Below are 199520 nucleotides of genomic sequence, written 5' to 3' on the forward strand. Positions count from 1 at the left end.
ATGACAACACTAATTTAGTTATTCAGCCTAAGGAAAGGAAGCCTAGGCTTCCTTTCCTTAAACCTTTAGTGTTGCATTTATAACTTGAATCTGGGATTTGCAGAAAATAGAAATTGGAAAAGGGTTTTATGAGAAAAAAGTAAGAGGCTTAGCAGTAGGTGATAAATCTTTTACAAGAGGTCAAACGCCTGATTTAGATAACTTAAAATTAGATGTAAGCAAAAAGAAAATTGTGATTTTCAATTCAAGCCCTGATGAGATATATTCATTAGGGGATGAATGGGGATGGAATTTTGAAGGGTTAACATCACAAGCTGATGTTATTTCTTTTCTATGTTCGGAGTTATTAGGGACAGACAATGAATTTCAAATTATCTTAAGATCTCATCCTAATTTGAAAAATTACAAAGGTAAAGAAAAAGAAATATATAAATCGTTAGAAGCGAAATTTACAAATTTTATTTATATCTCTCCTAATTCCAGTGAAAGTAGTTATGCTTTAATGGAGATTGCTGACTATGTAATTTCTTTTGGTTCTACAATTGGAATTGAATCATCTTTTCATAAGAAGAATTCTATTCTAATTGGAAAATCATTCTACTATAATTTGAATGTTGTAAACACTGTAAACTCTTTATCAGAATTAAAGCATTTTTTGTATTCAAAAGAAGTTAATGATTCACAAGTTAACTACTTGAATATTTTGAAATATGGGTTCTATAATTCTAATAAAATATATAATGTTTTTAATTATTTTAAGATACAGCCTGCTCATATGCAATTAGATGGGTTTAATCATTATGGAATTGTGAGAAATGTATCATCGCTTCTGAAATTAAAATTCATTATTTTAAGTATTTTTTTTAAATTGAGGAATCGTATCAGTTTTTTAGTTTCAAGTAAATATTTTTAAATTTATTTAACCAGTGATATCAAAAAATCAAATTATTTTTGTTTTCACATATTTTGCGGGATTTTTATTTAATTTAATTATTAATAGGTATGTGTTCGGTAACTTTGAAAAAGAAGAGTTTTCAATGTATAGTTATTATTTGAATTTATTAAATTTTTTTATACCTATAATTACCTTTAATTTAAAAGATAGTGTATTGAGATTTCGTTCTCATTATAGTAGCAATTATTGGGTTTCGGTTTTTGTTTTATCTGTGTTTTCAATGTTTATCTATTTTTTTATTTTCATAATCTTTAATCCATGGTTTCTTACATTTTTTTTCTTGGGTATTTATAATTTAATTTCATCTTATTTGAGAGCTTCTGACAAGTATTTAGCTTTTAATCTCCAAAGAGTACTTCCTTTCTTTTTTCTTTTTGTTCTGACTATAGTTTTTTCACCTAAAAATCATGAATTTTTATTATTTCTTACAGGCACTAGTTATTTATTATCTGTAATTTTTTCGATAAAGGGTTTTCTGCCTTTTGCTAAGTTTTTTGATTCAATTAGTTTAAATAGAGTGTATATTTTTTCAAAATCTAATTTAAGTTATTCTTTACCAACTGTATTGAGTGTTTCTGCTTTATGGGGTATAAATTCTATGGATCAAATGTTTCTTAAATATTTTTATGATTTTGAATATTTGAGTAATTATATGGCTTCTTTTAGAATTGTGAATATTTATAAAGTTTTGCTTTCTGTTTTTTTAATTATATATCCTACATTTTATTTTAATAATTTCAAGAATATTGATTTGATTAAAAAGAGAAGGTTTCAAATTTCTTTCATATCTTTTTTAATCTTTCTTTTTTGTGTTATTTTTAGTAAGTTTTGCTTTTACTTGTTTGATGCCTTGAATTATTATGACGAATCTTACTATATATTTATTTTTCTTTTGGGTTCTGAATTTTTTAAGTTTTTAATTTCTTTGCGATTAACTGTATTAAGTCAGTTAAAAAGGACTGATTTAGTTTCGTATTATTATCTTATTTTTCTATTAGGTATATGTTTCTTTCATTTTTTTTTAATACCTATTTATGGTGATTTGGGAGCATCAATTATTTCGTTAGGTGTATCATTTATTTTTTTTATAATATCATGTTTTATTTCCAAGAAGTATGAAGTATAAGTTTATAATTCTGTATATTTTACTCGCTTTGATTTTAACTTCTTTTTTTGATTATAATAATCTAGTTAGATTGTCAGTTTATTTTTTTATTTTTTCTTTTTCTTTTGTTAGATTGTCAAAATTGAATTTTAATTCTCTTTCTAAAATAGAATTGTCTATAGTATTACTGCTTATATTGTCGTTTATTGATTTAGTTGTTCATTTGTCTTTTGGATACCAGTTTTTGTTTTTGTTTACTGGATTATTAATGATATGGAGTTATTTTGTTTTTTGGATTTTGTTTCCTGTTGAGAAGTTTGAATTTAATTTATATTTAAATATTATCAATGTTTTTTATTTATTTGTAGCTATTTTAGGGGTTTTACAATTTTTTCTTTCTAAAGATTTGTTTGGATTTATTGTTTCTGAAGAAATTGATAAAATAAAGGATTTGGATTTTATTCTTTTTAGAGCTACGAGTGTTACTGGTAGTCCTCAAGTATATGGATTATGTCTTGTTGTTATATCAATAATTAACTTTCATGTTTTTTTGAATTTTAGAAAATTTATTCACCTAATATTGTTTCTTATTTTTATTTTATCTGCTGTTTTAAGTTTTAATAAGTCTGTGGGTTTTATTTTTTTGTTTTATCTTCTTTATTTTTTACTATTTCGTAGATTAAGATTTTATTCCTTATTTATTTTTTTTATGATATTTACTTTAATATTTATTTATTTTGATGTTTTTTTAGATTTTTTCTTTAGATTTTCTAGTGTTGATAGGCTTGTTGAATCTGAGTCTGGCGGAAGACTTTTTATATATTCAAGAATTTTAAACGAAGTTAATTTAGTGTTTGGAGAAGGTTGGGGTAAGTTTAATAATTCTGTAAGTTTTATGTTTAATGAAACCTATCTTAATCCCGAAAGTTTTATTTTTCAAATATATGGGGAATCTGGAATTTTTGGTTTAATTCCATTTTGTATTTTAATTTATTTACTGTTTCTGTTAACCAATAAATTTTCAAGACCATTGTTTTTGATCTTTATTGTTCAATTGGTTTTCGTTCATGCTGTTTTAAGTCCTTTTATCTTTCCATTAGTATTCCTTGTGAATCCTAAACTTTATAGTAAATATAATGAAGATTCTTATTAATCTTGCCACTTTAAAGAATGGTGGAGGTCAAAATGTAGGATTGAATTTCGTAAAATGTTTAATAATAGAACATTATGATCTGTCCGAGTTTTTATTTGTTGTTTCTTCCGGCTCTCTCATTGAGGAGGAGTTAAGTAAATGTAGATATATTGATATCATATCTGTTTCTAAAAATCCTTTAAAGCGAATGGCTTTTGAGTTATTTCGAGGAAAGAAAATTATAAAAAAGTATAATATTGATATTATTTATACTTTGTTTGGTCTTGGTTTGTATCCTAAATGTTGTCTTCAAGTCTCTGGGTCGGCAGACTCTAACATATTTTTCCCTGACATTAATTTTTGGGAAGGATACACTGGGTTTTCTAGGATTAAAAAAATTATTGTTGATAAGTATAGGATATATGCCTTGAGAAGAGCGCATTCTATAATTTTTGAAAATGAATTGATACTTGAAAAAGCAATAGAACTTTTTCAACTTGAAAATGTATTTTTTAGTAAACCGTCAATAAATCCAGATTTTCCCTGCGATCCTTTGGAATTTCCTTTTATTAGTTCAGAATTTAAAATTGGCTTATTTTTTTGTAGTTGGCAAAAGAATAAAAATTATATGTTAATTCCAGAAATACTACATGAGTTTAAAAATAGAGGTATTAAATTTCATATTGTAATAACTGCTCCAAAATCAGATCTAAAATCATATAATGAGTTTATACTTAAAATCAATAGTTTTAACGTAAGTGATTTGGTAACTGTATTAGGTCCTGTAAAAAAAACTCAAATTAAGGCTCTCTACGAAAAAGCTGATTATGTTTTTTTATTAAGTAAGTTAGAAAGTTTTAGTAATAATATCATTGAGTCTTGGTTCTTCAAAAAAGTATTAGTTATATCTGATGAAAAATGGGCTAATGCCATTTGTAAAGAGGGAGCCCTTTATGTTGATAGGGACAATCCACTCGATATTGTCGAAAAGATTCAATCTTTAGAAAGATCAAGTAAGCAAAAATCTTCTATTATTGCTAAAGGAAATCAAATCTTGAAGACCTATCCTTCGATTAAGGAGAAAGTAGAATTAGAATTGAAATACATAAGGTCTTTACATGAATTCAATTAAATCTTTTTTTGTAATTTCTTACGAATTGGTTATGAATATGCTTTTTGCATTGCCTAGGTATAGATTTTTTATCTTTTTCAAAAAACTCTTACTTCTTATTATGGGGGCCAAAGTAGGTAAAGGTGTAGTAATCTATCCTGGAGTTTGGATTACTCCTGGACGTAATTTAATTATAGAAGATCATGTAGATTTAGCCAAAGATGTTCTAATTACCACTTCAGGAGGTGTTGAAATTGGAAAGAGAACTTTGATTGGTTATCGAACTCAAATTTTATCTTCAGATCATACAATTCCACCTAGAGGAATGCCATTCCCAATTTCTGGAGATAATCATAAAAAAATCAAAATAGGAAAAGACGTTTGGATAGGTGGTAATTGTCTAATTACAGCTGGAGTGACTATTGGTGATGGAGCTGTTGTGGCTGGAGGCAGTGTTGTGACTAAGGATGTTCCAGAGTATGCAATTGTGGGTGGAGTACCCGCAAAATTAATCAGAATGAGAGAATAAGTAAATATGATCAGAGAATTTATACTATGTACAAATTGTGTCATGGACACAACTGATTCAAATATTGTGTTTGATTCAGCCGGTGTTTGTGATCATTGCAATACTTTCTACACAAAGATTGAACCTTTTTGGCATACCGATGAAAGAGGAAAGGCTAAACTGGAAGAATTGGTAAAAAAGATTAAGGATGAAGGAAAAGGGAAAGACTTTGATTGTTTGATGGGAATGAGTGGCGGGATAGATAGCTCCTATCTTCTTCATGTGATGACAAAAGAGTTTGGACTTAGACCTTTGGTCTTCCATGTAGATGCCGGTTGGAATTCTCAGGTAGCAGTCAATAACATCGAGCGCTTGGTAGATGGCTTAGGGCTTGACCTTTATACTGAAGTCATCAATTGGGAAGAGATGAAGGAACTTCAGCTGGCATTCTTCAAATCAGGCGTTCCACATATCGATGTCCCCCAAGACCATGCTTTTTTTGCTACTATGTACAAATTTGCTTCCAAGCATAAGATTAAATATATCTTGACAGGGGGTAATTATTCCACGGAATGTGTACGTAATCCCTTAGAATGGATGTATTACCAATCGGACTCGATCCAATTGAGAGACATTTTTAAGAAGCATGGAAAAGGAAAGCTTGAAAGTTATCCTGTAACCAATATTCTTTGGCATAAGGTGTATCTCCCATATTTCAAGGAAATAAAACTGTTTAGACCCTTAGATTTTGTCCCTTATCAAAAAGAGCTGGCCATGCAATTTTTGGTTGATACCTATGGCTATCAGAAATACCCTCAAAAACATTTTGAGTCTCGTTTTACCCGATTTTATGAAGGTTTTTGGTTGCCACAGCGTTTTGGATATGACACTCGAAAAGTACAATATTCTAGTTTAATCTTAACTGGTCAAATGACCCGTGAAGAGGCTTTGGAAAAGTTAAAAATCCCAGCCTATACAGATGATCAAGTGAAGGAGGATTTTGAATTTATCTCCAATAAACTGGGGATTACAACCGACGAGCTTTGGTCTTACTTCCATGCTCCCAAGAAAACGTATAAAGACTATAAATCGCAAGAGAGTATTTACAATTTAGGCGCATCTGTGATGAGATTTTTAGGTCTGGAAAAGGGAGGGAAACGATGATAGGAATTGTCAACTATGGTTCGGGTAATATTCAGGCCATTGCCAACATTTACAATCGGCAAAACATTCCTTTTGAAGTAATTGAGAATCCCAATGATCTTAATAAAGCGGATAAATTGATTTTGCCGGGAGTAGGTGCATTTGATGCAACTATGAGTCAATTGGAAACTTCAGGTTTGAAAGCGGCTTTAGATGATGAGGTTTTGGTTAAAAGAAAGCCCGTTATGGGAGTTTGTGTGGGAATGCAAATCCTTGCAGAATCGAGTGAAGAAGGAAACTTGCCAGGATTGGGTTGGATAAAAGGGAAAGTCAAGAAGTTTGATATTTCCAAATTAAATGAGAAACCTTACCTGCCTCATATGGGCTGGAATACAGTTGAGTCAACTGTTGATCACCCGCTTTTTCATCAGTTGGATCATGAATTAGGATTCTATTTTGTTCACTCTTACTATTTCGAACCTTCCCAAGACTCGGATATTTTAGGCACATCACATTACGGGGAAATTTTTGCATCTGCGGTTTTTCATGATCATATTTTCGGGATGCAATTCCACCCTGAAAAAAGCCATTCCAATGGTGTTCAGTTGCTATCCAACTTTGCCAAACTCTAACTAATGCTTCGAGCTAGAATAATCCCCTGCCTTTTAGTGCATAAAAAAGGTTTGGTCAAAACAGTCAATTTTAAAGATCCGAAGTACGTGGGTGATCCCATAAACGCGGTTAAAATCTTTAATGAAAAAGAGGTTGATGAATTGATGGTTTTGGACATCGACGCTACCGTTGAAAACCGAGGACCAAATTTTGAAATGATTAAAAATCTAGCGCAGGAATGCCGGATGCCATTTTGTTATGGAGGTGGTGTGACCACGGTTGAACAGGCAAAAAGAATTATTGAACTCGGAGCGGAAAAGGTTGCACTTAGTTCGTCAGCAATAAAGAATCCTCAGCTCCTCAGAGAAATTGGCAAAGCAGTCGGAATCCAAAGCGTGGTGGTGGTACTGGATGTGAAAAAGAAAGGACTTCTTTCCGGTGGCGGATACGATGTGTATATCAAAAATGGGAAAGAAAAGGCTGGTATCAAGTTGAAAGAATTTATTCAGCAATTGAACGAGATTGGAGTTGGTGAATTGGTAATCAATTCCATAGATAAAGATGGGACAATGAGTGGTTATGACCTTTCATTGATTTCCACTGTCAGAGATCTTACAGATTTCCCAATGACTGTATTGGGAGGGGCTGGAAGCTTAGAAGATGTGAAATCCATCATTTCGAATTATAAAATTATTGGTGTAGCAGCTGGAAGTCTTTTTGTTTTCAAAGGAAAGTACCGCGCTGTGCTGATCAATTATCCCAATAGAGAAGAAAAGTTTAGACTTTTTAAATAACAAACATGAAGCAGATCATTCAAGACCTTAAAAACGGAGATACCATTTTAGAAGAAGTACCAGCACCTTTGGTTAAGCCCGGTCAGGTATTGATTCAAACCACCCGTTCTTTAGTATCTCTGGGTACCGAACGAATGTTGGTGGAATTTGGTAAAGCTAATTTTTTGCAAAAAGCCCGTCAGCAGCCCGATAAGGTCAAAGAAGTCATTAATAAGGTGAAGACGGACGGCCTACAACCGACCATTAATGCTGTTTTCAATAAATTGGGTCAACCACTACCGCTAGGCTATTGCAATGTTGGAAAAGTCATAGCCGTAGGAAAGGGAGTAGAAGACTTTTCAGCAGGTGATCGTGTTGCTTCTAATGGGTATCATGCTGAATACGTTTCTGTCCCCAAAAATCTAGTTGCGAAAATTCCGGATGGCGTTACTGATGAAGAGGCTGCCTTTACGGTTATAGGGGCTATAGGTCTTCAAGGTATACGTTTAGCAAACCCTACCTTTGGTGAGACAGTAGTTGTAGTTGGCTTGGGCTTGATTGGTTTGATTACTGCCCAGTTGCTGAAGGCCAATGGATGTCAGGTGATCGGTTTTGACTATGATTCCGCTAAGGTTGCTTTAGCTTCTTCCTTTGGAATTACTGCGGTGAATCCGGGAGAGGGAATTGATCAAGTGGCTTTTGTGAAAAGTTTTACCCAAGGGGTGGGGGCGGATGCTGTTATTATCACGGCCTCCAATAAGAGCAATGAGATTATTTCCCAATCAGCCAAGATGTCCAGAAAGAAAGGACGGATTATCTTGGTTGGGGTAATAGGATTGGACATTTCCCGTGCAGACTTTTTTGAAAAGGAGTTGACTTTCCAGGTTTCTTGTTCCTACGGTCCTGGTCGCTACGATGAATCTTACGAGCAAAAAGGGCAGGATTATCCGCTACCTTATGTCCGTTGGACAGAAAAACGAAACTTCGAAGCCATTCTTCAAGCGCTTGCTTCCAAATCTATTCAGGTGGAACCATTGATTACCGAACGGGTTCCATTAGATCAATATCAGCAGATCTACGGGGATATGAGCGGAAGCAAGTCTATCGCGAGTATTCTGGTTTATCCAGAGAAATCAGGAGAACCTCAGCGTTCAGTTTCTATAGCTTCCAATGGCTTTCAAGCCGGAAAAGGGACAGTGGGAATCATCGGTGCTGGAAATTTCACTTCGGCCATGATTCTTCCCTGTCTGAAAAAGACTCCTGCCAAACTCAAATTTATCTCAAGTTCTGCTGGTCTATCCGGAACCACCTTGGCCAAGAAATTTGGAGTTGCTCAATCCACCACAGATAACGATCTTATTTTAAAGGATTCGGAAGTGGATCTCGTCATGGTGACGACTCGTCATAATGCACACGCTCGAATGGTGATTGATGCCCTCAAGGCTGGAAAGCATGTGTTTGTAGAGAAGCCTTTGGCATTGAATCAAGAAGAACTCGATGCAGTGGTGGAAGCCTATGTTGAATCTGGAAAAACGGTTTCAGTAGGTTTCAATAGGCGTTTCGCACCTTTGGCCATTCAAATGAAAAAGGCCTTGGGCTCCGGGAATACGCCCATGAATATTATAGCCACCATGAATGCGGGTATGATTCCTGCCAATGTATGGGTGCACGACATGGAAGTAGGAGGGGGCAGGATCATCGGTGAGGCTTGCCACTTTATCGATTTGATCAGCTATTTAGCTGGTTCCAAAGTCAAGTCAGTATGTATGTCTTCGATGGGAATCAATCCTGAGGAAAATACCGACAATGCCACTATCCTTCTGAAATACGAGAATGGAACCAACGGAGTGATCAATTACTTTGCAAACGGATCAAAGGCTTATTCCAAGGAGAGAGTAGAAGTGTATCATCAAGAGCGTACCTTGATCATGGATAACTGGAGAAAATTGAAAGGTTTTGGATTTAAGAATTTTAGTTCAGCTTCTTTTAATCAGGATAAAGGACATCAAAACCAGTTTAATCTATTGATTGATTCCATTCAGAAAGGTGGGAATGCGATTATTCCGATGGATGATTTGGTGAATACGACCAAGGCTAGCTTTGCGGCAATTGAGAGTCTCAAAACCGGTGCTTGGGTGAGTGTAGATTAATTGTTTCACGCAGAGATTGCAGAGAAAAAAGTTTCACGCGGCGAGCGCGGCGATTTGCGCTGCGCCCGCTGCGTGAAAAGTAAAAAGTAGCGCTCGCAGCGATAAAAAAAGAGTTCACGCGGCGCTCCCCGAGATTAACGCTGCGTGCGCTGCGAGAAACACAAAAAAATCACGCCGCGAGCGCTGCGATTTGCGCTGCGACCGCTGCGTGAATTAAAAACTCTCCGCGTTTCCTGCGATTTCCTTTGCGCTCGCCGCGTGAAAAGAAAAACCTTGCGCCGGCTGCGTGAAAAAAAAATCTTTGCGATCGCTGCGTGAAACACATATTTTTATTTTTATGACTGAGAATGAGATCGCTACCATCATTTTAGACAAATCTTTTGAGATTCATCGTACGCTTGGACCTGGACTTTTGGAATCAGTATATGAACAAGCACTCGAATACGAATTACGACAAGCAGGTTTGATGGTGGATGCTCAGCTGCCAGTACCCTTGGTTTACAAAGAAATCAAGTTTGAAGCTGGATTTAGGCTTGATCTCTTAGTGGAAAACAAAGTCATCGTCGAAGTCAAAGCAATCGAAACACTCGCTCCAGTCCACTTTGCCCAGACCCTTACCTACCTGAAGCTCTCCGGCCACAAACTCGGACTGCTCCTAAATTTCAACACCAAATTGCTCAAAGACGGGATTCATCGTCTTGCAAACAATCTTTAACTAGTTCACGCAGGAATAGGGTTCACGCAGAGAACGCGGTGATTAACGCGGTGCTCGCAACGAAAAATAAAATGGTTAACGTTGCGCCCGTTGCGAATTACCGCTGTGCCCGCTGCGAGAAAGAAAAAACATTTTGGTCGTTGTAAGAAATTAGTTCACGCCGAGAACGCGGCGATTAACGCGGAGCTCGCAACGAAAAATTAAAAAGTTTTACGTGGCGCACGCTGCGATTATCGCTGCGACCGCTGCGTGAAAAAAAATCAAACTGAGCCCGCTGCGATAAAACTCTGCGTTAGCTGCGTGAAACCGTTGCGTTCGTTGCGTGAGCTAGTTAAAATACTAACATTTGTCATTGATTTTCCGTCAGATAGTTTCTAGTTTCCATTTTTAAATATCCTTACTTATGCAAGATCCTGACCTAACAAAAGCTCAAAACCAAGCAGCAGCCTTAAACCAGCTCATTAATCTTGCTTTGGAATCTGAATCTATTCCCAAAATTTATTGTAATGGCTTTACCAATGCAGTCGGAAATTCGGATGTGATGCTAGTGCTTCAGCAGAATGGAAAGCCTGCAGGTGTGGTCAATATGTCATTTACGATTGCTAAGACACTAAGCCAATCTCTGAAAGAAATCATCGACTCGATTGAACAAAAATCTAATCAGTCCATTATGACCACTTATGAAGTAGAAAAATTCCTTAAACCATGATCTCAAAAGGAACAGTCTTGTATTCAGGTTACCAAGCGGAAAAGGAAAAGCTAGCTGGAAACCTCATGGATATCCTACAGAAAATCAAGTCCTTTAGCACATTAGGAAAGGGATGGCATTATGGAGAGGGACAGGGGCCAAGTCTTGCAACCCTTGGGTTAGCTGAGAGGATTGCCAAGCGACTTCATCTGGAGCTATTTTGTAAAATAGATGCATTCCCGGGTATCTGGGGAGAAATTCAAGTCACAGCCTATCTTCAAGAGTATTTTATTGAAATTAATATCTTGTCAGATGGCTCCATTGAATTTTTAGTAGAAGATCAAAACCAAAATATAGTTTTAGAATTAGAAGGATTAAATTTTGATGGACTAGTAACTAAAATCAAGTTTTTTAAGGGTCAATATCTATGGAAATCATTCGTGTACTTTCCCCAAACCATTTCGATAAAAACCTATCCAGATTCTCCAGTCTTGCCTTCAGGAATTCTTCTGGTCCAAGAGGAGGAATCTCCGTATTTGACCGAGATTGCGCACAGCGAAACTCAGGCAGCCCATGTAGCCATATTGACTCCCATTACCAAAAGATCAGCTATCAACCCCCGATATTTTGGAAATTCAGTTCAGACCAACTACCAAATCATCCCAAGCTAGAATTGGATGATTCCAATGGGGATCCTTGCCATTATAATATTTTTGATTTGACCGATAAAGAGGCGAAACGATTTTTTCAAGGTGAAGGTAATGGGGAGTATTTCATTTGTAAGGAAACTACGGAAGTAACAGTCAGCAAAGAATCCTTAAAGGAATTAATCTTGAAAGGCTTTTTCGATTAAAGGGTTCACGCAGTGCTCGCAAAGATTTACGCGGCGTTCGCGGCGAGAAATTGGTTCACGCTGCGTTTGCTGCGACTTCCGTTGCGCCCGCTGCGAGAAATCCAAAGCCGTTGCGTCCGCTGCGTGAAATTATAAACCACTGCTCCCGCTGCGTGAAAACTCTGCGCTCGCTGCGAATAACAGCTGCTTCCGTCGCGTGAAAATGGTTAACGAAAAGATCGCTTCAAATAACGCGGCGTCCGCTGCGAGAAATAAAAAGCCACTGCATCCGCTGCGAGAAAACTCTGCGTTCGCCGCGTGAAATAAAAATTACACCTCGTCCGCTGCGTGAAATAAAAAACACTGCGCTCGCTGCGAGAAATCCAATCCATGCTCTCCAAGCTTAATACACTTTTTCACACCCTGATTCACCTCAAGCCCATTCAAGCCGTTTATCAGGTGAAAAACAGGCTAATCAAAGTTAGCCCACTTTCAGCCTTTCAGTTACCAATCCCCCAAACTCAAAAACTTGATTTTTTTAAGGCTCCAGCAATCACCAGGTTTTTAAAGGTAAAACCCGATCAATTCCATTTTGAGTTTTTAAACCTTTCTCAAACCTATTCGAAGTCCTCCATAGACTGGAACGACCAAACTCACGGCAAACTCTGGAATTACAACCTTCAATATCTCGACTTTTTGAAACAGGAAGATGTTCCCATAGAAATCAAAATTGATATTCTAAGAGATATTTATTCTTGGCTTTTGGCTGGGAAACTCCCACTCGAGCCCTATCCAGCCTCCCTTCGAATCATGAATCTGATTCGTTTTTTTTCCACTCATTCCATGGATCAAGCCACAAAAGATGAATTGACCAGATTCCTTTTTGCGGAGGTAAATTACCTATCTAAAAACCTGGAATTTCACTTGCTTGCTAATCACTTGCTCGAAAATGCCTTCGCTTTTTGGATGGGAGCCTTGTTTTTCAATCAGCCGGATTGGACCGCAAAGGCATCCAAGCTTTTAAAATCTCAATTGGAAGAACAGATTTTAGCCGATGGAGCCCATTACGAGCTTACGCCCATGTATCATCAGATTATTCTGTTTAGAGTCATGGAGGCTTACTATCTAACCCCCAATCAATATGTTCTGAAATTTATCTTGAAAGAAAAGGCTGAATTAATGATGGGTTGGCTTAATCTAATGACTTTTCCCAATGGTCAACTTCCACATTTTAACGATACCACAGAAGGGATTGCCTATGGTTCTGCATTTCTCCAAGAAACCGGGAGATCTTTAGATCTTCTTCCAAATTTCAAATCGCTTTCTGAATCCGGATACAGAAAATTGGAATTCGAAGATCTTTGTTTAATCTCAGATGTAGAAGGGATCAAACCCAGTTATCAGCCTGGTCATGCTCATGCAGACACCTTTTCATTTGTCCTTCACAAGGGAGAAGTTCCAGTAATTGTTGATCCGGGAATTTCCACTTATACCATAGGCTCTCGAAGAGCTTGGGAGAGAGGGACCGCATCTCACAATACTATTACGATTGATCAGAAAAACTCTTCACATGTTTGGGCCGGTTTCAGAGTGGCCAAGCGGACAAAAGTTAACCTTAAGTCGGACAATTCTATCCATGTCCTTGCGTCTCAGGATGGCTTTGGGGGCCAACTTCATCAACGCGAATTCAAAGTCCTCGGCCGAGGGCTTGAAATAAAAGATGAAATTTTAAACTACAATAATAATTCCATACTGGAAGCGAGGTTGTTTTTTCATCCAGCTATCACACCCAAATTTATTTCGTCTGCGCGAATTCAACTCTTGGATAGCTTGATTTTGGAATTGTTTGGGGCAGAGCAAATCCAATTGATTCCTTATGAATTTGCTTTGGGCTTCAACAAGCTAAAGTCAGCTCAGTGCCTGCTTATTTCTTTAGAAAGTAATTCACTCACAACCCGGTTTATACCAAGATAATGAGAATTCTTTTTATTACTGATAATTTCCCTCCTGAGATTAATGCACCGGCAAACCGCACTTTTGAACATTGTAAAGAGTGGGTAAAACTGGGTGCTGAAGTGACTGTTATTACCTGTTTTCCCAATTTTCCAAAAGGTGAAATTTTTCCGGGCTACCAAAACAAGTGGCGTAAAGTAGAAGTAATTGATGGGATTCGGGTGATTCGAGTTTGGTCATACATTACCGCAAATGAAGGAACGGTCAAAAGAATATTGGATTACATAAGTTTTGGTGTGACCTCATTTCTAAATGGTCTTTTTGTAAAAACTGATTTGATTATTGGTACATCCCCTCAGTTTTTCAGCGCAATGTCGGCCTGGCAGATTGGTATTTTCCGAAGTAAACCTTGGGTAATGGAAGTGAGAGATCTTTGGCCGGAGTCCATAGTTGCAGTAGGAGCAATGAAGAATAAAAAACTGATTAAATTTTTGGAATGGATAGAAATGATGATGTACCGATCTGCAGATCAAATAATTGTTGTTACGGAAACTTTCTTGAAGAAAATTGAGAATAAAGGAATAAATCCCTATAAAATTTTTGTATTCAAAAACGGTGTTGATCTGACAAAATACTTTCCTGGACCAAAACCTAAATTGATCGAGGAAAAATTAGGTCTTAAAAATAAAATGATTTTTGGGTACATAGGAACCCATGGGATGGCACATGGTTTGGATTTTATTTTGGATCAAGCTCGAAAATTTAATATGACCCATAAGGACATTCATTTTTTGTTTATAGGGGATGGTGCAAAAAAGGATAGCCTTATTGAGCAGGCTAACCGAGATAAACTCAAGAACGTGACCTTTTTGGATTCTGTGGGAAAAGAAGAGGTCTTGGATTATTTGCAATTAATGGACGTAGCCTTGGTCAATCTCATTAAATCTCCGACTTTTTTAGATGTAATTCCATCGAAAATTTTTGAGGCAGCCGCTGTTCAAAAACCAATTTTGCTTGGTTTAGAAGGCGAGACGAAGGAGATCATTGAAAAATATGGCGCCGGACTTTGCTTCGAGCCTGAAAATTCAACAGACTTTATAAGGAAAGTTTTGCAGTTTTATGATTCAAAGAATAATCTGGAAAATTATAAGTTAGGTTGTAAAAAATTAGCCTATGATTTCGAGAGGAAGAGAATTGCAAAAAACATGTTGGAGATTTTGACTGATTTTTGATGAGAGGAATATTTTTATTGGTTTTTGTAGGAATTAATTTGAACCTTTCAGCGCAGGTAATACCGACTGGTTTTCCTATTTGGGAAGAGGTAATTCGCAGAAATCAGATATTAAACGAGGATTCCGCTTCAATTTCCTCCTTTTTACTCAGGCCCGGATTAATAATCACTAAGGATTACGGTTTTGGTCAAGAAATTTCTACGCCTGTGGAATCACTTGAGCTTGGCTTACTTCCCCTAGTGACAACGGCCCGAGTCACTTCCAAGCGTCCGTATGGTTGGGGTGATTATGGGATGATTCCCAATCCCGGACTGCAAACCTATTTTTCAGGAGGAATACAGGCGAAATATAAATTCATCAATTTCACCTTTCGACCCGAATTAGTCATCGCCCAGAATAAAGGGTTTGAAACTGATCTGGAAAACATGCGACTCAATGATATCCGTAGCCGCTTTTTTCTATGGAATTTTGGGGATTTCCCCGAAAGGTATGGTGAGTCTTGGGTTATGTATCCTTGGTGGGGGCAATCCAAACTTACCTTTCAATATGGTTCCTTTGAAATAGGAGGAAGTACTCAAAATATTTGGTGGGGTCCTGGTCAGTGGAATGCGCTTACCTTTTCCAATAATGCCCAAGGATTCCCTCATCTAACCTTGAATACGACCAAGCCAGCCAAAACTTTTTTGGGAAATTTTGAAACCCAATTGATTGTAGGAAGACTTGAAAATTCAGGTGTTCCTCCTTCTCAGGTTTCTGATTTGAATGATCGCTTTTTCAGGCCGTTTACCGGGGATTGGCGATATCTAAATGCCATCACCTTGAGTTGGAATCCCAAATGGATAAAGGGGTTTTATTTTGGCTTTTCCAGAACTTTCCAGCAATATAATACCAATAGGGGTAGGGAGTTTTCAGACTGGTTTCCCATTTTTGATCCCTTTCAGAAAGAGCGGTTCTTTTCAGATGGCAATTCTGTCGAATTTGATGCAAATGGAAGAGATCAAACTGTTACCATTTTTGGAAGATTAGTGTTGCCTCAAACCAAATCCGAAGTTTATTTTGAATATGGCAGGAGAGATCATGCTTTTAACTGGAAGGATTTTGTTTTAAATCCCGAACATGCAAGAGCCTTCCTATTTGGGTACAAACAGCTGTTTGAACTGCCAAATGGGAATCAATTGATCCAAATCAGATCAGAAATCACCCATCAACAAGAATCAGTTAATCGGTATATCCGAAATAACGGTATCGAAGGTGGATTGTCATGGCACACCCACACGAGGGCCCGTGGATTCGTGAATTATGGACAGCCTTTAGGCGTGGGCATAGGCACTGGCTCAAATGTACAAACCGTGGAGGTTTCCTTGGTGGAAGGAGTAAATAAAATGGGACTTCTTTTTGAGCGATTGGCCAATAACCAGGATTTTTACTATAAGGCACTATTTCAGTTTACCGAACGTCGGCCTTGGATTGACTATTCTCTTGGCTTCCTCTACGACAAGCAGTTCAATAACCTGCTCCTTAGCTCCAAGCTTCAGTTGATTCATGCCCGCAATTACCAGTGGCAGCTGCATCCATCGAGCACCCCGGAGTTTCCCAGAGGGCAGAACCTGACCAGTGTGATGGCCCAGGTGAGTGCGATTTACTTTTGGAAGAAGAAGTGACCGTCATTGCGAGGTGACGTCATTGCGAGGGTAGGGTAGTGACAATCGGTTAGGTACTTCTATGGCCTACCCGAAGCAATTTTGACTGATAAAAGCCTAAGATCGCTTCGTCGCAGTTAGCTTCTTTAATAAATTTTAAGCGTCATTTTGCTTCTCGCGATGACGTGATTTCTCCTCGCGACGACGCTTTTCGTCATTGCGAAGGAAGAGCAGATTCAAAATAATTTCTATGAGAAGCCTACCTTCCCGAAGCAATCTCATCCAGTTGCCAGGATCGCTTCGTCGCAGTTAGCTTCTTTAATAAATTTTAAGCGTCATTTTGCTTCTCGCGATGACGTGATTTCTCCTCGCGACGACGCTTTTCGTCATTGCGAGGGAAGAGCAGGATCAAAATAATTTCTAGGAGTGCCTACCTTCCTGAAGCTCGTGCATAGTCATCTTCCCTGAAAATTGATCCTTGCGTTTGGGATTTGATACCTGACTTCCCTTATTTACCTCATACTCCCCACCTCCAAAATTCCCATACGCCCAAGTCGCAGACTTAGAGATTCTCTTCGGAATTTGTAGGCATTACTACTAAAAAAAATCCAGACTTTGGGATTTTTTTCGACGCTTTGGGTAGCGTTTCCCCGGATTCCCACGTTAACTTTGTAGGAATAGAAAAAAAACAAAAAAATCTTCAAATACTCTAAATTGTAATTCGGCAATACAAATTTTAAATTGATGGGGAATTAGGATTATTTTAAAACTTTTCAATTGCCATCCCTTGAAATTAATTTCTTGCTAAAAATTAGGCATAATAATTGTAAAAACTTAAATTCGAAAACCATTCTTATTCTTTGATAACTACCACATTATGAATTTTCTTTTAGCTACGCTTACCTCTTTTTCGGTAGGATTTTTACTGACTCCGATTGTCATTTCTGTGTTGCGGAAGGCCAAAATCGGAGACACGCCCGGAGGGCGAAAAATCCACAAAAAATTTACCCCCTCCATGGGTGGAATTGCATTTATGCTCGCTACCTATGTGGCTTTGGCCATTTGGGGCTGGCAGTATCCCTTACCGGATATCCGATACCTCTTGGGCGCCATTGCTCTGATGTTTTTCGTCGGTTTCCGCGATGATATGGTCGAACTTAATCCCAAACACAAAATCTTAGGCCAATTGATTTCCGTGGTTTTGGTAGTAGTGGTGAGTGATATCAGGATTAAAGAATTTCACGGATTTTTGGGAATTGAAGAACTGCCCTTGGTGGTGAGTTATGTCTTCAGCTCATTTGTACTTTTGGCACTGACCAATGCCTTTAATCTGGTGGATGGTTTGGATGGCTTGGCAGGGACGATCGCCATCATTTCCCTTTCCTTGTTGAGCGCATGGTTTTACGTACAGGGGCTGGAAAGCTATGCCTTGTTGAGTTTTACACTTTTGGGAGGGATATTATCCTTTATGGTATTCAATTGGCATCCTGCCAAAATTTTCATGGGTGATACCGGTTCTTTGGCTTTGGGCTTTTCCATTGGCAGTTTGATCTTGGCCTTTATGGAATACAATTCGGCACTTCCCGCAGGAGCGCTTTTAAAAATTGAACCCTCTTTCACCATGGGTATTGTCTTGCTGATCTATCCTTTATATGATATGGCAAGGGTATTTACCCGCAGGATATCCAAAGGGAAGCACCCGATGAGTGCAGACAAAAGCCATGTGCATCATTTCTTGTTGAGATCCGGATTGAAGCACAATCAAGTCGCTTTGCTTTTAGGGCTGATTCAGGTGGTTCTCATAGGCTTGGTTCTTGGAATGGGAAATTATTCAGACAATATTGTATTGCCGCTATTATCAGCGATCGTCCTCTTGATGGGTTCCCGCTTGGATAAAATCACCGTAAAATCCCTCAAAAAGAGAATACACCGGGAACCAAGAGTGTTGGATTTGAGACCTCTTAAAACAACCCAGCGTGTAAAAATAAAGGTTGAGGATCAGATGGTTAATTCGGCAAAAATGAACCTTAATTAAAACTTTTAGGGGTAAATTCATAAAAACACTTAATGCAGATTCAATAGGCAGCTAAAGATTGAAAGATATTTGGTTGGGTTTTTGTAGAGGATATGCTATGTTTAGCAGATTGATATCACTACAAGCTTAAATGTCTTACCTAGTACCGCTGTCTTTTCCGGTTTTTGAAGGTAATGAAAACCTTTACCTCCAGAAAGTAATGAGTTCCGGGCAACTGGCAACCAGTGGTGAGTTTATAAGAAAATTTGAATCCAAGCTTGCAAAAAAAGTCGTATCCCATCAGGCAGTTGCACTCAATTCCGGAACTTCGGCACTACATCTTGCCCTGGTTTTACTCGGAGTTGGGCAAGGGGATGAAGTGATTTGTCAGTCCTTTACTTTTTGTGCTTCAGCCAATCCAATCGTTTACCTGGGTGCCAAACCTATTTTTGTGGACAGTGAGGAGGAAACCTGGAATATCGACCCGGAATTACTGGAGGACGCGATATTGAGCAGGTTAGCGCTGGGCAGAAAGCCCAAAGCCATCATTTTGGTCCATCTTTTTGGAATGCCTGCTAAAATGAATGAGATTTTGGAGATAGCCAATAAATATGGAATCCCTGTTTTGGAAGATGCGGCTGAGGCGGTAGGAAGTACCTACCAAGGCAGTTATTGTGGTACTTTTGGGACCATCGGTATTTTTTCTTTCAACGGAAACAAAATAGTAACCACGGGAGGTGGAGGTGCTTTGCTCACCAAAGACGCAGGTCTTATTGAGCGTGCTAAATATCTCTCCACGCAGGCCAGAGAAGATTTGCCCTTTTACCAGCATCTGGAAATCGGATATAATTACCGGATGAACAATATGGCAGCAGCCATTGGTTTGGCCCAATTGGAAAAACTGGATACCTGGATTGCAAAAAGAAGATTGATCAATGAGCGGTATAGAATGCTTTTGGCGGATATCCCGGGGCTCAGTTTCCAAACCGACAATGAAGATTCTAAATCCAACTATTGGCTGACCACCATTTTGATAGACGAACAACTGACAGGAGTATCTAATGATCGCCTGAGAGTAGTCTTGTTTAAAAATGGCATAGAAACGCGCTTTTTGTGGAAACCGCTGCATCTGCAGCCGGTATATAAGTTTGCCCCTTTCTATGGCGGAAGTACTTCTGAAAAGTTGTTTTTAAAAGGCCTTTGTTTGCCTAGTTCCGTGAGCCTGACTTTTGAAGATCAAAAATTGATCTGTGGCTTGATCGAGAATGAATTGAGTAAAGTGTCCTGAGGTGAATTATCCGGAAGTTGGGAAGAGGGTCTTGGATCTTTTTTTGGGTAGCCTGATGCTTTTCGTTTTTTCACCGGTTTTCGTCTCACTCTTTTTGATTCTTACTGTTTACTACAAAGGATCTCCTTTTTTTTTCCAATTTAGGCCCGGAAAGGATGGACGTGTTTTTAGAATAATCAAGTTCAAGACCATGTCCGACCAGACGGATGCGAATGGGAATCCACTTCCGGATGAACAGAGGCTAACAGGTTTTGGAAAGTTGATCCGAAATACATCTTTAGACGAACTTCCTCAATTGCTGAATGTCATTAAAGGTGATATGAGTTTGGTGGGGCCGAGACCTTTGTTGGTGGAATACCTATCCCTCTATAATGCAGAGCAGGCCCAAAGACACCAGGTGAAGCCCGGAGTAACCGGATGGGCTCAGATCAATGGACGAAATGCGATTTCCTGGCCTGAAAAATTCAAGTTAGATCTTTGGTACGTCAAACATGTTTCCTTTTTTCTTGATGTGAAAATCCTGTTCCAAACCTTATGGAATGTGCTCAGGGGCAAAGGGATAAGTCAACAAGGACATGTCACCATGGGTAAGTTCAAGGGAAATACTTGACTTATTCCATCTTTTTTTTATCCAATTTTTCCGATTGCATTCTAGTTGATTTTTTTCGGACTCAAGGCAAAATATCTTCTCATCATCCTTGCAAGGCGTAAAAAATGCAGTGTGGATAAACTTTTCTGCACGTCTTGTCCTACAGGTAAAAAATCTTGATTTTTTAAAGGTTTCAGCCACCTTCGAGATTTAAAATAATCCCTATAATTTCTTGGAAAATTGAAGTAAATTAAAATTTCTGCTTACTTTGTGACTAAATTCTGAAAAAATAGTAGCCTCTAGCAATTTTGACTATTTGAAAAAACTTTACCTATGAATTTTTTGTCACGGTTAAAAATTCTGCCACGTTGGATCATAGCGACCCTGGATTCCCTTATTCTTTTTCAATGTGCACTCTTTGGATATTTGGTTCGATTCAATTTCGAGCTTGAACTGATCGAGCAGTATGATGCCTTTGCCGGAAGTTTCACCTTTATGGTGGGTGGGTTGTTGGTGATGCAGAATACCCGAAGTTATGAGGGGATTGTAAGGCATACCGGATTTAGGGACGGATCCAATATTTTCAAGACAGTGATGATCAATTTCATCCTGTTTCTCTTTTTGAATTTCTTCCACGGGAATTTCCTCAATGACCGTTTTCTGCTTCCTACCTCAGTATTGATTATTGCCAGCTTGTCGGCTTTGTTCATGCTTGTCTTTTATCGCTTGTTGGTAAAGGAACTTTTCGTGTACATCAAAAATGGGGTTACGGAAAGAGAAATGAGACATGCGGCCATTTTTGGGGCGGGTGAAGCAGGTATTATAGCGCAGGAGGCGATCAAGAGAGATAGCAAAAGTCTGGTCAATGTCGTGGCCTTTTTGGATGATGATTCCAAGAAGGAAGGGAAAAACATCGACGGAAAGCGCATTTACAAAGGCTTGGAAGATCTTGAAAAACTGGTCAAGCAATTTGCGATTACCGAGCTGATCATCGCAGTAAGAGATCTGTCTGTGCAGCGAAAAAATGAAATCATAGACGAATGTCTGAGATTGAATCTGACGGTATCGATCGTTCCTCCTGTAGATCAGTGGATCAATGGGGGCTTGACTGCCGGTGCAATCCGGGAGATAAAGATCGAGGACTTGCTCAGCCGGGAACCCATCCTTTTGGATAATCCCCAAATTGAGATGGATCTGAAAGGGAAAGTGGTATTAGTGTCAGGGGCAGCAGGATCGATTGGTTCAGAACTTTGCCGGCAAATCAGCCATTACCATCCCAGTCTTTTGGTCATGCTGGATATAGCCGAGTCTCCGCTGTATGATATAGAGCAAGAATTTAAAGAACATTATCCGGGATGCAGGATTAAAATTATTCTGGGCGATGTCCGAAATAAGAAGAAAATGAAAGAAGTCTTCAAAGACTTCAAACCTCAGGTGGTGTTTCACGCCGCAGCCTATAAGCATGTGCCGATGATGGAAAATTATCCCGAGGAGGCGGTACATGCCAATGTGATTGGAACCAAAATATTGGCTGACCTTTCGGTCTTATCCCAAGTCGAAAAATTTGTTTTCGTTTCCACCGATAAGGCGGTCAATCCGACCAATGTCATGGGAGCCAGTAAGCGGGCAGCAGAAATGTACGTTCAGGCACTCAATGAATATCTGGAAACCAATCACAAGAAGTTTCATACTCGATTTATCACAACCCGATTTGGAAATGTTTTAGGCTCAAATGGTTCGGTGATTCCCTTGTTCAAAAAGCAAATCATGCATGGGGGACCGCTTACGGTAACGCACCCGGAGATCACCAGATACTTTATGACCATACCCGAAGCCTGCCAGTTGGTTTTGGAAGCCGGGGTCATGGGCCGAGGTGGAGAGATTTATGTATTTGACATGGGCGAACCGGTCAAGATTCTGGATTTGGCCAAAAAGATGATTCAGCTTTCCGGCAAAAAAGTAGATCAGGATATTAAAATCCAGTTTACAGGCCTTAGAGAGGGTGAAAAACTTTACGAAGAACTTCTGAATGACTTCGAAACGGTAAAAATTACCCATCACCCGAAAATTAAGATTGCCCAAGTGCAGCCATCCTCCTATCACAAGATAGATGGTCAAATCGACCTCTTCCAAGATCTGATCGGGAAAAATAATGAAACCGATTTGGTAAGGCATTTGAAAGCACTTGTTCCTGAGTATATCTCCAATTCTTCTCGTTTTGAAGTGTTGGATCGAATGAATTGAGCAAGTCAAAAGATCAATTGTCCAACACAATAGTCAATGATCAAAGACCAAATTCAGTGATCGATTGGTAATCGACTTTTTTTAAAATAATTATCCAATTCTTTTCCAGTAAGTGAAAGCACTTCGAAAAGCTCAATGATCGAGCTCAGCCACCACGTTTAGGGATGGATGGTTTAAGGGTGGGCAGTCGACAACTGATGGAGTGGACATCGAGCGACAGGGGTTGACCGAATTCAAATCAAGTTTAGGTGGACTTAAAGTAAATTTGGCTTTTGGCAGCATTCCGTATATCCTATTAACTGATGATACGCTATTCTGGCAGTTGACGAATATTCCACGGATTTTGGGCTGGAAGACCGATGACCGAAGATTCCCAAAAATATGGCGTTAACTTGATCTTCTGATCTTTAGAAATGCACGCAGCCAAAGGATTTAAAGGTTTGATGTTGGATTTTGGCAAATTCCCCTAAGGGGGCTAGGGGGATTTAAATCATCGAAATATTTCAAATTGCTTAACACGTGCAGCTTTCCGTGTATCATTTTAACTTTTAACTGAAAAGTCCCCGACCCCAGAATTTCGATGGAGGTTCTAACTCCGAACCCTGAACTTCGAACCCCAATCCACCTCAACGATTAACATTTAACCTTTAACAAATTACTCCAGTTCTCCTGCTCGAATCCCTTCCTGTTTGTACCTTTGTCCTGATTTAAGGATAAATACCTTACCATGAAAAAAAGCTTTACGCTTCAACTTAGCCCGGAAGAGGCTTACGATGAGGCCAATTTCAAACTGGCAGTTCTCAAAAAAGCCGGGCTAAAACCAGATTCTTCCAACACTTTCGCCAGACAAACCCGTCGATCTATTGATGCTCGGGGAAGAAAAGTCCTCGTCAATGTGGAGGCAGAACTTTTTATCAATGAAAGCCCGGGATCGCTCTTGGATCATTTACCGGAGTATCACCAAGTCAATCAATCAGATCCTTTGATTATTGTCGGTGCAGGACCTGCCGGATTGTTCGCTGCACTTCGGGCAATTGAGCTGGGAGTGAAGCCTATAGTCATTGAGCGGGGAAAAGATGTCCGGGCAAGAAGACGAGACCTTGCCGCGATCAACAAGGAAGGTATCGTGAATCCGGACTCCAATTATTGCTTTGGGGAGGGAGGAGCAGGAACCTATTCGGATGGTAAGCTTTATACCCGCTCCAAGAAGCGTGGAGATATTCGACGCATCATGGAAATATTCGTGTATCATGGTGCGACGGAGGAAATTTTGGTCGATGCTCACCCGCATATCGGTACCAACAAACTCCCCGTTTTGGTGGCCAAACTCCGTGAAAGTATTCTTCAGGCGGGAGGGGAGATCCTCTTTGAAACCCGTGTGGAAGACTTTATTCTCGAAGGGAACGAAATCAAAGGGGTAGTCACACAATCCGGTGAAAAGATCAAAGGATTAGGAGTAATCCTGGCTACCGGTCATTCGGCAAGGGATATTTTTCACCTCCTTCAGGATCGGGGAATCCTGATCGAAGCCAAGCCCTTTGCACTGGGGGTGAGGATCGAACATAGCCAAAATCTGATTGACCGCATTCAGTACCACTGTGCAGTGGACAGAGGTCCGTACCTTCCTGCCTCGGCTTATTCTTTGGTCCAGCAGACCGACTATCAGGGCAAACAGCGGGGTGTGTTTAGTTTTTGTATGTGTCCGGGTGGATTTATTGTTCCTGCAGCCACTGCACCGGGAGAGTTGGTGGTCAATGGGATGAGTCCAAGCCGTCGCGACAGTAAATTTGCCAATTCGGGAATGGTGGTTTCCGTGGAGTTGGAAGATTTACCCCAATACAGGAAATACGGTCCCTTGGCAGCCTTGCATTTTCAGGCTGAAGTGGAAAAGAAAGCCTGGGAAATGGGAGGGAAGAGTCAAGTGGCCCCGGCGCAGCGGATGGTGGACTTCGTCAATCGGAAGGTGAGCTCCTCACTTTTGGATACTTCGTATCAACCGGGATTGGAATCAGTGGAGATGCGGGAAGTGCTCCCGGATTTCATTGCTGCCCGTATGGCGATCGCCTTCAAAGGTTTCGGTCAAAAAATGAAAGGCTACTTGACCAATGAGGCACAAATCATCGGAGTAGAAAGTAGAACCTCTTCTCCTGTGCGGATTCCGAGGGATAAAGAATCCTTTGAACATCCACAGATTAAGCGCTTGTTTCCCTGTGCCGAAGGAGCAGGCTATGCCGGTGGGATTGTATCGGCTGCTATGGATGGTGAGCGCTGTGCAGAGAAACTGATTGCGATGTATGTGAAAAAATAGTTTTTGGTTTGGAGTTCAACGCTGAACTCCAAACCAAGAACCATAAAACATTTTTCATCCCTCCGTCAACCTTTGTCACTTTCCATTCACTTATTCCCAAAGCGCTTACCTTTATCGGATGGAATTTGCGATAGTCGATATTGAAACCACAGGAGGAAATCCCTCGGGAGGGGGGATCACGGAAATCGCCGTAGTGGTTCATAATGGACAAGAGATTATTCATGAGTTTCAGACTCTCATTAATCCTCAGGTGCCTGTTCCCGCATTTATTACCGGGTTGACTGGAATTGACAATTCCATGGTCGGAAATGCGCCAACCTTTGAAGAAATCGCCGATGAACTTTGGGATTTGTTGGATGGAAGGGTATTTGTCGCCCATCAGGTCAATTTTGATTTCAGCTTTATCCGCGAGGCCTTTTTGAAGACCGGGAGGGAACTCAAGTCTTCCCGTCTCTGCACCGTTAGGCTTGCCCGTAAAGTATTCCCAGGCTTGGGATCTTACAGTTTGGGTAGAATCTGCGAGCAACAAAAAATTCCTATTCTAGCCCGCCACCGGGCAATGGGAGATGCCAAAGCCACCGCACTGCTTTTCGACCGAATGCTCGTTCTAAATCAGGAGGTTATCTATTCTTCCTTGAAAAAGAACTCAGGAGAAGCCTTTTTACCTCCACATTTCTCTCTTTCCAAGTTCCACCAAATTCCCGAGGCTTGTGGGGTCTATTTCATGCTCAATGACAAGGGCAAGGTGATTTATGTAGGGAAGGCGATAAATATCAAGGAGCGATTTAAGGGACATTTTTCAGGTAAAATCCTTCCCCATCTCAAACAACAGCTTAAGGCAGAAGTGGTCGACTTGCAGTGGCAGCTGACCGGTTCGGAGTTTATGGCATTGCTGATCGAAACGCTTGAAATCAAACGTCTATGGCCCAAGTATAACTCAGCCATGAAAATGCCGAAAACTCTTTGGGGACTTTTTCACTACCAAGACAGTAGCGGGTTTTATAGATTTCAGATTGCTAAGGTGACCAAGAGTCTGAAGCCACTGGAGACTTTTTTCTCCGCTGAGGAAGCCCGTCAATTCTTGATGGAGGCAGTGGAGGGGTATCAATTGTGCCAAAAACTTTGCGGAATCAGAAAGGTCACCTGTAAAGAGGTCCAAGATGTTCATTGCCAAGGTGCCTGCAGGTCAGGAGAGCACCCAGATTCCTATAACTCCCGAGTGGAGGAGTTTATCAAATTGATCAGGGAATCCAAAAAAGAGCTGTTGATCACTTTGCCCGGAAGAAAGGAAGGGGAAGTGGCCGCCTGCCTCTTCGAAGGAGGAATATTGAGTCGATACGGGTTTTTGGAAAGAGAAGCCATCCAACCTTCAGATTTGGAGTCTGTACCTCCTATTCCTGAGACATTTTATTTTTTGCGCCAGTTTATTCATCGAATTCCCGCAGCCCAAATTCAGGTCTTGGAACCCAATCAGGACCCCAATCCCTTCCAGCTCGGCTTCTTTTAATCTCAAATTTCAAATCTGTAAATTTCCATCGCCTCTCCACTCCCCCTCCAAAAAACTATAATAAATCGTATCTCTACGCCTTCCGTGTGTCATGAGCGTGTGGCTTCTTAGGACACCTTCTTCCACGGCACCGATTTTTTGAAGAGCCTTTCTCGCCGGAAGATTCAATACATCTGTTTTGAATTCAACCCGCTTCAGTTTTAAGGTTTGAAAGCAGTAGTCCAGCATCGCTTTTTTCATGGCGGGATTGATGCCTTTTCCCTGAAAATCCTTACCCAGCCAAGTCCAGCCTATCTCCAATCGTTGATCTCGGGGAGAGAAGTTTCCAAAAGCTGTGGATCCGGCTATTTTTCCGGAGGCTTTTTCAATCACGGCAAATTGTAGTCGATCTCCTGAAAAATGACCTGCCGCCCAATTTTCAAAATCTTCTTCCTTGCTCAGGTCATGGGTGAAAAATATCCACATCGAGGGATCAACACTCAATTGCTTTAAAAAAGGAAAATCCTGCCGGGTCAAAGGCCTCAGCAGGACTAATTCGTTTTCCAAAATCAGATTCCGATCTACCATCAGCCCAATACTTCTTTGATCGCTTGGTTGTAAAGCTGAACCTCTTCGATGGTCCCGGTGGAGATCCGGCACCAATCATTCAATGGAGGGAATGGCCTTCCAATGATGAACCCTTTTTGGGCCATGGTTTTCCCCAATTCTGACACATCTTTTCCTGATTGGAAAAACACAAAGTTGGCGTGTGATTCCAGATATGGCAATTTGAGTTCGTCCAAAGTTTTGCACAAGAGGGATTTGGCTTCGGCGTTCTTTTGTAAAGAAAACTTGTAAAATTCTTTGTCCTGAAGTGCAGCTTTTCCGGCTTCAATAGCCATGATATTGGTATTGGCTACCACCCGGTCCTTGAGTTTCGTCGCCAGTTCGGGTTTGGCGATCAGGTAACCCATCCGGATTCCCGCCAATCCATATACTTTGGAGAGGGTGCGGGAGACCACCACGTCATGCCCTTTTTTTACCAACTCGACCATGGAAGGATAATTTGGTTCGGTGATGTAATCATAGTAGGCTTCATCGCTGAAGACTACGGCTCGCTTGCTGACTGTTTCGCAAAAGTCCATCACCTTTTGGGCAGGTAGAAGCTTGCCCGTGGGATTATTGGGATTGCACAGGAAAACCAGTCTTGTCTCGTGAGACACTCTCTTTTCGATTTCTTCCAAATCAAAATCCAGGTCCTTATTCAATGGAACCCAGTTGATTTCAGTACCCCAGAGTTCGGCGTATTCCATCATGGACAAAAAAGTGGGCGAGCAAGAGATGATTTCTCCCCCCTTTCCAAAAGTGATTCCAGCTACTTTGAGCCCCTCGGTCGAACCGGCTACCAGCACGATATAATCCTCCGGGACGCCTTCTTTCTCAGCGATCATTTTGACCAGGGAGGCATTGTAACCCCAAGGGTATCGGCATCCGTTGTCAAAGGCGGCGGTCATGGCCTTTCTCATGGATTCCGAAGGGCCATAGGGATTTTCATTGGAGCCCAATCGGACCGGGCCTGCAAGAGGTCGTGGATTGAATTTTCGAATTTCTTCGGCACTGAGATCGGAAATCAACCCGTTTGCACCCAACAGGGTCAGGCCACTGCTTAAAGAAGCGGTTTTGATCCAATCTCTTCTTGATATTCCCTTCATGTTTTTTCGATTTTGATTGGTAAAATACTAAGCTTTTTCAAAGAATGTTAACAATATTTCATTTTTTAGGCTTCTTTGTTAAATGGAAGTTTTTATGGCGAATAGGGTTAAAAAATTATTTTTATTCTGATTTTTCAAATTATACAAAATAAGTTTTTAAATTATTGGTAGCGCAATTAACCCTAAACCCAATCTTACTATGAAAAAGATTCTAGCTCTGTTGGTTTGTGGGGTGCTTTGGGCAGGAATACTCAAGGCTCAGCAAACTCAGTACATGGTATTCGAGTTCATCAAGGTGGAAAAAGACCAGCTTTTTGATTACATCGAATTTAAAGACTTGATGGAGAAAGTTTACCGTCAGGCCCTGAATGACAAGCTCATCAATGGTTGGGATATCTGGAGATTGCAGAATGGAGCCGACCGTGGGAATTTTCAATACATCATGGTCACTCACTTCAATGATCCGGTGAAAATGATGAATGGATTAGAAGATGAGACCATGATTCAATACACCAAAATTGCCTATCCCCATTTGTCGGATGCGCAGGTAAGGACCTTGTTTCAGCAGGCTCTCTCGGTCAAAGATGCCCCGGTGAGACTATACATGAGGCAATTGGCTGAAACGAATGACAGTTTCCAGTTTAAGCCAGGTGTATTGGCCTCTTTTGATTTGATGAAGGCGGTCGAAGGGAAGTTTAATGATTATGAAAAAGCAGAAATTGAGGTGTTCAAGCCTATCCATCAAAATCGGATCAATCAGGGAATGATGGGGCATTGGAGCTTTCTTCGGGCAGCCTTACCCCAGGGTTCAGAGGCGAATTCTACCCACTTGACGGTCAATTTGTATCGGGATTACATGCAGTTTTTCAATGCTCAGGCCTATGAGGATTTGAATCAAACCGCAGAGCAAAGAGCAGCGGTCAATGCAGGGTTGAATTCAAGAGATCAGAAGTGGATCTATTTGGCCACTTTAGAAAATGTAGTGAGATAATAGTCCGGTTTGACTGTTTCGCTAGGAGGCTCCGAAAGGAGCCTTTTTTTTGCTCCATGACTTAGTGGGAGGTATTAGGATGCTGGATTTTAGATACAAGAGTCAAGATTTTAGACATAGACGAATAAAACGACGGACCCCAAACACTTCTGCTGAGCATTTCAAATGACGAACCCTGAACCTCGAACCCTGAACTTCGAACTTGCTTATCAATTAAACATTTAATCAGTTAATCAAGTAAACATCGATCTTTCAAACTTTCTTTTTTTTAAAATACCTATAGATCAACAGCCCCATAAACGGACCGATCGCCAAAAGACCTAAATAAACCTTAACCTGAAGAAAATCCGACAGAAATCCGGCTGTCTGAATGCTGACAATGGTTAACCCAAAACCCAGGCAATTCACCAAAGTCAAAGCCGTCCCTCGATGCTCAGGTTGGACACTCTGGGCTACCAGGGTCGAAAATTGTGGAGAATCTGCGGTCACCCAAATCCCCCAAACCAGCAAGAAAGGAAAAACCACCGGGGAAGGGATTTCCGGAGCAATCAACAAAATCAAAGCGCAAAAACCGGAGCCCAACAAGCTGACCAAGGCCACTTTTTCACTCCCTTTTTTTACTGAAAAAAGACCTCCCACTGCACAGGAAACCCCTCCTGCGGCAATTATGGAAAATGTCCAAAATGCTTGAGTGGAGCCTTCGATTTTTCCCTGAGTCAAAAACAGAATCAGGACCGGCAAAAAAGCCCAGAAGGTATACAATTCCCACATGTGGCCGAAATACCCTCCGGCGGCACCTTTCAATCGGGGGTTCTTCGCAAAAGAGGGCAGAAGGCCGAAATCAAGCTTAGGATTGATTTTGCGATATGGACCGTTGGGAATGCCAAATCCAACCAATACGCCGCTGCCTATCGCTAAACCTGAGGTAGAAAACAAAAGCACTTTCCAGGAAATAGCTACCTCAAATGCTTTGAGGAAGAATGGAAAGCCGGTACCCAAAACCAGGGCTCCCACCAAAAAACCCAAAGCCGAACCCAATCCCTTTTCAAAATAATCGGATGCGATTTTCATCCCCACCGGATAAATTCCTGCCAAAAAGAACCCGGTCAAAAATCGGCTTCCAATCACCCACGTCAATTGCAAAGGCATGATCAGCAAGACAAGATTGGAAACTGCCGCTAAGATAGCACTGAAGAAAAATACATCTGAGGGAGCAAATCGGTCGGGAATGGAGAAAAAGGCATACAGGAAGGTTCCTGCTACAAATCCCAACTGAACCATGGAAGTAATCAAAGGGACTAGGTCCTTTTGTCCCAAAATGAATTCCAATTCCGGGGCAGCAGCATTGCCGGCAAACCAAAGCGAAGTGCCCAGAAATTGAGCGATCACGATCAATATCAGGGCACTTCGGGAGCTAATCGGGGCCATCAGGCTTTTAGAATCGATTCGATTTCTGCCAGTTCATTTGTGCTGAAGCGGCTGTTTTGTACAGCCGCCACATTATCATCCAATTGCTCCGGCTTGGAGACACCGATCAGAACAGAAGTGATTCTTGGATCTTTGAGTAGCCAGGCGATGGCCATTTGGGCCAAAGTTTGCCCTCTACGCAAGGCGATTTGATTCAAGGCTTGAATTTTGGCAAGTTTTTCGGAAGCGATTTGCTCTGGTTTCAGATATCTTCCGTCTTTGGCAGCTCTGGAGTCAGCAGGGATTCCCTTGAGGTATTTGTCGGTCAATAGACCCTGTTCCAATGGTGAGAATGCGATGCTTCCGATTCCTTTTTCACCCAGGACATTCATGAGGCCGTTTTCTACCCAACGGTCCATCATGCTATACCGAGGTTGATGGATCAGTAGTGGTACGCCCATTTCCCGTAGGAGTTGGTGTGCTATGGCAGTGTCTTCTGCAGAATATTGGGAAATGCCCACATACAGCGCTTTTCCCTGTCGATGAAGTTGGGCCAAGGCTCCCATGGTTTCTTCCAGAGGAGTGTTGGGATCAGGACGGTGATGGTAAAAGATGTCCACGTAGTCCAATCCCATTCTTTTCAGACTTTGGTCACAGCTGGCGATGAGGTATTTTTTAGAACCGAAATTTCCATAAGGACCCGGCCACATATCCCAGCCAGCCTTGGAAGAAATCAATAATTCATCTCTGAAGGGCAGAAAATCCTTTTTCAGGATTCTGCCGAAGTTTTCTTCGGCTGATCCGAAAGGAGGTCCATAGTTGTTGGCGAGATCAAAGTGACAAATTCCCAGATCAAAAGCTCTTCTGAGGATTTTTCTTCCGAGGGTAAAGTCCGCATTGTGACCGAAATTGTGCCAAAGGCCCAGACTGATTTCCGGAAGTTGGATACCGCTCCTTCCGCAAAAACGGTACTTCATCTGATCGTAACGGTCAGCAGCTGGAAAATAGGGTAAAAGGGGATTGTGCTCGTTGATATGCATAGGTAAAACGGGTTGGTGTTTTCGGACTATCCAAACCAAAATATGCCAAGCAGGGTGACAAGCAGGGCAATCATGATCAGGAATAGCCAACTCTTCCAAATGTAGGAAATCCAGTCTTTAAAGCTAATACCGGATGCAGCAATGATTGCCATCATTCCACCATTGGTAGGAGTGACCATGTCCATCAAAGCCGCCGGATATTGATACGCCAGCACGGCTACTTGCCGGGGAATCTGCATCAAGTCCATCAATGGAGCCGTAAGCGGCATAGTCAAAACCGCCTGACCGGAAGTGCTCGGAACAGGAATATGGATCAGGGCTTGAGAAATAAACATACCTGCCACTCCAACAGCCTCAGGCAGGGACTCAAGAGGGGAGAAGAGACCTTGAATGATCGGGTCAATCACCGCCCCTTTTTCCAAAATGAGATAAATACTTCTAGCCAGTCCGACGATGATTCCTGCAAAAATCATTTCCCCAAATCCCTGTACATAGGTGCGTGCCGTGCCATTGACTCCCATACCAGCAATCAATCCGCAAGTGATTCCGATTACAAAAAAAAGGGCAGACATTTCATTGTATCCCCAGTCCAAAGCGGTGATTCCATAGGCCATCAATCCGATTCCTCCGAATGCAATCAGCAGAATTAATCCAAAACGGCCTGAAATCGGTCTCGGCTTAAACTCTTCCTCCGTCTCCTGTATGGATTTTTTGGCCCCAGTCAAGCGGTGATAGGTGATCCACCCGAGCAAAATGATTACCCAAAACACGCCACGAAAAGCGGCCCCGCTAAAGGGCTCGACCTCTGCTACTTTTTGGGCAAGTAATGACACAAAAGGATTGATCGGGGAAAAAGCCGCTCCAATCAATGAACTTCCCAAGGTAAGGGCCAGGATACTTCTGAGGTCGTAGCGGAGCTTGGCTGCCAGGATGATTATCACCGGTACCATCGGGATGATTTCCTCCTGCATGGAAATCGCAGTCCCACCCAAGGCAAAAGCAAATCCCAGGAGATAAAACAGCAATGCTTTAGAATTTCTAAATCTGTAAATCAACGCTTCGATCCCGGCCTGAAGAGCTCCGGTTTTTTCGACTATGAAAAATGCCCCGCCGATAAACAGGATCAGCACCATAATCTCCGCGCCCGCGATCACTCCTTCCGGAATCGCCAATACCAAATCACCAATACCCGGCTTTTCTTGTTCAATAGCTTGAAAACTTCCCGGTACCACCAACTCTCTTCCGGTAAGTTCATCCTGTATCCTTTCAAATTTTCCGGAAGGGATCAGGTAAGCTGCGATTCCGGCCAAGAAAATGAAAATCAATAAAATAATCAGGGGATGGGGGAAGCTGCGATTCATGGATTTGATAGTAAAATTGAAATTACGCCTTCTGCAATTTTGAAGCGATGGTCTTTTACATCCCGGGAGTTGGTCAACAGGAAAATCCCGCGGTCAAGCTCTTTGGAGAAGAAAAATAGCCCATTGTATCCACCTTGTTCGCCGAAGTGCCCCCAAAATGTATAGCCGGAAAGCTGAATTTCCTGGAAACCTGAGGGAACTCCTTGGTTTCCAGAAAGAAATTCCAGTTCCTTGTGAATGAACCCCATATCCCATCGGCTAAAATGGATCATGGCATTTCCCAGGTCAATTCCTGTACTAATCAACCCGGAGGAGGGAGAAGGAAAGCGCTCAAAACGGGTTTTTTTCTCCTCCAATCTTTTCCAGATAAAGGTAGGCTGGTAGGCTTTGAGCGGGGTATGGTCTGAGGGATGGATGGTCCTGTTGAATTCGGTTCCATTCATTCCCGAGGGTTTCAGGATTTTTTCTTTGGCCAACTGATCGAATTCAATACCAGCATGCGATTCGATCACAAAACCCAGCAGATCATAATTGATGTCTGCGTAGTTTTTGGGTTTTTTGTCCAATTCCGGGATCGGAAGATGGTCGGGTAGATTCCGGAGAATTCTGTTCTCGGATTGAATAAATAGTTGTTCAAGCCTTTTGGGATCTTTCAGGCCGGAGGTGTGATTGAGAAGGTCAGCCAGGGTGATCGACTCAAATTCTGCGCTGAGTTTTTTGCCTTCCGGAAGAATGGAGTTGACCGTGGATTCCAAGGGAATTTCCTGAGACCGAAAATAGGAGGAAGCTGTGAGGGCTGTAGCCAACTTGGAAATTGAAGCCAGTGGAAAAGGAGTACTTGTCTTCAGGGAATCCTTCGTTTTGAGGTCCGCAAAGCCCAGGCTTTTCAGAAAAATCAGTTTTTCATTTTCTACAATTCCCAAGACCAATCCGGGCAACCGAAAAGTCTGAAGACTTTGAAGCATTAAAGAATCAATTTTTTCTTCTTTTGTTTGGGGGAAAGTAGCCCCGTTCCACTTCACCAAGGGATAGCTTTTCCACCATTCCCAACCCAAAAAAAGGAGAAACCAGATCACCAGCCCAAGTAGGATATAGTTGATTTTCCGGTTCATCATCTTTTAGGCAGTAGGCTCCGTGACTGAGGCCACCTTGTTTTGGGGTGATTTTGAAATGTGATTTTTGGGCAATTCTTTTTTCAGACTTTTTACAAAAAGATGATAATCCACCGTGATGGTATGTCTCGGGGTATTTACCTGTTTGTAATGCGGATGGGAGACCTCACGCTCGCACAATTCTTCGATGTTTTTGGGACGATTCCAGTTTCCGATGAGTTCTTGAGCCATGAGTTTACTTTGCAATTCGGCTCCGGGCCAGATGCATCCCAGAGGTTGAAACATGCCGATAAAGTACAGATTGGAGATTTTTGGATGAAACATCCTCAGATACAGGGGAACTGGTCCGGAAGAATAGTCAATGAATTCCTTGTCGAAAAAAGGATGGCTCAACCAATATCCGGTACAGGCAATGACGGTGTCATATTCTTCTGCCTTTCCGTCCTCAAAAATGACCTTATTGCCGTCAAAGCGCCGGATATCCAATCTCGGTTTGACTTTTCCATGTCGGATTTTGTGCAGTAGTTCGTCATTGATGGTTGGATGGGTCGCTCCAAAAGGCTCCGTGACTGGCCTCAGCCCATAGGCTTTGTTGTCACCCAGCATTACCTTCAGCAAAAGCTGATTGAAGAATCCCCTGATTTTGATCGGAAGCCATTTGGACTGTTCGGCAACTTTGTCGGAGGGTTTTCCGAAGAAAAATTTAGGAACAATCCTATACCCTCTTCTCCAAGAGATCGCAGTCGTGGCCGATACTCTGCTGGTCTCCACTGCTACATCGCAGGCGGAATTTCCACCTCCAATTACCAACACCCGCTTTCCTGCAAAAGGAGCAGCTTTTTTGAAATGATGAGCATGAATAAACTCACCGGTAAATTCACCCGGATAGTCTGGGTATCGGGGTTTCCAATGGTGTCCATTGGCGACTACCAAGTGGGTGAACGTCTCGGTTTTTTCGATTCCGTCTTTTTCTAAAGTGATTTCCCAAGTGAATTCATTCACCCATTTGCAGTGCTTGACCATCGTTCCAAAACGGATAAAGGGATAAAGGTTGAATTTCCGGGCATAGGCTTGGAAATAATTCCTCAACACTTCGTGAGAAGGATAGTCAGGCGTGTCAGGATCAAACTCGTCAAAAGTAAAATCCTCGTACTGGGAAAGGGTTTTGGAAGAAATAATATGGGTGGTCTCGAAGACACTGGAATGGCTCTCATTTTCGGAATAAATCCAGTTTCCGCCCACCTCTTGGTTTCGGTCAAATGCCACTGCATCCAATCCTTGGTCTAACAGGTTTTTGAGGGCAGTGATTCCGGAAGGCCCTGCGCCAATCACAGCTATTCTATACTTCATGGAGTTACCTGGGTTGTATTACTTGGAAACTACGAAGATTTCTCTTCGACCATTTCCATTCTTAATCTAGAACAATTTTTTTGATTATGGTTCAGCGGCTTTTCGAAAGTCAACTCAAAGTTGACTAAGTATCAGTTCAGTGAATTTTTCCATCCCCACGGTGGCCTTTTCCTGGATTACCATAAGTCTTGAATCCAGTCGGATATCGGGTCTTACTGGGTCAATCAGGTATTTGGGTGTGAGGGACGGGACAAAATCGATCAGGCTCGCTGCTGGATATACCTGCAGAGAAGTTCCCAGCACCAAAAATAAGTCCGCCGTTTTAGTCAGTTCCATTGCAGGCAACATCATGGGGACAGCTTCTCCAAACCAAACAATAAAGGGCCTGAGTTGACTTCCTTTTTCACATTTGTCTCCTTCTTTAATTTCCCAATGATCCATCTCGTAAATCAACTTGGGATCTACCGTGCTTTGGGATTTGTTGAGCTCCCCGTGGAGGTGAAGGACATTGGATGAACCGGCACGCTCGTGCAGGTCATCCACATTTTGAGTGATGATGTGTACCTCCAAATGCTTTTCCAGGGCTGCTAAGGCGAGGTGGGCAGCGTTGGGCTGGCATTCCCGGGCTTGTTTCCTTCGTTGGTTGTAGAATTCCAAAACCAAGGTGCGGTTTTTTCTCCAGCCATCAGGGGAGGCGACTTCCATTACATCATGGTTTTCCCAGAGGCCATTGGAATCACGAAAGGTGCGAATGCCGCTTTCGGCAGAAACTCCTGCGCCGGTAAGGACGACAAGTTTTTTTCTAGACATGGTTGAAATGAATCGGAATTGGAATTTAGAATAAATTGAATGGAACAGATAAATTATTTGGTTAAAACCCAAAGACTTAATTACCTCCATCAGTTTCCCCCAGCTAAAGCTGGAGGCAATTCAAAAATTAGCAAATAAATCTATGAACAGGAATATGGCTTTAGCCCATTCAATTGATGAATAAAAAATCCCTTAGGCTATAGCCCAAAAAAACAAAACCGACCCTTTTCAGGATCGGTTTAGGATTACTTTTTCTTAGCGGGGAATTTCCCTTTTTTCTTCCCGGCCTCTGGCTGGGCTTCAATAATCTCGACTGTTTCCGCATAGGTCAATTCTTCCGCGACTTTTCCTTTCGGAATTTTGAAGTTGTTTTTGCCAAACTTGATGTAGGGTCCCCATCGGCCATTTAGAATCTGGATTTCAGGATTTTCGTCAAAGGCCTTGATGTGTTTATTGGCGTCGGCTTCCCGTTTGGCTTGAATCAATTCGATGGCCTCTGATTCGGTAATTGCAAGAGGGTCTTGCCCTTTCTGGAGGGAGTAAAACGCATTGTCATGGCGGATGTATGGGCCGAATCGACCAATGGCTGCAGTCATTTTTTTGTCCTCGAAAAAGCCGACTTCTCGCGGTAATTTGAACAGCTCCAAGGCATCTTCCATGGTCACATTTTCGATAAACTGACCTTTTTTCAAGCTGGCAAACTGTTTGTCTTCGTCCTCATTTTCACCGATTTGCACCAAAGGCCCAAACCTTCCCAAACGGGCATAGACATTCTTTCCGGAATCCGGATGCTGACCGATCAGCCGACTGGAGTTAACTTCCTGTCTGGATACCTGCTCGGTCTCTTCTACGCTGTGGTGGAACTTACCGTAGAATCCATCGATCATGTCTTGCCAGTCTTGTCCTCCAGCTGCAATTTCATCGAATTCCTTTTCCACTTTCGCAGTAAAATTGAAGTCGATCACGTTTGGAAAATGCTCAACCAGGAAGTCATTGACTACCATGGCGATGTTGGTAGGGAAGAGTTTGTTTTTCTCCGCGCCGGTATTTTCAGTCTTGGCCGATTCTTTGAATTTGCCACCCGAAATAGTCATCTCCACATAATTCCGAGGAGTACCTTCTCGGGATTCCTTGACCACATAATCTCTCTTTTGAATTGTGGAAATGGTAGGTGCGTAGGTGGAAGGGCGCCCAATGCCAAGTTCTTCCAATTTCTTTACCAATGAAGCTTCCGTGTATCTCGGTGCAGGACGGCTGAAGGTTTCTTTGCCCTTCATTTCCCTGAGGGACAGGTTCTGACCGATAGCTAGTGGAGGCAATAGCGATTTGTTGCCTTCTTCGTCGTCTTCCGGTTCTTCATCTGTATCCTCTAGGTATACCTTAAGAAAACCGTCAAACTTGATGATTTCACCGGTAGCTACCAGGTTTTGTGGGGAATTGGAGATATCGATGGTAATGGTAGTTCGCTCGAGTTCGGCATCCGACATCTGGGAGGCAATGGCCCGCTTCCAGATCAGTTCATAAAGGCGCTGCTCGTTTCGGTCTCCACTTACCTGATTTTTGGAAAAATCTGTAGGCCTGATCGCTTCGTGAGCTTCCTGGGCGCTTTCATTTTTGGTGGAATACTGTCGTGATTTGTGGTACTGAGGGCCAAAGGAATCTTCGATGGCATTTTTAGCAGCAGCCAAGGCATCTTGTGATAAGTTGGTGCTGTCGGTACGCATATAGGTGATCTTTCCTGCTTCGTAAAGCTTCTGAGCGACCGACATGGTTTGGGCTACAGAGAAGTAGAGCTTTCTGGAAGCTTCCTGCTGTAAAGTAGAAGTGGTAAAGGGAGCAGCAGGAGACTTTTTCGCAGGTTTCTTTTCGAGATTTCCTACGGAGAAAGTCGCCTCCAGGCAATTTTTCAGGAATTCTTCGGCTTCTGCTTTGGTCTCGAATTTCTTTGGGAGTTCGGCTTGGAAACTTTTTCCCTCAACTTCGAAAATGGCAGTGATGCGAAAAGAGGATTTGGCTTTGTGACCTTCAATTTCCCGCTCGCGCTCCACAATCAGACGGACAGCCACGGATTGTACCCGACCTGCCGAGAGTCCCGTTTTGATTTTTTTCCAAAGGATAGGAGATAGTTCAAAACCCACCAAGCGATCCAAAATCCGTCTTGCTTGCTGTGCATTTACCAAATCGTAGTCAATCCCACGGGGATTTTCGATAGCCTTGGTAATGGCATTTTTGGTGATTTCGCGGAATACAATCCGTTTGGTATGCTGATCATCCAATTTTAGCACTTCTTTCAAATGCCAGGAGATCGCTTCTCCCTCACGGTCATCGTCACTTGCGAGATAGACCGTTTCGGCATCTTTGACTAAAGATTTTAGATTTTTGATCACCTCCCGTTTATCGGGGGTGACTTCATAGGTAGGTTTGAAGCGGTTTTTGATATCTATCGCTTTATCGCCTTTGGGTAAGTCCCGTACGTGACCGTAGCTGGAGACTACTTTGAAATCCTTGCCCAGATAACCTTCGATGGTTTTTGCCTTGGCAGGGGATTCGACGATGACAACATTTTTAGACATAAAAGAGGAAGTTGTAGACCCTGTCGGTCTTTCTTGAAAGGCTAAAAATAGACGGCATTGTTTTCTCCTCCAAATAATATAAAATTACAGGGTGTGCAGTTGGTTTGATTTTTGGGGAAATCGATCAGGTATTTTTAGTAAATCCATGATTCAATGAAACAATTAATTCTTTTAAGGCACGGAGAGGCAGGCTTTTCTGATGGAGTGGACTTCCAAAGGCAGTTGACCTCAAAAGGAAAAGACCAACTTCATAAATTGGGAACAATTCTGAAAGAACGGGAAATGGAAATAGATTTGATGTATTGTTCCTCGGCAACTAGAACCAGGGAGACCGCGGAGATCATCAAATCCTATTTACCGATTCGTGAGGAAGTGTATGAGAAAGAAATCTATGCCGCCAATTTGGAAATCCTCCTCCAAATTTTAGAAAATACTCCTAAAAGTATCCATACCTGCCTTTTAATCGGTCACAATCCGACTATCAGTTTGCTATTGTCTCATCTGACTACAGGCAATTATGTCGGATTGCAGCCCGGAATGATGGCTATACTGGAAATCGAAGTTCAGGAGTGGTACATGGTAGGAATGAATACCGCGCTATTGAGAGAGCTGTTGAAGTGAGTGGTTATCGGATTTCCCGATGAACTTCCTCTTCAGAATATTTTGGGGTTGCCCCCTTTTTGGTTGCAACAAATCCCCCTAGTTTACAGGCAAAATCAAGGATTTCTTCAGGATTTTTTTCTTCCAGATACATTTTGATAAATCCACTCAAAAAAGCATCTCCTGCACCAATCGAATCCTGAAAGGCCACTTTATACCCCGGATGCTCGATAATTTTCCCTTTCTGATAGATCATGGCTCCTTTGGATCCTCGTGTCACACAGATGATTTCCATGGGGAAATGCTGATCTAAGTGAAAACAAAGCCCTTCGATGCTGGGATCAGTGCCAAAGTAGTCAGCAAAAATCTCCAACTCATCCTCATTGATTTTGAGGATATCTGCATACCCGAGAAGTGTCTCGATAACTTCAAAATCATAAAAGGGAGGTCGGAGATTGGCATCAAAAATCCGTAAGGTTGGGTGGTGTAACAGTTTGATGAGGGTTTTCAGACTTTCCGGATTTCGTACTCCCAAGGTTCCAAATACAAAGGCATCCGCATCTTCTACTGCCCGATCCAATTCTTCCGACCATTCGATGAAGTCCCAGGCTACCGGGGAGACAATGGTGTATTTGATGTTTTCGGGATCGGAAGTGTCCACGAGCACCTTAGAGGTTTCATGGTCTGTTTTGGTCTGTATCAGATCAAGAGGAAGATTGAATTCTTGGAGAAATCCGAGAAGTTTTTCCCCTTCTTCATCCGCACCAACTGCAGAAATAAGACGGGAGTTTAATCCCAATTGATGGAGATTCAAGGCCACATTCATGGGGGCACCACCAGCGACAGGGCCGGTAGGCAGACAATCCCAAAGCATTTCCCCGAAGATGACGACGTGATCACGCATGTTTTTTCTGTAAGTCTTGTTGAATTTCTTCCAAAGATCGGCCTTTGGTTTCTGGCATTTTCAGCATCACCCAAAGCAATTGAATCACCATCATCACACAGAAAAAGGTAAAAATATAACCCGGTCCAAAGCTATTGGCAAAGAATGGGAAGACATTGGCGATGACGGCTGCCAAAATCCAATGGGTAAACGAACCCAAGGATTGACCCGAAGCCCTCAGCTCATTGGGAAACATCTCAGAGATAAACACCCAGATCACTGAACCTTGCCCAACTGCATGGGAAGCGATAAATCCGAAGACAAAGATCGGCAGCCAAAAGGCAGGAATCCCGGGGCCAAGGAAATTGTAAGCCATCAGACTGAGTGAAATGATGTAACCAAAGGAACCGATATACATGAGTTTTTTCCGTCCCAATCGGTCAATCAAATAAAGACCGAAAAACGTGGCAAAAAGGTTGACCAAACCGATTCCGATGGTGGAAATCAGGGCGTTTTCTGTGGAGATCCCGGCCATTTCGAAGATTCTTGGAGCAAAATAGATGATCGCATTGATACCAGAGACTTGGTTGAAAAAGGCAATCATCACCGCTAGCATGGTGCTGGAGAAAAACCGTTTGTTGAAAAGCGCTCCAAATCCTGCATTTTGCTTCATGCTTTTTTCTTCCTCAATGGCCAGTCGGATGGCCTCATCTACTCCGTCAGGGTCGGTTCGGGTAAGAATTTCTCTGGCTTTCTTCAGTTCGTTAAACTTAGCGATCAACCAACGCGGACTTTCAGGAATGCTAAAAATCATCACGCTATAGATCAAGGCTGGAATTGCCTCTACGCCCAGCATCCATCGCCAATCTTCGGGAAGTCCGGCTGTGCCGATCAGGTAGTTGGACACATAGGCCATCACGATGCCGAACACGATGTTGAACTGATAAAGGGCCACCAAAAGCCCACGGTTTTTGGCAGGAGCGATTTCGGAAATGTACATCGGTGCCACTACTGAAGAAGCACCAACTCCCAAACCGCCTAAAAACCTAAACAAGGTAAATGAGGTGATATCCCATGCTACAGCAGAGCCTAATGCAGAGACAAAGTAGAATAAACCAATCCAAAGCAAGCTTTTCTTTCTCCCAAACCGATCCGCGGGAATTCCTCCAAAGAGCGCTCCGATCACCGTTCCATAGAGAGCCGATGCAATCGCCAATCCATGAATCCAGTCGCTGAGTTGCCAGATTTCTTGAATATCCCGCTCTGCTCCGGAGATGACAGCGGTGTCGAATCCAAACAAAAAGCCGCCCAATGCGGCTGTGATCGAAACAAAAAAGGCGTAGTTTTTAGAGGACATAGAGGCGATTGAGGGTCTAATGCCTTACTAAACTAAGGAGAAGGTTTAGATTTCAAAACAGGGTGATTCGTTTCAGACCCAACAAAAAGCGAATCAATCGATTTCCAACCCGAAAAAAAATACCGGCCGCCAAATAAAATTCTGTTTTTTCCCATTCGGAAAATCCCGAGCAGGTGAAATTCCTTATATTCGCAGGCACAGAAACATAACCCATTTCTGATCCATTTGTACCCAAAATCGAATACAAACCCAAAGTCATGACTTTACCAACTGAGATTTACAAACCCAAAAACCACATCCGAATCGTGACCGCCGCCTCGCTTTTTGACGGACACGATGCAGCGATCAACATCATGCGCCGGATCATCCAATCCACGGGCTGTGAAGTGATTCACCTTGGTCACAACCGATCCGTGCAGGAAATCGTCGAGTGCGCCATTCAGGAAGATGTACAGGCCATAGCGATTACTTCCTATCAAGGCGGTCATGTGGAGTTTTTCAAGTACATGTATGATCTGCTCAAGGAGAAAGGTGCGGGACATATCAAAATTTTCGGAGGAGGAGGAGGAACCATTCTGCCGGAAGAAATCAAAGAATTGCATGGCTATGGGATCACCCGAATCTATTCTCCTGACGACGGACGAGCCATGGGCTTACAGGGAATGATCAATGACTTGGTTTCTGCCTGTGATTTTCCTGTAGGAGATCAAGTGTCCGCTGATTTTGTTTTGGATAAAAGTGAAAAAGGAAGTGTGGCGCGAGCCATTTCTGCTTTTGAAAACTTCCCAGAGCAATCTGCTACGCTTTTGGAAAAAATCCGAAAAGCCAGCCAAAGCAGCAAAACCCCGGTTTTGGGAATCACGGGAACTGGTGGAGCGGGTAAATCTTCCCTGGTAGATGAATTGGTCAGAAGATTTATCATCGACTTTGAGGATAAAAATCTGGCGATCATCTCCGTAGATCCTTCTAAAAGAAAAACCGGTGGAGCGCTCTTGGGTGACCGAATCCGTATGAATTCCATCAATCATCCCCGTGTATTCATGCGTTCCTTGGCTACTCGTCAGTCTAATTTGGCATTGTCCAAGTACGTTCAGGATGCCGTGGATACAGTAAAGGCGGCTGGATTTGACTTAGTGATTTTGGAGACTTCGGGTATCGGTCAGTCAGACACAGAGATCATCGAGCACTCAGACATTTCGCTTTACGTGATGACTCCCGAGTACGGGGCGGCTTCCCAGTTGGAAAAGATCGATATGCTGGACTTTGCCGATGTGATCGCGCTCAACAAGTTTGACAAGCGTGGAGCACTCGATGCCATCCGCGATGTCAAAAAACAATACAAACGTAATCACAACCTTTGGGACATTGCCGATGAGGATATTCCTGTTTTCGGGACCATCGCTTCCCAGTTCAATGACCCCGGGATGAATCAGCTGTATCGGGCAGTCATTGCCAAGGTCAATGAAAAATTCTCCGGACTGGAAAGTTCCTTCGAACTTACCGCAGGTACTTCGGAGAAAATCTATATCATCCCACCTGCCCGTACCCGCTACCTCAGCGAGATTACCGAGGTCAACCGTCACTATGACAAGTGGGTGGAGGAGCAGAAGGAAATCGCTCAGCAACTCTACTCCATCAAAAAGTCCATGGAAGCGATCCAATCCACCAAAGTGGAGGATAAGGATCGACTGATCAAGGAACTTCAAGAGGTATATGGGCAAGTTGAGCTCAACCTCGATCCGAAAAATAAAAAATGGCTGGAAGAATGGCCGGCTGAGGCCGCTCGCTATTCCGATGATTACTATGTATTCAAAGTCCGTGACAAGGAACTTAAAGTTCAGACCTACAGCACTTCCTTGGCTAATTCCCGAATTCCAAAAGTGGCTTTGCCGAAGTATGAAGCTTGGGGAGAATTGCTGAAATGGGGTTTGAGAGAAAATGTTCCCGGACAGTTTCCCTACACTTCAGGCGTATTTCCATTTAAGCGGGAAGGGGAAGATCCAACCCGAATGTTTGCAGGAGAGGGTGGGCCGGAGCGAACCAACAAACGCTTCCACTACGTGTCCAAAGCAATGCCTGCCAAGCGACTTTCCACGGCTTTTGACTCGGTGACTTTGTATGGAGAAGATCCCGATTACCGTCCGGATATCTATGGCAAAATCGGCAACTCAGGCGTGAACGTCTGCTGCCTGGACGATGCCAAGAAGTTGTATTCCGGCTTCAATCTCGTCGATCCGATGACTTCTGTTTCCATGACCATCAATGGTCCTGCGGCCACCATGACGGCCTTCTTCATGAATGCGGCCATCGATCAGCAGTGTGAGGTGTACATCAAAGCCAATGGATTGGAAGGGGAAGTCGAAGCCAAAATCGAAGCCATTTATAAAGAAAAAGGTCTTCCAAGACCGAGATACAATGCCCCGATTCCGGAAGGTAATGATGGGTTGGGCTTGATGCTTCTCGGGGTGACCGGCGATCAGGTACTTCCAAAAGACGTGTATGAAAAGATCAAAGCCGACACCATTTCCAAAGTAAGGGGAACAGTGCAGGCGGACATCTTGAAAGAAGATCAGGCGCAGAACACCTGTATTTTCTCCACGGAGTTTTCCCTTCGCTTGATGGGGGATGTGCAGCAGTATTTCATCGAAAACAAAGTCAGAAACTTCTACTCCGTTTCCATTTCCGGCTACCATATCGCAGAGGCAGGTGCCAATCCGATCACCCAATTGGCTTTGACGCTTTCCAATGGATTTACTTACGTGGAATACTACGTGTCCCGAGGAATGAACATCAATGACTTTGCGCCAAACCTTTCCTTCTTCTTCTCCAATGGCATCGATCCGGAGTACTCGGTCATCGGTCGGGTGGCAAGGAGAGTTTGGGCTAAGGCGATGAAGCTGAAATATGGTGGAAATGAGCGTTCGCAAATGCTCAAATACCATATTCAAACTTCCGGCCGCTCGCTTCATGCGCAGGAAATCGACTTCAACGATATCCGAACCACGCTTCAGGCCTTGTATGCGATCTACGACAACTGTAACTCGCTACACACCAATGCTTACGATGAAGCAATCACCACGCCTACGGAAGCATCGGTTCGTCGAGCGATGGCCATCCAGTTGATCATCAATAAGGAGTTGGGATTGGCGAAAAATGAGAATCCGCTTCAAGGTTCGTTTATCATAGAGGAGTTGACTGACTTGGTAGAAGAGGCGGTTTATGTCGAGTTTGACCGAATCACCGAAAGAGGGGGCGTGCTGGGCGCAATGGAGACCATGTATCAGCGTGGCAAAATCCAGGAGGAAAGCTTGCACTATGAAATGCTCAAGCACACCGGAGAGTATCCGATTATCGGGGTGAATACTTTCTTATCGAGCGAAGGTTCGCCGACAGTCACTCCGGGTGAAGTCATCCGTGCTACCATTGAGGAAAAAGAAGCGCAAATCATGACATTAAGGAACCTTCATGAAGCTTATGCAGGTTTGGAAAAAGATCAACTGATGTCACTGCAGAAGGCTGCGATTCACAATGAAAATGTCTTTGAAAAGCTGATGGAAGCGGCGAAGTATTGTTCACTGGGTCAGATTACTCATGCCTTGTATGAGGTAGGTGGGCAGTATCGAAGGAATATGTGAGGCAGTTGGAAGAGGGAAGACGGGAGACCGAAGAAGAGCCCTTCGAACCAAGAAGCTAGACTTTAGAGGCAAGACGTTAGACAAAAGAAACTAGGCACTTGGTGCTCGAAATAATAATGAGTCAGGTTTGAGTGCTGCTTCTGGAGAAGCAGCACAACCAAGAGCTTGAAGAAGGGAAACTTAAGGTGTGAGATTTCGGAATTGGGATATTTGATTTCGGATGTATTGAATTTCAAGTCTCACGTAATTTGAAATAGTTTATTCCTAAATAAAAAAAGTAATGTCGGAGTTTAATCTTGGAGTAAAAGTTTCGAGTTTCAAAAAAAATCCGAAATCCGAAATCAAAATTCCGACATCAAAAATGTCGTAAACCGTAATTCAAAAATCGTAAATCCACATGGCAAATAAACGCAACGTCACCGTCCGCATGAAGGCGGATTTGGAATATGAATCCCGCAATCCGCAGGGCAATCTGGTCAATATCGACATGTATGATCCTGAGCATAAGCATGCACAGTCTCCGATGGATTTGCTGCTTTCGGCTTTGGGTGGATGTGCCTCCGTGGACGCTGTGCTCATGATGAAGAAAAAGCGCCGAGAGATCGTGGATTTCTTTGTGGAGGTAGAGGGAATTCGAAACGACGGCGTACCGGCGTTTTACACCGATATCGAGTTGAAATTTGTATTGGTTTCTCCCAATGCGACCGAGGAGGAATTTGCCAAGGTGGTGGCGCTTTCGGTAGAGAAATACTGTTCGGTGGCCTCATCGCTGAAGTCCAACATCACCTTTAAATCTGAAGTCCGCAGACCGGAATGAGGGTAGTCAAGGAACTGGTCCGGGAGGAAATACGGGTGAGTATTTTCTCCTGGAACAATAAATACATCATCAAATACGAGCTCGGGCCCATGGAGCAGACCTTCAAACTGAGCGAGATGGATGTTTTGGAGGAATCAGAGTTGGATGCTTTTTTGGAAGGCAGTTTTTTTGAAGAGATCAAAAATCGTTTTGAAGAAATGGGAAATTCTTTTCGACGACAAGTGGAAAATTTATAATTTCCAGCAATCCTTACTTCCTTATGAAGCTTGTTAAGTTTGTTGCAATTGCGCTTTTTCTGGTTTCCCTTTCGGCTTGTCAACAAGAGGCTGATGAAAATTTGGAACAAAAACTGGCAAGGTTAAAAGGGTTAATTGAAAACCTTGAATCGGAAGGGCAGCAAATGGCGGAGGAATTGGATGGTATTGCTCATTTTTATGAAAAGTTGGTCGATAAGAAAGATTCAATTCTGAAGAATCCCGGCCCGTTCAAATACACCATGAATGAAGCTTTTTCGACAAATTTACCCGGGCAGGATTCGACCTTGAGTTCCATTATTATCCTCAATACCACAAAGGATCGAAAAAAAGCAGAGCAAGAAGTGCTGTTGACCAATTCATTGGATAGCGCTTTTGCAGTATTTTTTAAAAGAAATCCCATGGCCGTACAGATTTACTCCAATTCGGCATTGCAGGTGAGTAGGGTATATCCGGCTTATGACACCAAAAATATCGTCGATCCCGATATTGACGTCACGCAGTTCAATTTTTATTATGAAGCTGATCAAAAAAGAAATCCTTCCCGAGGTCTGGTTTGGATTCCGGATGCCTATGTCGATCCTGCCGGTAAAGGTTGGATATTGTCGCTGATTCATCCGGTGTATGACCGGGATAGTTTGTTTGCTGTTTTGGGGGTGGATTTTACGGTTTTGGATGTGATCAACCAGTACTTGGATGCAGTCAAAGGAAGTTTTCTTTTAGTCAATAGCAAAGGAGATATTGTGGCAGGAAAGGGAGATGCGATAGAGGCCTTAAGTATGCCTCCGCTCAAAAATCACGTCTATCGGGAAACGATTCAGGAAGACAATTTCCGTATTTCTGATTTCAATTTGTTTCACAGCAAAAGTGCAGAAGTGAGAAATATGGCTCAATCCTTTTTGCTGGAGAAAAAAAATCTGTTTGATTTTAAGGATGAGCCTGGTTTAAAGTCTGCCACATGTCTTTCATTTCAGAAAATCGACTGGTATCTTATTGAATTATTTCCAAATTATTGATGATCCGTAAATTTTTCGACAGCTCCAACTTTGGCTTAACCACGATAGTAGGGGCAGTAATGATCATCTTGGTGATTTCGATTGGTGTTAGTTTTTTCAATGCGATATACAATTCCCAGTTAGAGTCCAGAAAGGAGTTTTTGAATAAACAGACGGAATTGGCTTCCCGGGGGATCGAGTTTGAGCTTAACCGGTTTAAAGAAGAATCCAGGACCTTTCTTGCTTACTTAGAAACCGCCGAGCTTGACGAAAAAAAGGTTGAAAATGATTTGACCATCGCCACAAGACGCACATTCACTGCTTTCCCCAGACTTGTAGATTCTCTTTGGGTTGATTTGAAGGACTCTGTTTTGGTTTATACCCTTACCTCAAGAAATGATTTCATCCGAAGGTCGGTAAAGGAGTTTCCTCAGAAAAGCAGTGGAGAACAGCTTTTGGTAGAAGGGAAATCCGGCTATCGGGTGCTGTATTCATTTGATTTTTTGCAGTTTGCCAAAGAGTACTCGGCCAATTTTTACCAAACTCCAGGAGGGAGCAAATACCTTTTTTGGAACTCTACCTTATGGGATATCGGTGCCTCATCCTCAGAAAAAATCAAAACGATTTCAGGTCCTCAGACTGATCCTATTTGGCGAGATATCCAAGTGGGTCTGAAGGGGTTTTATCCTGTTTCTTGGACGGATGATTCCCGTAAGGTGGAGGGAATTTTGGCTCAATATCCATTTACCTATATTGATAATGGGACCTTTGCCTCCTTGGTTTTTACCGCTCCGGTGGAAAGTCTCACCTCAGGGATTTACAGTACCTACTTTTACTTATTCATAGCCATGGTTTTTTTATTGATAGGGACCATCGGCTTTTTTATTATTTCGATCAAAAGCAGCCTCGAGGTTTCCCGAACCAAGGAAGAAAACTTGCGCGAGGTTTCTGAGCTTTTTGATCAACAAAATCTTTTACTCAAGGAACTCAGAGGCTTTGTTTTTTTTCATGATTACCGAGGAATGATCCAGCGGGTCAGCGATGAAGTGGAGGAAGTGTTGGGACATCCAAAAGAAAGTTATTTGGAGGCATTCAAAGAGGGTGGAAAGCATCCTGTAGCCAATGCTGTCAAAGAGGAAATCAAGTTGGCCATTCAGGAAAACCGTGAATTTGTAGACATGGAATATGATGTCATCAAAAGCAATGGGGAAAAAATAAGAGTGAGGATTTTTGAAAAACTCATTTATGATGAATCCGGGAGGTTCAATGGAGGAATGGGGATCTGTACGGATATTTCTGAGCAGTATAAATCCAGAATAGCCATAATTGAAAGTGAAAACAGACTGCGTACACTAATCAATAACCTGCCGGATGTGATTTTCATCTATGATAATGAAGGCAAGGTGTTGGACTTTCAGATCCAGGGAAGAGAAAATCTTCTGGAGCCTGCAAAATTTACCTTAGGTAAGAAACTTGAAGATTTTGTTCCTCATGATCAAGGAACCGAAGTCAAAGCGGCTTTCTTAAGAGCAAGAAATACCGGAAAAATTCAGGCTGTGGATGCTGTTTGGAAGGATGGGCCGGAAGGGTTGCGGCATTATGAAATCCGATTTTTCCCTCTGGATCAGCATCAGATGATATCCATATCAAAGGATATTACCAGTCAGAAAATTTGGGAGAAGGGTCTTGTAGAGGCCATGAATTCTGCAGATCAGGCCAGTCGGGCCAAATCGGAATTTTTGGCAAATATGAGTCATGAAATCCGCACCCCGATGAATGGGTTGTTGGGAATTATTGATTTGCTCGAAAGTACCAACCTCAATAAAATCCAAAAGCAGTATGTAGATATCATCAAAAACTCGGGTAATTCACTTTTATCTATTATCAAGGATATTTTGGATTATTCCAAAATAGAATCAGGAAGGATTGAGATTCAATATGAGGTGTTTAATCCGGTCGAGGAGGTTCGCGATCAAGTCAAAATCCTGTTGGGGATAGCCAAAAAGAAAGGAATCAAGCTCGACTTGAGTTTTGGGATGGAATCCGAAATTCTGGTAGAAGGAGATAAAGGCAAAATCAATCAGGTATTACTCAATTTGATCGGAAATGCGCTGAAATTTACTTCTGAAAAAGGCCGGGTTCATGTCAGCCTCAAAACAGAATCAGTTGATCAAAACCTGTTTTCCCTTCTATATCGAATAGAAGACAACGGAATTGGAATCTCAGAAGAGCATATTAAGCAGTTGTCTGATCCCTTTTTTCAGGTGGAGAGTTCAAGTACCCGATCCTACCAAGGTACAGGTTTGGGGCTCGCTATCGCAAAGAAATTGATCGAATTACTTGGCGGGGAAATGACCGTCCAAAGTCAACCCGGAAAAGGATCTGTATTCAGTTTTTCGGTATTGGTAAAAAAGGCCGATGGAAATTCCCCAAAAAACAAGATACAGGAACTCACCTGGAAGGATATCAAGGAGATGGGGACGGAGTTTCCGTTGAGAATCTTATTGGCGGAGGACAATGAACTTAACCTGCAATTGATGACCCTGATGTTTCAGCAATTGGGATTTGAATTTGAAATTGCACGAAATGGAAAGGAGGCTTATGATAAAGTACAGGCTAAAAAATTTGACGTCGTCCTGATGGATGTGCAGATGCCGATTATGAACGGACTTGAGGCAACCATAGAAATCCGGAAATTGCCTAATCAGGAAGATTTGGTCATAATCGGCCTTTCTGCCAATGTGTTTGAGGAGGATCAAAAGAAAGCATTGGAAATCGGAATGGACGATTACCTGACCAAGCCGATTCGATTGACTGTGTTAGCGGATAAACTTGAATCTTATTTTCGAAAAGTCAGAGGAAAGGAATCGGACTGAGCACAAAAATAAATGTGGCTGCCTTATTTCTCTAAACACTTTCAGTTGCACCGGAATAGTTCGGTCATCCGGTTCCTGATTGCGGAGTAATAAGGCAGCCTCTTTTGAAATTATAGACTGGTAGTAAGGTCAAACGCCTCCAGGTAATCGGCTACTCTTCTGACAAACATTCCTCCCAAGGATCCATCAACCACCCGGTGGTCATAAGAATGGGAAAGGAACATTTTGTGGCGTATCGCGATCACATCTCCTGTGGGAGTCTCCACCACCGCAGGTTTTTTCACTATGGCACCGACTGCCATGATCGCTACCTGAGGCTGAGGAATGATAGGAGTACCCATTACATTTCCGAAAGAACCTACGTTAGACACGGTATAAGTACCTCCAGCCAGGTCATCCGCAGTGAGCTTATTATTTCTCGCCCGGTTGGCCAGATCGTTCACTTTTTTGGAAATGCCCACGAGGTTGAGCTGATCAGCATTTTTGATTATTGGAACAATCAGGTTTCCCGAAGGAAGCGCGACAGCCATGCCTACATTAATGTCTTTTTTCTTGATGATCCGATCTCCGTCCACAGATATATTGATCATCGGAAAATCCCGGATTGCCTTAGCCACAGCATCGATGAAGAATGGCGTATAGGTGATCCCTTCTCCATATTTTGCCTTATAAGCGTCTTTGTTTTTCTCTCTCCAAAGTACAATATTGGTCATGTCCGCCTCTACGAAGGATGTCACATGAGGAGAAATCCGCTTGGAATCGACCATGCGTTGGGCGATCATCTTGCGCATACGATCCATCTCGATGATTTCATCAGTGGCCGAGATGCTGAGGTTTACACGCGGTTCAGCAATAGATGGAGCTGGGGAAACGGAAGTAGCTTTGGCTGGGGCAGGTACGGATTTATTTTTCAAATAATCCATCATGTCCTGCTTGGTCACTCTGCCTTCTTTTCCGGTTCCCGGAATTTTTGAAAGTTCTGTTGCAGAAATCCCTTCCTCTTTAGCAATACTCCTTACCAATGGGGAATAGAATCTCCCGTCTTCTCCCGGCGTTTCATCCAAAGGCTGGGCATCAGCCAAAAGGGTAGAAGTATTAGAGGGTGCTACTGCGATAAGTTCTTCTTTGCCCGGATCTACTTCAGCCTTTGGCTGAGAAGATGTAGGAGAATTTTCGCCTGAAGTTTCGATGATCGCAATAGGAGCACCAACAGCAACGACGTCTCCTTCCTTAGCCAGAATTTTTTTAAGAATTCCTCCATGCGTGGCCGGCACTTCGGTATCCACTTTATCTGTCGCTACCTCCAGGACAGATTCGTCCTGATCGATAGTGTCTCCTTCTTTCTTCAGCCAGGTAAGGATGGTGCCTTCTATGATACTTTCGCCCATTTTGGGCATCAGCATTTCTACACTTGCCATATCGGTTGAGGTAATTTAATTGGGTTTATATTCAACTTTTAAAATTAAATTTTATTGAACAGCTACCCAAACCATCTGGATAAAATTTTATTTGTTATTCTGATTGAAACAAATCCTTAGCAAATTCAAAACAGAAACGCCTGTTAGTTGAATATTCAGCATCCGATCTTGGGTCAATTGTAGTTTTCTGGTCTCCAAAAAACCCTCTCCGGCGCAGGCGATCCATACCGTTCCTACAGGTTTTTCTTCGGATCCTCCATCCGGACCGGCGATTCCGGTACTGGCCAACCCAAAGTCAGAACCAAATATTCTTCTTACACCTTCGGCCATTTCCATTGCGGTCTGCTCGCTCACCGCTCCAAACGATGCCAATGTTTCAGACTTTACTCCGAGGATATTCTCTTTGAATTGATTGTGGTAAGGTACTACCGAGCCCTGGAAATAATCAGAACTTCCGGGCACAGTCGTTACCAAATGTGACACGTAACCTCCCGAGCAACTCTCGGCTAAAGCTAAAGTTTTCCCCGCGTTCTTCAAAAGTTTGCCAATGGCACTTTCCAAAGACTCATCATCATATCCGTATATGTATTTGTCTATCAGTGGTATAACCTTCGATATTTGTGACTCTACTTGTTGGTATAGTTCATTCTTATCTGTGCCAAAAGCCGTTAATCTGAGTTTGACATGCCCTAGAGAGGGTAAGTAAGCCAATCGGATATGATCAGGGAGTGAGTTTTCCCAATCTTTGATGAGGTCTGCAAGCCAGCTTTCTCCGATCCCCACAGTTTTGACCACTTTATGGTAGATCACGGGAAGGTTGAAAATCCCGGAGAGTTTGGGTAATACAAAATCTTTCATCAGTTTTTTCATCTCATGAGGCACACCGGGCATTGACATCCAATAGGTTCCCTCGCGCTCAAACCACATCCCGGGAGCTGTACCGACTTCATTCGGTACATAGGTACAACAGGAAGGGAGGTGACCCTGAAGAATGTTAAGCTGGGTCATTTCCCTTCCCCTTTTTCGGAAAAATTCCGTCACTGCCGCTACAGCTTCCGGGAATTCTATGATTTCACAGCCAAAATATTCTGCCAAGAGTGGTTTGGTTAGGTCGTCTTGAGTGGGTCCAAGGCCACCGGTGATCAAGATCAGATGCGCTCGCTTTTCCGCTGCCTCGAAAGCAGCCAAAATATCGGTTCGATTATCTCCAACTGTTGTCTTCCTGACGACTTTTACTCCCATCAAATCCAATTCTTGACTGATCCAATGGGAGTTGGTATCCATGATTTGGCCATAGAGGAGTTCGTCTCCTATGACGATGATTTCAGCGTTTACTAATTGCATATTCGGGATTATCTGACTTTTGCTTTTCGGAGGATTATGGAGAAAATTCCAGGGAAAAATCGCTTTAGGTAGACGGCTAAGGTTTCCTTTCCTCCGATGTAGACCTCTTCTTTTTGGTATCGAATGGCTTCAAATATTTTTTTGGCGCATTTTTCAGGACTCATTCCCTTGGCTTGTGCTTCGTCCATTTCGCCCAATGGACTTCCATCGGCGGTAAGGGCATTTACCGAAACCTGAGTTTGGATGAAACCTGGACAGATCAGGGTGACAGAAATTCCATCCTGATGGTGTTCTGCCCTCAAGGTTTCGAAAAATCCGTGAAGTGCATGTTTGGAAGCTGCATAGGCAGATCGGAAAGGCGATCCAAACTTACCGACCAAAGAGGTTACCACCGCAAACTGCCCGGCTTTTCGTTGGATAAAATGCGGTAAGAGAGCTTTGGTGAGGGCTACTGTTCCAAAATAATTGACTTCCATGAGCTTTCGGTCAACCTCTAATTTTGTCTCTTGGATCATTGATCGCTGGCTGATTCCTCCATTGTGGAGAAGAATGTCGACCTGTCCAAAAAAGGAAATGGCCTCTTTTGTTTTTTTCTCAAAATCTGAATTGTCTGCAAGGTCCAATGGAAGAATCCGAATTGAGTCGGGGTTTTTGCATTCCTTTTTTACCCGTTCGAGTTCGTTGATTTTTCGTGCGGATAGAATCAGGGAATAGCCTTTTTCAGAAAACCTTTTAGCTGTTGCTTCTCCTATTCCGGAAGAAGCCCCGGTAATCCAAATGACAGGTTGGGTCATGGGTTAGTGTTTTTCGTAAGTCACAAAAGCGTATGGGAATTCGTTTTTTTCATCTGCCGGAAATTCTTCCCGTTCGGTTTCTTTCCATTTATCGGGATCAATTTGGGGGAAAAAGGTGTCTCCGTCCGGTTCTGCCTCGACTTCGGTGATTTCCAGTCGATCGCAGATGGGCATAGCTTCTTGGTAAATCTGTCCACCTCCAATGATGAAAAGTCGATCGACCTCTATTTTGTTGCAAAAAATAATCGCATCCTCAATTGATCTAAAGGAAAAATGGTTCTCGGGAGCTTGGTAATCGGGATCTCTGCTGATAATCAGATGGGTTCGATTGGGCAGTAAGCGACCCAGGGAATCGAATGTTTTACGTCCCATCAACACAAAATGTCCGCTTGTCAGATTTTTGAAGCGTTTGAGATCAGCTGAAAGCTTCCAAATCAGTTGATTGTCTTTGCCGATTACCTTGTTTTTTGCTACAGCCGCTATTAGAATGATTTGCACAGGTCTCTAAAGTTTGCCTTGAATTTACCAGACTTTAGAGACAAAAAGTTAAAAAGGGGACGATTTCGCCCCCTTTTTAATTTTATCTTCCTCCAGCCATAAGATTCGGGTATTCCGACATTTGGATGTTTCGAGGTTGATTAGTTTCAATTTCGATCACGTTCATTGTGGTGACTGTACCATCAGTGGCAGTGAAGATCATTTCCATGAACGTGCCCTTGGGTGCATTTGTAAACATGGTTTGGTACCGTTCCATCGTCTTATTAGACACCATGGGATTGGATTGAGGAGAGAAAAGGGATACGCCTTCGATGGGTTTTTCGGTGATCCAGTACTCTCCTTTTCCATCTTCATTAGTCACGATATATTCTTCACAGGGATACCCCAGAATCGTCTTTTTATTTCCCGTTTTGGTGAGTGTATAATCGTCATGAGTTTGATTTTCGATTTCTTCATCTACCATTCCCTGCATTTTGTCGAAATCCATTTTCATGGCCATACTTGATTTATTGCCTTTGTCTTCCATCAAAATGACCATCGCCTGGTTTTTTGAGTCCATTATTGTGGTTGTGGTGCTTCCTTTTGACTTAGGATCTTCAAAGGTCATTCCCATTAATTGAACATCTTTTGTCAGTAAGTATTTGATCTGTGCAGGATCTTCTGTCTTTCCTTTTTTGTCCGTAGAAGTGACTTCCATAATCAGGTACCCGGTGAAACCATAGGAAGATTCGGTATTGGCAGGCTGCATCATCCCACCCATCATGCCAGACAGAGGATGGTTCCCTCCATTATCCGATTTGGGGGTGGTAGCACTTTGAGCAGCGCTTTGGGCAGCATTCTGGATTTTTTTAAGCAATTGTGCTTGGGCAGGAAAGCTGACCGCGATAGCACCTAGGATGAGATAAGTTAAAAGGATCTTTTTCATAAGTAGAGGGTTAAAAGTCACTTCAATTTGTGAAAATTGAGTTAGATAGTAAACATTCCAAAAGTAAAAAATTTAATTTTTTTGACCGTAAGTGTCTGATTTACTTGATTTTTATTTTTGGTTAACCCGAAAAAAAGGGCTTATAATTTAAGCCCCCGGAGTAATTCGTCGATTTTCATTCGTTTTTTTCCTTCAAGTTGAAGCTCAAGTATTTCCAGGCTTCCTGTTCCGCATTGGAACCTCAAGTAACTTTTCCCATCGCTTTCCCAATCTCCAATCGGCTTTCCATTAAGAGTTGACCCCAGCACTTTGGTTTTGAAGATTTTGCAGGTTTTGTCCTGAAACTCCGTCCAAGCTGCCGGATAGGGAGAAAGTCCACGGACTAAGTTGTGAATGGATTGGGCTGACTGATTCCAGTCTATTTTGCCCGTTTCCTTGAAGATTTTTGGCGCGTGATGGAGGGCTTTGGATTCGTCTTGAGAAAGTGGGTGAACTTCATTTTTGGAAATTGCTTCGACCGTTTTAAGTACAAGTTCAGAACCAATAGCCATCAGTTTTTCATACAAAGAACCCAGATCATCTTGTGGCAAGATTTCCACTTTTTCCTGGAAAATGATGCTGCCGGTATCGATCTCATGTTTGAGAAAAAAGGTAGTCACTCCGGTTTCAGTTTCCCCGTTGATGATCGCCCAATTGATCGGGGCCGCACCACGGTAATTGGGAAGGAGGGAAGCGTGCAGATTAAAAGTACCCAAAGGAGGCATATTCCATACTGATTCGGGAAGCATCCGGAAAGCCACTACGATTTGAAGGTCAGCTTTCAAGTCCCTTAATTCCTGTTGGAATTCCGGGTTTTTGAGATTGGTCGGTTGGAGGATGTGAAGCCCCAGTCGCTCGGCAGCTTCCTTTACCGGAGAACCCACCAATTTTTGTCCTCGGCCTTGAGGTTTGTCGGGGGCAGTGATAACTCCGACTACATTCCAGCCGGCTTCGACCAGTTTTTCCAGGGCAGGCACGGCGAATTCGGGAGTGCCCATGTACACTATTCTTAGGGATCTACCCGCTATTACTTCGTTATTCGACATTCGGTGTTCTTTATTCGATATTTAAAATTTGAGATTTGAATCCACATCTTTCAAATCTAGGATATATAATTAATTGGATATCAAGTGTTTATTAGGTGTATTTTATTCTAATTTTTAATCAATTTCCTCATAATAATAGGAGTAATCAATTCCTTTCATAAACAGCTCTCGGCTGTCAATCTGATCGGTCAGGGCGTTTTCAAGCAGATTTTTTAATGGGCTGGAATCGACAGGACTTAGTACCATGGCGCTTATGTAGTCTGTTTTTCCGATTTTACTCCAGTCTACACATTTTTTCAGACGATTTTTCAAAATCAAATCCAGCCAAATGCGTGCGCTTCTGCCGTTGCCTTCCATGAAAGGATGGGCTACATTCATTTCTACATATTTGTCTGTGATTTCATCAAAGGTACGCTCCGGCATTTCATCTGTTTATAATTTGATTTTTAATGGTCAGATGGAATGCCCAGGATAGTCATTCCACTGTTTGAGAAGCATTTTCTCTTGGGCATTTCATCTATTCGCTTCAAAGTGGCCTCCAGAAACTGCACCAAGGCAAATTGAAATCCGCCTTTGGAGATATTCTTTTGCCTGATTTGTCCTGCAAAATCATATAATCCTCCAAACAGATAGGCATGGATTTGCTGCAGAACCTTCGTAGTACCTACTTCGATGCCATTGATGAATGAACTTCCAAAAAGAGCATAGGCTTTTGTTTTGCTTTTGCCGTCGATGGTCTCCTCGCTGTAGGTGAACCATTCGATAAAACGATTGGCTTTTGTTCCCGGGAAAGTTTTTCCTAAAGCTATAATGCCTTCGTAGTCAAGCATATCGGAAAGTCGCTTTTTTCCATCAGGTGCTAGTACTTTCAACTGGGTAGTATCACTAACCACTTGACTTCCTCCCTTCTTGAGCTTTGCTTTGAGGTATTTCCAGTAGTTACGGGTTTTGCTGTAATCGTCCTGATTGGTCAGTACCGCAATGATATCCAACACTGAAAACCACCATTTGGCATTCGTTTCATCCCAAAGGGCACGCACTTCCCGGTCGTCAAAAAATCGGATGGATATTTTTTGAGGATGTTTCATGGGGAATTTCGGTGGTTCAGAAATTCGGGTTTAAAATCAATTATAAATCAAATATTTATCTCTCCTTTTTTTATACTCCTCATGGCCAGCCTTCCAGCTTTCCCGGATTTCGGCTTCGCTTTTTCCTGCCAGAATCTGCTTTTTCAGTTCATCTGTACCAGCCAGGGTGTTGAAGAAGTTGTTGAAAAACTTCTCCTTCATTCCTGATTTCTGATAGGCATCCAAGATATACTTGAGGGTGAAGTGATGATTCAAGGATTCACCACGAAGGTCCACTCCGTAGCAAAGTTTGTCCTGATGTGGAGGGGTTTTGGACATGCCATCGATACTGACAGGAGTGAAGGTGAAGGTTCCGAATTTGGGATCCGGGTAGCCGTACATTTGAAATGGCTCGTAAGTTCCCCGTCCCAAAGACATCACCGTGCCCTCAAAAAAGCAGGTGCTTGGATAAAGCTTGATGGCCAGGTCGCTCGGCAAATTTGGTGAAGGCTTCACCGGAAGGCTGTAGGCTTGAGTATGGGTCCAATTGGCAACCGGAATCACTTCCAAGTCCATGGTCAATCCACCTTTGAGCCATTTTTCTCCATTGATCATTTGGGCCAATTCTCCCACGGTCAATCCGTGAACGATCGGAATATTGTGCATACCCACGAATGACTCAAAACCTGGCTTCAGCATCGGACCATCGATGTAGTCTCCATTGGGATTGGGTCGGTCAAAGATGATGACCTTTTTGCCTTGCTCGGCACAGGCTTCCATGACATAGTGCATGGTGCTGATGTAGGTGAAAAAGCGGGTTCCTACGTCTTGGAGATCGAAAATCACCACATCCAAGTCTTTAATCTGATCGGCTGAAGGCTTTTTGTTATTTCCGTAAAGGGAAATAATCGGCAGACCTGTTTTTTGATCTACGCTGTTGTCTACTTTTTCCCCGGCATCAGCCGTGCCTCGGAAGCCATGTTCAGGCACAAAAACCTTTTTCACCTGCACTCCACTTTCCAAGAGGAAATCCACCACGTGCTTGTTGTTGGATTGAGGAAGAATGGAGGTTTGATTTCCGACTAACCCCACCTTTTTACCCTCAAGAAGCGGAAGATAAAGTTGGGATTGCTCAGCTCCTACGAGTACTTGCTGGGCAAAGGTAGTTTGGGTAAAAAGGGCTAGAGTAAAAAAGGCCAAAAAACCGATCAGAAGTGAATTTTTCGCTTGCTTCATGCTATTTTGCGGGGAGTTGTGATAAACAAATTTAACCGAGTCCCTTGAACCTTTCCTATTTCATTGCCAAAAGAATCAGTTTTAAGCAAGCCGGAGGTTTTTCGGGTACGATTCATCGGATTGCCGTCGGGAGTCTGGCAGTGGGGCTGGGAGTGGCGATTTTGGCGATTATGGTCTTGGGAGGATTTCAAAAGACCGTTTCAAATCGGGTTTACGGGTTTACAGGACACTTTCAGGTCCAAAAGTTCCAGATGAGCAATGCCTTCGAGGAACTTCCTTTTTCCCTGAATTCTGATTTTTACAAAAACTACTCCAAACTTCCTTTCATCACCAAAGTGCAATCTTTTGCGCACAAGGCGGCCCTACTCAAAGGTGATGAAGAGGTGGAGGGCGTACTGATGAAGGGGATTGGTCAAGATTTTGATTCCCTTGAATTTGCCAAATACTTGGTGGAAGGACGGATGATTCATGTTCCGGATTCAGGAGTCAGCAATGAGGTAATGCTCAGCCGCCTGATTGCCAACAAACTTTTGCTCAATGTGGGGGATAAAGTGACCATGTACTTTGTACAGGAGCCTCCCCGATTTCGAAGAGTGGAAGTGGTCGGGATTTTTGAGACCTATTTGGAGAATTTTGATGAAAAGATTGTAATCGGAGAATTGCAAACGATCCGCAATCTTAACGGCTGGAGCAGAGATCAGATAGGGGGGGTGGAGGTTTTTGTTGATCGACCGGAAAACTCGGACGACTATTTCGATCGAATTGACCAAACGCTTGATTTTGACCTCCGCCTGATTGACAGTCGCGAAAAGTTTCTGGAGATTTTTGACTGGTTAAGGCTTTTGGATACCAATGTAATTGTCTTTATTTCGCTCATTGGTTTTGTGGCTATATTCAATATGGGGGCCATTCTCTTTATCCTGATCATGGAGCGAACCCAAATGATCGGATTGTTGAAAGCCTTAGGGGCAAGGGATTCACAGATCCGGAGAATTTTCTTTTGGAATGGAGTGAAAATTCTTGGAAGGGGGCTACTGATCGGTAATGCCTTTGGACTCGGGATTGGATTTCTTCAGGATCAATTTCGGATCGTTCCGCTTGATCCGATCAGTTATTACATGGCCTATGTGCCGATTGATTGGAACTGGCCGGTTTTTATTCTGCTCAATCTGGGGATTTCCATCTTGACGGCTTTGGTTCTTTGGATTCCCGTATTGGTGATATCCAAAGTCGATCCGATCAAATCGATCCGCTTTGATTGAGTCGATAGGGTGAAAAAACACTTTTTATTTTCATCCATATCACTCCCAAAACAGCCTCTTTGAAGATTTTTGGGCTCATCTTGGATTGACCGCGGGTTCGGTCAGTAAAAATAATCGGCACCTCAATCAGTTTGAATCCCAACTTCCAAGCCGTGAACTTCATCTCAATTTGGAAAGCATAGCCGATAAATTTGATTTCATCCAATCGGATGCCTTCCAATACACTCCGGTGATAGCATTTGAATCCTGCAGTGGCGTCCTTTACAGGCAATCCGGTAATAAATTTCACATAGACACTGGCAAAATAAGACATCAATACTCTTCCGATCGGCCAGTTGACCACATTCACACCGGTGATGTATCGGGATCCAATGGCGAGATCGTAAGTTCTGTCTTTGACCGAATTGTATAGACGGATTAGATCTTTAGGATCATGCGAAAAATCGCAATCCATCTCAAAAATAAAGTCATAGTCCCGGTCCAGAGCCCACTTAAATCCAGCAATATATGCGGTACCAAGGCCCAATTTTCCTTGCCTTTCCAGCAGGTGCAATCGATCAGAAAATTCGGTTTGGAGAGATTTGACTACGGCTGCGGTACCGTCGGGAGACCCGTCATCAATAATTAATAGTTGGAAGTTGCCTTCCAGATTCATCACCATGTGGACCATGTCGCTGATATTTTCCAGCTCATTGTAGGTGGGGATGATGACGAGTTTGCGATGGGTCATAGTGCTTTCAATGTTCAAAAGTAAGATTTCAGAGGGATTTTTGAAGAATGGTGGGAGTGAAAAAAGCTTAAGTCCTAGTTTTGCGCAAAATTTAATACCCATGCCACAGCACATTGCCATAGTCAGTTACTTCTCCACGGGAGCTTATGATACCAATACAATCGATGAGGATAAACTTTTGTCGGAAATCCTGACCGAGTTGGGAATATCCCACGAAATACAGGCTTGGTCAGACCCCCAAGTGGATTGGAGCCAGTTTTCACATCTTCTAGTCAAATCGCCTTGGGATTATTTTGATTACTATGCTGAGTTTTTGATTTGGATAGATAAAATTGAGGCTTTAGGAATTCCGGTATTGAATGATCTAAAAACCATCCGGTGGAACTCCAGTAAGGAATATCTTCTCGAAATAGAGGCCAAAGGATTCCCGACGATTGCCGGAATGATCCTGAAAAAAGGCAACAAACCAAGTTTGGCTGAAATCCAGGAAAAGGTAAAGTCGGATACCCTAGTGATAAAACCATTGGTCAGCGGTGGAGCAAAAAACACCTTGAAAATTCCTGTAAAGGAATGGGCCGATTATGAAGAAAAAGTAGCTCAACTCGTGAAGGAGGAAGATTTTCTCGCCCAGCCCTTCGTTCCCGAAGTCGCTGAAGTTGGGGAGTATTCCCTGATATTCTTCAACCAACAATTTTCACATGCGGTGTTGAAGACTCCTGCAAAATCAGATTTCAGGGTTCAGCATTATTTTGGGGGTACTATCCAAGAAATTCATCCAGAGGCCCACCTGTTGGAATCTTGCCAAAAACTGATCGATGCGTTTGGAAAAGGAACGCTGTACGGAAGGGTAGACGGAGTCCAGATTGACGGGGTATTTCACCTGATGGAGTTAGAATTGATCGAACCGTACTTGTTTTTGGGGCTTTCGGATCAGGCCATTCCTAATTATCGGGAGGCGTTGAAGAGGAGGTTGATGCTCTGATGTTTAGATTTATCCACTGTGAGTGCCCATTCAAGACATGCACTCACAGTTGTTTTTAAGGAATTTCTCAAATCACGAACATACTTCTTCCATCTTATTCTTCGCATAATCGCTTCCCTTTTTGGCAGCTTCCTGAATCAACTGACAGCCTTCCGGATTTCCCATTTTTGCCAGGCAGATGCCCTTTTTACCCAAGGCTTCGTAGTGATCAGGATTGTTTTTCAAGACAAATTCAAAATCCTCCAATGCCCAAGGAAGGTAACCGATTTTCATCATGGCGAAACCACGATTGTAGCGAGCCACCAAATTGTCAGGTTCTTTTTGGAGGTAGATATTAAAGGAAGCAGCTGCACCGTATATGTCTCCAAGGCTTGCTCTAGCCATGCCGGTATAATAATAAGTACCTGCAAAATCGGGATCCATTTTTTGGGCAACTTTTAAAAACTCCTCCGCTCTTTTCCAGTTTTTGATCATCAACTGAGATCTTCCAGCCAAATAGATGATTTCAAAATTCTCCGGATCTAGATTGGCAGCTCTAAGAATAGGAAGTTCTGCTTGTCTGTAGTATTCTTTTTCAAAAAGGATTTTACCTATTCCCGCATGAGCTTGAGCGTAGTTTTCATCTAGGATTAGAATTTTTTCATAGTCCTTGATCGCTGATTCGGTGTCTCCAAGTTCTTCAAAGCACCGTGCCCGGATATGAAGCATTTTGATTTCGCCTATATGAAAAAATTGTCTTCGATTGATGGCTGAGATTGCTTCTTCATACTTTTCTGACTCATATAGCGCCTCAATTTCTGCTGGGTCTGCGGAGCAAGAAAATATCAGAAAAATAGATGAAATAACCGTAAGTGTATGATTGAATCGTTTCATAACGAAATAAACAAAAATAAAATTTGATAAAGAATAGCATTGAAAAATTATTTCAAAAAAAATGCTGCGATCAAGCAGCATTTTTTTTGTTTAAAGAACTCCTTTGGTACTAGGGAGTTGATTGATATTTCGCGGATCCCGCATCACAGCCATCTTGATTGCTCGAGCTAGGCCTTTGAAGGTCGCCTCAATCTTGTGGTGCTCGTTATCTCCTTCTACTTTGATGTTGAGATTGCACTTGGCGGTGTCGGAGAAGGACTTGAAGAAATGGTAAAATAGCTCCGTAGGCATGTCTCCGACTTTTTCACGTATGTATTTAGCATCCCAAACGATCCATGGTCTTCCTCCGAAATCAATCGCCACCTGTGCCAAGGCATCGTCCATGGGTAGCATAAAGCCGTAGCGGTAAATGCCCTTTTTGTCTCCCAAGGCCTTCAAATAAGCTTCGCCTAAAGCCAAAGCGGTATCTTCAATCGTGTGATGCTCATCGATGTGGAGGTCGCCTTTTACCTTGATTTCCAGATCGGTGCTGCCATGCTTGCCCAATTGCTCCAGCATGTGGTCAAAGAAATGCAAGCCAGTGGAAATGTCGCATTTTCCGCTACCGTCCAGATTCAATTTGATGTAAATGTCCGTTTCGGAAGTGGTTCGCTTCACTTCGGCCTGTCGGTGAGGCATTTTGAGGAAATTGTAAATCTCGTCCCAATCTTTGGTAGACAAGGCTGCATCAGGATTGGGGTCTCCGATGAAAATGGCCTTAGATCCCAGATTTTTCGCCAATTGTACGTCGGTAAACCGATCTCCGATCACATAGGAATTGGCCAAATCGTAATCTTCGGAGAAATATTGGGTCAGCAGTCCGGTTCTTGGCTTTCGGGTAGGCGCATTTTCGTGCTCAAATGTCTTGTCCACGTGAATGGCCTTGAAAAAGACATTTTCCTGCTCGAGGGTTTTCAGCATTTTGTATTGTGCCGGCCAAAAGTCCTTCTCAGGAAAGGAATCCGTACCCAAGCCGTCCTGATTGGTGACCATGACCAATTCGTAGTCCGTTTCCTCAGCAATTTTGCGAAGGTTGGAGATGGCTTTGGGAAGAAATTCCAGTTTTTCCAGACTGTCTACCTGAAAGTCTGTCGGCGGTTCTTTGATGATCGTGCCGTCGCGATCTATGAAGAGAACTTTTTTCATTTACGATTTAAGAATTACGATTTACGAGCTGAAGTATAGATTTTGGCCTTTTTTGCTCGATTTATGATTTTCAAAATAGGTAGGATTTCAATTTTCCAATCTTTCAATTTTTCAATCTTCCAATTTACGAACACACCTTCCTCAACGCCTTCAACAGCGCTTCATTTTCCTCCCTCGTTCCCACCGTGATTCTCAGACAATCTGCACAAAGCAGCACCTTTGCGCGGTTTCTGACAATTACCTTTTCCTCAATCAAATCGTCATATACCTGATTGGCATTTGGTATTTGAACCAACAGGAAGTTGGCGTGGGAGGGATGAATCCTTTGGACAAATGGCAATTTTTCCAATTCACCTTTCAGAAATTCCCGTTCAGCTAAAATGTCCTGAATCATCCGGTCCACTTTTGCTTTGTCCTTGATCGCTGCCAAAACGGTTTCCTGAGTCAAGCCGGAAATATTGTAAGGAGGCTTGATCTTGTTCAAGATCCGAATCAGTTCCTCACTGGCAAAAGCCATCCCAAGTCGGAGGGAAGCCAAGCCCCAAGCCTTAGAAAAGGTCTGCATGACCAGCAAGTTGGGAAATCGATCCAGTTCATTGGTAAAGCTTGGTTCGTCGCTGAAATCGATGTAGGCTTCATCTACGACAACCAGCCCTTTGAAATTTTCCAAAAGGAAGAGAATGTCTTCCCGCTTGGCCTTATTGGCCGAAGGGTTATTCGGAGAGCAGATGAAGAGGATTTTGGAGTTGGCGTCTGCAGCAGCGAGGATTTGATCAGGCTGAAGTTGGAAATCCGGAGTCAAAGCGACTTTACGGATTTCGACATCATTGATATTGGCGCTCACTTCATACATCCCGTAGGTGGGAGGGAGAAGTATCACGTTATCCTTTCCCGGATTGCAAAAGGCGCGGTAAAGCAAATCGATGGCTTCGTCCGAACCATTGCCCAAGAAAATCTGACTGGGTCTAACTCCCTTGATCTGGGCAATTTCTTCCTTCAGCGCACTTTGATAAGGGTCAGGATAGCGGTTGAAATCCTGCTCGGTAATCGAACCGAACGGGTTTTCATTGGCATCCAAAAATACCCCTTCCTTACCGGTGTACTCGTCTCTAGCTGAAGTATAAGGTTGAAGTTTTGCGATATGTGGTCGCAAAAGCGAATTTAAGTCAAAGCTCATTTCATCTGTTTATAATTTGATTTTTAACGGTCAGATGGAATGCCCTGGATAATCATTCCCCTGTGTGAGACATTTTCTCATGGGCATTTCATTTTCTCTTTCAGGTAGTTGAGACGAATGGTGACGGCGTTTTTGTGCGCGTCCAGTTGCTCGTTGGCAGCCATGACTTCCACCACTGGCCCAAGGGTTTTGAGTCCTTCGGGAGTGATTTTTTGGTAAGTCATTTTCTTCAAAAAGCTATCCAATGACACGCCACTGTAATTGCGGGCATAGCCGTAAGTCGGCAGGGTGTGGTTAGTTCCTGAAGCATAGTCACCGGCTGATTCAGGAGTGAAGTTTCCGATGAATACCGAACCTGCATTGTAAATCGCTTCCACAGCTTCTTCTTCATTTTCTACTGCAATGATCAAGTGCTCCGGAGCGTAGTCGTTGATGAGTTCCAAAGCGGTTTTTTGATCCTCCATCACCACAGCGGTAGAGTTTTGAAGGGCTTTGAAAGCAATGTCCTTACGGGATAAGTCTTCCAATTGCACGTCGATTTCTTTCAAGACCTTTTTGGCAAACTTGTCCGAAGGAGTCACCAAAACGACCTGAGAATCCACGCCGTGCTCGGCCTGAGAAAGCAAATCTGACGCAACGAATGCCGGAACCGCAGTTTCATCTGCATACACCAAGACCTCTGAAGGACCGGCTGGCATATCGATCGCCACGCCGTATTTGGTGGCAAACTGCTTGGCTGCGGTCACGTATTGGTTTCCCGGGCCGAAAATCTTGTCCACCTGAGGCACACTTTCAGTTCCAAAGGTCAAAGCCGCCACGGCTTGTGCACCTCCAACCTTGACGATTTTGGTGATTCCCACCAAGTCGGCTGTATATAGAATTGCCGGGTGGATTTTTCCTTCCCGATTGGGAGGTGAGCAAAGGACAATTTCAGTGCAACCAGCAATTTTTGCCGGAACTCCGAGCATCAATACGGTGCTGAAAAGTGGCGCGGTACCTCCGGGAATATAAAGCCCAACTCGCTGGATCGGAACGCTTTTTCTTCGGCAAACTACACCGGGCATTACTTCTTCGATCAGTTCAGGCGAAGCTTGTGCCGCATGGAATCGCTCGATATTGGCTTTGGCGGTTTTGATCGCCTCTTTGAGTTCTTTGCTGATTTGGTCTTTGGCAGCTTTGATTTCCTCTGCGGTCGCCAAAAGACTATCCAAGCTTACATGATCGTATTCTTGGGCGAATTTTTTCAGGGCTTTGTCCCCGTTTTTCTCAACCTTTTCGAAGATCGGCTTGACGATTTTATTGATTTCCTTGGTTTTCTGCACCGGGCGAGCCAGTTGCTTTTTCCACTTTTCAGGACTTGGATTGACCAGGAGTTTCATGTTCTTGTATTTTTTTTGGGAGGTACGTTAATCAGGTAGATTGATTTTCTAATCGATTTTTATTGTCCGATGACCGAAGACCGATGACCGAAGAATCCCAATCTTGAGACTTTACTGATCTTCAATCCTGATTATTTTATTCAATAAAAGACCCGGGTTTTCTATTTTTCAGTGGTGTAACTTAACCTTTCACAACACCATTTTTTCGATAGGGACGACTAGGATTCCCTCTGCACCGGCGGCGCGGAGTTCCTCGATGTTTTCCCAGAATTGATCTTCGCTAAGGACGGAGTGAACAGATGACCAGCCTTCCTGTGCCAAAGGAAGAATCGTCGGACTGCGCATTCCGGGAATCAATTCGATGATTCTTGGGATAGATTTGTTGGGCACGTTCATCAGCACGTACTTATTGCTTTTGCCCGTTTGGACGGCATTGATGCGGAAGAGGAGTTTGTCCAAAATGGCTTTTTTCCAGTCGGCCAGGTTCTTGTTTCCGATCAAAACCGCTTCGGATTTGAAGACTTCTTCGACTTCTTTGAGGCCGTTCATCATCAGGGTTGAGCCTGAACTCACGATATCAAAGATGCCTTCAGCCAAACCGATGCTCGGAGCGATTTCGACCGAACCGCTGATTTCATGGATTTCTGCTTGGATTTTTTTTGACTGAAGGAAGTCACCAAGGATTTTAGGGTAGGAGGTGGCGATGCTTTTTCCCTGAAAATACTGTACTCCTGGATATTCTTGGCCTTTTGGAATGGCTAAGGAAAGTCGGCATTTGGAAAAGCCCAGTTTCTTGAGTGTGAGGACCTCTTTGTCTTTTTCGACCAGTTCGTTTTCGCCTACTATTCCCAAATCAGCCACGCCATCGGCTACATAGCCTGGGATATCGTCATCGCGAAGAAAAAGGAATTCAACCGGGAAATTGGTAGAAGTGGACTTGAGTTTGCCCGTTCCGTTGTAAAATTTGATGCCGCACTCTTTAATCAAACTGAGTGAGTCATCGGATAGTCTGCCGCTTTTCTGGACGGCAATGCGGATAATCTGTTCCATGGGGACAAGTTACGCTAGGAAAGTTTTGGATTGGATTAAATTTTGGTGAATGGCCGAATCCCTGTCATCAGCATCACCGGGTGGGTGTGTAAAAGTCTTCCTCTCAAGAGGAATGATGGAAATGATGCAACATGTGCGCATGCTGTGCAGTTGCTAAAAATTCAATATTTCTATTGGTGTTTTCCATTTTCGTTGGCAAAGATAGACTTGGAATAGAAACATCCAAATGGAGAGAGTGTTTTTTGTTTGAAGAAAAAGGCGGATGTGACTTTAATATTTGGGCGGGCACTCATATCGCCAACAATGGGAATTGTTTTTTTTGACTACTCCCAATAATGGATTACAAATCAGAGTTTTAATCCTGATATAGGCTGACTTTCGTTAAATCCCCCTACCCCCCTTAGCAAGGGGGAATTTGTTCAGTTTGCAAATCAAGTTTACTATTTAAAAGAGGTTTTATTCTTTAAATCAGGCCGACTCCCCCTTCTTAAGGGGGCAGGGGGATTTCAAATTAATTCAACCTTCCTTCTTAAAATCCATACTCACCGAATTGATGCAATAGCGTATGCCTCCCTGATCTTTTGGACCATCGGGAAAGCGGTGCCCCAAGTGCCCGCCACAGTTGGCGCAGAGGATTTCTTCGCGGATCATGAAATGGCTGTAATCCATCTGCACCTCGATGGCATCGGGACGAATAGGTTCGGTAAAGCTGGGCCAACCGCAACCGCTGTCATACTTTTTGGATGAGTGGAAAATCTCATTTCCACAGGCACGACATTCGTAGATTCCGGTGTCTTTGTTTAAATAGTATTGCCCGGTGAAGGGTCGTTCTGTTCCTTTCTCCCGCAATACATGATAAGAATGAGGATCTAAAATCTCCTGCCACTCCGTCTCGTCCTTCTGAACCGGATACACTTTCGGTTCCTTTTTTCCTTTATTTCGATCAACTATTCCCATTTCTACATCTTTATAACTGATTAACTCAATCCCGATTCGCTGCGCTCTCGGGATCTTTGCTTTGTTCTGATAACTTCAACTAATCCGTTTTAGTTGCCTGGCTTGAGCACCATTTTGTTTTCGGACTTCTCCTTAATGGTTTCCTCGTTCATCAGTTGAGGGCGGTATTTGCCTTTGGCGTAGAGCTCTTTTTGATCTGCGTAATGCTTGCTGAATCGGTTGCCGCTGTTGCCCGTAGGAAGTACGGATACGGAACCTTCCACATCGGCAAAGTCCATGATAATCCGCATGGCCGGTCCTGAGATGACTTTGTAGATTCCTTCTCCATTGAGCTTGAAAGCCAGTTTATTAACTGCTTCTTCGTTGGCCTCCACAGCGTCTGTTTTCACGTTAAAGATTTTATCCAAAGGCTTCTGTGCGCCAAGTGGGTGAGGATGCTCGATGGTCACGGCTTTTTCCCAATCCCAGTCTCTGGAACTGTCTCCAAACTGCTTGCTCAATTCCTCTAAACTGATTTTCAAGGCTTCTGAAATGATTTCAGCTCTGGATTCCAATACATCTGTAGCTCGATTGTCCCACCATCTGTTTTCTTCATGGGTGAGAAAATGCCTTGTGCTTCGGATCATCATAAAGGTTTGGAGATAAGCTTCGAAGCCCTCCTTTCCCAACTCATCTTCCATGGCTAATCGGAGCGTGTGATAAAGCCATTTGTAATAAAGTGTCGGAGCAGAAAGTTTCAAGGCATGATTTCCCTCCCAAATTGCCAAGTCATCCAAAATCTGAGCATTGTCTTCAAACTGGCGACGATCAATCTGTGAGATCATAAACTTGGCATTTGCCACCGAAACCTCATTGATGGTTTCCAATTGGAGGGATTGGATGGATTCCAGATCCCAATCTTCCCGAGAAGTGATGGTTTTGGCGATTCGGTTCCAGCGCTCTCCGGGATAGTAATAGCCAGGGAAGAAAATTCCACTTCGGGTTGTGTCCGGTTGATTATTCGCTGAGGCAACGAAACCTGATGGAGGATTGATGCTTTGCGGATTTTCGGTGAAGGGATACCAACTTTTTGGCTGTGATTCTAGATCCGAACCGTCTGCAAAGATCTTGGAATGCACTTTTTCGGCACGGATTGGAAGCTTGGCAGCTGCCCACCAGGCGATATTTCCGGCTTTGTCCCCATACATGATATTCAATCCGGGTGCGTGAATCAATGCTGCCGCATCCGCTACCTGCTGCATGGTTTCCGCATGATTGATCTGGTATAAAGCTTCCAGTGCTTTGGTGGGTTCGAGGATGTACACCCACCAGGAGGAAACTGGATTTTGAGTCAAAGCAGCGATTTCCTTCACGACCGGATTCATAATCGGACCGTGTACGGTTTCCCTGACTTCAAATTCCACCGGATCTTTTCCTTTCACGTGGATGGTTTCCTTTCTGGAAGTAATCGGGAAAGCTTGTTCACCGATGAGAATTTCATTGGGATTGGAGGGATTGAGTTTTTCTTCGAAAAAGTCCTGATCATCGTTTTCAAACATGGTCAAGCCCACGCTGTGATGACGGCTATGTCCCACGAGTCCAAAAGGAACTCCTGCGAGATGATTTCCATAAAAGCTGAAACCCGGATACTCCACATGTGCCTCAAACCAAACCGAAGGAGAGGCAAAGCCAATGTGTGTATCGTTATTGAAAAGTACCTGACCCGATTTGGTACGGCTTCCGGAGATCACCCAGGCATTGGAACCCTCCAAAAGGGGAACAGGAAGTTTTTCCAAAAGAGCTGTCAGCTCGGAAGTCACCAGAAGGTTTTCCGTTTTCAGAGAATCAGGATAATGATTGGGGATGAAATGGTGCTCCGGAAGGGTCTGAACCGAAAGGGAAGCCAAGTAATCCGGACCCAGTTCGCGGGCCATTTTGGTGACCAAAGGATCGGTTTTCAATCCCATGGCAAAGGTGAATGACATGTAGCCGATGATGGAATGCATGTCTTCAAGGGTGTAGGGCCTTGGTTTTTCTCCCAGAAGAAGGTATTCGACAGGCAATTGGCCATTCTCGATAAACTGATTCACTCCGGTTACATAGGCGTCCGCAGCTCTTTTCCAAGGGGTATCGCCTTGAGCCAAAAAGGCAGCGTTACTTTCTTTGGCGTGTTTGGGAATTCCCAACGTATGAAAAAACTGATCGATCTCCAGAAGGTCTGGTCCGAGAAACTCAGCCAAAGTCCCTGAACCAACACGACGCATCATTTCCAGCTGAAACAGTCGTTCTTTGGCGTGGATGTAGCCCAAGGCTTGATAGGCATCCGCTTCGCTTTGAGCGTAGATATGGGGTACTCCAAACTTGTCAAAATAGACTTCCACTTCATTTCCCAAGCCACTGAGCTGGAGCTCGCCTTTGTAGCTGGGAGTTTGCCAAAGGATAAATCCAAGGACTCCCAATACCAGGATCAAAAGAAGTGCGCCAAGAATACTCGCCAGTTTTTTCATTTGGGTTCAATTTTCGGAAAGTTAAGCGAATCCTAGGATTTGGGAAAAGAAGGTTTTTGGAAAAGGGAAAATCAATTTCAGATCGAGAAGTACGGGTTTTTCATTCTCATCTGTTGATTTTGAAATAAAAAATGATGGCGCCTAAGCCATAACATAAAATGTCCCAAAAATCTCGAATGTATTGATCTGAGTACCAGGGTAGAAAGCCTTCGAATACTACAGAAACATACAGAAAGGCCACGAAAATGTGCTCCTTTTTGAATAGGAAATTTTCTTTCAGCGGATGAATCCAACGGTAAATCTGCAGAGTTATGCCAAGAATGACCGGCATAGCTAAAAGATCATCCAAGTAGGCATGAACAAAGGGAACAAAGATTCCAAAGCCTTTTTCTAGCACTTGATTCCCAGCAAATAGGAGTACCGGGATGAAGAAATATGGGTTTTTGAATACGCTCATGCAGGGAAATCAACCCTCCAAGGGTTTTAGAACCCTTGGAGGGTTCCGTTTTTTAAAGATGCTCATCCCGGAAAAGCCGCCACGAGCCACAGGATAAAACTGATGATTGCCATAAAGATGGTGTAGAAAAAATTGCCGGTCTTTTTTAAATATACCAGCCAGCTAGGATCCGAGGCTTTGATGTAAAACATCCAGTTTTCCTCTCTATCCTGAATGTGAGATTCCATCCTTTTGATGTTTTCCTTTTCTTTGAGACTGAGTTCATTTCCGCAATGCTCGCAAACATCCTGGAGATCCTGGGTCCATTTAGACCATTTTCCGCAGTTTGGACACTTTTTTTCTCCCATGTGTCAATTATAAGGATTCTTCGATAGCTTGGAGAATGACTGCGCAGGCTTCTCTGATTTCCTCTTCGGTGATCACCAAAGGCGGTGCAATCCGCATCGAGTCGTCGCAAAACAAAAACCAGTCAGTAATCACACCCAATTCAATCGCCCGATCGATGATTTTTTTCAAGACCTCAAACGACTCAAACTCCACCGCCATCATCAGTCCTTTGTTTCGGATTGCTTTGATTTTGGGGTGAACCAAGAGAGATTTAAATAGGTCGGCTTTGGTTTCAACTTGTGAAATAAGGTTTTCTTCTTGCAAAACCTGAACCGTAGCCGAAGAAGCGGCTGCCGAAACTGGATGGCCTCCAAAGGTTGTGATGTGACCCAAAAGCGGATTGTTTTTAAACGCTCCCATCACTTCCCGATTGGCGATAAATGCCCCGATGGGCATTCCTCCGCCCATTCCTTTGGCACAGACCAGGATGTCGGGTACGATTTCAAAATGCTCAAAAGCCCACATTTTCCCGGTTCGCCCAAATCCCGCCTGAATCTCGTCCAGGATCAAGAGCGTTCCTGTTTCGTCACATTTTTTTCGCAAGGCCTGAAAATATTCCCGGCACGCCACTCGGATTCCGGCTTCTCCCTGAATGGTTTCGATGATGACTGCCGCGGTTTGATCGGTGATTCTTTCTAAGTCAGAAAAGCTTCCATAGAAAATATGGGAAATTCCGGGAAGCAAGGGTCGGTAAGCTCTTTTGAAAATCTCATTTCCTCCAACACTCAGCGAACCGTGGCTGCTGCCGTGATAGGCATTCACACAGGAGATTAGTTCACGTCGGTTGGTGTATCGCTTGGCCAGCTTGAGGGCGCCTTCGACAGCTTCCGAACCGCTATTGACCAGATAGACATTGTCCAATTGGGAGGGGAGGGTATCGGTGAGTGCCTTGGCCAAAAGGGTCTGAGGAGTCTGTACATATTCCCCATACACCATCAGGTGGAGGTATTTGTCAAGCTGGTTCTGAATCGCATTCAAAACTTTTGGATGGCGATGCCCAACGTTACTCACGCCGATCCCGGAAATCAGATCGATATACTTTTCTCCATTTGGGCCAAAAAGGTAGATTCCTTCGGCCTTTTCCACCTCGATCATCAAGGGAAAATCCGTGGTTTGAGCCAAATGAGCCAGAAAAAGCTGTCGGTTATTCATTTATTTAACTCTCGGTCAAAAACTGGAAAAACGGAAGAAAATGCCCAAAGGCAGCTTTTTGCCCTGTTTTTCCTGAAGATACAATTCTCCATGCTCGGCATTTTTCACCGATCCAAAATTGGATTGGATCAGGTTGGCCGCGATGATGGAGGAGAAGCTCAGCGAATACATGTTGAGCAATAGGAGGTGATTTTTTGGGTCGAGGATTTCCTTGCAGGTTTTGAGCATGTCATTGATTTGCTCTTCGAGGATCCATTTTTCTCCTTCAGGACCACGTCCGTAGGCTGGAGGATCGAGAATGATCGCTTGGTAACTATTTCCCCTTCGGGCTTCCCGCTTAATAAACTTCATCGCATCATCCACAATCCAACGAATGCCGTCCAGATGGGATGATTCCATGTTATGCTTGGTCCAAGTCACTACTTGTTTAACGGAGTCTAAGTGAGAAACTTCCGCTCCGGCCGCTCGGGCGGCAATACTTGCTGCCCCGGTGTAGCCAAAAAGGTTCAGAACCTTGGGTGTAGTACCGGGATATGCTTTCAGTTTTCGATACAAATAATCCCAATTGACTGCCTGCTCGGGGAAAAGTCCGATGTGTTTGAAGGAAGTTTGAGCCAAATTGAGGGTCATATTCAATCCCTCGGCATTTTCATAGCCGATCTGCCAGTTGTGCGGCATGGACTTGAGCTGTTGCCATTGCCCTTTTTCGGGATTGTTTTTTTCCTTGGCGAAGTGCGCATGGGCGAGTTTTCGCCACTCTGAATCGGGAAGGCTTTTGTCCCAGATGGCTTGAGGCTCAGGTCGGCTGAGGATAAACTTGCCGAAGCGCTCCAGTTTTTCAAATCCCCCGGTATCGATCAGTTCGTAATCACTCCAGGGTCCGGGACAAAGGGATAAGATGGTTTCGTTCATTGGGGCAAAAATAGGCAATTCCATTGGGTTGACTCTAGGGTTTAACGATGGAAAGTATTTTCGTTTTTGACCACTTTGCATCAGATTTTTAACCATTAAGAAATTAAGGGAATTAAGAATCTGATTTTTTATGACTTCCTCAATTTTCTTCTATGATTATCTGCTTCTTTGCCAGCAATTCAAAAAGGCTTCGACTTCGCTCGGCCACCGCGCTTGAAACTTGAAAGATGGAGGGTAGGAAAATGCGGCGGAGCCGCATTTTCCTACCCTCCATCTAAATGAAAACGCTTGGACACCGAGCGAAGTGGAGGTGGACTTTAGATTATTTCGCTATTGGTATAATTCTGTATATCCTTAATTTTCTTAATTCTCTCAATGGTTCAAAAGTATACTGATATTGAAATGCAATTAGTTATGGTGAAATTTTAAATCACTCCCAAGTTTTTCAAGACCGCTTCGCTATAGTCCCAAAGTGCTGCGGAAAGCTTTTGATTTCTTGCCAGAGGACTTGGAGTCTTTGGTTTTTTCTTGATGTAATAGCCTCCATTTCGGAGTTGACTTTTGGGTGTGGTGGCTAGGAAGATGGTGGTTTGTGCACCGGCTTTTGGGCTGATGAAAATGAGCTTGCTCACCTCAATAATCAGCTTGGCCCAGAGAGAAGTTTCCGATCCAAAAGCCGTCTTCACCGCACCCGGATGCAGGGCGTAAGTACTTATGCCTTTGCTTTCAAATCTATTTTTCAATTCGTTGGAAAACAGGATATTATAAAGTTTACCTTTTCCATAGGCTGTTCCCGTATTTGCACTCTTCAATAGACCAAAATCTTTACTTGGATCAGTGGCGATTTGATGGGCGATGGAGCTGACATGGATGATTTTTGCTTCTCCACGGATTAGGGCAGGCATCAGTTCCCTTGTTAGAAGAAAAGGCCCGAGATGGTTGGTGGCAAATGTTAAATCAAGCCCTTCGGAAGTCTTTTTCCCTGCAGGAAACATGCCCCCGGCATTGTTGATGAGCAGGTGTATTTCTTTGCATTGCTCAAGAATCTGGATCGCTCCTTTTTTGACCTCGGCCATGATGCTCAGGTCCATTGGGATCAGCACGATTTTTTCCTTTTGGAACAGGTGCTGAATCATTTTCTCGGCTTTCTTGATATTTCTGACGGGCAAAAATACCCGATCAGCAATCGGCATTAAGGCTTTGAGCGTTTCCCATCCGATTCCGGAAGTGCTTCCGGTAAGTACTAAATTCATATCTAAGTAGGTTTGTAATTAAGACAAAAAATCAAGTAGCTTGGTTTTCAAGACAATGAAAATCACTCTTTATGTAGCCCAAAGCATTGGTTTAATTTTTTGTACTTTTGTGATATTCTGTTGCAAAAAATTGAATTTTCCAGCGGTTTTTCACTCTGAAACTGATCTTTTTTGACCGTATGTCAAAGAAATTTATCGATATCGAAAAGGCCATCGCAGCCAAAAATCCCAAGCTTCTGAAATGGATGCCGGGTTTTTTGTTGAAGTATATCAAGCGGGTGACTCATGAGGCGTGGCTCAACGAGGTGTTGGAAAAGCATCTGGAAAAGAAAGGTTTGGCATTTGCGGATGCCCTGATCGAGGAATTCGAGGTAGAGGTGTTACTTCATGGTGCTGAAAACATTCCTAAAGAAGGAGGGATCATTTTGGCTTCCAATCATCCTTTGGGCGGTATGGATGGGATTGCTTTTATTCATGCTGTAGGAAAAATTCGGCCTGATATCCGATTTTTGGTCAATGACCTGCTCACCACTTTCAATAATTTTGAACCCATTTTTGTCCCGGTCAATAAGCACGGGAAAAACTCCAAGGAAGCCAACCAAAAAATCGAGGAAGCCTATTCCAATGGTCATGCTGTGCTGATTTTTCCAGCAGGTTTGGTTTCCCGAAAGCAAAATGGGATCGTTCGTGACTTGGAGTGGAAAAAAAGTTTCGTCACCAAAGCGAGAAATTACCGATTGGATGTCCTGCCTTGCCATATGGGAGGTAGGAATTCTGAGTTTTTTTATAATCTTGCCATGTGGCGAAAAAAATTGGGAGTGAAAGCGAACGTGGAAATGTTCTGGCTGGTGGATGAAATGTACCGGCAGCGAGGCAAACGGATCGATATTCGAATCGGAAAGCCGATTCCCCATACCCAATTTGATCACCCGAAAAATGACTCCACTTGGGCAGAAAAAATCAAACAAGAGGTCTATAACCTGGTACCCCATGCATAAACTTGAACCAATCATACCCCCTGTTTCCCGAGATTTGCTTAAAAAAGAACTCAGTCCGGAGCGCTTTTTACGCTATGCCAATAACGGGAACAATCAGGTGTATTTGGTCAATCATCACAACGCCCCCAATGTGGTTCGGGAAATCGGTCGATTGCGGGAGATTACTTTCCGTGCAGCGGGTGGAGGTACAGGCCTTTCGATGGATTTGGATGAGTTTGATACCTGCGAGACCTGTTACGATCAGCTGATTACCTGGAATGAAGAGGATCAGGAAATTGTAGCGGGTTATCGGGTGATTCTATGCAAAAAGGCATTGGACGAGGAGGGATTTCCTCATTTATCTACCACTCATTTGTTTGATTTTTCTGAACGGTTTATCCGAGATTATATTCCCTACACCCTGGAGCTTGGTCGTTCTTTTGTTCAACCCCAATACCAGCCTAGCCTGGATAACAGAAAGGGGATTTTCAGTCTGGACAATCTTTGGGATGGATTGGGAGCGGTCGTTTTGCTCAATCCTGATGTTAAGTATCTCTTTGGGAAAGTGACCATGTATCCCCATTTCAATCGAGAGGGGAGAGATCTGTTGCTCTTTTTTATGAATCATTATTTCCCTGATCATGAGGGCCTTGTCAAGCCTAAAGATAAGCTAAGGTTAAGCTATGAAACAGATATTTTGAATCAGGAAAATCCCTTTGAAAATCTGGATTACAAGGAAGGATACAAAGTGCTCAATGGAAAGATCCGGGCGCTGGGAGAAAATATTCCTCCCCTGATCAATACCTATATGAACCTTTCCCCGACCATGCGGACTTTTGGAACGGCCCTCAATGACGAGTTTGGGGAAGTTGAGGAGACGGGGATTATGATCACCCTCTCGGATATATATGAGAGTAAAAAACACCGCCATATGGATACTTTTGAGCGGGATAGTGTGTATGGAAGCAGAGAATAGGCAGCTGAAAACCCTGGTAGTAGGTGCGACTGAAAACCCCTCCCGATATGCCTACTTGGCAGCCAAGATGCTGCATGAGCATGGGGTAGAATTTGTGCCGATCGGGATCAAAAAAGGGCAGCTGTTTGGGAAAGAAATAGTAGACCTTAGCGAAAAACCTAAGCTCGAAGGAGTCCATACGATTACCCTGTATATCGGTCCGGCTCATCAGGCAGAATGGATAGAATATTTAATCAGCCTGAAGCCTCAGCGCATAATTTTCAATCCGGGTACAGAGAATCCCGAATTTTTCAAGAAAGCAAAGGCGGCCAATATCGAGGTGCTTCCTGCCTGTACCTTGGTCATGCTTAGTACATGTCAATATTGAGCGTCCTTTTTCAGAAACCTGTCCATGTAAATAATATGGGGAAAGGAAATCAATGAAATCAGGATGAAAAAAAGCAAAAATACCTCTTGTTCCTTCATAAAATTGATACCATAAATCAGGATTCCGCTGATACCCAGCAAACTAATCAAGGTAAATGGAATGAGTTGGAGACTGAATTTTTTCCATCCCTGATACTTTGGAAATCGGCTTAGGAAAGCATATTCTTTCAACATACTTGGAGTGGCATGCCAAAATCCGAAGTAAACCACAAATCCGACAAACAAAGGACTGATAAACAACAGACTTCCAAGGAGAACCACTTCCAGTACGTGTATTCTGCTGAAATGGATTTTCAGCACCGCTTGGTTCAATAGCGTAAAAAATCCCAAGAAGATCACCGTTATTAATCTACTCTCAAAGCCAATTTCCAATTGAACTAGGGGGGCTAGGATGTATTGGGTTAATTCAAAATCTCCAAGTAGAATCGCGGCTAGAAAGAATGCACCGCGACTGATAAAAAGTAGTGAGTCCCAAGGCCTAACTTGGAGTTGATCTAAAAAATGAGATTGTCCGAAATGGTAGGCAGACATTCCCAAAAATGCGATTAATGCGATAATTGGAGTCAAAAACCAGAGTAGGCAATACAATCCGATCAGCACAAGATAACTAAGCAAAAATCTGAAAAAACCGGAACGGGTTGGGTTGGGATTATGAATAAGGTGGTCAATCGCTCCGTGAGGAATTCCTACTGAAAGCATTACAATCCCAGCAAATAGCAATTGGTAAAAGAGAGAGAGACTGGATGGAATTAAAAATGCCAAACAAACTCCCATGCCGATGGCTTTTAGCCCCTGTTCAATATTTTTCATAGTGCAGCAGGCTCTTGATAAAAATCGGAAACTTAAGTCGGGATAAGAGTTGAACTTCTTCTGAAAGCGTGGTTTTTTCTCCCAGGAAATTTAAAACTTCATCTCCTGAAGAAGTTTGAAAAAGGTTCAAAAACACCTGTTCCAGTTTATCCGGCCACTTATGAGCGATCGTCAACAGGATATTGTCATAAAAATCAAATCGATTGGATTTGGTGATTTTTTTGGGGTTGGATTTATTGATTTCCAGGTTACGGACCAGGGTCTGACAATTTTCCTGAATGGTGGCAAATCCATATCCTGTCGAGGGTTTGATCCATCCTGCGGCTGTACCAATGGGTATAATTCGTGAAGAGGAAGTGCTTGGGCTTACTTGGGTAGTCATTGGAATTGAGCCTTTTTCCTCATAAGAAATCTCATATTCCTCCAGTCCTAGTTTTTGGGATAAATAGGTCTCCAATTCCTTTTGGAGTGAATCCCGGTCAACGGGTTCACTGGAGTAGGTGGTGAATTCTACCAGGGCATGGGTTGTTGAAAAAGGAAGAATATAGAAAAATTCAAATTTTTTGGAAATGGATTGGATGTCCATCAATGTGACTTCATGAGGATGAAAGACCTCCCTGTTGGTGGTGATTTTCCATCCCAAAAATACCTGTCGGAGGATGCTTTTGCTGTTGGTTTTCAAGCCAATGGAGTCAAAAACTCGGTTGGCGCTCATTTTTTTACCGGACTGCGTGACTACTTCAGCTTGGTCATTTTGAGGGAGGTAGTGGGTTACTTCATCTTTTAGAAAAGCTACCGAAGGATGTTTCCTTATTTGGTCGAGCAGAGAGGTGTAAAAGTCTTGTGAGGAGAGGTGGTAGTATTTCAGTTTGTCCAAAGATCTGGATAATTGAATGCCTGGGGACGAGATTGAAATGGAATTCCAACAGTGGGCTTTTCCAGCCGGATGGATTGCCAAAGGATTCTCACTCCAATAGCACCAGGTTTTATTGGGAATAGAGGTGCTTGGATCGATGAGCAGGATTTTGGACGATTGAAGCGAGCTGCCCAAAAGATAGCTCACAAGGCTCAACCCTGCACATCCAGCACCTGCAATGATGAAATCGTAGTGATCCATGGGGAAAAGTGGACGATCCGACTTCAGGATCGTCCATTGTTATTTGGGTTAGGCTACTGCTTTTTTCTTGTTGGATTCAGCCACCGCTACGGAATAGATGACCAAACCAAAACCGATTTTGTTGATGGCATCAGCAAGGTTGTAGAACAAGTCAATCGAGCTGACTTCGAAGGCTCCTGAGAGCAAGTTCCCCGGCAATACCATGTAGCCGATCGGATAGATAGACCATCCCAAAGTGATGAAGATTTTGAGCAGGAACATCGCATTGCCTAAAGCCGGGCTATTGGAATCTTTCGCAAGCTTGGCCACGTCTCCGGCAAATACTTCATAAACAATGTACAAGTAGCCCAGGGTAGAAATGATACCCCACATGATGTTGTTGTCCACACCTGATGTCTCACCGATGTAGCCTGTGACTAGCATGACCAGAGAGGCGACGATTAACTTAAACAAAGTTCCGCCTTTGGCACCGAAAGGTTTGGTGAGAAGGTAAAACTCCACACACATCAAGGGTACAGTCAAAGTCCAGTCTACATACCGGAAAGCTGTGGGACTGGCCCCGGTTTGCAGGTAGAAATCTCTCATGTAGTAATAGTGGACCGCTGCAATCCCTGTGATCAATCCGGATACGAGAAGAGACAACTTCCACTTTCCGTCTACCGAGCCTCTTTCGACAAAGAAGAATACGGACGATGCAAACATGGCCATGTAGCCAATAAAGAAGGTGATCGCGATGGGATCACTGTTGATGATGCGGTCCAGTCCTACCAGTTCCGCGCTTAGGGTAAAATTCATAGGGTTTTTTGGTTAATTGTTTGGATGAAATTTTAATCCTAAAAGAAAAACCAAATAAAAATTGTTTAACAAAAAATTTTCAAGATTAAACAAAATGGTATAACGTGTTGAAAATCAAAAATCAGTAGCGATTAAACTGATGTGACCTGTTGAAATTTTTTTTTCGTTAAACAAGAATTTCGGAATAAAATTTTGAATATATCGACCTGGTCCAAATCTCGCTGTATCTCTCAAATTCCAAAGATTTGATGGAGCGAAGATGCTGAAAACTCACTTTTTTTAGCTACCTTGCCAAATCTAATTTTGAAACAAAATCACCGTTTTAAGCCAATTTGAGGGCTTTTTTCCAAAAAATATGAGTGAAGAAAAAGCGAAGAACCCAGCGGAATATGGTGCTGGTAATATCCAGGTATTAGAAGGCCTGGAAGCGGTAAGAAAAAGACCTGCCATGTATATCGGCGATGTGGGAATAAAAGGTCTCCATCACCTCATCTGGGAAGTGGTCGACAACTCGGTCGACGAAGCCTTGGCTGGGCACTGTGATACCATTCACGTGACCGTACACGAAGACAATTCTGTGACAGTGGAGGATAATGGTCGGGGTATTCCCACCGATATGCACCCAAAAGAGAAAAAATCAGCCTTGGAAGTTGTGCTCACCGTGCTTCATGCCGGGGGGAAATTTGATAAAGACACCTACAAAGTTTCCGGTGGACTTCATGGTGTAGGGGTATCCTGTGTGAACGCACTGTCTACCGACCTTAAGGCAACCGTTCATCGAAATGGAGTCATCACCGAACAGGAATTTAAGATCGGTGTGCCTCAATATCCTGCCCGGGAAGTGGGAAAAACGGAGAAGCGTGGTACCATCATCCACTTCAAGCCGGACGCAAGTATTTTTACCGTTACTGAATTTAAGTATGAAACCATCGCAAATCGACTCCGGGAGATGGCGTACTTGAATGCAGGTATTCGAATCCACCTCAAAGACCTTAGGGAAATTGAGGAAGACGGAAATCCAAAATCCGATGAATTTTTCTCTGAAGGGGGACTCGTAGAGTTTGTTCAGTATTTGGACGAAACTCGTGAAAAAATCATTGAAGCACCGATCTACATCGAGTCTTTGAATCAGGATGTACCCGTGCAGGTAGCGATGAACTACAACAGCTCTTACACTGAAAACGTCGTTTCCTACGTCAATACGATCAATACCTACGAAGGCGGGTCTCACGTGACAGGCTTTAGAAGAGCGTTGACAAGAACCTTGAAAGCATATGCGGATAAATCGGGCATGCTCGAGAAACTCAAAATCGAAGTTTCCGGAGATGATTTTCGTGAAGGATTGACTGCAGTCATTTCGGTAAAGGTTCAGGAACCACAGTTTGAAGGTCAGACCAAAACCAAACTGGGCAATTCAGATGTGGTCGGAGCAGTGGACAGTGCGGTTTCTGAGGTATTGCAAAGCTGGCTCGAAGAGCATCCACGAGAAGCCAAAACCATCGTGGGAAAAGTGATTTTGGCTGCACAGGCCAGACATGCGGCCCGGAAAGCACGGGAGATGGTGCAGCGGAAAAACGTCCTTGGCGGCGGTGGCCTTCCCGGTAAACTTGCCGATTGCGCCAATTCAGATCCTACCGTGTGTGAGCTGTACCTCGTGGAAGGGGACTCTGCAGGGGGGTCTGCCAAGCAGGGTCGAGACAGGGATTTCCAGGCGATATTGCCATTAAAGGGGAAAATCCTCAACGTGGAGAAAGCCCACGAGCACAAAATCTACGACAACGACGAAATCAAAAATATCCTGACAGCCCTCGGCGTCAAGTTTGGCACAGTCAACGATGACAAAGAATTGGATCTTTCAGGATTGAGGTATCATAAGATCATCATCATGACGGATGCGGATATCGACGGTTCGCATATCCGTACCCTGATTTTGACCCTTTTCTTCCGATACATGCGCACGCTGATCGAAAGAGGTTATGTGTACATCGCCCTTCCTCCGCTTTATTTATTGAAGAAAGGTAAAGACGAACGTTACTGTTGGACTGAAGAAGAGCGAAAGAGATTGGTGACCGAAATGGCCAAAGACGGCAGAGAAGACAGTGTGGGGATCCAACGATACAAAGGTCTGGGAGAGATGAACCCTGAGCAACTTTGGTCGACTACCATGGATCCCAATACGAGAACCCTCAAGCAGGTGACTATTGACTCCGCTGCTGAAGCGGACCATCTCTTTAGTATGCTGATGGGAGATGAGGTAGCCCCAAGACGCGAATTCATCGAGAAAAACGCCAAGTACGCAAAAATCGATACCTAAAAATGGGGGCTTTTAGGGCCCCTTTTTTTGAATAAAAACTGTAAGAAATCACCTCAAAGGAAATAAGCTGATTCCAATTCTGAATAGTATGAAACTGGCAGTAGGAGATAAGTACGAGTCCATCATCCAAAAAAGTGACCTCATCAGTAGGGATTTGAGCTGGGTGAAATTCAATGAAAGAGTTTTGGATCAATCCAAGAAATCCTTTCGGACGATTTTCGAAAAGCTGAAGTTTTTGGCCATCACCGCTTCCAACTTGGATGAGTTCTTTATGATCCGGGTAGGTTCGCTCTATAATTACCTGGACTATGAGAAAGAAAGGGTTGATTATTCCGGGCTAAGAGAAGAGCCGTTCAAGGAAAAACTGATGAAAGATTGCCAGCGTTTTCATCAGGACCAGCACCAGCACTTCACCCAGGTTATACTTCCTGAATTGCATCAGGAAGGAATCTCGGTGGTGAATGTATCCAAACTCACCGCAGAAGAGCAGGAGAAAGTTCGGCAGTACTTTATCAAAGCCATCTACCCCATGCTTACCCCAATGGTGTACGATGGGTACCGGACTTTTCCGATCCTGATGAATAAACTCTTGGTTTTCGGAGTAGTGACTACCAGTCCCGGAGAAAGGAAGGACATGCGCAAAATGAGTTTTGTGCAGATTCCTGCCAATATTCCGAGGTTTTTCGAGATAGAGAGTGAAAATTCCCTTACGCTCATCCCGATAGAAGAGGTAATTCGCGAAAACCTGATTTCACTTTTCCGAAATGTGGAAATTGAGTCTGTCAGTTTGTTTAGGATTACCCGAAATGGAGATTTTACGCTGGAAGAAAGTGAGGATATGGATGCCAACTTTCTGGAGGAAGTCAAGCGCAAACTCATGGAGCGAAAAACCGGTCGTGTGGTCCGCATTGAAATTGAAGAGGGATATTCCAAATGGATGCTCAACTCGCTGTTGGAGCGCTGGAATCTGCGTCCCGATTCAGTTTTTTTGGTGAGAAGATCGAGCATGATTGACTTTACAGGTCTTTGGCAGATTGTTGGAAATAAGCGATTTAGAGATCGATTGCCGCAAATGCCTGATCCTGTAAAACCACTTTCTTATCCGGAAGAGGGTAGAGCTGATATTTTTGATATACTGAAGGGGAAGGATATCCTGCTTCACCATCCCTATAACAACATTGACTCGATTTTGGACTTGATCGAAAAAGCCTCCGAAGATCCGGATGTCATGGCGATCAAGATGACGATTTACCGATTGGCTAAAGACAGCCGGATCACCAAGGCTCTCCTCCGAGCAGCTGAAAACGGTAAGCACGTGTCTGTGCTTTTTGAGGTAAAAGCGCGTTTTGATGAGGAAAATAATATCCGCGAAGCTAAAAAACTTCAAAAGGCAGGTTGCTTCGTGATTTATGGAATTTCCAATCTAAAAACCCATACCAAGCTTTTGCTCATAGTCAAAAAAGACGATCAGGAAATAACCAGATATGTCCACCTGGGTTCCGGCAATTACAACGAAGATACAGCCAGACTGTATACCGATATCGGACTTCTGACCACCAATGAAATTTTGGCCAATGATGTATCGGAGTTTTTCAACGTTATCACCGGGCATTCGGTACCCAGTGATTACCGAAACCTCATCACTGCGCCAAGAGATATGCGGAATCAGTTGATTGAGTTCATCGAGCAGGAAGCTGAAAATGCAAGAAACGGCCTTCCTAGTGGGGTATTTATCAAGGTAAATTCCTTGGAAGATTCGGAAATCATTTACGCCCTTTATCGCGCTTCTCAATCGGGTGTAAAAATCAAGTTGATCGTCAGAGGGATTTGTTGTCTTAGACCAGGCAGACCCGGTTTGAGTGATAATATTGAAGTACTTTCTCTTGTCGGAGACTTTTTGGAACATAGCCGGATCTATCACTTCCACAACAATGGAAATACCAGAACCTACTCAGGAAGTGCGGACATGATGGTGAGAAGCTTTGATAAAAGACTGGAATCCCTATTTAAAGTTGAATCTCCTCTCCTGGAAAAGCAGTTGATGAATATCCTCGCTTACAACCTCAAGGACAACGTCAATTCCTATGTGATGCAAGAAGATGGCACCTATCTGGCGAAAGTTCCTCAGGAAGGTGAACCAAACTTTAATGTACATAAAGAGTTTTTCGATTTGGATGCAGAGGAAGTGATGAAGGTAAACTTGATTGACTAGCAAATTCCAATTTCTGAAAAAGTAAGAAACCCACAGAAGGCCAGTTTTCTGTGGGTTTATCGTTTATTTCTTTTTTCCGAAAAGGATCAATGCCAAACCGGCTGCAGTGACAATGCCTCCTGCATAGGTTGGCCAATTTACTTCATGTTTTTTGTCAGCGGAGATTTCAATGGGTCCGGCATCCAATACTTTTTCTTTGGTGGTGAATCCGATGCTGGGCACGAATAGCATCGCAATGCCAATTACGAGTAACACGATTCCTAAAGTTCTCATAGTGTGAATGGGTTTTGGGTTAATGAATTTTGAATCTGTATAAATTTTTTAATCTAACCTAGAAGGGAAAGAAAATCGGAATGCAGATAGTAGCCAAAATCCAGAATAGCAGATTTAATGGTGTGCCCACTTTTAGGTAATCTGCAAATCGGTAATTGCCTGGATTGTATATCATGGTATTGGTCTGATAGCCCATGGGTGTCATAAAACTCAAACTTGCCCCAAAGGTCACTGCCATCAAAAATGGTCGGGTGTCTACGTCCAAGCCCCCTGCAATGCTGATGGCAATAGGGGCAAGAAGTGCCGCCGCTGCATTGTTGGACATGATATTGGTGAGTACAAACGTCAAGGCAAAAATGCCGCTGAGTACTACCCTAGGGCCTAAATCACCCAGAAAAGTGACCACAGATGAACCGATCAGTTCAGAACCTCCTGTTTTTTCCAGCGCGGCTCCCATGGATAAAACTCCTGCCAACATGAAAATCACTTTCCAGTCGATCGCTTTATAGGCGTCCTCCGGACTGATGGATTTCATGGCTACCATCAATACCGCTCCTGCCACCGCCGTCAGCGTAATTGGAAAAACTCCCAAGGCAGCCAATCCAATGACCAAACTCATCGTGGCGAGGGTAAGTACTGACTGGGTTTTATTGAGGACAGTCACTTTTTTGGAGGAAATCAAAAGCAAATCTTCAGAACTATTGATCGACTGAATGGCCTCTTCAGAGGCCCGAAGGAGAAGGACATCGCCCGGGGTTAGGGATGTTTTGGAAAGTACGTTCTCCAAAATCCCCGATCTGTGCCGAATGCCTATGACCAGCACATTGTCAAAAATCTGCCTGAACTTGATTGTTTTGATGCTTTTATTGATCAAAGAAGAATTGGGAGTGACCAAAGCTTCAAAGATTTTTTCTTCCTCATTGGTGAGCGTTTCTTCACTCCAATCCAGCTCCGCCTTGATTTCGATCCCCTTGGTTTTTTGGATTTTTTTGAGTTGCTCTTGGGTACAGGTGATGCGCAACGTATCGCCCGACAAGATTGCCGTATTCGGGTAAACTCGGGTTCTCCGCCCGTCTTCCCGGAGGATTTGAAGGGCTTTGATGCTTCCGTCCGCAAAAAGTTTTTGCTTGAAGATAGGTTCTTGAAGTTGTTCAAATTCTTCCGAAACGGTTATTTCGATGACATACGTTCCCAGATCCAAGGTGTCAGAAAATCCGGTTTTTGCCTCTCGTTTGGGCAATAGCCATTTTCCAAGAGTGATCATATAGAGTATTCCGGCAAACAAAAAAACCAAACCCATTTTACTCATTTCAAAAACGCCGAAGGGATTCAGACCTGATTGTTCGGCGATTCCACTCACCAATATGTTGGTGCTTGTACCCAACAGTGTACAGATTCCACCCATCAACGAACCGAAGGAAAGAGGCATAAGGAGTCTGGAGGCAGGAATATTATTCTTTTGACTGATCTGAATAACAGCAGGCATCAGGAGTGCTACCACAGCGGTGTCGTTGATAATAGCCGACAGCAATCCTGTGCTCAGCATCAGGGTAAGAATCAATTTGGTTTCGCTTTTTTCTGCCTGACTTCCCAGATAATTGCTGAATTGGTCCAAAATGCCAGTTTTGAATATGGCTTGTGAAATCACAAACATGGCTGCCACGGTAATGGTAGCGGAATTGGAAAAACCAGCCAATCCTTCTTTAATATCCAAAATACCGAAGAGCATGAAGAGGACCATCACCCCGATCGCCACCGTGTCGATGCTGAATTTCTCTGTGAAAAAAAGAATCACAGCAAGTCCAATAATTCCAAAAACTAAAATTGTTTCTAAAGGCATAATTCAATTAAAAATAAAAGCATGAATCTAAAACAAAAGCCAAACCAAAACCGGAAATTCCGGAAAATAAGCTAATTTTTAATCATTAAAGCTTTTGTGAATCGCCGAAATCCGGAGGTTCGAACATTTAAACTTCTTTAATCATGAAAAAAATCACTTTGCTTTTATTTCTTCTGGGTTTTGTGTTTTCCGTCCATGCTCAGGATGAAAGTTTAACACCGGCAGATACCAGCTACTGGTTGAAAGAAATTGGAGGAGGACTCAATTTTAACCAAGCCTCCTTCAGCGGCAACTGGAAAGGGGGAGGAGTCAATTCAGTTGCATTGGGTATTTATCTCCAAGGACGAGCCAACTATTCAAAAGACAAATGGACATGGGACAACACCATGGATTTCATTTACGGTGTGGTGAAAAATCAGCAGGAAGATGCAAGAAAATCCAATGACCGAATATTTTTGTACTCCAAAGTCGGGTACAAAATCAATGACAAATGGAATTATTTCTTTGCCGTTAATTTTCTCTCTCAGTTTGCTCCCGGGTATGACTTCAGCGGACCGGAAAAAGTGTTGATTTCCAAGTTTCTGAATCCCGGCTTTTTGACTACCGGTCTAGGCGTTGAATACAAGCCTAATTCCGAGTTTTCGCTTAGGATGGCGCCATTTTCGCCTCGTTGGACCTTTGTGACTGACACAGAATTGTATAATGTCGTGCCTACCAATTATGGCGTGGAGATCGGAAAAAAAGTGAGACAAGAATGGCTGGCCTTTAGCCTTTTAGCCGATTGGAATAAAAAATTAGCGGAGAATCTTTCCTTACTCGTGAGGTATCAGATGTATGCCAATTATGAAACGCTTGCCTTCAATACCATTGACCACAGGCTGGATATTGGACTTACAGCTAAAGTCACCAATCTGATCAATGTAAGTTTGACGAGTTTGAGTATTTATGATATTGATCAGGATGAAAAAATCCAATTCAGCCAGGGCTTAGCCTTGGGTATAGCATTTAAGCGAGGCAACTTTCCTGAAAAGAAATAAAAAAAATACAATTTTTTATTTGGGATTTTGATTTATTGAGATTTGTATTATTTTTGAATTCATTGTGGTAGTTAAATAATAGTTGGTTTAGTTTTCAAATAAAGGGCAGGAGATTTTCTCCTGCTTTTTTATTTTCTATTCATGAATTAATTCAATTTTTAATTTTTGATCATCAATTCTACCTATCCAATTATACCATAGTTTAATTAGCCAAAGTGGACCAACTTCCAAGTGTTGGATTAGAGCCAGAGCGAGCCAAAAAAAAAGCCCAGACTTTCGTCTGAGCTTTGTACACTCGGAAGGATTCGAACCCTCAACCCTCGGAGCCGAAATCCGATATTCTATCCAGTTGAACTACGAGTGCGTATTTTTTATGCTTCAAGAGCTGCTTTTACTCGCTCTGCTGCTTCTTTCAATGTGATGGCTGAGAATACTTTCAAACCAGACTCGTCGATGATTTTTGCGCCTTCTTCGGCATTGGTGCCTTGAAGTCTCACGATGATCGGTACACGAATATCCCCAATGGATTTGTAAGCTTCTACCACACCGTTTGCAATTCGGTCACATCGTACAATACCACCGAATACATTGATGAGGATTGCTTTCACATTTGGGTCCTGGAGAATGATACGGAATCCTGCTTCCACCGTTGTAGCGTTTGCTCCTCCTCCTACATCAAGGAAGTTGGCAGGCTCACCGCCGGAAAGCTTGATCATATCCATGGTAGCCATTGCAAGACCGGCACCGTTTACCATACAGCCTACGTTACCGTCAAGTTTTACATAATTAAGGCCTGATTTACCTGCTTCTACTTCCAAAGGATCTTCTTCGGCCAAGTCTCTCAATTCAGCTAACTTCGGCTGACGATAAAGTGCGTTGTCGTCCAAGTTAACTTTGGCATCGACTGCCAAGATTTTGTCGTCAGACGTTTTTAGTACAGGATTGATTTCAAACTGGGAAGAGTCTGTGGCCACGTAAGCGTTGTAAAGAGCGGTGATGAATTTCACCATTTCTTTGTGTGCTGTGCCAGATAGACCCAATTTGAAAGCAACTTTTCTCGCCTGGAATCCCTGAAGACCAACTTTAGGATCGATCCATTCTTTGATGATTTTTTCGGGATGGTGTTCTGCTACTTCTTCAATATCCATTCCACCTTCAGTAGAGGCCATGATCACATTGGATCCGGTGGCTCTATCCAGCAGGATAGACATGTAATATTCTTTCGGTTCTGAAGCACCCGGATAATAGACATCCTCGGCAATCAATACCTTATTTACCTTTTTACCTTCAGCACCCGTTTGTATGGTCACCAAAGTGCCACCTAGGATAGCGGCTGCTTTTTCTTTGACGTCTTCAAGTTTTTTAGCAAGTACAACACCTCTTGAACCGGTCTCTTTTACTTCCCCTTTTCCTCTACCTCCGGCATGGATTTGGGCTTTGATCACGTACCAGGAAGTACCCGTTTGTGCATTGAGCTTCACCGCAGCTTCATGTGCGGCTTCAGGCGAATCTGCAACGATTCCTTCCTGAATTCTTACCCCGTAGCCTTTCAATACTTCTTTAGCCTGATATTCGTGAATGTTCATGCTTCTTTAATTTTTGCCCGAAGATAAGTGGATGATGTGGATAAATCAAACCCGGATTTTTCAATTTTTGGCAAAAAAGCCCGTTAATTCCTGGATTTGAGGGATTTGTTTTACTTTTAAAAACTCAAAAAATCTTACCATGCTGATTGCCAAAGGGATTCATAAATCCTACGGAAGTTTACACGTTTTAAAAGGAGTTGATTTGGAGATTTCCTCATCGGAAATAGTTTCCATTGTCGGTTCTTCGGGTGCCGGGAAAAGTACGCTGCTTCATATTCTAGGGACACTTGATCAACCTGATAAAGGATCCCTGTGGATGAATGACAGGGATCTTTCACAGCTGAAAGGAGATCGGTTGGCAGACTTCAGAAATGAATCCATTGGATTTATTTTTCAATATCATAATCTCCTCCCAGAGTTTACAGCCCTGGAAAATATTTTTATACCAGGTTTTATTCAAGGTAAAAATGAAAGTCAGTTGAAAGATCGGGCCGGTGAGCTTGCGGAAATTTTAGGAATCACTCACCGTCTGGGCCATAAACCTTCCGAACTTTCAGGAGGAGAGCAGCAGCGGGTAGCCGTGGCTCGGGCCTTGATCAATCATCCCCAGGTGGTCTTTGCAGATGAACCCAGTGGTAATCTGGATACGACCAATGCCAGGGGGCTTCATGAATTGTTTTTCCGCCTGAGGGACGAACTCAAGTTGGCCTTTGTCATTGTTACCCACAATGAAGAATTGGCCGGAATGGCCGACCGAAAAGTGGTTATGAAAGATGGAATGATTGTGTCCTCCTGATTATTTGCGGATTTTTCTCAACATGGCATCCACGTGAGATTTGTTTTCAAACAATCCTTCATATACCCCCGCGATTTTGTGGGAGCTATCGATCAGGTAAGTCACCCGCTTGGGCATTTTGATCAATGGAATAAGTGCATCATAGGCTTTACAGACTTTGCCTGATTCGTCCGAAAGTAAGTCAAAGGGGAGTTGGTATGCTTTTTTGAATTTCTCATGGGTAGCAATATCATCCCGACTAATTCCAAAAACCGGAATCTCCAAATTTCTGAATTCTCTAAACTGATCTCTGAATTCACAGGCCTCGGATGTGCATCCTCTGGTAAAATCTTTAGGATAAAAGAAAAGGATGAAGCCTTGACCCTTGAGATCCTTGGAGAGTGACAGAAATTTAACCGAGGTAGAGGGAAGTGTAAAATCAGGTGCTTGGGATCCTAGGGAGAGAGCCATTAAATAATTTTTTATGGATAACTCCACTGAGCTTGGTAAGGTTTCTTCCAAATAAACTTTGGCTTGTAAGAACTATTGAGCTTTGAAATAGATTTGCATTTGGAGAAACCCGTCAAAACCCCCATCCTTTGAAAATCAGTTCTGTCCAGTCTATGCTTTTGGCAGGAATATTTTTTGCCATGATGAATGTGTCCGTCAAGTATATACCTCATATTCCGGCAATTGAAATAGTATGGTTCCGTTCGGTATTCAGCTTGTTTTTTACCGTGATTGTTTTGGGTAGAAAAGGGATCCCCATTTTTGGGAACAATAAGGCAAATCTGATTACCCGGGGCGTGGTAGGCTCGATCAGTTTGATTCTTTTTTTCTATACCTTACAGCGAATCCCCTTGGCCAGTGCGGTGACCATGCAATATCTGTCACCGATATTTACCACCATTCTGGGAGTATTTATTCTAAAAGAAAAGGTCAGACCCATTCAGTTTTTCTATTTTGCCTTGGCCTTTTCTGGGGTTTTGGTTATTCAGGGATTTGATCCTAGAGTCGATGCCTTAAGTGCAGGGATGGGATTGATTTCAGCCTTATCCGCCGGTATCGCCTACAATATGATTCGCAAGCTGAAAACCTCCGAGCATCCTTTGGTGATTGTTTTTTATTTTCCTCTGGTCACCATGCCGGTAGCTTCTGTCATCATGTATTTTGATTGGGTAATGCCCCAGGGCTGGGATTGGTTGATATTGCTTTGGATTGGAATATGTACCCAAAGTGCGCAATATTTTATGACCGTTGCCTACCAAACGGGAAATCTCTCCAGGGTATCAAGCCTTAGCTATATGGGTGTGCTTTATGCTTTGATTTTTGGGTTTATCCTTTTCGGCGAAACCTTCCCTTTTGCCTCTTACATTGGCATGGCTTTGGTGCTGCTAGGGATACTATTAAACTTAAGGGTGAAATAATGCCCTGAATCCGGTTACATTTTTTAAGCCGGTGGTTACTAATTCAAAAACTGATGAATAAAGGAGACCTTTTCAAATTACGGATCATTCCATTTCTCCTGGTGGTTTGGTGCAGTTTTTCCTGTGTTGACAATGGAGAAAATGGCAGTGGAGAAATCGACTGCAGCACTTTTGCCTATCCGGATACACTTTTTGTGATCACCCCTGGTCAGACCAATTTGGTAAATCCTTTGAATTCATTAGAGGGCGAGTATTCCGCATCTCCAAGCGGATTGGCGATCAATCCTTCCACGGGGGCGATCGACGTCAATGCCAGTGATACCGGGTTGAAGTATAAAATCTCTTTTACGCCAGCCGGCACCGATCAAACTTGTGATTTTTTTGTAACGATCGGAGGCATCAACTACTTGGATGGGATCTATATTCTCAGTCGGAATGAAACACTGGCCAACCCGGTGTACAATGGAGTGGTAGGCTTACCTCTTCCATGTACGGATGATGACGACGATGACGATGATGATGATGACGATGACGACGATGATGACTCCAGCTGCAAGTTTGACCCAGATGATATTCTGAAAAATTTGGGAATCGAAGTGTCCAGTAAGGGAGTGATTGATCTGAAAAAGACAGTAGAGAATGGCACATTTGGGTCTGTGCCGGTCAATGGGACGATAGTGGATGTGGAGCTATTGTATCAGCTTTCTGATCTGAGTGCATTGGCTCAAAACAGAATTCCGCTTCGGTTTTTTTATTACGCTAAGTTTTCGGATATCCCCCAGGCGGTTTTGGATGACATAGAAGAAAAAAGAAAATTGATAAATGAGGTAAGCACCCCCAATTCATCTAATTTTAGACTGTCTGAAACGGTTCGTCCGGCGGGAAAGCCCAGACCACCTTATGTGGTTATCGTGGCTAGTTTTGAATAGAAAACTGACGCCGAAAATAAGTGGCGTGGTATGGTAAAGAAAATTGGGGTATGTTTTCTAGCAGGTTACTTGAGTTTACTTGGCGGTAGCCTGGGCGATTCCCTACAGTCCAGGCCCCAGCTGGATCGGGCAAATTTTCTATATTTTTTGGATAACCCCACCGAACAACAGGACATCGAGGCCATGGAACTTTACCAACAGGTTCTTTCCTTGGTTCCGGAATCCGCTGAAGCTTTGGATTATGTATTGGCTGCCGAGCGGCTCGGAAATCTTTATTTATCCTATGGGAAAGTAGAGGATGCAAAAAAAAGCTATAATCAGGGGATTCTACTTGCCCGGGCATTCCAACTTGGGGATACTACGGTTTACGCGCATCACCTGTATTTGGGAGAGACTTATTTTTCCCTTAGCCAATTGGACAGTTCCCTATTTCATCTCAAACAGGCTGAGCTTCTTCAATCCCAATTAAACTCCAATGCCGAGCCTGAGCGATTATTTAATGCCTTGGGAGTTTATCATTATGAGACCGGAAATTTCAATCAAAGCGTCAGTTATTTTACAAAAGCGGAGTCCTTTCTGAGTGCGGATAATTCCGATTGGGAAAATTATGCCCGATATAGTTTTAGCAGCAACAAGGCTTCTGCTCTCTACCGCATCGAGCAGTTTGACCAAGCCCAACAGATTTACCGAGAGCTTTTGAAATTGGGAATCAATACGGATCAACTTCGGATTAATTTGGCCAATACTTATATCGAGCAAGGATTGAGTGAAGGCGCTTTGGCCATACTGGATTCGATAGATTCAAATTTCGCTTCAGGGTCTCTGTCTTATCAAAATCTCCGATCTAAAGTCTTTTTGCAGCAAGGGGATCTGGAGAAATTGGAAAAACAACTGTCGATCGCTCAAAAACTGGTGTCTGCCGATACCGGTCCGGGTAAAAATCTCCAAAAGGGTATCTATTTTATATTGAGAGGGGATTTGGAAATGAGAAAAAACAAGTTCGAATCGGCCTTGAATTATTTCCATTCGGCTATAGTACAGTTGCATTCGGACGTCAAGCTGAATGATCCTTTTTCCAACCCGCAACAAATGACCCTTGGAATGGGCGCATTGACGCTGTTTGAAGCCTTGACCAAAAAAGCAAAAGCAGCTTGGGCAATGGATGAGAATAAAGAGAAAAATCCAGGGGTTGAATTAGGGATTCAAACTTGGGAAAAGGCCTTTTCCCTGAGCAAATTTATATCGTTGAATTACGACAACGAGGAGGCGAGAATTTTCTTGGGAGACAAGGTACAGGTGGCTTATCAGGAGGCAATTGATGGTCTTTTTCACCTTACTTCTGCAATCGGAGAGGATCGGGCGATGAAAAAGGCTTTTCAATGGGCTGAGGAAAGCAAATCCGAGGGATTGAAAATCGGAGCCATGGAAGAAGCCAAGAAAAGGTCTTTGGGAATGCCGGAGAATCTGATACAAGAAGAAAAAAACATTCTTTTTTCGATTTCCAAAAATTACCAAAAGCAGTTGGATAACCGGAATCCTGAGCTCCAAAACCAATTGGACAAGGAGTTGCTGGACCTTAATGTGGAGCTTTCCCGATTGAGGGAAAAGTTTAGAGCCTTTCCCGGATTTATTTCCTTTGAGGAGCAAAGTTTTGAGCTGGAAAAATTACAGAAGAGTTTGCCGGCTGAATATGGGATTCTTTCACTGTTCAATTCTCGCGAAAATCTGTTTTTGTTTTGGTTGGATCGCAAAAACCTGAGTTGGAACATTATTCCTCAACAAGATTTGGATTGGGAAGGGATCATGGGATGGGCCGAATCAATCAAGTCCCCCAGAATTTCGGGCCGTTATACCGCCGATCGAGTGATTTTGGGATTTTCCAAGCAACTATTAAATCCTTTTCAATCTCGGTTGGACGTGGTTGATGAACTACTGATCATTCCTCATGGATCTTTCCATTCCTTTCCATTCGAACTTCTTCCCCAGGATTCCCATACGTTTTTATTGGAAGCTAAGGCGATCAGTTACCAATTTTCTGCCCGATTTGTAGGGCTTACCAAGCGATCCAAAGATCAGGATCTCATGCTTTCTTTCGCTCCATTTGCCGGGATTGAAACAGACAACCCGAGTGAATTTTCTCCATTACCGGGTTCAGAGGCAGAAATCCAGAAGTTGCCTCAAGGCCTTAGATTGGTGGGAAAAGAAGGGAAAAAGCAGGTATTCTTGGCGAAAGCTCCCGGATATCAAATGATCCATCTTGCTACCCATGCTGTAGCTTCCTCCCAGGATCCAAAGGAGGCATTTATTGCATTTTATCCCGAAGGGGAGGAATATCGGCTGTTTGCGCAGGAACTCGCCACACAGCATTTGGAATCTGTGGAGTTGGTGTACCTGAGTGCGTGCGAAACAGGAGGAGGAAAGCAAAGTGCCAGTGAAGGGTTGATCAGCTTGGCCAGAAGTTTTGCGATTGCCGGGGTAGACCAATTGGTTCTATCCGAGTGGGTCAGTGAGGATCAGGTCTCCCAATACCTTGCCCACCGATTTTATCATCATGTGGAAAGGGGCGAAACCTATGCCAACTCCCTTCGATTGGCCAAACTTGATTTTCTTGAAGATCCTACCATGGCCCAATTTCATCACCCATTTTTTTGGACTACCTATCGGATCATCGGTCAGCCGGAAGAAGGGATAAAGAATTCAGCACACCTCTTATTTTCGCTAACGCTATTGGTAGTTAGCTTTTTTTTAGGATGGAAGTTTTTTCCAAAATCACTTGGAGCAAGTGGTTAAACCCAAAGTGGTTTCCGGTAAAGTAAATGTTGGTCGTTTCTGGGATTAATTCATTGTGGTCCAATTAACCTTAGAAATAAAGTATTTGATTCTTTGAACTGTTAGATACTTTCGGATCTATAATCAAAAATTCAAGTAAGTTTTATTATCAAAAGTTACAGGGCTTATTCATGACATGTTTTCGATGAAGTTAGCGCACAAAAGGCGCCTAAAAGGCGCCTTTTAGGCGGATTTTGAAGTACTTATCTCATCTTTAATTCGATATCGCTGGAGGCCTTGATCCGATCCTCCACAGATCGGTAAATCGTTCGGTTTTTGTTTCGATTGATCAAAAGAACCCCATCGGTCAATTCGGCTGTTTCCAAAGCTGAGGTAGATATGGTTCTAAACCAGCTTTTGGCATCTATTTGAAGCAAAGCCAGGGGATTGTTTACCCCGTTGAGGAAAAAAAGATCATCATCATCCTCAGCTTCCAATTCTACCTCAAAATCCATGTCATCGTCATCATCTCCGAATACTTCCAAACGGAATGGGACGGTCCGTCCGTCCTGATAGGTGTAGGTCCCATCCAACTGGATAGATGGTTGGTTTTTGTTGTCAATCAAGTCGATTTCTACTTCGATTTCTTCATAGTTACCTGCCGGAATAGCGATGAAAAAGTCAGCATTGGAGTTTAGTTCATCAAAGTTGATTTTTTTGATTTCCCTAAATTTGAATTCAAATTCCTTTTCAAATTCTCTCCCTGCCTCATCGACTCCTTCTGTTTCCAACTCGATTTTTTTGACTTGAAGAAAGCCTGAGGTTATATCCAACCCCGTGTTAGCAATTCGGGCACCCGGATTATTTGAAGTTCTCAATTTTACTCCCATTCCCATTTTTACTTCTCCCGAACCCAATACTTCCGGATCATTGTCGTCGGTACAGGATGTAAATGCAAAAGTGAATGCTGCAAAAGCCAGTGCGTAAAATCTGTGTGTAGTTTTCATTGGTATTTGGATTTGTTTTCCCTTAGTGGTAACCAACCTCAAAAATGTAACCATCCGTTCCCCGGAAAATAAAAAAACCTTCTTGAAGGAAGGTTTTATTAGAATTTAAGTATTTGAAAATCAGTTTTTTATTCCAAGAATAAAAATTTTCAATTGATCCAACATCCCAAAATTCTGATGATAGGTATGTTGGGGGTCATTCCGGATTTTTTTCATTCTGTAGGCACCTTCCTCAATTTGTCCAAGGGATAGGTAGGCTCTAACCAAGAAATAGTCCACCTCGTCTGCGAAATCCTTGGTTTGTAATTTTTCGTTTTCCGATTCTACTCGCATAAATTGTGAAATGGCTTTTTCATGCGCATTGGTTTCGAGGTAGGCCATTCCTAACAAGAAACTTTCCTCCAAAGAAGGATTTGCCAGGGAGCGGACCACTTCAATCACTTTTGCAAAGTCTTTATCGAGGTAAGCGGAGCGAATTGCACTGGTGGTAACTTCAGATGATCTCATTAGAGGTATGGAAAAGGCCACTGGTTGAGATATGATGCTTTCCGGACTCACGCTAAACAGTAAATAAAATCCCATGGCTAGGCTAATTAAGGCAACCGATGCGGCGAAACGGAAAGTCCAGACAAGCACGCCCGAGGAGCCCTGAGAGATGGATTGAGTTTGTTTACCCTGCGGTCGATTGGCAAGGAAATCTCGCTGAGATTGGGAAATCACCTTTTTCCATGCAGCCAATTCGATGGCTTCTTTAGAGATTTTCAGCGCTTCCAGTTCCGATCTCAAAGCCAAATCTGTTTTGATTTCCTCTTCCAGCAGTTTGGCTTTTTCCTGTGGGAGTTCCCCATAGAGATAAGCCTCCAGTTCTTCCAATGTATAATTTTCATTCATGGCGTAGTGCTTTTAAGAGTTTTTCGGAAAGTGAGGTTGAAGATTGGACTTGTTGGATTAAAGACTGAAGGCATTTATACTTTTTGTTGCGAAGAACCTGTTCCGAACTAAAGGCCAGCTTTTCACATATATCTCTCATGGAAAGCTCTTCAAAATAAAACAGCGTCAACACCTGTTTGCATTTTTCGCCCAATGTTTCAAACAGATTCATCACAAACCTCAGGTTTTCCATTTGTTGAATTTCCTCTACAACACTGAGGTCGATTTGGCTCTTTTCGTTTTCGTATTGTTCGTTTCTGTACTGGTTGCTTTTTCTTTTTCTCAATTCATTAATCCATAAGTTTTTGCAAATGCTATACAGGAACGATTTGAGGGAGGACTCTCCTCTGAATTTCTCATTTCTGATCATTTTTACCACTACCAGCATCGCTTCCTGAATGATATCTGCCGCATCTTCCGCCTGTCCCGAATTAGTCAGGATCAGGTGTTCGAGCATTCCGTAATGTTGCGAATAGAGTTGACTGATGGCTTGATTGGGATTGCTTTTGGATTTAATCTGATCCAAAATCTCCTGATCATTCAAGTGTCGGCTGAGCTTCATCTGCTTTTGCGTTTCTTTGTCGTTTTGTCGTTTCAAAATGTAACCATAAAATCAGAAAAATTCCCTTTTCCTTAGATTTAGAGGTATTTTTGCTCAGATAAGCGCTTCGGCTTACCTTTAGTTTAATTTTTCAGAGCCCCATGAAAATCACCAAAGACCTTTACCAAAGCAATCTTGTTCTGCTGACCGACTTCTATCAGCTCACCATGGCCTATGCTTACTGGAAGTCAGGAAAAGGGGATCAAGAGGCAGTCTTCAACCTGTTTTTCAGAAAAAACCCCTTTGAGGGTGGGTTCTCTTTGGCAGCAGGATTGGATTATGTGATTGACTTTTGCCGCAATTTCAAGTTTGATGCGGAGGATCTCCGGTATCTTCAAGAGATGAAGCGAAAGGATGGTGCTCCGGTTTTTGAATCCGCCTTTTTGGAATATCTCCAGAATATGAAGTTCACCTGCGATATCGATGCGGTGGAGGAGGGCACGGTTGTTTTTCCAAATATGCCTTTGATTCGGGTCAAGGGTCCCCTGATCCAATGTCAACTCCTGGAAACGCCCCTGTTGAATATCATCAATTTTCAAACTTTGATTGCTACCAAGGCTGCGAGGATCAATGTGGCTGCACAAGGAGCACCTGTTCTGGAGTTTGGCTTGAGAAGGGCACAAGGTATCGATGGAGCCTTGGCGGCGAGTAGGGCTTCGTATATTGGCGGATGTACCTCCACGAGTAATGTAATGGCAGGCAAGCTGTTTGGAATCCCGGTGTCTGGCACTCATGCACACAGTTGGATCATGTCTTTCGAGACCGAACTGGAGGCATTTGAGGCTTATGCAGAGGCCTTTCCAGACCAATGCGTCTTTTTGGTCGACACCTACGATACACTCCATGGCGTGAAAAATGCGATCAAAGTAGGGGAGATTTTGCGTAGCAAAGGAAAGGAAATGGTCGGGATCCGAATCGACTCCGGGGATTTGGCCTACTATTCGGTTCAAGCCCGACAACTCTTGGATGAGGCTGGATTTCCCAATGCCAAAATAGTCGCCTCCAATGATCTCGATGAACATATCATTTCCTCCTTGAAAACCCAGGATGCCGCCATCGATGTATGGGGAGTTGGCACCAAGCTCGTCACAGCTTTCGATCAGCCGGCATTGGGAGCCGTATATAAGTTGTCCGCAATAAAAACGATTGATGGAGCATGGGAACCCAAAGTGAAAGTCTCCCAGCAATCCATGAAAATCAATATCCCCGGAGTGCACAATGTGAAGCGCTACTTCAGCAACGGAAAGGCAGTGGCCGATATGATTTACCTGGAAAAACAAGAGATCGATCCCAAAGGAGTGGTGATCATCGATCCCAATGATCCTACGAGGAGAAAACGATTGATGCCGGCTTTCTACAAAGAAGAAGACTTGCTTAAACCCATTTTCAAGAAAGGGGAGCTGGTCTATCAATCCCCCACTTTGCATGCCATAAGGGAAAAAGCGACTCATCAACTGGAGGCATTTGATAAAACCCATAAGCGGTTGATCAATCCGCACACCTATCCGGTAGGATTGGAAGAAAATCTGCACCATTTAAGAATGGAATTGGTTTTGAAGGCTAAAAAATTTGATGATGAAGCATAACTATACCGATGCGGCACTGATTGTTGTTGACGTCCAGAATGATTTTATCCCCGGAGGTGCCCTGGCGGTTGCTGAGGGAGATCAGGTCGTTCCTTTGATCAATTCCATTCAGGAAAAGTTTGACCATATCATTGCTACACAGGATTTTCATCCGGTGGACCATGGAAGTTTTGCGGCCAATCATCCCGGCAAAAAGCCCTACGATCAGATTGATTTGTTTGGATTGACTCAGACTTTATGGCCTGTTCATTGTGTACAGGGTACCGAAGGATCAGCGTTTCATGCTGGATTGGAGCAGAAAAGATGGGAGGCGGTTTTCCAAAAGGGCAAAAATCCCGAGGTCGATTCCTATTCCGGATTCTTTGACAATGCCAGACGGGGAGCTACCGGATTGGGTGATTATTTAAAGGACAAGGGGATCCAAAAAGTATTTGTCTGCGGTTTGGCCTTGGATTATTGTGTAAAATTCACCGCCATGGATGCCCTAAGTCTGGGTTTTGAAACCTATCTCATCTCCGACGCCACCCGTGCCGTCAACATTTATCCTAAGGATGGGGAAAAAGCCATTCAGGAAATGGCAGAATCTGGCGTCAATATTCTCAGCAGTAAAGATCTTTAAACCATGTTTCAATACGATTCCGACAAGCACTATCCCAAAGAGACCGAAAGCCGTGTGGTCATTCGCTTTCAGGACTGTGACCCCCTTCGTCACCTCAACAACGCGAAATACTTTGATTACTTCTTCAATGCCCGCGAAGATCAGGTTCCCAAATTGTATGGCTTGGAAATCATCGATCTGATCCGGGTGTACAAAGCTGCCTGGGTGGTCTACAATCACAACATCAGCTATGTGAAGCCAGCCATGGTAGGAGAGTGGGTTCGAATCATGAGCCGAATTCTCTGGTATAATCACAACACCATAATCGTGGAATACTACATGACCGACGATTCCAAAACGCAACTGAAAACCGTCCTTTGGTCCACCATGCGCTATGTGACCCTGGCCGAAGGGAAATCCACGGATCACTCCGGAGCGGTTCAGGATTTTCTAAAGGCTACTTCGTTGGATTTGGATTTTGTTACTTTGGATATTCTTCAGCGAGTAAAGCAGCTGAAAGCAGAGCTGGAAAAGGGGAAATTAGCGGAAGTTGGGAAAAGATAGGCCTATCAGGTTTTTGAAAATCTGACAAGTCTTTTTCTTAATCTTTACGCTATTCGGCCAGTATACGAATATTCCTCTGATTTTGGGCTGGGAGACCGTAGACGGAAGACCGAAGAAGTCTAAGAATTGGCATTTACTAGTTCATTTGAACTTATAACTTGGCCACTGGCAAATTTCTCTATATCCAAATTTCTTTAGATGTATTTCCCCTTTCTTACCAGTATCAACAAAAATACGGCTAATTGACCGCTAAAAGGATCAGAATCCGGAAGCTTCTTTCTTCGGTCGTCCAACCAGCTTTACAAAGAAAATAAGGCAACTGGCATAATTGGGGACAATTATATTTCTTTAAATCCCAACCAAAGCCACCAAAATTGGATTCCTATTTTTTCTCAAATCCATAATCCCGTTCCACCAAAGCAATCCGGGTTTTATAAGCCAAATACCATTTCTCTCTACCGTATTTTTGAGCTACAAGATGGTCGGTTTGGGCCTTCCAGTTTTTGATAGCCTCCAAGCTTTCCCAAAAGGAAATGGTTATTCCCAAGCCATTTCGTACACTTTCATGTCCCAGATAGCCGGGTTGCTGCTCAGCAAGTCTTACCATCTCTTCAGCCATTTCTCCATAGCCTTCGTCCACTTCGGTTCTGATATTGGAAAAAATCACCGCATAGTATGGCGGTTCTGGGGTGTTTGCGATCATTTTTTATCTAGATAAGGATAGTATTCCATGTAGTTGGCAGTGAGTGTAGCCAATTCCTTTCCAAAAGTGAGTTCGGTGAGGTGCAAAGCCAAATCGATCCCAGCCGAAATTCCCGCTGCCGTCCAGATTTTCCGATCACTCTGGACGAATCGAAGCTGGGGTTGGGGCATGCCTGTAGGTACTATTTCCTCCATGCTTTCGAATACCTCATGATGGGTGCAATAGGCTTTGTGGTCTAGAAAGCCTGTTTTTCCCAAAATTCTGGATCCGGAACACACGCTCATCGTCCATTGGGATGAATTGATTTTGGATTGGAGCGATGCGAGAACGCCCGGGTTTTGTATTATTTTTTTTGTGCCATCTCCGCCTGGGATTACCAAAAAATCCAGGCTTTCCAAGGAATCCAGTCCAGTGTCCGGAATGACTTGTAGCCCGTTTTTTGTTCGAATGGGAGTTTGGGATGTTCCAAAAGTGGACACTTGCAAGAGCTGATAATCCGATAATTGGGCAGCAACCGAAAAGACTTCGAAGGGACCCGCGAAATCCAATACTTCTACTTCCTCAAAAACAAAAATGCCTAACCGCTTCATAGAGATGATTTAGAAGGAATAAAGGTACTTTTTCTTTCGTGTGGGACACGCTTCGGATCTGGGAAAAAATTAAGTCTGTGATTTTGAATGGGAATCCTGAAAATCTGCCTTAAACCATCGATAGAGGCCTGAAAATTGCCAGCAAATCGATCTGTAAAACTTATCCAACTATGAAAAATTTATCCGTTCCGAATTCTGCGGGAATTCTGAGCTTTTGTGCGTCAGCCTTATTGCTGTTGAGCTCCTGTGAGCGAGAGATGGAGCTCATTCAAACCATCGATGAAGACTTTTCAGGAATCCAACGAATCGATATCGAATCAGGATTTTTGCAGGTGAATTATGAGGCAAAATCTGGTCAGACGATGGTCTCCCTGGATGGGATGGTAGAATCGACCCGAGAAGGAAGCTACCGAGTGGATTATTCGGTGACAGGAAATACACTTCTTATCAAATTAGACAAAAAAGGCCGCTTTGGTGGGGGAAATCACCGTGGAACCATCAATCTCAGCGGGCCCAGAAATCTTGATCTGAATATCAATGCAGGCTCCGGAAAATCACAGGTTTCCGGGATCGAGTTCCCCAATCTCGATATCACTTCCGGTTCTGGAGGGATTCTGGTTACTAATGTAAAAGCACCATCTATTCAGCTTAAGGCAGGCTCAGGTACTGTTGAGGGGTATAATTTGGTGGGAAATGTCAATATCGAAGTTTCTTCGGGCCGAGTGGAAATTGATCAAATGGCCGGTAATTTGAAAATTGTTGCCTCCAGTGGGAATGTTGGGGTGAAAAGACTAGCCGGAAAGCTGAATACGGAGCTCAGTTCTGGTAACCTGGAAATGGCCACCATCACTGAAATCGAATCGCTGAAGGTAAGTTCAGGGAATATGACCGGAACAGGCGTAGGACTGGGTCCCAAAACCAATCTGGTAAGTTCTTCCGGTAAAATTTCGATTCAGACTCCATCTAATCTTAGGGCATATAATTATGATATTCAAGCAGGCAGCGGAAAGGTAACCGTCGGTCAGAGTTCTTCCACCGGCTCCATCAAAATAGATAATGGGGCACCGCATACCATCAAAGGATCTGTATCCAGCGGAAGCATAGAAATAAGGAATTAAATTCTGATTATACGCTATTCAGCCAGTCGACGAATTTTACTCTGATTTTGGGCTGGAAGACAGATGACCGAAGACCGAAGATGCCAAAAACTTTGCCTTAACTTGGTCTTCTGACCTTTAAGATATGATACTGGCAAAGTTCCGAATATCCATAACTAAAATCGATCAAATCAAAATTCCCGGTAGTGATATCGGGAATTTTATTTTAATTCTCTAGTTAAATCGCTATTTTCCCATATGAAAATTAGGATTGTTTGGCTTTTATTTTTCGTTCCCCTTTTTATTTTCTCCTGTAATCTTGACCAGGTCAGAGATCAGCAGGTAAATCTGGAAGTGGATTACCTAACCTATTTGGAAATCAACCCGGGTGGTTTGGAAGTTCGGATCATTGGAGATGAGTCTGTGAATGGAACCGTGATTGAATCCAAGATCACAAGAGAAAATGAATTCAGTCCTTTGCTGCGAGTAAACAGGCAGTTTGGACGAATCGTACTTGATTTGGATAATATCAGAAACAATGTCAATCCCACCTCGGGCTATATCGAAATCAGAAGCTCGGAAAATTTTGAGTGGAAAGTTGTGGGAGGCAGCAATAAGATTTCCATTCTCAACTTGGATGCAAAACGAATTCAGGTAGAGCAAAAATCCGGAGAGATTGCCTTGGAGAATATCTGGGCTGAAGAAATTTTGATCAGTCAGGATGCAGGAATCTTTACTGGAAGCAAGCTGGAAAGCGCAAATTTTTTCCTCAATCTGCTGGGTGGTTCTGGAACGATTCAAAATTGCAAAGGCACTACAGGAGTATTTACAGAAGGAGGAAGAGTCACTGTTCAGGATGTCGGTACCATGAATTTGGCAGCTGCCAACAGTCCCGGAGGATTGGTTTCCCTTCAAAATGTGGAACTACTAAGAGCTGCTTCGGCAGGAAGGGGAGAGGTAAGAGGAGAAAATGTGGGTTTGGCAAATAGGGTGGAGTTGAATGCTGCTGGAGGAAAAGTAGGCCTTAATACTCCTACTGATATTTCCGGATATGGCTATCTTTTCAATTTAAGTCCAGGTTCCGTAAGCATCGGGGAGAAGACTTTCAATTCATCCGTTTCTGAATTTTCGGATGGGCAACCTTTACTTTTCGGGAGCATTTACAGCGGTTCAGTTTCAGTGAAACGCTCATTTTAAATCAGTGATTTTGTTTTTGGATTGAAGCTGGTTTTACAGTATTGATGAAGAAGTGGCTGTTTTATTGAATTTTTGTTAAAAGAGATAAAAGTCACTTATGGAATCAAAAAAATACTTTTATATTTCGAAGTTTTATTGAGCCCATGATTTCTTTCTTAGGTCTGATTACGCTCTTTTTGCGGCTTTCCTTGTCCATACAGGGTGAGTTGGCGCAGCTTTCAGATTTAGCGACACTTGGGGTTCATTCCGAATGCATTTCAGCACCTTCTTTATCTCTGCATGCAGATCCCAACGGGTTCTCAGGTAACGTCAATCTGACCAAAAAGCTCGAAAAAGAAGAGCGGGTAGAAGTGGAAGGTGAGGGGGTATTCACCATCTCAAGCTCCAGTTTATTAAAAAACCTGGGACAAACATCCAGGATGGTCTTGCATCCCTTGTATGGAAGCAAAGCCATCTTTGGGAGCCGTCCTCCATTGTATGATTTTTTTCATTCCTGGAAAATCCATCTGAGTTGATTTTTTGCCTATAAGGCAATGATTGATCGGCATTTCGCTGATGTTTTTGGCTTTCTGGCCAATTCAAAATCACTCACTCAGAATTAATCAAATGAAACATCACTCGGAGCGTCAGGCTTTTGGAGTGGAGGAGATCGTGCATGAACTCAAGCATTTTCTTCCCGCTCAAGCTCCGCTCAAGGACTTTGTCCATCACAATACCCTGCATGCTTTTCAGCATTTGCCCTTTTTTCAGGCGCTGAAGCAAGCCCATTCCCAGTTTGGTTACAAGGGGTTTTTGTCCCTTGATACTTATCGGCAACTCTATCGGGAAGGGAAAATCAAAGGTGAAATCCTTCAACAGGTGCTCAAAGAGCATTTCGGCATCCTGGCCAATCACTGGCTGGTCAAGCTCATGGATGAATCTGTTCAATCTCATGAAGATGCCAAAGTTGGGCGATTTCGGTCCCATTGGAGAAATGATTACCATTTCAATCTCGACAAGATCACCCATCCTTTTCTGTTCCGTTTGCTTTCTGCCTATTTGGATCAGGGGATTTCGATTTGGTCTTTCCCGGTAGAGGCCAAAGGCTTTTTGAATGCAATTCGATTGATTCAACAAGAGAGTTTTTCTTCTATTCTAAAGACAGAGAGAGCTAAAGGCCTTTTAGCAAAAAGTGATCTGGGGTTGGAAGAACTTCTGGAAATTCTTGTTGGAAAACCGGAAGCATATGGCTGGTACCTTTTCGATCAGCAGTTTGCGCATCCGGGTTGGTCGGGAATGGTCTCGGTGTTGGAGTCTCAGCCAGGTTCCCTTTTGGACTCCAAAATGATTACGCTCGAAGACCTGATCAAAGTTGAGTGCCTGCTTGAGATTGACGCCTTGGATCAAAAATTTGGGGAGTCCTGGAGTCCTCTCGGAGTGAGATTTCACTACGATACCAAAGAGCTGTTTGAAACTTCCCTTTTTGAAGAATTGGATCTAGTCCTTCAATGTTGGCAGGAAGCTTTTGAATGGAGCTATTACGATGAGGTTTTAGCGGGCATATCTGCGGTGAATCAACCCGAGGCCAAACCACAGGTTCCCAGTTTTCAGGCTTTGTTTTGCATCGATGACCGGGAGTGTAGTACCCGTCGGCATTTGGAGTTTATTGATCCGCAGTGTGCTACCTATGGTACTCCCGGGTTCTTCAATGTGGAGTTTTTCTTCCAGCCTGAGTTTGGAAAGTTTCATACCAAATCCTGTCCTGCACCGGTCACGCCCAAATACCTGATCAAAGAAAAAGCAGATCATAAAAAGCTGGCCAAGGATGCACACTTTCACCAAAACAGCCATTCTCTTGTCAGAGGCTGGCTAAGTGCCCAAACCTTGGGTTTCTGGTCGGCCTTGAAGCTGGTGGGCAATGTCCTTCGTCCCAGTTCTTCTGCTTTGGAAGTGTCCAGTTTCAAGCACATGGACCCTAAAGGTACGCTGACCATCGAGTACCAAGGCTTGGAGGAAGATGGTCTTCAGGTAGGTTTCAAAATAGAAGAAATGGCTGATCGTGTGGAGGGTTTGCTTCGAAGCATAGGTCTCTTGGAGAAATTTTCTCCATTGGTCTATTTGATCGGTCATGGAGCTTCCAGCATCAACAATACCCACTATGCCGGCTATGATTGCGGTGCTTGCTGCGGTCGTCCCGGTTCGGTCAATGCGCGAGTGGCTGCACATATGGGCAATCACCCGGAGGTCAGAAAAGTGCTGGAGTCCAGAGGAATCTTCATTCCGGAAACGACCCAATTTTTGGGAGGATTGCATGATACCACCAAGGATGAGATCGAATTCTATGATGTAGAGGTGTTAAGCCCTGAAAACCTTCGACTTCACCAAGAGAACCAGTATAAATTCAGCAAGACGCTGGATATCAATTCATTGGAAAGGTCTAGGAGATTTGACACCCTCAAGAAAAACAGACCGCTTTCAGGTTTGCACGAAGCGGTGAAAAAACGTGCTTTTTCGCTCTTTGAGCCCAGACCGGAATACAACCATGCGACCAATTCGCTCTGCATTGTATCCCGCAAATCCACCATCAAAGGCCTGTTTTTCGATCGGCGTGCTTTCCTGAATTCCTACGATTACCGCAAGGATACTCAGGGAAAAGCACTGGCCAAAATCCTGGGAGCCGCTGCACCTGTCTGTGGAGGGATCAATCTGGAATATTACTTCTCCCGAATGGATCCTGACAAACTAGGCGCAGGTACCAAACTTCCCCACAATGTGATGGGGCTCATCGGTGTGGCCAATGGTGCAGACGGGGACCTGAGAACCGGCCTTCCTTACCAAATGGTCGAAATCCATGATCCCATTCGTCTGATGATGATTGTGGAGCAGCATCCTGAGTTGGTGCTGGAGGTCTTGCAATCCAATCCGGCCACTTATGAGTGGGTGAAAAATCATTGGGTGCATTTCGTGGTGATCGATCCGGTCAGTCGGGAATTTTTGCGATTCAAGGATGAGGGATTTGTTCCTTATTCCCCCAAAGCCAAAACCGAGCACTTGGATCATCTTCAGGATAAACTCTTGAGTACGAAAGAAAATCTTCCCGTTTACGTAATCGACTCACTCTGATGGAATTGGCAATTTGGATTCAGTTCATGATAGGGATACCTCTCTTGGGCTTTTTGATCAGCTTGGTGATTCCGGAACAAAAGGAAAAGCTGCTTTCCCGAGTGGCTTTTTACACCGCGGGCATCAACTTGGGCAGTGTGCTGGTCTTCTTGGTCTTTTGGGCTGGGATAGGTTTTCAAGCGCTCAATCTCAAGGAATTTGTCCTGTTCAAAACCGATCATTTCGAGTTTTTGGTGGACTTTTTCTTTGATCGGGTAGGGGCGGTGTATGTGGTCGTCGGAGCGGTTTTGACCTTCCTGATTACCTTTTACAGCCGCTATTATTTGCACAGGGAAAGTGGTTACAAGCGCTTTTTCAATACTGTTCTCTTTTTCTACTTGGGCTTCAATATCACCGTCTTGGCGGGAAATTTTGAAACGCTCTTTGTAGGATGGGAAATATTGGGATTGTCCTCTTTCCTGTTGGTGGCCTTTTACCGGCAAAATCTGCTCCCTACCCGAAATTCGATCAAGGTCTTTTCGATCTATCGAATCGGGGATGTAGGCTTGATCTTAGCGATGTGGGCCAGTCATCACCTTTGGCATGAAAACATCACCTTTCTCAAGCTGAGCAACGCAGAGTTGGTCTCTGAGCATTTGGCAGGGCATACAGGAATCGGAATGTTTATCGCCCTGATGCTGTTGCTCGCTGCAGCTGCCAAGTCGGCGCAGTTTCCGTTCTCCTCTTGGCTGCCACGGGCGATGGAAGGTCCGACTCCCTCTTCGGCGATTTTCTATGGTTCGCTTTCCGTGCACTTGGGAGTATTCTTGCTCTTGAGGACTTTTCCTTTCTGGGAAAACCAACTCACCGTCCGGATCCTGATCGGTATGATGGGATTGATGACGGCCATCGTGTCTACGATGATCGCTAGGGTGCAGACCTCGGTGAAAACCCAAATCGGATACGCTTCTCTTACCCAGATCGGGATCATGTTTATCGAGGTAGCAGCAGGGTTGGAAGTGCTGGCTCTGATTCATTTTATGGGGAATGCCTTCCTCCGAACGTATCAGCTGTTGGTTTCGCCTTCTGTGGTCGCTTACCTGATTCGGGAGCAGTTTTATGGGTTTGAGCCAAAGGCCAAAAAGACAGAAAGCAGCTGGATGAATCGCCTCAGGATCTCCTTTTATGTGTGGAGCCTGAAAGAATGGAATCTGGACCGTTTTATCAATAAACTGGTCTTTAATCCGCTGAAAAGACTCGGGCATAAGCTGGATTTTCTCACCTATCGTTCGGTATTGTATTATTTCATTCCGAGCTATTTGTTGGGATTTTACTTGTTGGTATCGGGTTACCGGATTCCTGATGCAGTTCATGGGGTATTGCCCGCCGGCTTTGCTTTCATTGCCTTATTGATGGTATTGAAGTCGTTTACAGAGCGAAGATCTGCCCGATTGGCCTGGACCATGCTATTGATGAATCACTTCTGGATGGTCTTGGCCATAGCCGAAAATGAGAATTTCTCCAGTCTTGAGATCGGCACTTACCTCAGTGGAGTGGTGGTGTTTGGACTTTCTGGACTGTTGATCATTTCCTGGATGAAAAGTCACCTCGGTCAGTCCGGTCTTTTTGAATATCAGGGAAATGTCAAAAGCTATCCCGTATTGGCCTTTCTGTTCCTCCTGAGTGTGTTGGGATTAATGGGATTTCCGATCTCACCGACCTTCATTGGGGTGGATTTGCTTTTCAGCCATATTCATGAAGACCAGGTTTTGTTGGCTTTCTTCGCTGCCTTGGCTTTCGTCATGGAAGGAATAGCGGCTGTCCGGATTTTTGCCAGGCTCTTTTTGGGCGCCAAACCCAAATTAGACGGTAAAAATCAGTCAGGACTTCCTGAAACTCCCTCCTCTTTGCTTTCTGTAAAAAGTTCCTCCTTTCAATCTTAAATAGATCCATTTGGGGCTTTGCTCCTAAAAATATTCATCCAATGAAAACAATTTCAAAAATCCAGTTGCCCAAAGACGGTTGGGCCGGACTTAAAGAAAACTTCTCTGCTGATGCTACGGCAGGCTTTGTGGTGTTTTTGCTTGCCATGCCGCTGAGTTTGGGTATAGCCAAGGCATCTGATTTTCCACCTATCATGGGCTTAATCACTGCCATCATCGGCGGTATGGTTGTGAGTTTGTTTTCCGGTTCCAAGTTGACGATCAAAGGACCTGCAGCGGGTCTGATAGTGGTGGTGGCAGGTTCGGTAGCAGACTTTGGAGGTGGAGAAACCGGCTGGAAACTAGCCCTCGGTGCCATGGTGGTGGCCGGGATAGTTCAGATCGGTTTTGGTTTTCTCAAACTGGGCAAACTTGCGGATATCTTTCCCCTTTCTGCCATTCACGGCATGCTTGCGGCAATCGGGATCATCATCATTGTGAAGCAGATTCCTGTGCTTTTGGATGTGAATCCGGAATTATACAAAGGCTTGAGTATCGTTTCCATGATCACCTCGATCCCTACGATTTTTGCCAATTTAGATCCAAGAGCGACTATGATCGGGGTGTACAGCTTGGCGATTATGCTGGGCTGGCCTTACCTGAAGGATTTTAAGTTGGGAAAAATCCCGGCTCCCTTGATGGTCCTGATCGTGGCCATTCCTTCCGAATTGGCCATGGACTTTGCCCATACGGAGCCTCCTTATGCCTTGCTTCATATCGGCAGCCTGACGGATAACCTAAACTTCAATGCGGACTTCTCCGGTATCTCCAATCCCGGAGTATTTATCAAATATGTGATCATGTTTGCCTTGGTGGGGTCTTTGGAATCTCTCCTTACCGTCAAAGCCATTGACCTCGCGGATCCTTTTCGCAGAAAATCCGATAACAATAAAGATCTGATCGCAGTGGGTGTCGGAAATACACTGAGTGCTTTCTTGGGTGGCTTGCCGATGATCTCCGAGGTGGCCCGTAGCTCGGCCAATGTCAACCAAGGTGCAAAAACCCGATGGGCCAACTTTTTCCATGGTTTTTTTATCCTGGTGTTTGTGTTGGTCGCTACTCCGGTGATAGAAATGATTCCCAATTCAGCGCTTGCTGCGATGCTGATCACGGTTGGGATCAAGCTGGCCCATCCCAAGGAGTTTGTCAATACCTTCAAAATCGGTAAAGATCAGTTGGCTATTTTCTTGGTAACTATTGTCTTTACTCTGGTGGAGGACTTGCTGATCGGTATCGCTGCCGGTATTTTACTCAAAGTGATTTTGCACCTGCTCAATGGAGCTTCGTTGAAAACGCTGTTTAAAGCGCCGGTTTTGGTGTCATCCAATGGAAATGACTACCTAATCGAAATCGAACAAGCGGCGGTGTTTTCCAATTTTCTGACGATCAAAAAGAAACTGGAAGAAATCCCTGCAGGATTTAACCTCACAATTGATCTGAAAAACACCAAACTGGTAGATCACTCGGTCATGGAAAATCTCCACCGATTCCAGCATGAGTACGAAGAGCACGGAGGTCATGTGAAGATCGTCGGGCTGGATAAGCACAAGCCGGTATCGGATCACCATTTGGCTGCCAGAAAGCTGGTACAGAGCTAATCCAATTTACAACTACCTGTTAGACTAAACCTAGGGTGCCATAAGTGTGGCACCCTGGAGTTTTATTTCCCTAACTATGAAAAAAGTAGTATTAATATTGCTCATGGCCTTCCTTCTCTTTTTTGCCATCATCCTGTCGGTCTATGGCCAAGGAGCTAAGGAAGTCAAGCTCTTTCTCAATGAATCTCAGACCCATTGGGTCAAAGGAACAGGACTCGGCCAAATCTGGGTCAGATACACCGAGTTGAATCCCGGATCGACCATCTATGGTACTCCAAAAGACCAAGTATTTGATGTCGGACTTCGAAGGGTTCGCTACCAAATCATGGGGCAACTTACCGATCAGGTCTTTGTCTATACCCAGTTTGGAATCAATAGTTTTGGTTCGCTTTCGGGAAGAAAACCCGGCATGTTTCTTCATGACGTCACCGCCGAATATGCGGTAGTCAAAAACAAACTCAGTCTGGGTGCGGGTCTTCACGGATGGAACGGTACGGTGAGGTATTCCTCCTCTTCAGTAGGATCGATTCTGGGTTTGGACTTGCCCTACATCGAGGAGTCTACCAATGATGTGACGGACCAGTTTGTCCGCAAACTCGGAGTCTTTGCCAAAGGCCAACTGGGATCCTTGGATTACCGGGTTTCGGCCTCTAATCCATTCCCGATCCAGACTGCTCTGAATCCGGTACCTACATTGCCTGAGAATGTGACCAACATTGCTTATTACAGCACATCAGCCCCGGCGATAAACTACCAAGGTTATTTCTTCTGGCAGTTTCGGGACAAAGAAGCTAATCAGATTCCCTATATGACTGGTACCTATTTGGGAAAAAAGAATGTCCTGAATATCGGGGCTGGATTTTCTACCCAAGATCATGCGGTTGAATACCGGGAAATCACCGAAAGTCAGGTGCGACAAAAGGCTTCCCGACAGTTTGGTTTGGATGTTTTCTATGATGCGCCGATTAATCGGGAAAAAGGAACAGCCTTGACGGCTTATGCCGCTTTGATCGATTATGATTTTGGACCCAATTACCTGAGAAATGCCGGAGCCATGAACCCAGCCAATGGAGTCAATGGGCAAGGCACCTTCAATGGACCGGGCAACAATATCCCGCTGATAGGAACCGGGCAAGTGTATTATACCCAAGTGGGATACCTGATGAAAAAAGACCTCTTGGGCAACTTGGGCACTCTTCAGCCTTATGGGCAATTCACCGTCTCGGATTATCAACGAGTGGAAACACCCATCACCACCTATGATATCGGTGTCAATTGGCTACAAGCAGGACATCGATCCAAGCTTTCCTTGGATTATCAAAGCCGCCCCATGTTAGCCAGAGGACAAGGAGAGCGACTCGTCAAAAATGGCGCAGATTCAAGAAAGGGAATGCTTGTCATGCAATACCAATTCTCTTTTTGATTGATGTTTTTCTTATGGTTGATGATAGCCCCGGAGGTTTCCTTCGGGGGTATTTTAAAGGGAGAAAAAAGATGAGTATCAGTCTCAGATGCTGTTGAATTTCCCTTTGCTGAAAAAAGGTCAAGTGGTTTGGGCTAAAGCCCCGCGCTCTATAACATTTCAAATTCCCCAGCTAAAGCTGGAGGTAATTTAAAGATTGTCAAAATCAATGCTTGAATAGGAATGCGGCTTTAGCCCATTCCAATAATGTGTATGGTATGTCTTTGGGCTTTAGCCCAATAAATTATTGATCAAGTCAGGCGAAGAAAATTTCCATAAAGATCCGCAGGATTGTCACTCTTCTTGACCCCCGGTGACTAAAAGGAGCTGTGGGGAAGGGACGAAAAACACCCAGAACCCCGCAGGGGTGATCCTGCACAAAATTCACTTGGATTATCGATTGCAAATCCTTGAGACAGCACCTCGGGATTTCAAATCCTGAGGAACCTGAATAGGGAAATGGATTGGGGTGTCGATCGCGGGGTAAATTTTGGAGGGAATCGGACAAGAGGCAACTTTGGAGGGAAAATAATCTCCGACAATTTTCTTCCAAATTATCCAATTCACTTTTCCATTCGAGTTCATCCCATATCTTTAGGAATCAGTTTTTCACCAGCCTTTTTTCATGACCACCGCCGAATACATCCAAGCTGTCAATTCCCGATTCCGCACCGGACAAGCCACCGAACATACCTTCCGGGGCGATCTCCAAAACCTCCTCGAATCCCTCGTTCCCGATATTGCCGCCACCAACGAACCCAAGCGCCAGGCCTGCGGTGCGCCGGACTACATCCTCACTAATAAAAAAGGAATTCCTGTCGGTTACATCGAAGCCAAAGACATCGATGACAAGGATCTACATGGGCTAAAAAAGACCGGAAATAAGGAGCAATTCGACCGATATAAAGGTTCACTGGACAATCTGATCTTTACCGATTACCTCGAGTTCGTCTATTTCCGCAATGGGGAACTCGCCACCTCCGTCCGAATCGGCGTGGTAGATCAGGGAAAAATCCTTCCGCTGCCGCATAACTTCCCGGCTTTCGAACTCCTCATCAAAGAGTTCACCACCCATATCGGGCAGACCATCAAAAGCTCCAAAAAGCTAGCCGAGATGATGGCTGGAAAGGCCCGTCTCCTTGCCAATGTGATCCAAGCTGCCCTCGAAAGCGATGAAGAAAATCACGAAAACTCCACCCTGCAAGAGCAGATGGCGGCTTTCAAGGAAATCCTGATCCATGACATCACGCCCAAGGCTTTTTCCGATGTATATGCACAGACCATCGCCTACGGGATGTTTGCGGCGCGGCTCTATGACAGTTCACTTGATACCTTTAGCCGACAGGAAGCGGCCGAACTCATCCCCAAGTCCAATCCCTTTCTGCGCAAGCTTTTCCAATACATCGCCGGCTATGACCTCGATTCCCGCATCACTTGGATCGTGGATGCACTGGCGGATATCTTCCGTGCAGCGGATGTGCAGGCGATCTTGAAAAACTTCGGCAAGGCCACCAAGATGGAGGATCCCATCATCCACTTTTTCGAGGACTTTCTGACCCAATACGATCCCGGACTGCGCAAGCAGCGCGGGGTCTGGTACACCCCGCATCCCGTGGTGAACTTTATCATCCGTGCCGTGGACGAGATTCTGATCACCGAGTTTGGCTTGCCCATGGGTCTGGCGGATACCTCCAAGACCAAGATCAAAGTACCCATCCCCACCCATGACAAGCGATACAAAGGCGGCATGGTCGAGATCGAGCAGGAAGTGCATCGGGTGCAGTTCCTCGATCCGGCGACGGGTACGGGCACCTTTGTGGCCGAGGCGATACAGCAGATCTATGACAAGATGAAGGGGCAGCAAGGACTCTGGAACAGCTATGTGGAAAATCACCTGCTTCCCCGCATCAACGGCTTCGAACTCCTGATGGCTTCCTATGCCATGGCGCACCTGAAGCTCGATCTCTTGCTCAAAGAGACCGGGTATTCCCCTCCTGCAGGAGGAGGCAAGGGAGCTCAGCGATTCCGCATCTACCTGACCAATTCCCTGGAGGAATACCACAAAGACACCGGAACCCTCTTTGCTAACTGGCTATCGGCCGAAGCCTCCGAAGCCAATCAGATCAAACGGGACGCTCCGGTGATGATTGTGGCGGGAAATCCGCCTTATTCGGTCAGTAGTTCGAATAAAGGAGAGTGGATCGAAAGCTTGGTGGCGGATTATAAAAAGGATCTAAATGAGCGAAATATTCAACCACTTTCAGATGATTACATCAAGTTCATCCGCTATGGACAACATTTTATAGAAAAGAATGGCTCTGGTATTCTAGCCTTCATTACCAACAATAGTTTCTTGGATGGGATCATCCATCGTCAAATGCGGAAAAATCTTGTTGAAACCTTTGATAAAATCTACATAATTGATTTGCATGGAAATGCCAAGAAAAAAGAAACTGCTCCTGATGGGTCAAAAGATGAAAATGTATTTGACATTCAGCAAGGAGTTAGTATTAATTTGTTTATAAAAACTAAAATTGGAAAATCTGATAAATCTTTAAAAGTTATAGATGTTTATGGAGATAGAAATTTTAAATATATTTTTCTAAATAATTCCAGCTTAACGAAAACGGATTGGGTGAATATTCAACCATTTAGCCCGAATTATTATTTTATTAAAAAAGATTTTAGCGGAAGTGACAATTATTCAAGGGGATTAAAAATCAATGATTTATTTAAGGAGAGTTCTTCAGGAATAAAAACACACAGAGATCATTTTGTTGTTGATTTCGATAAAAGAAATTTACAAGATCGAATTAAGTACTTTTATAATCTAAATAACTCGGATGAAGGTTTATCAAAAGAATTGGACCTAAAAAGTAATAGAGATTGGGATCTATCTATTGCGAGACGGAAGAATCAATTTAATGATACTAAGTTTCGAAAGATAGATTATAGGGTTTTTGATAGAAGACAAATTTACTATGAATCAACATTGATTGATTTTGGAAGAGAAAAAATCATGAATAATTTTGTCGATAAAGATAACTTTGGATTTGTTTCTTTAAGGCAATCAAGAGCAGGAGAATTTAACAATTATTGGATTTCAAAAGATATCGTTGGGAAAGATGTTCTTTCATCTCTTGACACATGTACTGTCTTCCCCCTCTACCTCTATCCCGAACCTTCCGGTCAGTTGAGTTTGGGTTCGGCCGAGACCCGCACACCTAATCTGAATCTGGAAATCGTGGATCAGATTGGGAAGGGCTTGGGGTTGACATTTACATCTGAAAAGGGGTCCTTAGACTCAGCTCAGGGTGGAGAAGTTTGCTTTGCCGAGAGTGGCGAAGTGATGCCAGCTTACCGGCAGAGTTTTGCCCCGATTGATCTCTTGGATTACATCTATGCCGTGCTCCACAGTCCGACTTATCGGGAGACCTACAAGGAGTTTTTGAAGATCGACTTCCCAAGAGTACCCTATCCTACGGATGCTGCCCAGTTCTGGAAGCTCGTCGCCCTCGGCGGCGAACTCCGACAGCTTCACCTGATGGAAAGCCCTGCACTTTCACAGTTCATCACCCAATATCCCGTCGGCGGAGAGAATGAGGTGGATAAAATAAGGTTTGAAGTGAGCGAGGACGATAACTTTTCCAAAGTTCCAAACTTTGGAAAAGTTGGCAAAGTCTATATCAACTCCGAGCAATACTTCGACTCCGTCCCCGAGATCGCCTGGAACTTCTACATCGGCGGCTACCAACCCGCCCAAAAATGGCTCAAAGACAGAAAAGGGAGAATCCTCGATTTTGAAGACATCATGCATTACCAGCGGATCATTAAGGCCTTGGTGGAGACGGACAGGGTGATGGGGGAGATTGATGGGGTGGATACTTTGAATTAAAAAAATAGCCTTATGAACTTGAATGAGAAATTTAAAATGAAAGGGTTGTGGCACCTTCCAGACTCAAAGGGTAAGGATATTGGGGGTGTATTAAAATTCAATCCCAAATTAGATTCAAAACTTGAGTTGATAGGATTTTTGAAAGAACCTAAAGACACTTTTTTAAAACCAGAGAATGGTTCATACTTTGAAATCATTCATGGAGTTTTGGAGGATGGTGAAATGGTGACTTTAATTGATTGCTTTAGGAGAAATTATAAAGCAAACTTAAGGATGAAAATTTCAACTTCGACTTATAGAATAAGATTGATTTTAAGAGGAATTCATCTTGAGAACCGCAATCTTCCAATCTTTACCAAAGCATCGTTTGAAATCAACGTTTTTCCTCAATGGATGAAAAGGAATATAATAAATCAAACATTGCATTATATAAACGATGAGATAGACGGGTTTGAGTTCGGTTATTTTAAATCTAAAGATCAGGACACATATACTTTTAATCTCGGGAACGAAACAGAGCTTTTATTTAAATCATTTGCAAGATTCAAAGAAATCAACTTTTCTGGATTCGAATTGGGATCAAACTTTAGTATTGTTGTAAATTCAAGGAACAAAAATAGTTTTAGTTTTTTTTTGGAAAAGTCCAATAGATTTATTTCATTCCTGAGGCTGTGCTTTTCAGATTGTGTTTGTTTTACAAATTTTCATTTGCAGCTTGAATCTGGAATAAAAGAGCCTTATTCAAACTCTTGGAATAAAATAATTTTTAAACAACAATACATTAAGAAAAAGATAGATCGATCTTTATATATGCATATTTCGTATGAGGATTTAAAGGGGGGGATAAACGAAATCGTTGTCAATTGGATGAAATTAGAAAGAAAATATGATCCCATAATTGAGACCTTAATTGAGTTAAATGAAAGAGGGAAAGATTTTAGAGTAAATGACTTTCTCTATATCACACAATGTGTTGATGGTTTTCATAGAATGGAATTTAATCCAAGTCGTACTCAGTTTATTCATCGGATAAAAAAACTGATATCTCAGTTTATTTATGTTCGAGATTTGAATTTTACCGAAGAGGATATTCAAAATATTGTTGATAATCGTGATTATTATACACATCTTCATTTAGATAAGGAGGTGAAATTGTTCTCCATGCCGGAACTATATAGAAGAACTAGGAAGCTATATTATCTAGTTCTATTCTCTTTGTTGGCTAAAGTAGGTTTTAAAGATGAAATGATTCTGAAATATAGTGAAGATCCTTACTTGTATTAATTTTAACAATTTAGCAGATATGCAAAATCCAAAAATCATGACCAATCGAAATGGTAAACTTATTTTCAAAGACTATGCAAATCGGGAGGTGAGCATTTCTGAAGAAGATTACCTTGACCTTATGTCCGCTCCTGAACGGCAAGCTATCCGAGCCAATTTAGAAGACTGTTTTCAGGATCCCTCTGAAATGAGGTGGGAAATTGCTGAAGTGGAGGGAGAAAAATATACCGTCTATAAGTACTTCAAACTATATAAGGAAGGTGTTTTTATTATTTATGTTATTCTTGATGATCTACAAAACTTCAATCTGAATAATTTCTTCTGGATTGGAAATGATGACCTTGACCAGGCAGAAGAATATAGGCAGGGGATGCTGATTTTTTCAAAGATTAAATAAAATAACATCCCTTCCCACCTCTGGGTAGTCTTTTGCCTTTAAGTTTTAAAGTTCCATTGAGGCTAAGCGTAGATTGATACAACGCTTTCATATTTTCTCGAATTTTTAATTCTGTTTGCAACAAGTTTAACCCCTTTCGGGGTTGCCAAAACCAAACCAAACTGGATTCATTTTTCCCCCGGTTCCACCGGGGGCTATTGAGAAGTTCGATCCTTTCAGGATCTTTAAATTGATTGCGATAATTTTTCAATTATGACCCCAGTAGGGGTCAAACCTCTGAATAGCCGCGGGTGAAACCCGTGGATTACGATACGACGACATGATCCCCACGACCCCGAAGCGGGTCGAACAAATCCTAAAACTAATTGTCAAAATCATCTAAATTCCCGAAATTGAATCTATTCATTTTTCCTCCAAAATCTGATTTTTATGGGAACCCACACACAATTGATTTACCACATCGTCTATTCCACAAAACACAGGGAACCTACAATGGTCCAAGATGAGAAAAAGCGATTGTTCGCATTTATTCACCACCTTCTCACTAATAAAAACTGCCATCTCTACCGGATCAATGGGATGGAAGATCATCTACACATTCTTACTCACATTCATCCCACAATTGCTATCTCTTCTCTGGTGAAAGACATCAAATTAGCCAGTGATGATTTCATAAAACGAGAGGATGTTTTTCCAAAATTTAAAGGTTGGCAGGATGGTTATGGAGCATTTACAGAGTCAATTAAGGAAAAAGACCGGTTGATCGCCTACATTAGAAATCAAGAAGAACATCATCGGAAAGTTTCATTTTTGGATGAATACAAGGCACTTTTGAAAGAACATGAAATTGAATTTGATGAGAAATATCTTTTGTAGTTATAACCTCGAAACCCCACAAATTCAACCCCATTCGGGGTTGTCCATAGTCATCTTGACCTTCATTTCCCCCGGTTTTACCGGGGGCTATTGAGAAGTTCGATCCTTTCAGGATCTTTAAATTGATTGCGATAATTTTTCAATTATGACCCCGGTAGGGGTCAAACTTTTGAATAGCCGCGGGTTGGTGGGTGAGCGAAGTCGAACCCCAACCCGTGGAATTCATGGATCAATTGGTAATGGTTTTCCCGACCCCAACGGGGTCGAACTCTGTTTTCCCAGACTGCATCTTTCGAGTTCAACCCCTTTCGGGGTTTCCAAAACCAAAAAACAATGTTCTTTTTTCCCTAGGTTTCACCTAGGGTTCCGCCACGGCGGACAAGTTATTCAAAAGTTCGACCACTACGTGGTCATCGGTTTGAATTCCCTTCTGAGTGTAGAATGTTCGTTTGACTAGGCGGAGTTTGTAACTCCGACAGGGAGTAGAATGCTTGACTAAGCGTAGATTGCATCTACGATTTCATATGCTTCGGAATTTGTAATTCCATTTCTCTCTGTAAATCTTATCGTCAATGCCTTAGGTATTTTTACTCCCAATTAATTAATTTTATAAACAAGATTTGTCATTTTAGGAATTACCATTGGTGAAACTGACTGTCCATTATGCTAAAAAAAGTTACTTTAAAATCGATCCTATTTTTACTGCTGGTAGCATGTTCGGGTGATGACATCCTTCCCTCAGGGACAGAACTATTGACGAATTCCAATTTATCTTTCTATCCTGATTCAGTCTTTCCTTGGACAAACTCCCAATTGGGGGATATCAAAATAGGTGTGAGCAAAGAGGTGTTTATGACAGGAAATAGATCCTTGTTCATCGAAAATCTGGATAGTTTGATCGCTCCCTCTGGAACTTGGACACAAACTTATTCTGGACCCATGCCTAGCCCTGGAAGTAGTGTAGAGCTGACAGCATTCATTAAGGGTGTCAATGTCAAGAATAGGACAGAGGGTAGAGTAGGAGTCGCTTTTCGGGCATATCCAGCAAGTGATCGAAATGGCTCTGCCGGCGTGACTTTGAATTTACAGGGTGATTTCGATTGGACGCTTGTAAGAGCCACTTTAGATGATTTCCCTGCTGATGCAGATTTTATTATCGTAAACTTATTTTATCCATCATTGACTACCGGAACGATATATTTTGATGAAATTTCGCTGAAGGTTAAATAAATAAGACGTATAGATATTTCAAAAATTGACTATAGGTCTTAAACACTTTATCGTAAAAGTTTTGATTTATAGTAGATTACTTGTCCTTCTATCCGATCCAATGCTAATATGATACAACTGGATCATATCTTAACACGTTGTCTTGCTTTTATTTTTTCTGGAATTTCTAATTCCATTTCTTTCTGTTAATCCTATCGTCCATGCCTACGGTATTTTTCAAACCAGATCCAATTTCTCATTCCAGCCAATGGTTCGACTTCGCCCACCAACCTTGGCTGGCAACATAATCGGTCATGCCTATGGCATTTTTTGGCAAAAATATTCTCATGAATTATTCCTTAACAGTCCCATAGGGACGAGACACATTTTCTTCCATTAGCGAATACTTTTTGAACTGGGGCTACTGGTGATTTTTATTCACCAAATGCCTATTTCCGATCGAGTAGCATGTTCAAGGCCGCGATGGTTTCCTGTTGGGATATGATGGTGTTTTGTTGTGTTTCCATTGTTTTTTCCAAGGCCTCTATCGATTGGACCTGAGGTTTGGCCTCCGGTTTATTTCACTACAGCGTACAGCAATGATTATTACCTCTGGTAGTTTCTTGTATCAAGGATTAAAAAATCCTCCAAACAACATCAGGGGATTACCAAACCCTGGTTTCTGGATATGCTTCTCCTCCAGCAATATTTCCCATGCATTGTTTGGTGTATTTACTTTTTAGATAGCTTTGTGCTTCAAAATCGCCTCATTGTGAGCAAGAGAAACCTGATCCTTCTTTCAGGACTTGTCTTTTTCAGTATGCTAGGGTTGCTCGGATTACGGGAGCAGCCGGTGAAAGTATTGGAATCGGACCAAACGGAAAGAATCCAGTTTGAGTCTGGAGTTTTCCACTCCGGAGATCTTTTGCTTTCCCAACCCTTGATGGGGTTTCAGTTTTTTGCTTCGAGTGGTGAAAAAGGACATTCCCTTCAGGGGACAAGTTCTTTTGCTCTTGTTCAACAACTCCAATCGGCTTTTGCGACCAGTCGCGTACACCACCACCACTGGGTCCGGCTGCTTCGGGTTTTTGCTTTCAACAAACTATTTCTCAAACACGGGGTACTGATTCAGTAGGAATTTTTCAACCACTTCTTTCCTAGGCTCTGCTTACAGCGTCTAGTTAAACCCTGTTTAATTTTCTTCTTAATCTTTATGAAAACACACCTCTTGGCAGTGGTGATTGGCCTATTTATGCTCAATCCTACCGCCACAGCAAGACCTTATTCTCTTTCCGACAGTACCCATCAATCCAATAAAGCGATCAAAGATCTGCTGGATTTACCGGTAGGTAGCGGAAACTTTACATTCAACCTTTATGGGGATTTTGGGTATGTGGTAGGCCCGCAGCGAACCCATACCTATTATGATCCGGCCTTGGGAGATACCGTCACGGCTTTTGGCAGGAGAGACTACACCAGTTATCCTCTTTATGCCAATCAATTTTCTCTGTCCTATGCCTTTGTTCAGGCTCAATATGAGATTGAAAATAAACTCAGATTTAGGTTGGCCCTCCATACGGGACACATTGTGGATGCACTTTATGTGGAAGAGACACCTTCGACTAAAATCATCCGGGAACTGGCACTATACTACCACCTCAATCCAAAATGGGCGATGGAAATTGGGATTTTTCCCTCCTACTTTGGGGCGGAAATTGTATTGAATAAGGAGAATCTACATGCCACCAGAGCCTATATCGCTGATTTTACTCCTGACTATGAGGCTGGTGTGCGGCTGCATTATAAGCCCAACGAATACAATACCTTCTCAGCCATGGTTCTCAATGGTTGGCAAGTAATCCGGGAAACCAATACCACAAAGGCATTTGCGCTGAGCTGGAGTTTGAATAAGCCGGGAAAAATTACCGGCAATTGGAATCTGATGTTTGCCGATGAGCAACCCATTTCGGCTCCAAAACCGCTTTTTAGACATTACCAGAACATTTATTTCAGAGTTTGGATCAGCGAAAAATTACTGATTTTACCGGTCTTGGATGTAATGGTTGAAAAAAAGGCCGATTCTGACAATCCCGGTTGGAACCATATTGTAGCTCCGGCATTTTCTGCCCGGTACAAGATCCACGAGCACTTTGGGGTGGCGGGAAGGTATGAATATATCTATGACCCCAAAAGCCTGATACCGGAATTGCGTACAGGTACTCCAAACGGCTGGCAATCCAACGCCGTCACCCTGACTTGGGAATATTTGCCCTCCTCTCTGGTCACTTTCAGGATAGAAGGGAAATATGGCGTCAATAAAGATGAGGTCTTCAGAAACAGCCTCAACCAGTTGGTACGGGAGGATTGGTACGGGATAGTCAGTACCTCGTTTTATTTTTGATGTTCTTAGTTGATAACTAGGGTTCCCATCAGAAAACATGTGTTAACTGAGTAGCGATATGGGGGTAGAAGAGCGGAGTCCTCGATGATACCGGTCGGAATTCCGCTCTTCTTTTTTTAATCTCCGGAAAGCGGTTTAAAATTTTCATCTGTTTATAATTTGATTTTTAATGGCCAGATGGAATGCCCCGGATAATCATTCCCCTGTGTGAGAAGCATTTACTCATGGGCATTTCATCTGTTTATAATTTGATTTTCATTTGCCACATAGCCTGTCCCGATCTTTCATCGGGAGAACGCCCTGGATAATCAATTCCCTCCTGATCCGCTGAGGCTGACGGGGCAAGTTGTGTGAGAAGCCATTTTCATGGGCATTTCAGCACTTGAAAGTGAAGTGGGGTTAGCTGAAAATTGCATTCGAAGCGGGGATTTATTTCTTGTCAGCTTAGCTTCTGTTTCTTCCCATCGATCAAAGAAATAGGGCCAAAACCCCGAAAGATCCATTTTGCTATTTTACTTCGCCTATCCTGTTAAACGGCTGTAGGGTAAGGTCCAGGATGTCGAAGCAAAGTTTTTGGCTGTGGGTAGTCCTGATTTTTTGAGGACATTCAAAAAATCCATAAATTATTTCGCTGGGAATCAGTGGTTTTTTCTCAGTCGTATTTTTAAATCCTTTGAATTTTTCCAAGCCTATGAAAAACAAGTTTGATCGATTGGCAGACCTCTTGGGGGCAAAATGGAATCAGATCCCGGATTCTTCACGAAAGCTTCCTTTTTCACTGAAAAACTCTCAGGGAATGGAGCGTACTTTTGGAATGGGAGCACCCCGATTTTCCATTCATCTCACCAATGATCAGGCAGTCGTGGCATTGAGTACGCTGGATCAGGAGAAAATCGCCAAAGCCTACCTCGAGGGAGATGTGACGTTAGAGGGAGCGATTATGGATGTCCTTTCGCTCAGGGACCTGTTTACGGACAATAAGTGGATCAATTTTGCCTGGAGATTTATCCAGCCGATTCTTTTTGGTCAGGTAAAAAGTGATAAAAAGTGGATTGCCCAGCACTATGATCTAGATGCCGAGTTTTTCCAACTCTTTTTGGATTCCAGGCATAGAGCTTATTCTCAAGCGGTGTTTGCCTCAGATGAGGAGGATTTGGAAGATGCAGAAACCCGAAAGTTTGAGTTTGTCTTGGACTCGGTCAAGGCCAAGCCGGGAGATCATATTCTGGAGATTGGGTCAGGCTGGGGTTCCTTTGTAGAGTTTGCCGGACAGCGAGGGATTCGGGTCACTTCTCTGACGATTTCGGAAGCCTCCCGAAAGTTTGTGCAGGAAATCATTGACTCACAACATCTGCCTTGTCAGGTATTGTTGGAGCATTTTTTTCAGCATCAGCCCGGTTTTCGCTACGATGCCATCGTCAATTGTGGGGTCACAGAGCATTTGCCGGATTATGCCGGCTCACTTAACCATTACCAAAGATTACTGAAAAAAGGAGGAGTTCTATATCTGGACGCCAGTGCAGACCGGACCCGCCATTCCCATGGGACATTTATGAACAAGTACGTTTTTGAGGGGAATGGGCATCTGATGGTTTTGCATGAATACCTCGCCGAGGTGGCCAAAACTCCTTTTTTGCTGAAAGGAGTATGGGATGACCGTCATAATTATTTCCTTACCTGTCGGGAGTGGGCCAAGCGCTTGGACAGGAATCTGGAAAAAATCGAGCAGAAATGGGGGAGGTCACTTCATCGAACTTTTCAATTGTATCTATGGGGAAGTGCCGAAGGATTTAACAGTGGAAAATTGCAGGCGTATCGGGTAGTGTTAGAGTTGGGGTGAGTTTTTTTCATTGGATTCGCTATCACATACCCAATGCTTCGAGATGATGGATCTATTTCGGTTTTGGTTTTGACGAAGCGAAGAGTTGGACGGATTCATCTGTTTATAATTTGATTTTTAATGGTCAGACCTGCCAACCGCAGGCTGGAAGCCTGTCCCAATCTTTCATCGGGAGAATGCCCTGTACGATCTCCACTTCCCAATACCGGTTCCGGATAAGTTGTGTGGGTAGCTTTTTCTCACGGGCATTTCAGGTGGTAATTCTCCAAACTAATTTGGTCAGGAGGTTATAATCCTTCAAATTCACGGAATCTATTCCAACCCATGCATAGACTTCTGTTTCTTTCCTTCTTCTTCTTCTTGGTTTCAGTAGGATATTCACAATCCACGTACACCCTCGTGTTATTGGATGAAGAATCTCAAGAGCCAGTCGTTGGTGCAACGGTACAGTTGCTTGAGCTTCGATTGGGGAAAGTCAGCAATGAAGTGGGGGAGGTAATTTTTGAAGATTTGGCAGCAGGGACTTTTACCTTTTTGATTCGATTTATGGGCTATGAGGAGCAGCGAATCAAGCGAACTTTCCCCCTGGATAATCTCTATGAAAAGCTTTTTTTACACCATGATCATGAGGAGCTTGAAGCGGTGCTGATTACTTCAACGCGTTCGAGTCGGGTGATTGAAGACATCCCTACCCGTGTTGAAGTCATTGCCGGTGAGGAATTGGGCGAAAAAGGAAACATGAAACCCGGGGACATCAGAATGCTTCTCAATGAAAGCACGGGAATTCAAACCCAACAGACTTCCGCTACCAGCTACAACTCCAGCATTCGAATTCAGGGTTTGGATGGGAAATATACCCAACTGCTCAGGGACGGGATGCCGCTTTATTCAGGTTACTCAGGCGGGCTCAGCCTGATGCAGATTCCACCCTTGGATTTGGCCCAAGTGGAAGTGATCAAGGGTTCCTCCTCAACCCTCTATGGTGGGGGGGCCATAGCGGGATTGATAAATCTGATTTCAAAGCGGCCGGAGGAAGAAGGAGGCTTGGATCTTTTGGTCAATGGAACATCAGCATTGGGTTTGGATTTGAGTTCCTTTTACTCTCAAAAATTCGGAAAATTGGGAACGACCGTTTTTGCTTCATTCAATAAAGGAACACCCTATGATCCGGCAGCTATTGGCTTGACAGCGATTCCAGAATTTGACCGGGTCACGGTCAATCCCAAGCTTTTTTGGAATCCTACAGCGAATAGCGAGTTGATGTTTGGAATCAATTGGACTACAGAAGATCGGATTGGGGGTAATCTTGATTTCATCCGGGGTGAACCTGTAATCGATCCGTATTTTGAAGAAAATCAGACCGATCGATTTTCTACCCAATTCATTTTTGATCAAAAAATCGGGAATGGGCTGACGTTTCAAATCAAAAACAGCCTGAATCTATTTGACAGACAGATTAGGATTCCTGATTTCCGCTTTGGAGGAAGGCAAATTTCCAGTTTTTCGGAGATTCATGTCAGTCGTTTAAAAGAGAAGACAGAGTGGATCGGAGGATTGAATCTTTGGACTGAAAATTTTACCCAAAATACAGGGCAGTCAGGTGAAGTTTTGGATTATCAGCTCAATACAATAGGAGCATTTTTACAAAATCTCTGGAAAATCTCAGAGGATTGGACTCTGGAGTCAGGATTGAGAGTGGATAGTCAGAAAGAGTATGGGATTTTTGCCCTGCCAAAGGTATCATTGATGTTTGAACCCGCTGATTTGCTGACGTTCCGACTCGGAGGTGGATTGGGATATAAGTCACCGACCGTATTTACGGAGGAAACTGAGCGGATTACCTTCCGGAATGTGAAACCCATTGATCCATTAAAGATGGAAGCGGAGCGATCTGCGGGCGTAAATTTCGATGTAAATCAGCGTTGGGCTCTTGGTGAAGAACTGACTTTATCGACAAATCTGCTATTGTTTTATACCCAAATCAACCATCCTTTGATTCTAAGCAAACAGGAAGAATTTTATGTCTATGAACAGCCTGAAGGGAATTTTAAAACTCAAGGAGTGGAAATGAATTTGAAATGGCAGTTCAGGGATTTAAAGATGTTTATGGGCTATACTTTTGCCGATGTTACTCAAAAAATTGAAGGGGCGGTCAGTGCTTTTCCATTGGTTGCCAAGCACCGATTGAATAATGTTTTGATGTACGAAAAGCATGAAAATTTCCGAATTGGATTGGAGGGTTATTATTTTAGTCCTCAGCAACTCAATGATGGAAAAGTAGGCCAGGCATATTGGATCATGGGATTGATGGGAGAAAAATATGTTGGAGAACATTTTTCATTTTTCCTGAATTTTGAAAATATGTTGGATACCAGGCAGACAGCCTTCGATACGATTTTTACGGGAAGTCTTTCTAACCCCACTTTTCGAGATATCTATGCTCCGGTGGATGGGTTTGTGATCAATGGAGGATTTAAGTTTAGAATCTAGGATTTTAATTGAGAAAATCTCCCAAGGATAGTAATGGTCATATTTCACATCAATGGGATGTAAATAAAAAAAGGCTGGACAAACGTCCAACCTTTGAGTGGGCCCACCTGGGCTCGAACCAGGGACCCCCTGATTATGAGTCAGATGCTCTAACCGGCTGAGCTATAGGCCCGGGGATCGCCACCAAAATCCGCCTCAATTACGTGGTGACCTTGGTTTTGGGTGTGCAATGTTACATATTTGAGTCCAATTACACAACTTGTATTTCGAATGAAAAATACTCCGGATGTTGACTTTTTGATCTTTGACTTGGGCAATGTGATCATCGACATTGACTATGAAAGAACCTTCCGACTGATCAAATCCAAGATTCCGACGGCGCTTCATGAAAAAGTCGATTTCTTTTATCTGACTGATTTCCACAAAGCTTACGAGAAGGGATTGATCGATTCCCCGTCCTTCAGAAATGAGGTTCGGGCCTATTTCGATCAGGAGTGGTCTGATGGAGAAGTAGACGAAATTTGGAATAGTCTGCTGGGAAATATTCCTTCCTATCGGATCGATTTGGTAAAAAAATTAAAAGAAAAGTACCAGTTGGGCGTATTGAGCAATACCAACGAGATTCACATTCAGGGGGTCTATGAGCTTTTGAACAGGGAGCATCAGCTGGATAATTTTGATTCGTTGTTTGATTGGGTTTTCTACAGTCATGAAATGGGCCTGGCCAAGCCCTCGGTAGAGATTTATGAGAAGTTGGTGGTGGAGTTGGGGACTTCACCCGATCGGGTGTTGTTTTTCGATGATTTGCTGGCCAATGTAGAAGGAGCAAGGAAAATTGGAATTCATGCTATCCAAGTCACGGGGCCGGAGGTTTTACTTGATTTTTTTAAGGATGTTTAAACCCAAGCAATACCTCGTTCATTTCTCTCTTTTTATTCTGACCCTTTTGACTACCACGTTGGCAGGAGGGGAGTGGGTCTACGGAAAATCCATTATGACCTCCGGGGATTCGGCACTGACATGGGAGTATTTTTTCAAATCCATGGCATTTTCAATTCCCTTTATCGGAATTCTTTTGGTACATGAGTTGGGGCATTTCTTCACGTCTCTCTACCACAAAGTGCGCTGCACACTTCCGTTTTTTATCCCTGCCTGGTTAGGCTTTATCGGGGCTCCCTCGATCGGTACATTCGGCGCGATCATTCAGATGAGAGGTCTGGTCAACAGCCGCAAGAAATTTTTCGATATTGGCATAGCGGGTCCCCTGGCTGGATTTGTGGTGGCATTGGGAGTTTTGATTTATGGATTTACTCATTTGCCTGAGGCTGACTATATCTACCAAGTCCATCCGGAATATGCCGACCCCAACTTTGAAGGGTATGGAGAAGATGTGTTGGATTTTGAATTGGGGAAAAATCTGCTGTTTTGGGGAATGGGAGAATTGCTGGCTGATCCGGAGCGTCTACCTGAGATGTCTGAGGTAATTCATTATCCTTTTCTTTTTGCAGGGTACCTAGCGTTGTTTTTTACTGCGCTTAACCTGCTGCCTATTGGACAGCTGGATGGAGGACATGTGATTTTTGGACTTTTCCCCAAAAAGAACGCTTTGATTTCACTGGTAGCATTTACGCTTTTTTTGGCCTATGCAGGTCTTGGAATCATCAGTCCGTCCCAACCACTGGGTGAGCTGATGATTCGAATCCCCTTGTATGTGGGTTTTTTATACATCTGCTACACCAAATCTGATCTCAGCAATCCTACAAAACTCGCTCTGGCCTTGTCCCTGGCAGCCGGTCAATATGCCTTTGTATTTTTTCGGCCGGATTGGGAAGGGTACCAAGGTTGGTTGTTTTTTGGGTTTTTGTTAGGAAGAGTGATGGGGCTAAAGCACCCGGAAGTCACCGGTACCAAGCCCATGGATTGGAAGCGGAAAGCTTTGGGCTGGATCGCCATCCTGATCTTTATCCTGTGCTTTTCACCTCAGCCCTTTGTTTTTAAATAAAAAACCGGACTTTTCTGAGTCCGGCTTGAGAGGATTAAAGTTCTCGGTAGGCTAATATCCCACCCAGTACATTTCTGACATTGGAATATCCTTTGGTCTCCATGAATTTTTTGGCGTTTCCGCTTCTGGCACCTGACCGACAATGGACCACGATTTCTTCGTCTTTGAACGGTTCCAGTTCGGAAAGTCGATGAGGAAGTTCTCCCAATGGGATATTGGTTGCTCCCAAGTTGTCTTCTTCATATTCCCACTCTTCCCGAACGTCCAGAAAGTGGAATTTTTCTCCTTTCTCCAATCGTTCCTTTAGCTCTTTTACGGTGATATCTTCCATGTTATTTTTTTACTAGGATTCGAAATGATTTTGGGCCAGCAGGGGTGTCTAAATTGAGTACATAAATTCCCGGCCTTTGACCTCTAAAATTAAGCATTTCTCCCTGTTCGGTAGATTCCCTTGGTAAGAAAATCTCTCGGCCAAAGGAATCAATGATTCTGACTTCACTGAATTGACCTTCTACAAACAGGTCGTCAACCACCGGGTTGGGATAAATTCGGTATCCCACCTCAGGCAGGTTGCTTCCACCATCAGTTCTTGATTTGCTTACATGAGGACGGATCATCAAAGAGCCTTTGACGGATTCATTTTTGGCCCAGCCCCCACCTACATTGTAATAGATTTTATCTCCTTGGTCATTGAGCTTATCCAAGCCTACATAGATGAAATTGTTGGTAAACTGGGTAAAACCCACATAAAAATCCCCGTCTACCTGAATGGACTCTTCTATGGGGAAAAATGCCAATTCTTCTCCGGGAGCCAATACAGGAATGACAAATTCCTTCGAAAAAATCGGCTTTTGGCTCAGATCATCCCATACCACCAGGTCTATCGCTTGATTAGCTTGGCTGGGATTGGTGAAATTGATCGATATGCCTTCCAGGAAAACAGGTTCAGGCGTTTGGTATAATACCGCAAGCTGTCCTGATCTTTGATTGATCCCCGCGGAATAATCGGCCGAGCCATGGTCATAAGCAAAGAAATCCCGAAGCGGAAAAGTACTCCGTACGGTGTCATTCAGGCGGTAGTCTACACTCGGAAAACGAAGCGTATCGCCCTGATTTACCTCAAACAAGAGCCCATCTCCCGACGTGAGGTAAGTTTTAAAAATCAGGTCTCCCGGTTGATCGATCAATGGAATGTCCTCAAAGGTTCTGCTCAAAAAGGACCTTCGCTCCAGTGTATTGGGTACAGGGTTGAATGGCGTATTGGAATTGATGGATAGGATGGATCTACCGGTAGAATCCGAGGCAGTGATGGAGTATTCCATCGCTCGGAATCGATTTTCAAGATTCAAAAACTCATTTCCAACTTGCGACCATTGATTGGTTTGGTTTTTCTCCACCAATTCCCAAGGATATGCGCCGTATCCATCCAGCCTGACTTGGTTGGATTGCGTCAAAGCTCGGTCTGGATAGGTCAGGTTGGAAGCTGATCTTCCGGTATTCATATAGATGTAATCCAGTAGCCAGGAATCAAAAGGACCGCTTTGTCTTCCACTGGAGTAGAATCTAAACTGGAATGCCTCATGCTGCCATTCGGGCCGGATCTGGATGATTTCCTGGAAAAAGCGGGTTCTGTCCAATTCCGCTCCCCCTTGTTGCTGCCAAACCGTCTGCCAAGCTCCGGTAGCATCCAGGATTTGAAGGCTTAGGCGGTCATTTTCATCAGGGGCTTCTGCCAATCCACCTGACTGCCAGAAAAAGCTCAAGTAGAGGGTGTTTCGCTGATTGGAGGCAATCGTGCTCAAGTCAAAGGGTCGGCTGGTGAGGTAGTCACTTTCCCCCTGGTCCCTTACTTGGAGGGAATAGGGGACTCCATTTTCATTGACCCCATTGAACAAGGCCATACCCACCGAAGGAGCGTTGATTCCGATGGTTTCGGTAAAGGAAACACCTTGCACCCTCCATTTGAGCGTATCGATTCCTTTGGAAAAATCTTCCCAAAAGGGGAGGGAGTTGGTGAGTTGGGTCCGAGAGTTTACTTCTGAATATTCATTTCCTGAAAATCGAATTCTATGTACTTGGCCGAATTCCACAAACTGGGCAAATCCCAGGTGGCTTTGCAAAAGCAAAGTGAAAAGCAGAATCGTTTTGAATGGAAAAAATACCCTCAAGGTGTTAATATTTAGATATCCAAAGGTCGATTATTTCTCCGGTTCGTACTTCTGTTCCAAAAGCTGGAGCCTGAAGGTAGACTTTTCCGGGAGCTACAGAATCGGTGGCGTTCAGCGTTTTTCTGCCAACTCTGAGCCCTGAGCCAAGAATCAAGAATTCAGCATCTTCTTCTTCCATCCCAATCAAATTAGGCACTTGAAGCAGCTGATTGCCCATCCCATCACCAACTACCAAGTCGATTTTGGAGCCTTTTGCAACTTCAAATCCCTCTTTGATCGTCACGCCTCGGTATCGCTGCTCCAATACCACGTTGATCCCAATGTCTGGGATGTAGATAATGTCTCCTCTTTCCAGACCCAAGTTGGCCAATATTTCCTGTACATTCTTCAAAGGCATATTGACCAGATTTGGCATTTTAATGATGGGAGCATTCCGTGCGTTCAGCGTCAGGTAGATTTTTCTGCCACTTTTCACCTGAGAGTTGGCGGAAGGGATTTGTTTGAGAACAGCCAAGGCTGGTTGCTCGGCACTGAAAGCAGAATCTATAGAAACTTCATATTGGAGCCCTGAAGATTTGATCACGCTGGCAGCTTCATCAAACGTATATCCTGAAAGATCAGGAACGGATACAGTTTCACCGTGATTGGTGTATAAAGGAAGGTAAACCTTCAAAAAAAGAAATCCGAGGAAAATGGAAATACCGATAATGATCAATAGGTTGATCAATATGTTCTTTAGACTATAATTCAATTGATTCATCGAGTGAAATGATTCAGACTAAGATAAGCCCTAATTTTGATCTATCAAGGCACAAATTTGGCAAAAACAGCTAAATGAGCAGGCAAAAAATAAGCCGAAGCTTGTGGCCCCGGCTATTTTTTAAGGTTAATTAATGACTAGCCTCTTTATTTCCTGAAGGCTAGGACTGTTAATTTTCAGAATGTAAAGCCCCTGACTGAACATTTCCCGAGTAAAGGTATAGGTCTGGTTCAGTGTATTGGGGAAATTCAACTCCTGAACCAAGGCTCCTGTGGAAGAAATAATCTGAACGGTGACTGCCTCTCTTCTTGGAAGATTGAATGCCAGGCTGAAATACTCGACAGCAGGATTGGGGTACAGGACTGAGTTTCCCTCAGCAGGGATCACCGGGTCCGGATTGGCATTGAGGAAAAGCTCCAGGTTGTCCAGGTAGACGGGAGCATTTTGCTCACCGACCCAATCCAGCACAAAGGCCAAACGAACTTGTTTTTTACCTTCACCCGCAAACTCGGTGAGATTGGCATATTTTCGCTCATAATCACCCAATGAATTTGGATTGGCTTCTCCTACGTTTACTGTGGACAAATCTGTTCCTGATGCAGACCAAACTACCGAGTAATCTTCTCCGCCATTTTCGCTGGCCAGCAGATAGAGTGTTGTGGCTGGATTGACTACTCCTGCCGCCACATCAAAAAACACGCTGGCCTGTCGGCTCACCGACAGATCAAAAGACGGTGTCCCCAACCAATAAGAATTGCCATTAGCACCTCCTTGCATCCTTGCCACGTTATTGTTTCCTGAACCGGTAGTGACAGGGATAATTTGCCAAGCCCCTTGATCCGCTTCAGGATTGATGGTTAGCCAAGGATTGAGATCGGTACTTGCATTGAAGTTTTGTCTCCAAGGAACTTCCGTCTGGGTAGGATTTTCAAGATTAAACCACCTGAATAGGGGCGCGGCCTGGAAATTTTGATCAAAATTTGGTTCAGAAACCCCATAGCTTAATCGGTTTTTACCGTCTGAAGTGGAATTGTTGATCGTCAAATCAACGGTCTCTCCAGGTCTGATCGTAGAACCTGAGCCTACAAAAACCTGGTTATTCCCATTATTGGTATTTCGAGTAAATAAGAATCGGGTGACAGGAAGGTTGCCGGAGTTTGAAATTCTAATGATTTCCTGTGCATGGGTACCATTACTGATGGCTGTCGGGGCAATTACGCCTTCCACTTTCAGTTCATATTTGAATTCCTCTTGCGGAAGAATTCGAATATTCCTCAGGTACACATTGTTTCCGTAGGAGTTTTTGGAAATGATCGCCACTCGTATCTTGCCCAAATCCCTGAACTTGGAAAGGTTGACCAGTTCTGTTCTAAACTGGGAAGAACTGGAAGGGATAAATTCATCCAGCGTGGGTTCGGAAGTTTGAAGTCTTGTTCCGCTCTTTTGATAAGGTGCGTTGATCAGGTCAAACTCCGAGCTACAATCCGGTGCCACAGCCACAATGACCTCATCTTGAAACCCGTTCTGATTGTAGGGGGCATGAGCCAATTCGAAGACCAGTTGGGCATTGGGATATAAGTTCAGATCTATTTGAGGAGAGATAAAATAATCCAATTGACCCGCTGCATCATATTCATAGTGGCGGATGAAGACGGCCTGTTGCGCGACACCATCCACCGTAATATTGGTTCTTTCCCAAGTAAAGGATTGATCGGGATTGTTGACGATCCACTGAGAAGGAAACGTACTCAAATTGAAGGTATACGGCAGGTTGATTTGGCCCTGCTGGACAGGATTGGAAATTCGGGTATTGTTATCGGCTTTTTGATCGGTGTTGTCATTGACTTGGATTACCGAAAACCTAAACTGGTTGCTATTTCCCGTGACTGAAACAGCATTAAACGCCAAAACCTGTGTCTGTCCCGTTTGTAGATTGAGTGAAAATCTTCTGCTTTCGATCAATTGTCCATTGATCGTAAATTCGATTTGGGCAGAAGTCACGGACTGATTTCCTGCATTTTGTACCTCAATCTCCGGGATAATTACCGGGTTGCAAAGGGCATCTGAAGGCTGAATAATTCGGGTAATGGAGAGATCCCGATCTTCGAGTACCGGATCTTGGGTGGCTCTGTTGTTGACCAGGGTTACTCTTCTTGGACTATTTGCCAAAACCACATCAAATCGTTCTACCTGACCTCTCGTGAACAGATTCATGCAGGCATCGGGGGTATAATCCATGTAGTTTTGGATCATGTCATTGGATCCGCAGGAAAATCTGCTCGGATTGGCGTTGCAAATATTGTTGGAGTTGTCCTGTTCAGGGGTATCCAAGACGAAGTCATCGACTCCGCAACCCCCATCTCCCCAGATGTGTCTTAAGCCAAAATAATGTCCTACTTCGTGCGTGGCTGTCCTTCCTCTTGAGGCGGAAGTTGCACTTCCTCCCATTCCAAAAAAGCGGTAATCGATCGTCACCCCATCTGAAATCGCCGGAAAAGGGGAGAAGTTGAGACCGGGAAGATCAGATATCGGAAAAGAAGCATAGCCAATAAATGGAGATACCAAAGGTACCACCCAAATGTTCATGTATTCCTCCGGATTCCATTGGGATAATTGGCCAATCAAGGTGGCATCATCTGGGGAATAGGTGGTTTTGGTACCCTGCAATCGAACAATCCCCGTGGTGGGAAGTCCGCTGGGGTCTTGCTTGGCAAGTACAAATTCTATGTTGGCGTCAGCGGCTACCGGCAAAAACTCCGCTGGAGTTCTGTTGGCATCGGCATTCAATCTTCTAAAGTCCTCGTTGAGAATACGGATTTGCTCAGAAATTTGAGAATCCGGAATATTGGCACCCATCCCGACCGAAGTACCATTGTGGATGACATGTACTACGACAGGTATTTTCCGAGGTCCTTCCAGTGTTCTTGCGATTTGAGGCACACTTTTTTTAGCCTCAATTTTTCTGGTGATCCAGTCTTCAAAAAACTCCTTAGAGCCAAAAACGCCCAGTTCTTTTTCCAAGCGGGCTTCCAAAAAAGTATGAGCGCATTTTTCATGATGGGCATGACCGGGTGCGGCCCCAAAGGTGGAACCCAAGTCCTGAAGCACGATTTGTTGTCCAAAACTTGGGGAACCCAAAACAAAGAGTCCTCCAAAAAGGAGGAGAAATATTCTAAAAAACAAGGAGCGTCTTTTCATTCAATTGACTTGATCAGGCCATGGTTAGATTCACGGCCTCAACCCGGGTGATTTCAGGTATGGCTCTTTTGATAGCTTCTTCGACCCCTGCTTTGAGCGTCATGGAAGACATTGGGCAAGAACCACAATTGCCCATCATTTCGATCTTCAGTACATAGTCATCAGTAAGCTCAACAATCCGTACGTTGCCTCCATCGGCTTCCAGGTAGGGCCTGATGGTATCCAAGGCAAACTCTATTTTTTCTCTTAATCCTGATTCCATTACTTCTTTATGCTTTAATTTCTACAATTTCTGTTTTTTCTACTGAGGCATTTCGGATAGCAATCTGCCGAGCCACTTCCTCTGCCAACTGCATGTATGCCTCTTTGGTCAATCCATTTTTGAGAACTGCCGGATATCCAGTGTCACCACTTTCGCGGATACTTTGAATAATCGGAATCTCCCCTAAAAACGGAACTTGATACTTTTCAGCTAATTTTCTTCCGCCTTCTTTACCGAATAAATAGTATTTGTTTTCAGGCAATTCTTCCGGAGTAAAATAAGCCATATTTTCTACAACACCTAAAACGGGTACATTAATTTGGGGCTGTCTAAACATCGACAAACCTTTGTTGGCATCCGCCAGGGCTACTTTTTGAGGGGTGGTGACAATCACTGCTCCGGTCACCGGGACGGTTTGGACCATCGTGAGGTGAATATCCGAGGTACCCGGAGGCAGATCGATCAATAAATAATCCAATTCGCCCCATTCCACATCGGAAATAAACTGCCTCAATGCCGAACTGGCCATAGGGCCTCTCCATACCACGGCACTGTCGGTGGGAGTCAAAAAACCGATAGACATCATCTTCACCCCATATTGGGTAATCGGGATGATGACATTCTTTTCCCCAACTTTCTTCACCGCAGGTTGCTCCCCCTCTACATTGAACATGGTCGGAACCGATGGCCCCGAAATGTCGGCGTCAATCAGGCCTACTTTTGCTCCCAGTTGAGCCAAGGCCACAGCCAAATTCACTGAGGTAGTGGATTTGCCTACCCCGCCTTTTCCGGAAGCAATGGCCACAATATTTTTAACATCCGGTAGGATTGGAGCGGCATCTCTGACGGTAGTGACTTGTGCCGTCATGTGTATTTCCCATTCCCAATCATTCCCAAAATCTTCTTCCAAAGCCTCTATGCAATTGTTTTTAATCACTTCCTTGAGTGGGCATGCCGGAGTAGTCAAGACTACTTTGAAGCTTGCTTTTTTTCCTTCGATGTGGATATCCTGGATCATTCCCAGGCTCACCAAATCTCGTTTGATATCCGGGTCTTGAACTCTGGAAAGGGACTTCTTTATTAATTCTGCAGTCAATTGCATGTGGATTTTGAATTTTTCGCAAGTTAGGTCAAGAATGCCGCTTTGAAAAACGGCCGCGAAGACAATTGTGAAACTTCCTAGGGGAGGAAATGGTTCTGGAAACCTTTCACTTCCTTTTCCCGACTGAGCCATTAACTTTGTTTCTTTCCCATTCCCATATGAGTATTAGTAAGCTGACCACCGATAAAGTAAAAGAGCGAGCCGACATCGTGGAGGTAGTGGGCGATTATGTTCAGCTGAAAAAAAAGGGGCAAAACATGTGGGCGTGTTGTCCTTTTCATGGAGAAAAAACCCCTTCTTTCTCCATTTCTCCTGCAAAGCAGATCTACAAATGCTTTGGCTGTGGCAAAGCCGGAGATCCCATTCAGTTTGTGATGGATATCGAAGGCCTGGGCTTTCAGGAAGCGATTCGTCATTTGGCCGGAAAATACGGGATTGAAGTGGAAGAAGAAGCCACCCAGACACCGGAACAAAATCTGGAACAAAGCGAGCGGGAAAGCCTTTTCATAGCCTTGAATTTTGCCAAGGATTTTTTTGTCAAAAACCTGGATACCCCCGAAGGCCGCTCCATTGGGTTGAGTTATTTCAAAGAAAGGGGATTTACACCTCAGATCATCCAAAAGTTTGATTTGGGTTATGCTTTGGATGGATGGGATCATCTAATGAAGGCTGCAAAAAGTGCTGGATTTCAGGAGGAAATATTGCTCAAAGCCGGATTGATTTTGCAAAAAGAAGGTGATCCCACAAGGCTTTATGATCGATTCAGAAACCGGGTCACTTTTACCATTCACAACATCAGTGGCAAGCCGATTGGATTTGGAGCCCGTATCCTGACTAAGGATAAAAACCAGCCTAAGTACATCAATTCACCAGAAACTCCCATTTATCACAAAAGTGATGTGCTTTATGGGATGTTTCAGGCCAAAAAGGCGATTCGGGATCAGGACAATTGCTATTTGGTAGAAGGATACACCGATGTCATTTCGATGCATCTATCCGGAATTGAGAATGTCGTGGCCTCATCCGGTACCTCGCTTACGGATGGGCAGATCAAACTGATCAAGCGTTTCACCAATCAGGTGACGGTACTGTATGATGGAGACAATGCCGGGATCAAAGCTTCCTTGCGGGGAATTGATCTGCTGCTTGAAGGTGGATTGAATGTAAAGGCCGTGGTCTTTCCCGATGGGGAGGATCCGGATAGCTTTTCCAGAAAAGTCGGTTCCCAGGCTTTTCATGATTACCTCCAAGCCAACAGCAGGGATTTTATCGGATTTAAGATTGGGCTGTACAAGGAGGAATTTGCCAAAGACCCGATCCGAAAGGCCGAGGTCATCCGTGAGGTGGTCCAGAGTATAGGCAAAATTCCCGACCCGATCATCAGGTCTGTGTATACCAAAGAGGCGTCCAGCCTGCTTGAAATAGAGGAAGGCATCCTTCTCTCGGAACTGAACAAGTCTTTGATTAAAACCCAAAAGGATCAGTTTCAAAAGGCGAAGGAGGAAAAAGAAGCGGAAGATCAACTGGAAGAATTGATCCCCACACAGGTGGAGATTTCTGCAGCCGAAACCTTGAAGTTGCAGGAAAAAGAGACGATCAGGCTCCTGATCAACTACGGATGGCAGAAGTTAGATCAAGCTGACCTTCACCTGTGTCAATACCTGTTGTCAGAGACTGAAGGCATCGAATTTCAGACTCCTATCTATGCCAAAATTCTTGGTCTCTATCGGGCTCGACTGAATCAGGGTGAAATTCCGACTCACGAATATTTTGTCTCTCAAAGAGATGCAGAGGTAAAGCAGGTGGTTATTGATATGATTACTCCCAGACATGAAATTTCTGTACATTGGGGGGAACGGCATCAGATTTTTATCAATACTGAGTCAGACGATCTGGCCCTGACAGCCTTTAAATCCATCCTTAGGCTCAAGCGGAGATTGGTTCAAAAAATGATGGAAGAGGCCAAGCAAAAAATTAAATCAGCCGAACTCGAGAAATTGGATTCTGATAAAGTCTTTGAACTTCAGCAGGTTTATTTTGAGCTGAAAAAAGTACAACTCGAAATCGATAAAGAGCTGGGCATCGTCATTGGATAAAAACCAAACTTTCTTTGGTGCACTCCTGTTTTAAGAGGGAAAGAAGCTACCTTTGTATTCACCTTTATCCTTTCAAAAATAATTCCAGTGGAAAACTTTCAGCTTGATCCCATAGAAGACGCCATCGAAGCCATCAAAAACGGGGAAGTCATCATCGTGGTCGATGATGAGGACCGAGAAAATGAAGGTGACTTCATCTGTGCGGCGGAAAAGGTGACTCCGGAAATTATCAATTTCATGGCTACCCATGGTCGAGGCTTGATCTGTGCACCCCTGATTGAAGATCGATGCGACCAATTGGGCCTGGAGCTGATGGTCGGAAATAATACCGCTGCGTTTGAGACTCCCTTCACAGTTTCGGTTGATTTGATTGGGCATGGCTGTACCACGGGGATTTCTGCTTCCGACCGGGCCAAGACCATCAAGGCTCTGATCGATGATTCGATTCACCCGAGCGAACTGGGAAAACCCGGGCATATTTTCCCACTCAAAGCCAAGCGTGGAGGAGTAATCCGCCGGGCAGGACATACCGAAGCTGCCATAGATTTTGCCAGACTTGCCGGATTACAGCCTGCCGGTGTTTTGGTAGAGATCATGAATGAGGATGGGACCATGGCCCGTTTGGACGACCTCTTCAAAGTAAGGGATCGATTCAAACTCAAGCTTGTTTCAATCAAAGATCTGATCGCTTTCAGACTCAAAAATGAGTCCCTGATCAAGCGTGAAATCGGCGTAGAAATGCCCACGACTTGGGGCAATTTTGACCTGATCGCATTCCGTCAGACCAATACCCAAGAAATCCACATGGCCCTGATCAAAGGGACTTGGGAAAAAGATGAGCCGGTCTTGGTGCGGGTTCATTCCTCCTGTGCCACCGGAGATATATTTGGATCCTGTAGATGCGACTGTGGACCTCAGCTTCATGCTGCCATGGAAATGGTCGAAAAGGAAGGCAAGGGAATAGTGCTCTACATGAATCAGGAAGGCAGAGGAATAGGGCTGATCAATAAATTAAAGGCCTATAAGCTTCAGGAAGAAGGGATGGATACCGTGCAGGCCAATCTCGCATTAGGACTGCCCATGGATGGAAGAGATTATGGAGTAGGGGCCCAGATCCTCCGCGATTTAGGAGTTTCCAAAATCAAATTAATCTCAAACAATCCTCAAAAAAGAGTAGGTTTATTGGGGTATGGATTGGAAATAGTGGATCAGGTCCCTATTGAAATTCAGCCTAATCCACACAACGAAAAATACCTGAAAACCAAGCGGGATAAGATGGGACATAATATCCTCAAGTGAAAATCAGGGCGAATCGTGAAAGACAAAAGGTAGCAATAGCCAACTTGGAGACGTTAAGACCGTATATGAACTACAAGCAATGACTCCCATGAAAAAAGCCTCACTTCTATTCAGCTTTTTCCTTTTGAGCTTGATGACTGTAATGGCTCAAAATCAAAATCAATTCCCTTCACAGGTTTGGCATAAGGGTAATATTTTTATGGTGGATGGTACAGCCTTGAGCGGATTGGTCAAATATGACATGGATAATAACCTGGTTCAGCTTCAATCCGAAACCGTCACGACCTACACGGCTTCCAATGTAGCCACGTTTGAAATCTACGATGAGACCTACGGAGGCATCCGTAAGTTTTACAGCCTTCCTTATGCCTTGAATGGAAATTATGAAACGCCCATTTTCTTTGAAGTTTTGACCCAAGGCGACAATATCGCCTTGCTGTGCAGAGAATACATCGCTACAGATACCCGCGGGATGAACAATTGGGGAGGGATGGGTATGAATCCATTCTGGGGTCCTCCAAATTTTTCCGGATACAGATTAGCCTTTAATTATTACTTTCTCAAAAACGGCCGATTGGAAAAATATAGCATGAAGAAAAAGGATCTTTTTGCGATGCTTCCAGGCTATGATGATGAAATCTCCCTATTCATGAGAAAGAATCGCCTTGAGCATGATAAGCGGGGAGATTTGCTTAGAATTGCCGCTTACTACAACGAATTGCAGAATTAAATTCCATGCCAAGACCATTGATCCTCGTCTCCAATGACGATGGAATTACCTCCAAAGGAATCCGTGTGCTGGTTTCCGTGATGAAAAAGCTGGGCGATGTAGTCGTCGTCGCACCTGATAGTCCGCAGTCCGGTATGGGCCATGCCATCACGATCGGAGAGACGCTCAGACTGTATGAAGAGGATATTTTTGAAGATGTGTTGGCATTCAAATCCAGCGGGACCCCCGCAGATTGTGTGAAGCTAGCCAAACATTATGTTCTAAAAGACCGCACCCCGGACTTGGTCGTCAGCGGGATCAATCACGGCTCCAATACTTCGATCTCTGTATTGTACTCAGGCACCATGTCAGCTGCGATTGAAGGGGCTTTGGAAGGCTATCCTTCGATTGGATTTAGCCTTTGCGACTTTTCTTCCAAAGCGGATTTTTCCCATGTAGAAGAGTGGGTGGAAAAAATTGCCAGGCAGGTGTTGGAAAACGGAATCGCTAAGGGTGTAGCCTTGAATGTCAACTTTCCTCCCAAAAGAAATGAACCCATTAAAGGGATAAAAATTTGCCGTCAAGCGGATGCCAAATGGCAGGAAGAATTTGCAGAACGGTATGATCCTACCGGTCGAAAATACTTTTGGATGGCCGGCAATTTTGTCAATTTTGACAAAGGTGAGGACAACGACGAATGGGCCATTGCCAATAATTACATTTCCATTGTTCCTTGCCAATACGATTTGACGGCATATCATGCGATATCCCAGATCAATAAAGATTGGGATTGGGAAAAACTCGGATAACTGAGCCCAGTCTTATAAATCCCTAACTTTTAACAAGGGCAATTTCTTTTGTGCGTGCCAATTCCTACCAGCCGCACCATCGAAATTGTTCTTTATTTTTTAGCCTAGACCCAATTCCAAATTTTTTTAGGGCAGAGGCTGATGCCCCAACTTCGGTACGGCGATCTGTTGGTTCCGCTTCTCAGCCGATTATTTTTCCCATTCTCCCCGAGATTTCAGTTCTTGAAGAAGCTGCCTAGTTTGGCGTTTTGCTATTTTTTAAAATCCACTCTGTAGGGGAGTTTCGTAGATGCAGCCAATGATTTTCTCGTTAGCAAATCCTCCGTGATCGCTGTCAATATTTCAAAAACACTCCTTGTTTCCCTGATTCTCTCCAGAAACAAATCTTGACAACTGCAGACTTTATATCATTTATTTCGATGAAATTTGACAGATTCCCGAGTCGAAGAATAATTTTATTATACTTATTTTGCAGAACGTCTGCTAAAAAAAGCATCACTGTGGCTCGCCCGATTTATCATTTAGTATTAGTTTTTTGTCTAATTACCAGTTGGTTCCCCGCTATGGCGCAAGGAACGGACGCAGACAGCCTGTTGCTTGCCCTGAATGGAAAAACCGGTAAAGACCGATTGTCCCTCCTGAACCAATTGGGCACAGCTCTCCGGGAAAGTGATCAAAAATCTGCTTTTGATTTTTCGAAGGAGGCCGATTCCTTGGCTGTACAGTTGGATGATCTTTCTGCCCGAAGCCGGGCATTGGAGAACATCGGCTGGATTTATTACCGTCAAGGACAGTGGCAAAAATCCTTTGAATATTCCAGTGAGGCCTATCACCTCTCGCTGAAGGCAGAAGATAAACTTCAGGCTGCCCGGTTGATGAATAACATGGGAGCACTTTATTACGAACAGACCAATTACCCCAAAGCCATTGAGCAGTTTAAAAATGGGTATCGGCTGGCTACAGAGGTCAATGATCTTGCGACCCGTATCCGAAGTCTTAATAACGTGGCATTAAATTTTTCCCAAATCGGACAACAGGATTCGGCCTTGGCCTAAGCGAAGCGCTCACTTCAGCTGAACGAGGATGCAGGGTCTCCTTACCTCACCTCTTTCGCGCATCGCGTCATCGGGGATGTATACCTTTCCAAGGGGAATTACGATACCGCTCAGGCAATCTATAATCAATCGCTCCAATTGGCCAGAGCACAGGGAATCAAGTCCTTTGAAGCCGGGGTGCTCCACCGGCTTGGAAACGCCTACCTGCTGAATGGCGACCTTAAAGAGGCCAAAGAGATATTGACCTATTCGATTGAACTTTGTGAGGAGAATGGATTTTTGGATGAATTGTCCAAAAGCCACAAGTACCTTGCTCAGGTTTTTGAAAAAGAAGGCAATATCGAGCAGGCCTATTCCCATTTGGTAAGTTTTCAGATTTTGAATGATTCTCTGGTCAATAAATCGAATAGGGACCGACTCACGCTTTTGCAGGGGATGTTTGAGGAAAACCTTCAAATGTCAGAGCTGGAACTCCTCAAAGCCCAAAATGAAATTCAGGCTTACCGGTTGAGTGCCTCTAGGCTTTACAATATCTTCTTTGCCTTGGGTTTTGCGGTGATTGCAGGATTGGGAGTCAGATTGTTTTTCCTGTACAAGAGTTTTAGAAAATCCAATCAGGAACTTCTTCTTCAAAAGAAAAAGATAGAGGAACAAAATCAGGTATTGGAAAAGCAGTCCGGTGAACTGCTTACGATCAATGAAACCAAAAACAAATTGTTTTCCATTCTGGGTCATGATCTTCGCGGTCCCGTGGGTCAGGTGAAATCAGTCATCGATCTGATGCTGGGCGGGCAACTTGAGAGATCCGAATTTGACGAACTGCTGGAGGCTCTGAAAAAGGACGTCGACTCGGTCAATTTTACCTTGAACAATACGCTCCAATGGTCGATGGCTCAGATGGAAGGATTTAAAATACATCCTTCCCATTTTGATTTGAGAACATCCGTGGAGCATTCGCTATCGCTGCTTGACTCCTACTTTAAGGAGAAAAATCTCACGGTTTTCAATCAGATGGAATCTAGAGCAGAGGTATATGCAGATCCCAACCTGGTCGAAGTAGTCATTCGGAACATTCTAAACAATGCTGCCAAATTTTCCAATTTTGGGGACGCGGTGACGATTTATTCCGAAACCTATCCGGATTGGGTTCAACTTTGTGTTTTGGATCAGGGAGTTGGGATGAACCAAGAGCAGATTGATTCCCTGTTGAAGGACTCTTATACCCTGACCAAATCCCGTCTCGGAACCCAAAAAGAAAAAGGGTCCGGTTTGGGGCTGCAGTTGGTTAAAGATTTTGTAAGAAAAAATAATGGAGAAGTATCCATTGAAAGCAACCTCGGTCATGGCACCAAGTTCTGCATCAGATTACCCCGTTCCTCTTCCACTTTTCACCACGAGTCCGTCCAAAGCCAAAAAGTCGTCAAGGTCTAAAATTCGGGACAGTAGTTTTAGATCCACCATGGTGGCCATGACCCTTTCAAGTTCATCTCTATAGACCACCGCTTCGGTACACCACTGAGTTTGGGATAGCCAGGTTGTGATGTCTGAGAAAGGGAGACCATAGTTTTGAGCAATCGAATTTGCCAATTGGGATGGATCCCCAAAATCCTGAATCAGGGAATAAATCCAATCTCTCACCTGGAAAATAATGGTCCCAAATTCTTCCAAGGCCTTGGATGTTGCGACCATGACAAAGCAGGGCCACGGACTTGGAATCTCACCGATCCGTCTCATGCTGCCTTTTTCCACCATGGGGGCTGTGGTGAATTTTTCCCAAAGGAAAATACCCTGGCTTCCCTCTTTCATGGCTTTTTCGGCACCTTCCATGTTTCCCACGAGGTCATAGATCAGCTCCCCGGGATTCCAGCTTTCTCTTTTTGCCAGCACCATGGCCATCAAATGGGAACCTGAACCCATACGACTTACCAGTATTTTTTTCTCCCTAAGGTCTGAAAGAGAGTGGATATTGCTGTCTGCACCCACATGGATGCCCCAAATCAAAGGTGAGGTGACGTGAAAACCGATCATTTTTGAAGGATTTCCCCTTTCAAAATCTTTCAAAAAACTTTCTGTTAACAGGATTGCAATATCTGTATCTCCGGTTCGAAGGTCCAGATTCATTTGACCGGAACCACGCGATTCTTCTTTCCACTCGATCCGAAGCCCTTGATCCAGAAAAGGCTGCCGCTCAAAAAGTAGTCGGAATGGATAATTGAAATGCTCGGGTACACCGGTTACTCGGAGGGTTTTCATCTGTTTATAATTTGATTTTTAATGGCCAGATGGAATGCCCCAGATAATCATTCCCCTGTGTGAGAAGCATTTTCTCATGGGCATTTCATGTGGGAGGATTTGATGCAAAAGTAAAAAGCCGAAGCTGAAATGCCCCGGCTTTTGGTAGGAAGGATAATAAATCAGTCGTGAGTGGCTTTTCGATCGGTGATCAACAGATTGGACAATCCCGCCAAAATCAACAAGGTGCCGGCCAAGAGCATGGTATTGATTACCGCTTCACCGAAGAGGAGTTTGTATAGGAAATTTACCCCTCCCAAAGCAGCAATTATCTGGGGAATCACGATAAACATGTTGAAAATGCCCATGTATACGCCCATTTTTTTGGGCTCGACCGAACCCGAAAGCATGGCATAGGGCATGGAAAGGATGCTTGCCCAAGCGATACCGACCAATGAAAAGCACAAATGAAGCATCCAAGGCTCAGTGATGTAATAGATCAGGATAAATCCTATGCCACCGGCTATCAGACTGACCAGGTGAAGAAGCTTTCGGTTGATTTGGATTTTGGAAGCGATAAAGGAAAGGATCAAAGCATAAAACATTGAAACCAAACCATAGGTACCCAGGTAATTGCCTACACTGTCGGCGGCATTGTTGTAGGCTTCTGAAGTGGTATCGGTGGCCCCGAAAATATGCTCAGTGATTGCCGGGGTAGCAAAACTCCACATCGTAAAAAAGGCAAACCAGGAAAAGAACTGAACCAGCCCCAGTTTTTTCATTACCGGAGGCATCGTGGATATATTGCGAAAAATCTCCTCAAGCCCACTGAAAATGCCCTTTTTGGCGGCTTTTTCCCTCTCAAATTCCTCCATATCCTCAGGAGGGTACTCGTCTGTGGTAAGGATGGTGTACAAAATGGAAGCGAAAAGGACCAAGGCTCCAATACCAAAAGCATATTTGACAGAATCCGGAACAACCCCTTCCACTGCTGTATTAGGTACCCCCAGCTGGGTCATCATCCAGGGAAGATTGGAAGCGACCCAAGTGCCAATCCCGATGATGAGCGTTTGAACTACAAATCCATAGGAGCGCTGGGAATCCGGGAGCTTGTCCGCAACCAAAGCCCGGAATGGCTCCATGGAAATATTGATCGAGGCATCCAAAATCCACAGGGCGCCGGCAGCCATCCAGAGTGCCGAAGAATAAGGCGCAAAAAAAAGAGCGACCGTACTCAAAACAGCACCGATAAAAAAGAAGGGTTTTCTTCTTCCATACTTGGGATGCCATGTTCGATCACTGAGATACCCCACAATGGGCTGAACAAGTAAACCAGTCAGAGGCGCTGCAATCCACAAAAAGGGAATAGCATCTTTGTCTGCTCCGAGCGTCTGAAATATTCTGGACATGAACCCGCCCTGCAGGGCAAATCCAAATTGAATTCCCAGAAATCCGAAACTCATGTTCCAGATCTGCCAGAAGCTCAATCGTTTTTTTTCTTGGGTCATTTTGGGTAGGGTGGGGAAAAGGGTAGGTTAACTTAGAAAAGATGGGTAATCACCCATTCCTCTCCGGTATGGGGTAATTCAAGATAGGGCAAATTCTTGATTTCGAAATATGGATGATGGTGTTCTGGCAAAGGATCAAACTCTGTGAGTTTCTCCAAAAATGCATCATCTGCATGCTGTACAGCATGGGATTTCCCATTTACATCAACAGTTTTCAGCTCAAATCCATGGAAATAGATTCTCAATTTCTGGTATTGACTGGAGCGCTTGCCGGTGGATTTTTCAAGAATCAAGGATTCTGACTCAGGCTTATAGTGAATGGACCTTTGGAAATATTCCTCCTGAAGATATTCCAAACCCTCACCTGCATCCTCGTAAAACACAAACTCAGCGCCTGTTTTTCCCCGATAGACATGTAGTCTCAATATTCCATCATGCGTAGCCCCGGTGTGTTCAATATCAGATTGCATGGCAAATACCTGTCCGGCCTTGACGTAGACAGGCAGATAATTCAATGGCGAATCTTGGTAAATGACCTGATTTCCTTGATGTTTTTGATCGGAAAAGAGGTAATACCACTCTCCCTGAGGCAGGTAGACTTTGGTGATTTCCTTATAGCTTTCCACTGGCGCTACCAAGAAAGCATCGCAAAACAGGTATTCATTTTGGAAGGCGCTTTGGTAGATCATATCGTCCTGTGGGTAATCCACTGCCAAAGAGGCGGAGATCGGAAGCCCCGTATTGGTGCTGGAGTAAAACTTGCTGTAAATGGTAGGCAAAAGTCTATACCTCAGCTTCATATAGTTTCGGCTGATCTCCTCAACTTCCTCTCCAAATGCCCAAGGCTCGGCATCATTGCTGTTGATCATGGAGTGGGCGCGGTAGAAAGGCGCAAAGGCTCCGATGCTCATCCAACGGGCAAAGAGGCTCTTGCTGGCTTCACCCGCAAATCCACCCACATCATATCCTGCGAAGGATACACCACTCAATCCCAGACTGTTGACCAATCGGATACCCGCCATCATGTGTTCTTCAGAAGCGACATTGTCTCCTGTCCAAGCGGCTGCGTACCGTTGGATACCCGCAAATCCGGACCGGGTGAGGACAAAAGGCCTTTTTCCCGGATTTTGGAAAGCAGAGCCTTCCTGCGCACTTCGGGCCATTTGCATTCCGTAGATATTTCGGGCCTTACGGTGGGACGCTCCTTCGCCTTCGTAGTCAAACTCGATCAGATTGGGTGTAAATTGCCCCCAGGAGGCCGGCTCGTTCATGTCTGTCCAAAACCCATCTACGCCTGCCTCGGTGTAGAAGGCCATTTTCTCCGCCCACCAGGATCTGGTTTCCGGCTTCGTGAAATCAGGGAAGGCGCACCAGCCCGGCCAAACCTGCGCCTCATAGGTTTTTCCGTCAGGATAATTGACAAAAAGACCATTTTCCAACCCTTCCTCGTAAGGAACATATCCTTTTTGGGTTTTGATACCCGGGTCCATGATGACCACTACCTTAAAACCTTTCTCCTTGAGCCGGGCGATCATGGCCTTGGGATCAGGGAATTTTTCTCCGTCAAACGTGAAAACCTTATACCCCTCCATGTGATGAATGTCGAGATAGATGACATCTGCCGGCATTTTTTTGTCGCGGAATCCTTGGGCTACCGCATAGACTTCCGATTCTGGATAATAGGAATACCGACACTGTTGAAAGCCCAAAGCCCATTTGGGCGGCATTTGCATGCGACCCGTCAGCCAGGTATAGGAGGAAATGATCTCGGCTACAGTGGGTTGATGAAAAAAGTAATAATCCATATCTCCATCCTCAGCGCTGAAATACACAAAGCGATTGGTCGAAGCTCCAAAATTGAAAACTGTTTTGTGGGTGTTGTCAAAAAATATCCCGTAAGAACCCTGGTCATGCGTGCCCAAATAAAACGGAATACTCATATAGAGCGGGTCATCGCCAACTCCATAGGCGAAGTAATCGGTGTTCCAGTTGGTGTAGGCTTTGCCGAATCGATTCAGATTTCCGGTTTTCTCTCCTAAACCAATAAATTTCTCATTTTTTTGAACCTGCTTGTAAGCTGTGACTTCTGTACCTATCCAGGAAATCCCCAAGGAATCATCCTGATTGAGCAGTTTTCCATGGTGATCAAAGAAAGAAAGGCAGAAAGAAGTGAGATCAATCTCAAGTTGGATCAAGGAAGTCGAAAGGCAAAGGGAATTGCCCGCCTCAGTAAGTTCAAATGGGGTCGGTTCAGGAGCGGCAATGACAGCGTAGGGGTTGGTTTCAAATTCGTCATACCGACTGACCTGTACCCGGATGACTCCATCCTGATAGACTGTGATCCGAAAAGTACCGTGTTCACTTTTTCCCTCCAATCCGGAGCGGTTGGATTTCCATTCCAGAATTTCGCCGATGGATTGATGGCGGGTGGAATTTTTGGAAATGCGAGAATCCGGGCTGCTGTTTTTCATTCGTCAATTCATTAAGTCCCTTTGGGACCTCGCTAAATTAGAAACGAAAGTGAAGGATAAAAATCGGGTTTTCTGACTCGATAGACGCGTTTTCTTCAGATTGAAAAATCAAAACCCTTTAATTTTAAAAATTTGCCCTATTCAATCGTTTGCAGTTCATGGGGGCGGATTTGGAAAAAAAATCAATTTTTTTCTAACCTAACTGAGGATTTTCTAACCAGAAGTTCGGTTTCCAATACCACTGAGTTTTCGAATTCATTCCTGTTGATTTTTTGTTCGATCAAATCCAATAGAATATCCGTGGCTTTGGCCCCGATGCGGAACCCAGGCTGCGCTACCGAGGATAGGCTGGGATCAATCATCGAACAAAATTGCCAATTGCTGAAACCCACAATTCCAATCTGATCGGGAATTCGGTATCCGGCGGCCTTGCAAGCCATCATGGCGCCTACTGCTGCCATGTCATTGTTTCCAAAAAACGCATCTGGAACAGGAGAAAGGGTGTTCAGGAGATGGGAGGTGATTTTTTGCGCTTCCCCATCGGTTCGGCTTTCCACAATGTAATCCGGATTGACTTCCATTCCGAAGTCTCTCAAGGCATTTTCATATCCACGGATCCGCTCCTGGGAAATTTTCAGGTTGGAAGGTCCTGCCAAATGAACAATCCGGGAATATCCCTGAAGAATCAGGTGTTTGGTAGCTTCATAGGCTCCCGAGTAATCATCCACAATCACGTGGATGGCTCCGGGAATATCTGGCACCCGATCGAAAAAGACGATGGGATACCCTTTGTCAAGCAAAGATGAAAAATGCTCGAAATCAGTGGTTTCTTTGGAGAAGCTCACCAAAAATCCATCAATCTGATTAGAAAGCATGGTATCGATGCTGGATTTTTCTCGGGCCAATTTTTCATTGGTTTGGGTAAGGATGACATTGTAGCCCCTTGCAAATGCCACCTCTTCGATCCCGCTGATTACGGTGGAGAAAAAGAAATGAACGACTTCCGGGATAATGACCCCAATCGTAAAGGATCTACTTTTTCGCAAGGACAGGGCAATCGCATTGGGGCGATAGTTCAATTTTTTTGCCATTTCCTTGACTTTCCGCTTGGTCTCATCACTGATTCCGGGATAGTCTTTCAGGGCTCTGGAAACCGTAGAGGAGGAGACGTTGAGCTCCCTGGCGATGTCTTTGATAGTGGATTGTTCGAGCTTCATTAAAATTATACTATTCCCAGATTTCAATATAAGAGGAAATGTATTCCTTCCTCCATGGATTGGGGAAGTAAATAAGATGAATTTTTCCAAGCTGTTGAAATTAATGGATCAGTGGTCGGAAAAAGTTTTAGTATGCAAACGTTCCCGCAAACGTCTGCATTAAAAATTTCTTTTTAAGACCCTGCTTTGGGCTTGCGAAGTGCTTTTTCCGGTAGTATGTTATTCTTCGAATGATTATATCCCTCCTCGTCTTTTGGTCAAGTTCTAAAGAGATTTTTGATCTAAACGATAAAAAATATAATTATTTCAAGTAGTTCAATTAATCAATCAAACTCAAAATCTATGAAAGTATTTAACCGAATCGGATGGGTCGCGGTCATGATTCCAGCGCTCTTTGCTTGTGACAATTATGAAATGCCACCGATTATCCCTCAGACCGGGTCAGATATTTCTAACCCGGTGGAAGGAACTGAAATTGTCCTAATTAAAGAGGGCGCTGAAGATGAAGTATTGGAGTTTACGCTGACTGCTGCAGATTTTGGAACACAAGGAACCTCTCGTTACCAATTGGAAATGGATCTTCCAGGTGCCAATTTTGAAGACGCAGTAGCATTTGGTGACTCAGATTCCAATTTTATAGAGGTCAATGTGGCCGAACTCAACGAAGCACTTTTGGCCAAAGGTTTAGCTTTTGGCGAAGTGGCCAATGTCGAATTTCGGGTGAAAGCCACGTTTGACCAACCGATGGACCCGATTTACGGTAAGACACTAACCCTGAAAATCACTCCCTATGATGCAGCAGTGGACTTTCCGGTAATGTATGTGCCGGGAGATTATCAAGGCTGGGACCCTACCAATCCGTTGACAGTGCTTTATGCAGAGAATTTCGATAATAAGTTCAAAGGCTTCGTTCACATCATCGGGGGATCCAGAGAATTCAAATTGACCGAAGGTCCAAACTGGGACGTCAACTACGGAGATACCGGAGCAGACAAAACTCTGCAGCGAGATGGTGACAACATCAAAGTAGCCGCTGATGGTACCTATGAACTCAATGTGGACCTTACGGCCAAGACCTACACCATTTCTGATGTGAAGCGTTGGGGAATCGTGGGAAGTGCAACTGCCGGTGGATGGGATGCAGATACGCCAATGAATGCCTATGACAAGGCCACCCATTCCTTGAAAATCACCACGGATCTGAAAGCTGGAGAGTTTAAATTCAGAGCGAACAACAATTGGGATAACAATTATGGTGGAAGCAATGGTACCCTTACCTCAGGAGGGGATAATATTGCGGTGGCCTCGGCAGGTAATTACACCATTACCTTGTACTTTGGCCCAGAAGGAATCGCAACGTACACGCTGGTGAAAAATTAATCCGAAGACAACCCTTTCACATTCATGAACAACCGGGCTTTGGGAAGAATACCAAATCCGGTTGTTCCTTTAAATTCCGTCCGATGATTAAAAAGTCACTGTTTTTCCTAATCCTGGTTTTTGGGTTTTTTACCGTTACCCGCACTATTGCCCAGGTTACCACCGAACCGGCCATTCCGCTTGCTAGCGGGTCAGTGAAGATTATCTATGATGCTTCCAAAGGGACTACCGGGCTGAAGGATTGCAACTGTGATGTGTATATCCACATTGGAGCGGTCACCGGAGGTCCCGCATCGACCACTTGGACTATTGTGCCTTTTCAATGGGGGACGGCCAACTCATCGGCAAAAATGACCCGAGTGACGGGCCAACCCAATATTTACACGTTTGAGCTTACTCCCAATTCTTTTTTCAACAACCCCAATAACCTGACCATCTATCGTTTGGGAATGGTCTTCAGGAATGCCGACGGGAGCAAAGAAGGAAAAACCAGCACCAATTCAGACTTTTTTGTAGACTTGGCCCAAGGCTTTGATGTGTCGTTTACCGCACCTCAGGGCACCGGATCGGTTTCCTTAGAGGTAGGAGAACGTTTCGAATTTAAAGCCGCCGCCACAGAAGCTGCCGATTTGAGTTTTGAATTGGATGGGGAAATAGTTGCCGAGGCAAAAAACGCCCAAGCTATTTCCTATAATTTCACCGCAACTCAGTCCGGTAATTTTACACTCGTGGCCAAAGCCATCAAAGGCGATGTGGAAGACACTCAGTCCCTCTCCCTTGTTGTTTTTGGGCCTTCGGAGACCGCCCCCTTACCGACAGGTGTCAAACTTGGGATCAACTATCTCACGGACACTGAAGTGATTTTGGCGCTTCAGGCACCCCAAAAAAGCATCGCTCACGTCATCGGAGATTTCAATGACTGGAAAGTTTTGCCCGAATACCAAATGAAAAGGACTCCGGATAAAGAGATTTTTTGGTTAAGAATCTCCGGACTCACTCCTCAGCAGGAATACATTTTTCAATACTTGGTCGATGGGACCATCCGAATCGGAGATCCCTATGCCGACAAAACCTCCGATCCTTTCAACGATCAGGAAATCATTACCCAAAACCGATATCCCGGATTGAAACCTTATCCATCCGGAAAGACAGAGTTTCAGGCGACTTACCTTCAAACTGCACAAACTGCCTACCCCTGGAAAAACCTGACCTACACCCGACCCAAGCCGGAAGAACTGGTAGTTTATGAACTTTTGGTCAGGGATTTTGATGAAAAAAGAACGTATCAGGCCGTGATCGACCGATTGGACTATCTGAAAAGCCTGGGCATCAATGCCATTGAACTCATGCCGGTGGGGGAATTTGAAGGCAATCTTTCCTGGGGATACAATCCGTCTTTCTTCTTCGCTCCGGACAAATATTACGGTACCAAAAACGATCTGAAGCGCCTGATCGATGAGGCGCACGGTAAAGGAATGGTGGTGATCTTGGACATGGTGCTCAACCATGCGTTTGGACAAAATCCCATGGTCAGACTCTACAACGATGGGGATTATGGGGCTCCGACCGAAGACAATCCCTGGTTTAACCGGGTGGCCAAGCATCCCTTCAATGTGGGCTATGACTTCAACCACGAAAGCAAATACACGCAGGCTTTTGTCGATTCGGTCAATAATTATTGGTTGACAGAATACAAGGTCGATGGCTTCCGGTTTGACCTTTCCAAAGGATTTACCCAGGTCAATTCTGGGGACAATGTCAATTTCTGGTCACAGTATGATCCCAGCCGGATCAAAATCTGGAAGCATATCTACGATCGCATCAAAGCCAACCATCCCGAAGCCTATGTCATTTTGGAACACCTCTCAGCCAATGATGAAGAAAAAGAATTGGCGGACTATGGGATGATGCTTTGGGGAAATATCAATTTTGATTTCCGGGAAATGGCCAAGGGTCAAAGCAAGAATTTTGACTATGCATATTTCAAAACCAGAAACTGGACCAAAAATGGCCTGATTGCCTACATGGAGTCCCATGATGAGGAACGGGTCATGTGGGAAACGCTCAATTTTGGGGCTATTTCTCCTATCAATCTCAAAGCTTTGGAGAATGCCGTCAACCGCAATCAGCTTTTGACTGCCTTCTATTTTGGAATTCCCGGACCTAAAATGATCTGGCAGTTTGGAGAGTTTGGCTATGATGCCGAGCTCAACAACGACCGACTGGGGATCAAACCTACCCGATGGAACTACCTGGATAATCCCCAACGGCAGCGTCTGTTTAAGCTCTATCAGGAGATGATCAAGCTGAAAAAAGAGCATGCGGTATTCAATAATCCGGATAAAACTACCTTGAATCTCAGCGCTACCGTCAAATCCATCATCTTGGAGCACCCTGATCTCGATGTGGTGATTCATGGTAATTTTGGATTAAGTACAGCAGCAGCAGTGACGGTTCCTTTTCCCAAACCGGGAAAATGGTACAATTACTTTACCGGGGAAGAAATAACCGTGTCAGGTAGTAGTCTTTCCTTGAGTTTCAGGCCAAACGAACTGGTGCTCCTTACGAGCAAAAAATTACCGACACCGGAAAAGGGAATCCTGCAGGAGGATTTTATCACTTCCATCCCGGAACCAATTACGGAAGGGGAATTCAAAGTCTATCCCAACCCTGCCACGCATTCTCTGACTGTGGAGCTGCCCAAAGGAATGGAAGAGGCACATTACCGGGTGATCGATATGTCCGGAAGATTGATTTTTGACGGACAGGGCAGGACAGCCGACCAGATTTTAGGATTTGATCTAAGTGGAATTCAGGCAGGGATTTATATCTTTGAGGCGTTTGACAACAAGCGGGTGCTGCATCAGCGCTTTATTAAGAAATAACCAAACCTAACTCAAACTATGAAATTTAAACCTGGAGTAAAGTACGGGGAAGAGCTCAGAGACCTTTATGCGTATGCAAAGGAAAATGAATTCGCTTTTCCGGCAGTGAATGTGATCGGTACCAATTCGGTAAATGCGGTATTGGAAACTGCCAAAAAAGTAAACTCTCCTGTCATTATTCAATTCTCAAACGGTGGTGCCCAGTTTTTTGCAGGAAAAAGCCTACCCAATGATAAGCAACAGGCCTCTATCGCCGGTGGTATTTCCGGTGCACACCATGTGCATCAGATGGCAGAGGCCTATGGGGTTCCGGTGATTTTGCACACCGACCACGCCGCCTTGAAATTGCTTCCTTGGATTGATGGCTTGCTTGAGGCTGGAAAAGCCTACCATGCAGCCTACAAACGACCGTTGTTTAGCTCTCACATGCTCGACCTTTCCGAAGAGCCGCTTCATGAGAATATCGAGATTTCTGCGAAGTATTTCACCGAATTTGCCAAGCTGGATATGGCGATCGAGATCGAACTCGGTGTGACCGGTGGGGAGGAAGACGGCGTGGACAATTCAGACGTGGATTCATCCAAGCTTTATACCCAGCCTGAGGAAGTGGCTTATGCCTATGAGCACCTGAAGGGAATCAGTGACTTATTTACCATCGCGGCTGCTTTTGGCAACGTGCACGGGGTGTACAAGCCGGGAAACGTGAGCTTGAAGCCGATCATTTTGAAAAACTCCCAAGACTTCATCAACAAGAAGCACGGCACGACTGGCAAGCCCTTGAACTTTGTGTTCCATGGTGGCTCCGGTTCTTCAGTGGAGGAAATTCGTGAGGCAAACAGCTACGGTTCGATCAAGATGAACATCGATACCGACATGCAGTGGGCGATGTGGGAAGGCATTCTAAACTACTACAAGAAAAACGAAGGATACCTTCAGAGCCAATTGGGCAATCCGGAAGGTCCGGACAGTCCAAATAAGAAATATTACGATCCGCGCGTGTGGTTGAGAAAAGGCGAAGAACAATTTGTAAAACGATTGGAATTGGCCTTTGACATGCTCAATGCGGTAAACAGAAACTAATACCATTACCTATTTCCAATGGAAAAGTCACTTGATTCAGGTGACTTTTTCTTTTCCCAGAATAAACATGAACAAAACCCTGATCGCAAGTACTTTGGCAACCCTGTCAATTTTGGCTTCCTGCCAGTCCGAACCTACTCCCGAAGTCAAAAACCACTGGCCGAAAGCTGGGGTCACCTATGAGATTTTTGTACAATCATTCAACGATTCAAATGGTGATGGAATCGGAGACTTCAACGGGGTGACCGAAAAGCTGGACTACATCCAAGAGCTCGGTGCCAATGCGATCTGGTTTATGCCCATCATGCCTTCGCCGACCTACCACAAGTACGATGTGACCGACTACAAGGCGGTGCATCCGGACTATGGCACGATGGAGGATTTCAAAAAACTCCTCGAAGAAGCCCACAAGCGGGACATCAAGATCGTGATTGACATGATTATCAATCACACTTCTACGGAGCACCCTTGGTTTCAGGCATCCAAATCCGGTCGGGACAGTGAGTTTCGGGATTATTACGTGTGGGCTCAAAAGGATACGATCGCAGCCTTTCTGGACAAAAAAGTAATCACTCTCGATTCGGATAATATCCGGCAGTGGCATGACCCGGGACAGGGGGAAGATTTCTACTACGGCTTTTTCTGGGGAGGCATGCCCGATCTGAACTTTGACAGCCCCAAAGTGAGGGAGGAGATCTATGAAATCGGACGGTTTTGGCTGGAGGAAGTGGGCGTGGACGGGTTTCGATTGGATGCAGCCAAGCATATTTTTCCGGATGATCGACCATTGGACAATCATGCTTTTTGGAAGGAATTCCGTGCCAAGATGGAAGCTATCAAACCCGATGTGTACTTGGTAGGAGAGGTTTATGATAAAAAGGAAATCGTGGCCCCTTACCTGCCCGGACTTCCGGCTTTGTTCAATTTTGATTTTCATTATACACTGATCGAATCCCTGAATTCAGGCGATGGGCAATTGCTCCTACAAAAGCAAAAAGAGGTATTGGACTTTTACCAAGGCATTACGCCCAACTTTATCGATGCGACTTTTTCTTCGAATCATGATCAACCGCGCCTTTTGAACGATCTGAAGGAAGATCCTGCTAAATACAAGCAGGCCAGTGCCATCCTTTTGACCATGCCCGGAGCACCGTACCTGTACTATGGAGAAGAAATCGGGATGCTTGGGCTCAAGCCGGATGAGCATATCCGTGAACCGTTCATTTGGGATGTAAAGGAGAATGACAAAGGAAGAGCTACTTGGATCGAAGCCAAATACAGCACCGATGCCACCGTGACTCCACTTGAGGCTCAGCGAAAGGACCCGAACAGCTATTTCAATCACTACAAAGCGCTGATCAAACTCAGGAATTCCTATCCTGCTTTGGCTACCGGTTCGCTTGAAATTTTAGAAAATAAATTTCCAAAGTCCGTCATGGCTTTTGGACGAAAAAGTGCCGATCAAGAGGCGTTTGTAGTTCATAATGTGGGTTCAGAATCGGTAGAAGTTGATGTTCCAGCTGAATTTGAAAAAGAACTATTTAAACTAGGAACAATAAAACTGGAATCCGGAAAGTTGAATCTTGAAGGGAATTCGAGTGTGGTTTTTTTGAAAAAATAAAATCTTCATGCGGCCTCTATGAGACGAAAATCCAAATAGAGGCCGCATTTTTTGATTATTTTGAGGCAAGTAATTTGGATACTCCTAGTCCAAAATTGTAGAAATGACCATCTCCAATTTCTTGCAGGAAATACATCAAGCCTCCCTCAGGTCTGATGATCCATCCGCCTTTGAGTTGAAAGGCTAATCCAAGATTTAGTTTGAGGAAAGTTTCATCTAAGCCAGCATCACTTGAAAGCGGAATCAGGAAACCAGGTGATAGATTGAGATGGATTTTTTCTCCCAGAGCCGGAGAAAAAATGAAGGTGGGCTCAGTCATCCAGGTTGCATCCCTATCTTTTTCAAAGTTGGATCCTATGGGAATGAATACGGCAAACTTCCCTGACTCAGTCGAAAACTTCGGACCAACCATCAGCAGGTTCATTCCGCCTTCAAATTCATGGACAGAAAATCTGTCATATTTGGCCCTGATTTCAGTACGATCTGAGATCCCCACGCCTAATTGAAATCCGAAATTGTCGAATACCTGGGCTCTTTCTCCCTCATAGCCTGTCCCTATATTCGCATAGTATGGCGTGATTTCCGCATTGCCTTTCCCTGAAGAACCTGCACTTTGGAAGTTCGGGGAAAATTGAGAAAAGCAGAGCACTGGGATCAGGAACACTAATCCTCCGAGCCAAATGGTTTTTAGATTGAGCTTGACCTTTTTCATGGGAATGAAGTCAGTGATTTACGTGCTGACGCCGCACGGTTTTGGGTTGTCAAAGTAATTTGATCAAGTTTAGCAGCTTGAAGAGTCTACATTGACTTGAAAAAAACCATAATTCCTTACTATTTTGATTTGTAATAATGAATTAGAATGTGGGTGTCATTTGCTTTTTGCATATCATACAAAAATGCTACGATGGTCCAAATGAAAAGGCGAAATTCAATAATCCCTTTTCAGAATTGTCTTTTAAATATGACCTAATTGGAAGACTTGAGTTGATCAAGCAATTTTGTTTTGAGCATGCAGGAATAGTCCCTAAAATGAGATCGTAAGCTTCCCCAAAAATTAGACAGTTTAAAAGGCGACAGAGTCCTTCAATTTAAACTGTATGAAGAAGTCGGGAATTCGGTCAATTCTTTGATTTTTCAGTTTGCTTTCCTTTAGATTAGTATTTAGCTTTATTTCCTTGCTATTCATTGGATTAGCAGGGCAATCCCTCCAAGGAAAGACTTTTTAAGCCCCTTGCAGATTGCTCGGATTTTTGATTGAAGCTCATTTTTAAACCCGGTATATCCTATGTCAAGTATCAAAATCAGATTAAGGGGTCATGAATTGCCCAAAGAGGTTTTTCAACAGGAAGATAAGGGCCTCAGCTATTTCGAGGTCAGCAAGACTTTCAGCGTAGCCAATGCCACGCGGAGCGATGTTCCCGAACAATTGCTGGAATTGAAGGAGGAGGAAATTTTACAGTTGGACTTCGAGGACAATTCCTTCTGGCTCGGGGACAGCGATTCCATCCGTCAGATTTTTTCCAAGGAACTCAAAAGAGGGGCGACAGGAGAGGAAATATACCTATCCGGTGAAATCCAAACAGATGAACAGGACCGAAGCCTGGTTCAGAAGGTGGCTATCAAAGCCGCAAAAGTCTTCGTCAAAAACAAGCTCATCCGTCCCGGTGTGGGTTTGCTTGCGCAGAAAGCAGAGAATTCCGGGCTGAAATTTGGCGATAAGTCCTTCGAAAAATATGGCCCATCAGTGGTCCTGTCAGTTTCCGAAAGCTTTGATTTGGCAGAGGCGGATTTTTCCAGAATTGATCCTTCCAAAAAATGCCTCTTGCTGATTCATGGTACAGGCTCTTCTTCCATAGGTTCCTTTGGAGAGATGAAGGGGACCGAGGAGTGGAGGAAATTGGTCGATGCATATGGAGAATCCAATATACTGGCCCTTCAGCACCGGACTTTGACGTGCAGTCCTTTGCAAAATGTCCTGGCAGCACTGGAGTCCCTTCCTTCCGGATTGACGCTGGATTTGATCACACATTCCCGAGGTGGGCTGGTGGGGGATCTATTGGCACGATTTGCCGACCATGCGGATGGTTTTGACGATGAGGAAATGGTCGTTTTTGAAAAGAATGATCGGGAGGCAGATTTGGAGACGATCCAAAAGATCACCCAAGTCCTTCAGCGCAAAACCCTTAAAGTAGATCGGATTGTCCGGGTGGCCTGCCCGGCAAACGGGACCACCTTGGCTTCCAAGAGACTGGATATGTTTCTCAATGTGGTCATCAATCTTTTGGGAGTGGCCGTGGGAGGTGCGACCAATCCCGTGTTTCTTTCGATGAAAGAGCTCGTCCTTGCGGCAGTGGAGACCAAAGACGACGTCACCGTACTTCCCGGACTGGAGTCTATGAATCCGGAGTCTCCTTTCATTCGGGTGTTGAATTTTCGTGGAACAGCAAAAGAACTTGACTCCAAACTGATCGTTATTGCCGGCAGCAGTGAGTTGAGCGTGACTTTCAAAAGCCTGGCCGTCTTGGCGGGTAAGTTTTTCTTCAGAGGAAAAAATGATTTGGTGGTGGATACGGCGAGTATGGAGTTTGGGGCCAAGAGAAAGGAGGGCAATGTTTTTCTCTATCTGGAAGAAACAGGCAAGATTGACCACATCACTTATTTTCACACGGAGCGAGTCCGGAAGACCATTCAAACCGGGCTTTTGGGTAAACTGGAGGAGTTTTCCGGGCAAAGCAGAACCGATGGCATTACTTTTCTGCGCTCGGGACAGCGGGGAGTTTTGGGTGTGGAAGGCGGAAGATATGTCGGTACTGAGGTCAGTGGTAAGCGCCCTATTTTGATCCTTTTGCCCGGCATCATGGGATCGAACCTGAAAGACAAAAGAGCTAAGACAGATTCGGATCGGCTATTGTGGATCAATTACTTACGGTTTTTAAAAGGCCATTTGAGCCTGTTGAAGCCTTCCGATCAGGATGGCATCGAGGCGGATTCCCTGATCAAAACTTCCTACAAAAATTTGGGGGAATACCTGAGCAAAACCTATGATGTGGTCGCTTTTCCCTTTGATTGGAGACTCCAGATGGAAGGAAATGCAGCTCTGCTCAATCTGAAGATCAAAGAACTCCTTGCCTATAATCAACCGATCAAAATGGTCGGACACAGCATGGGAGGAGTACTCACCCGGGATTTTATCCTGTACCATCCCGAAACGTATCAGAAATTGAATGCCCTTCCCGGTTTTAAAATTCTGTTTCTAGGATCTCCCTTGGGAGGATCTTACCGCATTCCCTACGTTTTGTTTGGGAAAGATGGGATCATCAAGCTATTGGCTAAGATTGACATCCGAAATTCTCCCAAAGACCTCCTGAGTGTATTTGTGAATTTTCCGGGCATCTTGGCGCTGCTACCGATCAACAAATCCGGAAAGCATGATTTCTCGGATCGTGGATTTTGGGAAAAACTCAGAAAAGCCTCCGGAGACGATTCCTGGCCGATTCCGACAGAAAAGGATTTGCGGCATTTCGGGGAGTATCAAAAGAAAATCCTAACGCAGGAAAAAGAGATCAACTACGATAACATTTTCTACATCGCCGGCCAAAGCCGTAGCAAAAACAGCACGATTTCGGATTTGGAGATTAAGGATGGACGGCTGGTGTTTTATGCCACCCATCAAGGGGATGAGAGTGTGACCTGGGAAAGTGGAATTCCCAAAGGAATCCTGGAGCGCAATCATTTTTACTATGCCAATGTCACCCATGGAGGACTTTCTACTGAAAAGAAAATCTTCGGTGCGATCGAGGACATCTTAACCCAAGGTCAGACAGCACGCCTGCAAAATTCGCTTCCCAAAGCCCGAGGAGACGAGAAGGATTTTGTGGCAAAGGAAGAGGAGATTTTCGATCTCACTGAGGAAAATACCATGAATACCCTGCTTGGTTTAGGGACCGATGAAGATCCGATCCCACATGAAACTCCGATACATGTCAAGGTAAGCCATGGGGATCTGAGCTATGCCGATTATCCGGTGTTGGCGGGGCATTTTGAGTTTGATTCCATTCTGACTACCGAAAAAGTCATTGATCGCAAGCTGAAAGGGGAACTTTCGAGGTTGCTGAGTTTGGGATTATATCCTGGACCGGTGGGTACGCATCAAATAGTCATGTCCAAAGATGTATCCAATTCGGATAAAAGTTTCAAAGGAACTGTAGTCGTCGGGATGGGGGTACCGGGAGAACTGACCCCTTATCAGTTAATGGTGACCGTGTCAAAAGGGATCAGTAGGTACCTGACCATTCGGAATGTGCGGGAGCCGTTGGAAGCGGATTCGGGTAAAGAACCTGAAGAACTCAAGCCGGAGGATAAGGAGGTGATGGGAATTTCAGTGATTGCCTTGGCCAATTCTTTCGGTGGTTTTTCAAATGAAAGCTCCATTCGGTCCATCATTTTGGGCATACAGGATGCCAACCGTAAAATCAGGACGACCTATAAAGGTCGGGTCAGGGTCATCGAAGAGATCGAAATCATTGAGTTGTTTCATGACCGGGCATTGGGAATCCTTCGAACGGTAAAAAATCTCGAGCAGGATGACAGCAGGGAGTTCAATATCAGTGTGCCTAATCTTTCCCTCACCAAAAAAGTTGGGAGACGATCCCGAATTCCTTTTGACAACACGGCTGATTGGTGGACGAGAATCAAAGTCACGGAGGAAACCCAAACCTGTGGGGAAAAGGAAATCGGAAAAGAGATCTTGATGGCTATCGCCACGAGTGGGGCCAAAGAAAAGGAATTGCCACTCAAGGCAAACATCAAAAACATCGAGACGCTCCTCGAGCAAATGACCCACAGGAACCTGTATGAGCCGGAGATTGCCAAGTTGATGTTTGAGCTGCTGATTCCTTTTGGCTTTAAGGAAGATCTCAAGCGGCAAACCAACATTACCTGGGTATTGGACAAGCACACGGCCAATTTGCCATGGGAAATGCTGCAGGAAGACCTGAATGGCCTGCCGCTTTGCATTCACTCGGGGATGGTCCGGCAGCTGGCCACCATGGATTTCAGGAGGACGGTGGCCAATGTGACTGAACGAAAAGCCCTGGTCGTGGGTGACCCCGATTTGAAAGGGTTTATGCCTCAACTCAAGGGAGCAGAAAAGGAGGCCGGATTGGTCACTGATAAATTGAAGGGGTATGGTTTTGAGACTCAAAGCCTGATCAAAAGCTCTCCTCCGGACATTATTCTCAAGCTTTTTACCCAGAATTATAAGATTATCCATCTCGCAGGTCACGGGGTCTTCAGCAGGGAAGAAGGCAAACCAAGTGGCATGGTCATCGGAAACGGGAATTTTCTGACCACGAGCGATATCGCTCAGATGAGCAAAGTGCCGGAGTTTGTCTTCGTCAATTGCTGCTACTTGGGTCAGATGGATGGAAAAGCCGAAGAGGAAAACCAAAATCGAAACCGACTGGCCGCCAATATCGGTACACAGCTGATTGAGATCGGCGTGAAGGCCGTGATCGTTGCCGGGTGGGCGATCGATGACGCAGCGGCGGCTGATTTTTGTGAGAAATTTTACGAGTGCCTGCTCAGTGGAGTGGCCTTTGGAGAAGCCACCAAGTCTGCCAGAAAACTGATCTATGAGCGATACAAGGGGAGAACCAATACTTGGGGAGCGTATCAATGCTATGGGGATCCTTTTTTCAAACTGGAAGGGTTGAACTCCACAGTAAGACAGGGTCAGAAATTTTACCTACTCGAAGAAGTCGAATTGGAGCTTTTCAATATGATCTATGCCCTCGAATCCAAAAGTATATCGCTGGAGGATGCGAGAAAGACCTTAGAAATACTCGAAGATGCCATCAAACAATCCAATCTATTCAGCGAAAAGATCCTGGAATACCAGGCCGAGGTGTACAATAAATTGGGAGATTATGGCCAGGCGATCGAGTATTATCAAAAGCTTTTCAATTTGGAAAAGGCAGGATTTTCCCTGAGGGCCATCGAGCAGTATTGTAATATCTCTTGCAAGTTTTGGGTGGAAGAATTTTTTAAAGACGGTAAAAAGCAGTCCAAAGCGATCGAAGCGATCACTCAAACCATCGATAGGCTGGAAAGTCTCAAATCAATCGGAGCTACGTCCGAACGCCTGAGCCTGCTGGGCAGTGCCTACAAACGAAAGCTGATGGTACTCAAGGCCGCAGACCAGGAGGAGTTTGTTTCGGTACTTAGGAAGGCTGCAAACGCCTATTATGAAGCAGCCCGAATCTCTTCCTTCAAGGTAGCTTATCCTATCAACAACACCGTACAACTGGGTAAAATCATTGAAATCATCACGAATGAAAAAGTAGTCACCGAAGGAAAGTCCAAACTGAATTTCGCCCGGCTAATTCAAGACCTTGAAAAGCATCTGGACTCCAAGCCCAAAGAAAAGAAGGATTATTGGGATATCGCCACGGAGGCTTCCATTGCCCTTTCAAAAGTCTGTCTTGAAAGTAAGCCCAAAGAAAAGTCCTGGAATGAACTGAAAGAGGCATTTTTGAAGGTTTGGGAAAAAGCAGGTAGTCCTTCTGATAGAAAGGCCGAATTGGAACATTTGGAGATTCTGATCACCGGCCTAGGCATGGCCAAATCCGAGACCGGAAAATCCTTGTGGCAAGGCCTCAGCGATCTCAGAAATTCACTGAGTTGATTTCCTGTGTCTACTATTGTCACTAAGCCATTGAGCAAAGTGGTTTTGAAGAAAATAAAAAAAGAGGCTTCGCGCCTCTTTTTTTATTGGATCAGGTGGATAGAATATTGGCAATTCTCAGGTCTTCGTCATCTACTTCTTTGTCATCGACGATGGCTTTGACGATTGGGGTGTAGACCACCTTGTTGTTGATCATCCCTGCCATCACATCGTATTTGCCCTGCATGAGTCCTTCCACGGCAGCTACTCCCAACTTGGAGGCGAGCAGTCGGTCAAAGGAAGTAGGGGCTCCGCCCCGCTGCAAGTGGCCCAAGATGGTGACTTTGATGTCGTAATAGGGGAGATGTTTTTTGACTTTATCCGCGATTTCCTGTGCCGAGCCACTTTTTCCTCCTTCTGCTACGATCACGATGTTGGAGGATTTCTTGGCTTTGGTTCGGGTTTTCAGTTTTTCAACCAAAGTTTCGGCTGGAGTCTTTCGCTCAGGAATAAGGATTGCCGCTGCGGCACTTCCAATGCCTGCATTGATCGCGATAAATCCGGCATCTCTGCCCATCACTTCCACAAAAAACAGTCGGTCATGAGAAGTGGCCGTGTCGCGGATTTTGTCAATCGCTTCGATCGCGGTATTGCATGCCGTGTCAAATCCGATGGTCAAGTCGGTGCCGGAAAGGTCATTGTCAATCGTACCGGGAAGACCGATTGCCGGAATGCCATACTCCTGATAAAAAAGATGTGCACCGGTCAAAGAGCCATCTCCACCGATGACTACCAAGGCGTCGATTCCATGACTCATCAAGTTGTCGTAGGCTTTCTTTCGGCCTTCGGGTGTTCTGAATTCTTCACTTCGGGCTGATTTCAGAAAGGTACCACCACGCTCCAAGACATGGGTGATATTTTTGGAGTCGAGTTTTTTGATGTCATTTTGGATCATTCCCTCATATCCTCGGTAGATCCCGTACATTTCCAGTCCATAATAAAAACCGGCCCGAACAGCAGCCCGAATCGCCGCGTTCATTCCGGGTGCATCTCCACCTGAGGTGAGGACACCGATTTTTTTGATATTCTTAGGTTCCATAGGTTTGGGTCAAGGCTTTAAACATAAGTTCTGCCGAAGCAGGATTGGTGGCCAAAGGGATATTGTGAACATCACATATCCGCATCAGCATTTGGACATCCGGTTCGTGGGGATGTTTATCCAGAGGGTCTCTGAAAAAAATGACAGCTGTTAGTTTTTTTTCAGCAGCCATAGCGGCGATTTGCGCATCACCACCCAAAGGTCCCGACAGGAGTCGGTCTACTTTGAATCCCGCTCTTTCGATATGGGAACCGGTGGTGCCGGTAGCTACCAGATCTATATCGGCTCGGTGCAATGCCTCCCGGAATCCGCTTAAAAAGTGAACCATGTCGGCTTTTTTACCATCATGGGCGATCAAGGCGATTTTCATCTGTTTGGTGTAGGGTTTTTGAGGTCAATCCTGAAGGGGAAGGCAAAGGGTGAAGTTGGGCGCAGGCAAGAAAATACCTGTTGGTAAATGTTCATCCGCTGGGTCTTCGATCAGGGCCGATCTCATGCATTGGAATTAATAGGTTTGGCGCCAAAGTTAGGGAAATTTTGCTTTTCCGCTTCTTGACGGGATTTTATTGTCAATAAACTGTTTGTCTCAGCTTATCAATCAACTCGACCTGAGCAGGTATGTTCTGAAGATTTTGAAATCAATTTTTTCAAATCAACTTTCCTTCCAGCATTAGCAAAAAGGCATATTCCAAAGCCAATTCTTTCAGCGCATTGAATCTGCCTGAGGCTCCCCCGTGACCCGCTTCCATATTGGTATATAATAGGAGCAGGTTGGAGTCGGTTTTCAGGTCTCGGAGTTTGGCCACCCATTTGGTAGGTTCCCAATACTGGACTTGGGAATCATGAAGTCCTGAAGTGACCAGGAGGTTGGGGTACTCTTTTGCTTCCACATTGTCATAGGGAGAATAAGAAAGCATGTATTCGTAGTATTCCTGATGTTTGGGATTTCCCCATTCTTGAAACTCACCGGTTGTGAGTGGGATGCTTTCATCGAGCATGGTGGTGACTACGTCTACGAAAGGCACATTGGCAATGACTCCCTTGAAGAGCTCGGGTTTCATATTGATGACAGCTCCCATCAGGAGTCCTCCAGCACTGCCTCCCATTGCATAGAGATGTGGAGGAGAAGTATAGTTCTGAGCGATCAGGTGTTCTGCACAGGAAATGAAATCCGTAAAGGTGTTCTTCTTTTTAAGCATTTTACCCTCTTCATACCAATGACGGCCCATATCCTCACCCCCTCGGATATGTGCGATGGCAAACACAAAACCCCGATTCAAAAGGCTGAGCCGATTGGAGGAGAAATAGGCATCCATGCTGTAGCCATACGATCCGTAGGAGTAGAGTAGAAGCGGATTTTTTCCATTTTTGGTGAAAAGGGCCTTTTTGTACACCAAGGAGATCGGAACCAAAGTGTCATCATGAGCTTTGGCCCAGATTCTTTCTGAATGAAATTCTCCGGGATCATAGCCTCCAACCACCTCTTGTTGCTTAAGCAGGGTTTTTTCTCGGCTGAGCATGTGGTAGTCAACTACCGAACTGGGGGTGGTCAGCGAATTATATCCAAATCGTAACCAGTCGGTTTCAAATTCCGGATTGGTACTGATCCATGCAGTGTAGGTTTCGTCGTCGAATTGCAATTTATGTCCCTCACCTTCCCAAGGTTTGATTTGGATTTGGGTAAGTCCTTGAGAGCGCTCTTGGGTAACCAGGTAAGAGGAAAACAAATCAAAATCCTCTAAGAGGACGTCTGGACGATGGGGTATCACATCCACCCAATTTTCTTTTCCCGGCGTGGAAATCGGCGCCTTGACCAATTTAAAGTTTTGCGCCTGGTCATTGGTACGGATGTAAAAATCATCTCCGTAATGATCTGCCGCATACTCCAAGTTGGGAATTTGCTTTTGAAGTAAAGTGAAATCCGAATCAGGAATCTGGGCATCGATAAATCGGACTTCCGAGGATATCGTGCTTTCGGAGTGAATAAGAATGTATTTTTCGGACTTGGTCTTGTGGACTACGCAGCTGAATTCCTCGTCGGTTTCCTCATAGACCAACACATCCTGAGCCACCGGGCTTCCGAGGATATGTTTGAAAATCCGATAGGACCGAAGCGTGTCCGGATCCTGTTTGGAGTAAAAAAGGGTTTGATTGTCGGCTGCCCAGACAAAGTTTCCGGTTATCTCAGGGATGCTTTCCTCGAAAATTTCCCCATTCTCGAGGTTTTTGAAATAAATGGTATAGATCCTTCTCCCCACTTCATCCGCAGCAAAGGCAAGAATTTTTTGATTGGGAGTGGTGGAGGTTCCCCCCACTTGATAGTAGGATTTGCCTTGAGCAAGGGTATTGACATTCAGAATTACTTCTTCTTCGGCCTCCATACTGCCCAACTTCCGGCAATAAATCGGGTACTCTTGGCCTTTTTCATATCGGACAAACCAATGGTAACCCGATTTAAAGTAGGGTACGCTTTGGTCTTCCTCCTTGATTCTTCTTTTCATTTCTTCGAAAAGAGATTGCTGGAAGCTCTCCGTAGGTTTCATTTTCTCCTTGAGGTAATCATTTTCAGCCTGGAGGTACCGGATTACTTCAGGATTTTCCCGGTCATTCATCCAGTAGTATGGGTCTTGTCGCTGATGTCCGTGGGTTTCTAAAAGTTGAGGTTTCTTGGGAGCAATGGGTGCTTGCATGAAATCGATGAATTTTGGATACAAGCTTAATCAAAAATCAGGGACCTTGGTTCCTTCCTGACGGCCAGAAAATAACTTAAGTCAAATGCTTTTTTTGGAGTATCGCTTTATTTTCAAGTGATACATTGTTGGATATCTGTATTTGTTGGGTAAACTATTGGTTTTGACAAGAATTTTCAGAATATTCCGTAATTCATCAACCAACCTTACATTATATGGGATTATTAAAGGAATTTAAAGAGTTTGCTGTCAAAGGCAATGTCATCGATCTCGCAGTGGGTGTGATTATCGGTGGCGCATTTGGTAAAATCGTATCCTCCTTTGTCAATGACGTGGTGATGCCGCCTATTGGCTTATTAGTTGGAGGAGTAGATTTTAAAGATTTAAATGTGGTGCTCAAAGATGCCACCACAAATGAGGCCGGGGAGGCTATAGCCGCTGTGACCTTGAATTATGGGATGTTTATCCAGAATGTGGTGGATTTTGCGATCATTGCCTTTGTGATCTTTATGGCGATCAAGGGTATCAATCAAATGAATAAAAAGAAAGAGGAAGCTCCAGCTCCTCCGCCACCGCCTCCTGCTCCTACACCAAGCGAGAAGTTGTTGGAAGAAATCAGAGATTTGTTGAAGAAATAAGCCAAAAGCCCCGAAATGTCAAGTTTCGGGGCTTTTTTAATCATTTGCTGCGTCAATTGTTTGGACCGCGTTGTCTTTGGTAGATATGCCGGTTGAAATCCCTGGCGATATTGTTGAGCATCAACACTTGTTTAGCACTGATTACCTTGGATATTTCAGCAGTAAAAGCCTTTTCATCATCAAGCATTTTTTGTTGAAGCTGCAGGCGTTTTTGAATTCTCGATTTGGCCTCCTCTTCAGAAATGCTCTCCATTCCCCGATTCAATTCGGACATGGATTTCATGGTCGATTCCCGTTGTTCGGTGTATTTATTAAAAACAGGCCAGAATTTTTCGGCTTGCTCGGGCTTGAGATCAATGCGAGACGTAATAAATGCAATGCGGGCAGCCTGAAGTTTTTCAGGATCAATATTTTGAGTAGGTCGTTGTGCCAAAGCATTTCCGGCAAAGCATGCGAAAATGAATACAAGGTATAGCGTTAGTTTTTTCATTTTTTCGGTTGAAGTTGAGGTGCAATCCATCTGAAGGTGGTTAGGGGAAAGGGCAAAATCGAATGTATTGCTGGATACATCTTATTCAGGTTTTTAAAACCAGTTGTCTTCTTCTGCCCAAAGAGGGTCTTGCTGACCAAACTCTTCCATAATGATCATATCCAGGATCTCATTGGGGTTTTCCGATAGGCTGAGAACATCCTCGGCCGTCCATTGATTACTTTCGATGTATAGGAGTGCTTCCTCCTCCAGACTTAGTTGCTGGGTTGACTGATCGAGATTTCCCAATTGCCACCATCCCAAGGTTACGAAAAGAAGTGCAGCTGCAGCATATTTAAGATAGGGGAAGGAGGGTTTTTGGGCTGTTTTTTTCAGAATTTCGTCCGGAAGGGTTTCGAAATAGCCTTCGGGCGGAGTGAATTCTTGGAGCTTGGGTAACTTTTCCATCGTGATTTAGACTGGGCCAAGGCCTTGAGGTTTATTCGTTTACTACAAATTGTTCAATTTTTTTGACTGCGTGATGGTAGCTGGCTTTAAGCGCCCCCACACTGGTACCGGTGATTTGAGCCATTTCTTCGTAGCTGAGCTCTTCCTGGTACTTGAGGTGAAACACCAAACGCTGCTTGTCAGGAAGCTTGAGAAGGGCTTTATGAAGTCGGACCTGTATTTGGTCCCCGTCCAACTGCCCCGAATGATCCAGGTAGGATTCCATTTTTTCCTGATGGTCATCCAAGGAAAAGAAATATCGCTTTTTCTTTTTTTCCAGAAAAGTCAGGGTCTCATTGGTTGCTATCCGGTATAGCCAGGTAAACAAGGAAGAATTTCCTTCAAATTTATCCAAGCTTTTGAACGCTTTGATGAAGGTGTTTTGGGTCAAGTCATCGGCGTCTTCGTGGATGATGACCATCCTGCGAATGACATGGTATACTTTGGTCTGATAGCACTCGATCAACTTTCGATATCCCAATTCCCTGGCGAAGGGGGATCGAATCAGCTCTAGGATGTGTTGATCGGTTTCTTTCATTTTCCAGCTTTAGACTAGCCTGGATAGGGTTCGTTTAAGTGAATGTAAAAAAAGAATTGGAAGGGCCATTTTCTCAGGCATGGATTTAAATCCTCTGGGATGGTCAAAACAGTGGGGAATAGACGTGTTTACCCACAGACCTGAAAGTGGTAATACAACGCTGAGGTCTAATCTTATTAAGTTGTCTGATTTTTAAGGGGATTAAAAAAAGGCTTCAATGCGGAATTGAAGCCTTTGTAAAGGGGATAAAGAGGTGACGGTTTAAATCTCGAGAATATAATCCAGGATACCGGCATTTTTTCCCTTGGGTCTGGTCACGAGTAGGGGAAGGCTATCATTGTACTGAATCAGTCGCTCGGCCATACTTCCGATAAACAATGCGGTGGCTGCAGTCCGACCTTTTGCACCGATAATGATCCCGTCAGCATCGATTTCCAATGCCTTGGAGACAATCTCCTGAACCGGATCATCGTCATCGTCCTTGGTGTAGATCGGGGTGATTTTGATGCCTTTGGTGTCGATTCTACGGATAAATTTTTTATAGTTTATTTCAGCATGCATTTTCATGATGTCGGTAAATTCCTCATAGCTTTTACCGGTAAAATGATAGCCTGAAGGTACCGTAAATACATTTTGGCAGACGATCTCAGCTGTTCCTCCATGTTTTTCGGCAATCATGATGGCTTCTTCCAGGGCGTCTTTGGAGTAATCCGAAAAATCACTGGGAACCAACAGCTTATTGATTCGTGGTCTGGCCCCTTCGGGCACAATCAGCAAGGAGCAGGATGCTCTGCGAGCCAAACGCTGTGAAGCTACACCGGTGCCCGGCAGATCTACTTTTCTACCGATCAAAATCATATCGGCGGATTTTTCTTCTGCCAGCTTGAGGATTTTTTTGGAAAGATTACCCTCCTTTACTACGTAGCTGATGGCCAATCCTTTGATCTCCGGAAAATATTCCTGAACCAATTTCTCCATGGCTTCCTTTCGCTCATTGATCATGTTTTCGATCAGATTGGGAAACTCTTCCAAAACCTCTTTAGGAATGGACAGATTCTTGATCACATTGGCGAAATAGATTTTCTTAGTCTGATTGACCCTGGCAATAAAAGAGGCATATTCTATCAGGGTTTGATCCAGAGGGGTCTGATCAAGACAAACAATCAATTTTTTAATCAAATACATAGAGACTGGGGAATTGTCGATGCAAAGTTAAAATGAGGAGAGTAATCTACTGAGAAAAGAGCAAAATAAAATTCTGATTTTTTTCCTGTTAATTGGCTAAACCTTAAAAATGAGGCGATTTTTGGTGGAGATGTTTAAAATAAAATTTGGAGGTCTACTTTTTCTCAATTCTCGATTTCGGGAAGAAGTAGGGGGTTAGGTTTATTTCCGTCCATTTTTGATGGTTCCTTTCCCATTGAATTTGCATCTGTAAGAATCTTTGACAGGGAAAATGCGATTGCCAAGTCCTACATAGCATCTTGCCAAAAGCCTGAACCTCGGTGGATTTTTTTAGTGGGGTTTTTGGTCAAGCCCAGGAATCCTGGTGTCCCATTTTTTTGGAAAGCTCCTGATTAGCCAGTTACCAGAATTAGAGCTCAAACAGTAAACAAACGGCTGATCTGTGAATCCTTCGGTCATCGGCTTTGCTTAGTGGAAGAAAGGCCTTCCGCTCAAAAGAAGAGGAAATTCTTCCTGTGATAGAAATGCGAATTATCAGGTTTTTTTACTCAAATCTACCAACGGTCCTGCCTGCTTCCCGTATATTTGCATAGTCCGGGCCGCCGACATGTTCGAACTTCACAATTTAAAAACAATCCCGAGTGAAGCTCCTTCCAAAAACAGGCCTCATCCCGTTTCGATTGCTATCGGAATCGGGACCTCGCACAAAACGCAGGATAACAGTGGAAGTTTGCGGAATTCAAGCAGCTCAAATCTTGTCAATAAAAGAGGTTTCGTAACACTCTAAGGCCCGGACTTTTTTAATCTCTCCCTTACCCAATTCCATTCTTCTTTTCCGGCTCCGACCAGGAAAGAACTCACAAGAAAAATACCCAAAACCAGGATTGATTTGAGAACCAACTGGAAAAAGGGATGGACTCCCTCCAAGTCTAGAAACATGACCATGCTGGAAGATACTCCGACCGCAAGGATCCTTAGCGTATCCCAGCTGAACGGATCCAGATGCAGTCTGATTTTGAGATAACCATATTTGATCAGATTGAAGATTAGCATCACCAGGGCCGATCCTATAGCAGCTCCTTCGATTCCAAAGATTGGGATCAACCAATAATTCACCCCTATTATCAATGCGCTCATGGCAATGGTCAGGAGTAGATTGAACCGGTAATATTTGGAAAAGACCAAGATTTCGCTGTTGATGGAGAAGGCTACATCGAAAATTTTGCCTACTGCTATGTAAAAAACAACCCATTTTCCAGCTTGATAGATTTCTCTGTTTGGTACGAAGTGATAGATCTGGTCTATATTGGACCAAATCAACGCAAACAGAAGCAGGCAGATGTAAAGCTGCCGGTTGGAAAGTTGCCGATATAAAAGGTTGATTTCGGAGATTCTCTCCCTTGCAAAATGATCCGCCACTACAGGCATGGCTACCTGGGATATCGCTCTACGGGGCAATTCGATCACCAGGGCCATATAGAATGCAATCGAATAGATGGCTGTAGCCTCCAGACTAATCATTGAACTGACCATGATGGAATCGATTTTCATGATCAGTGTGGAAGCAGCTGTTGCCAAAAAGGTAATCAGACTAAATTGCAGGAATGAACTTCTAAATCCCTTGGGAAAGTGATTCCAGGTGAACTCCAGTTTGAATACACCCAACCAGATCAAATAAGTCCACACTCCTGCCAAGGCAATTCCGTAGACTGCAACCAGCCCCTGCATGACCTGGTCAAAATTGATCCACTTCAGCAAGTATACGGCCACCAGGATTGAAGTCAGGGCCCGCAAAAATACCTCCCGGAAGAAGGTGGGGATGGCTACTTTGACATAAGATCTCGCATAGGCATCCAAAACACTGCTGATCAAAGCAAATAACGTAATCAGCAACACAATCCCCAGAAAATCGATGACTTCGGGAGAATTGGAAGCAAATAGCCCGACAATTTCCTCTTTCAGACCAAAGAAAATCAAGGAGACCAATCCAAATCCCAACAGGGAGAAAGCCAAACTGTAGGTCAAAAAGGCAGATTGGTGTTTTTCCAGCTTAGGAAAATACCGGGTGATGCCATGTCCCACCCCAAGCTGGGCAAAGGGTACAAAGAGAAGCCCTAAATCCTGAATGGTTCGGAAGGTACCAAGTTCGGTCGAATCCAGCGCAAAAGGATAAAGCCAAAGGACATTGATATAGCCCAAAATCACCCCGAAATAAGAAAAAATCGTAGTCTGAATGCTTTGACGGGCTATTTTGCTCATAGACGAATATTCATCAAAAAAATCGGGAATTCAATGAATTCCCGAAACAGTGATTAGGGTTTTGCGCATTTGTCGCAACCGGGCTGGGTTTTGGGCTTGAAGAACAGCTTTCTCCAAAGATATGCCCCCGCTCCGAGAACCAATAGTCCGACGATCACTTCCTGCCACATGTCAAGAGAAGATTTGAAAGGTGATGAAAGCCATAAGGTAAGCCAATCCACTCATGTATATCGTCTGAATCAACGGCCATTTCCAGCTTTTGGTTTCTCGCTTGACCACGGCCAAGGTACTCATGCATTGCATCGCAAAGACATAAAATACCATCAGAGAGAATGCCGTAGCTTTATTGAAGGTTTTTTCTCCGGTATTGGCATTGATTTGTTGATCGAGTTTTTCCCTGATCGTAAGGTCGTCTTCCACATCTCCCCCAATGCTGTAAATGGTCGCCATGGTGGAAATAAATACTTCTCGGGCAGCAAAGGAAGTGATCAACGCAATCCCGATTTTCCAGTCATATCCCAAGGGTTTGATTACCGGTTCGATGGCTCTTCCCATAATGCCTATGAATGAGTTTTCCAAAAGTTTAGCCGAAGTTTCGGCTTCAATTTCGGCTATCTGTTCTTCCTCGAGCACATTTTCCAGCCTTGCCTCTCCTTGGCTTCGGATTTCATCCATTCGTGCTGGCGGTCCATACGAAGCCAAAACCCACAGGACAATGGAAATGGCCAGAATTACTTTTCCGGCTTCCAGGACAAAGGTTTTTGATTTTTCCACCATGGTAATTCCTACATCTCCCCAGCGGGGAATGCGGTAGGAGGGGAGCTCGGTCATCAGAAAGCTTTTCTCATCTGTCTTCAGGATAGATTTGAGAATAAATGAGGTAGCTAAAACTCCGAGTATGCCGAGTAGGTAAAGCCCCAAAAGCGCCAAGGCTTGGAGATTGACAAATCCGGCTACAGTCTCATCCGGGACGGTGAGCCCGATTAAAATAATGTATACCGGAAGTCTGGCAGAGCAGCTCATCAGCGGAGTGACCAGAATGGTAATCATTTTTTCCTTCCAGTTGGATATGTTTCTGGCAGCCATCACCCCGGGAATCGCACAGGCGACTCCGGACACCAAAGGAACTATACTTTTGCCATGGAGACCAAATGGTCTCATCCATCGGTCCATCAAAAACACTACACGGGACATATACCCGGTATCTTCGAGAATGGCCAGAAACCCGAACAAAAGAGCGATCTGAGGAATGAAAATCACCACACCGCCTATTCCTGGAATGACACCTTCGGCCAGCAACCTGGTTAAAGGACCATCGGGAAGACTGGATTGGATCCATCCGCCGAGATCGGCAAAGAATCCATCGATCCAATCCATGGGATAGGAAGCCCAGGAAAAAATCGCCTGAAAAATGATCAGAAGTATGGCCAGAAAGACCAAGTATCCACCCACCGAATGGAGAAACAGGCGATCTAGATTTGATTTTGGCTTAGGGGCTGTTTTCTTGAACAGAGATTTGTTGACCAAATCGGTGATTTTAGCATAGCGGATTTTGGTTTCTTCCAGCTGCGCCTCTTCCAAGTTGAACTTTTCTGTTTGACAGAGTTGCTGAAGCCAAATTCGGACAGCTTCCAAAATAGCTTTGTCCTTGGCACCGAAACGGATCATTTGGTAGGCCTGATAGTTATTTTCGAGGTCAAATTTGTCCCGTACTTGCTTCAGAAGCCCTTCAGGGATGACTTCAAGTATGTTTAAAAAAGTAGGTGCTTGGGTGAAATTTCTCTGACTGATCAGGTTTTTGATTTGATCTAAACCCTTTTGGTTTCGGGCATCAGTTTGTAAAATCGGAACTCCCAGATTTTTGAAAAGTTCAAAGGTTCTGATTTCAATACTTTTTTTCTCCGCGATATCGGCCATGTTGAGCACAATGGCCAGGTTGATCCCCAAGTCGATCAATTGAGTGGCCAAAAACAATCCCCGGGATAGCTGAGTGGAGTCGATGACCATCAAGACATAATCCGGACGGGTTTCCAGGTGGGTATTATTCAATACCCTGTGGGCGATGATCTCATCCTCTGAATTCGGAAAGAGGCTGTATGTACCGGGAAGGTCCAGGATTTCAAAGTGTTCTCCGTTATGGTGGAAAAACCCTGTTTTTTTGTCTACAGTCACTCCGGGGTAATTACCGATTTTTTGGTTGAGCCCAGTCAGGTAGTTGAAAATGGTGGATTTGCCAACGTTAGGGTTGCCTATGATGGCTATGCGGGTAGTCTGGGTGGATTTGGAAAGTGTAGTCTCGGCCATGAAAATCAGATGAGTTCGATGCGAATCAGGGCGGCTTCCTTGGATCGAAGGGCCAACAGGGTTTCGTCCATTTGAAACGCCAAAGGACCACCGGAAGGTGCCTTGTGATGGAGTGTCAGGTATTTTCCTGGAAGGAATCCCAACTCCATTAGGTTGATTTTCAAAGGGGAGGGAAGGATCTCAAGGATTTTTCCGGAATGATTTAGTGGTAGTTGGTCTGCGGTCATGGGTCTAGAGTCGCCAAGACGCAAAAGTAGCTTTCTTTGGAATGAATCTAAAGAAAAATAATGAAGAATTTTCGCGCCCTTTCAGTTGATGTTTAGGTTCTGATCCGTGAAAATAAATTCCTTACCGTTATCAAATTTAACCTTTAGGTCAAAAAAGAAAGAAATCGGTTCTGCTGGGGCTTCCAAGAGACCCAACTTGAAATATTCTTCCAGGATAAAGTTTCTTCCCGAATCAACAAATACATTCAAGGGCTGGAGCGTACCTACATAAATGGAATTTATTCCAAACAAGTCAGTGATATCCTCTCCTTTCAAGACCTGAGTGCCATTGCTCAAGGCAAATTCTTTGCGATTGATGACCTGAATAGTTTGGAATTTTTCTTCAGAAATGAGGGGAGGTTGGCTGCAGGCCAGAGCCAGCCCAAAAGTTGACTGATTGGGAACGGATTTTTCAGAAAGCTTGATTATGTCAAATTCCTTCACTCTTATCCCCTTAAACACCTGGTCGTAAGCCATGGCTTGGCTGGGATTGATCTCCTGACCAGTGGATGAAATGGTCAGCACATCCAAAGACTTAATGTTCATCTGTTGGGTACGGAAGGCTGAAGGACCGCAACCACAGGAGTCATTACAGATTACTCCGCAACTCATCGGGATCAATGCCAGAAAGGAAAACAGGGCTAGAGTCAATCCAAGTTTTTTGACAGTTTGTTTCATTTTTTAGAATTTGTTTTTTAGGGTCAGAGCTGTCTGCTGAATGCAGGTCGCCCGGCCTATAATCCTTTCAGTTTGTGCAGGCCCCGACATGCATTTTTACCTTTGATAGGCCCGATGGCATGGAGAAGATGGTTACAATTTTTTTCTGTGCAGTCCTAAAAACTTCCTTTGACACTCAACGTGAAATTTCGCCCCGGTGCTACAATTCCCGAACTATAACTTCGGTATTGTTGGTCGGTGATATTTTCGACCGTGGCACTGATCTGCAATATCGGATTGAGCTGATAGGTTGAATTGAGGTGAAAAACCAGCCAACCGGGGGAATATGGGTTTCCATTCGCATCCCTCGCATAGATTGCCGGCTTGCCGATTTCTTCCAGGGGCATTTTTTCAAAGGGCATTTCGGCACTGTATTGCATACTGAGATCCAATTTGAGTTTTTGACCCAAATAGGCCAATCGAGTCAAGCCAAAGGCAGGCGCAGCATGCCGGGAGGGGCTGGTACTTTGATCTTCTAATTCTTCCGTGCCTTTTTGCCAATTGTACGTTGAAGACCAAAGCAGTCTTTTGTGAATGGCGATTTCAAAGCCGGCCTGAAATCCTACAATCTCAGCAAAGGCACCATTTTGAATGGCTAATACTTGACTCAGTTCTCCGTCATAGACGATTTCGGATTGTCCATTCAAGGTAAACGGCCTTCTCACCAAGGCTTGATCGAGTAGGGTGTAGAATCCGGTGAAATCAATTTTAATCCAGTTTTGAATATGCTTATTCAGGTTGATTTCTGTATTATATGCGTATTCCGGACGCAGGTTGGGGTTAGGAACCAAGACTGCCCCCGGTTCCGAGTCAAAGATCTTACCGATGTCGTCCACATTGGGAGCTCTGAATCCCGTGGAAATCAGCGGGGCAATTGAAAAACTGGGTTCAGGCTGAAAGATCACTCCCAGATTTCCGGTGACTGAATGAAATTGATCCTTGGAAGTCGAAAAAGGAAGGGGGAAAAACTCGCGGTTTGAGGAGAAATCGGCACGAATGCCGTTCAGGTTATACCGAAAGGCGGTCTGAAATTTCCATTTTTTCGAAAGTTGATCATGGTAACTCGCGTAAGCGGCCAAAGAACTCCAGGAAGAATTGGGATAGCGGACCGAAGCAGGTGTTTTTTCGAGGGTGGAAATATTTTTTGAAAACCCACTGGAGGCTACCGTGTTGATGACACCTTCTACTCCATAACTCAGAAAGTTGTCCGCTTCGAAATTTTTCAGAAAATCTGCATTGAGAGAGTAAGCATGGACTCTCTCAAGGCGGTTGTATTCCAGCAGATCGCCAAACCTTCGATCGATTCTACTTTCCTCAAACAATTGATAAGCCCCAATTACCTTGATCTGATCAAACCATTTTGTGGAATTCCGGTAGTTCCATCTGAGGTTGTTCATCATCCATTTTTGGGGACCGTAATCCCATCTGGAAAACCGAAGCCGACCCTCTCTTTTTTCGATCAGCCGATCGTATCTGGGAAGGTTACTGGTGCTTGAAAAATGAAATCCATATTCAAATTTGGATTTTTCGTTGGCCTCCCAATTTACTTTTTGCATGAGATTGACTTGGGAATATCCGCTACCTATTTGGCGATAAGGATTGGAATTGACTTTTTGAACATCCGTTCCATTCTCCCGCAACACATATTCTGTTCGGAGATAGGATTCTTGTCCCCCTACTTTTCCCATGGTCAGGTCACCAAAATCAAAATGTGTAGCGCTGGTCAAAAAACTCCATTTTCCTGTTCCATAAGCAACCGAGGCGTGTACAGTCTTTTCGCCGGAAGCAGAGGAAAGCCGGGTAAGTACGGTTCCTTTTATTTTCTTTTGGTCCAGATCCGGACTCAAGGTTTCAAAAACCATCACCCCACCGATTGCATCCGAACCATACATCACTGAACCTGGTCCAAAAAGTACCTCGGTGTTTTTCAAACTGAAAGGATCAATGGAAATGACATTTTGGAGATTTCCGCTTCTGAAAATGGCCGTGTTCATTCGGATACCATCTACGGCATATAAAAGCCGATTGGCCGAAAATCCCCGGATCATAGGACTGCCTCCTCCCATTTGACTTTTTTGAATAAACACTTCCCCTGAAGAACCAAGCCAATCGGCGGCATTGGCAGGATTTCGGAGGAGAAGTTGTTGGCTGTCCAAATGTCTGACCTTGCCCGCCACTTCTTGGGAGTTTTGGTTCCATCTCGACGCAGATATCACCGCTATGTCCAAGGTGATAGGACTGGGATGCAGGTAGAGGATAAAATCTTTTTGGGAAAGTTCTTCCCAGGAAATAGCCAAAGATTGGTATCCCAAAAGCTGGATCATCAGGTTTTTTTTGCCATTAAATGAAGTAAGGTCGGCTTTACCTTCCGTATTGGTCATGACGGTCAGTCCAGGGTCAGAGGAATAGACCAAAACTCCGGGCAATGGCAATCCTTTTTCGGCATCCCTAATGCTGATTTCCTGCCCAAAGCACCATCCTTGCAGGAAGAAAAAAAGATACATTAAAGGTAGTGACGCAAGTCTCATGGTGGTGGAGAATAGACAAAGGTAGATTCTGGGAAAAAAATCCCGGAAAAGAAATGGATGAGCGGTTTATCTAAGGTTCATGAACTTGCTCTACTCTGATCGCTAATCTAAAGATCAGCGTGACAAATCCTTGTTTTATGATTTACCAAGGCATTTTTGTACTATCCGATGATTAACCTAATTGCCTTGTACTATTATCAAGTTAATTTCAAGATTTTCAAGCAATTAAATAGGTTAAAACTTGGAATTAGAAGAAATTTTTGTCTAGCTTTTAGCATGTTTTTCGGTTGATGCTGATTGAAACAAGGAATTTTTAGTGCTGAGCGGACGTCAGATTTTTACTGGAAAATAGTACTGCTTTTAACTATTTATTTTTCACTATGGAACAAGACCTCATTCAATCGCTTTTGGCGCAGGTGTTTAGCCAACTTCAGGCAGAATCCGCCCCCGAAAAAAAATCATTCGATGAAGGACTGAAAAAATTTGCGAAAGCAATTCATTATCAGCAACCCGAATCGGTTTCTCCATCAAAACTTTCTATCCAATCAGCGGATTTTTTCTTTCAATCCAGACTTCAAAAAGCCCAGATCAGCAAAATAGAGAAAATCGCAGAGGAGGTTTCCAAAGAGAAAATTGAAGAAGCGGACACCCGGGTATTCATAAGGGAAACACCCATTCGATCCGCCCAGATTCCGGGCTCTGTTCCCGCTTGGGGGCAAGGCGCAAAAGTGGAACAATCCATTGGGCCTTTGACCAGAATAGACGGAAGACAGGTTTTTATTGATGTCTATCGGGTAGTAAAACTCATTGCTTTGAGAAAGCAAGGAACCTTGGAGCCTTTGATTCTTTTTAAGGCTCAATTTTCTGAACCCAAGATAAAGGTGATTGGAGCCGCACCGGTGGAAGTCACAGATACCTATAAAATCGTCGAAGGAAGTGTTTGGATCAAAGCCAGCCTGATTGCCTCCAATGCTCCAAATGATCGATACATAGGACTTCAAGTAAAGTCAGGAGAAATCAAATTGTCCGTTAAACCAACTCTTCAAGGGACCAACCTGGTTTTGGCTAATTCTACCACAGCAACCACACAATTGGCTCTTTCTCCTTCCAAGGCAACGGAGGGTCCCAAGAAAAAACACGGCATTGATGCACGGGAGGCAGAACTTACCACCCCAGCGCAGATGAATTTCTCCTTTGGTGGGGTAGCCGCCCCTAAAATAAATTCCGTGGGAAATGCTGCTTGGAAAATATACGGTCGTAGTGCCGGGTTTACTTTTCAGTCCAATAAAGCGCCCACTTTTTCTCCCCAGTTGAACAGAGTATTGATTCCTTTAGCTTGCAGCGAATCGACCTTTGGCGTTCCCAAAATTGGAAGTCCGATGGTGACTTTTGAAGGTCAGGGGCAAGTGACTCAAAGCTGGTGGGGTATTCCGGCAGCGACCTTGGATATCCAGGCTCCGCTAGAGGCAGCAGGTGCAGGTGGAATTGTCCAGGATTTCAAGAGTGGGGTCAAGGCATCTTGGAAAGGGATGGAAGGAAACCCCATTTCCCTGGGAAATGCTCAAATCCTTGTTGATCCGGGACGAATTGCCATGACCGCTATCCAGGGATCCTCCCAGGATAGTTTTCAGAAATTGGAGCATTGGAAAGATGAATTGAATCTTTACGGTACTCACATTCAGTTGACTTTCCCTTCTCCACTTGGTTTTCTGTACAATTCCACAGCCGAGGGAATTGAAGCGATCATTACTAATTGCCATGCGGATGTTCAGACCGATCGACCCAAGCAAGTCAACGGTCATTCGGTAGCCGTGAAAACCAAGGATAGCTTGGTGCTTTTTGCAGGAAGTGATACGGCCAATTTATTCTACCTGATAGATGACAATGTGATGTGGGATAATAAGTTGCCGTTCGATAAAGTACCCAAGTTCAAAAACATAGCCTTGGCTTTGGAGAATGCCTTATTTACAGTTTCTCCCGTCAATGGAGTGATGATTTTTGGAAAGTGCGATGAGAGCTGGAAGAAAATCACCGAGAGCCAGACTTTTCTTGTTTTTGGATTATTGAGCTATCTGCCGACCTTACCTGATCCCTATTTGGCGAATTTTGGCATTTTCGGAAGGATAGGAGGCAAAGGAGGAAGCTTTGATCAGATTACACAATGGATGTTTTGTAGGATCATCCAAAAACCAGTTCCAAATGAATATGATGATGTAAAAGTCAGTTTTCATTTTGGTCAAGGAAACCAGCAGGTTGCCGGCGGTGCCGCCACAAGAAGTTCGAATCTATCCGGCGGCGATGCCATCATGTCCTCCAAATTATCCACTGCCGCTTTACCGGATGTGCCGGTCAGCACGCTTAAAACTGTTGCGGGTATAGCGATTAATGAAGTCCCCAACTATGAGGAAGAGTATTCCAAAAAAGCCGGCCAATTGGAGTCAGATTACTTCGCTTTGCTGGATGTAAGTTCCAATGCCAACCAAATAGGGGTGAGTATGGGAATCAACCCCATGCAAAGAAGGGTGATTAGAGAGACTACCGGGATCGCCCGCAATACAGGTGAAGGTCAAATGACGATCCAATCTTCCCAAGAAGAAATCATCACCATCGAGGGAATGCAAGTAAAAGTGCCGGGCCATTTTGCCCGGGTGTTTTTGCTTCCTCAAGTGGCCTGGGAACCTGCCTGGAATACAGCGGAAAAAGAGCAGCCGATGGATCCGCCCAAGTGGTTCAATTATTATCCCAATGATGGAGGTCCTTCTCGAATCCTTAACTCCTCTGTGGAGAAAGTAACTCTTTCGCCAATTCCGCTCACTCAGTTTTTGGTAGAAAAATTCCAGCAGCAGAAAGCTGATCTGATTACCCAGTTTACGCTACCCTTTGGATTGAAATCGGTTGGACTTTTGGACCACAGCAATGACTATCCTTTGGTCAAACCCAAAGTGGAGTTCAATGCGCCTAGTTTTTCAGACGGGTTGATCGGTGGCATTCAAATCCGGGCTATCGGTGGAGATAGCGGGAAAAAAGATTCCAATTCAGCGCTCAACGACTTCCCGATGTTCAAGGGGTTCACCATGCAGTTGAATAATATTCTGAACCTTCAAGGCCACTCCACCGGTGCAAGTACCCTGGGAGATTCCGTGACCCGGATTTTCAACGGGGAATTTGCAGGATTGACAGGGGATCCGAAAGGTGTACCGGTAACAACGATCGATTTTACCGGGTATGGAGCCAGTGTATTTAGCAATTGGCTGAGTCCAACCGCGGCAATAGCATCTACCAGTCAGGCTAAGTTTGATGTCTTTTTGGGCCGGACAGCACATGAAATTATCCAAGTCAAAAGTATCGTTTACCCTTGGGGAATTCGGGTAGTTCGGACGATCACCTTGTTCAGAGCGAGTTCTGGATTTGTTTATCGGATGGATTCCGGTTGGCAGCCGGAATCGGATGGTCGATTTGATTTTAGATATAAGTATTGGGATACAACGGTGACGCCGGTTCCGGGAATAAATCCAGAGACCGGTAAACCAGATTGGCCAGAGATCCCAGTGGAACCTTTTGATATTTATCCGGGTGTCTTGAAAGGACTTTATAATATCAAAAACATCAAGGAGGACGCCAGTTTGGCTGATTTTGATACCAAAGACTGGGTTCAAAATGGAGGAACATTCATCAATGTGTTGGGTGAGCTTGTGAAACATAACGAAGCCGAACCTAAGGAAATCCCCATTTTTTGCCGCCCGGTGTGGTTTGATGCCGATGTGGAGTTGGAAAATCTAGTCCAAGGACATAAAAACAATCGAACCCCTGCCAAAAAAATTCTGGGCTATGTGCAATTGGCACCGACAGGCTTTACCTTGACTCCTCAGCGATTCAGGGAGCTACTTGACCTTCAGGGAGGCTTGATCGGTGGAGATATTGACTGTGTGATGGACATCAATCAATCGGGCCAACTCATGAGATTGACTCGGTTTGATTTTTCACATGCTCAAAATAAGGATAATACCAAAATCATCTTTGTAGCCTCAGCAAGGGGAAGTGCCATTCTGCCCAAGACGGGTAGTTGGAGTATGGTTCAGCATCAGGTGGGTACCGGTGATGTGATTCCATTGCCAAATCACGTTCCTATTCCTTTGATCAGAGATGGTAAATGGACTCCTTCTTTTTACACGGTGCCTTTGGCGAATGTGAATAAATTGATCAGAATGGCAGCCCCAAGTGAGCTATTAAGAGCTCCTGTTCCTTCCACTATTAATTTTGGGTTGCTGCAGACCACCGCTACGCAAAAAGCACTGATGCTTACCCCAAGTTTTATCTTAGGAGAAAAGAAGCTCTTCAGTAAAACTCCGCCGCTTTTTGCGGATGCTTACAGCTTGATGGCAGGGAATAGCATTTTCCCGAATGCCGGAAATGCCATAGATGAATTTGGTAAAGCATTCCCCATACTTACTGGCACCGGAAGTGGCTTGTCTCAAACCAAAGCTTTTGTGGAAAGATCCGATGTCAAAGACTTGGCTGCCAATGTCTTTGAACTGATGTCCATTGAAGTCCAAAAACAAGGTCAAGCCATTGTAGACCAGGGATTCAAGTTGCTTGCCGGCAAAGCCAATGCTCAACTTCAAAAAGCCTTAGCCTTTGATCTGCCTCCATTCGAAACTTACCTGGTCGACACCGAGGCACTCAAAATCTACATAGAATACGTCACCAAAAAGAAGCAGACAGATGCCAACTATGTGGACGGAAAATTGAATTTTGACATTGATTCCTTCGCTACCGATGCTGCCAAAACCTGGAAAAGCCGAACCAATAATCTTTCTATGGTGGTGGATTTGGGGATTTTTAAAGGATTGATGCGGATCAAAGGGAATTTTGATGCTCAAAAAGGCAAGGAAGCAGGTTTCCCAGGGGAAAAGGATTCAGATTTTCCAAGCTTGGGCTATCCCACGCCGGAAATTGAATTTCACGAAGCATTGGAACCGGTCATTGAACTCCTTCAACTGTTGGCTTCACTCAACGAAGGCCGGTATGGCGATGTGATGAAAAAAGGCCTGGAAATCGCCATGAGCAATGCAGGCGAAATCTGGGAATATAAGTTTGAGGCCAAGAAAGAAATTCCCTTGGTGCGATTCCCACCGGAGCAAAATCTTTACGATGCGCCGACCACGCCTTTGAAACTGGAGGCAGGGCTTGAATTGGGAGTATACTTCAATGCCGCGCTGAAAGTCACGACTGACCCCAAGCAATTACTTCCCACAGCAGGAGCCTACATCCAGTTTAGGGGTGGATTGCAGGTGATGTGTGCCTCCGTAGGAGTTGGGACCATCTTTGCCGTAGGTGAAGTAGTCCTCAAGCTTGCCTGTGATACCAAGATTGGGCCGAGTTTGGCCATGAAATTTGGCTTTGGGGCATCCATTGCGGTAGGCTTGCCGGTGATCGGAACCGTGTCTGTGACTTACATTGTCGGATGCGAGTTGTATGCCAGTTTGGAAAAAGTAACCGTGACTGCTTACATGCTGTTCAAGGGCAGGGCGAGTCTGGCTGGAGGCTTGGTCAGTGTGACCATTTATATCGAAGCCAGCGGAAGTGTTACCCGTATTCCGGCTCAAAATCGGACCAATTGTACCGCTTCGGTGACTTTTGGTCTGGATATCAGCATTTGCTTTGTCATCAACATCAGTTTTGAAGAGACTTGGCAGGAAACCCGTCAGATCGCTTGATTTTTCACTTTTAATACACAATTTTCCCATGGAACCAAACAGACTTTTGACCCTCATGGCACTCCCTCAGGAGTTTGACGGGGTAAATCTTAAAATCAATATTGTCGTCATTCCCCGAAATGCCAACCCTGAAGAAAACTGGAATGTGACGCTTCAAGGACCCGGTATTTCGGTTCCGGGTTTTTCCAATTTCCATCCTGAATTTGCCTTGGCAGTAGTTCAAGGGACTGCTGAGTTTCCGATAGATGCACCTGGAAATCCGGCTTTTACTCCGATTTCAGTTCCTGTGTCTGTAGAACCAGCACCGCATAAAGGTTTTCTGATCAAGCAAGTTGCCGAAAGCTTTGGGATGACTATTGGAGATGATATGGATGTGATGCCTGACCCGAGGCCAGTCCCGAAGACCATCAAAAAATACCTGCCTGAATCCTATCGCCAAAGTTTTAATTTTTCCCAGCCTCGTCACCCCAATGCCGTGACGGACGACAGCTATGAATGTGCAATTAGAAATCAAAAATCTCCTGCAAATCTTCCTCCAAAGGGCAAGCTGAGCTGGGGAAAGGTCTTTGCCCATATTCTGAGGCAGCCGCTTCTTGCCAAAGCCTGCGGGATGATCTATTCGGTTTCGGTCAAGGTGGATGAAAAATGGTTTGAAAAGGGAGGTTACCTCTATGTGAACATCGTCAATGATCCATTCGCTACCGCCCAATCCAAATCTCTTGAATCCAATCTGTCAAGCACCCATGGTCCCTTGATCAAGCGATATGCAGCTCGAATTCCTGCTTTGAAAAAAGGGAAGGTAAGGTCTGTGTTTTCGGCCATTTCTTTTCCGGTGTTATATAAAAAGCCAAGTCAACCTCAAGTGGAAATTCCTGATGCGCCATGGGATGAGTTGTTTTTGGAAGCAAGAGCTTATGACGATGGTTTTGCCAAAGTAGTGCATGCCAACCAACCTATCAGCGGCAACATGTTGGCTGAAAAACCCGATGGGTTTGCGCCTCAATCCGAAACAGGAATCCGATTGGGATGGGACGATGAGCAAATCCTGATTTGGTATATTCGTCAGTTGACTGATTATCCTCAGGGGTCCGGCAAACGGATCGATGCGCCGCTCTGCGTGACGGGCTATCATATTGATGTCCGTGAACCCGGAAAGATATGGGAAAGTCTCAATGCCGTTAAGCTCAATAAGGAACATCCCCTTGTCAGTCGGCTTTCTGATACCCAAACTGAACTTCCTTACCAGGTATATCCCAACAAAATCACAGGACCGGATGATGCGAATTTTTGGATGCCGATGTACTATGCCTCTTGGATCGGGAAAAATCTGGTCACCGAGGACAAGGATGCCATTGCTATCTACAAAACCGATCAGAGCTATTCGGAAAATGCGTTGGACACGACCCAATTTACTCCTCCAAAGCAAGGTGTTAAGACCAATTCTACCTTGGAACCGGCTCAGTTGGATACTGATCTCAGGTATGGCGGTACATATGAGTTTAGGATTAGGCTTTCGGATATCAGTGGAGGAGGACCTGCAGTTACTTTCGATCCGGTCAATGAGTCTCCCAATCCGAATACCACAGTTTCCTTTAGACGATTTGTCAATCCGGGGCTCCTTTCTGTGAAAAAGCCCGATCACCTGTTGAAACAACAGGCTCAGGTTTTCAATGCCACCAATGAATTGGAAGAGGAGTTTGAATCCAATCCAGTTCTGACGATACAGCGACCGATGCTGGAATATCCTGCGGTATTGTTTACCAAGAAATATCCCAATGCAGTGGATCAATTGAAAAGTCTGGTATTTCCGGATCGGAACCTCAAGCCTGGGCTTCCTGATCCTGATGTCAAAAAAGTATATGTAAGAGTGGAGGCGAAATCACTCCGTATGGACAATGCCCTCAGTCAAAACGGTAAAGATGGCTACATCACCCTCTATCAGACTTCCCGTAATTTTGATTCAGATTTTTTCAAAGCTTTGGAAATTCCTGTTCAATTTATAGATGTGCCTGTGCTGAACCTGGGAAATGAAGCCAATCCCTTTCTCATGGATAATCTGAAAAGTTCGGATTTGGATCAGATGCCACAGGTGATTTTACCTACCGGCAGACAAATTCGGGTTACCCTGAGAGCGGTGGCAGATGTTGACAGCGATCCTGAAGAGTACTGGGGTGTCATCGATACTGATCCTGAGAAAGATTCCAGATTTGGAAAAATCACCCAGTTGAGTTTTTACCATCCTCCATTTCAAGAAAGTCAACCCTTCTTGGAGTCCTTTGGTCGAATTCCAGAGCTTCAGGGAATATTTCTCAAGCCTGATCAAGTACCTACGACCAAGAAGAATCCAATTAGCATGCTGATTCAGCGGGTTTCAGAAATCAATGAGTCTAATGCTGTCAAGCGATTGGCTGATGCCATTGGATGTGAATCCAAAGGGATGACCATACTGGCACCAAAAGGGCAACGGATCGTTTTTGGATGCAGTGCCAGAATAAGGCATTCCTTGGCGCCTGATGGCAGCAGCATTACCTTTTCCTCCAATTCAGAGCTTCAGAATCACTGGATTGGTGCTCTGAGTTATCAATTGACCAGAGATTGGGCTTGGGATTGCCTTGAAAACGACTCCTTTGAGATCAGAAAGACCCATAAATTCCGAACAGACAGCTTTCAAGAGTGGAGAAAGGATGTTTTGGTGGGAGAAATTGAAATGAAACATACGGTTTCCTTTGAAGCGATTCAGGATGACCGGTATGGTCAAGTCAATCGAGGGTATACCAGATTGGTGTTTTTGGACGCTTTGGAACCTAAAAATGAACTTTTGAAAAATGGTCAGCCTAGATTTCCGGATGAAATCTGGGCGAATTATACGGTGGTACCCAAGTTCAAACCCAAACATTCGGGAGTAAATGCTACTGAAACTCCATGGTTGGCCTTGCCTACGGTTTTGCCTCCGGCTCAAGTTCCTAAAATCAAAAGTGTTGGAATCGCATTTTCCCCTTATCAACGGTCGGAAGATTATAGCTCCACCGAAGTAAGAAGGAGGCACCTTTGGGTCGAATTTGAAGAGCCTTTGGAGAATCCGGATGACATGTATTTCTGCCGGGTTTTAGCCAATGCGCCTGATCAGCTGATTTCCAACAATGCTTTTGATCAATTTATAGCACCGGAGGAAAGCCCGATCAATCTGGATTCTGAATTGACACGGATCATTACGCCCGGTCAGAGCAATGATCTTGCAGGACTTGGCGCCATGCAACAGATGATTCCTTCTACGGACTCAGACCGTCATTTCATCTTACCCTTGCCGCCGGGAATGCACGGAGAAAGTCCGGAGCTTTTCGGGTTTTTTACCTATGAATTTCGGGTTGGGCATGGGCATTTTGTAGACCGGGAACAGGTGGACAAACAGATAAATTGGGGGAATTTCAATCCGATACTTCAGCTTTCCCAAGCAAATCAGGGACCCAAGGGGAATTTATGGTCTACTGCCCAGGGTAGATTTGGGAGACCTATTCGCGTGACGGGAGTACAGCATCCTGCGCCTACCTTGCTTTGTACCCTCAATCGAAATTCGGAAGAGATGTATGTCACTGCCCCGTTTGCAAAGGCAGTATTCAATGGAAAAAATGTGACCTCCAAGCCTCCAAGAACCAGTCTTTGGGCGGTGCTTTACGCGCAGGTTTACCAAGCCGATGGATTGGATTTTAGAAATATTCTGCTGGGTGAAAAAGAAATGAAAATAGGAGTCATGATCAAAACCAAAGAAAAAGAAGAGGATAAATTTAAATCTTTGGTGCAACAAAGTTATTTCCCAAATAAAACGCCAACCGTTGTTTCCAGCTCGGTTTCCTTGAATATCGAAAAGATGAAGATGGGAAATCTGATCGCTAAAATTAAGGACCAGCATCCGGTCGGCACGGCCAAATTTACTTCGGAAGAGATTGCTCAGAGATTGCGGGTTTTTGGGTTGCCGGAAGACAGTCCACTGAGTGTATTGGTAGTGGAAGTCTTTGGGAACATCACCAATATTTTTGATCACATCGATGTGATGGGTTTATTGCAGCAATCGGTCAGGAATGATTTTGATCAGATGAAAGAGCGGGCCGCCCGTTCGGTTCCGCCGGAACGAAATACGGCAGACGAGATTCGACCGCTGAGCAGAGGCCTTGGGCATTTTAGGATTTTAAGGACTTCTCCATTGACCAAAGTGCCTTTTGTATGCTGTCCAACCTGTGAATGATCAAAAGCCCCTGATTTTTGAATTTCAGGGGCTTTTTTCTTTCATTCAAGCTTTTCCTCTAAGCATCAAGTTCCAATAGAGAAAGGGTAGGCCATATTTTTTGAGCAGCCACATGCTGTATTGTTCTTTAGTGGTGTCAACCAAAGTAGAGATCAGTGGATCACTGTCTTTGACATTGTCATATTTAAACTCGCAGAGCAACATCTTTCCATATCCTGTGACAATCGGACAGGAGGAATAGCCTTCGTAGGATTGTTGCCCGGCTTTTCCCTCTTTGATCAGGGTAAGGAGGTTCTGTACGAGCACGGGCGCCTGTTTTCTAATTGCTGCGCCTGTTTTGGCGGTAGGAAGATGGGTGACGTCTCCGATAGAGAAAATATTCGGAAAGCGCTTATGCTGCATGGTATGAATATCCACATCAATCCATCCTTTGCCGGGACCTTCCTGAATTGAAATGGGGGATTCCTGAATGAATTTTGGGGCGGTCTGTGGAGGGGCTATGTGCAGCATGTCATAATGTACCTTGATGTCAAGTGCCCCAATTAATTCTTCACCCAAAGGATTGCCTTCCATGATGGTGCAGTTGCTTTCTCCGGGTTTGGAGTACCGGAAGGTAATCTCCTGTTTTTCTCCGTCAATGCGTACCGGAGCATAGAATGGTTTGAAGATGATATCTCGGTCATGGATGATTTTATTCAGCGTTTTGGCAAATTCAGGAACTCCAAAAATGACCGTTCCCGGGGTTGCGAAAAGCACATTGGTTTTTTCCCGAACTCCTTTTTTTCTGAAATAATCCTCAGCCATATACATAATTTTTTGAGGAGCTCCCCCACATTTGATCGGAGTGGTAGGCTGGGTAAATACCGCATTTCCCCCTTTGAAATTTTGAAGGACTTCCCAGGTGTGTTCAGGATTGGTGTAATTGGAACAAACCACGCCTTGGTCCAAAACCTCACTCAAACCGGGAAGAAGTTCGGGATCCATCACCAATCCTGGTACAGGAACTAAAAAGTCATAGGTGAAACTTCCTGAGGTTGCGGTCTTAACCTCGTTGATTACAGGGTTGATTTCAGTAGCTTTATCTTTGATCCAATCGACACCATTTGGAATATAGTCTTTTTCGTTTCGTTCGGTTTCTTTGAAATCAAAAGCTCCGGCACCAACCAAGGTCCATGCAGGCTGATAATAGTGCTTCTCGGCTGGTTCAATAAGCCCAATTTGAAGGGAAGCGTCTTTTCGTTTCAGTTGAGCTGCAATGGTAATGCCGGCAGTTCCTCCACCGATAATCAGGATTTGATAATGGGTCAACATAGCAGTGGGTTTTTATATTGGGGAAAGGTAACCAAGGCAAAGCCGGGAAAAAGTGATGAATGTCACCTAAGGGTAGGGAGGTTTTATAAAACTAAAAAATCCTGGCTGAACCTCTTCCTTGTGATTAAAATCACTAATTTGAGAGTCAGAAAGGCTCATTTTTGCAAGGAATTCTGAAAGCATGACTCTAGAAAAACTCAAACAAGCACTACCGAATCTTACGGATCCAAAATTATTACAGGCTATTTTGGAAAAGGGGCAAGTAGTCACCCATGAACCCGGAAAGATATTGATGGAGCCCGGAATGTTTATCAAGGCCGTCCCATTGGTGGTTGAGGGATCCATCAAAATCATGAGAATGGATGAAGATGGGAAAGAATTGTTTCTATACTACCTTGAACCCGGAGAGACCTGTGCTTTATCTTTGACCTGTTGCTCGGCTGCTAAACCTAGCGAAATCAAAGCCGTGGTGGAGGAAAGAGCAACTTTGATTTTTATTCCTATTCAGTTTCACGAACAGTGGACCGACGAATTCAAACAGTGGAAAGATTTTGTCTCCACCACTTACCAGCAGCGATTTCATGAGATGCTGATCGCCTTGGATGCGGTGGCCTTTAAGCGGATGGACGAGCGCTTGATGCGGTATATCGTCACCAAGATGAAACAGCTCAAAGCCAACGAGCTGCATACCACCCATCAGGAAATCGCTACCGAACTCGGCACTTCCAGAGAGGTGATTTCACGGCTTTTGAAACAACTGGAAAAAAAGAAGTGGATTGAGCTTGGCCGGAATGTGATTTACATTCGGGACGACTTTGAGGAATTGATCAGTAAATGATCAAACCAAAATCAACAGCGGGACGCGTGTGTGGTATGCCATTTTGATTGAATGGCTTTTTTTGATGATTTGGTCCCAAAGATCACGATGTTCATGGCACATGACCAGGATCATATCCTCATGCTCTTCCATGTATCGTTCGATCCCTTCGTTGGCATTTTCCGCATAAAAGGTGTGGATTTTGACTGGCAATCCCGGGTATTTCTTGGCCAGATATCCTTCCATTCCAAAAATAGAAAGCTCTTCTTTAAACCCTTGGTTGGTTTGCACATGAAGGATCTCCAGACCCAATGACCATCTTTTGGACATGTCCACCATCCAGTCGATAAATCCCTCCTCGTGGTTGGCAAATTCCAAGGCTAGGGTTACTTTACGGATTTCAGACACTTTGGCTTCGGAAGGCACCACGAGTACGGGACAGTTTGCTTCTCTAATCAAATTGACCGTATGGGTTCCCATTAGCGTTTTTTTGATTCCGCTTGCCCCTTGGGTGCTCATTACAATCAGGGTGGCCTCTCTCTCCTCCGCTAACCTTGCGATACTCACTGATGGAGTACCTTCCACTACTACAAAGTCCATCGGAATGCCGTTTGCTTCATAAGTGGCAATTGTTTTTTTCATGAGTTTTTCAGCCTCTGTGAGCAGTGCATCGAGGGCTAAGGCCGCTTGGGATGCGAAATCATAAATGACTTCAACTACGTGGATAAGGGTAATTGAACCATGTTTTTTATCAGCCAGAGCGATTGCAAACTCGAGGGCTTTGATCGAATTTTCAGAAAAATCTAAAGGAACAATGATTTTCATGGCGGAGAGATTTCCAGTGAAAATACTTCAAATCACGAATACTTTCAGGGACAATTTCTTCTTTTAACATAAAAATAAAGGGAGATTGGACCTTTATTCCAGGTCAATATCGATCCATGTAACATTTGTCACCACTATCGCGGTTCTTCCAAGGCTAATTTTGTGGAATAATCATCAAGAAGTAAATTAAAAATGGACGTAGTCATTCTGTTAGGTTTTTCGGCAGCAATTCTGATTGGAGTAAGTTTGGGGCTCATCGGAGGTGGGGGATCCATCCTGACTGTTCCTGTTTTGGTATACATTCTTGGAGTAGATCCAGTGCTGGCCACTGCTTATTCTCTTTTTGTGGTCGGTAGCACCTCTTTGGTAGGAGCGGGGACTTATATGAAAAAAGGATTGGTCAATTACAAGACTGCAGTCGTTTTTGCGATTCCATCTTTCATAGCCGTGTTTCTCACCCGAAAATTCATGGTTCCGGCGCTGCCTGATCCGCTTTTTTCAGTAGGTGAGGCGATCATTACCAAAAATATTGGAATCATGGTCTTTTTTGCGATCATCATGCTGGCAGCTTCCATCTCCATGGTTAGAAACAAAAAATGCCTGGATTGTGATGAAAATGAGCCAATCCGGTACAATTTCCCAATGATCGCGCTGGAAGGTTCGGTAGTAGGGGTCATCACAGGGATAGTGGGGGCAGGTGGTGGGTTTTTGATCATTCCTGCGTTGGTGATTTTGGCACGACTCCCGATGAAAATGGCCGTTGGGACGTCCCTTTTGATCATCGCTGCCAAATCCTTGATTGGTTTTCTGGGAGATGTGTCTACTCAGACCATTGACTGGCAGATGCTTTTAATCTTTACCGGGCTTTCGATTGTGGGTATTTTCATTGGAAGTGCCCTTTCAAAAAAGATCAATGAAAAAGCCCTCAAAACAGGATTTGGCTGGTTTGTGTTAGTAATGGGGGTGTATATCATCGGAAAAGAACTCATGGCTTTGTAACACTATGCTTCAGGAATATTTCAAAATCTTCATTGACGGATATTACGGATATTGGAATTACCTCACCACAGAAATTCTCTATCCCTCATGGCATAATTATTTTTGGTGGTTGGTCGGGATTTCTGTCGTGGTTTGGATGCTGGAGTTGATTTTTCCATGGAGAAAGCATCAGGCTGCCATCCGGGAAGATTTTTGGTTGGACGGATTTTACATGTTCTTCAACTTCTTTTTGTTTTCACTAATCGTTTACAATTCAGTTTCCAATGTTGCAGTGGAGGCCTTCAATGACTTTTTGGGATGGTTTGGAATCGAAAATCTGGTTGCCATTCAGGTCAATAATTGGCCCAGATGGGCCCAGTTTCTTTTGATGTTCGTGGTAGCTGATTTTATTCAGTGGAATGTCCATCGGTGGCTTCACCGCAGTCCTTGGCTTTGGGAGTTTCACAAAGTACATCACTCGGTGGAACAGATGGGATTTGCCGCTCACCTCAGGTATCATTGGATGGAGACGGTCGTCTATAAATCAGTTCAATACATTCTCTTAGCGATGATTGGTTTTGGACTGGATGATTTTTTCATCCTTCACATGTTCACCATTCTTATCGGGCACCTCAATCATGCCAATGTGAAGATCACCTACGGACCTCTGAAATATATCCTCAACAATCCTGTGATGCACTTATGGCATCACGCCAAGCACCTGCCGGAAGGTAGCCATGGAGTCAATTACGGAATTTCCCTCAGTCTTTGGGATTACCTTTTTGGTACCGCCTACATCCCAAATGAAAATGAGAATGAGCCTTTAGGATTTGACCACATCGAAGAATTCCCAAAAACATTCTGGCAACAAATCACCTATCCATGGAACAAAAAGAGCTAAACCGAAAAATGCCTTACAACAGCTGGAGTTTTGTGATCATCCTGACTTTAGCCCTAGGATTGGCTCCCTTAACTCAAGAACCGCACATTTGGGGAAAAATAAAATGGATCGCCGGAGGTGCAGTTGGGATGAAACTGATCGACTGGGGTGATTTTGTAATGCATGGGCTGCCCTGGATCTTGCTGATCCGACTGGGGATCATCGAAGCTAAAAATAAATTCATGCCATCGAAGGTTTGAGTTGGTTCACGTGACTTTTATTACTGATCCGAAGGTCTGACATCCAGTAATTTTGGGTCAATATTAAAAACAACGACAACCATGTTTAATTTCTTTAGCACAAAAACAAAAAAGTACGACGACATTCCAGCCGGCCCATTCCACGATTTGATGCTTCAGCCCAATACGGTAATTCTAGACGTGAGGACAGCGGGTGAATTTGCGGGTGGCAAAATCCGGGGAGCCCGAAATCTCGACATCATGTCTTCCAATTTTATCAATCAGGTAAAAAACCTTCCCAAGGACAAAACTTACCTAGTCTACTGCCGAAGTGGCAACAGAAGTGGTCAGGCTTGTGAAATTATGGCTGATTTGGGATTTGAAAACCTAAAGAATCTTTCAGGAGGCATCATGAGATGGCCATTTGAGACGGTCTGATCAGCAGGTAGTATTGGGTGGTTAACACCGGCCAGATTCGAAAGAGTCTGGCTTTTTTATTTTTTTTCAAGGGTTACAAAATCCAAGTCTCTTCTTCTCCTCGTAGATGTGCCAAATCAATTTTATTCTACCATGAACAAACCAAACATCTTTTCATGCGCCTGGGCAATCTTGCTAGGCTCCCTGGCACTCGTGTCGTGCAATGATGATCCGGATCCTGCTTTCGAGACTCCCGGAATGACTCCCATGGTCAGTTTTACTGCATTGGGAGAAGGGAATCAGCTTTATTTCTTTGAAAATGGAAATCTCAACGCACCGGCAGGCATGCAGGGTATCACGGGACTGCCAAACGGAGAAATGATTATCTCCATTGATTATCGACCTGCCACCGGCCAATTATATGGCTTGGGATCTTCCAGTAGATTATATCTCCTCAATGAAAATAACGGTACTGCAACCGCATTGGGAATGGCTGCTTTTACACCTGCAATCGAAGGAGGAATGGCTTCTCTCGATTTCAACCCTACCGTAGATCGGATACGTCTGGTCTCTGAATCAGGACAAAATCTCCGTCTCCATCCCGAAACAGGAGCAGTGGTAGCTACCGATGGGCGAATCAACGGGGGGATGAACCCGAGAATTGCTGCCGTAGCATACACAAACAGTGTGGCAGGTGCTACATCCACTACGCTTTATGACATTGATATCGCTCAAGACAAATTATATAAACAAAACCCTCCAAATGATGGTGGCCTGGAAGAAGTGGGCAACTTGGGCGTAGACTTGGATGGAACAGTCGATTTCGACATCAATCCTGATAATTCACAGGCTTTGGCCGTGGCGAGGAATTCAAACGAATCGCGACTGTATTCCATCGATCTAAATTCAGGCAGAGCTTCTTGGGTTGGAGTTTTTACCCAGCCGATTATCAGCATTTCATTCAAAACCAATCCGGTTGCTTATGCGGCAGATGCCTCCGGAAAGCTCTATCGTTTCAATCCCATGATGCCACAACCTACAATGGTGGATTTTCAGGGATTGGCTATGGGAGAAGTCATAGTGGGACTTGATTTTAGACCTGCCAATGGTCAATTGGTCGCAGTGTCCAATCAAAGTCAACTCTATGCTGTCAACACCTCAAACGGTATGCTGACTAAAATCGGTAATCCCTTGAGCCCAAGTCTGGCGGGCGGAGTCGTGGGATTTGATTTTAATCCGACTGTGGATCGAATCCGGTTGGTGACTGATTCTGGCCAAAATTTAAGGCTGCATCCCGACCTAGGAACGGTCGTCGCTACTGACGGAAATCTGAATCCGGGTATGCCTAAAGTCTCTGGAGCTGCTTACACCGGAAATTTCCCGGGAACTACGGCTACAACTTTGTTTGTAATTGATCATGAAACCAATATGCTCTATACCCAAACACCTCCCAATGATGGAGTCCTGGTGTCTGTAGGAGCTTTGGGTATAGATGTAACCGCTGACAATGGTTTTGATATAGGAGGAAAATCAGACATGGCTTTTGCAGTCCTGAGAGTGGCCAATGCTACTGGAGTGTACCGCATCAACTTGATGACCGGTGCGGCTACCAAAGTTTCTGATTTGACCTTTACACCGACTGCTATGGCGGTAGGTCTTGGATTTTGATGGGTAAACTGGGTTAGTTAATGGAAAAAAGCGGTTCTTTGAATCGCTTTTTTTATTTCTTGGAGATTTTATTCAAGGCTATTCCCCGCTGCATTCTGGATCTGAAGACGATCATGTCATCCGGGCTTTTTTGAGCGTGCTTTGTCGCCCGTCCCTGCACCCTTGCTCTCCACATCTTAAAAGAACTCCGCTTCATGTTTCTCCGCATGAGCTCGATCGTTTCTCCTTCGCTGATTCCGAATTGGTTTTTGATGGCATCAAAGGGAGTCCGGTCTTCCCAAGCCATTTCGATAATCCGATCTATGTCCTGTTCCGTGAGTTCCTTTATTTTTTTCATGAGATTCAAACTTTGAAGAATTCGTAAAGTTTTCATACCGATGAAAATTTCCGTAGTCTGGCTGAAAAGAGATTTGAGGTTGAGGGATCATGAACCTTTGGCAGAGGCCATTGAGTCAGGGTACCCTGTTTTGCTTTTGTACCTGTTTGAGCCAAGTTTGGTGGCAGCTCCACAGAGTAGTGATCGGCATTGGAGATTTGTATGGGAAAGTCTTCAAGATCTCCAAAGTCAATTGAGACTTTTTGATGCACGGATTGAGATTCTCTATGCAGAGGCAGAATACGCTTTTCAGGCCATTACTGAAGAATTTGAAATTCATGCGGTTTATTCTCATCAAGAAACAGGAATCAAAGTCACCTTTGACCGAGATCGAAGCATGGCGGCATATTTTCAATCTCAGGGTATCCGGTGGAAAGAATTTCTTCAACAGGGAGTAGAACGGGGAAGAAAAAACAGACATCGGTGGAACAATCTCTGGTTTGGATTGATGTCAGCCCCACTGAAACATCCGAATCTAAAAAAAGCCCAGATGGTGAGCTTTTCGAAGAGATTTTGGGAGAAGTTTACGCAACAATCTATTCCTGAGATTTGGAAAAAGCCTGATCCGATGATGCAGCCCGGAGGAGAGTCGACCGGGAGAAAGTACCTCAAAAGTTTTCTCGAAGATCGGGTGAAAAACTACAATAAGCACATCAGTAAACCCGAACTCAGCCGAAAGGGCTGTAGTCGCCTTTCCCCCTATTTGGCTTGGGGATGTCTTTCGTTGAGGGAGGTATTTCAACTTTCCTCCGAAAAATCCCATCAGGGTTTCCAATCCCGAAACATTTCCAATTTTCAATCCAGGCTAAAGTGGCATTGTCATTTCATTCAAAAGTTTGAAATGGAATCCCGAATGGAGTTTGAGCCGATCAATAGGGGATTTTTAAACCTTGCTTATGTCTCCAATATAGCCTGGATCAAGGCTTGGGAAGAAGGCAAAACAGGCTTTCCGTTGGTAGATGCCTGCATGAGATGTCTTCGTGTGACCGGATACCTCAATTTCAGGATGCGGGCCATGGTCGTTTCATTCCTTACCCACCATCTGGGACAAAATTGGAAGTTGGGGTCTCATCATCTGGCTCAGATGTTTTTGGATTTTGAACCGGGGATTCATTACCCGCAACTTCAGATGCAGGCAGGTGTCACAGGCATCAACACAGTAAGAATCTACAATCCTGTCAAACAATCTCAAGATCATGATCCTGATGGAGTCTTTATCCGAAAATGGGTGCCTGAATTAGCCAAACTGCCCAACTCGCTTATTCACACCCCTTGGGAATTGACCCCTTTGGAGCAGCAGGAGATAGGTTTTGAATTGGGGAAAGACTATCCTTTTCCTTTGGTCGATTCCCAAAAATCCGGTGCCGAAGCACGGGACCGGATTTGGTCCGCTCAAAAACTCCCTGAAGTCATCCAGGATGCCCAACGTGTTTTGGCGAGGCATACCTTATCCAAACGATGGGCTTGAGATGAAAAAACAACATCTGCCAACCAAAATGTGCCCGATCTGCAACAGACCCTTCACTTGGAGAAAGAAGTGGGAGAAAAACTGGGATGAAGTCAAATACTGCTCAGACCGGTGCAGAGGTGACGCCAAAAAGACCAAAAAGTCTTAGCGATAGGCCCCTATATAGAATCCCAGCCAGATCAAAAGTGGCAGAAAATAGGCCAAAAGGACCACAAGTGTACTTTCCTCGATAGATCTTCTGCTAATCGCATGAAAGCCGAGCACCCAAAAAGCACCATAGATCAATTCAAAGAGGTTTAATACAGATAAAGGGTAATGAAATTTGGTTTCGATATTTCCAGGTCCCACTATCCAAAGAGCGGACAAGGGTTCAAAGTTTTGGATATCCAGATAGCTGACGTTACCAGAGGGATTCATATACACCAAGAGACGCAGAAGTTCTGGAAAAACAAACACTACTTCCGCTACCAGAGCAAACTTCCATAATTCCTTGAATGGGGCTTTAAATCCGATCATCAGCCCGATTGACCAAAATAAAAAGGCAATCACGGTGAATTTCCACAATAAGGCAAAAGGGGTCCAGATGTAATTCAGGGTGTTGAAAATATGAAAAAACATCAGGTCGCCTTGTGCTTCGAGACGATCATATTCGGGAATCGCTTCCAAAATTAACGTGTTGGTCAGATACCTGATCACAAGGAAGGTCAGAATCAAAAAAAGAAAAAAAACACGTTTGTCGAAATCTATTGCCTCATTTATTCGTTGGGCAAGAGGTGAAGCAGGTTTAGCCATTTTGCTTGTTAATATTGGTAAATCTAAACGATTGTTTGGAAATCACCGTAGATTTGCACGAGAAACGAAACGAAAGTAATGAGTAAGGGAACAAAGTTGATTTTATTTTTGATCATTTGGTTGGGTGTGTCCAGGATTGGGTTTCCTCAGGCTGGAGATCCTGAAGTCAGACCCAACAGTTCCCCTTATTTACTTCTAGACAAAGGGCTTCAGTACCGGATCACCAAATCCATCAATAGCATGTACAATTTTGACTTTGCTACTGCAGAGCGGGATTTTGCGGTGATTATGTATCAATATCCAACCCATCCACTTCCGGATTTTTTGATGGCTTTGGGGTATTGGTGGAGGATAGAAGTAGATGTGACCAATACCCGATTTGATGATATTTTTATCAGATACCTCGATCGGGCCAATGAGAAGTCAGAAAGAATGCTCAAGGAAGATCCAAAAAACAAGGAGGCGGCTTTCTTTCTGGCAGCGGGCTATGGATTTCAAGGTCGCTTATACAGTGAGCGAAAGAGTTGGACTAAAGCAGCTTTTGCAGGCAAAAATGCCCTGAAGTACATGGATATGAGTCGGGGAGAAGAGGAGTTCAACCCGGAATTGTTGCTAGGCGATGCTCTTTTCAATTACTTTTCGGTGTGGATTCCAGAAAACTACCCCCTGCTCAAACCTGTTCTGGCCCTTTTTCCCAAAGGAAATAAAGCATTGGGGCTTCAACAGCTGGAAACTGTCGCTTCGAATGCCTTTTATACCCGGGTAGAAGCGCAATATTTTCTTTTCAGACTGTATGCATCAGAGGAAAAGCGGCCTTACGATGCGTTGAGGATCTCCGAATACCTGCATAATAAGTTTCCCAACAATCCATACTTCCATCGTTCCTACGCGAGGCACCTTTACACGGTAGGTCGCTGGTCTGAATCGGTAAACCAATCGCAGGAAATTTTGAACAGGATCGATCAAAAGCAATACGGGTATGAGGCAAACAGTGGAAGGTATGCAGCTTTCTATTTGGCCGAATATTCCTATCGGACTGGTGATCGGGCAGAGGCCAAGAAATATTATCAGAAAACCATTGCCTACGGGGAAGAGTCCGTGTCTCAGGAAAGCGGTTATTACCTGCACGCTCTGATTCAGTTGGGAAAAATGGCAACGGAGGAAAAAAACAAAGCACAGGCAAGAAAGTATTTCGATACGGTAAAGAAATATGCCAAGCGAAAACATCCCGCTCATAAAGAAGCCAGAGATTTTATAAAAAAGAATAAACTTTAAATCAAATTCCCTCGTTTCTAAAACTCAACTCAAGAGATAATTTGAATTTTTTTGATGGAGTGTTCTAATTTGAAAGGATTCTTTGCTTAATCCCTTGGAATCTTTAACAAAATTTTGAATTCCGCTCATCAAAAACATGAAAAGCGATTTAAAACTTTCATCAATTATATTAAATTTGCGCAACATAAAATTTGCCGTGTTCAAGTAATAAGTGCAACGGGTTTGTAAGATAATAATTTCTCTTTAGGAGTTAGGTAGTTGAATTTTCTAATAGGCCTGTTGTTGATT

154 protein-coding genes, 2 tRNA genes and 2 pseudogenes are annotated in these 199520 nt (G+C 44.0%); 84 read left to right on the forward strand and 74 right to left on the reverse strand.

The genetic code is table 11. The features are described 5' to 3' along the window. Nucleotides 1-97: 97 nt before the first annotated feature. The 20 genes and pseudogenes from CLV31_RS13650 to CLV31_RS13760 all read left to right on the forward strand — a co-directional run bounded on the left by CLV31_RS13650 (nucleotide 98) and on the right by CLV31_RS13760 (nucleotide 26499). Entirely contained in the window at nucleotides 98-913 is an 816-nt protein-coding gene (locus CLV31_RS13650; RefSeq protein WP_111393463.1) for a hypothetical protein, read from the forward strand. A 1157-nt stretch (nucleotides 914-2070) separates the two neighbouring features. After that, nucleotides 2071-3213 carry a hypothetical protein gene (locus CLV31_RS13660; protein WP_111393465.1) on the forward strand — a complete coding sequence of 381 codons (1143 nt, stop codon included), beginning with the start codon at nucleotides 2071-2073 and terminating at the stop codon, nucleotides 3211-3213. Continuing rightward, nucleotides 3197-4324, forward strand: a complete 1128-nt coding sequence (locus CLV31_RS13665) for a glycosyltransferase (protein ID WP_111393466.1) — start codon at nucleotides 3197-3199, stop codon at nucleotides 4322-4324. Before CLV31_RS13660 ends, CLV31_RS13665 begins: the two co-directional genes overlap by 17 nt. A gap of 346 nt (nucleotides 4325-4670) precedes the next feature. Next, a pseudogene (locus tag CLV31_RS22275) lies at nucleotides 4671-4832 on the forward strand (DapH/DapD/GlmU-related protein); the annotation flags it as partial. Between the two features lie 6 nt (nucleotides 4833-4838). Then, on the forward strand, nucleotides 4839-5975 hold the full coding sequence (locus CLV31_RS13675; RefSeq protein ID WP_111393468.1) for an N-acetyl sugar amidotransferase: 1137 nt from the start codon (nucleotides 4839-4841) through the stop codon (nucleotides 5973-5975). Continuing rightward, nucleotides 5972-6586, forward strand: a complete 615-nt coding sequence (gene hisH, locus CLV31_RS13680; protein ID WP_111393469.1) for an imidazole glycerol phosphate synthase subunit HisH — start codon at nucleotides 5972-5974, stop codon at nucleotides 6584-6586. Before CLV31_RS13675 ends, hisH begins: the two co-directional genes overlap by 4 nt. A 3-nt stretch (nucleotides 6587-6589) precedes the next feature. Beyond that, nucleotides 6590-7360, forward strand: coding sequence for an AglZ/HisF2 family acetamidino modification protein (locus CLV31_RS13685; protein ID WP_111393470.1), 771 nt, complete (start codon nucleotides 6590-6592; stop codon nucleotides 7358-7360). A 5-nt stretch (nucleotides 7361-7365) separates the two neighbouring features. Further along, nucleotides 7366-9489 (forward strand): bi-domain-containing oxidoreductase, encoded by a 2124-nt coding sequence (locus CLV31_RS13690; protein WP_111393471.1) that lies wholly within the window; start codon nucleotides 7366-7368, stop codon nucleotides 9487-9489. 337 nt (nucleotides 9490-9826) lie between these two features. After that, a complete protein-coding gene (locus CLV31_RS13695; RefSeq protein ID WP_111393472.1) occupies nucleotides 9827-10204 on the forward strand; it encodes a GxxExxY protein in 378 nt (125 codons plus the stop codon). Nucleotides 10205-10607: 403 nt separating this feature from the next. After that, complete coding sequence (locus CLV31_RS13700; RefSeq protein WP_111393473.1) at nucleotides 10608-10913, forward strand: hypothetical protein; 306 nt, start codon at nucleotides 10608-10610, stop codon at nucleotides 10911-10913. Further along, entirely contained in the window at nucleotides 10910-11563 is a 654-nt protein-coding gene (locus CLV31_RS13705; protein WP_111393474.1) for a hypothetical protein, read from the forward strand. Before CLV31_RS13700 ends, CLV31_RS13705 begins: the two co-directional genes overlap by 4 nt. Before the next feature lie 551 nt (nucleotides 11564-12114). Continuing rightward, nucleotides 12115-13698 carry an alginate lyase family protein gene (locus CLV31_RS13715; RefSeq protein WP_111393476.1) on the forward strand — a complete coding sequence of 528 codons (1584 nt, stop codon included), beginning with the start codon at nucleotides 12115-12117 and terminating at the stop codon, nucleotides 13696-13698. Further along, nucleotides 13698-14909 carry a glycosyltransferase family 4 protein gene (locus CLV31_RS13720; protein ID WP_111393477.1) on the forward strand — a complete coding sequence of 404 codons (1212 nt, stop codon included), beginning with the start codon at nucleotides 13698-13700 and terminating at the stop codon, nucleotides 14907-14909. Before CLV31_RS13715 ends, CLV31_RS13720 begins: the two co-directional genes overlap by 1 nt. 206 nt (nucleotides 14910-15115) lie before the next feature. Next, nucleotides 15116-16570: a capsule assembly Wzi family protein gene (locus CLV31_RS13725; RefSeq protein ID WP_245943401.1), complete on the forward strand. Its 1455-nt coding sequence runs from the start codon at nucleotides 15116-15118 to the stop codon at nucleotides 16568-16570. An 856-nt stretch (nucleotides 16571-17426) separates the two neighbouring features. Then, nucleotides 17427-18584, forward strand: a complete 1158-nt coding sequence (locus tag CLV31_RS13735; protein ID WP_111393480.1) for a glycosyltransferase family 4 protein — start codon at nucleotides 17427-17429, stop codon at nucleotides 18582-18584. A 130-nt stretch (nucleotides 18585-18714) separates the two neighbouring features. After that, the gene (locus CLV31_RS13740) at nucleotides 18715-19851 is read left to right on the forward strand and encodes a DegT/DnrJ/EryC1/StrS family aminotransferase (RefSeq protein WP_111393481.1); all 1137 of its coding nucleotides are present in this window, start codon (nucleotides 18715-18717) and stop codon (nucleotides 19849-19851) included. Between the two features lies 1 nt (nucleotide 19852). Next, nucleotides 19853-20461, forward strand: a complete 609-nt coding sequence (locus tag CLV31_RS13745; protein ID WP_262510281.1) for a sugar transferase — start codon at nucleotides 19853-19855, stop codon at nucleotides 20459-20461. 312 nt (nucleotides 20462-20773) lie between these two features. Further along, on the forward strand, nucleotides 20774-22684 hold the full coding sequence (locus tag CLV31_RS13750; RefSeq protein WP_111393482.1) for a polysaccharide biosynthesis protein: 1911 nt from the start codon (nucleotides 20774-20776) through the stop codon (nucleotides 22682-22684). Between the two features lie 727 nt (nucleotides 22685-23411). Further along, nucleotides 23412-24992, forward strand: coding sequence for an NAD(P)/FAD-dependent oxidoreductase (locus CLV31_RS13755; RefSeq protein WP_111393483.1), 1581 nt, complete (start codon nucleotides 23412-23414; stop codon nucleotides 24990-24992). Between the two features lie 118 nt (nucleotides 24993-25110). Then, nucleotides 25111-26499 carry an exonuclease domain-containing protein gene (locus CLV31_RS13760; protein WP_111393484.1) on the forward strand — a complete coding sequence of 463 codons (1389 nt, stop codon included), beginning with the start codon at nucleotides 25111-25113 and terminating at the stop codon, nucleotides 26497-26499. 9 nt (nucleotides 26500-26508) lie between these two features. Here the strand turns inward: CLV31_RS13760 and CLV31_RS13765 are convergent, their stop codons facing one another. Then, entirely contained in the window at nucleotides 26509-27066 is a 558-nt protein-coding gene (locus tag CLV31_RS13765) for a GNAT family N-acetyltransferase (protein ID WP_111393485.1), read from the reverse strand. Continuing rightward, nucleotides 27066-28190 carry a pyridoxal phosphate-dependent aminotransferase gene (locus CLV31_RS13770; RefSeq protein ID WP_111393486.1) on the reverse strand — a complete coding sequence of 375 codons (1125 nt, stop codon included), beginning with the start codon at nucleotides 28188-28190 and terminating at the stop codon, nucleotides 27066-27068. Before CLV31_RS13770 ends, CLV31_RS13765 begins: the two co-directional genes overlap by 1 nt. Nucleotides 28191-28389: 199 nt before the next feature. On the opposite strand from CLV31_RS13770, the gene CLV31_RS13775 reads away from it, so the two are divergent. Beyond that, the gene (locus CLV31_RS13775) at nucleotides 28390-29181 is read left to right on the forward strand and encodes a hypothetical protein (RefSeq protein ID WP_111393487.1); all 792 of its coding nucleotides are present in this window, start codon (nucleotides 28390-28392) and stop codon (nucleotides 29179-29181) included. A 252-nt stretch (nucleotides 29182-29433) separates the two neighbouring features. On the opposite strand, the gene CLV31_RS13780 is transcribed toward CLV31_RS13775, so the two are convergent. The 7 genes from CLV31_RS13780 to topA all read right to left on the reverse strand — a co-directional run bounded on the left by CLV31_RS13780 (nucleotide 29434) and on the right by topA (nucleotide 38834). Further along, on the reverse strand, nucleotides 29434-30609 hold the full coding sequence (locus CLV31_RS13780; RefSeq protein WP_111393488.1) for an MFS transporter: 1176 nt from the start codon (nucleotides 30607-30609) through the stop codon (nucleotides 29434-29436). Beyond that, a complete protein-coding gene (gene mgrA, locus CLV31_RS13785; protein ID WP_111393489.1) occupies nucleotides 30609-31628 on the reverse strand; it encodes an L-glyceraldehyde 3-phosphate reductase in 1020 nt (339 codons plus the stop codon). The genes CLV31_RS13780 and mgrA overlap by 1 nt, the downstream gene beginning before the upstream one ends. Nucleotides 31629-31654: 26 nt before the next feature. Continuing rightward, nucleotides 31655-32989, reverse strand: a complete 1335-nt coding sequence (locus CLV31_RS13790; RefSeq protein ID WP_111393490.1) for a YfcC family protein — start codon at nucleotides 32987-32989, stop codon at nucleotides 31655-31657. Then, nucleotides 32986-34104 carry a serine hydrolase domain-containing protein gene (locus CLV31_RS13795; RefSeq protein WP_111393491.1) on the reverse strand — a complete coding sequence of 373 codons (1119 nt, stop codon included), beginning with the start codon at nucleotides 34102-34104 and terminating at the stop codon, nucleotides 32986-32988. The genes CLV31_RS13790 and CLV31_RS13795 overlap by 4 nt, the downstream gene beginning before the upstream one ends. Nucleotides 34105-34107: 3 nt before the next feature. Next, a complete protein-coding gene (locus tag CLV31_RS13800) occupies nucleotides 34108-35451 on the reverse strand; it encodes a flavin-containing monooxygenase (RefSeq protein ID WP_111393492.1) in 1344 nt (447 codons plus the stop codon). A 114-nt stretch (nucleotides 35452-35565) separates the two neighbouring features. Beyond that, complete coding sequence (locus tag CLV31_RS13805; protein WP_111393615.1) at nucleotides 35566-36261, reverse strand: Sir2 family NAD-dependent protein deacetylase; 696 nt, start codon at nucleotides 36259-36261, stop codon at nucleotides 35566-35568. 245 nt (nucleotides 36262-36506) lie between these two features. Further along, nucleotides 36507-38834: a type I DNA topoisomerase gene (gene topA, locus CLV31_RS13810; RefSeq protein WP_111393493.1), complete on the reverse strand. Its 2328-nt coding sequence runs from the start codon at nucleotides 38832-38834 to the stop codon at nucleotides 36507-36509. 153 nt (nucleotides 38835-38987) lie between these two features. On the opposite strand from topA, the gene CLV31_RS13815 reads away from it, so the two are divergent. Continuing rightward, a complete protein-coding gene (locus CLV31_RS13815; protein ID WP_111393494.1) occupies nucleotides 38988-39455 on the forward strand; it encodes a SixA phosphatase family protein in 468 nt (155 codons plus the stop codon). Nucleotides 39456-39459: 4 nt separating this feature from the next. On the opposite strand, the gene CLV31_RS13820 is transcribed toward CLV31_RS13815, so the two are convergent. Both CLV31_RS13820 and CLV31_RS13825 read right to left on the reverse strand, forming a co-directional pair. Next, nucleotides 39460-40338 carry a carbohydrate kinase family protein gene (locus tag CLV31_RS13820; RefSeq protein WP_111393495.1) on the reverse strand — a complete coding sequence of 293 codons (879 nt, stop codon included), beginning with the start codon at nucleotides 40336-40338 and terminating at the stop codon, nucleotides 39460-39462. Beyond that, nucleotides 40331-41674, reverse strand: coding sequence for a sugar porter family MFS transporter (locus tag CLV31_RS13825; RefSeq protein WP_111393496.1), 1344 nt, complete (start codon nucleotides 41672-41674; stop codon nucleotides 40331-40333). The genes CLV31_RS13820 and CLV31_RS13825 overlap by 8 nt, the downstream gene beginning before the upstream one ends. A 257-nt stretch (nucleotides 41675-41931) precedes the next feature. On the opposite strand from CLV31_RS13825, the gene CLV31_RS13835 reads away from it, so the two are divergent. From CLV31_RS13835 to CLV31_RS13855, 5 genes are all read left to right on the forward strand, one after another. After that, the gene (locus CLV31_RS13835; protein WP_111393498.1) at nucleotides 41932-45309 is read left to right on the forward strand and encodes a methylmalonyl-CoA mutase family protein; all 3378 of its coding nucleotides are present in this window, start codon (nucleotides 41932-41934) and stop codon (nucleotides 45307-45309) included. A gap of 397 nt (nucleotides 45310-45706) precedes the next feature. Then, the gene (locus tag CLV31_RS13840; RefSeq protein WP_245943402.1) at nucleotides 45707-46126 is read left to right on the forward strand and encodes an OsmC family protein; all 420 of its coding nucleotides are present in this window, start codon (nucleotides 45707-45709) and stop codon (nucleotides 46124-46126) included. Beyond that, a complete protein-coding gene (locus CLV31_RS13845) occupies nucleotides 46123-46362 on the forward strand; it encodes a hypothetical protein (RefSeq protein WP_111393499.1) in 240 nt (79 codons plus the stop codon). The genes CLV31_RS13840 and CLV31_RS13845 overlap by 4 nt, the downstream gene beginning before the upstream one ends. Nucleotides 46363-46385: 23 nt before the next feature. Then, nucleotides 46386-47396, forward strand: a complete 1011-nt coding sequence (locus CLV31_RS13850; protein WP_111393500.1) for a cache domain-containing protein — start codon at nucleotides 46386-46388, stop codon at nucleotides 47394-47396. Then, entirely contained in the window at nucleotides 47396-50251 is a 2856-nt protein-coding gene (locus CLV31_RS13855; protein ID WP_111393501.1) for a PAS domain-containing hybrid sensor histidine kinase/response regulator, read from the forward strand. The genes CLV31_RS13850 and CLV31_RS13855 overlap by 1 nt, the downstream gene beginning before the upstream one ends. A 110-nt stretch (nucleotides 50252-50361) precedes the next feature. Here CLV31_RS13855 and CLV31_RS13860 read toward each other — a convergent pair whose 3' ends face one another. From CLV31_RS13860 to CLV31_RS13895, 9 genes are all read right to left on the reverse strand, one after another. Further along, nucleotides 50362-51669: a dihydrolipoamide acetyltransferase family protein gene (locus CLV31_RS13860; RefSeq protein WP_111393502.1), complete on the reverse strand. Its 1308-nt coding sequence runs from the start codon at nucleotides 51667-51669 to the stop codon at nucleotides 50362-50364. Nucleotides 51670-51756: 87 nt separating this feature from the next. Beyond that, the gene (locus tag CLV31_RS13865) at nucleotides 51757-53013 is read right to left on the reverse strand and encodes a competence/damage-inducible protein A (protein WP_111393503.1); all 1257 of its coding nucleotides are present in this window, start codon (nucleotides 53011-53013) and stop codon (nucleotides 51757-51759) included. An 8-nt stretch (nucleotides 53014-53021) separates the two neighbouring features. Further along, a complete protein-coding gene (locus tag CLV31_RS13870) occupies nucleotides 53022-53807 on the reverse strand; it encodes an SDR family oxidoreductase (protein ID WP_111393504.1) in 786 nt (261 codons plus the stop codon). Between the two features lie 3 nt (nucleotides 53808-53810). Continuing rightward, the gene (locus CLV31_RS13875; RefSeq protein ID WP_111393505.1) at nucleotides 53811-54305 is read right to left on the reverse strand and encodes a dihydrofolate reductase; all 495 of its coding nucleotides are present in this window, start codon (nucleotides 54303-54305) and stop codon (nucleotides 53811-53813) included. An 82-nt stretch (nucleotides 54306-54387) separates the two neighbouring features. Next, nucleotides 54388-55230, reverse strand: a complete 843-nt coding sequence (locus tag CLV31_RS13880) for a DUF4412 domain-containing protein (protein ID WP_111393506.1) — start codon at nucleotides 55228-55230, stop codon at nucleotides 54388-54390. Nucleotides 55231-55370: 140 nt separating this feature from the next. Next, nucleotides 55371-56315, reverse strand: coding sequence for a methionyl-tRNA formyltransferase (gene fmt, locus CLV31_RS13885; protein ID WP_220084340.1), 945 nt, complete (start codon nucleotides 56313-56315; stop codon nucleotides 55371-55373). A gap of 114 nt (nucleotides 56316-56429) precedes the next feature. Beyond that, nucleotides 56430-56738 carry a Fic family protein gene (locus CLV31_RS22280; protein ID WP_455423325.1) on the reverse strand — a complete coding sequence of 103 codons (309 nt, stop codon included), beginning with the start codon at nucleotides 56736-56738 and terminating at the stop codon, nucleotides 56430-56432. Between the two features lie 23 nt (nucleotides 56739-56761). Next, nucleotides 56762-57403 carry a hypothetical protein gene (locus tag CLV31_RS22285; RefSeq protein WP_394335962.1) on the reverse strand — a complete coding sequence of 214 codons (642 nt, stop codon included), beginning with the start codon at nucleotides 57401-57403 and terminating at the stop codon, nucleotides 56762-56764. A gap of 36 nt (nucleotides 57404-57439) precedes the next feature. Continuing rightward, complete coding sequence (locus tag CLV31_RS13895) at nucleotides 57440-58618, reverse strand: exo-beta-N-acetylmuramidase NamZ family protein (RefSeq protein ID WP_111393507.1); 1179 nt, start codon at nucleotides 58616-58618, stop codon at nucleotides 57440-57442. 44 nt (nucleotides 58619-58662) lie between these two features. Between CLV31_RS13895 and CLV31_RS13900 the strand changes: the two genes are divergently transcribed. Next, nucleotides 58663-59880 (forward strand): ABC transporter permease, encoded by a 1218-nt coding sequence (locus tag CLV31_RS13900; protein WP_111393508.1) that lies wholly within the window; start codon nucleotides 58663-58665, stop codon nucleotides 59878-59880. Here the strand turns inward: CLV31_RS13900 and CLV31_RS13905 are convergent. Next, nucleotides 59858-60610 carry a polyprenol monophosphomannose synthase gene (locus CLV31_RS13905; protein ID WP_111393509.1) on the reverse strand — a complete coding sequence of 251 codons (753 nt, stop codon included), beginning with the start codon at nucleotides 60608-60610 and terminating at the stop codon, nucleotides 59858-59860. The two genes, CLV31_RS13900 and CLV31_RS13905, sit on opposite strands and share 23 nt — an antisense overlap. Before the next feature lie 100 nt (nucleotides 60611-60710). On the opposite strand from CLV31_RS13905, the gene CLV31_RS13910 reads away from it, so the two are divergent. Next, a complete protein-coding gene (locus CLV31_RS13910) occupies nucleotides 60711-61592 on the forward strand; it encodes an ATP-grasp domain-containing protein (protein WP_111393618.1) in 882 nt (293 codons plus the stop codon). Nucleotides 61593-61664: 72 nt separating this feature from the next. Here the strand turns inward: CLV31_RS13910 and CLV31_RS13915 are convergent, their stop codons facing one another. The 12 genes from CLV31_RS13915 to CLV31_RS13970 all read right to left on the reverse strand — a co-directional run bounded on the left by CLV31_RS13915 (nucleotide 61665) and on the right by CLV31_RS13970 (nucleotide 74860). Then, complete coding sequence (locus CLV31_RS13915) at nucleotides 61665-62465, reverse strand: tetratricopeptide repeat protein (protein ID WP_111393510.1); 801 nt, start codon at nucleotides 62463-62465, stop codon at nucleotides 61665-61667. A 90-nt stretch (nucleotides 62466-62555) separates the two neighbouring features. Further along, a complete protein-coding gene (hisB, locus tag CLV31_RS13920) occupies nucleotides 62556-63650 on the reverse strand; it encodes a bifunctional histidinol-phosphatase/imidazoleglycerol-phosphate dehydratase HisB (protein ID WP_111393511.1) in 1095 nt (364 codons plus the stop codon). 124 nt (nucleotides 63651-63774) lie between these two features. Further along, complete coding sequence (gene hisC / locus CLV31_RS13925) at nucleotides 63775-64827, reverse strand: histidinol-phosphate transaminase (protein ID WP_111393512.1); 1053 nt, start codon at nucleotides 64825-64827, stop codon at nucleotides 63775-63777. Between the two features lie 77 nt (nucleotides 64828-64904). Beyond that, a complete protein-coding gene (gene hisD, locus CLV31_RS13930) occupies nucleotides 64905-66206 on the reverse strand; it encodes a histidinol dehydrogenase (RefSeq protein WP_111393513.1) in 1302 nt (433 codons plus the stop codon). A 189-nt stretch (nucleotides 66207-66395) separates the two neighbouring features. Continuing rightward, entirely contained in the window at nucleotides 66396-67256 is an 861-nt protein-coding gene (gene hisG, locus CLV31_RS13935; RefSeq protein ID WP_111393514.1) for an ATP phosphoribosyltransferase, read from the reverse strand. Between the two features lie 516 nt (nucleotides 67257-67772). Next, nucleotides 67773-68213, reverse strand: coding sequence for a peptide-methionine (R)-S-oxide reductase MsrB (gene msrB, locus CLV31_RS13940; protein WP_111393515.1), 441 nt, complete (start codon nucleotides 68211-68213; stop codon nucleotides 67773-67775). A gap of 89 nt (nucleotides 68214-68302) precedes the next feature. Next, on the reverse strand, nucleotides 68303-70699 hold the full coding sequence (locus tag CLV31_RS13945) for a penicillin acylase family protein (protein WP_111393516.1): 2397 nt from the start codon (nucleotides 70697-70699) through the stop codon (nucleotides 68303-68305). Nucleotides 70700-70805: 106 nt separating this feature from the next. After that, complete coding sequence (locus CLV31_RS13950; RefSeq protein ID WP_111393517.1) at nucleotides 70806-71156, reverse strand: magnesium citrate secondary transporter; 351 nt, start codon at nucleotides 71154-71156, stop codon at nucleotides 70806-70808. Between the two features lie 62 nt (nucleotides 71157-71218). Further along, nucleotides 71219-71503: a hypothetical protein gene (locus CLV31_RS13955; RefSeq protein WP_111393518.1), complete on the reverse strand. Its 285-nt coding sequence runs from the start codon at nucleotides 71501-71503 to the stop codon at nucleotides 71219-71221. Between the two features lie 7 nt (nucleotides 71504-71510). After that, complete coding sequence (locus CLV31_RS13960; protein ID WP_111393519.1) at nucleotides 71511-72695, reverse strand: aspartate aminotransferase family protein; 1185 nt, start codon at nucleotides 72693-72695, stop codon at nucleotides 71511-71513. Nucleotides 72696-72710: 15 nt separating this feature from the next. Beyond that, complete coding sequence (locus tag CLV31_RS13965) at nucleotides 72711-73607, reverse strand: class I SAM-dependent methyltransferase (RefSeq protein ID WP_111393619.1); 897 nt, start codon at nucleotides 73605-73607, stop codon at nucleotides 72711-72713. Nucleotides 73608-74032: 425 nt separating this feature from the next. Further along, the gene (locus tag CLV31_RS13970; protein ID WP_111393520.1) at nucleotides 74033-74860 is read right to left on the reverse strand and encodes an SDR family NAD(P)-dependent oxidoreductase; all 828 of its coding nucleotides are present in this window, start codon (nucleotides 74858-74860) and stop codon (nucleotides 74033-74035) included. 179 nt (nucleotides 74861-75039) lie between these two features. Between CLV31_RS13970 and CLV31_RS13975 the strand changes: the two genes are divergently transcribed. The 3 genes from CLV31_RS13975 to CLV31_RS13985 are packed head-to-tail and all read left to right on the forward strand — an operon-like array spanning nucleotide 75040 to nucleotide 77180. After that, nucleotides 75040-75858, forward strand: coding sequence for a 1-acyl-sn-glycerol-3-phosphate acyltransferase (locus tag CLV31_RS13975; RefSeq protein ID WP_111393521.1), 819 nt, complete (start codon nucleotides 75040-75042; stop codon nucleotides 75856-75858). Continuing rightward, the gene (locus CLV31_RS13980; RefSeq protein ID WP_111393522.1) at nucleotides 75851-76813 is read left to right on the forward strand and encodes a GNAT family N-acetyltransferase; all 963 of its coding nucleotides are present in this window, start codon (nucleotides 75851-75853) and stop codon (nucleotides 76811-76813) included. Before CLV31_RS13975 ends, CLV31_RS13980 begins: the two co-directional genes overlap by 8 nt. Continuing rightward, on the forward strand, nucleotides 76797-77180 hold the full coding sequence (locus CLV31_RS13985; protein ID WP_111393523.1) for a CoA-binding protein: 384 nt from the start codon (nucleotides 76797-76799) through the stop codon (nucleotides 77178-77180). The genes CLV31_RS13980 and CLV31_RS13985 overlap by 17 nt, the downstream gene beginning before the upstream one ends. On the opposite strand, the gene CLV31_RS13990 is transcribed toward CLV31_RS13985, so the two are convergent. The 3 genes from CLV31_RS13990 to CLV31_RS14000 are packed head-to-tail and all read right to left on the reverse strand — an operon-like array spanning nucleotide 77171 to nucleotide 79961. Further along, entirely contained in the window at nucleotides 77171-78049 is an 879-nt protein-coding gene (locus CLV31_RS13990; RefSeq protein ID WP_111393524.1) for a Brp/Blh family beta-carotene 15,15'-dioxygenase, read from the reverse strand. The two genes, CLV31_RS13985 and CLV31_RS13990, sit on opposite strands and share 10 nt — an antisense overlap. After that, nucleotides 78036-79166 carry a lycopene cyclase family protein gene (locus tag CLV31_RS13995; protein WP_111393525.1) on the reverse strand — a complete coding sequence of 377 codons (1131 nt, stop codon included), beginning with the start codon at nucleotides 79164-79166 and terminating at the stop codon, nucleotides 78036-78038. Before CLV31_RS13995 ends, CLV31_RS13990 begins: the two co-directional genes overlap by 14 nt. Before the next feature lie 48 nt (nucleotides 79167-79214). Then, nucleotides 79215-79961 (reverse strand): bacteriorhodopsin, encoded by a 747-nt coding sequence (locus tag CLV31_RS14000; protein WP_111393526.1) that lies wholly within the window; start codon nucleotides 79959-79961, stop codon nucleotides 79215-79217. A 355-nt stretch (nucleotides 79962-80316) separates the two neighbouring features. Between CLV31_RS14000 and gyrB the strand changes: the two genes are divergently transcribed. Then, nucleotides 80317-82275 carry a DNA topoisomerase (ATP-hydrolyzing) subunit B gene (gene gyrB / locus CLV31_RS14005; RefSeq protein ID WP_111393527.1) on the forward strand — a complete coding sequence of 653 codons (1959 nt, stop codon included), beginning with the start codon at nucleotides 80317-80319 and terminating at the stop codon, nucleotides 82273-82275. 88 nt (nucleotides 82276-82363) lie between these two features. Next, entirely contained in the window at nucleotides 82364-84487 is a 2124-nt protein-coding gene (gene ppk1 / locus CLV31_RS14010; RefSeq protein ID WP_111393528.1) for a polyphosphate kinase 1, read from the forward strand. Between the two features lie 63 nt (nucleotides 84488-84550). Here the strand turns inward: ppk1 and CLV31_RS14015 are convergent, their stop codons facing one another. After that, nucleotides 84551-84760, reverse strand: a complete 210-nt coding sequence (locus CLV31_RS14015; protein WP_111393529.1) for a hypothetical protein — start codon at nucleotides 84758-84760, stop codon at nucleotides 84551-84553. Between the two features lie 58 nt (nucleotides 84761-84818). Beyond that, entirely contained in the window at nucleotides 84819-86600 is a 1782-nt protein-coding gene (locus tag CLV31_RS14020; protein WP_111393530.1) for an SLC13 family permease, read from the reverse strand. Between the two features lie 143 nt (nucleotides 86601-86743). Between CLV31_RS14020 and CLV31_RS14025 the strand changes: the two genes are divergently transcribed. Continuing rightward, complete coding sequence (locus tag CLV31_RS14025) at nucleotides 86744-87637, forward strand: DUF3078 domain-containing protein (RefSeq protein ID WP_111393531.1); 894 nt, start codon at nucleotides 86744-86746, stop codon at nucleotides 87635-87637. Between the two features lie 290 nt (nucleotides 87638-87927). On the opposite strand, the gene CLV31_RS14030 is transcribed toward CLV31_RS14025, so the two are convergent. Further along, nucleotides 87928-88001 (reverse strand) — tRNA-Arg (locus tag CLV31_RS14030). A 7-nt stretch (nucleotides 88002-88008) separates the two neighbouring features. After that, nucleotides 88009-89223 carry an ADP-forming succinate--CoA ligase subunit beta gene (sucC, locus tag CLV31_RS14035; RefSeq protein ID WP_111393532.1) on the reverse strand — a complete coding sequence of 405 codons (1215 nt, stop codon included), beginning with the start codon at nucleotides 89221-89223 and terminating at the stop codon, nucleotides 88009-88011. Nucleotides 89224-89362: 139 nt separating this feature from the next. Here sucC and CLV31_RS14040 point away from each other — a divergent pair, with 139 nt between their 5' ends. Further along, nucleotides 89363-90019, forward strand: a complete 657-nt coding sequence (locus CLV31_RS14040) for an ABC transporter ATP-binding protein (RefSeq protein ID WP_111393533.1) — start codon at nucleotides 89363-89365, stop codon at nucleotides 90017-90019. On the opposite strand, the gene CLV31_RS14045 is transcribed toward CLV31_RS14040, so the two are convergent. Continuing rightward, nucleotides 90020-90469, reverse strand: a complete 450-nt coding sequence (locus CLV31_RS14045) for a peroxiredoxin (protein WP_111393620.1) — start codon at nucleotides 90467-90469, stop codon at nucleotides 90020-90022. It abuts the gene before it with no gap. Between the two features lie 152 nt (nucleotides 90470-90621). On the opposite strand from CLV31_RS14045, the gene CLV31_RS14050 reads away from it, so the two are divergent. From CLV31_RS14050 to CLV31_RS14060, 3 genes are read left to right on the forward strand one after another with little or no spacing between them, the layout of a single operon-like run. Then, on the forward strand, nucleotides 90622-91425 hold the full coding sequence (locus CLV31_RS14050; protein ID WP_111393534.1) for a DMT family transporter: 804 nt from the start codon (nucleotides 90622-90624) through the stop codon (nucleotides 91423-91425). Nucleotides 91426-91478: 53 nt separating this feature from the next. Beyond that, on the forward strand, nucleotides 91479-92354 hold the full coding sequence (locus CLV31_RS14055; protein ID WP_111393535.1) for a hypothetical protein: 876 nt from the start codon (nucleotides 91479-91481) through the stop codon (nucleotides 92352-92354). Between the two features lie 30 nt (nucleotides 92355-92384). Next, on the forward strand, nucleotides 92385-95144 hold the full coding sequence (locus CLV31_RS14060) for a CHAT domain-containing protein (protein ID WP_111393536.1): 2760 nt from the start codon (nucleotides 92385-92387) through the stop codon (nucleotides 95142-95144). A gap of 242 nt (nucleotides 95145-95386) precedes the next feature. On the opposite strand, the gene CLV31_RS14065 is transcribed toward CLV31_RS14060, so the two are convergent. From CLV31_RS14065 to CLV31_RS14075, 3 genes are all read right to left on the reverse strand, one after another. Continuing rightward, nucleotides 95387-96130 carry a hypothetical protein gene (locus tag CLV31_RS14065; RefSeq protein ID WP_111393621.1) on the reverse strand — a complete coding sequence of 248 codons (744 nt, stop codon included), beginning with the start codon at nucleotides 96128-96130 and terminating at the stop codon, nucleotides 95387-95389. A gap of 120 nt (nucleotides 96131-96250) precedes the next feature. Continuing rightward, complete coding sequence (locus tag CLV31_RS14070; protein ID WP_111393537.1) at nucleotides 96251-97021, reverse strand: anti-sigma factor family protein; 771 nt, start codon at nucleotides 97019-97021, stop codon at nucleotides 96251-96253. Then, nucleotides 97014-97658 (reverse strand): RNA polymerase sigma factor, encoded by a 645-nt coding sequence (locus tag CLV31_RS14075; protein WP_245943403.1) that lies wholly within the window; start codon nucleotides 97656-97658, stop codon nucleotides 97014-97016. The genes CLV31_RS14070 and CLV31_RS14075 overlap by 8 nt, the downstream gene beginning before the upstream one ends. 104 nt (nucleotides 97659-97762) lie before the next feature. Here CLV31_RS14075 and CLV31_RS14080 point away from each other — a divergent pair, with 104 nt between their 5' ends. The 3 genes from CLV31_RS14080 to CLV31_RS14090 are packed head-to-tail and all read left to right on the forward strand — an operon-like array spanning nucleotide 97763 to nucleotide 100409. Beyond that, nucleotides 97763-99247 carry a nicotinate phosphoribosyltransferase gene (locus tag CLV31_RS14080; RefSeq protein ID WP_111393539.1) on the forward strand — a complete coding sequence of 495 codons (1485 nt, stop codon included), beginning with the start codon at nucleotides 97763-97765 and terminating at the stop codon, nucleotides 99245-99247. Continuing rightward, entirely contained in the window at nucleotides 99237-99866 is a 630-nt protein-coding gene (pncA, locus tag CLV31_RS14085; RefSeq protein ID WP_111393540.1) for a bifunctional nicotinamidase/pyrazinamidase, read from the forward strand. Before CLV31_RS14080 ends, pncA begins: the two co-directional genes overlap by 11 nt. 3 nt (nucleotides 99867-99869) lie before the next feature. Then, entirely contained in the window at nucleotides 99870-100409 is a 540-nt protein-coding gene (locus tag CLV31_RS14090; RefSeq protein WP_111393541.1) for an acyl-CoA thioesterase, read from the forward strand. A gap of 382 nt (nucleotides 100410-100791) precedes the next feature. Here CLV31_RS14090 and CLV31_RS14095 read toward each other — a convergent pair whose 3' ends face one another. Beyond that, a complete protein-coding gene (locus tag CLV31_RS14095; protein ID WP_111393542.1) occupies nucleotides 100792-101112 on the reverse strand; it encodes an antibiotic biosynthesis monooxygenase family protein in 321 nt (106 codons plus the stop codon). Beyond that, nucleotides 101109-101702 (reverse strand): DJ-1/PfpI family protein, encoded by a 594-nt coding sequence (locus CLV31_RS14100; RefSeq protein ID WP_245943405.1) that lies wholly within the window; start codon nucleotides 101700-101702, stop codon nucleotides 101109-101111. Before CLV31_RS14100 ends, CLV31_RS14095 begins: the two co-directional genes overlap by 4 nt. A gap of 170 nt (nucleotides 101703-101872) precedes the next feature. On the opposite strand from CLV31_RS14100, the gene CLV31_RS14105 reads away from it, so the two are divergent. The 16 genes from CLV31_RS14105 to CLV31_RS14200 all read left to right on the forward strand — a co-directional run bounded on the left by CLV31_RS14105 (nucleotide 101873) and on the right by CLV31_RS14200 (nucleotide 126511). Further along, nucleotides 101873-102820, forward strand: coding sequence for a DUF4097 family beta strand repeat-containing protein (locus CLV31_RS14105; protein WP_111393544.1), 948 nt, complete (start codon nucleotides 101873-101875; stop codon nucleotides 102818-102820). A gap of 237 nt (nucleotides 102821-103057) precedes the next feature. Continuing rightward, nucleotides 103058-103996, forward strand: a complete 939-nt coding sequence (locus tag CLV31_RS14110; RefSeq protein ID WP_111393545.1) for a DUF4097 family beta strand repeat-containing protein — start codon at nucleotides 103058-103060, stop codon at nucleotides 103994-103996. Nucleotides 103997-104139: 143 nt separating this feature from the next. After that, nucleotides 104140-104511 carry a hypothetical protein gene (locus CLV31_RS14115; protein ID WP_111393546.1) on the forward strand — a complete coding sequence of 124 codons (372 nt, stop codon included), beginning with the start codon at nucleotides 104140-104142 and terminating at the stop codon, nucleotides 104509-104511. A 91-nt stretch (nucleotides 104512-104602) separates the two neighbouring features. Further along, nucleotides 104603-107098 (forward strand): YbcC family protein, encoded by a 2496-nt coding sequence (locus CLV31_RS14120; RefSeq protein ID WP_111393622.1) that lies wholly within the window; start codon nucleotides 104603-104605, stop codon nucleotides 107096-107098. Nucleotides 107099-107124: 26 nt separating this feature from the next. Continuing rightward, nucleotides 107125-109020: a proton-conducting transporter transmembrane domain-containing protein gene (locus CLV31_RS14125; RefSeq protein ID WP_245943406.1), complete on the forward strand. Its 1896-nt coding sequence runs from the start codon at nucleotides 107125-107127 to the stop codon at nucleotides 109018-109020. Between the two features lie 41 nt (nucleotides 109021-109061). Further along, the gene (locus CLV31_RS14130) at nucleotides 109062-110657 is read left to right on the forward strand and encodes a SulP family inorganic anion transporter (RefSeq protein ID WP_111393548.1); all 1596 of its coding nucleotides are present in this window, start codon (nucleotides 109062-109064) and stop codon (nucleotides 110655-110657) included. A gap of 76 nt (nucleotides 110658-110733) precedes the next feature. Further along, a complete protein-coding gene (locus tag CLV31_RS14135; protein WP_111393549.1) occupies nucleotides 110734-112080 on the forward strand; it encodes a hypothetical protein in 1347 nt (448 codons plus the stop codon). Nucleotides 112081-112744: 664 nt separating this feature from the next. Then, nucleotides 112745-116014 carry a type ISP restriction/modification enzyme gene (locus tag CLV31_RS14145; protein WP_111393551.1) on the forward strand — a complete coding sequence of 1090 codons (3270 nt, stop codon included), beginning with the start codon at nucleotides 112745-112747 and terminating at the stop codon, nucleotides 116012-116014. A gap of 12 nt (nucleotides 116015-116026) precedes the next feature. Further along, a complete protein-coding gene (locus CLV31_RS14150) occupies nucleotides 116027-117298 on the forward strand; it encodes an ApeA N-terminal domain 1-containing protein (protein ID WP_111393552.1) in 1272 nt (423 codons plus the stop codon). Nucleotides 117299-117317: 19 nt separating this feature from the next. Further along, nucleotides 117318-117695: a PBECR2 nuclease fold domain-containing protein gene (locus CLV31_RS14155; protein ID WP_111393553.1), complete on the forward strand. Its 378-nt coding sequence runs from the start codon at nucleotides 117318-117320 to the stop codon at nucleotides 117693-117695. A 429-nt stretch (nucleotides 117696-118124) separates the two neighbouring features. Next, complete coding sequence (gene tnpA, locus CLV31_RS14165) at nucleotides 118125-118571, forward strand: IS200/IS605 family transposase (protein ID WP_111393555.1); 447 nt, start codon at nucleotides 118125-118127, stop codon at nucleotides 118569-118571. Nucleotides 118572-119234: 663 nt separating this feature from the next. After that, nucleotides 119235-119801 (forward strand): hypothetical protein, encoded by a 567-nt coding sequence (locus tag CLV31_RS14175; RefSeq protein WP_111393557.1) that lies wholly within the window; start codon nucleotides 119235-119237, stop codon nucleotides 119799-119801. Between the two features lie 751 nt (nucleotides 119802-120552). After that, entirely contained in the window at nucleotides 120553-120915 is a 363-nt protein-coding gene (locus CLV31_RS14180; protein WP_146250903.1) for a hypothetical protein, read from the forward strand. Nucleotides 120916-120993: 78 nt separating this feature from the next. Beyond that, on the forward strand, nucleotides 120994-122181 hold the full coding sequence (locus tag CLV31_RS14185; RefSeq protein ID WP_111393559.1) for a porin: 1188 nt from the start codon (nucleotides 120994-120996) through the stop codon (nucleotides 122179-122181). A 691-nt stretch (nucleotides 122182-122872) separates the two neighbouring features. Next, nucleotides 122873-124021 (forward strand): SAM-dependent methyltransferase, encoded by a 1149-nt coding sequence (locus CLV31_RS14195; RefSeq protein WP_111393561.1) that lies wholly within the window; start codon nucleotides 122873-122875, stop codon nucleotides 124019-124021. Between the two features lie 324 nt (nucleotides 124022-124345). Beyond that, nucleotides 124346-126511, forward strand: coding sequence for a TonB-dependent receptor (locus CLV31_RS14200; protein WP_111393562.1), 2166 nt, complete (start codon nucleotides 124346-124348; stop codon nucleotides 126509-126511). Nucleotides 126512-126609: 98 nt separating this feature from the next. Here the strand turns inward: CLV31_RS14200 and CLV31_RS14205 are convergent. Next, nucleotides 126610-126683, reverse strand: a tRNA-Ile gene (locus tag CLV31_RS14205). A gap of 98 nt (nucleotides 126684-126781) precedes the next feature. Here CLV31_RS14205 and CLV31_RS14210 point away from each other — a divergent pair. After that, entirely contained in the window at nucleotides 126782-127411 is a 630-nt protein-coding gene (locus tag CLV31_RS14210; protein ID WP_111393563.1) for an HAD family hydrolase, read from the forward strand. Then, a complete protein-coding gene (locus CLV31_RS14215; RefSeq protein ID WP_111393564.1) occupies nucleotides 127404-128513 on the forward strand; it encodes a site-2 protease family protein in 1110 nt (369 codons plus the stop codon). Before CLV31_RS14210 ends, CLV31_RS14215 begins: the two co-directional genes overlap by 8 nt. Nucleotides 128514-128547: 34 nt before the next feature. Here CLV31_RS14215 and CLV31_RS14220 read toward each other — a convergent pair whose 3' ends face one another. From CLV31_RS14220 to CLV31_RS14245, 6 genes are all read right to left on the reverse strand, one after another. Further along, nucleotides 128548-128844, reverse strand: coding sequence for a rhodanese-like domain-containing protein (locus CLV31_RS14220; RefSeq protein WP_111393565.1), 297 nt, complete (start codon nucleotides 128842-128844; stop codon nucleotides 128548-128550). Nucleotide 128845: 1 nt separating this feature from the next. Next, on the reverse strand, nucleotides 128846-130681 hold the full coding sequence (locus CLV31_RS14225; RefSeq protein ID WP_111393566.1) for a T9SS type A sorting domain-containing protein: 1836 nt from the start codon (nucleotides 130679-130681) through the stop codon (nucleotides 128846-128848). A gap of 4 nt (nucleotides 130682-130685) precedes the next feature. Then, nucleotides 130686-131441 (reverse strand): PASTA domain-containing protein, encoded by a 756-nt coding sequence (locus CLV31_RS14230; RefSeq protein ID WP_111393567.1) that lies wholly within the window; start codon nucleotides 131439-131441, stop codon nucleotides 130686-130688. Between the two features lie 126 nt (nucleotides 131442-131567). Continuing rightward, a complete protein-coding gene (locus CLV31_RS14235; RefSeq protein ID WP_111393568.1) occupies nucleotides 131568-134639 on the reverse strand; it encodes a M43 family zinc metalloprotease in 3072 nt (1023 codons plus the stop codon). Between the two features lie 13 nt (nucleotides 134640-134652). Further along, a complete protein-coding gene (locus tag CLV31_RS14240) occupies nucleotides 134653-134901 on the reverse strand; it encodes a NifU family protein (RefSeq protein ID WP_111393569.1) in 249 nt (82 codons plus the stop codon). A gap of 7 nt (nucleotides 134902-134908) precedes the next feature. Next, nucleotides 134909-136003 carry an Mrp/NBP35 family ATP-binding protein gene (locus CLV31_RS14245; RefSeq protein WP_111393623.1) on the reverse strand — a complete coding sequence of 365 codons (1095 nt, stop codon included), beginning with the start codon at nucleotides 136001-136003 and terminating at the stop codon, nucleotides 134909-134911. A 158-nt stretch (nucleotides 136004-136161) separates the two neighbouring features. On the opposite strand from CLV31_RS14245, the gene dnaG reads away from it, so the two are divergent. The 7 genes and pseudogenes from dnaG (at nucleotide 136162) to CLV31_RS14275 (ending at nucleotide 143402) form a co-directional block, all read left to right on the forward strand. Beyond that, on the forward strand, nucleotides 136162-138099 hold the full coding sequence (dnaG, locus tag CLV31_RS14250; RefSeq protein ID WP_111393570.1) for a DNA primase: 1938 nt from the start codon (nucleotides 136162-136164) through the stop codon (nucleotides 138097-138099). Between the two features lie 81 nt (nucleotides 138100-138180). Further along, nucleotides 138181-139398, forward strand: a complete 1218-nt coding sequence (locus CLV31_RS14255; protein ID WP_111393571.1) for a bifunctional 3,4-dihydroxy-2-butanone-4-phosphate synthase/GTP cyclohydrolase II — start codon at nucleotides 138181-138183, stop codon at nucleotides 139396-139398. Between the two features lie 88 nt (nucleotides 139399-139486). Further along, nucleotides 139487-140128, forward strand: coding sequence for a hypothetical protein (locus CLV31_RS14260; RefSeq protein ID WP_181452639.1), 642 nt, complete (start codon nucleotides 139487-139489; stop codon nucleotides 140126-140128). A 5-nt stretch (nucleotides 140129-140133) separates the two neighbouring features. Then, complete coding sequence (gene surE / locus CLV31_RS14265; protein ID WP_111393573.1) at nucleotides 140134-140916, forward strand: 5'/3'-nucleotidase SurE; 783 nt, start codon at nucleotides 140134-140136, stop codon at nucleotides 140914-140916. A gap of 563 nt (nucleotides 140917-141479) precedes the next feature. Beyond that, the gene (locus tag CLV31_RS14270) at nucleotides 141480-141971 is read left to right on the forward strand and encodes a tetratricopeptide repeat protein (RefSeq protein WP_181452640.1); all 492 of its coding nucleotides are present in this window, start codon (nucleotides 141480-141482) and stop codon (nucleotides 141969-141971) included. Between the two features lie 69 nt (nucleotides 141972-142040). After that, a pseudogene (locus CLV31_RS22290) lies at nucleotides 142041-142109 on the forward strand (hypothetical protein); the annotation flags it as partial. Further along, nucleotides 142110-143402: a sensor histidine kinase gene (locus CLV31_RS14275; RefSeq protein ID WP_111393575.1), complete on the forward strand. Its 1293-nt coding sequence runs from the start codon at nucleotides 142110-142112 to the stop codon at nucleotides 143400-143402. It abuts the pseudogene before it with no gap. Here CLV31_RS14275 and CLV31_RS14280 read toward each other — a convergent pair. The 4 genes from CLV31_RS14280 to CLV31_RS14295 all read right to left on the reverse strand — a co-directional run bounded on the left by CLV31_RS14280 (nucleotide 143337) and on the right by CLV31_RS14295 (nucleotide 149399). Further along, nucleotides 143337-144224, reverse strand: a complete 888-nt coding sequence (locus CLV31_RS14280) for an ABC transporter substrate-binding protein (protein WP_111393576.1) — start codon at nucleotides 144222-144224, stop codon at nucleotides 143337-143339. The two genes, CLV31_RS14275 and CLV31_RS14280, sit on opposite strands and share 66 nt — an antisense overlap. Nucleotides 144225-144385: 161 nt before the next feature. Continuing rightward, complete coding sequence (locus tag CLV31_RS14285; protein WP_245943407.1) at nucleotides 144386-145711, reverse strand: MFS transporter; 1326 nt, start codon at nucleotides 145709-145711, stop codon at nucleotides 144386-144388. Between the two features lie 32 nt (nucleotides 145712-145743). Next, nucleotides 145744-148182, reverse strand: a complete 2439-nt coding sequence (locus CLV31_RS14290; protein ID WP_111393577.1) for a glycoside hydrolase family 31 protein — start codon at nucleotides 148180-148182, stop codon at nucleotides 145744-145746. A 182-nt stretch (nucleotides 148183-148364) separates the two neighbouring features. Next, complete coding sequence (locus CLV31_RS14295) at nucleotides 148365-149399, reverse strand: LacI family DNA-binding transcriptional regulator (protein ID WP_111393578.1); 1035 nt, start codon at nucleotides 149397-149399, stop codon at nucleotides 148365-148367. A 342-nt stretch (nucleotides 149400-149741) separates the two neighbouring features. Between CLV31_RS14295 and CLV31_RS14300 the strand changes: the two genes are divergently transcribed. The 4 genes from CLV31_RS14300 (at nucleotide 149742) to CLV31_RS14315 (ending at nucleotide 156365) form a co-directional block, all read left to right on the forward strand. After that, nucleotides 149742-150779 (forward strand): SusE domain-containing protein, encoded by a 1038-nt coding sequence (locus CLV31_RS14300; protein WP_111393579.1) that lies wholly within the window; start codon nucleotides 149742-149744, stop codon nucleotides 150777-150779. An 83-nt stretch (nucleotides 150780-150862) separates the two neighbouring features. Continuing rightward, entirely contained in the window at nucleotides 150863-153664 is a 2802-nt protein-coding gene (locus CLV31_RS14305; RefSeq protein WP_111393580.1) for an alpha-amylase family glycosyl hydrolase, read from the forward strand. Between the two features lie 18 nt (nucleotides 153665-153682). After that, complete coding sequence (gene fbaA, locus CLV31_RS14310; RefSeq protein ID WP_111393581.1) at nucleotides 153683-154744, forward strand: class II fructose-bisphosphate aldolase; 1062 nt, start codon at nucleotides 153683-153685, stop codon at nucleotides 154742-154744. A 67-nt stretch (nucleotides 154745-154811) separates the two neighbouring features. Then, on the forward strand, nucleotides 154812-156365 hold the full coding sequence (locus CLV31_RS14315) for an alpha-amylase family glycosyl hydrolase (protein ID WP_111393582.1): 1554 nt from the start codon (nucleotides 154812-154814) through the stop codon (nucleotides 156363-156365). Between the two features lie 55 nt (nucleotides 156366-156420). On the opposite strand, the gene CLV31_RS14320 is transcribed toward CLV31_RS14315, so the two are convergent. Further along, a complete protein-coding gene (locus CLV31_RS14320) occupies nucleotides 156421-157077 on the reverse strand; it encodes a hypothetical protein (protein ID WP_111393583.1) in 657 nt (218 codons plus the stop codon). Between the two features lie 573 nt (nucleotides 157078-157650). On the opposite strand from CLV31_RS14320, the gene CLV31_RS14330 reads away from it, so the two are divergent. After that, nucleotides 157651-163050, forward strand: coding sequence for a DUF7379 domain-containing protein (locus tag CLV31_RS14330; protein WP_111393585.1), 5400 nt, complete (start codon nucleotides 157651-157653; stop codon nucleotides 163048-163050). A 91-nt stretch (nucleotides 163051-163141) separates the two neighbouring features. On the opposite strand, the gene pfkA is transcribed toward CLV31_RS14330, so the two are convergent. The 3 genes from pfkA to CLV31_RS14345 all read right to left on the reverse strand — a co-directional run bounded on the left by pfkA (nucleotide 163142) and on the right by CLV31_RS14345 (nucleotide 166818). Then, on the reverse strand, nucleotides 163142-164128 hold the full coding sequence (pfkA, locus tag CLV31_RS14335; RefSeq protein WP_111393586.1) for a 6-phosphofructokinase: 987 nt from the start codon (nucleotides 164126-164128) through the stop codon (nucleotides 163142-163144). Further along, nucleotides 164118-164498: a methylglyoxal synthase gene (locus CLV31_RS14340; RefSeq protein ID WP_111393587.1), complete on the reverse strand. Its 381-nt coding sequence runs from the start codon at nucleotides 164496-164498 to the stop codon at nucleotides 164118-164120. Before CLV31_RS14340 ends, pfkA begins: the two co-directional genes overlap by 11 nt. 277 nt (nucleotides 164499-164775) lie before the next feature. After that, on the reverse strand, nucleotides 164776-166818 hold the full coding sequence (locus CLV31_RS14345) for a S9 family peptidase (RefSeq protein ID WP_111393588.1): 2043 nt from the start codon (nucleotides 166816-166818) through the stop codon (nucleotides 164776-164778). A 215-nt stretch (nucleotides 166819-167033) separates the two neighbouring features. Here CLV31_RS14345 and mscL point away from each other — a divergent pair, with 215 nt between their 5' ends. Then, nucleotides 167034-167456, forward strand: a complete 423-nt coding sequence (mscL, locus tag CLV31_RS14350) for a large-conductance mechanosensitive channel protein MscL (protein ID WP_111393589.1) — start codon at nucleotides 167034-167036, stop codon at nucleotides 167454-167456. 52 nt (nucleotides 167457-167508) lie between these two features. Here mscL and CLV31_RS14355 read toward each other — a convergent pair whose 3' ends face one another. The 9 genes from CLV31_RS14355 to CLV31_RS14405 form a co-directional block, all read right to left on the reverse strand. Continuing rightward, on the reverse strand, nucleotides 167509-167946 hold the full coding sequence (locus CLV31_RS14355; protein WP_146250904.1) for a hypothetical protein: 438 nt from the start codon (nucleotides 167944-167946) through the stop codon (nucleotides 167509-167511). Between the two features lie 93 nt (nucleotides 167947-168039). Further along, nucleotides 168040-168393 carry a hypothetical protein gene (locus tag CLV31_RS14360; protein ID WP_111393591.1) on the reverse strand — a complete coding sequence of 118 codons (354 nt, stop codon included), beginning with the start codon at nucleotides 168391-168393 and terminating at the stop codon, nucleotides 168040-168042. Between the two features lie 31 nt (nucleotides 168394-168424). Next, a complete protein-coding gene (locus CLV31_RS14365) occupies nucleotides 168425-168970 on the reverse strand; it encodes an RNA polymerase sigma factor (protein WP_111393592.1) in 546 nt (181 codons plus the stop codon). Between the two features lie 261 nt (nucleotides 168971-169231). Then, entirely contained in the window at nucleotides 169232-170155 is a 924-nt protein-coding gene (locus CLV31_RS14370) for a universal stress protein (RefSeq protein ID WP_111393593.1), read from the reverse strand. A 783-nt stretch (nucleotides 170156-170938) separates the two neighbouring features. Continuing rightward, a complete protein-coding gene (locus tag CLV31_RS14380; protein ID WP_111393595.1) occupies nucleotides 170939-172414 on the reverse strand; it encodes a lipopolysaccharide biosynthesis protein in 1476 nt (491 codons plus the stop codon). Nucleotides 172415-172585: 171 nt separating this feature from the next. Continuing rightward, entirely contained in the window at nucleotides 172586-174718 is a 2133-nt protein-coding gene (gene feoB / locus CLV31_RS14390) for a ferrous iron transport protein B (protein ID WP_111393597.1), read from the reverse strand. 5 nt (nucleotides 174719-174723) lie between these two features. Further along, nucleotides 174724-174945, reverse strand: a complete 222-nt coding sequence (locus CLV31_RS14395) for a FeoA family protein (protein WP_111393598.1) — start codon at nucleotides 174943-174945, stop codon at nucleotides 174724-174726. 81 nt (nucleotides 174946-175026) lie between these two features. Then, on the reverse strand, nucleotides 175027-175662 hold the full coding sequence (locus CLV31_RS14400; RefSeq protein WP_111393599.1) for a hypothetical protein: 636 nt from the start codon (nucleotides 175660-175662) through the stop codon (nucleotides 175027-175029). A 155-nt stretch (nucleotides 175663-175817) separates the two neighbouring features. Further along, the gene (locus tag CLV31_RS14405) at nucleotides 175818-178229 is read right to left on the reverse strand and encodes a TonB-dependent receptor plug domain-containing protein (protein ID WP_245943408.1); all 2412 of its coding nucleotides are present in this window, start codon (nucleotides 178227-178229) and stop codon (nucleotides 175818-175820) included. Between the two features lie 380 nt (nucleotides 178230-178609). Between CLV31_RS14405 and CLV31_RS14410 the strand changes: the two genes are divergently transcribed. Both CLV31_RS14410 and CLV31_RS14415 read left to right on the forward strand, forming a co-directional pair. Continuing rightward, the gene (locus CLV31_RS14410; RefSeq protein WP_111393601.1) at nucleotides 178610-183946 is read left to right on the forward strand and encodes a hypothetical protein; all 5337 of its coding nucleotides are present in this window, start codon (nucleotides 178610-178612) and stop codon (nucleotides 183944-183946) included. A 28-nt stretch (nucleotides 183947-183974) separates the two neighbouring features. After that, on the forward strand, nucleotides 183975-188186 hold the full coding sequence (locus CLV31_RS14415) for a hypothetical protein (RefSeq protein ID WP_111393602.1): 4212 nt from the start codon (nucleotides 183975-183977) through the stop codon (nucleotides 188184-188186). A gap of 45 nt (nucleotides 188187-188231) precedes the next feature. On the opposite strand, the gene CLV31_RS14420 is transcribed toward CLV31_RS14415, so the two are convergent. Continuing rightward, nucleotides 188232-189494 (reverse strand): NAD(P)/FAD-dependent oxidoreductase, encoded by a 1263-nt coding sequence (locus CLV31_RS14420; RefSeq protein WP_111393625.1) that lies wholly within the window; start codon nucleotides 189492-189494, stop codon nucleotides 188232-188234. 184 nt (nucleotides 189495-189678) lie between these two features. On the opposite strand from CLV31_RS14420, the gene CLV31_RS14425 reads away from it, so the two are divergent. Then, on the forward strand, nucleotides 189679-190335 hold the full coding sequence (locus tag CLV31_RS14425) for a Crp/Fnr family transcriptional regulator (protein WP_111393603.1): 657 nt from the start codon (nucleotides 189679-189681) through the stop codon (nucleotides 190333-190335). Here the strand turns inward: CLV31_RS14425 and CLV31_RS14430 are convergent, their stop codons facing one another. After that, nucleotides 190336-191139: a universal stress protein gene (locus tag CLV31_RS14430; RefSeq protein ID WP_111393604.1), complete on the reverse strand. Its 804-nt coding sequence runs from the start codon at nucleotides 191137-191139 to the stop codon at nucleotides 190336-190338. 192 nt (nucleotides 191140-191331) lie between these two features. Here CLV31_RS14430 and CLV31_RS14435 point away from each other — a divergent pair, with 192 nt between their 5' ends. From CLV31_RS14435 to CLV31_RS14455, 5 genes are all read left to right on the forward strand, one after another. Then, nucleotides 191332-192138: a sulfite exporter TauE/SafE family protein gene (locus tag CLV31_RS14435; RefSeq protein WP_111393605.1), complete on the forward strand. Its 807-nt coding sequence runs from the start codon at nucleotides 191332-191334 to the stop codon at nucleotides 192136-192138. Between the two features lie 4 nt (nucleotides 192139-192142). Next, nucleotides 192143-193018 (forward strand): sterol desaturase family protein, encoded by an 876-nt coding sequence (locus CLV31_RS14440; protein WP_111393606.1) that lies wholly within the window; start codon nucleotides 192143-192145, stop codon nucleotides 193016-193018. Then, nucleotides 193000-193257 carry a hypothetical protein gene (locus tag CLV31_RS14445; RefSeq protein WP_111393607.1) on the forward strand — a complete coding sequence of 86 codons (258 nt, stop codon included), beginning with the start codon at nucleotides 193000-193002 and terminating at the stop codon, nucleotides 193255-193257. Before CLV31_RS14440 ends, CLV31_RS14445 begins: the two co-directional genes overlap by 19 nt. A gap of 81 nt (nucleotides 193258-193338) precedes the next feature. Continuing rightward, nucleotides 193339-193674, forward strand: coding sequence for a rhodanese-like domain-containing protein (locus CLV31_RS14450; RefSeq protein WP_111393608.1), 336 nt, complete (start codon nucleotides 193339-193341; stop codon nucleotides 193672-193674). A gap of 132 nt (nucleotides 193675-193806) precedes the next feature. After that, a complete protein-coding gene (locus CLV31_RS14455; RefSeq protein WP_111393609.1) occupies nucleotides 193807-195321 on the forward strand; it encodes a DUF4394 domain-containing protein in 1515 nt (504 codons plus the stop codon). A gap of 52 nt (nucleotides 195322-195373) precedes the next feature. Here the strand turns inward: CLV31_RS14455 and CLV31_RS14460 are convergent, their stop codons facing one another. Continuing rightward, nucleotides 195374-195658 carry a TIGR03643 family protein gene (locus tag CLV31_RS14460; RefSeq protein ID WP_111393626.1) on the reverse strand — a complete coding sequence of 95 codons (285 nt, stop codon included), beginning with the start codon at nucleotides 195656-195658 and terminating at the stop codon, nucleotides 195374-195376. A 40-nt stretch (nucleotides 195659-195698) separates the two neighbouring features. Here CLV31_RS14460 and CLV31_RS14465 point away from each other — a divergent pair, with 40 nt between their 5' ends. Next, a complete protein-coding gene (locus CLV31_RS14465; RefSeq protein ID WP_111393610.1) occupies nucleotides 195699-197165 on the forward strand; it encodes an FAD-binding domain-containing protein in 1467 nt (488 codons plus the stop codon). A 1-nt stretch (nucleotide 197166) separates the two neighbouring features. Then, entirely contained in the window at nucleotides 197167-197313 is a 147-nt protein-coding gene (locus CLV31_RS14470) for a DUF2256 domain-containing protein (protein ID WP_111393611.1), read from the forward strand. Here CLV31_RS14470 and CLV31_RS14475 read toward each other — a convergent pair. After that, a complete protein-coding gene (locus CLV31_RS14475) occupies nucleotides 197310-197957 on the reverse strand; it encodes a sulfate ABC transporter permease (RefSeq protein WP_111393612.1) in 648 nt (215 codons plus the stop codon). The genes CLV31_RS14470 and CLV31_RS14475 overlap by 4 nt on opposite strands. A 78-nt stretch (nucleotides 197958-198035) precedes the next feature. Between CLV31_RS14475 and CLV31_RS14480 the strand changes: the two genes are divergently transcribed. Next, nucleotides 198036-199232, forward strand: a complete 1197-nt coding sequence (locus CLV31_RS14480) for a tetratricopeptide repeat protein (protein ID WP_111393613.1) — start codon at nucleotides 198036-198038, stop codon at nucleotides 199230-199232. Nucleotides 199233-199520: the final 288 nt, after the last annotated feature.

The sequence above is a fragment of the Algoriphagus aquaeductus genome (assembly GCF_003253485.1).
GTDB classification, from domain to species: Bacteria; Bacteroidota; Bacteroidia; order Cytophagales; family Cyclobacteriaceae; genus Algoriphagus; species Algoriphagus aquaeductus.

What these genes read in the sequence shown, in the direction of transcription:
- gyrB (WP_111393527.1), top strand. Translation starts at nt 80,317, where the DNA reads ATGAGTGAAGAAAAAGCGAAGAACCCAGCGGAATATGGTGCTGGTAAT.
- CLV31_RS22285 (WP_394335962.1), bottom strand. Translation starts at nt 57,403, where the DNA reads ATGAAACATCCTCAAAAAATATCCATCCGATTTTTTGACGACCGGGAA.
- CLV31_RS14040 (WP_111393533.1), top strand. Translation starts at nt 89,363, where the DNA reads ATGCTGATTGCCAAAGGGATTCATAAATCCTACGGAAGTTTACACGTT.
- dnaG (WP_111393570.1), top strand. Translation starts at nt 136,162, where the DNA reads ATGAGTATTAGTAAGCTGACCACCGATAAAGTAAAAGAGCGAGCCGAC.
- CLV31_RS14465 (WP_111393610.1), top strand. Translation starts at nt 195,699, where the DNA reads ATGAAAATTTCCGTAGTCTGGCTGAAAAGAGATTTGAGGTTGAGGGAT.
- CLV31_RS13970 (WP_111393520.1), bottom strand. Translation starts at nt 74,860, where the DNA reads ATGAATTTAGTACTTACCGGAAGCACTTCCGGAATCGGATGGGAAACG.
- CLV31_RS14080 (WP_111393539.1), top strand. Translation starts at nt 97,763, where the DNA reads ATGAAAATCACCAAAGACCTTTACCAAAGCAATCTTGTTCTGCTGACC.
- CLV31_RS13765 (WP_111393485.1), bottom strand. Translation starts at nt 27,066, where the DNA reads ATGGTAGATCGGAATCTGATTTTGGAAAACGAATTAGTCCTGCTGAGG.
- CLV31_RS14185 (WP_111393559.1), top strand. Translation starts at nt 120,994, where the DNA reads ATGAAAACACACCTCTTGGCAGTGGTGATTGGCCTATTTATGCTCAAT.
- CLV31_RS13865 (WP_111393503.1), bottom strand. Translation starts at nt 53,013, where the DNA reads ATGCAATTAGTAAACGCTGAAATCATCGTCATAGGAGACGAACTCCTC.
- CLV31_RS13800 (WP_111393492.1), bottom strand. Translation starts at nt 35,451, where the DNA reads ATGAAGTATAGAATAGCTGTGATTGGCGCAGGGCCTTCCGGAATCACT.
- CLV31_RS14280 (WP_111393576.1), bottom strand. Translation starts at nt 144,224, where the DNA reads ATGAAAACCCTCCGAGTAACCGGTGTACCCGAGCATTTCAATTATCCA.
- CLV31_RS13990 (WP_111393524.1), bottom strand. Translation starts at nt 78,049, where the DNA reads ATGAAAAATATTGAACAGGGGCTAAAAGCCATCGGCATGGGAGTTTGT.
- CLV31_RS13980 (WP_111393522.1), top strand. Translation starts at nt 75,851, where the DNA reads ATGCATAAACTTGAACCAATCATACCCCCTGTTTCCCGAGATTTGCTT.
- CLV31_RS14105 (WP_111393544.1), top strand. Translation starts at nt 101,873, where the DNA reads ATGAAAAATTTATCCGTTCCGAATTCTGCGGGAATTCTGAGCTTTTGT.
- hisG (WP_111393514.1), bottom strand. Translation starts at nt 67,256, where the DNA reads ATGGAACAGATTATCCGCATTGCCGTCCAGAAAAGCGGCAGACTATCC.
- CLV31_RS13840 (WP_245943402.1), top strand. Translation starts at nt 45,707, where the DNA reads ATGGCAAATAAACGCAACGTCACCGTCCGCATGAAGGCGGATTTGGAA.
- CLV31_RS14045 (WP_111393620.1), bottom strand. Translation starts at nt 90,469, where the DNA reads ATGGCTCTCTCCCTAGGATCCCAAGCACCTGATTTTACACTTCCCTCT.
- CLV31_RS14240 (WP_111393569.1), bottom strand. Translation starts at nt 134,901, where the DNA reads ATGGAATCAGGATTAAGAGAAAAAATAGAGTTTGCCTTGGATACCATC.
- CLV31_RS14125 (WP_245943406.1), top strand. Translation starts at nt 107,125, where the DNA reads ATGATAGGGATACCTCTCTTGGGCTTTTTGATCAGCTTGGTGATTCCG.
- CLV31_RS13815 (WP_111393494.1), top strand. Translation starts at nt 38,988, where the DNA reads ATGAAACAATTAATTCTTTTAAGGCACGGAGAGGCAGGCTTTTCTGAT.
- CLV31_RS13750 (WP_111393482.1), top strand. Translation starts at nt 20,774, where the DNA reads ATGAATTTTTTGTCACGGTTAAAAATTCTGCCACGTTGGATCATAGCG.
- CLV31_RS14425 (WP_111393603.1), top strand. Translation starts at nt 189,679, where the DNA reads ATGACTCTAGAAAAACTCAAACAAGCACTACCGAATCTTACGGATCCA.
- CLV31_RS13945 (WP_111393516.1), bottom strand. Translation starts at nt 70,699, where the DNA reads ATGAAAAAACTGGCGAGTATTCTTGGCGCACTTCTTTTGATCCTGGTA.
- CLV31_RS13910 (WP_111393618.1), top strand. Translation starts at nt 60,711, where the DNA reads ATGCCACAGCACATTGCCATAGTCAGTTACTTCTCCACGGGAGCTTAT.
- CLV31_RS14115 (WP_111393546.1), top strand. Translation starts at nt 104,140, where the DNA reads ATGATTTCTTTCTTAGGTCTGATTACGCTCTTTTTGCGGCTTTCCTTG.
- CLV31_RS13965 (WP_111393619.1), bottom strand. Translation starts at nt 73,607, where the DNA reads ATGAACGAAACCATCTTATCCCTTTGTCCCGGACCCTGGAGTGATTAC.
- CLV31_RS14195 (WP_111393561.1), top strand. Translation starts at nt 122,873, where the DNA reads ATGAAAAACAAGTTTGATCGATTGGCAGACCTCTTGGGGGCAAAATGG.
- CLV31_RS14365 (WP_111393592.1), bottom strand. Translation starts at nt 168,970, where the DNA reads ATGAAAGAAACCGATCAACACATCCTAGAGCTGATTCGATCCCCCTTC.
- CLV31_RS14050 (WP_111393534.1), top strand. Translation starts at nt 90,622, where the DNA reads ATGCTTTTGGCAGGAATATTTTTTGCCATGATGAATGTGTCCGTCAAG.
- CLV31_RS13695 (WP_111393472.1), top strand. Translation starts at nt 9,827, where the DNA reads ATGACTGAGAATGAGATCGCTACCATCATTTTAGACAAATCTTTTGAG.
- CLV31_RS13870 (WP_111393504.1), bottom strand. Translation starts at nt 53,807, where the DNA reads ATGACCCAACCTGTCATTTGGATTACCGGGGCTTCTTCCGGAATAGGA.
- hisC (WP_111393512.1), bottom strand. Translation starts at nt 64,827, where the DNA reads ATGAGCTTTGACTTAAATTCGCTTTTGCGACCACATATCGCAAAACTT.
- CLV31_RS13720 (WP_111393477.1), top strand. Translation starts at nt 13,698, where the DNA reads ATGAGAATTCTTTTTATTACTGATAATTTCCCTCCTGAGATTAATGCA.
- CLV31_RS22280 (WP_455423325.1), bottom strand. Translation starts at nt 56,738, where the DNA reads ATGCCGGAGCGTACCTTTGATGAAATCACAGACAAATATGTAGAAATG.
- CLV31_RS14055 (WP_111393535.1), top strand. Translation starts at nt 91,479, where the DNA reads ATGAATAAAGGAGACCTTTTCAAATTACGGATCATTCCATTTCTCCTG.
- CLV31_RS13805 (WP_111393615.1), bottom strand. Translation starts at nt 36,261, where the DNA reads ATGTCTAGAAAAAAACTTGTCGTCCTTACCGGCGCAGGAGTTTCTGCC.
- CLV31_RS14025 (WP_111393531.1), top strand. Translation starts at nt 86,744, where the DNA reads ATGAAAAAAATCACTTTGCTTTTATTTCTTCTGGGTTTTGTGTTTTCC.
- CLV31_RS14405 (WP_245943408.1), bottom strand. Translation starts at nt 178,229, where the DNA reads ATGAGACTTGCGTCACTACCTTTAATGTATCTTTTTTTCTTCCTGCAA.
- CLV31_RS13775 (WP_111393487.1), top strand. Translation starts at nt 28,390, where the DNA reads ATGAAAAAGATTCTAGCTCTGTTGGTTTGTGGGGTGCTTTGGGCAGGA.
- CLV31_RS14460 (WP_111393626.1), bottom strand. Translation starts at nt 195,658, where the DNA reads ATGAAAAAAATAAAGGAACTCACGGAACAGGACATAGATCGGATTATC.
- topA (WP_111393493.1), bottom strand. Translation starts at nt 38,834, where the DNA reads ATGTCTAAAAATGTTGTCATCGTCGAATCCCCTGCCAAGGCAAAAACC.
- CLV31_RS13825 (WP_111393496.1), bottom strand. Translation starts at nt 41,674, where the DNA reads ATGTCCTCTAAAAACTACGCCTTTTTTGTTTCGATCACAGCCGCATTG.
- CLV31_RS14200 (WP_111393562.1), top strand. Translation starts at nt 124,346, where the DNA reads ATGCATAGACTTCTGTTTCTTTCCTTCTTCTTCTTCTTGGTTTCAGTA.
- fmt (WP_220084340.1), bottom strand. Translation starts at nt 56,315, where the DNA reads ATGTCGAATAACGAAGTAATAGCGGGTAGATCCCTAAGAATAGTGTAC.
- CLV31_RS13735 (WP_111393480.1), top strand. Translation starts at nt 17,427, where the DNA reads ATGAATTTTCTTTTAGCTACGCTTACCTCTTTTTCGGTAGGATTTTTA.
- CLV31_RS14330 (WP_111393585.1), top strand. Translation starts at nt 157,651, where the DNA reads ATGTCAAGTATCAAAATCAGATTAAGGGGTCATGAATTGCCCAAAGAG.
- CLV31_RS13850 (WP_111393500.1), top strand. Translation starts at nt 46,386, where the DNA reads ATGAAGCTTGTTAAGTTTGTTGCAATTGCGCTTTTTCTGGTTTCCCTT.
- CLV31_RS14020 (WP_111393530.1), bottom strand. Translation starts at nt 86,600, where the DNA reads ATGCCTTTAGAAACAATTTTAGTTTTTGGAATTATTGGACTTGCTGTG.
- CLV31_RS14130 (WP_111393548.1), top strand. Translation starts at nt 109,062, where the DNA reads ATGAAAACAATTTCAAAAATCCAGTTGCCCAAAGACGGTTGGGCCGGA.
- mscL (WP_111393589.1), top strand. Translation starts at nt 167,034, where the DNA reads ATGGGATTATTAAAGGAATTTAAAGAGTTTGCTGTCAAAGGCAATGTC.
- hisB (WP_111393511.1), bottom strand. Translation starts at nt 63,650, where the DNA reads ATGAAAAAAGTTCTCTTCATAGATCGCGACGGCACGATCATCAAAGAA.
- CLV31_RS14260 (WP_181452639.1), top strand. Translation starts at nt 139,487, where the DNA reads ATGAAAAAAGCCTCACTTCTATTCAGCTTTTTCCTTTTGAGCTTGATG.
- CLV31_RS14090 (WP_111393541.1), top strand. Translation starts at nt 99,870, where the DNA reads ATGTTTCAATACGATTCCGACAAGCACTATCCCAAAGAGACCGAAAGC.
- CLV31_RS14445 (WP_111393607.1), top strand. Translation starts at nt 193,000, where the DNA reads ATGGAACAAAAAGAGCTAAACCGAAAAATGCCTTACAACAGCTGGAGT.
- mgrA (WP_111393489.1), bottom strand. Translation starts at nt 31,628, where the DNA reads ATGCATATCAACGAGCACAATCCCCTTTTACCCTATTTTCCAGCTGCT.
- CLV31_RS13665 (WP_111393466.1), top strand. Translation starts at nt 3,197, where the DNA reads ATGAAGATTCTTATTAATCTTGCCACTTTAAAGAATGGTGGAGGTCAA.
- hisH (WP_111393469.1), top strand. Translation starts at nt 5,972, where the DNA reads ATGATAGGAATTGTCAACTATGGTTCGGGTAATATTCAGGCCATTGCC.
- CLV31_RS14430 (WP_111393604.1), bottom strand. Translation starts at nt 191,139, where the DNA reads ATGAAAATCATTGTTCCTTTAGATTTTTCTGAAAATTCGATCAAAGCC.
- CLV31_RS13675 (WP_111393468.1), top strand. Translation starts at nt 4,839, where the DNA reads ATGATCAGAGAATTTATACTATGTACAAATTGTGTCATGGACACAACT.
- fbaA (WP_111393581.1), top strand. Translation starts at nt 153,683, where the DNA reads ATGAAATTTAAACCTGGAGTAAAGTACGGGGAAGAGCTCAGAGACCTT.
- CLV31_RS13740 (WP_111393481.1), top strand. Translation starts at nt 18,715, where the DNA reads ATGTCTTACCTAGTACCGCTGTCTTTTCCGGTTTTTGAAGGTAATGAA.
- CLV31_RS13795 (WP_111393491.1), bottom strand. Translation starts at nt 34,104, where the DNA reads ATGATGAACCGGAAAATCAACTATATCCTACTTGGGCTGGTGATCTGG.
- CLV31_RS14455 (WP_111393609.1), top strand. Translation starts at nt 193,807, where the DNA reads ATGAACAAACCAAACATCTTTTCATGCGCCTGGGCAATCTTGCTAGGC.
- feoB (WP_111393597.1), bottom strand. Translation starts at nt 174,718, where the DNA reads ATGGCCGAGACTACACTTTCCAAATCCACCCAGACTACCCGCATAGCC.
- CLV31_RS14230 (WP_111393567.1), bottom strand. Translation starts at nt 131,441, where the DNA reads ATGAATCAATTGAATTATAGTCTAAAGAACATATTGATCAACCTATTG.
- CLV31_RS14475 (WP_111393612.1), bottom strand. Translation starts at nt 197,957, where the DNA reads ATGGCTAAACCTGCTTCACCTCTTGCCCAACGAATAAATGAGGCAATA.
- CLV31_RS13960 (WP_111393519.1), bottom strand. Translation starts at nt 72,695, where the DNA reads ATGAATAACCGACAGCTTTTTCTGGCTCATTTGGCTCAAACCACGGAT.
- CLV31_RS13905 (WP_111393509.1), bottom strand. Translation starts at nt 60,610, where the DNA reads ATGACCCATCGCAAACTCGTCATCATCCCCACCTACAATGAGCTGGAA.
- CLV31_RS14440 (WP_111393606.1), top strand. Translation starts at nt 192,143, where the DNA reads ATGCTTCAGGAATATTTCAAAATCTTCATTGACGGATATTACGGATAT.
- CLV31_RS14015 (WP_111393529.1), bottom strand. Translation starts at nt 84,760, where the DNA reads ATGAGAACTTTAGGAATCGTGTTACTCGTAATTGGCATTGCGATGCTA.
- CLV31_RS14415 (WP_111393602.1), top strand. Translation starts at nt 183,975, where the DNA reads ATGGAACCAAACAGACTTTTGACCCTCATGGCACTCCCTCAGGAGTTT.
- CLV31_RS13780 (WP_111393488.1), bottom strand. Translation starts at nt 30,609, where the DNA reads ATGGCCCCGATTAGCTCCCGAAGTGCCCTGATATTGATCGTGATCGCT.
- CLV31_RS14120 (WP_111393622.1), top strand. Translation starts at nt 104,603, where the DNA reads ATGAAACATCACTCGGAGCGTCAGGCTTTTGGAGTGGAGGAGATCGTG.
- CLV31_RS14410 (WP_111393601.1), top strand. Translation starts at nt 178,610, where the DNA reads ATGGAACAAGACCTCATTCAATCGCTTTTGGCGCAGGTGTTTAGCCAA.
- CLV31_RS14355 (WP_146250904.1), bottom strand. Translation starts at nt 167,946, where the DNA reads ATGAAAAAACTAACGCTATACCTTGTATTCATTTTCGCATGCTTTGCC.
- CLV31_RS14295 (WP_111393578.1), bottom strand. Translation starts at nt 149,399, where the DNA reads ATGAAGCTCGAACAATCCACTATCAAAGACATCGCCAGGGAGCTCAAC.
- CLV31_RS13820 (WP_111393495.1), bottom strand. Translation starts at nt 40,338, where the DNA reads ATGCGTGATCACGTCGTCATCTTCGGGGAAATGCTTTGGGATTGTCTG.
- CLV31_RS14100 (WP_245943405.1), bottom strand. Translation starts at nt 101,702, where the DNA reads ATGAAGCGGTTAGGCATTTTTGTTTTTGAGGAAGTAGAAGTATTGGAT.
- CLV31_RS14285 (WP_245943407.1), bottom strand. Translation starts at nt 145,711, where the DNA reads ATGACCCAAGAAAAAAAACGATTGAGCTTCTGGCAGATCTGGAACATG.
- sucC (WP_111393532.1), bottom strand. Translation starts at nt 89,223, where the DNA reads ATGAACATTCACGAATATCAGGCTAAAGAAGTATTGAAAGGCTACGGG.
- pfkA (WP_111393586.1), bottom strand. Translation starts at nt 164,128, where the DNA reads ATGGAACCTAAGAATATCAAAAAAATCGGTGTCCTCACCTCAGGTGGA.
- CLV31_RS14175 (WP_111393557.1), top strand. Translation starts at nt 119,235, where the DNA reads ATGCTAAAAAAAGTTACTTTAAAATCGATCCTATTTTTACTGCTGGTA.
- CLV31_RS14065 (WP_111393621.1), bottom strand. Translation starts at nt 96,130, where the DNA reads ATGAAAACTACACACAGATTTTACGCACTGGCTTTTGCAGCATTCACT.
- CLV31_RS13760 (WP_111393484.1), top strand. Translation starts at nt 25,111, where the DNA reads ATGGAATTTGCGATAGTCGATATTGAAACCACAGGAGGAAATCCCTCG.
- CLV31_RS14370 (WP_111393593.1), bottom strand. Translation starts at nt 170,155, where the DNA reads ATGTATTTGATTAAAAAATTGATTGTTTGTCTTGATCAGACCCCTCTG.
- CLV31_RS14110 (WP_111393545.1), top strand. Translation starts at nt 103,058, where the DNA reads ATGAAAATTAGGATTGTTTGGCTTTTATTTTTCGTTCCCCTTTTTATT.
- CLV31_RS13705 (WP_111393474.1), top strand. Translation starts at nt 10,910, where the DNA reads ATGATCTCAAAAGGAACAGTCTTGTATTCAGGTTACCAAGCGGAAAAG.
- CLV31_RS13690 (WP_111393471.1), top strand. Translation starts at nt 7,366, where the DNA reads ATGAAGCAGATCATTCAAGACCTTAAAAACGGAGATACCATTTTAGAA.
- CLV31_RS13845 (WP_111393499.1), top strand. Translation starts at nt 46,123, where the DNA reads ATGAGGGTAGTCAAGGAACTGGTCCGGGAGGAAATACGGGTGAGTATT.
- pncA (WP_111393540.1), top strand. Translation starts at nt 99,237, where the DNA reads ATGAAGCATAACTATACCGATGCGGCACTGATTGTTGTTGACGTCCAG.
- surE (WP_111393573.1), top strand. Translation starts at nt 140,134, where the DNA reads ATGCCAAGACCATTGATCCTCGTCTCCAATGACGATGGAATTACCTCC.
- CLV31_RS13880 (WP_111393506.1), bottom strand. Translation starts at nt 55,230, where the DNA reads ATGAAAAAGATCCTTTTAACTTATCTCATCCTAGGTGCTATCGCGGTC.
- CLV31_RS14235 (WP_111393568.1), bottom strand. Translation starts at nt 134,639, where the DNA reads ATGAAAAGACGCTCCTTGTTTTTTAGAATATTTCTCCTCCTTTTTGGA.
- CLV31_RS14070 (WP_111393537.1), bottom strand. Translation starts at nt 97,021, where the DNA reads ATGAATGAAAATTATACATTGGAAGAACTGGAGGCTTATCTCTATGGG.
- CLV31_RS14145 (WP_111393551.1), top strand. Translation starts at nt 112,745, where the DNA reads ATGACCACCGCCGAATACATCCAAGCTGTCAATTCCCGATTCCGCACC.
- CLV31_RS13985 (WP_111393523.1), top strand. Translation starts at nt 76,797, where the DNA reads ATGGAAGCAGAGAATAGGCAGCTGAAAACCCTGGTAGTAGGTGCGACT.
- CLV31_RS13860 (WP_111393502.1), bottom strand. Translation starts at nt 51,669, where the DNA reads ATGGCAAGTGTAGAAATGCTGATGCCCAAAATGGGCGAAAGTATCATA.
- CLV31_RS13715 (WP_111393476.1), top strand. Translation starts at nt 12,115, where the DNA reads ATGCTCTCCAAGCTTAATACACTTTTTCACACCCTGATTCACCTCAAG.
- CLV31_RS13755 (WP_111393483.1), top strand. Translation starts at nt 23,412, where the DNA reads ATGAAAAAAAGCTTTACGCTTCAACTTAGCCCGGAAGAGGCTTACGAT.
- CLV31_RS13995 (WP_111393525.1), bottom strand. Translation starts at nt 79,166, where the DNA reads ATGGATCACTACGATTTCATCATTGCAGGTGCTGGATGTGCAGGGTTG.
- CLV31_RS14480 (WP_111393613.1), top strand. Translation starts at nt 198,036, where the DNA reads ATGAGTAAGGGAACAAAGTTGATTTTATTTTTGATCATTTGGTTGGGT.
- CLV31_RS14155 (WP_111393553.1), top strand. Translation starts at nt 117,318, where the DNA reads ATGCAAAATCCAAAAATCATGACCAATCGAAATGGTAAACTTATTTTC.
- CLV31_RS13700 (WP_111393473.1), top strand. Translation starts at nt 10,608, where the DNA reads ATGCAAGATCCTGACCTAACAAAAGCTCAAAACCAAGCAGCAGCCTTA.
- CLV31_RS14060 (WP_111393536.1), top strand. Translation starts at nt 92,385, where the DNA reads ATGGTAAAGAAAATTGGGGTATGTTTTCTAGCAGGTTACTTGAGTTTA.
- CLV31_RS14215 (WP_111393564.1), top strand. Translation starts at nt 127,404, where the DNA reads ATGTTTAAACCCAAGCAATACCTCGTTCATTTCTCTCTTTTTATTCTG.
- hisD (WP_111393513.1), bottom strand. Translation starts at nt 66,206, where the DNA reads ATGAAACTCCTGGTCAATCCAAGTCCTGAAAAGTGGAAAAAGCAACTG.
- CLV31_RS14095 (WP_111393542.1), bottom strand. Translation starts at nt 101,112, where the DNA reads ATGATCGCAAACACCCCAGAACCGCCATACTATGCGGTGATTTTTTCC.
- CLV31_RS14270 (WP_181452640.1), top strand. Translation starts at nt 141,480, where the DNA reads ATGGCGCAAGGAACGGACGCAGACAGCCTGTTGCTTGCCCTGAATGGA.
- msrB (WP_111393515.1), bottom strand. Translation starts at nt 68,213, where the DNA reads ATGGGAATAGTTGATCGAAATAAAGGAAAAAAGGAACCGAAAGTGTAT.
- CLV31_RS14345 (WP_111393588.1), bottom strand. Translation starts at nt 166,818, where the DNA reads ATGCAAGCACCCATTGCTCCCAAGAAACCTCAACTTTTAGAAACCCAC.
- ppk1 (WP_111393528.1), top strand. Translation starts at nt 82,364, where the DNA reads ATGAAACTGGCAGTAGGAGATAAGTACGAGTCCATCATCCAAAAAAGT.
- CLV31_RS14305 (WP_111393580.1), top strand. Translation starts at nt 150,863, where the DNA reads ATGATTAAAAAGTCACTGTTTTTCCTAATCCTGGTTTTTGGGTTTTTT.
- CLV31_RS14400 (WP_111393599.1), bottom strand. Translation starts at nt 175,662, where the DNA reads ATGAAACAAACTGTCAAAAAACTTGGATTGACTCTAGCCCTGTTTTCC.
- CLV31_RS13685 (WP_111393470.1), top strand. Translation starts at nt 6,590, where the DNA reads ATGCTTCGAGCTAGAATAATCCCCTGCCTTTTAGTGCATAAAAAAGGT.
- CLV31_RS13790 (WP_111393490.1), bottom strand. Translation starts at nt 32,989, where the DNA reads ATGAATCGCAGCTTCCCCCATCCCCTGATTATTTTATTGATTTTCATT.
- CLV31_RS13975 (WP_111393521.1), top strand. Translation starts at nt 75,040, where the DNA reads ATGTCAAAGAAATTTATCGATATCGAAAAGGCCATCGCAGCCAAAAAT.
- CLV31_RS14000 (WP_111393526.1), bottom strand. Translation starts at nt 79,961, where the DNA reads ATGAATTTTACCCTAAGCGCGGAACTGGTAGGACTGGACCGCATCATC.
- CLV31_RS13855 (WP_111393501.1), top strand. Translation starts at nt 47,396, where the DNA reads ATGATCCGTAAATTTTTCGACAGCTCCAACTTTGGCTTAACCACGATA.
- CLV31_RS14340 (WP_111393587.1), bottom strand. Translation starts at nt 164,498, where the DNA reads ATGAAAATCGCCTTGATCGCCCATGATGGTAAAAAAGCCGACATGGTT.
- CLV31_RS14380 (WP_111393595.1), bottom strand. Translation starts at nt 172,414, where the DNA reads ATGAGCAAAATAGCCCGTCAAAGCATTCAGACTACGATTTTTTCTTAT.
- CLV31_RS13660 (WP_111393465.1), top strand. Translation starts at nt 2,071, where the DNA reads ATGAAGTATAAGTTTATAATTCTGTATATTTTACTCGCTTTGATTTTA.
- tnpA (WP_111393555.1), top strand. Translation starts at nt 118,125, where the DNA reads ATGGGAACCCACACACAATTGATTTACCACATCGTCTATTCCACAAAA.
- CLV31_RS14290 (WP_111393577.1), bottom strand. Translation starts at nt 148,182, where the DNA reads ATGAAAAACAGCAGCCCGGATTCTCGCATTTCCAAAAATTCCACCCGC.
- CLV31_RS13955 (WP_111393518.1), bottom strand. Translation starts at nt 71,503, where the DNA reads ATGGGAGAAAAAAAGTGTCCAAACTGCGGAAAATGGTCTAAATGGACC.
- CLV31_RS14435 (WP_111393605.1), top strand. Translation starts at nt 191,332, where the DNA reads ATGGACGTAGTCATTCTGTTAGGTTTTTCGGCAGCAATTCTGATTGGA.
- CLV31_RS14210 (WP_111393563.1), top strand. Translation starts at nt 126,782, where the DNA reads ATGAAAAATACTCCGGATGTTGACTTTTTGATCTTTGACTTGGGCAAT.
- CLV31_RS14395 (WP_111393598.1), bottom strand. Translation starts at nt 174,945, where the DNA reads ATGACCGCAGACCAACTACCACTAAATCATTCCGGAAAAATCCTTGAG.
- CLV31_RS14470 (WP_111393611.1), top strand. Translation starts at nt 197,167, where the DNA reads ATGAAAAAACAACATCTGCCAACCAAAATGTGCCCGATCTGCAACAGA.
- CLV31_RS14315 (WP_111393582.1), top strand. Translation starts at nt 154,812, where the DNA reads ATGAACAAAACCCTGATCGCAAGTACTTTGGCAACCCTGTCAATTTTG.
- CLV31_RS14220 (WP_111393565.1), bottom strand. Translation starts at nt 128,844, where the DNA reads ATGGAAGATATCACCGTAAAAGAGCTAAAGGAACGATTGGAGAAAGGA.
- CLV31_RS14135 (WP_111393549.1), top strand. Translation starts at nt 110,734, where the DNA reads ATGAAAAAAGTAGTATTAATATTGCTCATGGCCTTCCTTCTCTTTTTT.
- CLV31_RS14320 (WP_111393583.1), bottom strand. Translation starts at nt 157,077, where the DNA reads ATGAAAAAGGTCAAGCTCAATCTAAAAACCATTTGGCTCGGAGGATTA.
- CLV31_RS13835 (WP_111393498.1), top strand. Translation starts at nt 41,932, where the DNA reads ATGACTTTACCAACTGAGATTTACAAACCCAAAAACCACATCCGAATC.
- CLV31_RS13915 (WP_111393510.1), bottom strand. Translation starts at nt 62,465, where the DNA reads ATGAAACGATTCAATCATACACTTACGGTTATTTCATCTATTTTTCTG.
- CLV31_RS14450 (WP_111393608.1), top strand. Translation starts at nt 193,339, where the DNA reads ATGTTTAATTTCTTTAGCACAAAAACAAAAAAGTACGACGACATTCCA.
- CLV31_RS13950 (WP_111393517.1), bottom strand. Translation starts at nt 71,156, where the DNA reads ATGAGCGTATTCAAAAACCCATATTTCTTCATCCCGGTACTCCTATTT.
- CLV31_RS14300 (WP_111393579.1), top strand. Translation starts at nt 149,742, where the DNA reads ATGAAAGTATTTAACCGAATCGGATGGGTCGCGGTCATGATTCCAGCG.
- CLV31_RS13895 (WP_111393507.1), bottom strand. Translation starts at nt 58,618, where the DNA reads ATGAAGCAAGCGAAAAATTCACTTCTGATCGGTTTTTTGGCCTTTTTT.
- CLV31_RS14360 (WP_111393591.1), bottom strand. Translation starts at nt 168,393, where the DNA reads ATGGAAAAGTTACCCAAGCTCCAAGAATTCACTCCGCCCGAAGGCTAT.
- CLV31_RS13770 (WP_111393486.1), bottom strand. Translation starts at nt 28,190, where the DNA reads ATGAAGGGAATATCAAGAAGAGATTGGATCAAAACCGCTTCTTTAAGC.
- CLV31_RS14245 (WP_111393623.1), bottom strand. Translation starts at nt 136,003, where the DNA reads ATGCAATTGACTGCAGAATTAATAAAGAAGTCCCTTTCCAGAGTTCAA.
- CLV31_RS14150 (WP_111393552.1), top strand. Translation starts at nt 116,027, where the DNA reads ATGAACTTGAATGAGAAATTTAAAATGAAAGGGTTGTGGCACCTTCCA.